General features: G+C 35.8%; 232 protein-coding genes and 8 tRNA genes (2 of these 240 running past the window's edge). 169 read left to right on the plus strand and 71 right to left on the minus strand.

All coding sequences use genetic code 11. The features are described 5' to 3' along the window. A protein-coding gene (locus ACMAZI_RS01135; RefSeq protein WP_412473936.1) for a GDP-mannose 4,6-dehydratase crosses the window boundary here: on the minus strand, window positions 1–94 show its start. It extends 860 nt beyond the left edge of the window; only the first 94 of its 954 coding nucleotides appear in the window; its start codon is at window positions 92–94; its stop codon lies off the left edge, out of view. Between the two features lie 140 nt (window positions 95–234). Between ACMAZI_RS01135 and gmd the strand changes: the two genes are divergently transcribed. From gmd to ACMAZI_RS01150, 3 genes are read left to right on the plus strand one after another with little or no spacing between them, the layout of a single operon-like run. Then, complete coding sequence (gmd, locus tag ACMAZI_RS01140; protein ID WP_412473935.1) at window positions 235–1,347, plus strand: GDP-mannose 4,6-dehydratase; 1,113 nt, start codon at window positions 235–237, stop codon at window positions 1,345–1,347. Beyond that, the gene (locus tag ACMAZI_RS01145; RefSeq protein ID WP_412473934.1) at window positions 1,340–2,269 is read left to right on the plus strand and encodes a GDP-L-fucose synthase family protein; all 930 of its coding nucleotides are present in this window, start codon (window positions 1,340–1,342) and stop codon (window positions 2,267–2,269) included. The genes gmd and ACMAZI_RS01145 overlap by 8 nt, the downstream gene beginning before the upstream one ends. A 53-nt stretch (window positions 2,270–2,322) precedes the next feature. After that, complete coding sequence (locus ACMAZI_RS01150; protein WP_412473933.1) at window positions 2,323–3,384, plus strand: MraY family glycosyltransferase; 1,062 nt, start codon at window positions 2,323–2,325, stop codon at window positions 3,382–3,384. Here ACMAZI_RS01150 and ACMAZI_RS01155 read toward each other — a convergent pair. The 4 genes from ACMAZI_RS01155 to ACMAZI_RS01170 all read right to left on the minus strand — a co-directional run bounded on the left by ACMAZI_RS01155 (window position 3,368) and on the right by ACMAZI_RS01170 (window position 5,614). After that, the gene (locus tag ACMAZI_RS01155; RefSeq protein WP_412473932.1) at window positions 3,368–4,075 is read right to left on the minus strand and encodes a hypothetical protein; all 708 of its coding nucleotides are present in this window, start codon (window positions 4,073–4,075) and stop codon (window positions 3,368–3,370) included. The genes ACMAZI_RS01150 and ACMAZI_RS01155 overlap by 17 nt on opposite strands. Before the next feature lie 72 nt (window positions 4,076–4,147). After that, complete coding sequence (locus ACMAZI_RS01160; protein ID WP_021267602.1) at window positions 4,148–4,372, minus strand: ATP synthase F0 subunit C; 225 nt, start codon at window positions 4,370–4,372, stop codon at window positions 4,148–4,150. Between the two features lie 66 nt (window positions 4,373–4,438). Then, on the minus strand, window positions 4,439–5,242 hold the full coding sequence (atpB, locus tag ACMAZI_RS01165; RefSeq protein WP_199506609.1) for a F0F1 ATP synthase subunit A: 804 nt from the start codon (window positions 5,240–5,242) through the stop codon (window positions 4,439–4,441). 3 nt (window positions 5,243–5,245) lie between these two features. Beyond that, on the minus strand, window positions 5,246–5,614 hold the full coding sequence (locus ACMAZI_RS01170) for a hypothetical protein (protein ID WP_334677826.1): 369 nt from the start codon (window positions 5,612–5,614) through the stop codon (window positions 5,246–5,248). Window positions 5,615–5,671: 57 nt separating this feature from the next. Here ACMAZI_RS01170 and ACMAZI_RS01175 point away from each other — a divergent pair, with 57 nt between their 5' ends. Continuing rightward, a complete protein-coding gene (locus ACMAZI_RS01175; RefSeq protein WP_412473931.1) occupies window positions 5,672–6,844 on the plus strand; it encodes an O-antigen ligase family protein in 1,173 nt (390 codons plus the stop codon). Window positions 6,845–6,861: 17 nt separating this feature from the next. Here the strand turns inward: ACMAZI_RS01175 and ACMAZI_RS01180 are convergent, their stop codons facing one another. The 8 genes from ACMAZI_RS01180 to dnaA form a co-directional block, all read right to left on the minus strand. Further along, window positions 6,862–7,470, minus strand: coding sequence for a transposase (locus ACMAZI_RS01180; protein ID WP_412473930.1), 609 nt, complete (start codon window positions 7,468–7,470; stop codon window positions 6,862–6,864). Between the two features lie 283 nt (window positions 7,471–7,753). After that, a complete protein-coding gene (locus ACMAZI_RS01185; RefSeq protein ID WP_412473929.1) occupies window positions 7,754–7,957 on the minus strand; it encodes a hypothetical protein in 204 nt (67 codons plus the stop codon). Window positions 7,958–7,959: 2 nt separating this feature from the next. Continuing rightward, window positions 7,960–8,784: a tetratricopeptide repeat protein gene (locus ACMAZI_RS01190; RefSeq protein WP_120403957.1), complete on the minus strand. Its 825-nt coding sequence runs from the start codon at window positions 8,782–8,784 to the stop codon at window positions 7,960–7,962. Next, on the minus strand, window positions 8,765–11,278 hold the full coding sequence (gyrA, locus tag ACMAZI_RS01195) for a DNA gyrase subunit A (RefSeq protein ID WP_120403956.1): 2,514 nt from the start codon (window positions 11,276–11,278) through the stop codon (window positions 8,765–8,767). Before gyrA ends, ACMAZI_RS01190 begins: the two co-directional genes overlap by 20 nt. 29 nt (window positions 11,279–11,307) lie before the next feature. Continuing rightward, window positions 11,308–13,770, minus strand: coding sequence for a DNA topoisomerase (ATP-hydrolyzing) subunit B (gyrB, locus tag ACMAZI_RS01200; RefSeq protein WP_334677829.1), 2,463 nt, complete (start codon window positions 13,768–13,770; stop codon window positions 11,308–11,310). A gap of 69 nt (window positions 13,771–13,839) precedes the next feature. Further along, the gene (gene recF / locus ACMAZI_RS01205) at window positions 13,840–14,922 is read right to left on the minus strand and encodes a DNA replication/repair protein RecF (protein ID WP_158536785.1); all 1,083 of its coding nucleotides are present in this window, start codon (window positions 14,920–14,922) and stop codon (window positions 13,840–13,842) included. A gap of 14 nt (window positions 14,923–14,936) precedes the next feature. Then, window positions 14,937–16,049, minus strand: a complete 1,113-nt coding sequence (dnaN, locus tag ACMAZI_RS01210) for a DNA polymerase III subunit beta (protein ID WP_114705998.1) — start codon at window positions 16,047–16,049, stop codon at window positions 14,937–14,939. 817 nt (window positions 16,050–16,866) lie between these two features. After that, window positions 16,867–18,537, minus strand: a complete 1,671-nt coding sequence (gene dnaA / locus ACMAZI_RS01215) for a chromosomal replication initiator protein DnaA (protein ID WP_412473928.1) — start codon at window positions 18,535–18,537, stop codon at window positions 16,867–16,869. A gap of 241 nt (window positions 18,538–18,778) precedes the next feature. Between dnaA and rpmH the strand changes: the two genes are divergently transcribed. The 18 genes from rpmH to ACMAZI_RS01305 all read left to right on the plus strand — a co-directional run bounded on the left by rpmH (window position 18,779) and on the right by ACMAZI_RS01305 (window position 35,678). Then, window positions 18,779–18,931 (plus strand): 50S ribosomal protein L34, encoded by a 153-nt coding sequence (gene rpmH, locus ACMAZI_RS01220; RefSeq protein WP_103218603.1) that lies wholly within the window; start codon window positions 18,779–18,781, stop codon window positions 18,929–18,931. Beyond that, complete coding sequence (gene rnpA, locus ACMAZI_RS01225; protein WP_114705996.1) at window positions 18,931–19,290, plus strand: ribonuclease P protein component; 360 nt, start codon at window positions 18,931–18,933, stop codon at window positions 19,288–19,290. The genes rpmH and rnpA overlap by 1 nt, the downstream gene beginning before the upstream one ends. A 71-nt stretch (window positions 19,291–19,361) precedes the next feature. After that, window positions 19,362–20,840, plus strand: a complete 1,479-nt coding sequence (gene yidC, locus ACMAZI_RS01230; protein ID WP_412473927.1) for a membrane protein insertase YidC — start codon at window positions 19,362–19,364, stop codon at window positions 20,838–20,840. Between the two features lie 3 nt (window positions 20,841–20,843). Further along, window positions 20,844–22,418 (plus strand): tRNA modification GTPase, encoded by a 1,575-nt coding sequence (locus tag ACMAZI_RS01235; RefSeq protein ID WP_412473926.1) that lies wholly within the window; start codon window positions 20,844–20,846, stop codon window positions 22,416–22,418. A 141-nt stretch (window positions 22,419–22,559) separates the two neighbouring features. Beyond that, a complete protein-coding gene (gene mnmG / locus ACMAZI_RS01240) occupies window positions 22,560–24,401 on the plus strand; it encodes a tRNA uridine-5-carboxymethylaminomethyl(34) synthesis enzyme MnmG (RefSeq protein ID WP_120405624.1) in 1,842 nt (613 codons plus the stop codon). Further along, window positions 24,398–25,063, plus strand: coding sequence for a 16S rRNA (guanine(527)-N(7))-methyltransferase RsmG (locus ACMAZI_RS01245; protein ID WP_114705992.1), 666 nt, complete (start codon window positions 24,398–24,400; stop codon window positions 25,061–25,063). The genes mnmG and ACMAZI_RS01245 overlap by 4 nt, the downstream gene beginning before the upstream one ends. 36 nt (window positions 25,064–25,099) lie before the next feature. Further along, a complete protein-coding gene (locus tag ACMAZI_RS01250; protein WP_114705991.1) occupies window positions 25,100–25,951 on the plus strand; it encodes a ParA family protein in 852 nt (283 codons plus the stop codon). A 16-nt stretch (window positions 25,952–25,967) separates the two neighbouring features. Beyond that, a complete protein-coding gene (locus ACMAZI_RS01255; protein ID WP_114705990.1) occupies window positions 25,968–26,930 on the plus strand; it encodes a ParB/RepB/Spo0J family partition protein in 963 nt (320 codons plus the stop codon). Window positions 26,931–27,043: 113 nt separating this feature from the next. Next, on the plus strand, window positions 27,044–27,376 hold the full coding sequence (locus ACMAZI_RS01260; RefSeq protein WP_114705989.1) for a bactofilin family protein: 333 nt from the start codon (window positions 27,044–27,046) through the stop codon (window positions 27,374–27,376). A 145-nt stretch (window positions 27,377–27,521) separates the two neighbouring features. Beyond that, on the plus strand, window positions 27,522–27,965 hold the full coding sequence (locus ACMAZI_RS01265) for a hypothetical protein (RefSeq protein ID WP_114705988.1): 444 nt from the start codon (window positions 27,522–27,524) through the stop codon (window positions 27,963–27,965). A gap of 23 nt (window positions 27,966–27,988) precedes the next feature. After that, window positions 27,989–28,516, plus strand: a complete 528-nt coding sequence (locus tag ACMAZI_RS01270) for an ATP synthase F0 subunit B (RefSeq protein ID WP_120405623.1) — start codon at window positions 27,989–27,991, stop codon at window positions 28,514–28,516. A gap of 15 nt (window positions 28,517–28,531) precedes the next feature. Beyond that, entirely contained in the window at window positions 28,532–29,071 is a 540-nt protein-coding gene (atpH, locus tag ACMAZI_RS01275) for an ATP synthase F1 subunit delta (RefSeq protein ID WP_114705986.1), read from the plus strand. Between the two features lie 25 nt (window positions 29,072–29,096). After that, complete coding sequence (gene atpA / locus ACMAZI_RS01280) at window positions 29,097–30,605, plus strand: F0F1 ATP synthase subunit alpha (protein ID WP_114705985.1); 1,509 nt, start codon at window positions 29,097–29,099, stop codon at window positions 30,603–30,605. Window positions 30,606–30,621: 16 nt separating this feature from the next. Then, complete coding sequence (gene atpG, locus ACMAZI_RS01285; protein WP_114705984.1) at window positions 30,622–31,494, plus strand: ATP synthase F1 subunit gamma; 873 nt, start codon at window positions 30,622–30,624, stop codon at window positions 31,492–31,494. 10 nt (window positions 31,495–31,504) lie between these two features. Continuing rightward, complete coding sequence (gene atpD / locus ACMAZI_RS01290) at window positions 31,505–32,923, plus strand: F0F1 ATP synthase subunit beta (RefSeq protein ID WP_114705983.1); 1,419 nt, start codon at window positions 31,505–31,507, stop codon at window positions 32,921–32,923. Between the two features lie 146 nt (window positions 32,924–33,069). Beyond that, window positions 33,070–33,480, plus strand: a complete 411-nt coding sequence (atpC, locus tag ACMAZI_RS01295) for an ATP synthase F1 subunit epsilon (protein ID WP_158536784.1) — start codon at window positions 33,070–33,072, stop codon at window positions 33,478–33,480. A 110-nt stretch (window positions 33,481–33,590) separates the two neighbouring features. Continuing rightward, complete coding sequence (locus ACMAZI_RS01300; RefSeq protein WP_120405622.1) at window positions 33,591–35,147, plus strand: hypothetical protein; 1,557 nt, start codon at window positions 33,591–33,593, stop codon at window positions 35,145–35,147. A 36-nt stretch (window positions 35,148–35,183) separates the two neighbouring features. After that, on the plus strand, window positions 35,184–35,678 hold the full coding sequence (locus ACMAZI_RS01305) for an outer membrane beta-barrel protein (RefSeq protein WP_120405621.1): 495 nt from the start codon (window positions 35,184–35,186) through the stop codon (window positions 35,676–35,678). Between the two features lie 52 nt (window positions 35,679–35,730). Here ACMAZI_RS01305 and ACMAZI_RS01310 read toward each other — a convergent pair whose 3' ends face one another. Then, a complete protein-coding gene (locus tag ACMAZI_RS01310; protein ID WP_114705979.1) occupies window positions 35,731–36,909 on the minus strand; it encodes a patatin-like phospholipase family protein in 1,179 nt (392 codons plus the stop codon). Window positions 36,910–36,987: 78 nt separating this feature from the next. Here ACMAZI_RS01310 and ACMAZI_RS01315 point away from each other — a divergent pair, with 78 nt between their 5' ends. From ACMAZI_RS01315 to radA, 4 genes are read left to right on the plus strand one after another with little or no spacing between them, the layout of a single operon-like run. Beyond that, on the plus strand, window positions 36,988–37,302 hold the full coding sequence (locus tag ACMAZI_RS01315) for a hypothetical protein (protein WP_133296882.1): 315 nt from the start codon (window positions 36,988–36,990) through the stop codon (window positions 37,300–37,302). Then, window positions 37,274–38,758, plus strand: coding sequence for an outer membrane protein (locus tag ACMAZI_RS01320; RefSeq protein ID WP_114705977.1), 1,485 nt, complete (start codon window positions 37,274–37,276; stop codon window positions 38,756–38,758). The genes ACMAZI_RS01315 and ACMAZI_RS01320 overlap by 29 nt, the downstream gene beginning before the upstream one ends. Before the next feature lie 10 nt (window positions 38,759–38,768). Continuing rightward, window positions 38,769–40,658: an NAD-dependent DNA ligase LigA gene (gene ligA, locus ACMAZI_RS01325; protein ID WP_412473925.1), complete on the plus strand. Its 1,890-nt coding sequence runs from the start codon at window positions 38,769–38,771 to the stop codon at window positions 40,656–40,658. Beyond that, on the plus strand, window positions 40,642–42,012 hold the full coding sequence (radA, locus tag ACMAZI_RS01330; protein ID WP_114705975.1) for a DNA repair protein RadA: 1,371 nt from the start codon (window positions 40,642–40,644) through the stop codon (window positions 42,010–42,012). The genes ligA and radA overlap by 17 nt, the downstream gene beginning before the upstream one ends. 14 nt (window positions 42,013–42,026) lie before the next feature. On the opposite strand, the gene glpK is transcribed toward radA, so the two are convergent. After that, window positions 42,027–43,505 (minus strand): glycerol kinase GlpK, encoded by a 1,479-nt coding sequence (gene glpK, locus ACMAZI_RS01335; protein WP_412473924.1) that lies wholly within the window; start codon window positions 43,503–43,505, stop codon window positions 42,027–42,029. A gap of 327 nt (window positions 43,506–43,832) precedes the next feature. Between glpK and ACMAZI_RS01340 the strand changes: the two genes are divergently transcribed. Beyond that, window positions 43,833–44,396 carry a TlpA family protein disulfide reductase gene (locus tag ACMAZI_RS01340; RefSeq protein WP_114705972.1) on the plus strand — a complete coding sequence of 188 codons (564 nt, stop codon included), beginning with the start codon at window positions 43,833–43,835 and terminating at the stop codon, window positions 44,394–44,396. On the opposite strand, the gene hutI is transcribed toward ACMAZI_RS01340, so the two are convergent. From hutI to ACMAZI_RS01380, 8 genes are read right to left on the minus strand one after another with little or no spacing between them, the layout of a single operon-like run. Continuing rightward, a complete protein-coding gene (gene hutI, locus ACMAZI_RS01345; RefSeq protein ID WP_120405618.1) occupies window positions 44,389–45,615 on the minus strand; it encodes an imidazolonepropionase in 1,227 nt (408 codons plus the stop codon). The genes ACMAZI_RS01340 and hutI overlap by 8 nt on opposite strands. After that, on the minus strand, window positions 45,615–47,153 hold the full coding sequence (gene hutH, locus ACMAZI_RS01350) for a histidine ammonia-lyase (protein WP_120405617.1): 1,539 nt from the start codon (window positions 47,151–47,153) through the stop codon (window positions 45,615–45,617). Before hutH ends, hutI begins: the two co-directional genes overlap by 1 nt. 10 nt (window positions 47,154–47,163) lie before the next feature. Next, on the minus strand, window positions 47,164–47,817 hold the full coding sequence (gene rpe / locus ACMAZI_RS01355) for a ribulose-phosphate 3-epimerase (RefSeq protein ID WP_120405616.1): 654 nt from the start codon (window positions 47,815–47,817) through the stop codon (window positions 47,164–47,166). Between the two features lie 10 nt (window positions 47,818–47,827). Further along, entirely contained in the window at window positions 47,828–48,772 is a 945-nt protein-coding gene (fmt, locus tag ACMAZI_RS01360; RefSeq protein ID WP_162929724.1) for a methionyl-tRNA formyltransferase, read from the minus strand. Continuing rightward, window positions 48,772–49,362, minus strand: a complete 591-nt coding sequence (def, locus tag ACMAZI_RS01365; RefSeq protein ID WP_114705967.1) for a peptide deformylase — start codon at window positions 49,360–49,362, stop codon at window positions 48,772–48,774. The genes fmt and def overlap by 1 nt, the downstream gene beginning before the upstream one ends. Window positions 49,363–49,408: 46 nt before the next feature. After that, entirely contained in the window at window positions 49,409–50,515 is a 1,107-nt protein-coding gene (locus ACMAZI_RS01370; protein WP_114705966.1) for an LptF/LptG family permease, read from the minus strand. Then, window positions 50,512–51,210 carry a hypothetical protein gene (locus tag ACMAZI_RS01375; RefSeq protein WP_120405614.1) on the minus strand — a complete coding sequence of 233 codons (699 nt, stop codon included), beginning with the start codon at window positions 51,208–51,210 and terminating at the stop codon, window positions 50,512–50,514. The genes ACMAZI_RS01370 and ACMAZI_RS01375 overlap by 4 nt, the downstream gene beginning before the upstream one ends. Before the next feature lie 15 nt (window positions 51,211–51,225). Next, the gene (locus ACMAZI_RS01380) at window positions 51,226–52,104 is read right to left on the minus strand and encodes a hypothetical protein (protein ID WP_412473923.1); all 879 of its coding nucleotides are present in this window, start codon (window positions 52,102–52,104) and stop codon (window positions 51,226–51,228) included. 158 nt (window positions 52,105–52,262) lie between these two features. Between ACMAZI_RS01380 and ACMAZI_RS01385 the strand changes: the two genes are divergently transcribed. Both ACMAZI_RS01385 and ACMAZI_RS01390 read left to right on the plus strand, forming a co-directional pair. Beyond that, a complete protein-coding gene (locus ACMAZI_RS01385; RefSeq protein ID WP_120405612.1) occupies window positions 52,263–53,291 on the plus strand; it encodes a hypothetical protein in 1,029 nt (342 codons plus the stop codon). A gap of 95 nt (window positions 53,292–53,386) precedes the next feature. Further along, window positions 53,387–55,378, plus strand: coding sequence for a hypothetical protein (locus ACMAZI_RS01390; RefSeq protein ID WP_412473922.1), 1,992 nt, complete (start codon window positions 53,387–53,389; stop codon window positions 55,376–55,378). A 53-nt stretch (window positions 55,379–55,431) separates the two neighbouring features. Here ACMAZI_RS01390 and ACMAZI_RS01395 read toward each other — a convergent pair whose 3' ends face one another. Continuing rightward, the gene (locus ACMAZI_RS01395; RefSeq protein WP_412473921.1) at window positions 55,432–56,904 is read right to left on the minus strand and encodes a hypothetical protein; all 1,473 of its coding nucleotides are present in this window, start codon (window positions 56,902–56,904) and stop codon (window positions 55,432–55,434) included. Between the two features lie 91 nt (window positions 56,905–56,995). Here ACMAZI_RS01395 and ACMAZI_RS01400 point away from each other — a divergent pair, with 91 nt between their 5' ends. The 5 genes from ACMAZI_RS01400 to ychF all read left to right on the plus strand — a co-directional run bounded on the left by ACMAZI_RS01400 (window position 56,996) and on the right by ychF (window position 61,665). Then, the gene (locus ACMAZI_RS01400; RefSeq protein WP_412473920.1) at window positions 56,996–58,834 is read left to right on the plus strand and encodes a transglycosylase domain-containing protein; all 1,839 of its coding nucleotides are present in this window, start codon (window positions 56,996–56,998) and stop codon (window positions 58,832–58,834) included. Window positions 58,835–58,905: 71 nt separating this feature from the next. Next, window positions 58,906–58,981: transfer RNA gene (locus ACMAZI_RS01405), tRNA-Gln, on the plus strand. 30 nt (window positions 58,982–59,011) lie between these two features. Then, window positions 59,012–59,959 (plus strand): ribose-phosphate diphosphokinase, encoded by a 948-nt coding sequence (locus tag ACMAZI_RS01410; RefSeq protein WP_162929729.1) that lies wholly within the window; start codon window positions 59,012–59,014, stop codon window positions 59,957–59,959. A gap of 12 nt (window positions 59,960–59,971) precedes the next feature. After that, entirely contained in the window at window positions 59,972–60,556 is a 585-nt protein-coding gene (gene pth, locus ACMAZI_RS01415) for an aminoacyl-tRNA hydrolase (protein ID WP_114705958.1), read from the plus strand. Next, entirely contained in the window at window positions 60,556–61,665 is a 1,110-nt protein-coding gene (gene ychF, locus ACMAZI_RS01420) for a redox-regulated ATPase YchF (RefSeq protein WP_114705957.1), read from the plus strand. Before pth ends, ychF begins: the two co-directional genes overlap by 1 nt. 53 nt (window positions 61,666–61,718) lie before the next feature. Here the strand turns inward: ychF and ACMAZI_RS01425 are convergent, their stop codons facing one another. Beyond that, window positions 61,719–63,770 (minus strand): lytic transglycosylase domain-containing protein, encoded by a 2,052-nt coding sequence (locus tag ACMAZI_RS01425; protein ID WP_334677847.1) that lies wholly within the window; start codon window positions 63,768–63,770, stop codon window positions 61,719–61,721. Next, a complete protein-coding gene (locus ACMAZI_RS01430; RefSeq protein ID WP_114705955.1) occupies window positions 63,754–64,317 on the minus strand; it encodes a hypothetical protein in 564 nt (187 codons plus the stop codon). Before ACMAZI_RS01430 ends, ACMAZI_RS01425 begins: the two co-directional genes overlap by 17 nt. A gap of 149 nt (window positions 64,318–64,466) precedes the next feature. Here ACMAZI_RS01430 and ACMAZI_RS01435 point away from each other — a divergent pair, with 149 nt between their 5' ends. The 4 genes from ACMAZI_RS01435 (at window position 64,467) to ACMAZI_RS01450 (ending at window position 67,675) form a co-directional block, all read left to right on the plus strand. Then, the gene (locus ACMAZI_RS01435) at window positions 64,467–65,615 is read left to right on the plus strand and encodes an Mrp/NBP35 family ATP-binding protein (protein ID WP_114705954.1); all 1,149 of its coding nucleotides are present in this window, start codon (window positions 64,467–64,469) and stop codon (window positions 65,613–65,615) included. 3 nt (window positions 65,616–65,618) lie between these two features. Next, window positions 65,619–66,152, plus strand: coding sequence for a hypothetical protein (locus ACMAZI_RS01440; RefSeq protein WP_114705953.1), 534 nt, complete (start codon window positions 65,619–65,621; stop codon window positions 66,150–66,152). Window positions 66,153–66,160: 8 nt separating this feature from the next. After that, window positions 66,161–66,352 carry a hypothetical protein gene (locus ACMAZI_RS01445; protein WP_114705952.1) on the plus strand — a complete coding sequence of 64 codons (192 nt, stop codon included), beginning with the start codon at window positions 66,161–66,163 and terminating at the stop codon, window positions 66,350–66,352. A 201-nt stretch (window positions 66,353–66,553) separates the two neighbouring features. After that, on the plus strand, window positions 66,554–67,675 hold the full coding sequence (locus ACMAZI_RS01450; protein ID WP_412473919.1) for a hypothetical protein: 1,122 nt from the start codon (window positions 66,554–66,556) through the stop codon (window positions 67,673–67,675). Window positions 67,676–67,750: 75 nt separating this feature from the next. Here ACMAZI_RS01450 and ACMAZI_RS01455 read toward each other — a convergent pair whose 3' ends face one another. The 6 genes from ACMAZI_RS01455 to ACMAZI_RS01480 form a co-directional block, all read right to left on the minus strand. Next, a complete protein-coding gene (locus ACMAZI_RS01455) occupies window positions 67,751–68,704 on the minus strand; it encodes an electron transfer flavoprotein subunit alpha/FixB family protein (protein ID WP_114705950.1) in 954 nt (317 codons plus the stop codon). Between the two features lie 13 nt (window positions 68,705–68,717). Then, window positions 68,718–69,506: an electron transfer flavoprotein subunit beta/FixA family protein gene (locus tag ACMAZI_RS01460; protein ID WP_114705949.1), complete on the minus strand. Its 789-nt coding sequence runs from the start codon at window positions 69,504–69,506 to the stop codon at window positions 68,718–68,720. Window positions 69,507–69,508: 2 nt separating this feature from the next. After that, window positions 69,509–70,651: an acyl-CoA dehydrogenase family protein gene (locus ACMAZI_RS01465; RefSeq protein WP_412474021.1), complete on the minus strand. Its 1,143-nt coding sequence runs from the start codon at window positions 70,649–70,651 to the stop codon at window positions 69,509–69,511. Between the two features lie 110 nt (window positions 70,652–70,761). Then, window positions 70,762–71,229 (minus strand): 2-amino-4-hydroxy-6-hydroxymethyldihydropteridine diphosphokinase, encoded by a 468-nt coding sequence (gene folK / locus ACMAZI_RS01470; RefSeq protein ID WP_114705948.1) that lies wholly within the window; start codon window positions 71,227–71,229, stop codon window positions 70,762–70,764. Continuing rightward, complete coding sequence (locus ACMAZI_RS01475) at window positions 71,229–71,399, minus strand: hypothetical protein (protein WP_158536782.1); 171 nt, start codon at window positions 71,397–71,399, stop codon at window positions 71,229–71,231. Before ACMAZI_RS01475 ends, folK begins: the two co-directional genes overlap by 1 nt. After that, complete coding sequence (locus ACMAZI_RS01480; RefSeq protein WP_412473918.1) at window positions 71,389–72,336, minus strand: hypothetical protein; 948 nt, start codon at window positions 72,334–72,336, stop codon at window positions 71,389–71,391. Before ACMAZI_RS01480 ends, ACMAZI_RS01475 begins: the two co-directional genes overlap by 11 nt. 117 nt (window positions 72,337–72,453) lie before the next feature. On the opposite strand from ACMAZI_RS01480, the gene ACMAZI_RS01485 reads away from it, so the two are divergent. The 4 genes from ACMAZI_RS01485 (at window position 72,454) to ACMAZI_RS01500 (ending at window position 75,692) form a co-directional block, all read left to right on the plus strand. Next, window positions 72,454–73,110, plus strand: a complete 657-nt coding sequence (locus ACMAZI_RS01485; RefSeq protein WP_114705946.1) for a LysM peptidoglycan-binding domain-containing protein — start codon at window positions 72,454–72,456, stop codon at window positions 73,108–73,110. Window positions 73,111–73,176: 66 nt separating this feature from the next. After that, on the plus strand, window positions 73,177–73,929 hold the full coding sequence (locus ACMAZI_RS01490; protein ID WP_114705945.1) for a hypothetical protein: 753 nt from the start codon (window positions 73,177–73,179) through the stop codon (window positions 73,927–73,929). Between the two features lies 1 nt (window position 73,930). Next, on the plus strand, window positions 73,931–74,872 hold the full coding sequence (locus ACMAZI_RS01495) for an aminoglycoside phosphotransferase family protein (protein WP_412473917.1): 942 nt from the start codon (window positions 73,931–73,933) through the stop codon (window positions 74,870–74,872). Continuing rightward, the gene (locus tag ACMAZI_RS01500; protein ID WP_412473916.1) at window positions 74,865–75,692 is read left to right on the plus strand and encodes a nucleotidyltransferase family protein; all 828 of its coding nucleotides are present in this window, start codon (window positions 74,865–74,867) and stop codon (window positions 75,690–75,692) included. The genes ACMAZI_RS01495 and ACMAZI_RS01500 overlap by 8 nt, the downstream gene beginning before the upstream one ends. Here ACMAZI_RS01500 and ACMAZI_RS01505 read toward each other — a convergent pair. Further along, window positions 75,680–75,868, minus strand: coding sequence for a 4Fe-4S dicluster-binding protein (locus tag ACMAZI_RS01505; RefSeq protein ID WP_114705942.1), 189 nt, complete (start codon window positions 75,866–75,868; stop codon window positions 75,680–75,682). The two genes, ACMAZI_RS01500 and ACMAZI_RS01505, sit on opposite strands and share 13 nt — an antisense overlap. A gap of 87 nt (window positions 75,869–75,955) precedes the next feature. Here ACMAZI_RS01505 and ACMAZI_RS01510 point away from each other — a divergent pair, with 87 nt between their 5' ends. Genes ACMAZI_RS01510 through ACMAZI_RS01520 form a run of 3 tightly spaced genes read left to right on the plus strand, consistent with a single transcriptional unit; the run spans window position 75,956 to window position 77,442 of the window. Further along, a complete protein-coding gene (locus tag ACMAZI_RS01510) occupies window positions 75,956–76,612 on the plus strand; it encodes a hypothetical protein (RefSeq protein WP_133296881.1) in 657 nt (218 codons plus the stop codon). Window positions 76,613–76,629: 17 nt separating this feature from the next. Then, window positions 76,630–77,067 carry a hypothetical protein gene (locus ACMAZI_RS01515; RefSeq protein ID WP_114705940.1) on the plus strand — a complete coding sequence of 146 codons (438 nt, stop codon included), beginning with the start codon at window positions 76,630–76,632 and terminating at the stop codon, window positions 77,065–77,067. Between the two features lie 30 nt (window positions 77,068–77,097). After that, complete coding sequence (locus ACMAZI_RS01520) at window positions 77,098–77,442, plus strand: hypothetical protein (RefSeq protein ID WP_114705939.1); 345 nt, start codon at window positions 77,098–77,100, stop codon at window positions 77,440–77,442. Between the two features lie 17 nt (window positions 77,443–77,459). On the opposite strand, the gene ACMAZI_RS01525 is transcribed toward ACMAZI_RS01520, so the two are convergent. Beyond that, the gene (locus ACMAZI_RS01525; RefSeq protein WP_233500245.1) at window positions 77,460–78,293 is read right to left on the minus strand and encodes a TIM barrel protein; all 834 of its coding nucleotides are present in this window, start codon (window positions 78,291–78,293) and stop codon (window positions 77,460–77,462) included. 284 nt (window positions 78,294–78,577) lie between these two features. Between ACMAZI_RS01525 and ACMAZI_RS01530 the strand changes: the two genes are divergently transcribed. From ACMAZI_RS01530 to lspA, 4 genes are read left to right on the plus strand one after another with little or no spacing between them, the layout of a single operon-like run. Further along, the gene (locus ACMAZI_RS01530) at window positions 78,578–79,270 is read left to right on the plus strand and encodes a hypothetical protein (protein ID WP_334677860.1); all 693 of its coding nucleotides are present in this window, start codon (window positions 78,578–78,580) and stop codon (window positions 79,268–79,270) included. Beyond that, the gene (locus tag ACMAZI_RS01535) at window positions 79,267–81,144 is read left to right on the plus strand and encodes an ATP-binding protein (protein WP_114705936.1); all 1,878 of its coding nucleotides are present in this window, start codon (window positions 79,267–79,269) and stop codon (window positions 81,142–81,144) included. The genes ACMAZI_RS01530 and ACMAZI_RS01535 overlap by 4 nt, the downstream gene beginning before the upstream one ends. Window positions 81,145–81,155: 11 nt before the next feature. Beyond that, window positions 81,156–82,661, plus strand: coding sequence for a sigma-54-dependent transcriptional regulator (locus tag ACMAZI_RS01540; RefSeq protein WP_114705935.1), 1,506 nt, complete (start codon window positions 81,156–81,158; stop codon window positions 82,659–82,661). Then, window positions 82,658–83,158, plus strand: coding sequence for a signal peptidase II (gene lspA / locus ACMAZI_RS01545; RefSeq protein WP_114705934.1), 501 nt, complete (start codon window positions 82,658–82,660; stop codon window positions 83,156–83,158). The genes ACMAZI_RS01540 and lspA overlap by 4 nt, the downstream gene beginning before the upstream one ends. Here lspA and ACMAZI_RS01550 read toward each other — a convergent pair. Further along, a complete protein-coding gene (locus ACMAZI_RS01550; protein ID WP_114705933.1) occupies window positions 83,155–83,595 on the minus strand; it encodes a 4Fe-4S dicluster domain-containing protein in 441 nt (146 codons plus the stop codon). The genes lspA and ACMAZI_RS01550 overlap by 4 nt on opposite strands. A 170-nt stretch (window positions 83,596–83,765) precedes the next feature. On the opposite strand from ACMAZI_RS01550, the gene icmF reads away from it, so the two are divergent. Then, the gene (gene icmF / locus ACMAZI_RS01555) at window positions 83,766–86,915 is read left to right on the plus strand and encodes a fused isobutyryl-CoA mutase/GTPase IcmF (RefSeq protein WP_412473915.1); all 3,150 of its coding nucleotides are present in this window, start codon (window positions 83,766–83,768) and stop codon (window positions 86,913–86,915) included. Beyond that, entirely contained in the window at window positions 86,915–87,466 is a 552-nt protein-coding gene (locus ACMAZI_RS01560) for a cob(I)yrinic acid a,c-diamide adenosyltransferase (protein ID WP_114705932.1), read from the plus strand. Before icmF ends, ACMAZI_RS01560 begins: the two co-directional genes overlap by 1 nt. Before the next feature lie 5 nt (window positions 87,467–87,471). Here the strand turns inward: ACMAZI_RS01560 and ACMAZI_RS01565 are convergent, their stop codons facing one another. Beyond that, window positions 87,472–88,026, minus strand: coding sequence for an FHA domain-containing protein (locus tag ACMAZI_RS01565; RefSeq protein ID WP_334677862.1), 555 nt, complete (start codon window positions 88,024–88,026; stop codon window positions 87,472–87,474). A gap of 87 nt (window positions 88,027–88,113) precedes the next feature. On the opposite strand from ACMAZI_RS01565, the gene ACMAZI_RS01570 reads away from it, so the two are divergent. After that, entirely contained in the window at window positions 88,114–88,449 is a 336-nt protein-coding gene (locus ACMAZI_RS01570; RefSeq protein ID WP_114705930.1) for a HesB/IscA family protein, read from the plus strand. Here the strand turns inward: ACMAZI_RS01570 and ACMAZI_RS01575 are convergent. Then, window positions 88,439–88,864 carry an FHA domain-containing protein gene (locus ACMAZI_RS01575; protein WP_412473914.1) on the minus strand — a complete coding sequence of 142 codons (426 nt, stop codon included), beginning with the start codon at window positions 88,862–88,864 and terminating at the stop codon, window positions 88,439–88,441. The two genes, ACMAZI_RS01570 and ACMAZI_RS01575, sit on opposite strands and share 11 nt — an antisense overlap. A gap of 152 nt (window positions 88,865–89,016) precedes the next feature. Here ACMAZI_RS01575 and ACMAZI_RS01580 point away from each other — a divergent pair, with 152 nt between their 5' ends. Then, entirely contained in the window at window positions 89,017–90,549 is a 1,533-nt protein-coding gene (locus tag ACMAZI_RS01580) for a CDC27 family protein (RefSeq protein WP_412473913.1), read from the plus strand. On the opposite strand, the gene ACMAZI_RS01585 is transcribed toward ACMAZI_RS01580, so the two are convergent. Beyond that, entirely contained in the window at window positions 90,546–91,853 is a 1,308-nt protein-coding gene (locus ACMAZI_RS01585; RefSeq protein ID WP_412473912.1) for an aKG-HExxH-type peptide beta-hydroxylase, read from the minus strand. The genes ACMAZI_RS01580 and ACMAZI_RS01585 overlap by 4 nt on opposite strands. Before the next feature lie 19 nt (window positions 91,854–91,872). Further along, window positions 91,873–91,947, minus strand: a tRNA-Asn gene (locus ACMAZI_RS01590). Window positions 91,948–92,127: 180 nt separating this feature from the next. Here ACMAZI_RS01590 and ACMAZI_RS01595 point away from each other — a divergent pair. Then, window positions 92,128–92,652, plus strand: a complete 525-nt coding sequence (locus tag ACMAZI_RS01595) for a hypothetical protein (protein WP_412473911.1) — start codon at window positions 92,128–92,130, stop codon at window positions 92,650–92,652. Here the strand turns inward: ACMAZI_RS01595 and ACMAZI_RS01600 are convergent. From ACMAZI_RS01600 to ACMAZI_RS01610, 3 genes are read right to left on the minus strand one after another with little or no spacing between them, the layout of a single operon-like run. Beyond that, complete coding sequence (locus tag ACMAZI_RS01600; protein ID WP_412473910.1) at window positions 92,649–94,163, minus strand: aldehyde dehydrogenase family protein; 1,515 nt, start codon at window positions 94,161–94,163, stop codon at window positions 92,649–92,651. The genes ACMAZI_RS01595 and ACMAZI_RS01600 overlap by 4 nt on opposite strands. A gap of 11 nt (window positions 94,164–94,174) precedes the next feature. Further along, window positions 94,175–95,176: an arginine N-succinyltransferase gene (locus tag ACMAZI_RS01605; protein WP_412473909.1), complete on the minus strand. Its 1,002-nt coding sequence runs from the start codon at window positions 95,174–95,176 to the stop codon at window positions 94,175–94,177. Window positions 95,177–95,188: 12 nt separating this feature from the next. Then, window positions 95,189–96,556 (minus strand): aminotransferase class III-fold pyridoxal phosphate-dependent enzyme, encoded by a 1,368-nt coding sequence (locus ACMAZI_RS01610; protein WP_412473908.1) that lies wholly within the window; start codon window positions 96,554–96,556, stop codon window positions 95,189–95,191. Between the two features lie 82 nt (window positions 96,557–96,638). Between ACMAZI_RS01610 and ACMAZI_RS01615 the strand changes: the two genes are divergently transcribed. From ACMAZI_RS01615 to ACMAZI_RS01635, 5 genes are read left to right on the plus strand one after another with little or no spacing between them, the layout of a single operon-like run. After that, window positions 96,639–97,286, plus strand: coding sequence for a tetratricopeptide repeat protein (locus ACMAZI_RS01615; RefSeq protein ID WP_412473907.1), 648 nt, complete (start codon window positions 96,639–96,641; stop codon window positions 97,284–97,286). Between the two features lie 9 nt (window positions 97,287–97,295). Then, window positions 97,296–97,898: a cyclic nucleotide-binding domain-containing protein gene (locus ACMAZI_RS01620; protein ID WP_114705921.1), complete on the plus strand. Its 603-nt coding sequence runs from the start codon at window positions 97,296–97,298 to the stop codon at window positions 97,896–97,898. Next, window positions 97,870–98,919 carry an AI-2E family transporter gene (locus ACMAZI_RS01625; RefSeq protein ID WP_114705920.1) on the plus strand — a complete coding sequence of 350 codons (1,050 nt, stop codon included), beginning with the start codon at window positions 97,870–97,872 and terminating at the stop codon, window positions 98,917–98,919. The genes ACMAZI_RS01620 and ACMAZI_RS01625 overlap by 29 nt, the downstream gene beginning before the upstream one ends. Before the next feature lie 54 nt (window positions 98,920–98,973). Further along, window positions 98,974–99,714 carry an outer membrane protein assembly factor BamD gene (locus tag ACMAZI_RS01630; protein ID WP_412473906.1) on the plus strand — a complete coding sequence of 247 codons (741 nt, stop codon included), beginning with the start codon at window positions 98,974–98,976 and terminating at the stop codon, window positions 99,712–99,714. A 12-nt stretch (window positions 99,715–99,726) separates the two neighbouring features. Then, complete coding sequence (locus ACMAZI_RS01635; protein ID WP_412473905.1) at window positions 99,727–100,458, plus strand: tetratricopeptide repeat protein; 732 nt, start codon at window positions 99,727–99,729, stop codon at window positions 100,456–100,458. An 81-nt stretch (window positions 100,459–100,539) separates the two neighbouring features. Here the strand turns inward: ACMAZI_RS01635 and fliW are convergent, their stop codons facing one another. The 12 genes from fliW to flgF form a co-directional block, all read right to left on the minus strand. After that, on the minus strand, window positions 100,540–101,088 hold the full coding sequence (gene fliW, locus ACMAZI_RS01640) for a flagellar assembly protein FliW (RefSeq protein WP_158536778.1): 549 nt from the start codon (window positions 101,086–101,088) through the stop codon (window positions 100,540–100,542). A 79-nt stretch (window positions 101,089–101,167) separates the two neighbouring features. After that, window positions 101,168–101,401 (minus strand): carbon storage regulator CsrA, encoded by a 234-nt coding sequence (gene csrA / locus ACMAZI_RS01645; RefSeq protein ID WP_114705916.1) that lies wholly within the window; start codon window positions 101,399–101,401, stop codon window positions 101,168–101,170. A 115-nt stretch (window positions 101,402–101,516) separates the two neighbouring features. Then, on the minus strand, window positions 101,517–102,551 hold the full coding sequence (gene flgL, locus ACMAZI_RS01650; protein WP_114705915.1) for a flagellar hook-associated protein FlgL: 1,035 nt from the start codon (window positions 102,549–102,551) through the stop codon (window positions 101,517–101,519). A gap of 15 nt (window positions 102,552–102,566) precedes the next feature. After that, window positions 102,567–104,033, minus strand: a complete 1,467-nt coding sequence (gene flgK / locus ACMAZI_RS01655) for a flagellar hook-associated protein FlgK (protein WP_114705914.1) — start codon at window positions 104,031–104,033, stop codon at window positions 102,567–102,569. 12 nt (window positions 104,034–104,045) lie between these two features. Then, window positions 104,046–104,549, minus strand: a complete 504-nt coding sequence (gene flgN, locus ACMAZI_RS01660; protein WP_114705913.1) for a flagellar export chaperone FlgN — start codon at window positions 104,547–104,549, stop codon at window positions 104,046–104,048. Beyond that, a complete protein-coding gene (gene flgM, locus ACMAZI_RS01665; RefSeq protein ID WP_412473904.1) occupies window positions 104,549–104,881 on the minus strand; it encodes a flagellar biosynthesis anti-sigma factor FlgM in 333 nt (110 codons plus the stop codon). Before flgM ends, flgN begins: the two co-directional genes overlap by 1 nt. Beyond that, window positions 104,874–105,329, minus strand: a complete 456-nt coding sequence (locus ACMAZI_RS01670; protein ID WP_114705911.1) for a hypothetical protein — start codon at window positions 105,327–105,329, stop codon at window positions 104,874–104,876. The genes flgM and ACMAZI_RS01670 overlap by 8 nt, the downstream gene beginning before the upstream one ends. Before the next feature lie 130 nt (window positions 105,330–105,459). After that, a complete protein-coding gene (locus ACMAZI_RS01675; RefSeq protein WP_412473903.1) occupies window positions 105,460–106,464 on the minus strand; it encodes a flagellar basal body P-ring protein FlgI in 1,005 nt (334 codons plus the stop codon). Between the two features lie 3 nt (window positions 106,465–106,467). Next, window positions 106,468–107,157, minus strand: a complete 690-nt coding sequence (locus ACMAZI_RS01680) for a flagellar basal body L-ring protein FlgH (RefSeq protein WP_412475104.1) — start codon at window positions 107,155–107,157, stop codon at window positions 106,468–106,470. A gap of 62 nt (window positions 107,158–107,219) precedes the next feature. Further along, window positions 107,220–108,071 carry a flagellar basal body P-ring formation chaperone FlgA gene (gene flgA, locus ACMAZI_RS01685; protein ID WP_412473901.1) on the minus strand — a complete coding sequence of 284 codons (852 nt, stop codon included), beginning with the start codon at window positions 108,069–108,071 and terminating at the stop codon, window positions 107,220–107,222. Between the two features lie 18 nt (window positions 108,072–108,089). Beyond that, complete coding sequence (gene flgG / locus ACMAZI_RS01690; RefSeq protein ID WP_233500235.1) at window positions 108,090–108,935, minus strand: flagellar basal-body rod protein FlgG; 846 nt, start codon at window positions 108,933–108,935, stop codon at window positions 108,090–108,092. Between the two features lie 6 nt (window positions 108,936–108,941). Further along, window positions 108,942–109,727 carry a flagellar basal-body rod protein FlgF gene (gene flgF / locus ACMAZI_RS01695; RefSeq protein WP_114705907.1) on the minus strand — a complete coding sequence of 262 codons (786 nt, stop codon included), beginning with the start codon at window positions 109,725–109,727 and terminating at the stop codon, window positions 108,942–108,944. Between the two features lie 182 nt (window positions 109,728–109,909). Here flgF and xseB point away from each other — a divergent pair, with 182 nt between their 5' ends. From xseB to ACMAZI_RS01715, 4 genes are all read left to right on the plus strand, one after another. Beyond that, entirely contained in the window at window positions 109,910–110,119 is a 210-nt protein-coding gene (gene xseB, locus ACMAZI_RS01700) for an exodeoxyribonuclease VII small subunit (RefSeq protein WP_162929716.1), read from the plus strand. Then, on the plus strand, window positions 110,112–110,891 hold the full coding sequence (locus ACMAZI_RS01705) for a hypothetical protein (protein WP_334677869.1): 780 nt from the start codon (window positions 110,112–110,114) through the stop codon (window positions 110,889–110,891). The genes xseB and ACMAZI_RS01705 overlap by 8 nt, the downstream gene beginning before the upstream one ends. Beyond that, complete coding sequence (locus ACMAZI_RS01710) at window positions 110,888–113,635, plus strand: penicillin-binding protein 1A (RefSeq protein WP_412473900.1); 2,748 nt, start codon at window positions 110,888–110,890, stop codon at window positions 113,633–113,635. The genes ACMAZI_RS01705 and ACMAZI_RS01710 overlap by 4 nt, the downstream gene beginning before the upstream one ends. An 83-nt stretch (window positions 113,636–113,718) precedes the next feature. After that, the gene (locus tag ACMAZI_RS01715; protein WP_120405587.1) at window positions 113,719–114,606 is read left to right on the plus strand and encodes a TonB family protein; all 888 of its coding nucleotides are present in this window, start codon (window positions 113,719–113,721) and stop codon (window positions 114,604–114,606) included. Here the strand turns inward: ACMAZI_RS01715 and ACMAZI_RS01720 are convergent. From ACMAZI_RS01720 to ACMAZI_RS01735, 4 genes are all read right to left on the minus strand, one after another. Beyond that, on the minus strand, window positions 114,603–114,899 hold the full coding sequence (locus tag ACMAZI_RS01720) for a hypothetical protein (protein WP_114705903.1): 297 nt from the start codon (window positions 114,897–114,899) through the stop codon (window positions 114,603–114,605). The genes ACMAZI_RS01715 and ACMAZI_RS01720 overlap by 4 nt on opposite strands. A gap of 186 nt (window positions 114,900–115,085) precedes the next feature. After that, entirely contained in the window at window positions 115,086–115,466 is a 381-nt protein-coding gene (gcvH, locus tag ACMAZI_RS01725; protein WP_120405586.1) for a glycine cleavage system protein GcvH, read from the minus strand. After that, window positions 115,466–116,536 (minus strand): glycine cleavage system aminomethyltransferase GcvT, encoded by a 1,071-nt coding sequence (gene gcvT / locus ACMAZI_RS01730; RefSeq protein ID WP_334677871.1) that lies wholly within the window; start codon window positions 116,534–116,536, stop codon window positions 115,466–115,468. Before gcvT ends, gcvH begins: the two co-directional genes overlap by 1 nt. A gap of 15 nt (window positions 116,537–116,551) precedes the next feature. Continuing rightward, window positions 116,552–117,415, minus strand: coding sequence for a bifunctional 5,10-methylenetetrahydrofolate dehydrogenase/5,10-methenyltetrahydrofolate cyclohydrolase (locus ACMAZI_RS01735; RefSeq protein WP_334677872.1), 864 nt, complete (start codon window positions 117,413–117,415; stop codon window positions 116,552–116,554). A gap of 64 nt (window positions 117,416–117,479) precedes the next feature. Here ACMAZI_RS01735 and ACMAZI_RS01740 point away from each other — a divergent pair, with 64 nt between their 5' ends. Genes ACMAZI_RS01740 through ACMAZI_RS01765 form a run of 6 tightly spaced genes read left to right on the plus strand, consistent with a single transcriptional unit; the run spans window position 117,480 to window position 121,834 of the window. Further along, complete coding sequence (locus ACMAZI_RS01740; RefSeq protein WP_158536777.1) at window positions 117,480–117,653, plus strand: hypothetical protein; 174 nt, start codon at window positions 117,480–117,482, stop codon at window positions 117,651–117,653. Between the two features lie 11 nt (window positions 117,654–117,664). Beyond that, complete coding sequence (ruvC, locus tag ACMAZI_RS01745; RefSeq protein WP_412473899.1) at window positions 117,665–118,222, plus strand: crossover junction endodeoxyribonuclease RuvC; 558 nt, start codon at window positions 117,665–117,667, stop codon at window positions 118,220–118,222. 5 nt (window positions 118,223–118,227) lie between these two features. Continuing rightward, window positions 118,228–118,881: a Holliday junction branch migration protein RuvA gene (gene ruvA / locus ACMAZI_RS01750; RefSeq protein ID WP_114705898.1), complete on the plus strand. Its 654-nt coding sequence runs from the start codon at window positions 118,228–118,230 to the stop codon at window positions 118,879–118,881. After that, complete coding sequence (gene ruvB, locus ACMAZI_RS01755) at window positions 118,882–119,874, plus strand: Holliday junction branch migration DNA helicase RuvB (protein WP_114705897.1); 993 nt, start codon at window positions 118,882–118,884, stop codon at window positions 119,872–119,874. It begins immediately after the preceding gene. Continuing rightward, window positions 119,864–120,610 carry a hypothetical protein gene (locus ACMAZI_RS01760; RefSeq protein ID WP_412473898.1) on the plus strand — a complete coding sequence of 249 codons (747 nt, stop codon included), beginning with the start codon at window positions 119,864–119,866 and terminating at the stop codon, window positions 120,608–120,610. Before ruvB ends, ACMAZI_RS01760 begins: the two co-directional genes overlap by 11 nt. Further along, the gene (locus ACMAZI_RS01765; RefSeq protein ID WP_114705895.1) at window positions 120,611–121,834 is read left to right on the plus strand and encodes an amidohydrolase family protein; all 1,224 of its coding nucleotides are present in this window, start codon (window positions 120,611–120,613) and stop codon (window positions 121,832–121,834) included. It abuts the gene before it with no gap. Window position 121,835: 1 nt separating this feature from the next. Here ACMAZI_RS01765 and ACMAZI_RS01770 read toward each other — a convergent pair whose 3' ends face one another. Next, window positions 121,836–122,258 (minus strand): hotdog fold thioesterase, encoded by a 423-nt coding sequence (locus ACMAZI_RS01770; RefSeq protein WP_334677873.1) that lies wholly within the window; start codon window positions 122,256–122,258, stop codon window positions 121,836–121,838. Window positions 122,259–122,484: 226 nt separating this feature from the next. Here ACMAZI_RS01770 and lpxC point away from each other — a divergent pair, with 226 nt between their 5' ends. The 58 genes from lpxC (at window position 122,485) to ACMAZI_RS02060 (ending at window position 167,322) form a co-directional block, all read left to right on the plus strand. Then, complete coding sequence (gene lpxC / locus ACMAZI_RS01775; protein WP_114705892.1) at window positions 122,485–123,402, plus strand: UDP-3-O-acyl-N-acetylglucosamine deacetylase; 918 nt, start codon at window positions 122,485–122,487, stop codon at window positions 123,400–123,402. Between the two features lie 111 nt (window positions 123,403–123,513). After that, window positions 123,514–125,232: a proline--tRNA ligase gene (locus ACMAZI_RS01780; RefSeq protein ID WP_412473897.1), complete on the plus strand. Its 1,719-nt coding sequence runs from the start codon at window positions 123,514–123,516 to the stop codon at window positions 125,230–125,232. After that, the gene (locus ACMAZI_RS01785; protein WP_114705890.1) at window positions 125,232–125,987 is read left to right on the plus strand and encodes a TrmH family RNA methyltransferase; all 756 of its coding nucleotides are present in this window, start codon (window positions 125,232–125,234) and stop codon (window positions 125,985–125,987) included. The genes ACMAZI_RS01780 and ACMAZI_RS01785 overlap by 1 nt, the downstream gene beginning before the upstream one ends. Window positions 125,988–126,057: 70 nt before the next feature. After that, window positions 126,058–126,134: transfer RNA gene (locus ACMAZI_RS01790), tRNA-Thr, on the plus strand. Window positions 126,135–126,150: 16 nt separating this feature from the next. Further along, window positions 126,151–126,236: transfer RNA gene (locus ACMAZI_RS01795), tRNA-Tyr, on the plus strand. A 56-nt stretch (window positions 126,237–126,292) separates the two neighbouring features. Continuing rightward, a tRNA-Gly gene (locus ACMAZI_RS01800) sits at window positions 126,293–126,368 on the plus strand. A gap of 80 nt (window positions 126,369–126,448) precedes the next feature. Then, window positions 126,449–126,523, plus strand: a tRNA-Thr gene (locus ACMAZI_RS01805). Between the two features lie 234 nt (window positions 126,524–126,757). Beyond that, complete coding sequence (tuf, locus tag ACMAZI_RS01810) at window positions 126,758–127,948, plus strand: elongation factor Tu (RefSeq protein WP_120405577.1); 1,191 nt, start codon at window positions 126,758–126,760, stop codon at window positions 127,946–127,948. A 169-nt stretch (window positions 127,949–128,117) separates the two neighbouring features. Continuing rightward, window positions 128,118–128,194, plus strand: a tRNA-Trp gene (locus ACMAZI_RS01815). Window positions 128,195–128,326: 132 nt separating this feature from the next. Continuing rightward, on the plus strand, window positions 128,327–128,713 hold the full coding sequence (gene secE / locus ACMAZI_RS01820; protein ID WP_114705889.1) for a preprotein translocase subunit SecE: 387 nt from the start codon (window positions 128,327–128,329) through the stop codon (window positions 128,711–128,713). A 32-nt stretch (window positions 128,714–128,745) separates the two neighbouring features. Continuing rightward, window positions 128,746–129,375, plus strand: coding sequence for a transcription termination/antitermination protein NusG (gene nusG, locus ACMAZI_RS01825; protein WP_114705888.1), 630 nt, complete (start codon window positions 128,746–128,748; stop codon window positions 129,373–129,375). 37 nt (window positions 129,376–129,412) lie between these two features. Next, on the plus strand, window positions 129,413–129,838 hold the full coding sequence (gene rplK / locus ACMAZI_RS01830; protein WP_114705887.1) for a 50S ribosomal protein L11: 426 nt from the start codon (window positions 129,413–129,415) through the stop codon (window positions 129,836–129,838). A gap of 10 nt (window positions 129,839–129,848) precedes the next feature. Continuing rightward, window positions 129,849–130,556 (plus strand): 50S ribosomal protein L1, encoded by a 708-nt coding sequence (gene rplA / locus ACMAZI_RS01835; protein ID WP_114705886.1) that lies wholly within the window; start codon window positions 129,849–129,851, stop codon window positions 130,554–130,556. Between the two features lie 95 nt (window positions 130,557–130,651). Then, window positions 130,652–131,182, plus strand: a complete 531-nt coding sequence (gene rplJ / locus ACMAZI_RS01840; RefSeq protein ID WP_114705885.1) for a 50S ribosomal protein L10 — start codon at window positions 130,652–130,654, stop codon at window positions 131,180–131,182. Between the two features lie 54 nt (window positions 131,183–131,236). Further along, window positions 131,237–131,605, plus strand: a complete 369-nt coding sequence (rplL, locus tag ACMAZI_RS01845) for a 50S ribosomal protein L7/L12 (protein ID WP_114705884.1) — start codon at window positions 131,237–131,239, stop codon at window positions 131,603–131,605. 168 nt (window positions 131,606–131,773) lie between these two features. Next, window positions 131,774–135,901: a DNA-directed RNA polymerase subunit beta gene (rpoB, locus tag ACMAZI_RS01850; protein WP_114705883.1), complete on the plus strand. Its 4,128-nt coding sequence runs from the start codon at window positions 131,774–131,776 to the stop codon at window positions 135,899–135,901. Between the two features lie 45 nt (window positions 135,902–135,946). Continuing rightward, complete coding sequence (gene rpoC, locus ACMAZI_RS01855) at window positions 135,947–140,065, plus strand: DNA-directed RNA polymerase subunit beta' (protein WP_120405579.1); 4,119 nt, start codon at window positions 135,947–135,949, stop codon at window positions 140,063–140,065. A 105-nt stretch (window positions 140,066–140,170) separates the two neighbouring features. Next, window positions 140,171–140,545, plus strand: coding sequence for a 30S ribosomal protein S12 (gene rpsL, locus ACMAZI_RS01860; protein ID WP_114705881.1), 375 nt, complete (start codon window positions 140,171–140,173; stop codon window positions 140,543–140,545). 87 nt (window positions 140,546–140,632) lie between these two features. Continuing rightward, complete coding sequence (gene rpsG, locus ACMAZI_RS01865; RefSeq protein ID WP_114705880.1) at window positions 140,633–141,103, plus strand: 30S ribosomal protein S7; 471 nt, start codon at window positions 140,633–140,635, stop codon at window positions 141,101–141,103. Window positions 141,104–141,251: 148 nt separating this feature from the next. Beyond that, window positions 141,252–143,327: an elongation factor G gene (gene fusA / locus ACMAZI_RS01870; protein ID WP_120405578.1), complete on the plus strand. Its 2,076-nt coding sequence runs from the start codon at window positions 141,252–141,254 to the stop codon at window positions 143,325–143,327. 41 nt (window positions 143,328–143,368) lie between these two features. Next, a complete protein-coding gene (gene tuf, locus ACMAZI_RS01875) occupies window positions 143,369–144,559 on the plus strand; it encodes an elongation factor Tu (RefSeq protein WP_120405577.1) in 1,191 nt (396 codons plus the stop codon). A 166-nt stretch (window positions 144,560–144,725) separates the two neighbouring features. Beyond that, complete coding sequence (gene rpsJ / locus ACMAZI_RS01880) at window positions 144,726–145,034, plus strand: 30S ribosomal protein S10 (RefSeq protein ID WP_114705877.1); 309 nt, start codon at window positions 144,726–144,728, stop codon at window positions 145,032–145,034. A 71-nt stretch (window positions 145,035–145,105) separates the two neighbouring features. Next, window positions 145,106–145,795, plus strand: a complete 690-nt coding sequence (rplC, locus tag ACMAZI_RS01885; RefSeq protein WP_114705876.1) for a 50S ribosomal protein L3 — start codon at window positions 145,106–145,108, stop codon at window positions 145,793–145,795. Between the two features lie 21 nt (window positions 145,796–145,816). After that, on the plus strand, window positions 145,817–146,434 hold the full coding sequence (rplD, locus tag ACMAZI_RS01890; RefSeq protein WP_114705875.1) for a 50S ribosomal protein L4: 618 nt from the start codon (window positions 145,817–145,819) through the stop codon (window positions 146,432–146,434). Window positions 146,435–146,436: 2 nt separating this feature from the next. Beyond that, window positions 146,437–146,727, plus strand: coding sequence for a 50S ribosomal protein L23 (rplW, locus tag ACMAZI_RS01895; RefSeq protein WP_114705874.1), 291 nt, complete (start codon window positions 146,437–146,439; stop codon window positions 146,725–146,727). Window positions 146,728–146,746: 19 nt separating this feature from the next. After that, a complete protein-coding gene (gene rplB, locus ACMAZI_RS01900; protein WP_114705873.1) occupies window positions 146,747–147,571 on the plus strand; it encodes a 50S ribosomal protein L2 in 825 nt (274 codons plus the stop codon). Window positions 147,572–147,583: 12 nt separating this feature from the next. Continuing rightward, window positions 147,584–147,868, plus strand: a complete 285-nt coding sequence (gene rpsS / locus ACMAZI_RS01905; RefSeq protein WP_114705872.1) for a 30S ribosomal protein S19 — start codon at window positions 147,584–147,586, stop codon at window positions 147,866–147,868. 31 nt (window positions 147,869–147,899) lie between these two features. Beyond that, entirely contained in the window at window positions 147,900–148,235 is a 336-nt protein-coding gene (rplV, locus tag ACMAZI_RS01910; RefSeq protein WP_114705871.1) for a 50S ribosomal protein L22, read from the plus strand. Window positions 148,236–148,243: 8 nt separating this feature from the next. Beyond that, entirely contained in the window at window positions 148,244–148,873 is a 630-nt protein-coding gene (rpsC, locus tag ACMAZI_RS01915) for a 30S ribosomal protein S3 (RefSeq protein ID WP_114705870.1), read from the plus strand. Window positions 148,874–148,912: 39 nt separating this feature from the next. Next, window positions 148,913–149,332: a 50S ribosomal protein L16 gene (gene rplP, locus ACMAZI_RS01920; protein WP_114705869.1), complete on the plus strand. Its 420-nt coding sequence runs from the start codon at window positions 148,913–148,915 to the stop codon at window positions 149,330–149,332. A 15-nt stretch (window positions 149,333–149,347) separates the two neighbouring features. Further along, window positions 149,348–149,545 (plus strand): 50S ribosomal protein L29, encoded by a 198-nt coding sequence (gene rpmC / locus ACMAZI_RS01925; protein WP_114705868.1) that lies wholly within the window; start codon window positions 149,348–149,350, stop codon window positions 149,543–149,545. Between the two features lie 2 nt (window positions 149,546–149,547). Beyond that, window positions 149,548–149,796: a 30S ribosomal protein S17 gene (gene rpsQ, locus ACMAZI_RS01930; protein WP_114705867.1), complete on the plus strand. Its 249-nt coding sequence runs from the start codon at window positions 149,548–149,550 to the stop codon at window positions 149,794–149,796. 31 nt (window positions 149,797–149,827) lie between these two features. Further along, entirely contained in the window at window positions 149,828–150,196 is a 369-nt protein-coding gene (gene rplN / locus ACMAZI_RS01935) for a 50S ribosomal protein L14 (RefSeq protein ID WP_114705866.1), read from the plus strand. A gap of 21 nt (window positions 150,197–150,217) precedes the next feature. After that, the gene (rplX, locus tag ACMAZI_RS01940) at window positions 150,218–150,529 is read left to right on the plus strand and encodes a 50S ribosomal protein L24 (RefSeq protein WP_114705865.1); all 312 of its coding nucleotides are present in this window, start codon (window positions 150,218–150,220) and stop codon (window positions 150,527–150,529) included. Window positions 150,530–150,543: 14 nt separating this feature from the next. Beyond that, window positions 150,544–151,083 carry a 50S ribosomal protein L5 gene (gene rplE, locus ACMAZI_RS01945; RefSeq protein ID WP_114705864.1) on the plus strand — a complete coding sequence of 180 codons (540 nt, stop codon included), beginning with the start codon at window positions 150,544–150,546 and terminating at the stop codon, window positions 151,081–151,083. A gap of 14 nt (window positions 151,084–151,097) precedes the next feature. Continuing rightward, complete coding sequence (gene rpsN / locus ACMAZI_RS01950) at window positions 151,098–151,403, plus strand: 30S ribosomal protein S14 (RefSeq protein WP_114705863.1); 306 nt, start codon at window positions 151,098–151,100, stop codon at window positions 151,401–151,403. Window positions 151,404–151,425: 22 nt separating this feature from the next. Continuing rightward, window positions 151,426–151,806, plus strand: coding sequence for a 30S ribosomal protein S8 (gene rpsH, locus ACMAZI_RS01955; protein WP_334677875.1), 381 nt, complete (start codon window positions 151,426–151,428; stop codon window positions 151,804–151,806). A 13-nt stretch (window positions 151,807–151,819) separates the two neighbouring features. Continuing rightward, window positions 151,820–152,356 carry a 50S ribosomal protein L6 gene (rplF, locus tag ACMAZI_RS01960; protein WP_114705861.1) on the plus strand — a complete coding sequence of 179 codons (537 nt, stop codon included), beginning with the start codon at window positions 151,820–151,822 and terminating at the stop codon, window positions 152,354–152,356. Window positions 152,357–152,411: 55 nt separating this feature from the next. Then, window positions 152,412–152,789, plus strand: coding sequence for a 50S ribosomal protein L18 (rplR, locus tag ACMAZI_RS01965; RefSeq protein ID WP_412473896.1), 378 nt, complete (start codon window positions 152,412–152,414; stop codon window positions 152,787–152,789). A gap of 111 nt (window positions 152,790–152,900) precedes the next feature. After that, the gene (rpsE, locus tag ACMAZI_RS01970) at window positions 152,901–153,389 is read left to right on the plus strand and encodes a 30S ribosomal protein S5 (RefSeq protein WP_233500243.1); all 489 of its coding nucleotides are present in this window, start codon (window positions 152,901–152,903) and stop codon (window positions 153,387–153,389) included. Between the two features lie 11 nt (window positions 153,390–153,400). Next, complete coding sequence (gene rpmD / locus ACMAZI_RS01975) at window positions 153,401–153,583, plus strand: 50S ribosomal protein L30 (RefSeq protein ID WP_114705858.1); 183 nt, start codon at window positions 153,401–153,403, stop codon at window positions 153,581–153,583. Between the two features lie 9 nt (window positions 153,584–153,592). Further along, the gene (gene rplO, locus ACMAZI_RS01980; protein WP_114705857.1) at window positions 153,593–154,048 is read left to right on the plus strand and encodes a 50S ribosomal protein L15; all 456 of its coding nucleotides are present in this window, start codon (window positions 153,593–153,595) and stop codon (window positions 154,046–154,048) included. A gap of 13 nt (window positions 154,049–154,061) precedes the next feature. Next, window positions 154,062–155,375 carry a preprotein translocase subunit SecY gene (gene secY, locus ACMAZI_RS01985; protein WP_114705856.1) on the plus strand — a complete coding sequence of 438 codons (1,314 nt, stop codon included), beginning with the start codon at window positions 154,062–154,064 and terminating at the stop codon, window positions 155,373–155,375. Between the two features lie 5 nt (window positions 155,376–155,380). Further along, on the plus strand, window positions 155,381–156,016 hold the full coding sequence (locus ACMAZI_RS01990) for an adenylate kinase (RefSeq protein WP_114705855.1): 636 nt from the start codon (window positions 155,381–155,383) through the stop codon (window positions 156,014–156,016). Between the two features lie 73 nt (window positions 156,017–156,089). Further along, on the plus strand, window positions 156,090–156,314 hold the full coding sequence (gene infA / locus ACMAZI_RS01995) for a translation initiation factor IF-1 (protein WP_021266177.1): 225 nt from the start codon (window positions 156,090–156,092) through the stop codon (window positions 156,312–156,314). A 24-nt stretch (window positions 156,315–156,338) separates the two neighbouring features. After that, complete coding sequence (gene rpmJ, locus ACMAZI_RS02000; RefSeq protein ID WP_021276174.1) at window positions 156,339–156,452, plus strand: 50S ribosomal protein L36; 114 nt, start codon at window positions 156,339–156,341, stop codon at window positions 156,450–156,452. Between the two features lie 21 nt (window positions 156,453–156,473). Further along, a complete protein-coding gene (gene rpsM, locus ACMAZI_RS02005) occupies window positions 156,474–156,857 on the plus strand; it encodes a 30S ribosomal protein S13 (RefSeq protein WP_114705854.1) in 384 nt (127 codons plus the stop codon). A 13-nt stretch (window positions 156,858–156,870) separates the two neighbouring features. Next, the gene (rpsK, locus tag ACMAZI_RS02010; protein ID WP_233500234.1) at window positions 156,871–157,260 is read left to right on the plus strand and encodes a 30S ribosomal protein S11; all 390 of its coding nucleotides are present in this window, start codon (window positions 156,871–156,873) and stop codon (window positions 157,258–157,260) included. A gap of 31 nt (window positions 157,261–157,291) precedes the next feature. Beyond that, window positions 157,292–158,305, plus strand: coding sequence for a DNA-directed RNA polymerase subunit alpha (locus tag ACMAZI_RS02015; protein ID WP_114705852.1), 1,014 nt, complete (start codon window positions 157,292–157,294; stop codon window positions 158,303–158,305). 26 nt (window positions 158,306–158,331) lie between these two features. Then, the gene (gene rplQ, locus ACMAZI_RS02020; protein ID WP_114705851.1) at window positions 158,332–158,688 is read left to right on the plus strand and encodes a 50S ribosomal protein L17; all 357 of its coding nucleotides are present in this window, start codon (window positions 158,332–158,334) and stop codon (window positions 158,686–158,688) included. A gap of 78 nt (window positions 158,689–158,766) precedes the next feature. Beyond that, on the plus strand, window positions 158,767–159,324 hold the full coding sequence (locus ACMAZI_RS02025; protein ID WP_120405576.1) for a TlpA family protein disulfide reductase: 558 nt from the start codon (window positions 158,767–158,769) through the stop codon (window positions 159,322–159,324). Between the two features lie 137 nt (window positions 159,325–159,461). Continuing rightward, window positions 159,462–161,033, plus strand: a complete 1,572-nt coding sequence (locus ACMAZI_RS02030) for a sigma-54 interaction domain-containing protein (protein ID WP_120405575.1) — start codon at window positions 159,462–159,464, stop codon at window positions 161,031–161,033. A 192-nt stretch (window positions 161,034–161,225) separates the two neighbouring features. Beyond that, on the plus strand, window positions 161,226–162,800 hold the full coding sequence (locus ACMAZI_RS02035) for an acyl-CoA carboxylase subunit beta (protein WP_412473895.1): 1,575 nt from the start codon (window positions 161,226–161,228) through the stop codon (window positions 162,798–162,800). After that, complete coding sequence (locus ACMAZI_RS02040; protein WP_412473894.1) at window positions 162,797–164,248, plus strand: acetyl/propionyl/methylcrotonyl-CoA carboxylase subunit alpha; 1,452 nt, start codon at window positions 162,797–162,799, stop codon at window positions 164,246–164,248. The genes ACMAZI_RS02035 and ACMAZI_RS02040 overlap by 4 nt, the downstream gene beginning before the upstream one ends. A gap of 1 nt (window position 164,249) precedes the next feature. After that, on the plus strand, window positions 164,250–164,756 hold the full coding sequence (locus ACMAZI_RS02045) for an acetyl-CoA carboxylase biotin carboxyl carrier protein subunit (protein WP_199506606.1): 507 nt from the start codon (window positions 164,250–164,252) through the stop codon (window positions 164,754–164,756). A 9-nt stretch (window positions 164,757–164,765) separates the two neighbouring features. Next, complete coding sequence (gene hflK / locus ACMAZI_RS02050; protein ID WP_114705846.1) at window positions 164,766–165,755, plus strand: FtsH protease activity modulator HflK; 990 nt, start codon at window positions 164,766–164,768, stop codon at window positions 165,753–165,755. Beyond that, entirely contained in the window at window positions 165,755–166,696 is a 942-nt protein-coding gene (gene hflC, locus ACMAZI_RS02055; protein ID WP_412473893.1) for a protease modulator HflC, read from the plus strand. The genes hflK and hflC overlap by 1 nt, the downstream gene beginning before the upstream one ends. Before the next feature lie 2 nt (window positions 166,697–166,698). Then, window positions 166,699–167,322 carry an L-threonylcarbamoyladenylate synthase gene (locus tag ACMAZI_RS02060; protein WP_158536776.1) on the plus strand — a complete coding sequence of 208 codons (624 nt, stop codon included), beginning with the start codon at window positions 166,699–166,701 and terminating at the stop codon, window positions 167,320–167,322. 27 nt (window positions 167,323–167,349) lie between these two features. Here ACMAZI_RS02060 and meaB read toward each other — a convergent pair whose 3' ends face one another. From meaB to ACMAZI_RS02075, 3 genes are read right to left on the minus strand one after another with little or no spacing between them, the layout of a single operon-like run. Then, window positions 167,350–168,309 (minus strand): methylmalonyl Co-A mutase-associated GTPase MeaB, encoded by a 960-nt coding sequence (gene meaB, locus ACMAZI_RS02065; RefSeq protein ID WP_412473892.1) that lies wholly within the window; start codon window positions 168,307–168,309, stop codon window positions 167,350–167,352. Beyond that, window positions 168,309–170,435, minus strand: a complete 2,127-nt coding sequence (gene scpA, locus ACMAZI_RS02070) for a methylmalonyl-CoA mutase (protein WP_412473891.1) — start codon at window positions 170,433–170,435, stop codon at window positions 168,309–168,311. The genes meaB and scpA overlap by 1 nt, the downstream gene beginning before the upstream one ends. After that, window positions 170,436–171,074, minus strand: coding sequence for an HAD family hydrolase (locus ACMAZI_RS02075; RefSeq protein WP_412473890.1), 639 nt, complete (start codon window positions 171,072–171,074; stop codon window positions 170,436–170,438). A gap of 89 nt (window positions 171,075–171,163) precedes the next feature. Here ACMAZI_RS02075 and ACMAZI_RS02080 point away from each other — a divergent pair, with 89 nt between their 5' ends. Then, window positions 171,164–171,694 (plus strand): hypothetical protein, encoded by a 531-nt coding sequence (locus tag ACMAZI_RS02080; protein ID WP_412473889.1) that lies wholly within the window; start codon window positions 171,164–171,166, stop codon window positions 171,692–171,694. On the opposite strand, the gene ACMAZI_RS02085 is transcribed toward ACMAZI_RS02080, so the two are convergent. Beyond that, window positions 171,678–174,263 carry a M16 family metallopeptidase gene (locus tag ACMAZI_RS02085; RefSeq protein ID WP_120405569.1) on the minus strand — a complete coding sequence of 862 codons (2,586 nt, stop codon included), beginning with the start codon at window positions 174,261–174,263 and terminating at the stop codon, window positions 171,678–171,680. The two genes, ACMAZI_RS02080 and ACMAZI_RS02085, sit on opposite strands and share 17 nt — an antisense overlap. Window positions 174,264–174,323: 60 nt before the next feature. Here ACMAZI_RS02085 and ACMAZI_RS02090 point away from each other — a divergent pair, with 60 nt between their 5' ends. From ACMAZI_RS02090 to ACMAZI_RS02180, 19 genes are all read left to right on the plus strand, one after another. Continuing rightward, on the plus strand, window positions 174,324–175,424 hold the full coding sequence (locus ACMAZI_RS02090) for a coproporphyrinogen-III oxidase family protein (RefSeq protein WP_412473888.1): 1,101 nt from the start codon (window positions 174,324–174,326) through the stop codon (window positions 175,422–175,424). Window positions 175,425–175,531: 107 nt separating this feature from the next. Next, complete coding sequence (gene grpE / locus ACMAZI_RS02095) at window positions 175,532–176,092, plus strand: nucleotide exchange factor GrpE (protein WP_114705837.1); 561 nt, start codon at window positions 175,532–175,534, stop codon at window positions 176,090–176,092. Between the two features lie 18 nt (window positions 176,093–176,110). Continuing rightward, window positions 176,111–178,033, plus strand: coding sequence for a molecular chaperone DnaK (gene dnaK / locus ACMAZI_RS02100; protein WP_114705836.1), 1,923 nt, complete (start codon window positions 176,111–176,113; stop codon window positions 178,031–178,033). 63 nt (window positions 178,034–178,096) lie between these two features. Continuing rightward, window positions 178,097–179,239: a molecular chaperone DnaJ gene (dnaJ, locus tag ACMAZI_RS02105; RefSeq protein WP_114705835.1), complete on the plus strand. Its 1,143-nt coding sequence runs from the start codon at window positions 178,097–178,099 to the stop codon at window positions 179,237–179,239. A 128-nt stretch (window positions 179,240–179,367) separates the two neighbouring features. Continuing rightward, window positions 179,368–181,347, plus strand: a complete 1,980-nt coding sequence (locus tag ACMAZI_RS02110; protein WP_114705834.1) for a penicillin-binding protein activator — start codon at window positions 179,368–179,370, stop codon at window positions 181,345–181,347. A 354-nt stretch (window positions 181,348–181,701) separates the two neighbouring features. Next, the gene (locus tag ACMAZI_RS02115; RefSeq protein ID WP_412473887.1) at window positions 181,702–182,736 is read left to right on the plus strand and encodes an AMP nucleosidase; all 1,035 of its coding nucleotides are present in this window, start codon (window positions 181,702–181,704) and stop codon (window positions 182,734–182,736) included. Between the two features lie 21 nt (window positions 182,737–182,757). Further along, window positions 182,758–183,798, plus strand: a complete 1,041-nt coding sequence (locus tag ACMAZI_RS02120; RefSeq protein ID WP_021266421.1) for a rod shape-determining protein — start codon at window positions 182,758–182,760, stop codon at window positions 183,796–183,798. Between the two features lie 18 nt (window positions 183,799–183,816). Next, complete coding sequence (locus ACMAZI_RS02125) at window positions 183,817–184,614, plus strand: hypothetical protein (protein WP_114705832.1); 798 nt, start codon at window positions 183,817–183,819, stop codon at window positions 184,612–184,614. A 3-nt stretch (window positions 184,615–184,617) separates the two neighbouring features. Further along, window positions 184,618–185,373 carry a hypothetical protein gene (locus ACMAZI_RS02130; RefSeq protein ID WP_114705831.1) on the plus strand — a complete coding sequence of 252 codons (756 nt, stop codon included), beginning with the start codon at window positions 184,618–184,620 and terminating at the stop codon, window positions 185,371–185,373. Then, entirely contained in the window at window positions 185,370–186,266 is an 897-nt protein-coding gene (locus tag ACMAZI_RS02135) for an ABC transporter permease (protein ID WP_114705830.1), read from the plus strand. Before ACMAZI_RS02130 ends, ACMAZI_RS02135 begins: the two co-directional genes overlap by 4 nt. Beyond that, window positions 186,266–187,096: an ABC transporter permease gene (locus tag ACMAZI_RS02140; protein WP_114705829.1), complete on the plus strand. Its 831-nt coding sequence runs from the start codon at window positions 186,266–186,268 to the stop codon at window positions 187,094–187,096. The genes ACMAZI_RS02135 and ACMAZI_RS02140 overlap by 1 nt, the downstream gene beginning before the upstream one ends. A 15-nt stretch (window positions 187,097–187,111) precedes the next feature. Next, window positions 187,112–188,173 carry a beta-N-acetylhexosaminidase gene (nagZ, locus tag ACMAZI_RS02145; protein ID WP_334677881.1) on the plus strand — a complete coding sequence of 354 codons (1,062 nt, stop codon included), beginning with the start codon at window positions 187,112–187,114 and terminating at the stop codon, window positions 188,171–188,173. A 76-nt stretch (window positions 188,174–188,249) separates the two neighbouring features. Then, entirely contained in the window at window positions 188,250–189,470 is a 1,221-nt protein-coding gene (locus tag ACMAZI_RS02150; protein ID WP_114705827.1) for a type II secretion system F family protein, read from the plus strand. Further along, window positions 189,470–189,808 (plus strand): DUF192 domain-containing protein, encoded by a 339-nt coding sequence (locus tag ACMAZI_RS02155; protein WP_412473886.1) that lies wholly within the window; start codon window positions 189,470–189,472, stop codon window positions 189,806–189,808. Before ACMAZI_RS02150 ends, ACMAZI_RS02155 begins: the two co-directional genes overlap by 1 nt. Continuing rightward, window positions 189,796–191,367, plus strand: a complete 1,572-nt coding sequence (locus ACMAZI_RS02160; RefSeq protein WP_114705825.1) for an FHA domain-containing protein — start codon at window positions 189,796–189,798, stop codon at window positions 191,365–191,367. Before ACMAZI_RS02155 ends, ACMAZI_RS02160 begins: the two co-directional genes overlap by 13 nt. A gap of 24 nt (window positions 191,368–191,391) precedes the next feature. Further along, window positions 191,392–192,360 (plus strand): FHA domain-containing protein, encoded by a 969-nt coding sequence (locus ACMAZI_RS02165; RefSeq protein ID WP_158536775.1) that lies wholly within the window; start codon window positions 191,392–191,394, stop codon window positions 192,358–192,360. Next, window positions 192,341–194,599: an FHA domain-containing protein gene (locus tag ACMAZI_RS02170; RefSeq protein ID WP_412473885.1), complete on the plus strand. Its 2,259-nt coding sequence runs from the start codon at window positions 192,341–192,343 to the stop codon at window positions 194,597–194,599. Before ACMAZI_RS02165 ends, ACMAZI_RS02170 begins: the two co-directional genes overlap by 20 nt. Beyond that, window positions 194,596–195,339: a PP2C family protein-serine/threonine phosphatase gene (locus ACMAZI_RS02175; RefSeq protein ID WP_114705822.1), complete on the plus strand. Its 744-nt coding sequence runs from the start codon at window positions 194,596–194,598 to the stop codon at window positions 195,337–195,339. Before ACMAZI_RS02170 ends, ACMAZI_RS02175 begins: the two co-directional genes overlap by 4 nt. A gap of 76 nt (window positions 195,340–195,415) precedes the next feature. Then, window positions 195,416–196,651 (plus strand): response regulator, encoded by a 1,236-nt coding sequence (locus ACMAZI_RS02180; RefSeq protein WP_412473884.1) that lies wholly within the window; start codon window positions 195,416–195,418, stop codon window positions 196,649–196,651. Between the two features lie 2 nt (window positions 196,652–196,653). On the opposite strand, the gene ACMAZI_RS02185 is transcribed toward ACMAZI_RS02180, so the two are convergent. Beyond that, window positions 196,654–197,319 carry a biotin--[acetyl-CoA-carboxylase] ligase gene (locus tag ACMAZI_RS02185; RefSeq protein ID WP_412473883.1) on the minus strand — a complete coding sequence of 222 codons (666 nt, stop codon included), beginning with the start codon at window positions 197,317–197,319 and terminating at the stop codon, window positions 196,654–196,656. A gap of 56 nt (window positions 197,320–197,375) precedes the next feature. On the opposite strand from ACMAZI_RS02185, the gene rph reads away from it, so the two are divergent. The 3 genes from rph to ACMAZI_RS02200 all read left to right on the plus strand — a co-directional run bounded on the left by rph (window position 197,376) and on the right by ACMAZI_RS02200 (window position 198,802). Next, the gene (rph, locus tag ACMAZI_RS02190) at window positions 197,376–198,083 is read left to right on the plus strand and encodes a ribonuclease PH (protein ID WP_412473882.1); all 708 of its coding nucleotides are present in this window, start codon (window positions 197,376–197,378) and stop codon (window positions 198,081–198,083) included. Then, on the plus strand, window positions 198,083–198,655 hold the full coding sequence (rdgB, locus tag ACMAZI_RS02195) for an RdgB/HAM1 family non-canonical purine NTP pyrophosphatase (RefSeq protein WP_114705818.1): 573 nt from the start codon (window positions 198,083–198,085) through the stop codon (window positions 198,653–198,655). Before rph ends, rdgB begins: the two co-directional genes overlap by 1 nt. 70 nt (window positions 198,656–198,725) lie before the next feature. Continuing rightward, window positions 198,726–198,802: transfer RNA gene (locus tag ACMAZI_RS02200), tRNA-Pro, on the plus strand. A gap of 24 nt (window positions 198,803–198,826) precedes the next feature. Here ACMAZI_RS02200 and ACMAZI_RS02205 read toward each other — a convergent pair. Further along, on the minus strand, window positions 198,827–199,960 hold the full coding sequence (locus ACMAZI_RS02205; protein ID WP_114705817.1) for an HD-GYP domain-containing protein: 1,134 nt from the start codon (window positions 199,958–199,960) through the stop codon (window positions 198,827–198,829). Between the two features lie 231 nt (window positions 199,961–200,191). On the opposite strand from ACMAZI_RS02205, the gene smc reads away from it, so the two are divergent. Both smc and ACMAZI_RS02215 read left to right on the plus strand, forming a co-directional pair. After that, window positions 200,192–203,875 carry a chromosome segregation protein SMC gene (smc, locus tag ACMAZI_RS02210; protein WP_412473881.1) on the plus strand — a complete coding sequence of 1,228 codons (3,684 nt, stop codon included), beginning with the start codon at window positions 200,192–200,194 and terminating at the stop codon, window positions 203,873–203,875. Then, window positions 203,875–204,471 (plus strand): outer membrane lipoprotein carrier protein LolA, encoded by a 597-nt coding sequence (locus tag ACMAZI_RS02215; protein WP_412473880.1) that lies wholly within the window; start codon window positions 203,875–203,877, stop codon window positions 204,469–204,471. The genes smc and ACMAZI_RS02215 overlap by 1 nt, the downstream gene beginning before the upstream one ends. Here ACMAZI_RS02215 and ACMAZI_RS02220 read toward each other — a convergent pair. Then, window positions 204,452–206,410, minus strand: a complete 1,959-nt coding sequence (locus ACMAZI_RS02220; RefSeq protein ID WP_412473879.1) for a transglycosylase SLT domain-containing protein — start codon at window positions 206,408–206,410, stop codon at window positions 204,452–204,454. The two genes, ACMAZI_RS02215 and ACMAZI_RS02220, sit on opposite strands and share 20 nt — an antisense overlap. 143 nt (window positions 206,411–206,553) lie before the next feature. Between ACMAZI_RS02220 and rimO the strand changes: the two genes are divergently transcribed. Continuing rightward, window positions 206,554–207,939 carry a 30S ribosomal protein S12 methylthiotransferase RimO gene (gene rimO / locus ACMAZI_RS02225; protein WP_114705813.1) on the plus strand — a complete coding sequence of 462 codons (1,386 nt, stop codon included), beginning with the start codon at window positions 206,554–206,556 and terminating at the stop codon, window positions 207,937–207,939. Here the strand turns inward: rimO and ACMAZI_RS02230 are convergent, their stop codons facing one another. Then, on the minus strand, window positions 207,940–211,731 hold the full coding sequence (locus ACMAZI_RS02230) for an Ig domain-containing protein (RefSeq protein WP_412473878.1): 3,792 nt from the start codon (window positions 211,729–211,731) through the stop codon (window positions 207,940–207,942). A gap of 206 nt (window positions 211,732–211,937) precedes the next feature. Between ACMAZI_RS02230 and ACMAZI_RS02235 the strand changes: the two genes are divergently transcribed. Then, window positions 211,938–212,714, plus strand: coding sequence for a hypothetical protein (locus ACMAZI_RS02235; protein ID WP_412473877.1), 777 nt, complete (start codon window positions 211,938–211,940; stop codon window positions 212,712–212,714). Between the two features lies 1 nt (window position 212,715). Here ACMAZI_RS02235 and epmA read toward each other — a convergent pair whose 3' ends face one another. Then, window positions 212,716–213,711 (minus strand): EF-P lysine aminoacylase EpmA, encoded by a 996-nt coding sequence (gene epmA / locus ACMAZI_RS02240; protein ID WP_412473876.1) that lies wholly within the window; start codon window positions 213,709–213,711, stop codon window positions 212,716–212,718. Between the two features lie 30 nt (window positions 213,712–213,741). Between epmA and ftsY the strand changes: the two genes are divergently transcribed. The 5 genes from ftsY (at window position 213,742) to ACMAZI_RS02265 (ending at window position 217,968) form a co-directional block, all read left to right on the plus strand. After that, the gene (gene ftsY / locus ACMAZI_RS02245) at window positions 213,742–214,962 is read left to right on the plus strand and encodes a signal recognition particle-docking protein FtsY (protein WP_162929712.1); all 1,221 of its coding nucleotides are present in this window, start codon (window positions 213,742–213,744) and stop codon (window positions 214,960–214,962) included. 42 nt (window positions 214,963–215,004) lie between these two features. Further along, window positions 215,005–215,310 carry a cell division protein ZapA gene (gene zapA, locus ACMAZI_RS02250; protein WP_114705808.1) on the plus strand — a complete coding sequence of 102 codons (306 nt, stop codon included), beginning with the start codon at window positions 215,005–215,007 and terminating at the stop codon, window positions 215,308–215,310. Between the two features lie 2 nt (window positions 215,311–215,312). Beyond that, on the plus strand, window positions 215,313–215,873 hold the full coding sequence (locus tag ACMAZI_RS02255) for a 5-formyltetrahydrofolate cyclo-ligase (RefSeq protein WP_114705807.1): 561 nt from the start codon (window positions 215,313–215,315) through the stop codon (window positions 215,871–215,873). A gap of 16 nt (window positions 215,874–215,889) precedes the next feature. Continuing rightward, entirely contained in the window at window positions 215,890–217,449 is a 1,560-nt protein-coding gene (rny, locus tag ACMAZI_RS02260; protein WP_334677891.1) for a ribonuclease Y, read from the plus strand. Window positions 217,450–217,515: 66 nt separating this feature from the next. Next, on the plus strand, window positions 217,516–217,968 hold the full coding sequence (locus ACMAZI_RS02265; RefSeq protein WP_412473875.1) for a hypothetical protein: 453 nt from the start codon (window positions 217,516–217,518) through the stop codon (window positions 217,966–217,968). On the opposite strand, the gene ACMAZI_RS02270 is transcribed toward ACMAZI_RS02265, so the two are convergent. Next, complete coding sequence (locus ACMAZI_RS02270; protein WP_412473874.1) at window positions 217,928–218,929, minus strand: tRNA dihydrouridine synthase; 1,002 nt, start codon at window positions 218,927–218,929, stop codon at window positions 217,928–217,930. The genes ACMAZI_RS02265 and ACMAZI_RS02270 overlap by 41 nt on opposite strands. Before the next feature lie 82 nt (window positions 218,930–219,011). Between ACMAZI_RS02270 and ACMAZI_RS02275 the strand changes: the two genes are divergently transcribed. The 6 genes from ACMAZI_RS02275 (at window position 219,012) to ACMAZI_RS02300 (ending at window position 224,269) form a co-directional block, all read left to right on the plus strand. Beyond that, entirely contained in the window at window positions 219,012–219,425 is a 414-nt protein-coding gene (locus ACMAZI_RS02275; RefSeq protein WP_412473873.1) for an NUDIX domain-containing protein, read from the plus strand. Further along, window positions 219,418–220,194 carry a hypothetical protein gene (locus ACMAZI_RS02280; protein WP_114705802.1) on the plus strand — a complete coding sequence of 259 codons (777 nt, stop codon included), beginning with the start codon at window positions 219,418–219,420 and terminating at the stop codon, window positions 220,192–220,194. The genes ACMAZI_RS02275 and ACMAZI_RS02280 overlap by 8 nt, the downstream gene beginning before the upstream one ends. Next, window positions 220,191–220,670 (plus strand): hypothetical protein, encoded by a 480-nt coding sequence (locus ACMAZI_RS02285; protein WP_120405548.1) that lies wholly within the window; start codon window positions 220,191–220,193, stop codon window positions 220,668–220,670. The genes ACMAZI_RS02280 and ACMAZI_RS02285 overlap by 4 nt, the downstream gene beginning before the upstream one ends. A 202-nt stretch (window positions 220,671–220,872) precedes the next feature. Then, the gene (locus ACMAZI_RS02290; RefSeq protein WP_114705800.1) at window positions 220,873–222,219 is read left to right on the plus strand and encodes a hemolysin family protein; all 1,347 of its coding nucleotides are present in this window, start codon (window positions 220,873–220,875) and stop codon (window positions 222,217–222,219) included. A 107-nt stretch (window positions 222,220–222,326) separates the two neighbouring features. After that, window positions 222,327–223,331 carry an NAD(P)/FAD-dependent oxidoreductase gene (locus tag ACMAZI_RS02295; RefSeq protein WP_233500233.1) on the plus strand — a complete coding sequence of 335 codons (1,005 nt, stop codon included), beginning with the start codon at window positions 222,327–222,329 and terminating at the stop codon, window positions 223,329–223,331. 239 nt (window positions 223,332–223,570) lie between these two features. Further along, on the plus strand, window positions 223,571–224,269 hold the full coding sequence (locus ACMAZI_RS02300) for a hypothetical protein (protein WP_334677893.1): 699 nt from the start codon (window positions 223,571–223,573) through the stop codon (window positions 224,267–224,269). Here the strand turns inward: ACMAZI_RS02300 and ACMAZI_RS02305 are convergent. Beyond that, window positions 224,247–224,555: a 2Fe-2S iron-sulfur cluster binding domain-containing protein gene (locus tag ACMAZI_RS02305; RefSeq protein WP_114705797.1), complete on the minus strand. Its 309-nt coding sequence runs from the start codon at window positions 224,553–224,555 to the stop codon at window positions 224,247–224,249. The two genes, ACMAZI_RS02300 and ACMAZI_RS02305, sit on opposite strands and share 23 nt — an antisense overlap. 115 nt (window positions 224,556–224,670) lie before the next feature. Between ACMAZI_RS02305 and ACMAZI_RS02310 the strand changes: the two genes are divergently transcribed. From ACMAZI_RS02310 to ung, 4 genes are all read left to right on the plus strand, one after another. Further along, window positions 224,671–225,777 (plus strand): Glu/Leu/Phe/Val dehydrogenase dimerization domain-containing protein, encoded by a 1,107-nt coding sequence (locus ACMAZI_RS02310; protein ID WP_114705796.1) that lies wholly within the window; start codon window positions 224,671–224,673, stop codon window positions 225,775–225,777. Between the two features lie 251 nt (window positions 225,778–226,028). After that, entirely contained in the window at window positions 226,029–227,120 is a 1,092-nt protein-coding gene (locus ACMAZI_RS02315; protein ID WP_412473872.1) for a hypothetical protein, read from the plus strand. A gap of 116 nt (window positions 227,121–227,236) precedes the next feature. Then, window positions 227,237–229,414: a thiamine pyrophosphate-dependent enzyme gene (locus tag ACMAZI_RS02320; protein WP_412473871.1), complete on the plus strand. Its 2,178-nt coding sequence runs from the start codon at window positions 227,237–227,239 to the stop codon at window positions 229,412–229,414. A gap of 17 nt (window positions 229,415–229,431) precedes the next feature. Next, a complete protein-coding gene (ung, locus tag ACMAZI_RS02325) occupies window positions 229,432–230,103 on the plus strand; it encodes a uracil-DNA glycosylase (protein ID WP_114705793.1) in 672 nt (223 codons plus the stop codon). On the opposite strand, the gene ACMAZI_RS02330 is transcribed toward ung, so the two are convergent. Beyond that, window positions 230,038–230,686: the 3' portion of a ComEC/Rec2 family competence protein gene (locus ACMAZI_RS02330; RefSeq protein ID WP_412473870.1), read on the minus strand. It continues 311 nt past the right edge of the window; the window shows 649 of its 960 coding nt (coding positions 312–960); its start codon lies off the right edge, out of view — the gene reads right to left on this strand; its stop codon occupies window positions 230,038–230,040. The two genes, ung and ACMAZI_RS02330, sit on opposite strands and share 66 nt — an antisense overlap.

The following is a 230,686-nucleotide window of genomic DNA, read 5'->3' on the forward strand; positions in this document are numbered from 1 at the left end:
AACCATATACATTATAATTTCTCATAACGTAAAGATCCGCTAAGTAGGACCCATCTTGGCCAGTTACACCAGTAATAATTACATTTTTACTCATTATGAATCCTATATATTCTTTTGCTATACATTAACTTAACTTGAGCTATTATGAAACCTTGAAGTTAATATTTCATTGTTTTATAGTTTAAAAGTTAAATAATTAGATATAAAATCAGATAATACTAAAAAAGGAATAGAATGAAAATCGCACTGATAACTGGTATTACAGGACAAGACGGAGCTTACTTAGCTGAACTACTTTTAGAAAAAGGCTATGAGGTACATGGAATTAAACGTCGTTCATCTTTATTCAATACTGATAGAATTGACCACCTTTATCAAGATCCCCATGAGAAAAATTTAAAATTCAAATTACATTATGGTGACTTATCAGATACCTCTAACCTCATCAGAATTATTCAAGAAGTTCAACCAGATGAAATTTACAATCTTGGAGCCATGAGTCACGTACGTGTTTCTTTTGATACTCCAGAATACACAGCGAATGTAGATGGTATTGGTACACTAAGGTTACTTGAAGCAATTAGAATTCTAGGTCTAGAAAAGAAGACTAAAATATACCAGGCTTCTACAAGTGAGCTTTACGGACTAGTTCAGGAAACTCCTCAAAAAGAAACGACTCCATTCTACCCACGCTCACCTTATGCATGTGCGAAAATGTACGCATACTGGATTACGGTTAATTATAGAGAGGCTTATGGTCTATATGCATGTAATGGAATCCTGTTCAACCATGAATCTCCTTTAAGAGGTGAAACATTTGTAACAAGAAAAATTACACGTGCAGTTTCCAGGATCGCACTTGGCCTACAGGATAAAGTTTATATGGGTAACCTAGATTCTCAAAGAGACTGGGGTCACGCTAAAGATTATGTGGAAGCAATGTGGCTTATGCTACAACAAGAGCAGCCAGAAGATTTTGTTATTGCTACAGGTGTAACTACATCTATTAGAGAATTTATTATCAAAGCTTTTAAATACGTTGGAATTGAGTTGGAATTTTCAGGTTCAGGTGTAGCTGAAGTAGCTAAAGTTATAAAGTGCAATAATCCTGATTACCAAGTTAAAATTGGACAAGAAGTTATTGGAATTGACGAGAGATATTTTAGACCCACTGAAGTTGATCTACTTTTAGGAGATCCTACGAAAGCGCAAACTAAATTAAATTGGAAGCCTAGGCATAATCTTGAATCATTAATAAATGATATGATGAGTTCAGATCTACAAATTTTTGAAAAAGATAAATACCTTAAAGAAGGTGGACACAAGGTCTTAAATTACCATGAATAAGAATGACGCAATTTTAGTACTTGGCTCTCGTGGACTTGTAGGCTCTGCAATTGTACGAGAGCTAGAAAAACAGGCTTTTACAAATATTTTAAAACCAGTAAGAGAAGAACTGGATCTTTTACTACAATCAAATACACTAGACTATTTTCAGACAAATAAACCTAAATATGTCTTTTTAGCTGCTGCAAAAGTAGGTGGTATACACGCTAATAATACATATAGAGCAGACTTTATTTTTGATAATTTAACTATTCAGCAGAATGTTTTTAATGCTGCTTTTAAAACTAAAGTAGAAAAACTATTATTTCTTGGTAGCTCTTGTATTTATCCAAAAAATTGTCCTCAACCTATCAAAGAGGAATATCTATTAACTGGTCCGCTTGAGCCAACAAATGAGCCATATGCAATTGCAAAAATTGCAGGCCTCAAAACTGCAGAAGCTTTTAAAGATCAATATGGTTTGAATTATTCTTCAGTTATGCCAACAAATCTTTATGGTGAAAATGATAACTTTCACATTGAAAATTCACATGTCATCCCTGGCTTAATTGCAAGAATGGAACAAGCAATTAAGGATAATGATTCTGAATTTAAAGTATGGGGAACTGGTAAACCAAAACGTGAATTTCTTCATGTTGATGACATGGCTAATGCATGTATTTACCTAATGCAAAAAGATGAGCAATTACCCTCGCTTATTAATATTGGTACAGGTCAAGACATAGAGATTGGTGAATTGGCAAAAATTATTGCTGATAAAATGGGATACAAAGGAGAAATATCTTTTGATCCAAGTAAGCCAGATGGAACAATGAGAAAACTTTTAGATGTTTCTCTCTTACACTCTATGGGATGGCATCACAAAATTGATTTGAATCATGGTCTAGACAGAGCAATCAATTTTTATAGAAATAACGTCTAAATATTAGCATGCTAGATATTGTTTCATTTTTAAAAGATTGCTAGAATCAAACAATGATTATTACTAGTATATTAATTATTATCAGCTCTTTTGTTATTACATATATAACAATCCCTATTCTCATTAAATTTGCAGAATTCACAAGTTTATATACAGATTCAAACCATAGAACGTCCCACAAACATAAAGTACCTTCCTTGGGTGGAATAGCACTTTTTATGGGAATTTGTTTTTCATCGTTATTATTAACACCAAATGATCAATTCAATAGTATTCAATATCTACTAGCGACACAGTTCATAATTTTTTTCCTTGGGCTCAAGGATGACATATTTGTTCTATCGGCCAGAAAAAAGTTATTAGTACAATTAATTTGTGCACAAATTATCTTTTTCTACTCAGGTGTTAGAATCGATAATTTCTACAGTGTATTAGGTATTGGTGCACTTAACGAAGTAGAGTCAAACCTAATAACAATTCTAGCTTTCGTAGGCCTTATTAATGCATTCAATTTAATTGATGGTATCAACTGGCTCGCTGGTCTTATTTCTATTTCTGCATGTTTATTCTTGGCCACATGGTTTGGAGTAAACAACTTCCAAGTAGAGTTGGGAATCAGCCTTTCTCTAATAGGTTCGCTGCTAGCCTTTTTGAAGTTTAATAAAACACCAGCGAAAATTTTTATGGGTGATACGGGATCCCTTCTAATAGGTCTTACAATCTCATATTTATTAATTAGATTTATAAATCTAAATCATAATAGCACCAATCTAGCATTTGAATTTAGATCTGCTCCATCTATAGCAGTTGCAGTTGTATTTATCCCTCTTTTAGATACCTTAAGAGTTATGTTTATAAGGCTGCTCCAGAAAAAAAGCCCTTTTACTCCTGATCAAAACCATCTACACCATATCTTACTAAGAAAAGGTCTTAGTCATATACAAGCCGCATTAGTACTATTTATGCTAAATTCAGCATGTATAATCATAGCAATGGTATTACATAAAGTTACTGGAAAAATTGTAATTACATCTATGTTTATCGTTCTATTTAGTTTTTTTAACTTAATAGCATTCAACAGAATGCATAAAAAATATTTTAATATAACAATTTAATAATATAATTCAACGTTCTATTTTCTATTGGGCTAATCCACCAAGGCTCCAGACATACAAAAGGAGCCCCTAAAGGTGCCCAAACGCCAAACAACTCACTATCATAAATCATAATAATTTCACCCCCAAGAATCGCCTGACAATTCTTAAAATCATTATAAAATACTAGGGCATCATTCCTAAAAGTTTCACTATTTATTGAGAGCGTGTTTTCTTCAATTTCATAAGATATAGAACGATCAATGACACCATCTTTTAAGAAATAGTAATCGGACTTATTTGAAAAATGTAATTCAACAGGAAGAGAATCAATATTAAAAGCGGGATGGCCACCGATCATATAAGGAAAGTCTACGAGCACTTCATAATTAATACTTAGACTATTTTCAATAAGCTCATAGGTAATTATTAATTCATCATTTAGTTTAAATGAAAGACTATTTTTTGATTGAGAAATAAGATCAAACTCAGTGTCTCGAGCATAGCCATGCTTAACGATATTATTCTCTTGAATATATTCATTAGTTTCAAAGCCAATACGTGGAAAAAGATGTGGAGCAGACCTTCCCCACCATTTTGAATCAGCTTGCCAGAGATATTCCTTATTCCTAATTTTAGAATAAAGGCTTTTGAGCTCTGCCCCCATAGAGGCGACTTTAATTTTTATACAATCATTTTCTAAGGTTTGCATTTAATAAGCTTAAAACAAAAAAGGCAGTCTTACGACTGCCTTCTCTTTTAAAATCGAATTTGTGTTTCGAGATTATCCAGCAAGGAATACTGAGATAAGTACGAAAATTACAAGTGATTCCATAAGTGCTAGACCAAGGATCATTGGTGTTTGAATCTTGTCAGCAGCAGATGGGTTTCTTGCGATACCTTCTAGAGCAACAGATGCAGCTCTTGATTGTGCAGCAGTACCACCGTATGCAGCGATAGCCATTGCTAAGAAATACGCGATGTACTTAATTGCTTGAGTGTTTTCCATAATAGTCTCCTAAAACGTTAGTTACTTTGATCAAGTAACAGTTAAATTAATAAGTTTAAGTTTTTATTAGTGCGCGTGGTGCTCATCATGATCGTGGTGAGCAGTTGCTAAGCTAATATAAACCATTGATAACATTGTAAATACGTAAGCTTGGATAAAACAAACTAGAAGTCCAAGTAAGTAGAATGGGATAGCAGCACCAAACATACCAACATTTACACCAAGAATTTCAAGGTTAAGGAATGTTGTAAGTACGTGGTGGTCACCCATCATATTACCTCTAAGACGTAGTGCTAGAGATAGAGGACGAATAAAGTTTGAAAGAATCTCAATTGGGAAAATTAAGATTGCCATATACCATAGTGGCCCAGCAAAGTGAGCAAGGTAGTTCATAGTTCCAAGTTCTTTACAACCTTTGATGTTGTAGTAAACAAATGAAAGAACACCAAGAGCTAACGTTGTATTGATATATTCTGTTGGAGGTAAGAAACCTGGAATAAGACCAATAACGTTTGCTAGGAAAATTGTGATAAATAGGAATGCGATGAATTTAAAATACTTAGGTGCATCTTCTTCACCAAGAACAGCACGACATTGAGTGTAGATGAATGAACCATACATCTCAACTAAGTTTCTAAGAGTAATTCCTTTGTCAGGAACTACTGTTTCATCAAGAGTCATTTTTGAAACTCTTAATCTATAAGCTAAAGCAATTAAAAGAATTAAAATTGCAACGAATGACTTTGTGAAGATGTGATCCACATAGCTAGCTCCTAGAGCCTGTGATAGTTCACCTAACCAAAGGAATCCACCTGCTGCATGTGCATTTGTCGCTAATAGAGTCGATAAAAGAAGGGCCATTTTTTTCATTAACTAGTCCTTTCTGATGCTGGCGCCCAGCACAAATATATTTAAGAAATAATTTATTACCGGTATAATTATCTTACTTTCCAGAATTTGTACACTAAATAATAAGGCACCAATTAAAATTGCAGTCTTCCCTATAAATAAAAACGCTAGATACTTCTTATTGGCCTTATAACCTTCAACGCGATGTGGCTTTATCAGCTCATCTACGGCCATCCAAAACATGACTAAATATATTACAGTGGCCGCATAAATGATCCCGAACGCTAACCATTCTTTTCCAAATGTAAGAAAAAAGAGACAAATTGCAGCTAATGGAAGAGATAAAATAAAATAGCGACTAAAGCTAATCTTATTAATTAATTCTTTAAACATGAACGCATAGTTACTATAATTTCTCTTAATTTCAAATACTTTTGACGGGAATAAAATATGACAGAGACTAAGAAGGCAAATCTACTTGCTTGGGCGATCTTCTTTTATTTAACAATGACAATTTTCTATAAAGCATTTGCTGGTATAGGCATGCTGCTCTTTGTTATATTGGCATTCTATGTATCAAAGGATTCTTACAAAGTAGTTTTAAAAAACAAATTACAAATATTTTTTATTCTTTTCATTGGCTCTATCTTAATTAGTAATATTTATAATGGTGGTGGTAATTACTCGAAGCTAAAATATTATATTGTACCAATATTATTTTCCGCTGCTTTTTTTCAATTCGGCCATTTAATTACATTGAAATGGAAAAGAAGAATCTTATTCTGGACATTAACTCTTAGTGCAATTAGCTCATTTATCGGACTAATAACTCTTTTTTCAAAATTTAATATATTAAAATTTGAAGTTGATCATTATCCAAGAAATCAAGGCGCATTAATGGGTGGATCAATGTATTACTCTTATCCTATCGCAATAATAAGTTCTTTAACTTTATCTCTTATTGTCCATTATAAAAGATTCAAGTCTTATATAGATTTTAAAGTGTTATTAATTACATTAATCATTAATTTAATTGGTTTGTATTATGCCTATACAAGGGGATCTTTACTCGCATTTATAGCCTCATTACCTTTTATATTTTATTACACTAATAAAAAGATTTTCACGGCATCATTCTTATTAGGACTATTACTAGCAGGTTCATTAAGTTATGTAATTTTCAATAAGATTGACTTAAATTTTTATCGCTTCAATCAAAAAGAATCTAGTGATTCATATAGAATCTCTCTATTTAAAACTGCTTTCCATTTATATAAAGAAAAGCCCTTATTAGGATATGGTTTAAGAAATTACGGAAATGAATGTGAACGTATACAAGAACAACATGATATTAAACCTAGGCATTGCGCGGAACATTCACATAATCAATTACTTGACGCCATGTCAATGATGGGAACAATTGGATTGATTACTTATTTATTATTTTTCGGCTATTGGTTACTAACATATTTATTAAATTTTAATTTGATTAACTTAATTGCCCTACCAAGTTTTATAACATACTTAACTATTACTATTACTGACACACCTTTATACATCGGCCCGGTGACTTCAATATTATTTATCATGTATGGAATGTTATTTATTAGAAAAAAAACCTAAAAGGTACGTCGATACTTTTACAAGTATCGACTTGCTATATTTCTATTTTTCTCCGAAATTTGAAATCGATTTCGACGAAGTCCTAAGCGTATTATTCTTTCCATATCGCAAGAAAATCTTTTTTCTATATTAGCCTTTTCTTTTGCGAAGTGAAAATGCGGTTTAAAGTTGAATAGCTTTGCTTCATATGAGGAAAAATGCAAAGAAGAATAAGGATAACTAAATATATCATCAGTAATCTTGGCCCTAATTGGATTTTGATAAATATATCGATAAACTGAACGTAAGTATCTTTGATCATCAACAATTGTCGCTTTATATTCGTTAGCAAAACAATGATTCTCTCTTTTACTACGTCTATTTATTTCTCGTGATATTCTACGATTAAAATACATCATGAAATGGTGCAGATTACACTTAGGAGTTGAGATTAATAAATGATAATGATTATCCATTAAAACAAAAGCGTGAATAACTACAGGTGCATTGTCTTGAGCATATTTAAATGAATCTTTAATAAGATCCCACACTTCAAACAATGGAAGATTAAACCAATCACGATTATTAGTTCGTCGTGTAACGTGATATGGATAATGATTTTGGAAAACTCTCTTTTTTCTAGGCATGCAAAGCTTATCCACTAAACATTAAAAAAAATGAATTAAAGAGTACTCAATTGATAATATATTTCATTTTTGTTAATCGGTACGTCGATACTTTTGACATTATCAATAAGTTACAAATTTTTTAGCACGAAAGAATGTCACAAGAGAAACTAATTGAATTAATCTACAAGAAAATAACATGAATATCTTAATTTATAGCCGAATTAAGCTTTAAACTTTGAATTAATGAATTACAAAAACAGTTAAGTGCTCAAAACTTCGAAAAGTATCGACGTACCCTACCCTACTTTTTCTTTTTATAAGCAAAGACCACCATTGAGATTAAAATATTTCCAATGGCTGCAAGAAATAAGAAAACAGCCCAGCCTTCTGTGATATAGCCAGCATCAACCATTTGCCATAGGCCCCACGCAACGATCAAGGCAGTTGATGGAAGCGACATTGCAAGGGCCATGGGTTTAATCCATTTTGGATCGAAAAGTGCCATCGTTATCTCTTCCTTGCTACACGTCGTTCATAAACAGAGTTAAGTCGTTCTTGAATAACTTTATTGTTTGGGTACTCACCTAAAATTGAATAATAAAGATCATAAGCCGTTTGTAAGCGCTCAATAGTTTCATAGCAATTGGCCATTAGAAATATTGCACGGACTTTTAAATCACGGCGGTCTTCACGTTTTATGTATTCACGAAAATATTGGATAGCGCGGTTCCATTCTTGCTTATCAAAATATAGAACACCAGATTGATAAAAGCTATCCACAAAGTATTTATGGTTACCATTATTATGCATCGTAACCAAATGCTTTGTGGCCATATCATATTTCTTTAACTTGATATATGAAATTGCTAAGCGATATTCATAGAGATCATGATTAGAAAGCTTAGGTCTAAAGTCTGAAAGCTTACTGTAAACATCAGCGGCTTTCTCATAGTCATTGATATATAAAAAAGCAATCTCACCAATTCTTTCTTGTGTTTTTACAAGCCAAACTGGATCTGTTGTAAGCTTTGGAATTTTTTCGTAGAAAGCAATACCCTTATAGTATTGTCCTAGAGAAACAGAATAAAGTTCTGCTATTTGGTAATTAACTTTAATTTTAATTTCATCATTTGGCGCCATCTCAAGTATCTTATGATACTGCTTCACCGCCAGGGCATATTCTTGATTAGTAATATAATTTTGAGCAATTAAAATATCCTTGTGAATTCTTGGTGTGAAGTCACAAGCAGACATGAAAAGTCCTAAAACTAAAAAGGCCAGCACATGGCCGGCCCTTTTAAGTATGTGAAAATTATTCTTCAGTATTTTCATCAATTCCGTCGTTTTCTGGCTCAACAATCTTAGCGATTGAAACAACCTTCTCACCTTCTTTTGGCTTAATAAGACGTACACCTTGAGTTGCACGACCCATTAGAGAAATTCCAGAAACCTTAGTTCTAACAACCTGGCCACGATCTGTAATGATCATTAAATCATCAGATTCAATAACAGGCTTAATCTGAACAATCTCACCATTCTTATCAGTAAGTCTCATAGCTAGAATCCCTTTCCCACCACGAGTTTGCTTACGATATTGTGAAGATTCAGTACGTTTACCGTACCCATTTTCAGTTACCGATAGAATTTCCATATTATCATCAATTAATTCCATTCCGATAATACGCTCTTCTTCAGCATTGATATTAATCCCTTTTACACCTTGAGAAACACGTCCCATAGCACGAGCATCTGAAGTGTCGAAACGGATAATTTTACCAGCTGATGAACAAAGAAGGATATCTTTTGAACCATCATTGATTCTAACATTTACAATATGATCACCATCTTGAAGCTTAATTGCAATTAGACCTGACTGCTTAACATTAGAGTATTCAGAAAGGGCCGTCTTCTTAACAAGACCTTTATTAGTTGCAAAAATTAAGTACTTCTCTTCCATATCCATATCGTGTGGAATTCTAATAATTTCTGTTACACGATCTCCACTTGGGATTTGGATTAGGTTAGCGATATTTCTACCTTTAGAAGTTCTAGTTCCTTCTGGCATCTCATAAACTTTCTTAGAGAAAACTTGTCCACGAGATGTGAAGAATAGAAGCTTATCATGTGTATTAGCTGTAAAAATATTTGTGAAGAAATCATCTTCATTTGCAGCACCCTTAACACCTTTTCCACCACGCTTTTGCGCTTTGTAAGTATCAAGTGGCATACGTTTTACGTATCCTTTATGAGTGATTGTTACAATCATCTCTTCTTTTGCAACTAAATCTTCAATTTGAATTTCGTCTGCTTTTGCAACGATTTCAGTTCTTCTTTCATCTCCAAATTTTTCGATGATTTCTGTGAACTCTTCTTTGATGATATTTTTAATTTTTTCTTCAGAACCTAAGATTCCTTCTAAACGTGCAATCTCTTTCATAATTGCTTCATAGTCTGCAATGATCTTATCTCTTTCAAGACCAGTTAGACGTTGAAGTCTCATATCAAGAATTGCTTGAGCTTGAATTTCACTTAATGAGAATGTTGACATTAATTTCTCACGAGCATCTGTAGGCCCGTCAGACTTTTTAATCATCTCAACAACTTCATCAATATTTTCAACAGCTACTTTTAAACCTTCTAAGATATGCGCTCTTTCACGTGCTTTCTTCAGTTCATAAACTGTACGACGAATAATAATTTCACGTCTGTGATCAATGAAGCACTCAAGTTGTTCTTTAATATTTAGAACTTTTGGAGAAGAGTTAACGATTGAAAGGAAAATAATACCAAAAGAAGACTGAAGAGCAGTCTGCTTATAAAGCTTATTCATGATTACTGTAGCAATCTCACCTTTTTTAAGATCAATTACAACACGAATACCTTCACGCGAAGATTCATCACGAAGATCAGAGATACCAACAAGTGACTTAGAATTTACTAGGTCAGCAATCTTTTCAATTAGTTTTGCTTTATTAACTTGGTATGGAAGTTCAGTAATAACAATTCTTTCACGATCTTGTTTCTTACCATGTGTTTCCACATCCATTTTTGCACGCATTTGAACAACACCCTTACCTGTTTTATAGGCAGAGCGGATACCTTCAGTTCCATGGATCGTTCCTGCAGTTGGAAAGTCAGGACCAGGAATAACTTGCATGATTTCATCAATCGTCATATCGCGATTATCAACAAGTTGAGTAAGTGCTGTCATAACTTCTGTTAAGTTATGTGGTGGAATGTTTGTGGCCATACCTACGGCAATACCAGCAGATCCATTAACTAGAAGATTAGGAATCTTTGATGGAAGAACTGTTGGCTCTTTTAAAGAGTCATCGTAGTTAGGTTGCCAATCAACTGTTTCTTTATCTAAGTCTTTTAGCATCTCTTCAGAAAGCTTTTGCATTCTGATCTCTGTATACCTCATGGCCGCAGCATTATCACCGTCAATTGAACCGAAGTTACCTTGTCCTTGAACCATTGGATATCTCATTGAGAAATCTTGGGCCATACGAACGATTGTATTATAAACCGCAGAGTCACCGTGTGGGTGATACTTACCAATAACATCCCCGACAACACGGGCAGATTTTAGAAATGGTTTATTGTGATAGTTACCAAGTGAGTGCATTGCATACAGACAACGACGGTGAACTGGCTTCATTCCGTCACGTACGTCTGGAAGTGCACGCCCAACGATTACAGACATAGCGTAATCGAGGTAACAATTTTTCATTTCATCGCGAATACCGATTTGTTGAATATTTCCGTGATTGTGGCTTCCACCATCACCGTTATCATTTTCTGTAATATTTGTTTCATCAGTCATGTTTATTTCCTCTTAATCAACGTAAACGTTTATACGTCTAGGTTCCTTACATTAAGTGCATTTTCTTCAACAAATTGTCTTCTTGGCTCTACCTGGTCACCCATTAGAACAGAGAATACAGAGTCTGCTTCAATCGTATCTTCAATCTTAACCTGTAGAAGTGTACGGTTTTCAGGATTCATTGTTGTTTCCCAAAGTTGTTCAGGGTTCATTTCTCCAAGACCCTTATAACGTTGGATATATGCACCTTGTTTTGCATCATCGATAACAAAACTTGCAAATTCACGAAGAGCTTCAAATTCTCTCGAGTTACCTTTTTCAGGTTGATATAAGAACTTCCCTATTTTGTATTTTTGAATTCCATCGTAGAGATTAATTAAATCTGCATACTCTGATGAATCAAGGAAGTACGAAGATAACTTAAACTTCTTAGTGCGTGCTGTTGTTTTAACAGTAATACGAAGTTGGAAACACTCATGCTCTTTATCTTCTTCAATAGTAAAAGCATAATTTCTTAATGTTTCAGCTTCATTTGCTTTAAAGTGAGTATCTAAGTCAGTAACAATTTTCTCTAACTTTGCTTTATCTTTTAAATCAGCAGCTCTTATTCCAATCTCTTCAACAAGATGTCTAAGAAGTAACGTATCAAAGTGAATATCGTAAGATTTAAGTGTCTTATCGTATTGAGAGAATTTATTAACTAAATTCTTAGCTGTATCTTCTTCAATCATTTCACCATTGAAGTTAATTGCTGTTCCTTCAATTGCGTTTGCAACAAGGAAAGTCTCAAGAGCTTTTTCATCTTTAAGATAAATCTCTTTCTTACCTTTCTTGTATTTATATAATGGTGGTTGTGCAATATACACATAACCTTGCTCAATAAGTTCTGGGAACTGACGATAAAGAAGAGTCAGAATTAGAGTTCTAATGTGAGACCCATCGACGTCGGCATCTGTCATAATAACAAGTTTATGGTAACGAAGTTTTGAGATATCAAAATTCCCTTTACCAATTCCTGTTCCCATTGCTTGAACAATCATTTTAATTTCGGCATTACCAAGCATTTTGTCATAACGTGCTTTTTCAACGTTTAGAATCTTCCCTTTTAGTGGAAGTACAGCTTGATACTTTCTATCACGTCCCTGTTTTGCAGAACCACCGGCAGAGTCACCCTCAACGATATAAATTTCAGAAAGTGCTGGATCTTTTTCCTGACAATCTGCCATCTTACCTGGAAGGCCACCCATATCAAGTACTGATTTTCTTCTCGTTAATTCACGAGCGCGACGTGCAGCTTCTCTTGCCGCCGCAGCATCAACTGATTTTCTAATAATAGTTTTTGCAGTTGTTGGGTTTTCTTCAAAGTATCTCTTAAGGGCATCACCAACTAGTGAATTAACAATACCTTCAACTTCTGAGTTACCAAGCTTATCTTTTGTTTGACCTTCAAATTGAAGTTCTGGAAGCTTAACAGAGATAATGGCAGTTAAACCTTCTCTCATATCATCACCAGTTAAGTTTGTTTTAATCCCTTTAATAAGATTATTTTCTTTAGCATATGCATTTAGAACACGAGTAAGTGCTGTTTTAAATCCAGAGATATGTGTTCCACCACCTGGAGTTGTAATTGCATTTGCATAACCTGAAAGAACTTCTGAGTATGAATCCGTCCATTGCATTGAAATTTCAACTTCGTAATCTTCACGAGATTCAACAATGTAAATAGGAGTTTTGTGAACAACAGTTTTAGCTCTGTTTAGATATTCTACGAACTCAACAAGTCCACCTTCATAATGGAAAGTTTCTTTTTTATCAGTTCTTTCATCTTTAACAACAATTTTAAGACCTTTGTTAAGGAAGGCCATCTCTCTAAAACGATTTGTTAATGTATCGTAATTGAAATCTAAAACTTCAAAGATTTCATTATCTGGTTTGAAAGTAACGGAAGTACCTGTTTGCTCAGGATCTTCTAACTCACCTACAACTTTCAATGGAGCAACAGCTTCACCATGTGCAAATTCAACTTGGTGAATTTTTCCATGTTTTTTAACTTCAACTTTTACCCATTTAGAAAGGGCATTAACTACCGCGGCACCAACTCCGTGAAGACCACCAGAAACTTTATAAGCTCCACCCTCTTCATTGAACTTTCCACCTGCGTGTAGTTTTGTATAAACAAGCTCAGCAGCTGAAACACCTTCAGTTGGGTGCATATCAACAGGAACACCACGACCATCATCAATTACAGTAACTGAGTTATCGACGTGAATGATAACTTTAATTTCACTACAGTATCCTGCAAGTGCTTCATCGACTGCGTTATCGACAATCTCATATACACAGTGATGAAGACCACGAAAGGCCGTATCACCAATATACATACCTGGTCTTTTTCTTACTGCTTCTAGTCCTTCAAGAACTTTAATCTGGCTAGCGCCATATTCTTGTCCGACCTTACCAATACTTCCTGCTTGATTTTCTTGATTTTCCAAAAGGAACCTCTCTTCCAATTTCTTGTGTCAGTGTGTTGTTGTTTTAAAAATATATTTTTGGAAGATAGATTAGTGAATGGATCCATTAGAGATATAGATCTTATTTGCTCCATCAATTTTTTCTAATTCTTCCTTAAATTTTTCATTTGCCGTTGTAATTAATACTTGGAACTCTCGTTGTTCCAAAAAATTTACAAGCCTACCCCATCTCGCTTTGTCTAATTCCCCTGAGACATCGTCGATAAGTACAATTGGATAGGTGTATAAGTTATACCTAAATAGCTCTATATAGGCAAATATGAGGCTCAAATAAGACATTTTTTGTTGGCCTAGAGAGCAGAACTCATAGGCATTCATTCCATCAAAAAGAAGCACGTAGTCATCTTTGTGGACTTGATACGTCGTATGCCCCACAACTAGGTCCTTTTCAAGTCTTTGTTGCATGTAATCAAAGATCATATCTGGTGAAAAGCCGTGAAAGCGTGAATCGACTTGGATATTAAGCTCGTGTTCTTCTGAAAAAATGTCGCGATAAGTTTTTTCACAATATGGAATTAACTCGGCTACAAATTGATTTCTCATGGCCACTAGCTCGTAAGCGTAATCTGCCATTTGACGATCAATAACTTGTAGCTGCTCTCTAAATTGTGGTGGCTTTTTAGAAAGAAGTACGTTTCTAAATCTAAGAGAAGAATTGTACTGATTTAATACTTTCTTATAATCCCGACTAAGTAGTGATAAGTGATCATCAAACCACTTTCTTCTAAAGCTTGGAATATTAGAAAATGAATATGAATCAAATGGATTAATAAATACTAATTTTGCATCAAGCTTTTTCTTGGTGTTCTTTCCATTTAGAGTCCACGAAGAACCATTAGGATTCATCTTTCCAGTAAAAGTGATTTGATCACCTTCATTTTCAAAAAGAGATGAAAATAATATTTCAGGATTATCCCCATCAATACTTAATAACTGTGGAAAAGTTGTATTTTTACGAAAAGATTTTCGAGTTACTAACACATGAAGCGCTTCTAATATATTTGTCTTACCATTTCCATTCTCTCCCAAGATACAATTTATATTCTTATTGAAAGATATAATATCTGGCTGGAGGTTACGGAAGTTTGTAATCTGTAACTTAGATAGCTTCAAAATAATATAATCTCTTAGATTCTAAGTGGCATAATGATTCCAAGATAGTTTTGGATATCATTTGATCTTACAATCACAGCTGAGAATTCATTATTGAATTCAAAAGTAATATTTTCTGAATTTAAAATTGCAATTGAATCTAATAAGAATCGTGCATTAAATCCAATTTCAAGCTCCTTACCATTGTAATCAACAGCGATCGTCTCTTTCGCATCTCCAAGTGAAGGATGGTTAGCAGAGATTGTCATATGGTTTTCAGTAAGCTTGATCTTAACTGCATTTGATTTCTCATTAGACATAATTTTAATACGTCTAATAGCATGCTGAAGAGTTTCTTTATCAGCTGTTAGTGAATAAGTCGTCTTAGCTGGAATTACAGCTTGATACTTTGGATATTCTCTAGCAATTAAACGAATACCTAATTGGTATTGCTCATTAGCTGTTACATATAAATAAGAGTCATCAACAGAAATAAACAGATTAGCACCTGGATAAGTTTCTGCAACCTTTCTAAGTTCTGATACACCTTTCTTTGGAATGATAATTCCATTAATAAGTGCTTCATTATTTTGTTCTGCTATGTCGTGTTCAATTAGTGATAATCGATGACCGTCTGTTGAGACAGCTCTTAACTTCCCTTCTACTTCTTGAAAATATATTCCGTTAAAGTGAAGTCTCGTTTCATCATTTGAAATAGCATATGAAGTTTTTGTGATTAGATTTAATAGATCATCTGAATTTAGATTGAATGTATTTTCATTTCCAAAATGTAGGTTTGGAAATTCATCTGATTCATAAATTAAAAGTGAATAATGGATATCTTCACAATTTATTTTTAGAAGATTTTCACCTTCTTCCAACTCCATGTTGATATCTGTGTTAGGAAGTTCTTTTAATATATCAAATAGATTCTTAGCGTTTATACAAAATGAAGCTGAACCTTCAGTTGATGCATTTATTGAATACTTTGCTGATACTTCTAAATCTGTAGCTGATAAATATATTTTCTCATTGCTAACAGTTAGTAACGTATAAGTTAAGATTGGTCTTGAATTCTTCTTATCAATTACAGTTAAAATTTTATTTAGTGCATCTCTTAAGTTATCTGTATCTACCCTAAGCTTCATTTTTAATCCTATCAGAAATAATTGTGCTATTGTTGTATAATGGAAAACACCAGTTAGCAAGCTAGCATAGGCGTTTTAAGTGTTTCTCTTTTTATATATATTTATATTAATATAATATATAATCCTGTGGAAAAGTGTATAAGCTTCTACTTCCCTATTAGATCTTCATTCTCTCGATTTCCCATTTGTGAGCAATGGTTGATTAGTTTTTTTAACTCAATGCACACATTCGTATATTATCATTTCGGTAACAATATATTGACGTTATTAGATTTTTACTCACGGCCAAATGTTGATAATTTTAGGTCGAGTTAAATTGCTTAACTTTTTATTAATTTGGCCATTCATTTACTCACATTTTGCAAACATGTTGATAACTTTTTTATCCACGGCCTACGTTTTTGTCGATTATATTATTAACGGCCGTGAATAAATTCTAAAATATGTTCTAAGTTATTAATTTTAAAACATTTATTAATCCACAATTAAGTTTGTTGGCCGTGAATTGGCCGCTAATGGCCGTGGATAACTGTGATCTCGTCGGACCAAAGTTGACTAGTCAAATACTGCTGTGAATTTGTCGGCCATTTGACTAGTCATATAATCAACATTTCACAAATTTCATGTGGATTAAATTGTGTCTTTGTCAGTGTTGGCCAATCATTTACTCACGGCCGAGTAGTCATCAAGGTCGACTTCGGCTCCTGCCTCTCGTCGACATACCGTCCATCCTGGACATAAAAAAGACCACTCATTGAGTGGCCTATTTTTGGATAGTCATTTGACTAGTCAGAATTTAATTTGGATTTAGTAGTGATTAAAGTTGATTTTCAATCGTCATAATAGTCTTAGAAAGTAGGGGATCTTGCGATAATCTTTCTGAAATCTTCTGTTCTGCGTGTACAACAGAGCTATGATCACGACCACCAAAGAAGCGACCAATTTCCTCATGAGTTGCATTTGCAAGCTTACGACATAAGTACATGGCCACAAAGCGAGCGTTAGCAATATCTTTCGTACGTGATTTTGACTTTAAATCAGCAACAGGTATTTTAAAATATTGAGATGTTTGCTTAGCAATACCTTCGATTGTAATTTTCTTCTCATCTTCAAAATCTCGAAGAGCAAGAACCTCTTTAACCATCTCTAATTCAATATCAACCTTCATGATATCAGAGTAGGCTGAAAGCTTTATTAGAGCACCTTCAAGCTCTCTAATTGAGTTTTTAACATTACATGCAATTAGATTAACAATATCTTCAGAAAGGAATAGGTCGAGATCATCTGCCTTAGCATTAATGATAGCAACTCTTGTTTCAATATCTGGCTTTTGAATATCAACAACTAGACCCCATTGTAGGCGAGTCTTGATTCTCTCTTCTAGACCATTAATCTCTTGAGGTGTCTTATCAGAAGTGAAGATTAACTGTTTTCCTTTTTGATAAAGCTCATTAAAGATATGGAAGAATTCGCGTTGAGTTCCTTCTTTGCCTTTAAGTTCATGAACATCATCAATCATAAGAACATCAACTTTCTCTGAATACTTTTGACGAAATTCTGGAAGTTGTTTGTTGCGAATCGATTCAATCATTTCCTTCATAAAGTCACGTGCTGTAATTAAGCAGATAACAAAGTGAGGGTATTGATTTTGAATTCCGTTGGCCATGGCATGTAAGAGGTGAGTCTTACCAAGTCCAGAATTCGAATGAATATAAAGAGAAGGGTATTTACCTGCTTTACCAGGGCTTTTAGCAATTGCTAGTGAAGCAGCGTAGGCCATATTATTAGATGGTCCGATTACGAAGTTCTTAAACGTCTTACTCTTATCGATTACAATATTATTATAATCATCACTTACGTGATCGATATATTTTGATTCTACCTTTGATAGAAGATCTTCCTGTACAGGCTCTAGATCAAGCGAAAATGAAATTTCATTTGCTGATTTAGGTCGATTCTGAGCTGGTTCTATAGGACCAGATGAATTTAAGCTCTGAGATAGTGTAGTTTGGCCATTATTAGCTAAGTTGTTGTTATTATTAGTGACGATAACGATTTGGTATGATTTACCTAACGTATTTACAATACTTTGGCTAATTTGCTCTAAATTCTTCTCAATGAATGACTTAATGAAATTTGTTGTTGTTGAGAATGTAGCTCTCTCACCATCAATATTAACAAGGCGAAAGAATTCACCTTGAAAAAATGATGCATACTTTTGCGGATTTATCAGTGATTTCAGTGAGTTATGTATTTCACAATTCATCATCTCTAACTCTTCGGCACTAAAGAAGTCATCTGATAGGCTAGAGTAGTCTTGAGAAGGATTACTATTTAAGCTTTGCTTGATATTGAAGGGATCTTCAATGATATTCTTATTTGCTAAGTCTTCAATATTATTAACTTTACTGTGTCCTAATTCATTGTGTGTGTTCGTGTTTGAGTTTGAATTTTTTAAAAATTCATTAAAAGGAAAGTTTCCCTGCATGATCTATTCCCTTGAGCTGCACTCGTCAATTTTTCTTTAATTCTGTGTTGTGGGGCAAATTTGTATCATGGCCCAAAATCCTAGGCCAATAAAAAAATAAGTTTTTTACGCATGGCCAAATAAATCAAATATTTTGGCCTGCACTATCTACAGGGCCATTGACCGGTGATGCGAAATGGTATAATACTAGCCCTTACAATATTAATTTTAAGTTTAACAGTTATAGTTAGGTAGGTTGAAGATGTCTAAAAGAACTTGGCAGCCAAAAAGAAAGAAAAGAATGAGAGTACACGGTTTCCTTAAAAGAATGGAAACAGCTGGTGGTCGCAACGTTATCAAGGCTCGTAGAGCTAAGGGACGTAAGCAACTTACAGTTTCTCACGGTAAGAAATAATGGAATCAGTTGATAGCACTTTTGATAAAAGTTCAAGATTGCTATCAACTGAAGATTTCTCTTATCTTCGAAAGAATTCAAAAATTATCACTGATCGCTGGCTAAGAGTTTATTATAAGCCATCGCGAATTAATTCTGAAACTTCTAGAATCGGATTTTCTGTTACCAAAAAAGTAGGTAAGGCAAATAAGCGCAATCTTTGTAAGCGTTTAATTCGCGAATTTTTTCGTATGAGTCCTTATCGTAATGATGGGAAAGATATCATGGTAGTTGTTTCTAATCGTCTTTTTAAACAATCCGAAGATCCCAAAAAAGACCTCAAAATCTCTTTAGAAAGAGCATTCGCAAAACTGCAATAAAAAGTTAACAAGTGCCGTAGGGCATGTTAAAAATCCTGTACTTATAATTACCAGTTTAGGAGTTATCACGCATGAATAATGATCAAAAACGCACCGTTTTAGCGTTTGTATTAGCAGGTGTTATTGTCTTCACATGGCAAGCGCTTTTTAGTCCAACTCAAAACACTCAAACACAAGTTAAGCAAGAGCAGTCAACAGCTCAAACTCAAGCTAATTCAGAAACGACTTCGCAAGAGTCTACAACTCCTAAGGCAATTGCTACGAGTTCAGCAAAAGCAACAAATCTTAAAAGTGTCACTTTAGAGAATGGACCTTATAGCTATACTGTAAATAGCGATCTTTCTTTTAAAGCAGCTACTGGAAATAAAACGGCCATGAGTTTAAAGGAATTATCTGATAAAGATAACTTCTTTGCTTTTAAAGTAATTGATATCAACAATAACCTTCAAAACTTTAATTTTGTTTTTGATGAGAAAACATCACCAAATGAAGTTGTTGCAAATGATTTAGAAAAAAATATTTCTATTCGTTTAAGTCTTCTGGATGATGGGCGTTTAAGTTATGAAATCGAAGGTACACAAGACTTTAGACTTTCATACAATATGTCTTCATCAGAAAAACAATCTGATAACAGAACTTACCGTCAATATATTCTTCAAACAGTTGATACTGAACGTCTAAACTTAGAATCAGATGAGAATGGGGAAGGCAAGTTAAAGTGGTTAGGATTAGATTTTAATCACCATGTATTTTTAAATGTATTTAATGAAAAACAAACAATTAATTATCTGACGACTGAAAGTGGAGATGCTTTCTTTCAAACAGTTCGTGGTAAAAAAACTTATAACGGTTATATGTTATATGCTCTTAAAAATTATGATTACCTTCTAGCTTTTGACGATCAACTCGATCTTTCAATTGATTTTGGTATCTTTGGAATTTTTGCTGTTCCAATTCTTAAAGCAATGCAATTCGTATATAAGTATGTAGGTAACTACGGTATTGCTATTATTCTTTTAACACTTGTTATTCGTATCGCAACATACCCGCTGCAAGCTAAGTCTTTCCGTTCAATGAAGAAGATGCAAAAACTTCAACCTGAAATTGCTAAGCTTAAAGAAAAGTATGCTGATGATCCAATGAAGCAACAGAAAGCAACAATGGAATTATTTAAAAGATCTGGAGCTTCACCATTAGGTGGATGTTTACCAATGGTTCTTCAAATTCCTATTTTCATTGCTTTCTATCAAGCAATTTCAAATTCAGTTGAACTAGTTGGTTCTCCATTTTACTTTTGGTTAACTGACCTTAGTGCAAAGGATCCATATTACATTCTGCCTGCGATTATGGGTATTACAATGCTAGCTCAAACTAGACTTAACCCTTCAACATCAGCAGATCCTAATCAACAAAAGATTATGTATATCATGCCAATTGTTTTCATTTTTATTATGAAAGATCTACCGGCAGGATTAAATCTTTACTTTGCAGTTTCAAATATTTTAGGGATTGCACAGCAGTTATACGTTTATAAAACAGCAGACGCATAAAAAATGATATACCAAACGGATGACCAACCTATTGTCGCATGCTCTACCGGCTTAAGTGAGAATACGGCCATAGGGGTTATCCGTTTATCTGGTTTTACCGATCTAGTTGGTTCTATAGGACCATTTTTCAAAAAAGACCTTTCAAAACTTGAAATAAGAAAAGCGACATTTGTTAATCTCTATGACATTGATGGAAACTTCCTGGATGAAGTAGTTATCACTTATTTTAAGGGACCTAATAGTTACAATGGTGAAAATATATTAGAGATTGCAGCTCATGGAAATACACTTAATTTAAAGCGTATTATGAATGCATTCATTAACTCTGGTAATTTTCGTCTCGCAAAAAATGGTGAATTCACTTATCGAGCACTAAAGAATAAGAAGCTCTCTCTTGCACAAGTTGAAGGACTTGATGCTCTCCTAAATGCTTCTTCTTCTCTAATGCTTGATGAAGGACTTAAACTTTTAAATGGAAGCCTTTATCAAAAATACACTGATCTCTACGATAAGTTTTTAAAACTGAAAGCTGCAGTTGAAATTAATATCGATTTTGCTGAAGACGTAGGGGAGGAACAGTCGCAGAAACTTTTAGATGAGGCCGTTTCTGATATTAGTAAGCATATTAGCTCACTTCACAGAAGTGCAAGTGTGAACGCTAAAAGCTTAATGTCGCCAGATATAGTTCTATGTGGTGAACCGAACGCTGGAAAGAGTTCTCTCTTTAATTTATTCCTCGATGAATCCCGCTCAATTGTTTCAGATATTGCAGGAACCACTCGTGACTATATTTCTGAATATATCAGCCTTGGAAATGAAACATTTAAATTAGTGGATACGGCCGGTCTACGCAATACAACTGATGTCATTGAAGAAGAAGGAATAAAGAGAAGTCGTAATCTTATCGACAATGCATTTTATAAAATTCTTCTAGTTAATATAAATGAAGTAGAAAAATACCAATATCACGATATCAAAGAGACACTTTTTGATGCTCTTATCTTTACACATTTTGATGAGTTTGAGGGTGATCTAAATTTAGATACTTTAAAATCAAATCTTCCAAAGGCTATTAAATACTATAGTGCCGACACTTCAAAAGGCGAGGGGAGACTTGTTGAAATAAGTGGTCCTATCGGACCAAAAACAACAAGTGGTTCTATAGAACCAAAAGAATTAGAAGAATTTAATATTGGTCCTATGGGGGCAAATCAAAAAAATGGTCCTATAGAACCACAGGACAATACTGGTCCTACAGGGGCAAAACTTGAAAACAATCAAAAGACTGGTCCTATAGAACCACCTCATATAACTGACTTAATTACTCAAGATATACTATCTAAGTATACGAAATTACGTAATAGTGACCCGATCTCAATCGAAAGACACCGTATTCTCATCAATGATATTTATAGTAAATTCAGTGAGTTCACAAGTAATATCAAGTACTTAGATGATATTGCTATCATATCTTCTGAAGTTTCAATACTTGAAAAGAAAACCGCAGAACTTATTGGAATTATCAGTCCAGATGATACCCTGACACATATATTTACCAACTTTTGTATCGGTAAATAATATATAAACCATTGATTTTTCTTAAAATATAGCTTAAATGTTCCACGTAGAACTTTATTATTAGAACTGCGCCCATTTGTTCCACGTAGAACAAGCCAGGGCAATAGTTCCACGTGGAACACGTGTGAAATTGGAAAAACTATGTTTGATGTAGCAATTATAGGTGGGGGACATGCTGGGCTTGAAGCTGCTTGGGCCGCTGCTCAATTCGATTTAAAGGTTGCGATCGTAACGATGCCAGGGGTAAGTATTGCTTCAGCTCCCTGTAACCCAGCAGTTGGTGGTGTTGGTAAAGGTCAGGTAGTTCGTGAGATTGATGCCCTTGGCGGCATTATGGGAAAGCTTGCAGATCGCAGCGCTATTCAATACCGTACATTAAATGAGTCAAAAGGTTACGCTGTCCAGTCGACACGTGTCCAAATCGATAAAGAAGTCTATGCAAGAAATGCAGAAACTGAGGTCGCTGCTAATAAGAATATCACCGTTATTCGTGAAATGGTGGAAAGGGTTAGTAAAGACCAAGAGCAGTTTCTCATTAAGACAACTGAAGGCGAGTATCTCTCTAAGAAGATTGTTGTAACAACAGGAACTTTCCTTGCTGGAAAAATGCATACAGGTGAGGAGCAGTCTGATGGTGGACGTGTTGATTGTCTAAAGGCCGATTCTCTAGAGAATATCTTTGTGGGTGTTACTGCACTTAAAACAAGGTTTAAAACAGGAACTCCTGCTAGGTTGAAACGTGATTCTATCGATTTTTCAAAGATGGTAGAGCAGGAAAGCGATATCAATGCTGTTAACTTCCACTATGGACATGATCTTAATGAGAGGTTTATTGATCAAGTTTCATGTCATTTAACAAAGACTAATGAAAAGACCCTTGGGATTATACGTGAGAATAAAGAGAGAAGTCCTATTTTTAATGGTCAAATTAAAGGCGTTGGTCCTAGGTACTGTCCTTCTATTGAAGATAAGGCCTACCGTTATGAAGAAAAAGATATTCACCATGTTTTTGTTGAACCTGAATCACATGAATTAGATACCTTTTATCCAAATGGCATCTCTACATCTCTTCCACGTGAAATTCAGTTGGATTTCATTAGAACAATAGAAGGCCTAGAGAATGCAGAGATTGCTGTCTATGGCTATGCTGTAGAATATGATGTTGTTGATACAACATGCTTAGATCTAACTCTTCAGTCCAAGGAGATGCCAGGATTGTACTTTGCAGGACAAGTGAATGGAACTTCTGGTTATGAAGAAGCTGCAGGACAAGGTTTAATTGCAGGGATAAATGCAGCGAGGTCTATAATAGGTGCAGACAAATTTATTCTTGATCGTGAAGATTCATATATTGGTGTTATGGTAGAGGATTTAGTTTCTAATAAGAGAGATGAACCTTATCGTTTATTTACTGCTAGAAATGAGAACCGTCTTTACGTACGTGAGGATAATACAATTCTACGTATGAAAAAATACCGTCAGGAACTGGGTCTTTTCGCAGAAGTTGATCGCTACCAGGATAAGTTTGAAAGAAGCTTTAATATTATATGGAGTGTAGCCAAGAACTATACGTATAAAGCTAATCCAAAGAATAAAGAATATTTCAAAGACAAGGGTTATGGGCCGCTTAATTCAAATATAACTCTTGCTGAACTTTCAAAGAGAGCACAACTTAATCCAGTAGATGTTCTCACTAGAGAATTGAGTGAGAATAATATGGCCTTCGATCCAAATGTGATTCGCACAGTAGCTATCTCTCTCAAATATGAAGGATATATTGATCGAGCATTAGTCGAAAATGCTAAGATTAATCGCTTAAGTAAAAAACCTATTAATTGGGAGCAATTAGTTGCAAGTGAAAATATCTCTTTCGAATGCCGTCAACGTATTACAGAAATTAAACCAGAAAGCTTTGGGCAACTCCAGAGAATAGTAGGTATTAGACCTGCGACCTTGGCCTTTGTGGCAGGAAATATTTTATGATGAAAGATACTGAGTTTTGCCAAAAGTATTTAGAACAAATTAATGGTCCATTTGCTGGTATTAATCTTACAAGAATTAATACACCAGAAGAGTTCCACGTGAAACAATATGTTGATAGTGTTAAGCCAATCGAAGAAGTGGAGTCACTAAAGAAGATCTATGACAAGACTGAGATTCATGTGGATATTGGTTTCGGTGGAGGTTTTCCATTACTGCCTTTAGCAAGTCTTAACCCTGACAAAAAGTATATTGGATTTGAAGCTAGAGGGAAAAAATCCAAAGTCGTTAATCAAATTGCTGAGGCCATCGGTTTAGATAATGTTAAGACATATCATCAAAGATTCGAGCACGTATACTTTGACCGTGATTGCACAATTACATTCAAAGCTGTTTCGACTATTGAAAATCTGCTTCCTAAAATAATCACAGATAAGAAAGTAAACGTGATCTTTTACAAGGGACCAAATTTCTACGAGCTTGAAGATCTTGATTGGCTTGGTGGTAAGTGGGACATTATAGAGGAAACATTGGTTGATATTCCTGGTACTGAGGGGCGTATGATGATTGCTCTTAGAAACAAGAATGTTCTACGTGGAACAGAAATTAACAATTTTCGAAAAAATAAAAATAAAAATCTTGTCACTTTGTCCTCATTTCTTTAAAAATATAGTAACAACTATATATATGGGGAGACATAAATGGCTAAAATTATTGCACTCATGAATCAGAAGGGTGGTGTTGGTAAGACAACAACCACAATTAATCTAGCAGCCTGCCTAGCAGTAGCCGAGAAAAAGACTCTGGTAATTGATCTAGACCCGCAGGGTAATGGTAGTGTTAGTTTAGGGCTTGATTCATCGCAGCATACAAATAGTAATGTATATCATGCAATGATTGGAAGAACTGATATTCGTGAAGCAATTTATGAAACAGAACTTCCTAACTTACATATTTGTCCTTCTGACAATAATCTATCTGGTGCCGAGATTGAATTAGTATCTGAGTTTGCACGTGAGTCTAAGTTAAAGACAGCTTTCATGCCTATTATGGACTCATATGACTACATCCTAATCGATTGTCCACCATCATTAGGTCTTCTAACTGTAAACGCTCTAAACGCAGCTGATAGCTTTATCGTGCCAATGCAAACAGAGTATTTAGCGATGGAAGGTCTTGCTCAATTAATTAATACAGTAAAACTAATAAAAGCGAATTTAAATCCAGCATTAGAAATGGACGGAATCGTCCTTACTATGTTTGATGGAAGAGCTTCTCTTCATAAACAAGTTTCTGAAGAGATTAGAAGGCACTTCGGCGATAAAGTGTTTCAAGCGGTAATACCTAGAAACGTAAAACTTGCCGAGTGCCCATCTTTTGGGAAACCAATCATTCTTTACGATATTGAATCAAAAGGTTCTGAAGCTTACCTTGCTCTAGCAAAAGAACTTATTATTAAAGATCGTGCTCAATCAGTAGAAACTCAAAATGGACTACCAGAGGTGCCTTCAGTTGATAATGTCGACAATACACTTCAAGGTAATATTCAATAGGTAAGGGGAAGAGAAAATGGCAAAGAAAGTAGCTCTAGGTAAAGGTATGGGTTCTCTTTTAGGTGGAACAAGTGGTTCTTCTAAAGCATCGAAAGCGCAAGCTGCATTTTCAGATCTCCAAAAGGTAGCGGCAGAAAATCAACCTGAAAAACCGGTACAAAGAGAAGCAGCAGTACAAGTTGAAACGAATCCATCAATGTTGGATATTACATCAATTCATGCAAACCCAAATCAACCACGTAAAATATTTAAAGAAGAAGAACTTCATGAGCTATCTAACTCAATTAAGGAAAATGGTGTTATCCAGCCTTTAATTGTTGTTAAAGCGGATGAAGGATATGAACTTGTAGCTGGTGAAAGAAGATTAAGAGCTTCAAAACTTGCTGGCCTTACTCAAGTTCCTGTTGTCATTAAAAGAGCAACTGATCGTGAAAAAATGGTTATGTCGATCATTGAAAACGTTCAACGTTCAGATCTAAATTGTGTAGAAGAAGCGCTAGCTTACTTTGGATTAATGGAAGACTACAACCTGACACAAGAAGAAGTTGCAAAGAAAGTAGGAAAGGAAAGATCAACAATTGCTAACTTCCTACGTATCCTTAAACTACCTCGTGATGTTGTCGATTTAATTCAAAAGGATCAGCTATCTTTTGGTCATGCTAAAATTTTAGCAGGTGTTAAAGAAAGAGAAGATTGTATTCGCATTGCAAATAAAGCAGCTGTAGATAATTTATCAGTTAGAGAAACTGAAAAACTAATTAAAGCTTCTAAACGTGCACCAAAAGACAAGAAAGAAGAGGAAGAAAACTTTGACTTCTTCAATGGCAAAATGTCTCAATATAGAGAGAAGCTTGAGCAGCGTACTGGGTACCACTTTGGTATTAAGACAAATAAGAGTGGCGGTGGTGAAGTCGTTCTTAAATTTGCTAATGAAGCTGAATTTAATGATATCTTTGAATATCTTTTAACTAATAGATAAAAATCGGTCCTATGGGACCAGTTGGATATAGTCTTAACTGGTCCTATAGAACCAAATAATGAAATAATTAAATTGGTCCTATAGAACCACCATGGAAAAAAGGTAAAGAGTATATGACACAAGGAACAATGGCAGCAATTATTGAAGATGGTTGTAAGCTTGAAGGCAATATTACACTTAATGGTGTTGGACGCATTGCAGGAATTGTGAACGGAACAATTTATTCTAATGATACGGTAATTATTTCAGAGGCCGCTGTTATAAATGCAGATATTATTGCTGATGTAATTATGATTAGTGGTATCGTAAAAGGTGATATTAAAGCGACTTCTCGCGTTGAAATTATCAAGCCAGCTCGCTTCGAGGGGACTATCACAACTCCTTCGCTGATTGTTGAAGATGGTGTTATCTTCCATGGAACAACGAAGATGCATGATGACAAATAATTAAATAAATTTGATTATTTACACCTTAATTAAAAATTAACAAACATTCAGAAATAACCGGTTTATCTTGACGATAGGCCATATAAAGTTTAATTATTAGTGAACTTTTAACCAATCATCTAGATGTAATTTGGAGTAGTCACTAATGGATACTATTCTTACAGTATTAAAATCACTACAAATCGATTCAACTTTATTCATTCAATTAGCTATTGTTACTGTTTTGTACTTTGTAACAAGAAACTTAATTTGGTCTAAGCTTCAAGATATTCTTGAAAATCGTGAAGCAAAAACGACTAAAATGGAGTCAGGAGCAGAGGAGAAAACTCGTCTAGCAACTGAGCTTGAAAAAGAATATAAAGTGAAAATTGAAAGTGCTCAATCAGAAGCTTTTTCTATCATTCAAGCAAAGAAAGAAGAAGTAACAAAGCGTGAAGCTGCAAAGGTTAAAGAACTAGCAGATAAACTTGAGTCTCAACTAAATGCTGAGAAGAATGAGTACGCAAAAGAATTAGAAGAAAAGAAAGTTGCCGTTATGAAAGATGCGGAAGAACTATCGTCACTTCTTGTAAACAAAATCGTTCAGTAAATTATTTAAGGATAGGGTAAGCAATGAAATTTTTATTAGCTTTAATCATTAGTAATGTTGCTCTAGCTGCTGGTGGTGAGTACCGCGGTGGTCATTTAAGTGATCTTCTAGTTCCTGCAATTAACTTCACAATTGTGTTTGGTTTTATTGCGTGGAAGATGATCCCATTTATGAGCAAATCATTCACAGAAAAATCAGAAAACATTAAAGACTTAGTTGAGTATGCAGCAAAGAAAGATGCTAAGGCAGAACAAGAGCTACAAGCTTCAAAAGCTAAGATCGATAACATTCAAACTGAAAAAGAAAAAATCATTTCAAATGCAAAAGTAGACAGCGAAAAGTTTGAACAAAAATTTGTTGAAGAAATGAAGGCATCAATGGAAAAAATGGAAAAAGATTCTGAGCATAAATTAGAATCTGAAAAGAAAATGATGCTTAAAAGTCTTAACGAATCACTTTTAGATGAAGTTATTAACAAGACTAAAAGTACAATTCATAAAGATGAAAAATTATCAAATAAAGCAACTAGTAATTTAATATCAAGACTATAGTTCTAGGGTAGTAAAATGAAAGATAAGAATGTAGCCAAAGCGTATGCAAAAGCGATTTACAACCTAGGTAAAGAGTCAAATCTTGACGTTGCTAAAGAATTAACAACACTTACTGAAGTGGTTAACGAAAACAACAATCTTGAAAATGTTATGTTTCTTGATGTTTTCTCTGCTGAAGAAAAAACAGCTGTTGTTAATGATGTAATGACAAAATTAGGACTTTCTCAAGTTGTAAAATCATTTATTAATTTCCTACTTCAAGAAAAAAGAATTGGTCTTATGCCAATTATTTTTAAAGAAGTAATCGTTATCGATGATCATGAAAAAGGTTTCATGAGAGGAACAATCGAAGGTAGTGCAGATTCAATTGATACTGAGTCTCTTGATAAGATTAAATCTTTTATCAAGAAGGAATTAGGATCAGAGCCTGAATTAACTTACGTAAAAAACGAAAAAATAACTGCAGGTGTTCGAGTGACAGTTGAAGACTATCAAGTCGATGCTTCTGTAGATAAACAACTTAATACTTTAAAAGAATCAATTATAAATGGTTAAAAGCCAATTATTGTAGAGGTAAATGATGTCAATGAATCCAGAAGAAATTACGAGCATTATCAAAGACAGAATTGCTAACTTCGAAACTAAACTACAAGTTGATGAAGTAGGTACAGTTCTAACTGTTGGTGATGGTGTTGCTAGAATTTTCGGTCTTAAAAATGCTATGGCCGGTGAACTTGTAGAATTTGCTACAGGTACAAAAGGTATGGTTCTAAACCTTGAAACTAACAACGTTGGTGTTGCTATTCTAGGTGATGATCCAAAAATCACAGAAGGTTCAACAGTTAAAAGAACTGAAAAGATCGTCGAAGTACCAGTAGGTGACGCTCTTTTAGGTCGTGTTGTTGATGCTATTGGTAATCCAATCGATGGACAAGGTGAAATCGTTTCTGAACACTCAAGACGTGTTGAAATTAAAGCTCCAGGTATTCTAGCTAGAAAATCTGTACACGAGCCACTTCAAACTGGTATCAAAGCGATTGATTCAATGATCCCAATCGGACGTGGTCAACGTGAGCTTATTATTGGTGATAGAAAGACTGGTAAAACAGCTGTTGCTATCGACACAATCATCAACCAAAAAGGTAAAGATGTTATTTGTATCTACGTTGCTGTTGGACAAAAGAACTCAACAGTACGTCAAGTACAACAAAAGCTAAAAGAAGCCGGTGCTCTTGATTATACTATCATCGTATCTGCTACTGCTTCTAACTCTGCACCACTTCAGTACCTTGCTCCATACACTGGTTGTACAATGGGTGAGTACTACAGAGATAGTGGTAAGCACGCTCTAATCGTTTATGATGATTTAACAAAACAAGCACAAGCATATCGTCAGCTTTCACTTCTTCTAAGAAGACCTCCAGGGCGTGAAGCATTCCCAGGGGACGTTTTCTACTGTCACTCTAGACTATTAGAAAGAGCTGCAAAACTTGCTGATAAAGACGGAGCTGGTTCACTAACTGCACTTCCAGTTATTGAAACTCAAGAAGGTGACGTTTCTGCATATATTCCAACTAACGTAATTTCGATTACTGACGGTCAGATCTTCCTAGAAGGTGACTTATTTAACTCTGGTATTCGTCCAGCTGTTAACGTTGGTATTTCAGTATCACGTGTTGGTGGTTCTGCTCAGATTAAAGCAATGAAAAAAGTTGCTGGTACATTAAGACTTGATCTTGCTCAGTATCGTGAACTTCAGGCATTCGCTGCTTTCGGTTCAGATCTAGATGAAGCAACTCAAAAACAACTTTCAAAAGGTGAAAGACTTGTTGAGCTACTTAAACAAGCTCAGTACTCACCTTACGATGTAATTGATCAAGTTGTATCTGTTTATGCTGGTACAAAAGGAATGTTTGACTCTGTTCCTGTAGAAAAAGTTAAAGAAGCTGAAAGAGATCTAATTGATCACTTAAATGCATCTCACTCTGAGCTTATGACTTCTATTAGAAATGAAAAAGCAATCTCAGGAGAGAATGACGGTAAATTAGCTACTGTTATTAAAGAGTTTATCGCAAGTAAGAACTACTAATTATTGAGGAGCCATAATGGCAAATATTAAGGATCTTAAAAAGAAAATCAAAAGTACAAAGGGTACTTTAAAGATTACGGAAGCTATGAAACTTGTTTCAGCTGCAAAGCTAAACAAGGCTCAGAATGCAATTCTGAATGCTCGTCCTTATGCAAATGAATTAGAAGATTCAATTAAGACAATTTCTGCCTTAGTTGAAGATTACAATCACTCTTTCTTACAAAATAACGAAAGTAAGAAAGAGGTTTTACTTGTAATCTCATCTAATAAAGGTCTTTGTGGTGGTTATAACTCTGGGCTTGCAAAAGTAGTTAAAAACTACGTTGCAAATCATGAGGATCCATCAAATTTAGAAGTACACTTTATTGGAACTAAAGTTAAAGAACTTGTTGAGAAACTTGTTAATGTTGGTGGGTTCTACGAGTTTGAAAAAGCTGAACCTCAACATCACGAAATTGCAGATTTAGCTTCAAAGCTATCAGCACTTTTCTCAAGTGGTGAAGTAGGAAAGGTAAGTATTGCTTACAATATTTTCTATTCTGCGATTTCAATTGAGCCAACAGTTAAGCAAGTTCTTCCAATGACTTTAGATTCATCTGAAAAAGAAGAGCTTAAGGAAAAGTATCCGTTTGATTTTAGATACAACCCTAATGCAGAAGAAATTCTTAATGGCCTTATTCCTGAGGCATACACAAGTGCAATGTGGACAGCAATTTTAGATGCTACCGCAGCAGAGCACGGATCACGTATGTCAGCAATGGATAGTGCTGTTGGAAACTGTAAAGATGCAATTAGAACATTAACATTAAAAATGAATAAATTGAGACAAGCTGCTATTACAACTGAACTAATTGAAGTTGTTTCTGGTGCTGAGTCCCTCAATGGTTAAGGAGCGTAGAATGTCACAAGCAAAAGGTGTTATTCGTCAAGTTATGGGTCCTGTTGTAGACGTTGAATTTGCTGATGGAAATTTACCGGAAATCTATAACGCACTCACAGTTACAAACAAAACAATTAACGACAAAGAAAATAACCTTGTTCTTGAGGTTGCTTCTCACCTAGGTGATAACGTTGTTAGAACAATTGCAATGGATCAGACTGAAGGTCTTTCAAGAGGGCTAGTTGTTTCTGATACAGGTGCACCAATTCAAGCGCCTGTTGGACGTGAATGTCTTGGTCGTATTATCAACGTAGTTGGTGAAGCTATTGATGAAGCTGGTGAAATTGGAAATAAGAAATCTTATTCAATTCACAATACAGCTCCAACATTTGAAAACCAGTCGACTAAACTTGAGCCATTCTTTACTGGTATTAAAGTTATCGACCTTCTTGCTCCATACCTAAAAGGTGGAAAGATTGGTCTATTCGGTGGTGCTGGTGTTGGTAAGACAGTTCTAATTATGGAACTTATTAACAACATTGCAACTCAACACGGTGGTTTCTCAGTATTCGCAGGTGTTGGTGAAAGAACTCGTGAAGGTAACGATCTTTACGAAGAAATGAAAGAGTCAGGGGTTATCGATAAGACTGCCCTGGTATATGGTCAGATGAATGAGCCACCAGGTGCACGTGCACGTGTTGCTCTTACTGGTCTTTCTATTGCAGAATATTTCCGTGATGAAGAAAAGCAAGACGTTCTTTTCTTCGTTGATAATATCTTCCGTTTTACACAAGCAGGTTCAGAGGTTTCTGCCCTTCTTGGTCGTATCCCTTCTGCCGTTGGTTACCAGCCAACTCTTGGTACAGAAATGGGTGCTATGCAGGAGCGTATTACTTCAACTAAAGACGGTTCTATTACATCTATTCAAGCAGTATACGTTCCAGCCGATGACTATACGGATCCGGCTCCAGCAACTACATTTGCTCACTTAGATGCAACAACAGAACTTAACCGTTCAATTGCTGAAAAAGGTATTTACCCAGCGGTAGACCCTTTATCATCATCTTCAACAATTCTATCTCCAGATATTCTTGGTGAAGATCACTATGCAGTTGCTAGACAGGTTCAAGAGATTCTTCAAAGATATAAAGAGCTTCAAGATATCATTGCTATTCTTGGTATGGATGAGCTTTCTGAAGATGATAAAGTACTTGTTGGTCGTGCTAGAAAGATTGAGAAGTTCCTTTCTCAACCATTCTTCGTTGCTGAGCAATTCACTGGTATCCCAGGTCAGTTCGTAGACATCAACGATACTATCAAAGCATTCAAAGCTATCTTAGCGGGTGAATGTGATGAAGTACCTGAGCAAGCGTTCTACCTAGTTGGTAACCTAGATATGGTATACGAAAAATGGGAACAACTTAAAAAGGATGCGTAAGCAAAATTGACTGGCTAAGGCCAGTCTATTGTTTGCTTCGCAAGCTCCCCTTGTAAGGAGCATGCTTTTTTCGAGAGCGAGGGTTTAGGCCCGAGCGGTTCGAGGTAGGAGCAAAATATATAATGCTTTATAATAAGGATTAAATGATGAGTAACTTTGTTGTAAATATATTAACGCCTAGCTCAGTTGTAGCGAAGAATGTACCGGCAGAATCAGTATTTATCCCAACTCTAAAGGGTGAAATTGAAGTTCTAGCAGGTCACACTCATATTGTTGAAAAACTAGCTACAGGTAGCGTTGCAGTTCACGGTGATGATCAAGAGAGATTTTTCACTGTAACTAATGGTATAGTAAAAGTTTTAAACGACGAAATTACTATCCTTTCTTTGACTTCTGAAGAAGATAATCAGATTGACGAAGAAAGAGCTACTAATGCACTAATTTATGCTCGTGAAAAACTGAAAGATACTTTAACTGACGAAGAATTAGTTAAATACCGTCGTAAGGTTGAAAGAGCGCAGCTTAGATTACAACTAGTTAAGCAAATTTCTAAATAGATTTAATACTATTTGAAATATAAAAGGGCCCCGTAATTCGGGGCCTTTTTTGTATCGGCAATATTTGCCTCTTAAGCTTAAAAATAAGTAATAATGCGAAAATAGAGCTAATGATAAAGCTTCTAATTTCACTATTATTCTTAATTTTTCAAGTAAGTTCTTCAGCACTTACTGGAAGCGATATAATTCGTCTCAAACCTAAGAATTTTGAAACGAAGGAATTAAATTCATTCAACTTTTCTGATATTTATTCTGACACAATTAACTTGAGATCATCTGGCGTTAAAAAAATTAACAAGCATGGAAATCCAAAGGCAATTGAGAATGCAAAAGATAAGACGAAGAAAGAAGAGATGGTCTTCTTTACATACGGTGATGATAAAAAGAAAAAAGTGAATAAAGCTAAACCGGTCTTAAGACCGACTGTAGTTTTGAAGAGTAAGGCAAGAAAAGCAGTCGGAAAGCCTAAAAACTATAAGCCTATAATTGATTTCTCAAGCTTTATACAATCAGCTGCGAAACGTACGAAAGCGGCTTCTACGTTTAATATTAAGCTTAGAGAGTTCAATCATAAAGGCCCATCAAAGAATAATTTAAGCGATTACGACTTAGTGCCTAGTTATAATTTAAATGAATTACTAACTGATGCAGGTTCTTCAGTTATCAAAGTACCAATTGCTCCAGATGATAAGTTTTCTACATTTAGAGCATCTGTAGCTGCTCGTGGAATTATTCGTACAAATTTTGAATTAAGTGCTCGAAGTGATACGACATTTGATATTCCTGTAATAAGTACAGATTACCTCGATAAAATTCTTGAAAAGAATAAGATAAAAGAGGAAACGGGTGCACACATTTTAGTTGATCTTGGAAGTAAGATTGATACATCAACATTTACGGGTAAATTTAAAAAGAAAATATTTTTAAATAAAAACTTTAAGCAAATTGAGCCAGGTGGATCGTTTGTATATGAGCTTTACTTAGATGTTGAACTAGGTAATCACTTAATTAAATACATGGACTTTAAAGGAAAGGTTGCTCAAAAGATTATCCATCTAGTTCAAGATGAAATGACTTATGAAGCACCATATTTACTGAGTTCAAAGGCTGTTAATTTCTCTGTTTTTGAAGAAAATCTAGCTGCTAAAACACTACAACAAATGAATCTTGATGCTAAAAGTATTAACTACTTTAACCGAGATATTAATCCAACGAAAGTTGGCCTTAATCGTTACAAATTAATCGCACCAATTCGTGAAGCAGGATTTAAACACTATTTAGAAGTTGGAAAAGAGACACCTGTTTTTGTTGGTTTTGATGATATTAAGAAGATTGTCATACCATCTCTTGAGTATATTGATTATTTAAAAGAATTATTCCAAAACTATGCTGATAATGGGGCATGTGTAATCCAAATAAATTTAGATCGACCTCTTGTGAACTTCGAAGCCTATATGTCTTCGCTTAGACCATCAGGATCTTATGATTTCTACTATATGGATAAAGATGGAACAGTGAGTGCTGAAATTACAGGGCTAACTGAGAAGGTCTTTGTGATCTCTCATGATTACGGAATTCTTAATACGAAAATTGATTCAGGAAATGGAAATATTAACTATATGCAAAGCTTTTGTACCGAAGGTTTATATATTATTGAACACATCTAGTTTGAGAGAAATTACTAGATAAAATGAGGAGATTTTATGAAAAGATTATTAATTGCAATGATGATTATGGTTGCGGGATTTCAAGCAAATGCGGGTATCTATGTTGAGCCTTATTTAGCTTACAATTTTGCTGGAGATTTTGAAGGGACTGATACCGATGGAATTAATATTGGTGGACGTTTAGGTTATTCTCTACCAATGCTTGTTAGTTTTGGTCTTGATTATAATATGGGGACATATGACGCAAATGGAGATGATGCAGATGTTTCTAATATGGGACTTTTTGTAGCTGTTGATCTACCAATTCTGGCTAGAGCTTATGCATCTTATTATCTTAATTCTGAGCTAGAGTCTGGTGCATTTGAATATGAAGGATCGGGTATGGCCCTAGGTGTTGGTTTAACAATGCTACCTTTTGTATCTATTAACTTTGAGTATAGAAAAATTAATTATGATGACTTAAATGGTAGTACAGTAGATTTAGATTCTGATGAAATCCTACTTGGAGTATCAGTACCACTTGATCTTTAATTTTTATTTTAAATTATAGATATAAGAAGGCCCACTTTTAAGTGGGCTTTTTTTATGCTTCAAATTCTTTATTATTAAATATATCCATTGTTCGTTTGTAGCCGGCTTCAAGCATTTTTGTCATCTTCTTAGGATTCAAGCTGAATACATCAGCAAAAAAGAGATTGAAATCCTCATGAGTTGGATAAATATCGATTAATTTAACATTTGGATCGTAATTAAGCTTTCTTTCAATAATAGAAGTGATGTGACGTCTTTGATCATTACTGAATTTCTCATTAATCATATACTGGTTAACAGTATCAATAATATCCTGTGCTGCAATTCTTCGAGCACGAGAGTCGATAATCTTCTTTTGAATCATTAGGTATATTGCTTGTGTACAAATTGCTGGTAGTCCGTAATTTGCAAGTGAACCAATTTCATCTTGATAGTGATAAGGCGTATGTGTCCAACTTGAAATAATATAATCACACTTATTATCCACAGCAACATGTGTTGATAATGTTTCTCTAATTTCACCATCTATATAGAAGTCAGTCTTATTTGTTGTATTATTATGAATTGGATAAGGTGTATAAAATGGTGGCACACTCATTGAAGCAGTAGCAGCTTCAGCAATTGGAATATCAGTATAGTAGTGTGCAGTTGGATCATGACTTGGGTTTGGGTAGTTATACCTTGAGAAAATAACCTTTCTAGAGTGATCTAGTTGAGTGGCTATGATAAATAGATCGGCGTCGTAATCATCAAAATTATTAGATTTAATAATATTATCTACAATATAGTCATGGAGTCCTTGAGTTGAAAATAATCCCGATATGGAGATTATTGGGCTTAAGACTTTTTTTAACATTCCTGGGAAACCATCTAATGGATCATAGAGATTTGGATGGTGAGGTTTTAATTTTGGCCTTTTAATGGAGAGCATATCTCGATATGTAATTGGTTTTAGGCCATGTTTGTTCTTGTGTAGGAATGCTTCAATAATGTCCATTGGAGAATGGCCTGATGCTAAATAGAGGCTTATTAGTGCCCCAGCACTTGAACCAACATATGTTGAGATTTCAAAATCAGGATTTACGTCCGAATGATTGTGCTTAAATGTAAAACCTAGGTCATGAAGTGCCCAGCTAACACCTAGGTGCCATGCAGCAGCTTTAACAACTCCACCTGAAAGTACGAGTGCTGTCTTTTTTGAACGTAAGTTTTCCATGTCAATTCGATTCATAAATTAATTATACTCGATATAGGCATTTATGCATTGATAAATTTTGGCAAAGCACGTCAAGTTAGTTAAAATTAAGGAATGATTTGGATGGACATAAATGACTATTCATTGTTGAAGGGAATCTCAATATCAACAATTCGTCGCTATATAAAAAAAGAAAAATTAATTTGGAAGTTTGAAAACGGTAAATACCTGATTCAAATTAACGAGTGGGAATATAATGATTCATTTAATGAATCAAATGCAATCGTATATTTAAAACGATTACAAGAAGAACACGAAGAATTAAAAAAAGAATTAATCAAAACCAAACAAGAGATTAATGAGTATAAGATGCTTGTTGATCTTTATGAAGGCCGTCTGAATGAAAATAATCAAGTTACTTTTAACTAGTTTTATTATTCTAATCTCAATTGATGCTTTTGCTGCACCAAGTGCTCGTCGTTGTATGATCTTACCTGTAAGGGATACTGTTGGAGGAGCTATCGGGTATGAAGTTTTCTCAAAAATTGAGCGCTACCTAAAGTCTTCTCGTTGGTGTTATTACCAATATAATTCTGAAATTATTAATATCTTATCAAACTATAAACAGGATCTAGATAAGGCATTAGAAAATCCAAAAGTTTTACGTTTAGTTTCTGATAAAACAAATGCTGGCTCAATTATTAAAGTTAAAATTGAATCACTTCCTCAAGGTGTAACAGTTCACTTAAAAATTATAGGTGCAAATGGACAAGATATCTTATTTCGAGAAGAATTAGATTTAAATCAGGATGATCCTGATGTTATTGCTCAAACTGTAAATAATTGGTTAGACCAATATGAAAAGCAAATTCCTTATGATGCTAGAGTTCTTGGTGTACTAGGGCAGCAATTCTCAATTGATTTAGGTAAAGATGCAGGGATCTATGTTGATTATGAAGTAAAAATAGTACGTCCTATGAGACGTCGTCGCCATCCTCTTTTAAAAGAAGTTGTTGACTGGGATACGAAAACAATTGGTACTGGACGAATTATTCATGTAGGTGAAAGTCTCTCACAAGTTAAAGTTTTAAGATACGAAGACAAAAGTCTTGTACAAGTTGATGATTGGGTGATCATTAATAAGAATACTAAATCATCTGAAAAAAGAGAGATGCAGTATACACCAACTGAGGACGAGGAAGCTTATAGCTTTGGATTACTTGGTAATTTTGGAGCCTCTCTACTACTAGGTACTGGATCAAATAATAATTCGTCTGCTTCAGGCGGAACAAAGGCCATTAGTGGATTTGATTTTAAAATTGCAATTGAGGGTGAAATTTATGCTACTAGAAACTACTGGGTTGGGATTGATCTAGAAAAAGGATTTGGAAGTTATTCTAAAGATTCAGGCACTCTTAGTCCTGAAGATAATTCAATGGATTCTTCAACATTCAGACTTCTTGCTGGTTATAAGTATTTACCAATGGGATTCTTCTTCGGTCCACAAATTGATATATATCTTGGTTACGGTTCATACTCACATGGCTATGATACACAAATTAGTAATGGCTTTACTGGAGTTAACTTCAGTGGTCTTCTCATTGGTGCCAAAGGTTCAATGCCAATTGTTAAAGATTTAAGAATTTATTTTCAGTTCGATTTTATGTTCTCTCCTAGTTATGAAGAAGACGTTACGGTTTTTGGAAATGCAAGCGATACAAGTAATATCTATCTTGAAGCTGGTGGAGAATATAAGTATGGCCCTGCAGTCACATTATTTGGTGGGATTGCCTACTTAGGAAACAAAGCCGAGTTTGCCAGTGATCAAAGAAAGGTTGATATCAAAAGTACATCACTTAAAGCCGGTGTGAAATTTAAGTTTTAACAGGTAAATAATGAATAAGATTAAGTTGTTAGAAGATCAAATAAAGTATCATAAAGCTTTATATTATCGCGGTGAACCTGAAATAAGTGATATTGCTTACGATAAAATAGAAGATGAGCTTAGGGAAATTGACCCTGATAATCCGGTCCTAAATTTAGTAGGTTCTACTATATCGTCACTTGAAAAGGTAAAGCATGATAAGAAAATGCTCTCTCTTGGAAAAACATATAAGATCGATGAATTAATCAATTGGGCCAAGGACTACGAAGTATTAGGAATTTACAAAGTTGACGGTGTTTCATGTTCACTGATTTATGAAAATGGAAAACTTGTTATAGGTAAGACTAGAGGAGATGGTACATTTGGTGAAAATATCACTCAAAAAGTACAATGGATGAAAGGTGTCCCTAGTTCCATTCAAGATAAAGAGAGAATAGAAATTCGTGGTGAAATGTATTGCGACGAAGAGTCATTTTTTAAATTATCTGAAGCGATGATCTCACAAGGTCTTGAAAAACCTACTTCTCAACGAAATATTGTGGCAGGACTTGTTGGCCGTAAGGAAAATATAAACTTATGTTCTTTTATTAATTTTAAAGCATTTGATGTTTTAGGAATTGATTTTGATAAGGAAGAACAGAAATACCATCATTTACAAGAGCAAGGATTTGATATTCTCGAATATGAGATCATGAAATCAAAAAAAGATTTTGAAGCGTCGATAGAGGATGCAAAAGATTTTATGGCCAATGGTGATTATTTAATTGATGGGTTGGTATTTGTTTATAATGATATAAAGCTACATCATGAACTCGGTGAGACTGCCCATCATCCTCGTTATAAAATGGCCTTTAAGTTTCCTGGTGAAACAGTTCAAACGATACTTAAGTCGATTACTTGGCAGGTCTCTAGAAATGGTATTTTAACTCCTGTTGGAGAAGTTGAGCCTGTTAGTATCAGTGGTGCTGTCGTTTCACGTGTTACACTTCATAACTTTGGAATGGTAAAACAACACAATCTAAAAGCAGGTGATAAGATCGAAATTATCCGCAGTGGTGAAGTTATACCTAAATTTCTACAAACAATTAAGGAGTCAGAGAATGATTTCTCTGTACCAACACATTGTCCTAGCTGTGATGCTCCAGTTAAACAAGTTGATATACGAATTATTTGTGATAATCCTGCATGTCCAGCACAAGTCAAAGAAGTTATCTTAAACTTCATTCAAAAGATAGGTATTGATGATTTAAGTTCTAAGCGTCTCGAGGAAATGATTCGCCGTAAGCTAGTAACAAAGATTGAAGATCTTTATAATTTGAATATTGATAAATTAATTGAACTAGATAAAGTTAAAGAAAAATTGGCCACGAAACTTTTAACTAGTATTGAAAAGTCAAAGAAGGCTGATCTTATTACTTTTCTTTCTGCACTAGGTATTACTGGTGGAGCCTATAATAAATGTGAAAAAGTTGTTGGAGGTGGATTTGACTCAATCGAGAAGTTGCTAGCGATGACAGCGGAGAAACTACAAGGCCTAGAAGGATTTGCTGAGAAGTCAGCAACGACTTTTGTTAATTCATTACAAGAAAAAAAAGATCTTATAAAAAACTTACAAGAAATAGGTTTCACATTTGAAGTAATTGAAAATGATACTGGATCTAGCTTGGCTGGAATAAAAATATGTATTACTGGTTCTTTATCTCGAAAAAGAAGTGAGATTGAAAAAGATATAAAAGCAGCTGGTGGAACTCCTGTTAGTTCTGTAAGTAAGAATACAGATATTCTTCTTACAAATGAAACTGAAGCTAAGTCTTCTAAGTATAAGAAGGCATTAGAGTTGGGAATTACTATTAAGACTGAAGATGAAGTAATGGGAATGATTAATGGCCAAAAAGAGTAAGAAAGTTTTTGAATGTTCAAACTGTGGCTTCCAAACAGCTAAATGGATGGGGCGTTGTACAGATTGTGGTGAATGGAATAGTTTCACAGAGCAAACTTTCTCGCCAGTACAAGAAAGTATTAAAGTAAAGGCCGTTGGTGAGACTCAACCTAAGAAATTAAAAGAAATTGAAGTTGAAACATACAATCGCGTCTCAACTGGCATCGATGAATTTGATCGTGTTGTCGGTGGAGGACTTGTTCCAGGATCACTTATCTTAATTGGTGGTGAGCCAGGTATTGGTAAATCAACTCTATTAACTGAAATGTTATCAAAACTATCAGGAAGACAAGAAAACGAAAGCTTCTTATATGTAAGTGGTGAAGAAAGTGAGGGGCAGGTTGCCGGTAGGGCCAAACGAATGGGCCTAAAGAACGATTCCTTCTATATATATAATGAAACAAATTGGCAGAATATTTTAAATCAAATTAAAAAGATAAAGCCACGTTTTATGGTTCTAGATTCAATTCAAACAACGACATCTAGTGAGTTGTCTTCGCCTCCAGGTACTGTTTCACAAATTCGTGAAGTAACTTATGAGCTGATGAATCATGTGAAGGCTACTGGTATTACTTGTTTTGTTGTTGGTCACATAACAAAAGATGGTGCTATCGCTGGGCCTAAGATTTTAGAACATATGGTTGATACAGTTATCTATTTTGAAGGTGATCAATTTGGCCATTATCGTATGCTTCGTGCAATCAAGAATCGTTTTGGAAATACTAATGAAGTCGGTATTTTTGAAATGAAAGAAGATGGCCTTAATGAAGTAAAGAATCCTTCACAATTCTTCTTAGAAGATGATCTTGAAGGGAGTTTCGGGAAAAGCTTAACGTGTATAAAAGAAGGGACAAGACCGCTCTTTGTAGAAGTACAAGCTTTAGTAGCAGAAAATAAATTCGGAAATGGAAGACGTACAACTCAGGGATTAGATAATAACCGTGTAGCTATGATGGTGGCCATTATCGAAAAATATGCTTCAATTCCTATGGGAATGAATGATATTTACGTTAATGTTGTTGGTAGTATGAAACTTACAACACGTGAGTCCGATCTAAGTATTATCGCAGCTCTTTTAAGTTCATATAAATCTAAACCTATTCCAAAAGATACGATCTTCTTAGGCGAGGTGGGCCTAACTGGTGAAGTTCGAACAGTTCCTCATATGGAGATGCGTATTAAAGAAATGGAATCCTTAAATTATAAAACTTTAGTTGCATCACCAAAGATTGCACGAGAGTTTTCTAAGAAATCTAAGTTAAAAATTATACCAGTTAGAAAAATTACAGATATCTTTAGCGTGTTAGGGGATTAACCCTAACCGCTAATTTAGAAATTGATTTCTATATATTTAGACCAAAGATTCTTCTTATAGTCGTAATATTGTCGATGATCATTTTTAGTTTCAAATAAAGACTCTTTCTTCCATTGTTTACTAACATCTTCTATGGTCATAAGGCCTGCTCCAATTGCAGCTGCTAGTGCAGCACCATAAGATGTCGTTTCAATTATTTGTGGTCGTGTTACATTAATTTGAGAAATATCTGCTTGAATTTGCATAAGGAGGTTATTTGCAACAGCTCCACCATCTACTTTGAATTCTTCAAGATCACTACCCATATCACTTTTCATTGCCTTAATTAGATCATTAATACTTAAAGCAATTCCTTCAAGTGCCACACGACATATATCATCAGTATTTGTTGCTCTTGTCATTCCAATTAGAGCAGCTTTTGCGTTTGGTTTCCAATACGGTGAACCAATCCCTGTAAAAAAAGGTAGAAGTAAAAGGTCTTTAATTTGATCAATATTTTTTACATTTAAGGCCTTATCTTCTGTTTGAGCGGCATTATCAATAATCTGTAAATTATCTCTTAACCATTGCACGCAGGCACCAGCAATATAACAAGATCCTTCTAAAGCATAGTGTGTCTTACCTTGATACTTATAAGCAACAGTGGTGAGTAATCCATGATCTGAATATTTCTTTTCTTCTCCAGTATTAACTAACATGAATGCGCCTGTACCATAAGTACATTTACCAGTTCCTTGTTTAAAACATGCTTGACCAAACAAGGCCGCTTGTTGATCTCCCAAAATTCCGTTTATAGGAATTCCATCAGGCAGAAAGCTTAATCCTTTAGTTATTCCAAAGTCACAGATCGATTCACATATTTCAGGTAATAGATTCTTATCTATCCCTAGTTTCTCACATAGTTCATCATCCCATGAACAATTATCAAGTTCCATTAGGAGTGTTCTTGATGCATTTGAAACATCTGTTTTAAAAGATGTTTGTCCAGTTAAACGATAAAGTAAGAATGTATCAATCGTTCCAAATCTTAGGTCGTTATTCTTATGGGCCTCTTTTACGTATTGGTTATTCTCAAGAAGCCAGTGCATTTTTGTACCAGAAAAATATGGGTCTAGCGGTAGTCCAGATTTCTTTTTGAATAACTCTTCATCTGCTTTAATCGATTCACAATATTGTGCCGTTCTACGGTCTTGCCAAACGATGGCCTTAGCAAGAGGTTCTCCTTTGCGATTAAATGCACATGTCGTCTCTCTCTGGTTTGTAATACCGATGGATTTAATCTTACTAGTATCGATATTATTTCTCTTTAATACTGTTTCGACAGTTAGACGTACACTCTTCCATATTTCATCGAGATCATGCTCTACCCACCCAGTATTTGGAAAATACTGTTTAAATTCTTGATTTTCTTTGTCAATGAATTCAAAAGTCTCAGCATTAATAACAGTTGCAGTCGTACCAGTTGTTCCCTGATCTAATGATAAAATATACATATTTACTCCAGTATAGAGAGAATTAATTTAAATATTATTGAGATAATCTTAACCCAGGATCATGCCCTGGGTAATTGCGCACAATGCTGTTTATTGCAATTTCCCACTGGCCAGCTAAGAATGAGTTGGAACCCTTTAAGATTGTTACAGATAATCCGACAAGTATGACAAGTAGGAATATGAACTCGATGAAAGTTTGGCCGGAATCATCTAAAAAATGTTTGCGACTCTTATTTTTGCCAATTTCTTTCATTTTAAGTTGCCTTTTTTGCATGATGCAATTATTTCTTACTTTGTGTATAATTGTATTTTAACTGGGGTCGGAAATTGAGTACAGAAAGAAAAAAATTTCCATTTAAACTAATCGCAATCGCTTGTTTTCTAGTATTGGGCTCATTATTTGTTACTGATGAGAGTTTTACTACTGCTAAAATTGCAGGCGTTGATACAAAAAAGATTCAACATTATGAGTCAATGCTCGTTAGGCCAGATTTAAAATCAATTAAAGGTAAAGAGTTTAAAAAAGAAGATCTTTCAAAAGGTGTTGTGATTTTAAACTTTTGGGCAAGTTGGTGTACACCTTGTCTTGAAGAATTCCCTAGTCTAGTTTCATTAAGATCTGGAATTGAAAATAAAGATCTTAAAATCATTGCAATTAACTCTGATGAAGGGCCAAAGCAAGATAAGAAAATCAATGAAGTTAGTAAAAAGTTTAATGTTAACTTTGATATCGTTAAAGATAAGAACGGAAAGTTAACTGATGCATTCATGGTTTCAGCAATCCCAGTCTCTATTGTATTCAAAGACGGAAGAGTGATGGAAGTCGCTAATGGATCAAAAGACTTTAACTCTGAAGAATTCAAAGAAAAAATTCAGGAATGGCTTAAATAGAATTTCTATTAACGGCCAAGTTTCTTCCCCAATTATATGTAATTTCAGAAATTGTCTTTGTCTTAAAGACGCTAAACCTTGGTTTTAACTTTTCTACTACTGCACCTTGATCATATTTACCAACTGCAGCTGCTGCATTTAATGTAATACCACTCCACATTTGAGTCATATTAATTCCATATAAAGGAGCAGCAATTGATGCTAACAATAGTAAATTGTCACAATGACATGAACCAGGATTGTAATCTGAGGCAATAGAAAGTTTACACCCACCATCAGCTAGTGCCTTGGCATCTGCTTTAGGTTTACCTAAGAAAATTCCTGTACCTGGTAATACCGTTGCTACTGTTTTTGATTCTGCTAACTTTTTAATTCCATCTTCAGTAGTACATAGAAGATGGTCTGTACTGAGTGCTTCGAGTTCACACGCGAGTATTGCACCTTTGTTATCATTGAATTCATCAGCATGAGTTTTCATTGGAATGTTAAACTTCTTCGCAGTTTGAGCTAATTTTTTAACATCATCAGCATTGAAGTAGCCTTTCTCATGAAATATATCAACACAATCAATAATTCCATCATTACCAATTTCTTCGAGTAGTGGAATGACGATTTCATCCATATACTTTTCAGTATTATCGTAGCTCTTTGGTAGTGCATGTGCTGGCATGAAGGTATTGATGATTTGAATATCTGGAGCAAATTCTTCTTTAAGTTTAGCTATTAGTTTTGTCATTCGCTTTTCTCCTTCATAAGAAAGAGAGTAGCCTGATTTAACTTCAATCGTTCCAATACCGTACGATGCAATTCTGTTTACTCTTTCACGACATAGATTTAAAAGTTCTTCATCACTTGTTTCATTTGTTCCAACTGAAGTTGCAACAATTCCACCACCAGCTTCAGCAATGGCCTGGTAATCAGCACCATTTAATCTCATTTGGTATTCATCAGCTCTGTTACCACCAAAGATTAGGTGAGTATGTGAGTCTACAAGCTCAGGTGTAATGACATAACCACTTAAGTCTTTAGTAGACTTTGCTTTATCTTGATATTCTACAGGAATATTTGAACTTTCTCCGACCCAAAGGATTTCATTGTCGTTAAAAACAATAGCGGCATCTTTAATGATTGAAGAATCTTCAGGCAGAAGATTGCGGCCATCCTTTTTAAATGCTTCTTTGAGTGTTAATAGTTCATTAATATTCTTGTAGATATACATTATTTTAATTTCCCGACGTGTTTTTCTACAGCTCTTAATAATTCGCCATTATCGACTAGAGCTTCAATATAGTTAATATCTTTGTAAAATACGCGATCTTCTTCAATTTTATCAACAGACTTTCTGATATGAGCAATTAACTCTTCAATTGCATCTGATGATCTTAGTGGCCTATGGAATTCGATCGCTTGCGAATTACATAACAGTTCAATGGCAAGACACTTTGTTGCATTTTCAATTACTTCATGAAGTTTTCTTCCTGATGTTACACCCATTGAAACATGATCTTCTTTATCTGTTGATGTTGGTACTGAGTCCACACTAGCAGGGTGACATAGGTATTTATTTTCAGAAGTCAGAGCAGCAGCAGTAACGTGTGCAATCATGAGACCGCTATTAAGACCTGATTCAGGTGTAAGAAATGCTGGTAGATCTGAGAATGTTGGATTCATCATCTTTTCGACACGTCTCTCACTAATATTACATAACTCAGCAACACCAATAGCAAGGTAGTCCATTGCCATAGCAATAGCTTCACCGTGGAAATTTCCACCAGAGATAACTTCATCTTCACTAAGAAATATTAGAGGATTATCAGTAACAGCATTTAATTCAATTCCAATTACTTCTTTTGCATGGGCAAGTGTTTGTCTTGAGGCTCCGTGGACTTGAGGAACACAACGAAGAGAATATGGATCTTGAACCTTTCCACAGTCTACGTGAGAGTCAAGAATTTGGCTTCCAGCTATAATATTATTTACGTTAATTGCAGATGCAATTTGTCCTGGGTGAGGTTTTAGTCCATGAATTTTTGGATCATACGCTCTTAGTGTTCCACGTACACCATCTAAAGTAGTTGCTGCACAAATATCGGCAACTTTAATCAGATTTTCTGTTTTCTTAATTGCCAGTGCTCCTAGTGCGGCCATAACAGCTGTTCCGTTAATTAGAGCAAGTCCATCTTTTGGTCCAAGGACAACTGGTTCTCTTCCGATATCTCTAATGGCAAAATCTGAGCGAACCTCTTTACCGCCGTAAACAACTTCTCCTTCACCAATTAAAGCAAGTGCAATATGTGAAAGGGGAGCAAGGTCACCTGAGGCTCCAACTGATCCCTTTTCAGGAACAACAGGGATAATATCATTGTTTATAAACTCAATTAGTAACTCAACGGCTTCAATCGTTACACCTGAAAATCCAGAAGCGAGACAATTTGCTCTAAGTAGCATAATTGCTTTCGTGATTTCTTTCGTAAATGGTTTACCCACTCCAGTACAGTGTGAACGAATAAGGTTAACTTGAAGTTGTGATAGATCTTCTTTTTTGATGTGTTTATCGGATAAGGCACCAAAACCTGTATTGATCCCATATACTGGCTCACCTTTATCAACAATATTTTGAACGTAAGCTTTAGACTTAAGCATATTGTCTCGTGCAATATCACTTAGCTTTACTTTTACAGTGTTCTTTTTTGCGTATGATACTTCATAGATGTCATCGACACTTAGACTGTGTCCATCGATAATAATTTCTTTCATCTTTATATTCCTATCTTAAAGTCTCTATTTGTGTTTTATATTGATCTTTTTCTTTTCCGAAAATATATGACCCTGCAACCATATTGTCGGCACCTTTGTTACGACATTTTGTACCAGTCTCTTCGTTGATGCCTCCATCAACTTGTATTTTAAAACTTAGGTTATTCTCTTTTCTCACCTTGTTTAGATATTCAATTTTATCTAAGGCATTTGGCATAAAACTTTGCCCACCAAAACCAGGTTCAACTGACATTACTAATACAAGATCTAGTTTCTTTAATAGTTCTAAATCTAGATCTTGTGCCTTGGTCTTTGGTTTGATGGAAAGACCAATGCTATTATAGTGACTACGATATTTTGAAATGAGCTCTATATGGTCTGTCTCAATTTCAAAGTGATAAGTGATATTTTCTATCCCTACATCCTTTAGCTCTTCCATATGAAATTCTGGATTAGTTACCATTAGGTGAACATCAAGAGGTAGATTTGTTTTCTTTTTCAATTGTTTAATAATGGGTATACCAAATGTTAAGTTTGGTACAAAGTGGCCATCCATAACATCAAGGTGAAGCCATAGATCGTTTACATCTTCAATTACAGAGATATCGGAAATTAGATTTGTGAAGTCAGCGGCTAAAATACTTGGTGATATTATGGTCTTCATCTAATCTCCTCTATGAAATTTCAAATGTATCGTATTTATTAGTAAGCCCGTTTACTGCATCAGTATCTCGGCAGGCTTTCTTTCCTTCTAGTTGAATCATATCTAGACGTATAGTTTTATCTTTCGATCCTACTAAGATTTTATTGTCACTTATTTTAATCTCACCTGCATTCAATTTGTTTCCTGTGTAAGGACTAATTTCTAAAACCTTTAGTCTTTTACCATTTAGAAAGCAAAATGTTCCAGGCCAAGGTTTTAGTGCACGTACTTGATTATGAATTTCATTATATGTTTTTTCAGAAAACTTGATATGGCCGTCTTCTTTTTTTAATGTTGGTGCAAAAGTAACATCTTCTTCATTTTGCTTATAAGAAGAGATATCATCGTTAATCATATCTTGAATGAAATCATTTAGAGTAAGTGAGGCAGCAAACTTTAGACGTGTATATAGTTGTCCACCTGTTTCTTCAAATGAGATTGGAAGTTTTGATTCTTTTACGATATCTCCGGCATCCATCTTCTTGACCATTTTTTGAATTGATACACCAGTTTCATTATCACCATTTAAAAGTGCGTACTGTATTGGTGCAGCACCTCTATACTTTGGTAATAGAGAAGTGTGGATATTAAAGCATCCAATCGTTGGCATATTTAAAACTTTTGATCCAAGAAATTGTGCAAATGCTAGAACTAAAAAGAAATCAGCATTGAGTTCCTCTAGTTTAGCAAGTAGCTCTTCATCTTTATTGATATTCTCTGTTTGATAGAAGTTGATTCTATTGTTTTTGCAGTATTCGATCACTGGTGGAGATTGCAGTTTTTGTCCACGGCCAGCTTTTCTATCCGGCATACTTACAACTAATTGCAGGTCAATCTGTGGGTGATTTGCAAGTAGTTCAAGGCTTGGACATGAAAAATCAGGAGTTCCAAAAAATACAGCTTTGAGCTTTTTCACTATCTACCCTTTACTCGCTTCATATATCTTTTTGTTAAGAAGTTTCTTTTTAGAGTTGATAATCTCTCTAAGAAAACAATTCCATCAAGATGATCATTCTCGTGTTGTATGCAGACTGATAATAGTCCATCTGCTTCAAGAATTTGCTCATTTCCATCTAAGTCTTGATAAGTAACTTTAATTGCTTCAGCTCTTTTCACTTCTTCATAGATTCCAGGTACAGATAGACAACCTTCTTCATAAACGATGTCACCTGCAGTCTTTTCAATTTTAGGATTGATGAAAATTCTAGGATTAAAGTTTGAGATGTCGTAATCACGTGTACCATCTGCACGAGTTACTTCTTTTCTTTCAAAATCGATATCCATTACAAAGATGCGATCAGAAACACCAATTTGTGGTGCCGCAAGACCAATACCTGGTGCGTGATACATAGTATAGAGCATGTCTTTGGCCAATTTCTTAAGAGAGTCGTTGAATTCTGTGACAGGTTCTGCAACTTTTTTAAGAATTGGTGCTGGATAAGTAAATATTTCTAGTTTTTCACCTTCTAGGGTGTAGTCTTTTAAAAATTCTTCTGTAGTATTCATGGCCCACTTATATCACGTGTGCACCGCACAAGTCCAGTGAGGAAACTTAGGTTAAGCGCCTGTTTTTATAGAAAATAATGGCAATGAAGAGGATGAATAGTGCTGGGACAGTAAAAGTTGCTAAAAATGGGTTAATTTTTAGGTTTCGTCCTAGTTCTAAAAAGTAAGTTTGTACTAACCAGTAGAGTATTGTGAAGACAAAAATAAATGCAGCACTGCGACCAAATGAACTATTTCTTCTATTTGGATTAAAGATACTAGTGGCCGCAATAAGAGCAAAGATAATACAAATAAGCCCTTCTGAAATATGCATGTAGAACATTACGAGATATTCATTAACATTGATACCATTGCTATTTAGTTGTGAGATATATTCATAAAGTCGCAAAAAGGTTAGTGTCGAGATATCTGCTTCAATCTTATTGAATTCCTCTAGGCTCTCGTCAAGATTGATGGGTAATTCATGGGCATCAATTTTAGGAAATGAAGGAGTTTCAAGATCATCGTAGCTCATCCCTTCATTTGGCCACCAACGCTGTGTTGTTGAGTCATAACTTAACATCTTAAATGTATCGATCTTTGTAAGCTGTTTATTATCATTGTAATGATAAATAGTTACATCATTAAGTGTATTGGTCTTACGATCGAAATTTGCAAATGAGAAAAAGTACTTTGGTGATTTATACCAAATCTTTCCTGATTTAATTGTGGAAGATGAAAGGCCCTTCTTTTGAAAAACTCTAAACTTCTCATCAGGATTTTCAAGTATATTTGCTCTTCTCGAATTTATATAAGGGCTTATATAACCACTTAAGATAAATTGAAATAATGCAACATAGATAGAGGTTGTAAGTATATCTTTAAGATAATTTTGACGAGAGTATCCTCCCGCAAAAATGGCCACAAGCTCGTTTCTACTTTTTAACTTATTAATAGAAAAAAGACTCGCAATTAAACAAGAGATTGGAATTACTTTAATTAAGAAGCTTGGTAGTTGAATTATATATCCAAGTAGTACCTCTTGAGCTGTTACTGTTTCACGTAAAAAGCCTGTAATAAGGTTTCCAAGTGAAATTAACAGCAGCAGTGATAGTGCTGAAGAGGCAAAGAATTTTAGCCACTCTCTTGTGATTAAGGTTCTAACTACATTCATTTTACTACTTTATAGATTAAATAAATTATTGGCCTTAAAAATAACTTATTAAATACAAAATCTAAAGACCTATTACGTTCAAAAGAATTCACGATATATGGTGAGTAATCGTAATAACGATTAATAAAAATAATACCCGCACTATACTTTGCTAGCTTAACTTTAAAGGCCCTTAGTGTGTTTAATAAGTCTTCATTTTCTGGATAAGCATGTGTTGCTAAGTAACAATTCTTTGATCTAACATTGATTTTTTCATAAGCCTGTTGAAAGGCTTTTTTATTATGTGCCTGTCCAGACCTTAAAAATTTTTTTATTAACTGTGCATTAGCATGTTGATATTTATACCCAATAGAAAACTTAATAAATTGTTGTAAGCATCTAACCGATTCTTGTCTTAATCGAGGACTTTTATCATATGACTTTGCAAGGTTCCAGTAAGCCTGGCTTACAAGTAGCAATTCTGCAACATCTCTTTCTGGATCAAACATCTTTGGTGTTAGATGCTTTTCGTCTGTTCTATTGTATGCGGCCAATATACCCAGGTAGTGTTTAAACTTTTCAACACTTTTTGGGAGGTCATTTTTAGCAACAAAATCAAGTGCTTGTTTAAGAGTTTTTAATCTTTCGGCATATGCATTCTTGACGCCTTCATTTAACTCTTCAACTTCACCGTCATCTTTCTTTTTATTGCTCATGATAAATACCGATTGTTAGAAGCGATATGAAAGAGAAAAAGAAGTTTCTTGGATCTCTTCAGCTATTTGTTTTAATAAAGCATCTTCATCAACAGAGATATTAGACATGGCAAAGTTTAAAGTTAACTTAGGTTGAATCCAGCTTATTCCAAATCCAGAACCTGATTGCATATCAATCTTATCGTCAAACATACCTGCTCTTATATAAAAGTCAGAAAGAACATTGAATTGGATAGCACCTCTTACAAGAGAGCGCTCAGAGAGCTCTGTTGTGTAATCAGCACCGGCATCTAGCATTAGGGAAATGAATTTTCCATATTGGTACTGCATTCCAAGAATTGCTTTCGTTCCATTTTCAGAACTTTTAAATGGATCCATTGCAACCATACCTAGTGATAGGCTTGATGTGACTGCATGAAAAACACCAATATTAACTTGTGAGTATTCATTCTTTTCTACATTTCCTAGATAGTTATCAACTCTTTTTATATCTTGATATGTAAAACCAAGAGACGACTTAGGGCCAACCGTTGAAGCAAATGAAGTAGACAGTTGTTTGTAATTTTCGTCACCCTTCTTTGTCTTAACGTATGAAAGAGATCCTTTTAGAGCCTTTGAACTATCAGAGGCAATTACCGCTAAATTTGAGGAGCCTTTTAAATTATTTTCTTCAAGATCTTTGTTGTCTGTAGAAGATTTCTCAACATAAACTGAAGACATATTAAAAAATGCAATAGGGGCCGGGTTTAAGACAGTTGCTTCATCCATTAGAAGTGAGGCAACACCAGCTCCACCTGTCGACTTTAAACGCGTCGTTTTGTAGTCTAATATTTTTGCATTTGCACTTAATTGAATGATTAATAATAGTGATATAAATTTTACTAATTTGCTCATGTAATACCCTTGTTAACTTAGAAATATTATAAAGGTAATTTTAAAATTCGTCACATCTATATGCCTGATTGATATTGTCGGTCTTTTGTTCTTATTTGAAATTCAACTTACATGACTCATATTTTTTGGTATTATTATCAGTATTAATTAGGAGATTTATGAAAGTTTTAATTTTTTCGCTTTTACTATTTAGTACACATATTTATGCCTCAATTCCCTCATTAGAAGGTCTTATGAGAAATCCTTCAAATCATGAACTAGATAAGGAACTTGTTGTTGCACATATAATCGTAAAGCGAACGGCTGCTGATTCAGACTTTAATGATGATACGGCACAAGTTAATACAAATTTCTTTAAATATTTATTAGTTTCATCAGAAAATGAAGATGACTTTAAAAAGATGATTGCTGTTGAATATGAGAATGGAAGTTATGATGTTGGAGCCGTAAGTGATATTAAGAAGGCGACAAGGATAGAGGGTTTATTAACAAATGATAATACTAAAAATATTCTTCAGAGCTTGATTTTAAGTTACACGTTTAATAGTTCTTATGGTTTTAATAAAATTTTTAAATCAATAGAGGAAAATTATAAATCTAATTCTGAACTAATTAATAAAGATAAAGCATCCCTTATTGAAGAGTATAAGAAGTTTCTTGTTAAGAAGAAAGAGTACGAAGAGAAAGTTAAGGAATATGAGGATGTTAATACCGCCGCTCCTGTTTCTCCGCTTGATGCTGATGGTGAACAAAAGCAGGCAGAAATTAAAAATATAATGAATTCGTCATTATATCGTGGAACAAATAATCTTAAGTTGATAAAGCGAAACCGTGAATTTGTCTGGTCAATAAACTTAGACAATATTAAGGGTGAATTTAAAAATGATACTCATCAATTAGTCTTCTTGGAACTACATATGAGTGATGATGTTTATACGATTGTTCCTAGAAGTTATGTTACTTATAATGGTCGTTATACACTTCCAAAATATATAGAAGTAAAGAATTCAACATATAAATACCTTATAGAAATACCAACATACTATCTACTAAACTCAGCGAATAAGTCCATTGCCGAGAGAAGACAAGAGTATATCAAATTTAAAGAGCGAAATGATCAACGTGAAAGCGCTCAAGTTTCTATTGAAGGGGAAGAAGTTCAAGAAAAAGTAAATCTATTGTTTTAGTAAGTACCTGATTTTACAACTTGAATTAATTTGTCTTTAAAGTAATTCCTAAATTATCCGATATGTCTTAAGCGATGAATTAAGTAGGATAATTTATGAAAAAAGCAATTCAGTTAAAGTTATTAGTTTGTTCACTTTTAATGGTACCGGCCAGTGCAAAAGTTGTTTTCACTGGAACGAGCTCGATTGGTAGTGGAAGCAGTAATACTTCTACCACTGGTAGCGTTGATGTTGGGCCATCGAGCCGATCGACAACAGTTGAATGTCGAAGAGATAATGCTGTATCTTACGGATTTATGAAAACTCTTCTTTTGGGGAATACTCCAAAATTTACTGTTGCAAATGGTAAAGTGATCATTGATATGCCAACACGAGTATCAGCATGTATTTTAGATATTAGTGCAGAGGCGATCACCAATCCTGTCGATAATAATATTTACTTGAAATTTGATGTTCAAGTTGATTCAAGTGCATATCCTGCTGGAAGTGACTCAATTGAAAAAGAATATGAAAAGTGTATGAATCACTTGGCCGGTGGCGATCCAAATTTCTTTAAGGTTCAAAATCTTATCGATAAAGGACACCTTGCATCTCCATCACGTATTACAATTGATCACCCAAGTATTGATCAATCAAGAAATTCAGAACTTGTTATTGCTTCAACAAATAAGGATTTAGATTATCGTGATGATATGCCATTTGGTTTAGCATCTGTTGCACAACATACATCTTTTTCTAAGCCGAGTTTTAACTGTATGGACTTTGCAAAGCCAGCAGAAAGAAAAATTATGGCAAATACGACACCAGAATACGACCTACGTGAGGAAGCAATTGCTGCGTGTAATGGAAAGAATTTAACGGATATTGCAGATAGCTTAAAGAAATTAAGAAGTTCATCTGGTGGTAACTATGATGATTTAACAAGACTTCTTTCAGGAATTCAGCATTCTTTAATTGAAGATGAAGTTGAAGAAATGGTTACAAGAATGGAGGAAATCGAAAGAGATATTGCCCCTTCTGCTGAAGATATTGAAAACGGTGATGAATATGGTGTTAGCAGAGATAAGCGTAAAGAGCTTTTACGCGAGTATGCAAATCATATGAATAAGTTTTCAAAAGAATTAATCCCTGCTCTTAAAAGTGAATTAGAACATCTAATGACTGAATATGATGAGCTTGGTGAAAGTACTGAAGATGAAAGACGTAAGGATCAAATTACGGATAAAATTCAAGAGATAAATGATCTTATTGCAAAGTTTAATCGTCAAAATGAAAATGGAGCGGAATATAAGCGTGTTATTGCGGCCCTACGTGAAGAAAATATGCAAACTTCAGGTCGTAAAGTTTTAACCGGAATCATTCATGCTCAAGAGTTTTCTAATGTAAAACTTGAGGGTGCAAATAAGAGAACTGTTGATAAGGCAGAGACAAATAGTGATAAAGCAATTAGTCGACTTGAAAGAGGGACACTTGCTGACTGGGGTGATGAGGCTTTACTAAGAGCTGGAGATAAATCGCCACTTGCTAGACGTCGAAAGATCATTCAAGGTCTACAAGAAAGAGCAGCGAAGGATCGTCAGCAACAACAAGCTAAGTTAAGCGCTTATGATGATTATATTCAATCATATGCTAAAGATTTAGTAAGTAGTTACTGTACTTCTGGTGGGAATTATCAAGATTGTATGACGGTTCAAAGTACTTATGTACCATATATTTATAATCAATATATGGGGTGGAAACAAAATAGTATGAGCGATTATAATTCATATTTTAACAATAGATATGGAAGTGCGATCTCTGAACAGAGAAGTACTCTTGGTCGCTTTAATAATATTTACCGTACAACTCAGCTTAATAATCTTCAATCACAATTAGCATCTGCTTCTTCAGGAAGCCCTTTTGATCTTTGGACTGGAGATACTTCAAGTTACTCTAATGGTATACCAGGGTTTAATTTAGACTTAGGTGGACTTGGACAAACAAACTTTCAAACATCTAATGGTTGGAATGGTCAGGGGAACTTTAATCTGATGGGTAATCAAACAAGGTCGCCAAGTTCTGGTAATTGGTCAAATCCTTGGCAATAATTAAAACACAAATTAAGAAATAAAAAAGGCTCCTTAAAGGAGCCTTTTGTTTTTTAGAATTTTATATCTGCACCGATGTAAATTAAGTAAGTGTCATTTGTTTCATTTGGTGTTGCCGTGTTTGAGAAGGCGTAATAGTCACCAACAAAGAAGTAACCGATATTAGTATTAATCGATACTGAAGTATTCCACTTGTAAGAAAAGTTTGAATCAATTTCAAAACCTAGATCATCCGCTTGATTTGCAGCGGCAGTAAATCTCTTATTCTTTTCGTGGTTAATAGCATCGGATCCGGCCGTTGCAGTTTGATCAGCTTTTGCCCAAATAACTGAATTTGTCCAAGACCATGTCCCTGAGTCATAGCGATGGGCAAACTTAGCATAAGTTGCATTTGTTATTGATGAGTTAAAAACGTTTTGAGTTGTATCTCCAATTGCACCTAAGTTGTAGCGAAACATGATATTCGCAACTTGGAAGTTTGGATTAAGGTACATGGCCCCGTAAGTTTGATTGTCAGCTTCTGAACCACTAACCATACCAACATCTAAATGTAGGGAATGGTTTGTATTTAACTTATAAGTATTATTTAAAAGAAATGCCTGAGCATCAACTTCTGTATCAGTTACACCTGGATAAATTTCACCCATATCCCCAGACATTAATGGTACTTCAGCTTCTACTGTATATTTACCAAAAGTCTTTTTGAAGTAAAGGTCAATCATCGTTACACTAGATGAACCAAGTTCTGTTGCAGTTCCGTCACCGTCAACATCAGCAAATACTGATGTTGAACCACCTGATGTGTTCTTGTTGTATAAAGCACCAAACGTGAATTCACGGTCTAGATTTTCATATAGTAATGAAATACCCATCTCTCTGATTCGACCTGTTTTAGTTAGATTGTTTGCTTTGATTTTTGAGTAGTATGGAGAGAATTTAAAATTACCGATTTTAAAATCAATAGTTATACCATCTCTCATTGATGCAAAACGAGAACCAGCGTCACTTCCATCATTATATACAGCACCTAGACCCCAGTTAAATTTCTGACGGCCAACAGTGTAAGTTGCTGTGTCTGAAAAGAATACTGCATTTGCTTGAGTCAGGTTGATTTCATTGCTTGTTACTGTATTGAAAGAATAACGAGCATTAGCAAATGAACCTGTTGTTGTTGCATCTGTTGTTCCAGTTTTCGTTCGGCCATCATTTGATGAGTCACCAAAGTTTCCACCGTAACCATAACCAGAAGTTAATTCTGCATTGATCGTCGTCGAATCATTTACAATGATCGTTGGTTGTAACTTGAAAATATATGTTTGAAAATTAGCTGAATCTGGATCGGCATCTCCAATATCAAAAGCTTGGTCACCGTTAGTAACTGCACCAGGAGTTTGAGTAACAGAGCGATTGTAATCTCCAAGTGAGTGCATATCTGTTTGAAGTTCACCATGCCAATCAATTGGTAGTGCGAAAGAAGTTGACGCTAAAGTGGCAAGAATTGCGGCCTTATTTAAATTCTTTAACATAAGTTGTTATTCCTTTTATAATTGGATTAAATTGTAATGAAATAATATAAGATGACTTGATGTAACGTCAAAAAAATAGGTGTTTTCTTAAATGCTTTTAAAACGATTAAAGATATTATTGCTATTATCAGTGCCGTTTGTTGCATTGTGTGTCATTTTTGTCGTTAAAACAATAAATGACGCAGACTTAAGTCAGGTCATTAGTGGCAAGCTAAGTGAGCATGAGCAAAAATCTGTTATTTTTGAAGAAGGCAGCTTTATAGTTAAAGATGAATTCTTGTTTTTTAAAGCAAATTCAAATGACGAAAGGTTCACATCTGTTTTTAAAAATAAATTTGAAAACTTCAATGAAAGAATTTTAAGTATTAATGAAACATTTGAATTAAAAGCTCTAAGAAATAATAATTGCCACTATAATCGTTGCCTACAGTATAAAATTCCATTTTATAATATTCCAATTATTCTATCTAAAGGTCTTATTGGAATTGAGGATTTTAGATTTCTCGATCATATTGGGATTGATTATATTTCAATCCTGCGTGCAATCGTTGCTGATATTAAAGCAGGTGCCCTTGTCCAGGGAGGATCAACTCTAACACAACAATTAGTTAAGAATATATATTTCACTAATGAAAAGTCTTTCAGTCGAAAAATTAAAGAAGCAATTCTTGCTGTATATATCGATTTTAAATTTGAGAAGTCAGATATATTAGAAGCATATTTCAATGAGGTTTTTTGGGGAAGCCTCGGTGGAGTAAGGGTAAAAGGCGTTCATACTGCAGCTGTGCTGTATTTTAATAAGCCTATCTCAGAGCTTGATCCATATGAATCTGCCATTCTTGTTTCGATGTTAAAGGGACCTGGATATTATCATCCTATATACCGAACAGAGAGATTAAAGGGACGAGCTAATTTCATTTTCAATAAATTACAGGATTTAAATCTCTTTGATTCAAATGAGTCTTATCAATGGAGTGATGAAAAGTGGGATCGCTGGAGGCAGGGACTAAAAGACTTTCAAGAGAAAGGTTTTTATGAAGCAATCTATCTTACAACGACACGTAAAAATAAAGATAAGGACTTGAATGAGTACCGTTTCTTTAAAACTGTCGTAGCATCCAAGGGTCTTTTAGAAGACCTTAAAAAAGTAGAAGAGAATTTAGCAGTTAAAATATCATTTGGGCCAAAAGATAAAGAAACATTCTATTATTCAAAGTTTGAGAGAAATGTAGAAAAGGCCCTTTTAGAAGAAAGGCATGGTGTTGGTTCAACCTTAAAGCCTGTCTTGTATCAAATTTATTTACAGCATGGTTATAAAATCGATGATCTCGTTTCAACTGAGCCAGTTACTTTAGACCTTATTAGTGGCGTATGGACACCATCTGAGTCGCATACTCCACATGCAAGTGAATATCCTATTTCTCAGGCTTTACAAGAGTCTCTTAATAATCCCATTGTCAGGCTGGCAAGGGATATTGGTTTTGAAAAAGTTGAAGAGGATCTTAAGTCGCGCATTGCAGATATAAAGACTCCGCTGTCGGAATATCCAGCTCAATTACTTGGAGCTGTTGAGTTATCTGTACATGAGTTGCACCAAGTTTATCGCGACTTTTTAGAAAAAGAATGTGAACAAGGCTCTCAAGTATATGAAGCTTTGGCCGATCCTAGAAAAACGACTATCAGACGCATGGTAAAACCGGCCCTTAGAGATCAGCACTTCTTTGGTAAAACAGGTACATCTAATAATGGTTTTGATAATCTCTTTGTGGGATACGATGGTCATGATCTTTTCACCATTTGGGTTGGATATGAGGGAAGTCGTGCCAATAAAAAAGGTTTGAGATTATACGGGAGTACGACCGCGTTCAGATTGTATCAGGAAATTATCCTATATTCTGGCCAGCGCATTGCATCTTTAGCCTGTGAATAATTGCCGATTTTTAAAAATATCTTGTCAAAAAAAAGATATTAGCTTATATATTACATACATATCGACATTGTTGGGGTATCGACAAGTGGCTAAGTCAGCAGATTTTGATTCTGCCATTCGAAGGTTCGAGTCCTTCTACCCCAACCATTTTTCTCACGGATCAGAGAAAGGGAAGAGATCATGAAACGGATCGTTCTTGTATCAGGCACGTCAAATCCAAAACTTTCATCCGATATTTCAAAAATCTTAGATGTACCCCTTGTTGATCCTCAAGTAACAAAATTTGCAAATGGTGAAACTTTCTGTGAAATCGAACAAAATGTTCGTGGAGCTGATGTTTTCATTATTCAATCAACTTGTGCTCCAGTAAATGACAACCTGATGGAATTATTGATTATGATTGATGCACTTAAGCGTGCTTCAGCAGCTTCTATTACCGCCGTAATTCCACACTATGGTTACTGTCGTCAAGATCGTAAGGTCTCACCAAGAACGCCAATTTCAGCAAAGTTGGTCAGTGATTTAATCACTGTAGCAGGTGCCTCACGTGTTATCACAATGGATCTTCACTCAGGCCAGGTTCAAGGTTTCTTTAATATTCCTTTTGATAATATTTACGCCTCACCAGTTCTCGTTGGTCATATAAAGCGAGAATTAGTTGGTGATAATACAATCTTTGTTTCACCTGATGCTGGTGGAGTTGAACGTGCTCGTCACTATGCTAAAAAGTGTAAGTGTGACATTGCGATGATTGATAAGCGCCGTACAGGAAAGAATGTGGCCAAGGCCATGAATATAGTTGGTGATGTTAAAGGAAAAGACTGTATTATTCTCGATGATATGATTGATACTGCTGGTACTTTGATTGAGGCGTGTAATGCATTAAAAGAAAATGGTGCAAAGAGTGTCGTTGCTTGTGCGACACACCCTGTTTTCTCTGGTCCTGCAATTGAGAGAATTACAAAATCTGATGCCTTATCAAAGGTGTTGGTCACAAATACAATTCCATTGAGCAAGGCGGCCATTGATAGTGGTAAGATAATTTCAGTGTCAGTAGCTGAAATATTGGCCAAATCGATACATCGAACGTTTAATAACGACTCTGTTAGTTCATTATTTTTATAAAACGGGTTAATTATGAATTATTTAATTGTGGGGCTTGGTAATCCAGGTTCTGAATATAAAGGTACCAGACATAATATTGGCTGGGATATTATGAATTTTATCAAGCCTGTTAAGGACTTGAATTTTAAAGAGAAGTTTAAAGGCATTTGGTCATCATTTGAAACAGATGAAGACAAATTCTATGTACTGATGCCACAAACATATATGAATTTAAGTGGTGAAAGTGTGATTCCTTTCGCTAATTATTTTAAAGTTGAAGCAGAGAATATCTTAGTTATTCACGATGAATTAGATTTACCATGGGGAACGATCGCATTTAAAGACGGTGGTGGCCTAGCTGGACATAATGGACTTAAGTCCATTGCAGGACAATTAGGTCATAATAATTTTAAACGTTTACGAATGGGAATTGGTCGTCCAACTCATGGAGATGTTTCTAGTTGGGTTTTGGGCCGTTATCACGGCGCTGAAGCTGACTTTATTGACGATTATTTAGAAAAAGCTTCAAAAGCTGTTGAATGTTATGTAAAAAATGGTTTCAAAACAGCGATACAGCGTTATAAGAAGAAAAAGTTATTAGATTTAGGAGATAAGTAATGGCCCTTAATTGCGGGATTGTAGGACTTCCAAATGTCGGTAAATCGACTATTTTTCAAGCATTAACTTCAGCTCCAGCTGAAGCTGCTAACTTTCCATTTTGTACGATTGAGCCAAATATCGGAATTGTAAATGTTGGTGACCAACGTTTATCTAAGATTGCTGAAATTATCGGTCCACAAAAAGTTATTCCAACAATAGTTGAATTTGTTGATATTGCAGGTCTTGTAAAAGGAGCTTCTAAAGGTGAAGGTCTTGGAAATCAATTCCTTGGAAATATTCGTCAGGTAAATGCAATTGTTCACGTTGTTCGTTGTTTCGACGATCCAAACGTTGTTCATGTTCACGGTGAAGTTAATCCAGTTGATGATATTGAAACAATCAATATGGAACTTGCACTTGCTGATCTTGAAGTCGTTCAAAGAAAGCAGGCAAATCTTCCAAAACTTATGAAGAATCAAAATAAAGAGATTTCTTCAAAAGCTAAAATGCTGGTACCTGTACTTGAGAAATTAGTTGCTCATTTAGAGCAAGGATTCGCAGCTCGTATTCTTGAATTAGATAAGGATGACTTAGAGTTGATCCGTGATCTTAACTTAATCACTTTAAAGCCAACTTTATACCTTTGTAATGTTGATGAAGACAGTGTTGGTGAAGATAATGAATATGTTAAAGCCGTTAAAGACTTCGCTGAGAAAGAAGGCTCACGTGCAATTAAAATTTGTGGAAAGCTTGAGTCAGAAATCTCAGCTCTAGATAGTGAAGAAGATAAAGCTGACTTTATGGAAGCTGCTGGTATTGAAGTTTCTGGTTTAGAAACTCTTACTCATGAAGCATATAATATGCTTGGTCTACGTACATACTTTACTGCTGGTGTAAAAGAAGTTCGAGCATGGACTTTTAAAAATGGTGCAAAAGCTCCTGAGGCTGCAGGTGTAATCCATACTGATTTTGAAAGAGGTTTTATTAAGGCAGAGATCTATCACTATGATGATCTTATCTCTAATGGATCAGAAGCCAAGGTTAAAGAAGCTGGAAAGCTTCGCATGGAAGGTAAGGAATATGTTGTCAAAGATGGCGATATTATTCACTTCAGATTCAATGTCTAGCTTGTTATAAAATATATCGAAATGAAAAAGGGCCTCTTATGTAGGCCCTTTTTTTATAGTTCAACTTGAGATGAAATTTTTCGTTTTGCTTCTTTAGGTCGATTGGTATTAAAGGTCGACGCGATACTCTCTTCAAGAATATATTTATCTTTCATTAAATTATAAAAGAAATAATTTCTATAAATGAGTTTTACATAAAGTCTTGTTTCTTTATATGGAATTTGTTCAATTTGAAAAATTGGATCATCTAAATCCATTAGTTCTTTTGACCAGCGTTTTACTTTGGTTGGACCCGCATTGTATGAAGATAATGCATAGATAATATTTCCATCAAACTTATTTAAAAGACCTTTGAAGTAGCGAACACCAGCATCAATATTCTTATGTGGCTTGAATAGCTCTTCTTGTTTTCTAAATGTTGTCATCTGTCTTGCTGTTGCAGGCATCAGTTGCATCAAGCCAAGTGCACCTACGGCAGATTTAGCTTCAGGATTAAATGCACTTTCTTGTCTAATAATTGAAAGTACTAATAGTGGATCAATATCAGTATTCACATCTTTTATCTTATCGAGGTGTAGCACCGGAAATAGTGTTGTGATATCTATTTTAGAAGGCCTAATTAAGTTTAAATCAATAGTTCGAGAAACCAGTTTAAAACTTGATAAGAAGTCCTTCTTATTTTTAAAGTAATGAAGAAAATAATTAAAGATTGCAACTCTTTGATCTTCAGTAGTCAACGTATCAATTTTAGCTTGATTAGCGATGTCTTTCTTAGGGTCAAGCCTAATGAATTCATAAATGAGCTTATCAACTTTACCGTAGTACTTTAGCTCATTCCAAATTCGTGATTCTTTAATATTGCGTTGTCTTAGTTCGGTAAAGTCACTTAGAGTAAGCTCTGGTAGCTTAATAGTGTTCTTATGAAAGTAGAGTGATTTAACATATTTCTTATCAAACTCTGGTAGATATTCTTGAGCAACAATTGAATAGAAGCTCAATGGATTACCTTTAATCATTAACTTGAAAAGATGTTTAGAAAGTGATTCGTTTCCATCTTTCATGTAACTATATGCAATCCAAAACTTTGTTTTAGTATACAGGTTTGAGAATTCATCAATTAGATTATAATTTTGGACAGTAACAATACTCTCTTTATAATTTTCTTGTTTGATCGAATTCCAAAGTAGAAGAAATAAGGATTCATTCTTTGTTTCACTGTCGTAACTTATTTCATATGAGCGTGCAAAGAATCGATTTGCATTCTTTATGTCACCATTATTTAGTAGAAGTTTACCAATATAGCGTACTCGCTTCCAAGCTGACTTCTTATAAATATATTCATTATTGCTTTCTTCAAATCTTAAAAACTTTTCTAAGTCTGTTTGAATATCTTTGTTGTTTTTAACAACTCTTTTAAGCTTATTGTATTGTTTGATAAACTCATTAGTAATAGTGAGCTTATTCTTTTTGATACGATGAAGATTACTTTGGAAAAGGTATGTGATGTCCTTATCGAAATCGATATGTGAATAAAGATTAGAGTCAATCTTTAAGCCTTCGATTAGAGTAGTCTCAATGAGTTGCTTTTTTATATACTTATAAACTTTTGAGTTCTTATCAATATTGTTTAACTTATGAGTGAAAAGAGAGTTTCTAGTGGTCGCTAAATGCTTAATTGCCTTATTAAAGTTACTCTCATCTTTAACGATTTGTGGATAGAATTTATCATCAATAAGATAATTAACAGTGTGGTAGCAGTAGTCTCTGATGTTGCTAACAAATTGATCTTCTACTCTGTTGATACCTTTACTTTTAATATTACACTTGAAGTATTTATTCTTTCTGAGGTCTTCTTTAAGGTTAGATAAAAAATCGAGATGGCCAACATATGATTTGAAGATCCCACCAGTCTTGATTGCTTTCTTTGCATTATTAATTGAATAATTAGAAAGTTTCTTTCTTCTTAAATTGCGCTCAATTTGTGCAATATGACGAGCCGCTTTGATCTCACGATCTTTTGTTGACTGCTTTGCTTGAGCTGTTGTGAAGTAACTCATACTTACAACGATTAAAAATGTAGATAATCTCTTACCCGATAAATTCATTAAAACGACCTTCCATATCTTTGAGTTTGGTCACTACTTCATTAAGGATAACTTTCTTATCCTCTGGAACAACTTGTTGTAAGTTCTTTAAGTAGTTACAAATCTCATCAATGTAGACGGTGTCTTCTTTAAATCTTGTTTGGAAATACTCGACTGTCAGATTTACTTCATCTGCTACATCAGTAAAGTAGTCACCGTCTCTAAATGTTAAACTTCTTTCGAAGCCAGTATGTCTTAAGCCTGCAAGGTATTTTTTTAGTTTGTATAGAGGGCCAGCTACCTTGTGCGTGAAAAATAGAGTCACGATAAAGACAAGGATTCCAAAAAACGCCTGGCAAAGTATTAGGAAATTCAATAAATCGCTTTTCATAGTATTTATATGTTCAGCGGATTGTGGGAACTTCTCTGAAATATTAGAAAGTACTTGATAAATAACTAAGGGATAAAATGCACTTAGAACTAAAATGACAATGCATATCAAGATACTAAATTTCAATTGAAATTTAGAGTCTACAATGATGATTGATCTCTTATATGGTTTAGACACAAATTCTCCAAATCTAAAATTAGTTTCTATTGTAATTATAACATCTTATAGATTTTGTTGTAGGGCAAAAATTTGCTTTACTGATTGAATAAGTCCTCAATATTTAATAGAATCCACAATGAAAATAGAAAGAAACCGAGCGAGTTACTATGATAAATATTGAAGCAATTAAAACGAAATTAATTGAGGTTAAAAACCCAAATACACAGAAGTCTTTACTGGATGAAAATCGATTCAAAGATATTCATGTAGATGGAAATAAAGTGACTCTTGTCTATAATCGAGATGAGATTACTGCACCTCAAAAACGTGATATTGAAGATGCAATTGTTAATAGCCTTGCTGATCTAGTAAATGAAGATGACCTTTTCATTAAAACAGTATCAACTCAAGAAGCACCTAAATCACAGGCTGAGAAAAAACCACAGCAGCAAAACGCACAACTGCAAGTTGGTCACGGTAAAGCTGCTCCTCAAAAAAGAGATATTCCAGGTGTAAATAGAATAATCGCAGTATCATCTGGTAAGGGTGGTGTTGGAAAGTCTACAGTATCGGTGAACTTGGCCCTTGCTCTTAAGAATGCAGGAAAAAAAGTAGGCTTACTTGATGCTGATATCTATGGACCTTCTGTCCCAATGCTACTTGGTGAAAGAAATGCAAAACCATTAGCTACTGATGATAAGAAAATTGCCCCTATCGAGGCACACGGTTTAAAGTTTATTAGCTTTGGTTTATTTATTGAAGAAAAGGATGCTGTTATTTGGCGTGGTCCAATGCTAGGTGGAGTTCTAAATCAATTTCTTTTTGATGTTGATTGGGGCGAGCTAGATTATCTTGTTCTAGACTTACCTCCAGGAACTGGAGATGTTCAATTATCGATAGCTCAAACACTTAAGCTTGATGGAATCGTTGGTGTTTCAACACCTCAGGATGTCGCTCTTTTAGATTCTCGTAAAGGTTTTAACATGTTTGAACAAGTTAATGTTCCTGTTTTAGGGCTTGTTGAGAATATGAGTTACTTTGCTCCTGATGATATGCCAGAGAAAAAGTATTATATTTTTGGTGAAAAAGGTGGAGAAGCTATCGCAAAAGAGCTTGGTTATCCATTCTTAGGTGAGGTTCCAATAGAGATCGCTCTTAGGGAATCATGTGATAGTGGAAATCCTTATATGGCCAATAATTCATACGAAAATAGGCCGGTATGGAATGCTTATTCCGGTATTGCAAAAAAGATCATTGAGTTAGAAAATGGTGGTGACGAGGAAAAAGGTTTTTTCTCTAAAATTTTCAAAAGGTAATGAATGTCCATCATACAGAAAATAGAAGAGCAGTGCTCTTTTAATTTTACTGGTCGAATCAATATTTTAAAACAAGCTGATCGCCAGTTTCTCGGTGTTGTATATATCAATGAAGGTGAAATTGTCGCAGCTCAGTTTTCTCAGAAAACAGGAATAAAAGCTCTATATTCTCTTGTTATCTTCGATATGGATGGAATTGAAAATTTCACCTTAGTCGCTGAACCAGAAGTGGTCTCTGATAGTGACTTTGAATTCAAATTAAAATTTAGTGAGTTTAAAAAAAATGCTGAAAAAGCATATCAAGAACATCGTCAGTCCTTATCTTTAAGGCCACCAGCAGATATTCACATTTTAATCAATCCTGCGTTCATAAAAGTTGGAAAAAAGACTGGTGCAAACGAATTTTTACTATTAAAAACTATAGCTGAATACAGCAAAGTTAACGATATTTATACAAATTGCGAATTATTTGACTTTGAAGTAACTCAGGCCCTGGTAAGTTTAAGAAGACTAGGTGCGCTCAAAGTCGTTAAATAGGAGTATTTATGAAGGATCAAGTTCATAATCAAGGTGAGTTAAAAGAATTAAAAGTTAATATCGAGGCCGATGTTGTGGAATCTTTCCAGCATATGGCCGAAAACACAGGAATTGCTCTTGATGAGTTGATTGTTGTTGCACTTAAGAGGTTTAGAGCCTCTCATAGTGACTATGAAAAGAAAGTTTTTCAAGTCGACTAAATAGTTTTCATATATAGAGTAAACACACGAACGTGTGTTTACTTTTTCTACAGTGTTAAAAATTTAACAGTCTAATCTTTAATCAGACCCCCATTCTTAGTATACAGTGCAAGTAATTACAGCTACTTATGGTCTTGGTGTATTTGTTCACTTTGGCACGTTAGTTGCTTCTATATACACATAAGGTATTAGGAGCATTGTATGAAAGCATCAGCTATTTACAAAAAATTTATCATCACATCAGTACTATCAGGATCATTTCTTGTATTTGGTGGAATCTACCAAGGAATGTCAGTGACTAGTAACTCTTTTATGGAAAAGAAGGAAATTTCTTTTGAAAAGAGAGTTGATGAAAATTCTGATCGTATCGTTGCTTCTTCTGATCGTGATTCTGTAGCTGTTCAATACCTTCCAGTTGCTGAGTACTCACAAGTTATCAATGGAAAGTGGGAAGTCGTTAGAATAGAAGATCACGAAGGATTAGAAATTTATAATGAAGTTAAAAGCAATAACAAAAGAATTGTTGATATGGAGTTAATCGGAACAGGTCTTGTAAGATTAAATGAAAACGATGACTACACTTTTGACGTTTCTTTTCTTCATGAAAATAAAAAGAATATCTCTATCTTTAGAGCATTTGAAGATGGATTTGAATTAATTGAAGCAAGAAAGATTGTAGAAAAAGTTGTTGTTGAGCAAACATCACAAGAAATTGTTGATGAAGCTCTTGTTGAAGAAGAAGTAGTTGCAACAACACAAGATAGAAGAGAATTCGTTATTGAAAGAGCGATCTTACCAAGTATGAATAATAAAATGTTCCGTGGACATGATATTGATGGAAGCGTAACAGTTGGACCAAATGGAGTAGAGGGACTTTTCTTTACTGTATATGCGAACGGACAAGAGATTAATGAAGTTGTAGGTGACTTAAAACTAAAGGATGGAAACTCTTTTGAAGTTGAACTACAAGGTCAAAAATCAAGTGGTATCTTTTCTAAAAATGGTGAAAATGGTTACCGTTTAAGATTTGCAACAGGTCCATATCAAGGAGCACTTATTAATTATGTAACTTATGATGAGTTAGAAAAAATTAATATTGAGTTCGAAAAAATGGAAAGAGCTAAAGAAGAGTCTAGATTTCAAAAGGAACTAACTCAAGAAGGTAATGTAGAACAAGACATTAATATTATTCAACAAAACGTTGTATCAGCTGCTTATCAAGCCCCAAAAGCTGAAGAGATCGAAGAAGAAAGATATGACGAAGAAGAATACTATGAAGGTGAAGATAACCAAGAATTTGAAAGACAAGGATACGGATTTTAATCCAAGATAACTAGAGAGAAGAAAAACAAAGGCCCTCAAAATTGAGGGCCTTTTTTATTTTATACTTTGTCTAAATTAAAGTACTTTTTTTAATTCTTCTTTTAGAAGAGGTACGATGTCGAATAGATCTCCAACAATACCGTAGTCAGCTTTAGTAAAGATTGGTGCATCTGGATCAGTGTTGATAGCAACAATAACCTTAGATGTTCTCATCCCTGCTAAGTGCTGAATAGCTCCTGAGATACCACAAGCAATATATAGTGATGGAGCAACAGTCTTACCTGTTTGTCCAACCTGCATTGCGTGAGGTGCGTATCCTGAGTCAACAGCAGCACGTGAAGCACCAACAGTTGCACCAAGAACTTCAGCAAGCTCTTCTAGTATTTTAAAGTTTTCAGCAGACTTCATTGCACGTCCACCAGAAACGATAATATTTGCTTCTGTAAGGTCAAGCTTCTCTGAAGCTCCTTTAACGATCTCTTTAATAACAGCTTTGATGTCACCAGCGTTTGCTGCAACTTCATTGGCTGTACCTGCACCAGCAGTTGGTGCATCTGGCATACCAAGTGCGTTAGGTCTTACTGTTACGAAGCCTGGCTTTGGTCCATCAAGTTCAACTTTAGCTAGAACCTTACCTGCAAATAGTGGTCTTGTTCCTGCGAAGTTATCACCTTCCATTACAAAGTTTGTAACTTCAGATGCCATACCTGCATCAAACATTCCCGCTAGTCTTGGCATAAGGTCTTTTGCAAGTGAAGTTGCACCTGCAAATACGTAGTCGTAATTTGAACCAATAAATTCTTTAAGTGCGTTTGCATAACCTTCAGGAGAATACTTATCTAAGTTGTCACCTTTTAGGTTATGTACATTAGCAGCACCATACTTTGCTAGGTCAGCTGTAGCGTTTGGACCCATTTCGCCAACGATTGCTACGTCAACTTCGTGTCCTGTAAGTTTACCTAGAATTTCAAATGTAACAGATTTAACTGATTCACCACTTGTTTCAGAAAATACTAATATCTTTGCCATTTCAATAATCTCCTTAGATAACTTTCGCTTCTTCTCTTAAAAGCTTAACAACTTCAGCAACAACAGATGCTTGTTGACCTTCGTCCATCGCATCAAATTTCTTACCAGCTGGCTTCTCTGGTGGAAGTTGGAATCCTGAGTACTTAACACGACGATCATCAGCAGATACACCTACATCTGATAGTGAGTGTTGAGCAAGAGGCTTTCTCTTTGCTTTCATAATACCTGGAAGAGATGCGTAACGAGGACTGTTTAGACCTTTGTTAGCAGCGATAACAGCAGGTGAGTTTACTTCGTAAACTTCAAGTGCTCCACCTTCTACTTCTCTTTTAAGAGTGAATTTACCACCTTCTTCTTCGCAACCATCAACAACAGTTACTGAAGGTAGGCCTAGCATTTGCGCTAGTAGTTGAGGAACTTGTAGACAGTCATCATCAATAGCTTGTTTTCCTGTGAAGATTACATCTGGAGTCTTACCTGACTTCTCAATAGCACCCTTAAGTGCTTTTGCAGTCATATAAGAATCTAGATTGTCATCGGCCTCAACAAGAATTGCATCATCTGCACCCATTGCTAGGGCAGTTCTTAATGCTTCTGTATCTTTAACACCACCAACTCTTACAACAGTTACAGTCGAGCCACTGTTTGCTGCTTTTGTTAGAAGTGCTTGCTCAACAGCAAACTCATCGTATGGGTTCATGATCCACTTAATCGAATTAGTTTCGATATAAGATCCGTCTCCGTTTGGAGTAACTTTAGTTTCCGTGTCTGGAACTTGTTTAATACATACAAAAATGTTCAATTTTAGCTCCTTGTAAAAATTTCCTTAGCAATTACTAATCTTTGTATTTGTGAAGTGCCTTCATATATTTGAATGAGCTTGGCATCTCTCATCAACTTTTCTACTGGGTATTCTTTACTGTAACCATATCCACCATATACTTGGACAGCGTCAGTTGCAACTTTCATGAACATATCAGCTGCTTTGGCTTTTGAATATGATGAAAGTTCTGGATTAGGTGTTCCGTTATCAATATGCCACGCGGCTTTCTGAACGAGTAGTCGCGCTGCTTCGATTTCGATTCCCATATCGGCAATTATCATCTGTATAGCTTGGTGCCTCGATAGGGGCACTCCAAATTGATTTCTTTCACTTGCATATTTTACTGCATGATCCATTGCGCACTGTGCACCACCTACTGCAGAGCTTGCTACCATTGGACGTGAATGATTTAGTGTGGCCATGGCAATTTTCCAACCTTCACCAACACCACCTAAAATATTTTCTTTTGGAACTTTCACATTTGAAAATGTAACGGCTCTAGTGTCTGAGCAACGATGGCCCATTTTATTTTCTTTTTCACCAAGCTCGATTCCTTCTGCTTTGGCATCGATAACAAGGGCCGTAATTCCCTTGTGTTTTTTTGCAGGATCAATCGTGGCATAAACAACGAAGAGGTCTGCATAACCTGCGTTTGTTATCCACATCTTGTTACCGTTTAATAGGTAGTGATCACCATCTTCTTTTATTGTTGTCTTTATACCAGCCGCATCAGAACCATAACCAGGTTCAGTTAAGCAAAAAGCTGCAATCTTATAATCTTCTGTAAACGGAGTTAAAAACTTTTTCTTTTGCTCATCACTTCCACCAATAACAATAGGAAGAAGTGCTAAGTCATTGGCCATAATCGAAGTATTCATTCCGAGACAACCGTAAGCTAGGGCCTCTGTGATAATCATTGAATCAATTGTCGTAAATCCGGCACCACCATATTCTGCAGGTATGCAAGTATTAACGAGACCAAGCTCCCATGCCTGTTTTAGGATATCCATTGGCATTTGGGCCTTCTCATCAAATTCGCCAGCTTTTGGCATCATCTCATTCCTTGCAAATTTCATTGCAAGTTCACGAATTTCTTTCTGCTCGGAAGTTAATTCAAAGTTGATCATATTGGAACCAATTGTTCAAAGTTTTAAGTACCTTATTATAGATACCTTTTCAGTATTTAGTAAATAGGTAATAAGGACTTGGCACCAGGTGTCGCAACGAGAAAAGTTTATAGGATCAATTTTGTATTCTTGTTCTTCAATGTTTTAATTTTGTAATGCTCTTTATACTCAGAAAATGAAGGTAAGTCTTTTAATGGTTCTAAAACAAAGCTTCGGTTTCGAAAGTCTTTGTGCGGTATGGTGAGCTTTTCTTCTTTTACTTCTAAGAAGTCGATAAAAATTATGTCAATATCAATTTCACGAGGACCCCAGTGATAGCGGTGTTTTCGACCTAACCTCTCTTCGATCTCCTTACATATTTTCAAGATTGAAGTTGGGGAAAGATTTAAACAAGTGTTTATTTCTAGGGCAATATTAAGAAAGGAAGGTTGATCCTGCGGTCCATAGGGAGGTGACTCATAAAAGTGACTCATTTTGGCTTCACAGTTAAATGCGTCTTCTAATAACTTAGATGCGCTTTTGATTGATTCGATTCGGTCACCAAGATTAGTCCCAAGGCTAAGAATGATTCTCATTAATTACTATCTTCTTTCTTTTTAGTTTCTTGTTTTGTGGTTTTTGATGGCCTAAGAACTTTTTTATTCTCTTCAATAAATGAAGGGAAGTTTTGGTTCTTTGGTTTAGGTGGAGCTTTTACTCCACATGAACTAAGTAAAATTAATATTAAAAAAAGTTTAGAATTCAAGAGCAAGACTGACTCCCATGAGATCGGTACCAATATCAGCTCTAAAGAACCAACCAGGGACTAATCTTTTTAATGCCGTAATTCCAAAAACTGGCTCACTTTTCTCAACACTTGCAACTAAATCTTTTTCTCGTGCGGCTGCATCAGCACCAACCGCTGATACATCACCTGCACCAGGACTATCTGCAGTTGCAAATTTATATCCTGCATATGGCATAAATACTGTATAAAGTGGTCCTTCAAATGAATATTTTGCACGGAATATATATTGGTTTACAGCAGTGTCGATCTCTTCATTTGGAAAGCCTCTGATTAAGTGACGCCCAACACTTCCTTCTAGCCAAATATTCTTATCTAATTGAAAAGCCCAAGATGCATTATACTGAGTATTTGTATCTTCTTTACCTGCGGTATTAAAGCCATCTACTAGCCCAATACCAACAGAGACAAGATTATCATTTTTAATTATTCCGCCTTCTTGTGCCTCTTCACTATAAATGTCCTCATCTAATAAAGTAGTATCATCATATAGTGATTCGCTATCAGTAATTCTAAATTCACTTTCTTCTGCTGTATTTGCTTTACCATATGCAGAATCATCACCTCGAAGTACTTCAACATCTTGGTTCACGAAAATATTTGAATAAATCTCTTCATTATAAATCTTAGTGATTTTAATTGCTGCTACATTATTCTTTTGTTTTGGAACAATACCTCGTACTACAGGTTCTTTGTTGACTAAAATAGTAATGTAATCACCTTTGGCAAAACTATCTTGACCATTACTAATGAGAAGAATTCGTTTTGTTCCAGATACTCTTATAATCTTTTCTTTGGCCAAATCGTAATTGGAACTATTTGAGAAATCACTGATAGGTGATTGCGCAAATGATAAGATTGAGAAGAATACTATAGTAAATAGTTTAAAAACATTCATACGGAAAAATTGTACATTGCATGAAGAAATTAGTCTAGGCGGTTAATATTTAATTATAATTAAAAAGGAACCGATGGGTAACTATATAGATTGTTACTAAAAAAGGGGTTTTAGACCATGAAAAAAATATTTTTACTATTCCTAGTTTCAACATTAACTTTCACATCTTGTTCAAACAACGAGAAGAAAGGTGAAGAAGTAGCAGAAACTCAAGCTGCTGAAGAAATTTCAATTGATGATTCAGACTTTGTCGTTGATGCAAATGAAGAATTTGCTGATCTAGAAGAAGTCGCTGATCCAACTGCAGAGCCTACAATGGAAGCAGTTGCAACAAACGAAGAACCAGTTGATGAAGTATTGCTTCAGGAAAACGTTCAACTCGAAAAAGAAGTTGTTGTTTCTAAAACTGATACATATGAAGTACAAAAAGGTGAAACACTTATGTGGATTGCTTTTAAATTATATGGAGACTATAGCAAGTGGCGTGATGTTCAAGCAATGAATCAAGAAGCACTTGCTGATGGACTTCAACCAGGTGACATCATTAAGTATGAAAGTGGTCAATTTAACTGGAATCCAGTGGGTCTTCCTCATCTTATTCGTAAGGGTGAGACTCTAGGTGTAATTTCAAAAGACAAGTACGGTACACCAGCAAAATGGAGATCAATTTGGGATAACAACAGAGAAATGATTAAAGATCCAAACTTAATTTTTGCTGGATTTACTTTATATTACATCCCAGAAGAAAGAGATGTTGCTTCCAGCCCAATGTAAATCGTGTATAATAAATCAAATGATATAAGAGCTCTCATAATGAGAGCTCTTTTTATTTGAGAACTAATGAAATTTTATATTTTTATATCAATATTATTTTTAACTTCTTGTACCTATTTATATAAGGACGATAAGGGATATCCATATAATTACGAAGTTGATTTTACTTCTAAAGATTACCTTGTTCATCTCGAAGGTGTAGCAGAATTGTTTATCAAAAACAATAAAGTTAAGAGGCCCTCAAGAAGATCAAATAGATACCTACAAAAGATAGCTCGTGAGCTATATTTAAATAACCAAAGTCTCTTTGTGAAAGATGATTTTGGAATTAATTTTTATATTGTTGAAGATAATAGAAATTTTTACTTCTCACTTCCTAGAAATAACGTCTTTATGTCTCGCGGAGTTCTGCGTCGATTTATGAATTCCGAAAGTATTTTTGTTTCAGTATTAATCGGTGAATTATTAAGAAGTAAAATTGGTATATATGAAAAGAATAAAATCATACCGCTTAATTCATATACGGTAAAAGATATGATTAGACTTAATCGTCTAGACTTAAATGCAAAACGAGACTTAAATAACCTTGTTTATGATGTTTTAAAGAAATCTGGTTATGACCCTGAAGCAAGATTGTTATGGCTACAAACACTGAATAGGCAATCGCTTAGTTTCTCAACTCAAGAGGTTTATTCTCGAGACTTATCAAAAGAAGAGTTCCTGCTTAAGAATTATATGGTTCAAAGCACAAAAGATGAAAATCTTATTTTTGAAAAGAATTCATCAAAACAATTTTATAAGTTCAAAGAAAGTATTTGATATGGAAATAAATGAAGTTAAATCGATTTTAGATCAGCAGGGATATTCTCAAGAGAGTTGGAACCTTATAAAACTTTCTGGCGATGCTTCAAGTAGAGAGTATTATCGATTAAAAAACGAGAGTGAAAGTTTAATAGTCTGTACAGAAGAGCCAAGTGGACAGCAGAGTCGTGATTTTAATCTGATCACGACACTCATTGAAAAAGATATTAACACTCCAAAGATCTATCACTATTTACCAGAAATCTCTCTTCTTATTCTTGAGGATGTTGGCGATATTTCTTTGAAAGATTATTATCTTAAAAATGGACTTACGAAACATATACAAGCAGTAAATGATATCAAATCTTACCAAAGACTTCCTTTAGAAACTTGTCAAAGTCGATATTTCGATAGAGAGAAAATTGGGTTTGAATTCGATTTAGCTCTTCAATTCTTTTTAGAAAAACATTTGAAACTAAAACTAAATGAAGACGAAATGATTGTCGTTGCAAGTGTTAGAGAGTTATTGATTAATTACTATGAAGAAAATAAAAAAGTAGTATGTCATCGTGATTATCATTCTAACAATCTATATGTGAAAGCTGATGAACTCTATCATATCGATTATCAAGATATGCGAGTGGGGCCAGCTATGTATGATTTAGTATCTCTGGTAGATGACTGCTATATACAATTTTCAGACGAAGAAAGGTCAGTATTATTAAATTCTTTTGATAGTGAATTTAATTCAAAATATTTAAAAGATTATCAGATAGTTCAGATACAGCGAACTTTTAAAGCACTGGGTAGTTTTGCTTATCTTAGTATTGATAAGAATAAAAATGGATATCTTCCATTTATCAAACCTAATCTAAAGAAGTTAATCGATGTTTTAAAGTTAAGAGATGAAGACTCTTTCGTGCGTTTTGCAAAGATTCTTGAAAGAGGTAGTGATGATTAAGACATGCTTTATCGCAAGTGCAGGTTTTGGTACGCGAATGGGGGAGCTTGGAAAGGTTATTCCAAAACCCTTGTGGCCATTTCTAAATTTAAAGATGCTTGATTTACAAGTTGCTTATGCTAGAAATTTAGGTTGCGAGAATATTTATATAAATTCTCATCATTGCCATGAAGAAATGCTTAATTGGGCAAAGGACAAAAATGTAACTCTGTTGTATGAGCCTGAAATTCTAGGTAGTGGTGGGTGTATACATAATTTGAAAAAAGTTGTTGATAACGAAATTATATTAATTATTAACTCTGATCAGTTTTACTTCTTTGATTTTGAAAACATAAAATCGGATTATTATAATTTAGAACGTTGTGATGCTGTTGCACATTTGTATGCCATAAATGTCGATGGTAATTCTAGTTATAATGAAACTGTTTTAAAAGATGGGCACTTAATTGATATTATTCCACATGAGGGAAGTGGGGATTATTTCACTTATTCTGGTGTCGGACTAATCAATCTTGGAAAGGTTAATTATACACCTGGGTCTTCTGGATTTTTTAAAACAGTTTGTGATTATAAGTCGTCAAATGTATTGATGAGCTTACCTGATAATCCTGTCTTTTTAGATCTTGGAACTTTAGATAAATACTTAAGCGTCATTAGTAAGCTTGATGAAATACCTGATGTGATAGTTAATTTCTTAAAAGGTATTCCTGAGTTAGATACTTCAGATTTTAAATCACAAAAAAAGATGACTTGGTGTGGGGTTACTTTTGATTTCGAGAATAAGTTAATTAAATATAATGGAGCTTCTTACTCCTTTTGAGACACTTCTTTAATACAATCGACAGGGCAAACAAGCGTGCATGCATTACATAAAGTGCATGCCCATGGTTCTATCGTATATTTTCCTTTGTCCATAAAAATAGCCTTTTCTGGACAAATCAGCCTGCAGTTATCACACTCTATACAACGTGAAGAAATTTCGAGATAATAATCCATATATTGATTATATCAAAAAATTAAAATTGAAGGGAAAAAGTGCACAATACTGACACATTAATATTTAAATTGCTTAATATTTTATTTGTGATATTTTCGCTGTTTTTTCTGCATACATGCTTCTCTTTAGATGCCGATGTCTCTGCATTAAACTTTGAACGCTTTGTCGGGATTCTTGGAAGTTATAAACTTACAACGGCCCTCGCATTATTTTTACTTTTTAAAATTATGTATATGGGAGAACTTACTGTCGTTGTGATGGCCGTTTTCGTATTAAATATATTTTACAAAGTCTTCTCTCTTTTCTTGGTTGAGTATGACAAAATCATCTTACTCTTTTCAGTAGTTTTCTTGTTAGTTGCATATAATATGATCCTCCTTTTAAAAGAGGAGCTAGGCCAGGCTATTTTTAAGCCTAACTTTAATAAAGAGAATTTTAATTTTGATAAATTCTGTATTTTAGAGGGGAGTATCTTCTTATCATCAGGATCAAAGATACCTGTCAAAGTTTCTAATTGTGATGATAAAGGTATCGTTATTTTTACAGATGAAAAAATATCTAAAGGTGAAAAACTAGACTTTGAATTGGATTATGAAGGCGCAAAATTTAGTGATACATTTAATGTTGAGTTAGTTTATGAAAATGGCTATGGCCTGAAGTTAATAAATTCAAGCTCAAGTGGAAAGTATAATTGGAATACATTATTTAATATTTTAAAGAGAAGAGGAATTGTCTCTTATTAAAATTCAAGGAAGAAGTTATGTTTAAAGTTCTTATTTTTTGCCTATTGCTAATAGGCTGTCAGTCAAATAATAGTCCGGAAGGAGTGTTAAAATCATTTATTGAAAAGCGCTTAAACGATAAGATTAGTGTTGATGACCTTGAAGATTACCTTACTGGTGATTTACTTGAGGAGTACACTCAAGCTCTTGGTGAAGACCCTAATAAATTAAACGAATCAAATGAATTTTCAGATAGCCGCTTTAAAATTGTCTATAAAAACTGTAGTGGTGATGAATGTTCAATAACTTACACTCTCTCATATGAAGCGGATGCAACGGCAGAAGAGTCAAAGAGAGATGTTTCCATTTCTGTCAAAAAGATCGCTTTAATTGTTAAAAGAGATGAAAAGTGGTTCATTTCAAATATTAGTGATGTAAAGTCATTCTACGAGTTTAAAGAAGAAGATATTCGTTAATATAATTTAAAAGTTACCGAATAGTTTAATGTGAAGAATAAGAAAATACTTGAATTTACATTAGAAAGTCTTGTTTATGAAACATTTGATATTTTGGAACCTAATGAGTCTGAGGGGATTAAATTAAAATATATTTCAGACACAAGTTCATATCGAGTTGAATGGGACACTAAGACTCTCGATTTTCCAAAAAGCTTTGCATTAATACAGGATTTAATTAAAGGCTGCTATTTAGATTTAAAATCTTATGATGTTGATCTTGATAGTGCCTTAAAAGAATTCTTCAATACTACTGAAGATATTTATTTCTATGTTTTTGGTGATGATTTATATTTGAGATTTAAGGAATATGCAGACATAAAAAAAGCGGCTTAAAAGCCGCTTTTTTATTTTTATAAAGTCATGTAATAATTTTTTAGCATCAATGCGTCTTCTTCTAAGTTTGGTGAATTACAAATCATATATCCACCACAACCATTCTTTTTAAGAGACTTAAGTAGGGCCTTCCAATTAAAGTCTGATTGCTCAAGGTTTAGATGCTTAAGGTCACCCTTAGAGTTAGTGCTGATACCCGAAATATGAATATGCATATTTTGGATAGCTTCTTCACTTAATTCTTCTTTTAACTTACCAATAACCATGTCGAATTCTTCTTCGCTATTATACTGATTAGTACGTGCGAAAAGGTGTGAGAAATCCATACAAGGACGACATGAATCAACGTTTTTAGTAAGGTTAATAAGCTCTTCAAGAGAACCAAATTGAGATGTTTTACCTGTTAGCTCAGGTCTTAGTTCAATTTCGATATCAAGGCGACTTAGTCTTTCTTCGATTACATTCATACTCTTTTCTACAAGATCGAAAACATCGTATGGTGAATCTTTCATATAGAAAGCAGCGTGGAAAGTCATAGATTCAGCACCACATAGATCTGAGATCTTTGCTGTTTGAATGATTCTTTCAACAGAAGAGTCAATTTTATCTTGTTCTCTTGCGTTTAAGTTGATGTAGTAAGGGCCGTGTGATGTCAAAGGAACACCTAATTCATATGAAACTTTTCTTAGGTTTGATGAAACTTCTTCTTTCATTCTAACACCGTGTGCAAACTCTAGTTGCATACAGTCAAGACCTAGTTCGTGAATTCGTCTTACGCCTTCTACTGGATTGTTCTTTTTAGCTGTTGAATTTGGAACACCTGCTGTACCGAATAGTAGCTTACCTTGCATCAAAAACACCCCTTTAATTCTATAATTTAAACGTTAATGCCTTGTGTATCACAATTACGGATTCGACAATAGGTGCGCTGCGAAATGCTTACTTGCGCATAGCGCTTACAGTGACTATTATCAATTTGTAATTTAGATGACTTATAGCCGGAATTTGGATTTGGGTCTATAATTAGAGATGATCTTGTAAAAAAAATAGGGACAAAATTTTGTTTAGTGTATTTATTTCATATCTTTTAAGCTTTTTTATTATCTTCATTCAGATATTTTTTATAACTGGGTTCTTGGTTGTATTTGGACCTAATCTACATATACTAAATAATCTTGCTATCGCCGTCTTAATCTATGTGATTTCATTTACTTACATAATTCCTTCAATCGTTATTTCTCGATTTAACTTACAGAAAGTTTCTAGGGAAGAAAGACCTCGATTGTATAAGAAGGTTTCAAGCTTCTTATTTTATAGAAGTCGGCCAACACCACAGATTTATCAAGGTAAGGATGCTCCATTCTTCTTGCAGGGAACACTTCTTGGAAGCCATTTTCTCATATTAAACTCAAGCTTACTCGAGCGCTTAACAGATGTAGAAATGGATCGCTATCTTGAAGCAGAGATGGGATTTGCTGATACATTCAACTCAAAGATTCTGGGGCATTTATTAGCAGTACTATTATTTTGGCGTAATATTTTTAATTGGCTATTTAATCTCTTAAGAGCAGAAGCCGTCTTTCGTTATATCTTTGTCGTACCGAGAAGACTCTTTAACTATATTTCTAATAGCTATAAGAAGCAGTTTTTTAGCAATAATGAGAACAGTCAAATCGATATAAGAGGTATTGCACAAAAAGTGATTTATCTAGAGAATTCAAGAATTAACAAAGTACATTTTAATATTTCTTCTACAACAATGTGGTCACTCCATTATCATAAGGAACACGAGATGGACCAAAGGTTCTATCAAAGTGAGCTATTATGAAGAAAGTTTTTAAGTTCTTTAAAGATTTGGATTATACAAAGTATTATCCAGCGCTTTTTACGATTGTTTTTCTTTTGGTTCTTTTCCAATACAAATTTCCAACGATTGAAGCAATCTTCTATGACTTACGTCTAAAAACGGACTTTAGTCTAAATAAAGATGACAGAATTGTTCTTATAAAAATTGATGAAGAAAGTGATGAGTTTTTAGGTGAGAGCTATCCCTATACTTATACAACTTACTTAAAATTATTCCGTAAGGTTTTAAAAGATAAGCCTGCGATTATTAATTTCTTTGGAGATCTTTCAGCTCCTTTAAATGAGAGAGAAGCAAACTCTTTAGAATTACTTCACGATGAAATTAAAGCCTATGTCAAACAAGGTGGCCTATATCGTTATGGAACTGAATTAGACGCATGGGGGGAAAGACTGCCTCCTCAACAATTACGAGATCTTGGTTATTCTCCAGCAATTGTTAATATTGATAGTAAGCTATTTGCTAAAGATGATGTTGTAAGAAGAATGGTTCTCAATATATCAGGAGAAGAGACATTAAGCTTTTGGACGGCAAATGAGTGGAGAATTCTTCATGGTAAAGAGCCACTAATTCTTAATAATTTAAAAAGTGCATATTATATGCCCGAAGCTGACGCTAGTTTTAGCTTGTTTCGTTACCCCTTACGCAAACTTAAGCATGTCGAAAAACTACCGGTTCATAGGGTTGTTGTTGGGAATATTCCGCCAGGCTATTTTAATGGAAAAATAGTATTAATTGGTCCCGCCTATATATCAAATCTTGGTCATTACGCTAAAACTCCATTTGATAAAGATCAGAGGCGATCACCAAAATTAGAAATACATGCCAATATGACTAAGTCACTTATAGAAAATAAGCTAGTCTATGCAATACCGATGTGGGTAACAAAATTAATTTCGATGCTAATTGGTATCATTCTTTCAATTGTTATCTCACGTATCCAGCCAGTAAAAGGACTTGTAACTACAGTTGCTATTATCTTTAGTACGATTCTGATTTCTTATTTGATATTCATTGCTTTTGGACTTTGGCTATATATAACCCACATCTTACTTACTGTGTTTGTTGTTTACTATATTTGGGTTCCCTTTAGGGCCATTGGTGAATATCAACGTCGTTATAAAATTCAGGAAGAGACTAAATTATTAAAAAGAGTTGAAGATTTGAAACAAAACTTTATCTCATTAATGTCACACGATTTAAAAACCCCTGTGGCCAAGATTGCAGGTGTTGCAGACAATATGTTGCAGAAAAATCGTGGTGGTGAAACGTATGTTCATGAAGGGTTAAAAACAATAATTGATTCAACTAAAGAATTAAATAATTTTATAACTTCAATCTTAGATTTAACTAAAGTTGAATCACGAAATATTTCTCTTAATCTACAAAGTAAGGATGTTAATAAAGTAATTGATGATTGTGTAAATAGCTTAAGTTATTTAGCACGATCAAAAGAGATGAAAATCAATACTGAATTAGGCCCATTATTTCCTATCGAAATTGACACGAGCTTAGTTAATAGAATTATTTCAAATATTGTTGAAAACTCAATTAAATATGCCGGTATAGGCAAAGTCATTGATATTAAAACTTGGGATGATGATACTTGGGTTTATATTGAAATATCGGATAATGGCGTTGGTATGGGACAAAATGACGTCGATAATATATTTGAGAAGTTTTATCGGGTTAAAAACGATGCTTCTCATACGATTAAGGGAAGCGGTCTAGGTCTTTATCTGGTAAAATACTTTGTAGAACTTCATGGTGGAGAGATATCTGTAACCTCTCAAATTGGTGAAGGAACAAGCTTTTTAATTAAATTTTTAAATAAATAATTGGAGTGCGTATGCATAAGGTTTTAGTCGTTGATGATGATAAGGTTTTACAGAGTTCTGTAAGGGAAGCTCTTGAATTTCATCACTTCGCTGTCGATGTTGCAGACAATGGAAAAGAAGCACTAAGTGCAGTTTATAAAACGAAATATGACCTGGTTGTTATGGATGTTAACATGCCAGAGATGGATGGGATTGAAGCCTTAACTGAAATCAAAAAACATGACCCATCTGTTATTGTTATTATTTTAACGGCATATTCGAATGTTACTGATGCTGTAAAGGTCGTTAAAGAAGGTGCTTATAATTACTTAGAGAAGCCAATTAGCTCTGAGAATTTAGTTTCTTTAATTAAGCGAGCATTAAAAGCACGCTCACTAGTTGAGACAGTTGGATTCTCTGCTCCAGTTTTATCTCTTGGGGATACTAAGAATAAATTTGTTGGTGAATCAGATGTTATGCAAAAGGTTTTCAACGTAATTGGAAAACTTGCACAGGTCAATACACCGGTTCTTATTCGAGGTGAGTCAGGTACTGGTAAGGAGCTTGTTGCTCGTGCCATTCACTATAATGGGCCAAGAAAAGATGAAAAGTTTGTAACAATTAATCTTGCAGCGATACCAGAGAACTTAATTGAGTCTGAATTATTTGGGCACGAGAAAGGTGCATTTACTGGTGCCAATGAAAGAAAGATTGGTAAATTTCAATTTGCTGACGGTGGAACACTTTTCTTAGATGAGATTGGTGATGTTTCACCTACAATGCAAGTAAAGCTACTTCGTGTTCTTCAAGAAGGCTCGTTCACTCCTGTTGGTTCAAACAGAGAAATTAAATGTGACGTAAGAATCATTGCTGCTTCACATAAGCCTTTTGAGAAAATGATTGAAGACGGAACTTTTAGAGAAGATTTATTTTATCGTTTAAATGTTCTTCCTGTTTATCTACCTCCATTAAGAGAAAGAAATTCAGATATTCCACATCTTGTGGATTACTACGTTAAATATTTTAACAATGTTCACCATCTCAGTATTTCGGGACTGGATGATGATGCGATGGCCATTATGAAGAGTCATGATTGGCCAGGAAATATTCGAGAACTAAGAAACGTTATTGAGCATGCTTTTATTATTGAAAGCGGAGACATAATCAAATCTTCTTCACTACCAGATAAGATTCGTAAATCAGCAACTGTTGAATCATCTAATGATGCTGATGAACAAACAATTATCGATTATGAAGAGATTAAAGACTCTGTTCTTACAGACGCAGGTCAAGATGAGAAGCTAATTGCAAGTGCGCAAGGCTATCAATTTGTTTTTGCGACCACAGAAGAAGATGGTGAGTTAAGGCTTAATTTTTCACAGGCAAAAGATATCTTTGAGAAAGAGTTTATTGTTCAGGCCTTAAAGATCAATAAGGGTAAGATTAATCAAACTGCTCTAAAAGCGAATATTCCAAAGAAGACGTTACTTCGTAAAATTGAGAAATACGAAATTAATCCTAAGGAATATTACGAATGAATCGAATATGGCAAATGACCTTACTTATTGTAGGGATTTTATTTTTAGATCAATTTTCAAAAGGCGCAATACAATCAAGTTTTAAACTAGGTGAAACTCTTGAGGTAATTCCAGGCTTTTTTAATTTAACATATGTTAGAAATCCAGGGGTTGCATTCGGAATGGGAGGAAGCTTCCCGGACGTTGTTAGAATGGTTCTCTTTAAGATTCTTCCAGTTATTGCTTGCTTTTGGTTTGTCTATCTTATTTGGGATGCACGTAAGAAGAGCTATCTTCTATGTCTTGCCTATTCAATGATCTTTGCAGGGGCCGTGGGAAATCTAATTGATCGTATATCACTAGATTACGTTGTTGATATGTTTGATTTCTATTATGGTGGATGGCATTTTGCAGCTTTCAATGTTGCAGACGCATCCATTTCTGTGGCAGCAGGTATTTATATAATTGATTATTTCTTAACTGAGTATAAAGGAAAGAAGAAGAGTGCTAATACTTAAGCACTCTCTTCTTCGTTATTTGATTCTTCACTTGGTAAATCTTTTTTAATCCCGTATTCATTATGAAGCTGATCTAAGCTTTCTTCTGAGATATAAAGTTCTGACTTTAAAGTCTCTTTTCCCCAGATAGCAAATGCATCATTATGTTCATACATTGTAATCGTTTCCCAAGGGCAATCTTGAGAACAGTTTTGACAACCGATACAACGTGCTAGATCGATTTCAACTGTTTGATTAAATTGTGGGTTATTTGGATTTGGCCCAGGAACTAGTTCAATTGAATCTACTGGACATCCTTGAATACAGATTTCACAACCTGTACAACCTGATTGGTGTACAACAGCAAGTAGTTTTGGACCTTTTTTACCTTTTCTCGCAGGTTTAAAACGTGCTGAGTGGTAAGGGTTCTCAACTAAAAATTTAACATCTTCGCTCATTAGCAATTCCTAATACTTTAATACAGACAGTATTTTAACGTATATCAACGCATCATTAAAGGGATTTTTGCCTGATTAAAATACATTAGGTATAGTCCTTTAGCAATATTGGAACGTAAAAAGATTAAGTAAATAATAATTTTTACTTTACATAATTTCAGGGGTTTACCGTGAGAAAACTAAGATTTGTCACAGCGGCCAGCTTATTTGATGGTCACGATGTATCAATAAATATTATGAGAAGATTACTTCAGTCAAAAGGCGTTGAGGTAATTCATTTAGGTCATAACCGCTCGGCGCAAGAGGTTGTGGATGCTGTATTACATGAAGATGCTCATGCAGTTGCACTGAGTTCTTACCAGGGTGGGCATAATGAGTACTTTGCCTACGTTAGAGAGCTCTTAGATGAAGCTGGCGCCTCAAATGTGCGTATTTTTGGCGGAGGTGGTGGAGTTATCACACCAAAAGAGATTAAGGCCCTGCATGAAATGGGAATTACAAGAATCTATTCTCCAGAAGATGGTATGAAGCTTGGTCTTGAGGGCATCATTGATGACATGATTGAGCGAGCAACTCATTCGACACTGGAAGGTTTTGACTTAAATGCTAAGCAAAAAGAGCTGCCAAAGACAAGTCTTGCAAAGGTTATTACTGCAATTGAGGATGGGACAGAAATTGAGATTCCATCATCGGAAAAGAATATTCCAGTTCTAGGTATTACGGGGACAGGTGGAGCCGGTAAGTCATCATTAATTGATGAAACTCTTTTAAGATTTCACCGCTTCTATCCAGAGAAGAAAGTCGCTCTTATTTCAGTTGATCCAACAAAGAAAAAGACACAGGGGGCACTACTTGGAGATCGTATTAGATTAGGATCTGCAAACTTTGAAAACTTTTATATTAGATCTCTTGCAACTCGTGACTCAGGAACAGAACTATCACCACAAATCAAAAAGACTGTTAATTTTTTAAAGGAACAAGACTTTGATTTAATTATTGTTGAAACTTCAGGTATTGGTCAGGCTTCTGATGAGATCACAAAGATTTCTGATAAGTGTATGTATGTAATGACACCTGAGTACGGTGCCGCAACTCAGTTAGAAAAAATCGAAATGCTTGAACAAGCTGACTTTGTTGTTTTAAATAAATTTGAAAAACCTCGCTCAGAAGATTCAATGAGAGATATTAGAAAACAATATCGTCGCAATCATAATCTCTTTGCTGGGCATCCAGGTTCTCCAACTGATGAAGAGTTACCAATTTTTGGAACGATGGCATCTAAGTTTAATGACGTTGGAGTAAATGCATTATTTCAAGCAATTGCACAGACTTTTGATTTCGATCAAGCGCCTCTGGAAGGAATTGAGGCCAATCGTGCACGTACCGATAAGACAAGAATTATTCCACCAGAGCGAGCTCTATATTTAAGAGAAATTGCAAAAACTAGTCGTGACTATAATTCAGAAACATTTGAGAGAATGGAAAAGCTACGTGATGTTGAGGCCCTAGAGATAACAAGTAAAATTGTTCCTAGTAAAGAAATCGATGAAAAGCTTACTCAGTTAAAAGAAGAACTTGGTGAAGAAGTTGAAAAAGAATTAGAACAATTTCAATCCGTTCTTAAGCAATATGAAAGTGGAACATTTACTTACAAGGTTCGTGATCGTGAGTTCAACGTAGCGACTAAATATCAATCCCTTTCAGGTGTTGATATCCAAAAAGTTGGAACACCAAATTTCACCTCAATTGTAGATCAGTATAAGTTCATTAGAAATGTAAACCTTCCAGGGTTCTTCCCATACGGTGCTGGGATTTTCCCATTTAAGCGTACAGATGAAGATCCAAAGAGAATGTTTGCAGGTGAAGGTGGACCAGCAAGAACTAATAAACGTTTTCACTATCTTTCAAAAGATGACAAGGCAAAGCGTCTTTCAACAGCTTTTGATTCTGTAACTCTTTACGGAGAAGACCCTGATTTACGTCCAGATATTTTTGGTAAAATTGGTGAAGCAGGTGTTTCAATTGCAACAGTTGAGGATATGGAATTATTATTTGATGGTTTCGATCTTTCAGATCCATACACTTCTGTTTCAATGACAATCAATGGACCGGCACCAATTATGTTGGCATTCTATCTTAATACGGCCCTAAGACAAAAACTTAAGGGCGATGATTATTATGATAAAGATAAGCGTTTGGCGATCCTTCAACAAATTCGTGGAACAGTTCAAGCAGATATTTTAAAAGAAGATCAGGCCCAAAATACTTGTATCTTCTCTCTAGAATTTGCATTAAAAATGATGGGGGATGTTCAAGAATACTTCTGTCAGCAAAAAATTAGAAATTATTATACTGTTTCAATTTCTGGTTATCATATTGCAGAAGCTGGTGCGAATCCAATTACACAAGTTGCTTTCACACTGGCAAACGGATTCACATTTGTTGAGTACTACTTAGCTCGTGGATTAAATATAGATGAGTTCTCTCAAAACTTATCTTTCTTCTTCTCTAATGGATTAGATCCTGAATATTCAGTAATCGGTCGAGTTGCTAGAAAGATTTGGGCGATTACAATGCGTAATAAGTATGGAGCAAATGATAAGGCTCAGAAGTTTAAGTATCATATTCAAACATCTGGTCGTTCACTTCATGCTCAAGAAATTGATTTCAACGATATTAGAACAACTCTACAAGCTTATCTTGCACTTTCAGATAATTGTAACTCTCTTCATACAAATGCATATGATGAAGCGATTACGACTCCAACTGAAGAGTCTGTTCGTCGTGCAATGGCAATTCAAATGATTATCAACCGTGAATTCGGTCTTAATAAGTCAGATAATCCAATGCAGGGAGCTTACGTAATTGAAGAGTTAGCTGGTCTTGTTGAAGAAGCTATTCTTTCTGAATTTGAGAGAATCTCAGACAAAGGTGGAGTTCTTGGTGCAATGGAAAGTATGTATCAGAGATCTAAGATTCAAGAAGAGTCACTTCATTATGAAACTCTTAAAGACTCAGGTGAGCTACCAATTATTGGTGTGAATACTTACATCGCCGATAATATTGACGAGCAACTAAATCAAGAAATTGAATTATCTCGCTGTAGTGATGAAGAAAAGAAAGGACAAATTGCTAGACTCAATGACTTCAAAGAAAGAAATAAGAATAAATCAGAAGACGCGCTTAATCGCCTAAGAGAAGTTGCACTTTCTGGAGGAAATATTTTCGAAGAATTAATCGAGACTGTAAATTATTGTTCATTAGGTGAAATCACAAATCTTCTATATGAGATTGGTGGGAAATATAGAAGGAATATGTAATGAAGAAATCTAAGCTATATACTCGTACAGGTGATAAGGGTGAGACTAGTCTAGTTGGTGGACAACGTGTTTCTAAAGCAAGTGCTAGAATAAACCTTTATGGAAACTTGGATGAGCTAAATAGCTATATCGGTTTATCTCTTTGTTATATTCAAGAAGTACGATTAAAAAATACATTTAAAAGGATCCAGGACAATATCTTTGTCCTTGGGTCTAATTTTGCGAGTCTAAAAGAGGACCGTGAAAATTACAATTTACCTAAGCTAAAAGAAGATGAGTTGATCCACTTAGAAGAAGAAATCGACTACTTCGATACTATCGTTGATCCATTGAAGTACTTTATTCTACCTGGGGGAGGAGTTGCCGCTTCTCATATTCATATCTGTCGTACTAAAACTCGTGAAGTAGAAAGACAGGCCGTGGACTTAGGTGATGTTGAAAGAATCGATTTAGAATATCTAAATCGCTTATCTGACTATTTCTTTATTGTAGCAAGGTTTCTAAATAAGATTGAAAATATTAAGGATGTTGCTTGGGTACCAAATAAGTAAGAGTCTTATTTGAAAAACTTCATGATTTTAGTCATGACAGTTTTATCCTCTTCAGGCTCTTTTGGTTTCTTTTTCTTAGCTGGCTTTTTAGTTTGTGCTTTCTTTTTAATATCTCCGCGAAGCTTCGGGCTTTGCAGGCTTAATTTATTATTTATGGCCAAAAAGCTTGTTTGATCGGCAAGATTTGTATTGGTCTGTGTCACTTCACCATTTTCGAAATGCTCTTCGATCGGTCGGGTGAGAGATTTAAGTTCGAGCTCAGTTAAGTCATCAAGACATATTGTAATATAGCAATTTCCTATTCTAACAGTTTCATAGACATAGAGCCTATGGGACCCTTCAATTTTCTTGTTATTGATGAAGGTACCATTTGTAGAGTTAAGGTCCTTAACTATTATCTCATTTTTTTTTTCGTGTGTAATTTCAAGGTGTTTTGATGATATTTTCTTATCATCTACTGATATATCTACTGCCGACTTTGATCGCCCAAAAGTGATTTTTGGTTTGATCAAAAATTTGGCCGTATTTTCACCACATTTAATAACTAATGAGATAGACATTGCTTGATACTCCTATATAAAGTATATCACCAATATGATATAATACAGGTATTGGATATAATTACCTACGTAATTTCAGAGGTTTATATGAGTGAGCTATTAAATGTAACATCAAAGGCCCTTGGCCAAATAAAAAACATTTTCGAAAGTGAAAATCGTTCTAAGACTGACTTCGGTCTTCGTCTAGGTGTTATCGGAGGCGGATGCTCTGGACTATCTTATAATATCGACTTTGATGCCCCTAAGGACAGTGACAATATTATTGAAATGGATGGCGTAAAGATTCTTATCGATCCTAAGTCTTCAATATACCTTAGTGGAATAACTTTAGATTTCAAAGACGGCCTAAACGGAAAGGGCTTTGTATTTGAAAATCCAAATGCAAAGAATACTTGTGGATGTGGTGAAAGCTTTAGCGTTTAATCTTAATAGGTTTTTTAATATCTTTTAAGACGAATTTGCTGGTTTTTAGAATATTGGTAATATTCTCACCCCAGTAATTTGGATCTGTTTTTCTATAGAGTCTTTCAAATTCAAAACTTGTAAGTGATTTAGCATCAATAGATATACTAATGCTGCCAGCTTTTAGAATATCATAGACATATAAAGGCTCTTCATTTTCGATTCTTTTCTGATTGATAAATGTTCCATTTTTGGAAGACAGGTCACGGACAAGAATTGAGCTTTTGTCATAGATAATTTCAAAGTGTTTTGAAGAGACTTTAGGGTCATCCAGAACAATATCGACAACTTCTTTGTTTCGGCCAAAAGTTATTTTATTTTTCATAAGAATTTTCTTTGTGTTTTTCTTGTCATCGATAATGAGGCGAATAGACATTACGATTTCCTTTTTTCAGTGCATCACTAAATTACGTTAAATAGTCTTAAGACAATTTCTATTATATATTTAGTTTTATATAGTGAAAGGTACAATAAAAAATGCCTAGTATAGTTTAGTTAATATTGTAATTAGTAAAGTAGGTTAACGATATGGAAAACAATCAAGAGATTATTAAAGATGTAATGTTTGAATTCTTCTTTAACGATAACCAATTTACGTTAAATAATTATGTTGTTTACAAGTTCAAAGGTGAGGAAACTCGAGAGTATCTACAAAGGCAAATTACTGCTGATATAAGTGGCCTTGATAATGCTGCGACAATTGCATGTCGCCTTGATCGTACAGGACGTGTGTTTTCTTTTTTCTATTTAATTCATAATAATGATGGTTTTTATCTTGCTGTCGATGAGAAAATTTCTGAAGAAACAATTGAAGAGTTAGAGAAGTTTATCATCATGGAAGATATAACGATTGAGAAAACTCAAAAGCTTCCATGCCTTTCAACGAGGAAGGGAAATGATTTCGTTACAATGGGTCTATTTGATGGTGTAGGCTATATCGGTCTTGTTGATGAGAAATTAGACAAGAAAGATTATGTGAACTTCTTAGAAGTCTTAACAGCATGGCCTATATTAGATAAAACAATTGATCGCACTAAATTAATTAATGAAACGCGCTTAAATGAATTTGCAATTAGTTATAATAAAGGATGTTTTCTTGGACAAGAAACCGCATCAAAAATTGAAAGTCGAAGAGGTGCCGCTCGTTATCCTGTGTTATTAACTTCAAATAAAGAACTAGCTGATGAGGTTAGTCTAAATGATAAAAAGGTAGAGATACTTAATCGTTGTAAGATTGGTGAAACTCACTTTTCTGTAGCAAAAGCGCCAAGGGAGCTATTAATTAATAATCTTGAGGTTTCATACCAAGATGATTTAATCAAAATTAATACATATCCTGTGCTTGCTAAAGAAAATATCAAAGAAGAGATTAGTGAATACTATTATAATAAGGCCGTTAATCTCTTTCATAAAAATAAGATTACTGAATCTTTAAGCTTGTTAGATCAAGTTATTAGTTTCAATCCTTTATACGCAGATGCATATGAGTCTAAAGGAGTTATTCTTGGAAATAGCGGAGAACACCAGAAGGCCATTGATGTTATGGATGAGTTATTAGCGGTTGATGAAAGCTCTGTTATGGCACATACCAATAAGTCCTTATATTTAATGAAGCTTGGAAAAATAGAAGAGGCCGAGGAAGAAAAGGCCCTTGCAACAGTTGCTTCTTTCAAGCGTTTCGGTGATGAAGCTAAAGCGAAGAAAGCGAAAGAAGAACAAGAAAGAGCGGAAAAGGAAGAACGTGCCCGTCGTTTTGAAATGTTTAATAAGGTTTTGGCCATTGATGAAAATGATGTTGTTGCAAACTTTGGATTAGCTGATATTCATTTTAATAATGAAAAATTTGAAAAGGCACTAAAGCATTTAGAAGTAGTATTAAATGAAAATCCTAAATATTCTGTAGCCTACTTACTAAAGTCAAAAATACTCTTTAGTGAAGAGAAATATGAGCAATGCTTAGAAGTAATTGAAAAGGGAATACCGATTGCAACTTCTCAAGGAGAGCTTATGCCTGCAAATGAGATGCAAACAATTAAGTCTAAGGTTTTAAGGAAGGTTTAGTAATACTCACTTCTTGCAGCTAGTAACTCGTTTTTAATTTTCTCAATTGAGTCAGAGTTTATCTTTTTTTCTAGATTCAAAATATGATTTCGGTGTGAGGCAACCATTTCTTTAAAAACAAGATAGATTTCATGGCCTTCACTTGAAATAATCTCTTCTTTATAGGCCTTCTCTAAATCAAGTTCACAAAATACAAGCATATAATATTCTTCAATTGCTCTCTCTTGTATTTTTTTGAATTCATTCTCTGTGAAGTCGTGTTCTGTTTGTTTTGAAAGCGATGAGAATAGTTCAAGGGCCCAATAAAAGGTCATATAAGCGTGGTATATACCTCTAATTGGCCTTAAGGCCCTACGCCAAGGGCTATAATAGATTTTTTCTTCGAGCTCCTCTAAGAGCTCATTCTGATTTAAATAGCTATTTAGGACGTGGTGTCCATTTTCATGCAGAAGGTCATCCATTAGATCTATATCATCACGGTCGAATGTATTGATTGATGAGTATCCTGGAAGTGTTTGCATTGAGTAGCTGACAATTCCCTTTTCTTTAATCGGTATAATATTATTCGTAAAAGTTTTAAATACCTCGAATAAATCAGGAGTATACTTTCTTAATCTTTCGTAGGCTTTTGCTATTTTCTCTGTCATGAAAGAAGATGAATCTTCAAGGTCAGAGTAGAAGATTATAGTTAAGTCATCGATCTTTGTACTTAGAGCGTGCTTGTTTTTAGAATTTTCATTGATATGAGCAAGGACTTTATCTTCTAGTTTATCAAATAGTATACGGTTACCGTTTTGATATACTGATATATTGTCATCACCAAGCTCAGGTACATTCAAATAGCGCAGTTCTTGGTCGACTTCTTCTAGGATATGTATCTTGAAAAATGAAATAATATTATCTTCTAAAATATGAACAAGTTTTTGTGATTCAGCTAAGAGGTCTTTTGTCTCACTAAGTGAATTTAAAAAAGACTTTGCAAGATTACTATCGTGCCAGAAATTAAATATAGCATCTTCTGATTCGCTCATTTCGTAGTCTTGGCCTACTTCAAATTCTGAATGGTAAGAAATGATCTCAATTAATGCTTCTATCAGATTAAACCAGTAAAAATTTAAGTTTGAATATGAGTCGAGTTTAGTTGAAAAGATGGCCTCTTTATAGAAGTCTTGAAATCTTTGAGACAAATACTCATTGCTCTCTTCTACATCACTAGATGCATCTTCACGATAAAGTGCAAGTGTTTCTAAATAAGACTCTTTGAAAGAGTTATTATTTTGAATGAATTGATTGAATTGTTTCATGGAGTTTCGGTATGAAAAATGGCTGGGATGGCGAGATTCGAACTCGCGACCAATAGATTAACAGTCTACTGCGCTACCGCTGCGCCACATCCCAGCAATCTTAAGTAGTTAATTTTATAATCCTATTTTTTTAAATTGTAAATATTTTCTTTTATGGGAAAATTATTTATCAATGAGTTAAGTGTTTGAAATTATTGTATCTCAATTAAATTTGCTAATTTTTTTTTTTGAAAAGCCGATAAGTTGAGTCAGACTTTGGTGTAAAATATAGGAAATGATGGAACAATCAAACCTTATTAGAAATTTACTACGTATCATAACTCCAGAAGAAGTTACTGATTTAACAACCTTCGGTGATATGGATGCAAAGGATACGTTAACTAATCTCTTAATTAGTCATAATCAAGGGCAGGAAATTACTTATACGCCTTCTGGAATGGCCAAGATTATTCCTTTCCCGGGACAAGAGGAAGCTGTTGCAGATCTAACGATTGATGGCCTTGATCAAGGTGAGATCTTCACTGGACATAGAGTTCATCAATTCATTAATAACTTTATAACTAAGGTAAAATTCGAATCACATAAAGTTCACCCAGGTGCCAAGCCTGTTGAGACTACAACTTTTATCATTAATGAAAAAGAGCGCTTTAAGAATGTTTATACAAAAATAAAAGGGAAGGAAGTTCTCGATTTATATGCAAAAAACTCTGTTGTTGATTTAGAACAAGAACGCAAAAATCGAAGAGACCTTTCACAGAACTCTTCGACCGGCGTTCTTGTAAATAAGAAACATTATTAATCTTCTTTTAATCCTTTAATATTTCCTTTTGCACTAGTTTCTTCAATTTCTAATGTTGCTAGTTGATAAACACAATGATCAACTGTCGAAACAGCGGCAGGTCGATAATTACCAGAGTTTTTAACGCCACCAAAAGGAAGCTTTGAATTTGCTCCAACAGTTGCGCGGTTTAGGTTAACAAGTCCCGCATCAATATTATTAACTGCATGTTGAAATTTTGCAGCATCTTTAGTGAAGACTGAAGCTGCTAGTCCATACTCTGTAGAGTTGGCAATATTAATGGCCTCATCAAAATCGTCATAACTTACAAAAGTACAGTTTGGACCAAAAATTTCATTTGCAAGGAAATGGCTATTTGGAATTAGTTTATCTGCGTAATGAATTGAAGGTGAAACATAGTAACCATTTGTCGCACGCTCTAATTGCTTCCCACGCATAACTTCTTCAAGTCCTTCTCTTTTTGCCATTCCCATAAAGAGTAGGTATTGATCAAGAGAGGCTTGATCGATTAAAGGGCCCATAAAAGGATCAACTTCATGTTCTGTTGCATGATCAACAATAATCTTCTTTGCCATATCATGAAAGCGACTAATGAATTCATCTTTAATTGAACTATGAATTGCAACGAGACCAGTTGAGGTACAACGTTGACCAGTCGTTAAATACGAGCCTGTTAGAATTTCTTCTAGCGTATAATCAATATCTGCACTTTCTGTGATGATTGAAGTATTTTTTCCACCAAGTTCAAGTGAGACAAGTTTTGATAAGTCTGTGTGAGTTGACTCTAGAATTTTTTGACCAACTTCTTTTGAACCAGTAAAGAAGATACCCTTAACTCTCTTATCTTTGATGATTCTTCTAGCGACTTCACCATCACCTTGAATAAGGTTAACAACACCCATTGGAAACTTTGCTTCTGCAAGACATTCAAACATTAGCTGTGCTGAATAACATGTCTTTTCACTAGGCTTGAAAATAATTGAGTTCCCAGAGATAAGATTCGCTGTGATTTGTCCGTTTGCAAGGTGGCATGGGAAATTAAATGGGCCAATAATAAAGCTTGGGCCAACTGGCTTATAGTAAATATGCGCGTTTGTATTTGGCGCAATGTTTTGCATATCTTTTGTCTGAATACGAGGCAGGGAAGATTCAATTGTTACATTAACTTTTGCAATAAGAGCAGCAGCTTCTGTACGGGCCTCCCATAGAGGCTTTCCTACTTCAAGGGCGATGGCCGTAGCAATTTGTTCTTGCTTACCTTTAAGTGCTTCTTGGTACCTTTTTAATGCTTCAATTCTTTCTTCAATGGAAGTATTGCGCCAAGTTTGAAATCCTTTGTGAGCAGAATCAATTAACTCATCGATATGAGAATAATTTACTTGTAGGTTCCAAAGGACCTTAGAAGTATCACTTGGACACTCTCTTGAAATTGTACGATCTGTTCGCTTATCTACAGTATTATCAAATTGCACAAAGTTATTATTAAAAAATGAGCCTTTTAGTTGATACATAAATATCTCCCTTATATTGCCATCACTGTGACGTCTTGATCTTGATCAAGTTTATATTGTGAAATGTTGTCGACAGTAAGTATATCATTATTGAGTTCACCTTTGAGACAGATTACCTCAAAGTTTTCTTCATTTGTCATAACAAGGTAAAGTTTTGGATGTTTACAACTTCCTTGTTCTATCTTTGCTTTTTGGATTGTTTGAACAGGCTTAATGTCTTTTAGCTTACAGCGGTAGTGTGGACCACCATCAAATGGATCCACTTCATTTGTATACTTAAAACCAATTGATTCAAGCATTCTCTTTACTGGTTCAGTATCAAGTCCAACTTTTCCAACGGCATTTCTCGCTTCAATTGGAAGTAGGGTTTCGTAAATTGTTCCTGAAGGAAAGAGGCTTAGAATGAATTCTTTATTCTTACGACTTAAGATGTCGGCATCATGATATTCCATATTAAGAAATCGTCTACCAATTGCTTCCCATAGTGGAGACTTTCCATCGGCATCAAATGGTGGCATTAGTTCAGAGTGAACAGTGTCCTTAAAACGATGAGGATTTAATCCCATATACATGAAACGACAAAATGATAGAACCTTTCCTAGTTTATTAGGATTGCCTCGATAACTTGGATCAAGGATAAGCCCACCAATTTCTGTTGGCCCATCGGTATCGTAGCCAAGCTTCAGGGTTCCGTGTATGAAGCCTGTATTTATTGTTTGGGAAAATTTATTTTCTTGTCCAACTTTCAAATAAAAATGAGGCTCATGTTCATCACCATGACGTGCGTGAATCATAGAGCAGCCGATAACTCTATTTGCCTCAAGATCTTCTAGCACAAAAATATAATGATCGCGTGAAAGATCAGAACTCATTTGTTTAAAAGAGCGAAGAGAACTATTGATCTTACTTTCGATTAACTCCTTATCATGAGGTAAGTTAATAAAAGTATATAATCCCGAAAGATCATATAAATCTTCTAAGTCTTCTTTTTTAACAGGTCTTATTCGAAACATTTTTTTCTTTCCCTAATTTATTTCTTCTAAGATTGTTTTTTCAATTATAGAAATGATGTCATCAATATGCTCATCAGTCATAGCAAGTGGCAGAAGTAGTCTAACTCGTGTTGGTTCTTTACCGGCCATAAAGGCAACGATTCCGTTATTAAATAAAGCCTTAACAAATTTTGAAACGGTTTCAGTTGTTGAGTCACCGACTTCAAAAGCTATCATTGTTCCAATACCACCAACATAAGTTATCTTGTCTTTACAAGAGTTCTTCATTAGGTGAGTCAGCTTTGTGATGAACTTATCTTCTAATTCTTTGATACGTCCATTATCTCCGTAGAAATTACCTTCTGTTAGATACTTAACAAGTTTACTTCCTGTTGAAAGTGCTGAAACAGATCCATTGAAAGTACCTGCAATTAAACCAGGCTTAGGGTTTAATTCTTCACTATAAAGGACACCACAAACTTGTAGGGCCTTTCCTACAGAAACAATATCGACATACTTATCTAGGCCCATTGTTTGGAATGCAAATAATTCTCTTGTTCTACCAAATGTTTGAACTTCATCAATCCAAATATATAAACCTTTCTTCTTGGCCCACTTAAAGATTTCTTCGTAATATTCTTTTGGTCCAAAGATAAACCCACCTTCACCCTGAATAATTTCAAGCATAATTGCACAGTGCTGATTTGGGTGTTTCGCTGTAACTTCCTCAAGTGCCGCTAGTGTATTCTTTAATGAGTCCTCAGGGTTGTTTTGATCAAAATGTGGAACGTGATCAACATCTAAAGACTTAGGCATCCCTTGACGGTAATTAGCATTATGTGTGATATCCTGAGTAGCAACACTTCTTCCTGCAAAAGCTTTCTTGAAAGCAATCACACGATAAGCAGGATCTTTCTTTTGCCAAACAAGCTTAAGAGCTAGATCATTTGCAAAACTACCTGAACCTGTAAACCAAAAGTGCTTCAGGTTACTTTCTTTAACTGCACTAAGTAGATTATTTGTTAATTCTATTGCTTGTGGATATGGTTGAAGATTTCCACACATAACTGAGTCACCAAGAGCAGCCTCAAGGTGTGACTTAATATAGATAGGATGTGAGTGACCAAGTAGGTTAGGACCAATACCGCCGATTAAATCATACTTTACTGAACCGTCAATTAACTCAGTGAATGGCCCGTGTCCGCGTCCAGATGAAACATAGTTAAAGTAGATACCTTTACCTCTTTCTTGATTATAAGTTTTTAAAGTTTCTTCAACTAGATGCTCTTTTCCTTCTTGTGGCCCACGAACTTCCATAAAATTCTTCTGCTCTTTAAGAATTGAAGAGAATAGCTTATCAAATTGATCATTTATTTCATTGTTTCTAACGCCGTATTCCATAACTCACCTCTTTTTTACTTTTTTTATGTGGTAGAATTATCACTCACTTGCAAAGGCTACAAGCCAAATAGATAATAAATTTATGCCAGATACTAACACAGGAAATCCACTAAAAGAATTGGAAGAACTTTATAAAAATAAAGATTATGAAGCTTATAAAGATCTTCTAATTAAAAATAAAAGTCTATTTATCGATGCTCAGTATTTTTACAATTTGGGCACCGCGTACTTGAAATTAGAAGACCTTGGAGCGGCCAGACTTTATCTTGAAAAGTCATATCAGCTAGGTCAGCAAGATAAGCTCGTAACCAATAATATCGACTATATTAAGACTCAATATGACTTAGGTAGTCAGGAGTATAATCTTGTTGCCAAAGGCCTTAATATACCAAGTGTTTATTATACTAGTATTACCTTGGTACTACTTTTGATTGTTTTAGTTTTAAATTGGAGAACTAAAATTCATAAAGGTATTATTTTTATTTTATTTATCGTTTCACTCAGTCCTGCTATTTTCAATAGCATCTATTTGAAAGCAACATATAATAATGCTGTTGTGATGAAAGATACGCAAGTCCATGAAGGACCTTCTGCAATTTTTGAACATAACCAGCAGGCACGTGAAGGACTTAGAGTGATTATCTCTAAGGTGAATGAGGGATGGTCTTTTATTTATTGGCCAAGTAGCGTTAAGGGTTGGGTTAAGTCCGATTCCATTGAAACTTATTAAAGGTAATTTATGACTGAGAAGTATTCTAAAGAAGATCAAATCGATATTAACTTAATAAAGTTTTTGTGGTCGATTAATCCTCTTATTAAAAGCAATAAGGTAACCATCCCATATCTGCTAAGAGAAACTGTTATATTAAGAAATCTCGGTGAATTTGAATTATTTCAACTTTCAAAATACTTTCACAAAAGAACATATGAAAAAGGTGAGGTTATCTTCAAAGAAGGTGACTTTGGAATTGGTTTCTACATCATTGTCTCTGGTCGTGTTGAACTTTATACAGAGCGAAGTGGAAAGAAGTTTCATGTAACTAATCTTGAAAGAAGGGACTACCTGGGAGAGATTGGTCTACTTGAAGAAGGTCATAAGCGTTCTGTGTCTGCAGTTGCTTCAGAGCCACTTGAGATGCTGGGAATTTTTAAACCTGATCTCGAGCTAATGATTACAGAAAAGCCGGGACTCTCTTCTAAATTCCTCCAAGCAATGAGTGAGCTAGTTGTAAAGAAGTTACATATTCTTGCAAGAGAAATTAGAAAACTTAAGGTTGAGAACTCTGATTTAAATGATGAAGTAAATGCACTAAATGAAGAGAAAGAAAAAAATGACCAGTAATGATCGTCTAAGGGCCATAATTTTTGGATTATTTATCCTCTGTTGCATGGGCCTGTTTTTTCTATTTCCTAGAGTCGCAACGCCTCTTTTAATTTGCTACATTCTAACTCTGATTCTAAATCCAATATTATTATTTATTGAACGTTATCATATAAATCGAAACCTTTCCTCGGCCATCCTTGTTGTGATCTTTCTATTTGCTACAATTTATCCAGTGGTAAAGGTTACTCCAATAATGGTGAGTGAATTAAATAATTTAGAAGTTTATATTCCAAAAGTAGAATATTTCCTAAAAACAAGTTACTCATCTCTGCAGGCATTTGTTGAAGCAAGGTCTGGCTATCGTTTAAGTAATGAGTACCTTTTACAAACCTTGAACTTTGTAAAAGATGAGATCAGTGCTTTTGTATTGGTACTGCCAAAGTTTCTTGGTACGGCACTGGAATTGTTTTTTATTGTGCCTTTATTTCTCTTTTTCACATTAAGAGATATGAGAACATTCAGAGAGAAGGTCACAAGACTTTTACCTAATAAGTACTTTGAAAAGCTTTATCATCTCTCATTTCAATTTAATCGTCGTATTGGTGACTATATTCTGGCTAAGGTTATTGAGGCCAGTATTTTAGGGATCATAATTTTTGCGGGCCTATTCTTTATGGATATCCGTTTTTCTCTGATCTTTGGAATCCTTGCAGCGGTTACTAATATTATTCCTTATCTAGGCCCATTATTTGGCTCTGTTCCTGCATTAATCTTTATTGCAGCTGAATACGGAATGGGGACAGACTTTGGTGGAGTTTTAATTCTCTATCTTGTTGCCAATGCCATTGATATCGCAATTGTCTTTCCATTACTTGTTTCAAAAATCGTTAACCTCCACCCAGTTGTTGTTGTAGGTAGTGTTATTCTTGGCTCTCAAATGATTGGAATTACGGGAATGATTATTTCAATTCCATTAGCGGCCGCAATTAAGCTATTAATTGATCAAGTTCTTAAAGATGTTTACGAAGAAGGCTATTAGCTTTGACGGGTATTATTGTTAAGTGCTAGAATTTCCCTATATATAGGGGGCCAAGTGCTTAAGTATCTTACATTATTATTTTCTATTCTTGTTTTGACTTCCTGCGCAGTAAATCGACCAAAAGGTAGTACTGAGGCAGAGGTTTTATTTAAAGAGGCTTCAAGGCTTAAAGAATCAGAGCGTTATATTATGGCGCTTGAAAAATTAAATACAATTAAATCTCAATATCCATATAGTTACTATGCAACCTCTGCTGAGTTAATGCAGGCAGACATCCTATATTTACAGGAAAACTATGAGGAATCTGCTGCTGCATATCTTTTGTTTAAGGACTTTCATCCAAAACATCCAAGAATGGATTATGTAACTTTTAAGATTGCAGAAGCCTACTATAAACAGAAGCCATCAACATTTGATCGCGATCTTACTGCCGCTAAACAGGCCATTAAATATTTTAATGAGCTAAGAAGTTTATATCCAAATTCAAAGTATCTGAAAGATGCTAAGGATAAAATTGATGAATGTTATAAGATGCTAAAAAATAAAGAGCTCTACATTGCCAACTTCTATTATAAAACGGAAGACTTTCAATCAGCGGCTTTTCGCTATAAGAATTTATTGAATCGATTCAATGATGATAAAGTTAAAAAACTTGCCAGTGATCGTTTGGTAACAATTGGTTTAAAAAGTGCAAGGCCAGAGCTTTGTGAGTTAGTTTTTAAAAATTATCGCTATTTATATAAAGATGGTGATCTTTCTAACTTAAAAAGTGACGTAAAAGAGTGCTTAAGATAGGGGACGCCAATTATGATGAAGTCATTTGAACAAGAGAAATTATCTAAGAAGGCCAAGGTTGCTTTTGATAATCGTGAATTTAATAAAGCGATATCAATTTATAATGAACTCTTAGATATTGATCCAAAAGATGCTGATGCTCTTTTTTCAATTGCTAATATTTTTCATTTAACGGGTGAGATCTCTAAGGCCATTAAAGCTTTCAAAAAAGTTTTAGAAGTAAGGCCAGATCACACAGATGCAGCTGTTAGCTTATCGGTTCTCTATAATGATATTGGACAATATGAAGAAGCAAGTAAGATCTTTCAGGTTGCTTCACAAAAGGTTAAGGTTAACTCTAAGAGCTCTGAGCTTAATGATAATCATATTGATCGTAAGTTTGCGATTAAGCACTATGAGTTAGCTGATTTATATCTAACATATAATCGTTTTGATGAAGCTCTATTTGAATATGGAAAAGTATTAAAGCTTGATCCAGATAATTTAGAGGCCAGAGTAAAGATTGCAAAAGTCTATGCTAAGAAAGGCTTTGTTAATAAGTCATTTGAAGAACTTTCAAAACTTAAGAATGAAAGACCTGATTATCTTCCAGGTCGTATTGCTCTTGGTGTTCTACACTATGGTAAGGGTGATGTTTTAAATGCTACTTCTGAATGGGAAAAAGTTGTCTCTGTTGATCCTCTTAATAATGAAGCACAAATGTATTTAAACTTTGCTAAGAATGCGACAGAAACTACTTTATAAGAAATAAAAAAGAAATTTTAAAATAAAAAAGCACCATGTTCATGGTGCTTTTTTTATATATATAAATTTGGAAAATTTAAATTAAGCTTCTGCTGTACGTTCTGTATTTGTTGTTTCACTTTGCTCAACAACAGTTGGCTCATTTGAAACATTAACATTTGTACGAACAGAATCATCAGAATGAAAATTAACAATCGACTTCTTCAGGGCCGCATACATTTCAAATTTTACTTCTAGTTTATTATCTTGAAGTACAATCTGACGTGCTTTGTGAGTGTCGTTATTAATAATGATTGGTGCCTTTAAGTTAGCCGACATAAGCGTTACATCCGAAGGAATTGTTAGGATTGTATAAACGCTTGCGTTTGTTAGGTTCTCTAGCTTAAGGCTATTTAATTCAGCTGGTAATAGGCTGATAGAATAGTCTTCTTTAAAGATTTTTGGTTCAATGATTGGGAAAGCTGTTGCTCCATCATCTACTGATTGTAGCCAAAGAATAAGTGTTTGATCACCTGGATCAACAACAAAGAATTCTTTAAGGTTTTCAAACCCAAGAATACCTTCATCAAATTTGATGATATCTTTTTTATTAACTTCTAATTCCCCAAATCGTGTTGTGCTTACTTTCACTGTGTCGTTCCTCCGAATTCAAGTTTCAGAACTTGATAACAGATTTTAACAGTCGTAGGGGCAAAAGAGCAAGCGGAATTTATTTCTTGTTGCGCAGGGCGTCTGCGAGATCGTTAAGACTATCTGGTCCAGCCTGAGAAGCTTCATAATTTTGCTCTTGAATGGCCTTGTAGACCTCTTCTCGGTGAATTTTTGTTTCCTTCGGGGCCTTGATTCCAAGACGAACTTGTTTACCTTTAATTTGTACGACAACGATCTTAATATGATCGTCTATAGCAATACTTTCCCCTAGCTTCCTTGTTAAAACCAGCATTTCACATCCTCAATTTTGAACCTTCCTGATTCATCAGGTAGAGTTCATATATTATTCAAAACTTTAAAAATCAAGTAAAAAATCAACTAAATAAAAAAAAAGTAGCAGCAGCGTGTTATCGCAGAAAGTCTAAGAGGTTTCTATTTAAGAGCCCCTCGGATGTTTTATATGCTGTTTTTAAGATCTCTTGTTGACGCGTGATGTCTGAGAATAATTCAGTTACATCTGCATCGACGAGCTTACTCTTTCTTTCCATATTGCTAATATCGTTTGCTTCAATTGTGTTCACATTACTCATAACTGAACTTGAAACAGAACCAACTCTTGTTCTTAAAGTTACAAGACGTGTAATGGCCGTATCAAATTTTTCAAGTAAGTTTTGAATTTGCTTTGGATCATTATTTTCTAATGAAATGGCAAGGGAGTCGAGTAGTCCAAATATATTGGCCGTCTCAGTATATTTACCAGCATCTTCACCAACTGATGCGATGTCACGATTATTTGCTTCAACTGATTCAATTTCTCTATTCTTATTTCTATCTTTTCCTGCGGCCATTTCAGGAAACTTCTCAAGAGGATGTTTTACTTTAGAGTCTGACTCAGACTCGGCCATAAAAACTTCTTTCCCATGAAGATTAACCTGAACAAAGAAGTCTTTTCCAACTTCTAACGTTGTGTGACCTGTATCACCAAGATATTTACCATTTTCATCAAATGGAGCTTGCAGTGTCTTATATCCTGAAAAGATATAACGTTGACCAACTCGCTTATTGGCGATGGATAATGCAAGATTACGTAATTGGTGTACTTCGTTTGCAACATTTCGTCTTACATCGGCATTATAAATATCTGATGATTGAGCGATTGCAATTTCTTTTGCCTTATTAACAACATCAGTTAAGTTCTCTAATGCTTTTTCTGTAATATTTAATTGGAGTATTGCAAAGTCTGCATTTCTTTTAAATTGAGCATTATCATTTGTAACACTTGATATTTGTAATGCTTCAATATTTGCAGCTGGATTGTCTGATGGCTTACGCATGCTTTTAAGAGTTGTCCCCTTCATTTGAAGGTCTTCCATCTTAGACTTATGCTTATTAAGCGTATGCCTAATTGATAAAGTCGTTGAATTTTCAGACACTCTTGTCATTACTTATATTCCTAATTACTGCTTTATTGATAAAACAGTATCAAACATTTCATTTGCAGTTTGCATTACTTTAGCTGCTGCTTCGTAAGCGTGCTGATACTTGATCATATTTGCCGCTTCTTCATCAATTGAAACACCACTGATTCTTTCTCGAATAGAGTTTGCCTGTGCAAGTAAACCTTCCGATTGTTCAGCGTCTAGCTTTGCTTTTCCTGTTTCTAAACCGACATTTCCGACAGTTTTTAGGTAGTCCTCTTCAATCGTTGCTGTACCATCTCCCATAAGTCTTTCGTGTTGAAGCTTAGAGATAGCAATTGCGACACGGTTATCCCCGGGACTATTTGGAGAAAGGGCCGTTGCAATATTTGAAACGTCAGACTTAATGGCATCACTTAAATCAAGTCTAAGCGCCGCACCTTCAATCTGAGTTGGCTCCTTAAAGAAATTTAATCCAGTTGTCGGTCCTTTAGAATCAACTGTAACCGGATTTCCTTGGGCATCGGTTTGAATCTCTCGATTAACAAAACCTCTTCTGTGAATTGCATTAACATAATTCATAAATTCAAAAGCTGTTTGATCGAGTTTTTCTCTTAGTGCTTTAATATCGTGGTTTCTTACCTTGATGACTGCACCAAGTGATCCACCTTTAAATTTTTCAGTAATTTGTTGACCAGATCTTGAGGCCCAAAAAACTTCAACAGAACCATCTTGACCACTTGTTGAGTCTTCTTTTCCAAAGACGTATGTTCCAAGTGTTTGAGTTTGGGCCGCTGTTACAAGTGTCCCAACTCCTGGTGCTTGAACGTTATAATTTCCACGTTCATCTTCATAAGTATGGATCTTAACAATTTTAGATAATTCTTTAATTGCAAGATCTCGTTGATCTCGCATATCTCCGGTTTCGTCACCATTTGCTTCTAGTTCACGAATCTTACGATTTAGCTGACCAATTGTTTCAATATGCTGATTAGCATCTTTGATATTTAAAGAAATTTTGTCATCGATACTTCTCGAGATTTCGTCGAGAGTTTCAGCAATTCGACGAAAGTCTTTAACAATAAGTTGTGCCTTATCGCGAACAACAGATCGTACCGTTTCATTTTCTGGTTGATTTGCAAGATCTCTAAAGGAGTTGAAGAAGTTGTTTAAGATCTGATTCAGACCTTGATTATCGATTTCATTGAAGATGTCTTCGATACGACCCATTTGTTGGGATCTATTATCGTAATAAGACTTGTCAGTATTTGCGTCTCTTAATTTCTTTTCAACAAATTTATCATGGACACGATTAATATCTCTAATGCGAGTACCACTACCTGTTACAAGTCCATCCTTAATTAGTGGAGTATTTGCTTGTTGATGCACGCGTTGACGTGAATACCCTTCAGTATTCGCATTTGAAATATTGTGAGACGTAACTTCAAGAGCTTTCTTTGAAGCTGATAGTCCCGTATTCCCAATGTTTAAAAGGCGTGATGACAAATTTTCTCCGTGCTATGGATTGCGCCCAAGAGATCTCTCCTGAGTCATTCCTTTTGCATTATATGTAGATACAGTTTTTGTACCCATGGCACTTTCCCTGATCTCGCGAAGAGAGCTGAGTGCTTTATTAATAAATAATTGATTCTTCTTATTTTGCGCCTGAATCTTTTCAATAATATCAACGAGTAGAGCATTAAAACGATAGAGATGCTTTCCTTCTTTTTCCGCTTCAAACTTTGCAAAGAAGTCGAGTAGGTCATTGATAGAGTTTACTTCAAGCTCTTTGTAATCTTTTTTTATCGTTGCAAGAATATCATTGCGTAAGTACTCGTTCTTTTCTATTTCAGAAACGATTAATGCTTTTTGAGCAACTTTCTCTTCCAACTTTTCTAGGTCGCTTTCAAGTAACAATGCATACTCATCACATGTAAGGTCGAAAAGCTTATAGTGAAGCTCACATTGCGACTTCCAAATATCTGTAATTTGAAAATAATATTTTGCAAGTTGTGTTTTCATTAGACTCCAAATTCCTCACCGAGTATTTTGTCGGCCATTTTTTCATAGTCCATTTTATAAGTTCCACTTTGGATCTGTGCCTTAAGGGCAGCGATCTTGGCGCTATTATCCATTTCTGGTGCCGCATCGACGGCTTTTTTAATTTGTGCAAAGTCCTTTACAGCTTCTGGAATCGTTACCTTAGCATCACGACTTGTTTGGTTGTCGATATATGCCTTTTGAGCTGTTGAATTCCTTTTAATTGGAGATTGTTTCTGAACATCCTGAGCTCGCTCATTTTGAGTTCTTGAGTTTGGGAAGAAACTAGATCTCGTATTCTGTACACTACTCATACTTTACTCCAATTTGGTTTTTGCGCTTTATTGCGACTTCCTGTGAGGGTTGAGTTGGCCCTTCATCCATTTTAATATTGTGTTGTGCGTACTTATTCTTATTGTCCAAATAGTTTTGATAATTTTGAGAGTTCCTCATGTGTTTAGGATAAATCTCATTCAAAATTAATTTCTGTATTTGGCTATCCTCATTCACAAGTGCCTTGGCCCTTTCGCTTGTTAATAGTCCTTTGTAGAAATTTCCTGCTGTACCTTGAACGCCTGCGTTTAGGTTCTTTGTCATTTCTTTAACCATTAACTCGTTAAACTGTGCTTCTAGCCCTTGTGCTGCACTTTTGATCTCTTCGGGAATGTACTTTTCAGATTCTTCAGGACGAATAGAATTAGATGCATTATTCATTGCATTTCTATTTTGAATTTGAGGTCGATGAATTTTTACTTCATTCATATAACTCATCCTGAGTTTCTGGCCATTCAATCCTCGAAAAGCCCATTAACATTAATTATTTTAACATTTTTTTAAGGTTTTTTATACAGGGCCTTAAAAAATGGTAAAAAATGCTATTTGACATGCAAACTTAAATTAACTCAATTTCTCCAATTAGAGCACCATTTCGCTTAAGTGCTTGAAATATCGAAATAAGGTCTTCCGGTGTTGCACCAAGAGCATTTAAGCTCTTCACTAATTCATTAAGCGTTGTGGACTTATCCACAAATTTTATATTTTCAGGCGTGCCTTCTTTATCCTGGTTATTTACTTGGATATTTAGCCCACCGTGTGAGATCGCTACAGGTTTTACAGCGATATCTCCGCCGGCAACAATAGTACCAGTGCGTTCATTGATGATAATTTTTGCAATGCGATCAGTGTGAACTCGAAAATTCTCAATGATTGCTAGAAGCTGAACTATTTTTCTCTGATACTGAATAGGGATGATGATATCTACAGTATTTGAGTCTTTTGCTATTGCATATTTTCCACCAAGTTCTTGGTTGATTGTTTTTTCAATTCGAGCTGCTGTCGTAAAGTCTGGGTTTTTTAGAGCAAGACGTAATGACTTCTTTTTGTCGAAATTTAACTTCAGTTCACGCTCTACTGTGGCACCGTGTGGAATTAGGCCAGTTGTTGCAAACTTCTTTCCCTTGTCAAGGCCACCGATAGAGATCGGACCATTTGCTACAGCGTAAACATTTCCATCACCACCTTTTAGTGGAGTGATTAAAAGAGTCCCCCCAGCTAGTGATGAAGCATCTCCAATTGAAGAGATCGTTACATCTATTTTTTGACCGACACGGCTAAATGATGGCAATTGCGCTGTTACAATAACTGCTGCGACATTTTTTGAGCTGATTTCATTTTGTGGATTCAGTCCAAGCTTTTGAAACATACGCTTTAGTGATGTATTCGTAATTTCTCCACCACCATCTCCAGTTCCATTAAGACCGACGACAAGTCCGTACCCTACGATAGGGTTTTTACGAACACCCTTAACATCGACAAGGTCCTTTAATCGACTCATCTTTGCATCGACATGCGTTCCAAATGAAAGAAGAATTAATCCAAAAATTAGCTTTTTAAACATTTATTACCTCAATACTGTAACAGAGCTTTCTAAGAACTTTGTCGAATTTACAGTGTCATCTTCATTAATATCTTTACGAGAGATGAGTGCCTGTAGCTCAATTAAGTGTTTACGATTTTTAAATAATACATTTTTCTGACCACGTACTAATAGGTGATCACGACTGATTTCTTCTACAATAACCCCAGAGATCTTATCGTGAATCTTGCTGTCTGCGCTTTTGTCTTCATCATCGCCAGCACCTTCAGCGGCAGCTTGTTGTCCAGGCTGTTGTTCACCTTCTTTATTCGATGTTGCGCCAAGTTTAGGAATTGGTGGAAAAGCACGTTTTAATTCCATTGTAATTTCATTTTTTAAACGTGTTTGAACATTAACTAAAATAATGTCTCCATTTCTTTTCCATTTATTTTTTGTGAAAAGGTAATTCTCGTTACCGTCACCGGCCCAAAGGCTTCCATCATTTCTATTGTCATAAAAATTACTTGCAGTAACTCGAGGACTTACTGTTTTAGAATATTGTCTTTTAACCTGGGGTTGTACATTTGCTCGAGTCGTTGAAGTAAGACTTCTTCTGTCTTGTGGTGCATCTGCACTTCTTCTCGATCGGCGATATTGGTCAAATTTACTATCTGCATTTGCACGACGTTGTTGCTCAACTTGTCTTCTTTGTGGCCCATCAAGTTCTGTATACATTTTACTGATGTAGTTAGCACATGAAGTAGTCATCAATGAAAAAACTAATAATAAATACAATCTCATAATTCAACCTTTACTTCGTTGAGACCGACGACCTTTGCTGTATATACTTTGTTGGTTTTCACATTTTTAACTTTAATAAAGTCTTCTAGCTTACCAACAGATAATGGCGTACCTGTCCCTGATAATTTAATTCCGTTATTTATAAGTGTGACTTTAACTGGCACACCAAAAGATACTAAGTTTATTGGAGTGAGGTCTCTCTTTTTAATTACTTCACCTGGAGAGATCACTTTGTTTGATTTATAAAATGGAATCTCTTCGATATTCTTAAAAACAGCTTTTTCATCTGTTGTATAAATTGTTTTCTTCTTCACATTTTTTTTATCAATAGACTTGTAACTTAAGTTTATCTCATTAGTTGCAACAACAGCTTTTACAGGTTTTTTTACTTCTATATCTAACCATTTTATTTTGTTGTCATATGTGATTTTTACTTTATTTCTTCCGAGCTTTTTACATTGATTACATGCAAACTCTAATGAAGTTAGTCGATCTACAGAAATAGATTCGAGAGGTTTTCTTGAGTGGAATTCTACTTTCCAGTTATGAGGTATCGAAAATTGATTTTTTATACTGTCTTCAAGACTTACAAAAACCGTTTCTTTAGTCATTAATTGAATCTGATTTTGCGCTAGCTCACGACTATGATGAAGGTTTAAGTTTCCAGTCACTTCTTGAAGGATTTCATTTAAGATTTCAATCTGACTGCGGTTACAACCTTGTTGAGTGAATGTCACTCTTGCGTTGTTCACACGATATACTTTATCAGCAAATGATACTTTACAAGCACTTGTCATCGAGCTTGTTAATGAAGTGAATAAGAATGGAATAATTAATTTTTTAATCATCTTTTCGTATTAACCTTATTACCTTGTGATGTTATTAACTGTTTGTAGCATTTGGTCAGCAACACCCATTACTTTAGAGTTCATTTCATATGCTCTTTGTGCCTTGATTAGATCAGTCATCTCATTCATAAGACTAACATTTGCCATCTCTAGGGCACCTTGTTGTAGTGATCCTGTATTGTTTACGCCTGCAATTCCTTGGATCGGTTGTCCACTGGCCGTTGTTTGGCGATAAAGGTTATTTCCGTCAGAGTGTAGTCCCGGATTATTTACGAATGTAAAAACTGGAATTTGTCCTACGTTTTGTGGTTCAACTTGTCCTGTAAAGTAGGCTTCACATGTTCCGTCATTTCCAATGCTGACGCTTGCAACACCTGGAGGAAATGTTATTCCAGGAAATACTTGATAGCCTTCTTTTGTGACTAGTTGTCCTTGAGCATTTACATTAAAAGCACCATCTCTAGTAAAACGAAGTTCTCCATTTGGTTTAATAATGCCGAAAAAGCCATCTCCATTGATCATAAGATCAAATGGGTTATTTGTTACTTTAGGAGCACCAGCAGAAAATACTTTTCTTACTCCACTGATCTTAGAGCCAGAACCAACTTGTACACCAATAGTGTAGTTAGAATTAGCATCTGATCTCGATCCAGCTTCCTTGATTGTTTCATACATAAGCTCTTGAGATTCAGCTCTTTGTTTCTTATAGCCAATTGTATTTAGGTTTGCCACGTTGTTAGATATCGTATTAACGTGCATCTCTTGTGTGGCCATACCTGTTGCTGAAATATCGAGTGCCTTCATCATTCCAAAAGAGTAACGGGCCATGAATAGAAATGTAATAAATAGTATAAAGTTCTTCATATTACCTCAGAATTTAATCATCTCATTAACTGCTTTAGAGCTAATTGAATCATAAGTTTTAATTGCTTTTTGAATTGAATCGAAATGTCTGTGCGCCTTAATAAGGTCTGACATTTCAGATACAGCATTAACATTTGATTGTTCCACAAAGCCTTGATGGATTGATGTGTTTGTTTGTTCTTTTAGATTGCCCTCATTATTATTCACAAATAATGAGTTCCCTTCTTTCCTTAGGGCATGAATATCATTGAATTCAGCAATATTAAGTGCGCCAACTTGATTATTATTGGCATAAACTGCTCCATCTAATGCGATGGTAATATTCTTTGTCCCTGGTGGGATTGCAATTGGCTCATTATCATCACGGCCAATGACAGGATATCCTTCTTGTGTCGTTAGGATTCCATCTTGTCGTAATGAAAGAGTGCCTCTTCGTGTATAGCGAATACCTTTTGGAGTATCGATGGTTAGAAATCCCTTTCCTCGTAGTCCAATATCGAGTGGATTACTTGTAGGAGAGAGCGTCCCTTGCTTAAAGTTTGTATATGAGCCATCTACTTTTACCATTGCATGTTCTGCTCCATAACTACGGTAGAAGTCTTCTGGCGCCCATTCTTTATTAGGCAAGTCGATATCCTGCGTCCCTTTATCGAGGGCCGTTAGATACTCTTTGAATGCGAGTTGATCTTTTTTAAAGCCTGGTGTGTTGGCATTTGCAACATTATTGGCAATTGTATCAACTTTCTGTTGTTGTGCGATTGCACCGGATAGCGGTACCCATAATTCTTTCATCTGCCCTCCTGGCAAATTCTTCTTCTACTATATCAACCGAGGTGCCAAATTACCTACATAGGTAAAATTGACCCATGATGTAAGTGTCCATTATTACGCATTTTTATTTAAAGAATACGTAAAGTATGGGAATATTATGTCATTGAAGATCTATTAATGTTGAAAAAATGACACGGTGAAATATGGCCAAGAAGATTGATATTGAAAAAAACCTACAAAGATTAGAAGAACTAGTTCATGGGCTTGAGTCTGGTGAGTTAACTTTAGACGATAGCTTAAAGAACTTTGAAGAGGGAGTGAAACTATATACTGATAGTAAAGGCTACCTTGAAAAAGTTGAGAAAAAAGTTCTAGAACTCACAGATAAGCTGGAAGAAAAAGAGATTGAATAAGATAAATTTCATCTTAACATTTCTCGTCTTACTTTTATTAAGTAATACATGCCAAACAAAGGAGCGCGCAACTAGTGAGGATAGAGTTGTTACCATCTCCGTTGATACCGATGATCAGCAGGTTGTTCCAGATGTAGATGAGAAGTCATCTTATACGGAATATGGCCCAGGACAAGTTGCAAGTGAAAGCGTTGTTGAAGAGGTTGAAAGAATTCAGACTGCTGGAATTATTATCGGTCCAAATTCATCTTATAATACCGATGTGATGGACTACGTTTCTTGTTTACTAAAGAGTGATGTGAAAATTAATTTTGTAGCTGGCCTAGGGAAGTCTGCTGTTGTGGCCGCTCTCTTTTCCCAGACTAAGAAGCCTGAACTTGTTAAGTGGAAATTCTTCAGACTTAAAGATAAAGAGGATATTGATGATATGCTCGAAGAGCTTTCTCTTTCTAAGAAAGCGATTAAGCGCTCAACGGTGGCCCTCTATCTTGCAAAGCCGAAAGATAAAACAATTTCCTTTGATACTAAAGGTGATATCGATAGCAATATAAGAAATAATATTAAATTGAATAAATTAATTATGAACGGTGCTTATAAAGTCGATGTAACAAAGGGTTCACCTTTAATTGCAAATAAAGTTTTTTTCTTCTCATATGATAAAAAGTTATCGGTTTCTAAAAATCATATAAATGGTAAAATGGTTCAAATCAATATGCCAAAGCAAAATTACAGCTTAGTTAAGAAGTGTGAAATAATAAAAGAGAATTTATGAAATATTTTAAACGATTAGTCGTCTTAATGTCCTTTCTAGTTTTGATTGGAGGACTCGCTTGCTTTTCTGTCTTAGTGTACTTTTCATTTACACTGCCAAAAATCAGTAGCCTTGCAGATTATAATCCACCAATTAAATCAAAGATATTATCTAAGGATGGTGTGATACTTTATAATATAGGGAAACAAAACCGAGAGTTAGTTGAGTTTGATGATATCCCGCCAAGAGTTGTTGATGCTTTTTTATCAGCAGAGGACTCAAACTTCTACGAACACGAAGGTGTTGATTATGTCGGTGTTCTTCGTGCATTTGTTGCCAATATCAAGGCTGGACGTGTTGTTCAAGGTGGTTCAACGATTACTCAGCAGGTCGCAAAATCTCTTCTTCTAACTTCAGAAAGATCAATAACTCGTAAGATAAAAGACTTTCTTTTGGCACAAAAAATTGAGAAACGTTTTAATAAGAAAGAGATTCTCTATTTATATCTTAATCAAGTGTATCTAGGTGGAGGATATTATGGAATTAAATCTGCTTTTGAAGGTTACTTTAATAAGGAATTAAGTGAGGCCACAGTCGCAGAGTCCGCTCTTATTGCTGGACTTTTAGTTGCTCCTGGAAAGTATTCTCCTTATCGAAATCCTCAACATGCAAAAACAAGACAAGCCTATGTTCTAGGTAGAATGTTTGCTAATAAGAAAATTACAAAAGAAGAATATCAAGAAGCATTACAAGAAAAGATTAAATATCAACTACGTAAGAATAGTCCTTTTTTAGCTGGCTATTTTACTGATTGGGTACGTCGTCAAGCAATTGATATCGTTGGCGAGGAAAACTTCTTAACTAATGGGTTTACTGTTCAAACGACTCTTAATTACGAACTTCAAAAAACTGCCGAAGAGAGTATTTTAGAAGGGGCGAAAGAAATTGATAAGAGACAAGGATATAAAGGTCCTGTTGGTCATATCGATCTTGAAAAGCTAGATGAATATATCGAAAAGTTTAGAAAGGACCTTTATAAAGATAAGTCTAATTACTTTACTCTGACTGAAGATAATGAAAGAGAATATGAAATTCAAATGCAAGAAGATGAGTTAGAGGTTCTTAAAGAGTTTACACAGGAACAGATGTCTAAACTATATTCTTCGCGTTTCTACACTGGTTATAATAGTGAAGACCAACTTCTTAAATACTTAGAAAAAGACAAGCTTTATAAAGCTGTCGTTCTTCGTCTTGATAGCCGTATGAGAAATATAATTATTTCTGTCGGTGGGATAACTGGCGTAATACCTTATCATCATTATCGTTGGGCACACGAAAGAGCGATTACTGATAATGTTAAATATTGGGGTTATGTTAAAAATCCAAATACGATCCTTAAAAAGGGTGACGTTATCCAAGTTCGCATCACTGACTTTAGTACTAAGCTAGAGAATACAATTTATAAAACTTATCGTGATGATTTTAGGCGCATGAAGGATTATAAGCACCTAAAGGATCAAAATTATTTGATGTGTGCTCTAGAACAGGAGCCTGAGGTTCAAGCAGCACTGATGAGTTTAAATCCATTCACTGGTGAAGTTGTTTCAATGGTCGGAGGTGTAGACTTTGACAAGAGTGAGTTTAATCGTGCCTTACAATCAAAGCGTCAGCCAGGTTCTGCATTTAAGCCTCTTCTCTTTGCAGCCGCTTTAGAAAATGGTTACCTTCCTAATACAATCATTCTCGACACACCGGAGGCCCTTGGTGGTGCTAATCAAGAGTTAAATTGGAAGCCGAGAAATTATGATGGTAAGTTTAAAGGGCCTATGACCTTAAGGGAAGCTCTTGAACATAGTCGTAATATACCAACAATTAAGCTGGCCCTTGATTTAGGGATGGATAAAATCTTTAACTTCTTAGATCGTATTGATTTTCATGCTGATATGCCAAATGATCTTTCAATATCTTTAGGATCATTTGGAGTAACACTACTTGAAATGATTCGAGCATATTCAATCTTTCCAAATGGTGGAAAGAAGGTTCTACCAAAGTCGATTATTTCAATTACAGATCGAAATGGTAAGGAGTACTTCTTTCAAGATGATTTTGCGACTCAATCAAAACTTGAACTTGAAAAGTTAGCAAGAGAGTCAAAGGATGAAAATCGTCCAGAAAATGTTCGTGAAAAAAATGAAAATGGAAAAGAGCATAATGAATTTGAAAAAGAAGCTGTTAATCCATATCTATTAAATTTAAATGAAGAACAAGTCTATGACCCACGTCTGGCTTACATTATGACGAATCTCTTAAAGGGTGTCGTGCATTACGGAACTGGACGACGAGCACTTAGTACAAGTCAATTCATAGGTGGTAAGACTGGAACCACAAGTAGTTATGTGGATGCATGGTTTCTTGGTTTCTCTCAAAATATTGTAACTGGTGTTTGGACAGGGATGGATGACAATCGATCTATGGGTTGGCCAGAGACGGGAACAAAAGCTTCTCTTCCTATTTGGAATGAATACATGAAGCGCTCAATTCAAATCTATGGTGAGCGTGATTTCCAAATGCCTCCTGGAATCGTAAATGTTTCTATTGATAAGAAAACTGGTGAGCTTGCAACTGGATCAGGGCCTAAGTTTTTGGAAAGTTTTGTTGAGGGAACAGAGCCAGGTTCAAATTCAAAGAATAACTACTTTAAAAAAGAGGAAAATAGTCAGGAATCTGGAGCGATCCTAGAAGATGACGATTTCTTTAACAATTAATTAAAATTTGTCGTAAATATTCCGCTATTTTATCCGAGAAGACATAGTAAGAGCGCATAAAGCGCATCTTCTCGGAGCCTTTTTTGGAATTAGTTCATAAAAAACACAGAACTTATATCTATCTAGCGATCGCTGCATCGCTACTTGTGCATCTTGTGATGATGCCTTCCAAAATGACTTCTCTGAGTATGCTCTCTCTGCCTAAGCTCGATAAGAAAGAGCCTCAACGCATTCGTCTTAAGTTAAATAATAAGGCCCGACAGATTGTCACTACAGCAAAGGCCAATCAGGAACTCGCTGATAAGGCCAAGTTTCTTAGTGAAACTAATAATAAAGTTGACCGAGAGACGAAGGCAAAAGTTGTGGATTCTTTTAATCTTGGGGGCCTTGGTAATGCTAAAGTTGACCAAAAGGCTCAAGGGAAGAAAGCAAAGAAGCAAAATAAGAGAAAGTTAACGAAGTCAAAAACAGGACGTATTAGTTTTCAAGACTTTGCAGTATCGCAAAATACCTCTTTAGAAAAAGATCAAAACCTAGTTAAAGGGACAAAAACAGGCGCAGAGAATAGTCGCGGGATTGCTAGCTCAAATGACCATTTAGAAGATATTAAATTAGGGGATATCACTAAGCTAAATACAACAGAGTATAAGTATTACGGTTTCTACTTTCGAATAAAGCAACAATTAGAGCAGCACTGGGGCAGCACTTTAAGAGAGAAGATGGAGGCCATCTATCGTCAAAACCGCAGAGGCCCAGCAGGAAGTAAATTTCTAACAAATGTGCGCGTTGTTTTAAATGAAAAAGGTCACATTGTTAATGTTATTGTTCAAGGCTCGTCTGGAGTAAAAGACCTAGATGATGCAGCGGTTGAATCCTTTAATAAAGCAGGACCTTTTCCAAATCCACCAGCTGGAATGGTGAAAAATGGTTTCGCAAATATTGACTGGGGATTTGCCGTTACAAAGAACTAGTGCTTTGTATTTCCTTTAAGCATTTTCTTGATATTGTTGATACCTTCCATAAGAACATAGTCAGTCCAAACTTGATCAAGCTCTTTGATAGTTTCCACAATTTTAATAGCTGCTTGATCGTAAGAGATACGATCAGTTTCTGCTAATTGTTCAATTGCATTTGAAATCGCTGCGATTGCTGAAGAGTTGCAAGCCTGACTTAATCTATCCTCATAAGTAGTATCGATCTTTCTTTCTTTACCCTTAATGATTGCTGTGTTGATTAGCTGAATAGATTCTTGATTATTGTGCATTTAATACCCGTCTCAATTTATTCGATATCAGTGAGAATTGGGAGTATGAGGCCTTAGCATTCATTCGTAAAGGAAAAAATTGTGGTAATGGAAATATTTTTTATGTTGAATTTGTAAGTGTTTGAAATACAAAAAAGCCCTCTATAAGAGGGCCTTGATATGATAGAAAAAGTTATTTTCTAATAATTATTCTTGACACAGAGATTCGTAATCTTCGTTGCTTAAAAGGTCACTTAACTCATCTTGATTTGTCATTTTTACTTTAACCATCCATGAATCATATGGATCAGAGTTAAGACTATCTGGTGTATCAGGAAGCTCTTCATTAACTTCTGTTACAACACCTGATACTGGAAGATAAAGATCACTTGCTGACTTGATTGATTCAACTACACCAAAAGTATCATCTTTTGAAAACTCTTGTCCTACTTCTGGAAGTTCAACGAAAACAATATCACCAAGAGAGTTTTGTGCGAAGTCTGTAATACCAACAGTTACGATATCACCTTCTGCTTTTACCCACTCATGTTCTTTAGTATATTTTAGTTCTGTTGGAATGTTGTTCATTATTTATGTCCTCCGCTAACAAATGGTTTTGTATGGTAATTAGTATCTATAATATTCTTTCTAATTTGTATTTTAAATTTTTTATTTTCTGGAAAACGTTCTCTTTGTACGAGTCCAAGACAGATACCTTGGGAGTTTGTTACTGACATTGTTCCACTTGTAACTTTTCCAATAACTTCATCTTGCTCATTTAAAATAGGATAACCTTCTCTAGGTATACCTTTATCAATTGATAACTTCACTAGACGATACTTTGAAGTTAATCCATCTAATGCTTCTTTTCCAATAAACTTTTCTTTTTTAAGTTTAACAGTCCATTTGAGTGCTGCATCAAGTGGTGTCAACTCATCATTCAGTTCATGGCCGTAAAGTGGATAACATACCTCTAGTCTAAGCACATCACGAGATGCAAGTCCACATGGAGTTACATCAGCATTTAAAAGCTGTGCCCATAATTTCTTAATTGTTTCATGGCCTCCAAAAATTTCAAAACCATCTTCTCCTGTATATCCAGTTCGTGCCATAATAACGTCGCAACCACTCCATTCACTTTCGTAAGCTGAGTAGTATTGTGCATTCGTAACGGACTCAAAACCTAGTGAAGCAAGTACCTCTTCAGTCTTTGGTCCTTGTATCGCTAATAGGGAATAATCATCCGATTTATTTGTTAATGAAATATCAAAGCCATCGGTTTTTGAGGAAATCCAACTCCAGTCCTTTTCGATATTTGCAGCATTAACACAAATCATAATCTTTTCATCGGCCAATTTATAAGCAATAAGATCATCGACTACAGTTCCGTCTTCGCGGCAAAGAGGTGAGTACACAGCTTTACCTGTTTGCGCACCAGCAAAATCATTAGTTAAGATATAATCAACAAATGCGATAGCGTCTTTACCCTCAACAAAGAATTCACCCATATGTGAGACATCAAAGACACCAATATTATTTCTGACAGCTTCAACTTCTGCCTTTACTCCTGCATATTGAATAGGCATTTCATAACCAGCGAAGTCTGCCATTTTTGCTTTTAGGTCGCGATGGGCCTGTGTTAGGGATGTTTGTTTCATAAATGTCCTTGTATTTTATTTTTTGGCCGCGCTAATGAGGTTTTGTGAAACACTAAAGATTGTCATTGGCCCTACACCTTTTGGAACAGGTGTTATTGCTGCAACTTGATCTTTGATATTAGCAAAGTCACAATCTCCACATAATTTTCCATCTTCACTGCGATTGATTCCAACATCAAAAATTATCTGAGAATTATCATCTCTAAAATATTCTTTTGTGAATAGTTTTGGTGAACCGATTGCTGTGACGATTATATCTGCGGTTTTAGTTAAATCTTTTAGGTTTTGTGTTTTTGAGTGAGCTAAAGTTACTGTTGCATTTAAATTGGATAGTAGAAGAGAAAGAGGCTTTCCTACGATAAGACTTCTTCCAACAATAACAACACTCTTACCTGCAAAATCAATTCCATAATACTTGGCCATGGTCACAATTCCTTTTGGAGTACATGGAATCATGGATGTTTCACCAAGTTGACCACGATAAAGTTTAGCGACATTTTCATAATGAAAACCATCGACATCTTTATGGGGAACAACAAGATCTGTGGTATCAATTTGCGACAAGCTTTTTGGTAGTGGGAGTTGAATAAGAATACCGTGAACCAAATCATCATTATTGAATTCGTTTACGACTTTTAAAAACTCTTCTTCTCCAGTGGATTCATCGAGGTTGATGATCTCACAACTAGCTCCAATTTTTTCTGCAAATTTTTTCTTACTATTTGTGTAAATAACGCTTCCTGGATTATTGCCAACAAGGATTACCTTTAGACAAGGAGTTATATCCTTAGACTTTAAGGATTTACACTCATCTTTGAGGACTTCAACCTGTTTTTCAATAACTGGCTGAGCATATAGTAATTTAGCTTCTTTTTGCATCGATCTATATTATCTTTAACACTAAGTATTGGCAATTTCAGAATTACATCGTATTCATTGATTTATGTTTTTTTGGTTAGGATTAGCACTACAATTAATAGGTTTTGCCTCAGTCGGTCTCTGTCTTTTTGCTGGATTGCAAAAAGGTGATTATGAAATGCTCGAACTTTATCAATTCATTGGTGGCTCAGCAGTATTTTATATCGGTCATATGATAAAAGGCGTAGATCGCTCGTAAATTCGAATTTTTTGTTTATACTAAGAGTTATGTATATTCTTGGAATTGACCCAGGATCTCGTACCACTGGTTGGGCCGTGATTGAAGTTGAGGGGCGAAAATTTAAATACATTGACTCGGGTGTCTTAAAATTTGATAAGATACCGGAATTTCTCGATCGTCTCGCTACTATCTCGATGTCAATTAAAGATATTGTTTCACTTCACAAGCCTGATGAAATCTCAATTGAATCTCTTATCTATGTAAAGAGCGTCCCTGCTTTATCAAAATTGGCCCAAGCTCGTGGAGCACTTATCGCAGGTCTGTCTGAGAAGTATCAGGGGAAAATCACAGAATATTCACCAAACTTAATAAAATCTACTGTCACTGGTCATGGCCATGCAACTAAAGAAGGTGTTGATAAGGCCTTATCGATGATTTTTGGCAAGATTACATTTAAGTCACATGATGAGTCAGATGCCCTTGCTATAGCCTTATGTCACGCGTTGAATCGTGGACAAAGAGCAAAAATAAAGGGAAAATCAACACGTACAAAAGCGCGTACATTAAAAGAAGTATTTTCTAAGTAGGTTTTATGATTGGACTATTGCAAGGAGAAGTCGTTTTCAGTGACGGAAACGAGTTGATATTATTTTCACCTTCAGGTGTCGGACACCAAATTTATTTTCAGCACGTTCTACCGGAAGGTTCAATTGCTGCAATTTTTATTTCACATATTGTTAAAGAGGCGAGTGAGGAACTTTTTGGGTTTCGTTCACTTCGTGAAAAGAAAGCATTTGAAATGCTCTTAAGTGTTAAAGGTGTTGGTCCAAAAGGGGCCTTTGCTCTTGTAACGAGTATTGGAGTTGATAATATAATTGATGCAATTCTTTTTGAAAATAAGAAGACACTTCAAAAGGCTCCTGGGATTGGTGCCAAGGCAGCTTCACAAATCATTCTTGATTTAAGTGGAAAAGCCCAAAAAATAAAAATGTATTCTAAGGCTTCAGCAACAGCTACATCTGTACCAGATACAGTAATACAGCCAACTCTTAATCTCGAAATAATTGAAGAAACAATTCATGCAACACCATCATATGATTCAGCTTTAATGAATGATGCCATAATGGCATGTAAGGAACTTGGTTTTACTGAAGATAAGGTTATGCCTCTTGCTAAGAGAATCTTAGATGAGAATCAAATTACTAGAGCTGAACAATTAGTTCACCTCGTTTTAAAAGAGGTCTAAATGTCTGATGAACGAATTTTCGATCCTGAACTAGGTGAAGAGGAAACAAAGAAAGAAGTTCTTCTAAGGCCTAAAGACTTTACTGAATATATTGGTCAAAAAAAGATTGTTCAAAATATCGATGTCATGGTGAATTCTGCTGTAAAGAGAAATCAGTCTATGGACCATGCTCTTTTATCGGGACCTCCTGGTCTTGGGAAAACATCATTGGCCATGATTATTGCAAATGCACTTGGAAGTCATCTGCACGTTATCTCTGGACCGGCCATTGAGAAGAAAGGTGATCTTGCCGCTATCTTAACTAACTTAGAAGCAAGAGACGTTCTCTTTATTGATGAAATACATCGCATGCATATCTCAGTCGAAGAAATACTTTACTCAGCGATGGAAGACTATCGACTTGATATTGTAATTGGAGATGGAGCTGCGGCACGAACAATGCAAATTGATATTGCTCCCTTTACTTTAATTGGGGCAACAACTCGTTCAGGCTTATTATCAAATCCTCTTCGAGATCGTTTTATGGCCCACTTTCATTTTGATTTTTATCAACCTGAAGAGTTAGCTAAAATTATCTCTAATAATGCAAAGAAATTAAGCTTGGGAATAGATGAAGATGCTGAGCTTTTAATGGCAAGGTGCTCAAGGGGAACTCCGCGAATTGCCAATCGAATTCTTAGAAGAGTAAGAGACTTTGCTATTGTTCGTGATTCATCACATGTAAATATCAATGACGTAAAGAAGTCTCTTGAAATGATGGAAATTGATGAACGTGGACTTGATCGTATGGATCGAAGAATTTTAAAAGTGATTCAAGAATACTATGGTGGCGGGCCAGTTGGTATTGAAGCTCTTTGTGCGACTCTTGCAGAAGATCGTTCCACAATTGAAGATGTCTATGAGCCTTTCTTACTTAAGGAAGGATTTTTAATACGTACGCCAAGAGGTCGCGAGATCTCACAAATTGCAAAAGAGTTGATTAATGAAAAATAAGTTTTTTATCTTAGTTTTAGTTTTTTTATCCCTAAATTCACAAGCAACATATGATCTCCACGCTGGAGCTGGGTTTCGCTCCTATGCTCTAGGTGCTGCCGCTCGTATTGAAGGTGGAGCTAACCAGGAGCTTTGGCGCCATAATGATCAAATCTATGGCTTTCTTCGCGAGGCCGCTTATTTTACGACAAGTGGAACCATTAATACGATTGGTGGAAAGATTGAATTCTTTCCAATTTCAATTCTTGGTTTCGTAGCAGGATCAGAACAAGTTTATCGCTCTTCAAAAGAGTTAGATACTTTTGATTGTGATGTTCAGGTTTGTGACTCTGATGGAACTCGTTCTTATTTAAGAGTTGATAGTGTTCTCGGTTATAAGAAATTCGTCATGATTAATGATTATCAACGAGATTACTTTGATTACGACTTTAAGGGTGAGGTAGCAAATGCCCTTCATACACTTGAGATCCAATCAGATGATATTGTAAACATCATGAGAAATATCATCGCATATCAATATAGTGATAAGTACACATTTGGAATTATTCATCTTCGTACTTGGTCTGAAAAAACAAAACAGGATAAAACATTTGTTGGTTTTTTAAATCAATTTAAAAAAGAAAAGTGGACTTATGATGTGGTTCTTGGTGGGAATCGTGATCGATTTAACCGCAATCACTTCAGTATGCTACTACAATTGAAATATGATTATAAGAAAGGTTTAAGGTTATTTTAAATGAAGAAAATTTTATTACTTGCACTCGCACTATTAATGACATCATGTTCATTGCTCTATGGGAAGCTTGGTGGAGATTTTGATTATGAACCAAGTGAATACGAAAAGCTTCCTAAACACGTAAGAGAATTCATCGAAAAGTCATATGATGGAATAGACTTAAAAAAATTAAGAGATACACACTTACACATTGTTGGCCTTGGAAATAGTGGCAGTGGTATTTGGGTTAACCCACATATGAAAGATTGGTTTAATCACCTGTCTAAGTATAATCGATTTAATGTTTATATGACGGCATCTGGTGTTGATGATGAATCACAAGCCGATGAGCAATATATTGCACGCTTAACTGAATTGATGAGATATCAGCCTCATTTCATTCCAGCATACGCTTTAGCTTTTGATTATCACTATAAATTAGATGGCACGATAGATTTAGAACACTCAGAGTTTTATGTTCCAAATGAATATATCGCTAAAGTTGTAAAAGAAAATCCTGTCAATTTTAAAATGGTTGCTTCGATTCATCCATATCGTCAGGATGCACTTGAGGAGCTTGAAAAATGGGCCGCTCAAGGTGTTCGATTTGTAAAATGGCTTCCAAATGCCATGGGGATTGATCCATCAAATAAAAAAGTTCTTCCTTTTTATAAGATGATGAAAAAATATGACATGACACTGATCTCTCATGCAGGTGAAGAAAAGGCCGTTGAAGGAGATAAGTTTCAAGAGCTTGGTAATCCTCTTCGTCTTCGTCCTGCACTTGATATGGGAATCGATGTAATTATCTCTCATGCAGCCTCAAGAGGTAAGTGTGCCGATCTGGATAACGGTGGAGTACAAGCAGAATGTTCAGATCTATTTTGGCGTCTTTTCAAAGAAAAGAAATATGAAAAGAACTTATTCACTGACTTATCGGCATTAATTATCTACGAAAGACTAAGCCAGCCTTTAATTGAAATGATTGAGAATAAGCAATTTCATTCACGTGTAATGTATGGTTCTGATTATCCACTACCTGCAATCAATTGGATCTATCGAACTACTGATCTGGTTGAAAAAGGATTTATTACAGAAGAGGAAAGAGATATTCTTAACGAGATCTATTCAATCAATCCTCTCTTATTCCACTTTGTGGCATTAAGAACAGTAAGGCATCCCAAAACTGGAGAAAAACTCACAGATGAAGCGTTTGAAATGCCTACACGTCTTTTAAAAAAATAAGCTATTTTTTAATAACTGCCATTGTCAGACGAGAGATACATACTAATTTGTCTTTCTCGTCTGTAATGCGGATGTCCCAGATATGAGTTGATTTTCCCAGATGGACAACTTTGGCCTTGGCCGTAACGAGCCCACTTTGAACTGGCCTAACGTGATTGGCGTTTATCTCAAGTCCTGCAGCATAGTACTTAGAAGAATCCAGTACTAAATTAGAAGCAATAGAGCCAACAGATTCTGCTAAAACACAGCTTGCCCCTCCGTGAAGGACGCCATATGGTTGCCTTGTTCTCTCATCGACTGGCATTGTTGCCACGAGATAATCATCACCAAAGTCTGTCACTCTAATATCGAGATGCTCGACACAACAGCCTTTGTTGAACTTGTTTACGTCAGATAATTCGAATTCTTCATTCCATATATTCATAAATAAAACCTTTTGAACGTGTTATATTTAGATAAGCTAATATTGTTTTATCATATGCATTTATTTTAGGGTTATTATTAAAAGAGTGGAAGGCTTGGTTAATTTTTGTTACAAAAAGCTTTAACATGGTAGATTTGGTAATATTTTGCTGGTATTTGACGATACTTGCTATATATTGCTGCAAAGTTTAAAATGGAATGAAGTACTTAATATTAGGTGAATTTAAATGTTAAACCAACGAACTATTGCTAAGACAGTTACGATTACGGGAATTGGAATCCATTCTGGTGAGAAGGTTTCTATGACTCTGCATCCAGCTCAAGCAGACTCTGGTATTTCATTTAAAAGAACAGATATTAAGGACTCAGAGATCCTAAAGGCGACTGCTACGACAGTTGGGGCCACTGAGAATAATACTGCTATTGGTTCTGGTGCGGGCGCTGTTCACACAGTTGAGCACTTACTTTCTGTTCTCTACGGTTTTGGTATTAATAATTGTTTTATCGAAATTGACGGGCCAGAAGTTCCTACAATGGATGGATCAGGTGCCTCTTTCTTATATGTCATTAAAGAGACAGGTATCCAACAATTACATAAAACGAAGAAATTTCTAGTAGTTACAAAGCCAGTGGAAGTTAAAGTTGGCGAAAAATGGGCAAGAATAGAGCCTTGTGAAAAGCTAATAATTGACTCAACTATTGTCTTTAAACATCCTATTATTAAGACACAGCGTAAAGAATTTGAGTTTACTTGTGAAAATTATATAAATGAAATTGGAAGAGCACGTACTTTTGGATTCTTAAGAGATGTCGATATGCTTAAGAGAAAAGGTTTAATTAAGGGTGGCTCTCTCGATAATGCAGTTGTTCTTGATGACTTCAAAGTAATGAATCCTGATGGGCTTCGTTTTAACGATGAATTTGTAAGACATAAAATTCTTGATACAATCGGTGATATTAGTCTTTTAGGTTATGAAATTGCCGGAAAAATAACTACTTATATGTCAGGTCACCACGTTCACAACGTGCTTTGTCGTAAGCTTTTAGAAACACCAGATGCCTACGAAATCGTTTCAGCTACTACTTTAGAGAAAGAAGCAGTACAGGCATTTGATCTACCCATGGCCCTTGCGCCGTCATTCTAATCAGTCTATATAAAAATATTTTAGCATTTAAAGCGTGATCAACCACGTGTACAATGATATTGAATTTTCATTATCTTACGTTTTTTCGTATTAATAAAAAGAGAGATTTACATGATTCTATCAAAGGGATTTTGGCAAACATACAAAGAAGTACCAGCTGATGCAACGATCGCTTCACACCAATTAATGATGAGAGCAGGTTTGATTCATAAGTCAGCTGCTGGATTATATAATTATCTACCGATGGGATATCGTTCGATTCGCAAGGTTGAACAAATTGTTCGTGAGGAAATGGATAAGGCCGGATGCTATGAAATGCTCATGTCTGTAGTTACTCCAGGTGAACTTTGGCAGGAAACTGGACGTTGGGAAAAGATGGGCGGTGAAATGCTTAAGTTCAAAGATAAGGCTGATCGCGATCTTTGTATTTCTCCAACAAATGAAGAGGCCATCACAGATGTCTTTAGAAAAACAATAAAGTCATATAAAGATTTACCTCTATCTCTTTATCAAATTAATACAAAATTTCGTGATGAAATCAGACCTCGTTTTGGGCTAATGCGTGGCCGTGAATTTATAATGAAGGATGCATATACTTTTCATGCAACAAAAGAATGTTTAGATGAAGTATATGACAGAATGTATGAAGCTTATGAAAATGTTTTTAATCGTCTTGGACTAGAATTCTCTGCCGTTGTAGCAGATGGTGGTGCAATGGCCGATGGTGATGCAAAAACACATGAATTTCAAGTTATTGCTGATTCAGGTGAAGATGCAATTATCTATTCAAATGAAGCAAATTACGCCGCAAATATTGAAACTGCTAAAACAATACGAAAAGTTGAAAGTGCTGCTAAAACAGGAAGTATGGCCGAAGTGTCGACACCTGGAAAAGCAACAATTAAAGAAGTTTGTGAATTCTTAAAAAAGAATGAGTTTCATTCTTTAAAATCACTTGTCTATAAAGCTAGAAATGATGAAGAAGAAAAGTTTATTCTTGTTCTTTTATTAGGTGATGATGAGCTCAATGAGCTGAAACTTGAAAAAGTATATCCTGGCTATGAAGTGACAACTGCTACAGACACTGAACTTAAGGCCCTTGGCCTTATTAAGGGATTTATTGGTCCTGTTGAAATCTCAAACCTTGATATTGTATTTGATACTCAGGTTGATCTAGATGCTGCATATGTTGTTGGTGCTAATAAACTTGATATGCACTTAGAAAACTTTGTTCCAAAAGAAGTTATTAAACAAATTAAAACAGCAGATCTAAGGTTGGCATGCTCTGGTGATTATACTGTTGATGGAAAGCATCAAGTTGAATTAAAGCGCGGGATTGAAGTTGGTCATATCTTCCAACTTGGAGATAAGTATACAAAGGGAATGGATGCTACCATCTTAGATCAAAATGGTAAGGCCATGGCACCACTTATGGGATGCTATGGAATAGGTGTAACTCGTTTAGTTGCTGCTGCAATTGAGCAAAACCACGATGAGAATGGAATCATTTGGCCGGCCGCTATAGCACCTTATAATGTTTCATTTGTAGCGATTGTAAAATCCGAAGAATACAAAGAAAAAGCAAACGAACTATATAAAACACTAATCAACAGTGGTCTTGAAGTTGTCTATGACGACCGCAAGGCAGGACCAGGATTTAAGTTTAAGGATGCAGATCTACTTGGTTTACCTCTCCAGGTTGTACTTGGTGAAAGAGATCATAAAGAAGATGGCATGCTTGAGATTCGTATACGTCGCTCTGGCGAAAAAATAAAAGTGTCTCATGAAGACTTAATATCTAAAGTGAATGAGTTACTAAAGGAACTGTAATGGAACAAGATTTAATTGTTGGTGTTCATTCAATTGTACATGCAATTCGCAATCCTAAAAGAACAACAGTAGAACTTATCGCATGCGAAGAAGGGCTAGAAAAACTCAATAAAATGGGAGGGCTCAAAAAGCATGAATTAGATGGTTTAAATATAAAACTTGTTTCTTCACATAAGGTTCAAGAGCTTGCTAAAGAGCTCTACGCTAAAGAAGACTTCCAATACTCAAGAGTTCCTTCTGGTGTACTTCTTGTAAGTTCCGCTAAGAGTATTTCAGAAACGAAACCTCTTTTTGATGCAATAGATGCTGGTGAAGAAGTTAAAATATTATGCCTTGATGGTGTAACTGATGTACATAATGCTGGAGCAATTATGCGTACAGCTGCATTTTATAATGTTTCACATATTGTTTTTGCTGTTAAAAATAATTTTAATATTGGACCTTCAATGGCCAGAATTGCTTCTGGTGCACTTGAGTATATTGAAATTGTAAAATGTAATTCACTACCAAAATTCTTATCTGCTCTAATAAAACGAGGAGTGACACCTGTTGGACTTACAGAACATACAGATGATAATGAAATTGGTGAAATAGCAGGAATCAAATGTTTAGTGCTAGGAGCGGAAGATAGAGGTCTATCACACGCTTCTGTACGATTATTAGAGAAAAAAATTCGTTTAGAACCAATAGGAAAGATTGAGTCCTTGAATGTTTCTGTTGCTGCGGCGATAGCGATGGAGAAAGTTTTTTCTTAAAATTATTTAAAAAAAACTTGCCAAATTTTTTGTTCTCTTTTATAACTTATTTCCATCGCAGGAAATTTGGGCTGGCATAGCTCAGTTGGCTAGAGCAGCGGTTTTGTAAACCGCAGGTCGTAGGTTCGAGTCCTATTGCCAGCTCCATTTTTACTACGATTGTGGCGAGGTTGCCGAGTGGCCAAAGGCAACAGACTGTAAATCTGTCGGGGTATCCCTTCGATGGTTCGAATCCATCTCTCGCCACCATTTTAAAAAATATCTTTACAGATAATTTTTAAAAGGCTATAAAAGATAAATCTTATGCGGGCGTAACTCAGTTGGTAGAGTGTCAGCCTTCCAAGCTGAATGTCGCAAGTTCGAACCTTGTCGCCCGCTCCATTAAAAAGCTCCTTTTTGGGAGCTTTTTTTTTGCCTTTTTTCTAAGTTTTCAATTAAAATCTCTGTACACATCTTGTGATGCTCGCGTGGCTCAGGGGTAGAGTACTTCCTTGGTAAGGAAGAGGTCACGGGTTCAAATCCCGTCGTGAGCTCCATTAAATTAAGTTAAATTGTCGTTTTTTGTGCTGTTAAGTATAGATTTTACTGGCAATCCAAGAATTTTATGTTATCAATTTGAGAAAATAAAATTTGTAAGTACGGTTTTTATAGTGATGGCATTTTTTTTATGTTGAATCTATTCTGAATTTATCCGATACTTACAACTCAAAAATAGCTTATAAAGACAAACTAATAGGGTTTTGTTTAACTTTTTTAAGGAGACTTAAGTCATGGCAAAAGAATCTTTTGACAGAAGTAAGCCCCACGTAAACATTGGTACGATCGGGCACGTTGACCACGGTAAGACAACTCTTACAGCGGCAATTTCAATTACACTAGCGAACGCACTTGGTGGTGACGTAAGAAAATTCGACGAAATCGATTCGGCACCAGAAGAAAAAGCTAGAGGTATTACAATCAATACTTCACACATTGAGTATGAAACAGCAACAAGACACTACGCACACGTAGACTGTCCAGGTCACGCTGACTATGTAAAGAACATGATTACAGGTGCAGCACAAATGGACGGAGCAATCTTAGTTTGTTCAGCGGCTGATGGGCCAATGCCACAAACAAGAGAGCACATCCTTCTTGCACGTCAGGTAGGTGTACCAGCGATCGTAGTATTCTTAAATAAAGTAGACCAGGTAGATGATGAAGAACTACTTGAGCTAGTAGAAATGGAAGTAAGAGAGCTTCTTTCTTCTTACGACTTCCCAGGTGACGATATTCCTATCGTAGCTGGTTCGGCACTAGCAGCTCTTGAAATGAGAGACGATGCAATTGGTAAAGATAAAGTACTAGAGCTTATGGCACAAGTTGATGAGTATATCCCAACTCCAGCTAGAGCAACAGATCTTGACTTCCTAATGCCAGTAGAAGATGTATTCTCAATCTCAGGACGTGGTACAGTTTGTACAGGACGTGTTGAAAGAGGTGTAATCAAGGTAAACGAAGAGATCGAAATCGTTGGTATTAAAGAAACAACTAAGACAACTGTAACAGGTGTTGAGATGTTCAGAAAGCTTCTTGACGAAGGTCGTGCAGGTGATAACGTTGGTCTACTTCTACGTGGTGTTAAGCGTGAAGAAGTACTACGTGGTCAGTGTCTAGTTAAGCCAGGATCAGTAACTCCACACGCGAAGTTCAACTGTGAAGTATATATCCTTTCAAAAGATGAAGGTGGACGTCACACTCCAATCTTCAAAGGTTATAGACCACAATTTTACTTCAGAACAACAGACGTAACAGGTGATATTACACTTGCAGACGGAGTTGAGATGGTAATGCCAGGAGACAATACTTCATTCGCAGTAGATTTAATTACTCCAATTGCGATGGAAAAAGGTCTTAAGTTCGCGATCCGTGAAGGTGGTAGAACAATTGGTGCTGGTACAGTATCTGAAATTCTAGACTAATAGATTTTCTATTGAAGATATAGAGGGGGACCACTTGGTCCCCTTTTTTATTGAGTAGGGATTGCATCCTATAATATGCATGTAAGTTTTTAAATTTTGGTTTTTTTCTAAGAATAAGAGATTGACGAGGAAGGCCTTTTTGGGTAACTTATCAATCCAATATCACTACGGGTGTATAGCTCCAATTGGTAGAGCGGCTGATTCCAAATCAGTAGGTTTAAGGTTCGAATCCTTATGCGCCCGCCACTTTTCTTTTAAATATTATTTATTAATACTTGGAAAATTATCCCATTTTATTGTTTAGACTTGCCAAAGCATGTTAATTAAGGGATATAATCTGGTACTTGTACGTTTAATTTAGGTAAAAAAGGATTTGAAATGTCTCTCATTAAGAGTGAAGACAGCAAAAAGTGGATTAACGCTTTCGTTGCTGCTGTAAGTGCAATTTGTGGATTTATTACGATTAGATTCTTCGAGCAATTAGGAGAATGGTTTGATCTAGAAGCAAAGGTTCCTAACTTTCCAATCACGGTACAAGTTGTTGGAATTGTTGTAGGTCTGATTGTTTTTATGTCAATCGTAAAAAACAAGTCTGCATCGACATTACTTGAAGATGTTTATGGCGAACTAGTTAAGGTAGTTTGGCCTAATAAGGATGATGTTTTAAAGACAACTGTTGGACTAGTAATCGCTTTGAGTATTGTTAGCGGTATCTTTGTTCTGATTGATTACTCATTCAGACAATTACTAAGTTTAATTCTGTAGCCTAACTTAAAAAATTAAAAGTGAGATAAAGCATGGTTGATAATAACGAATCAGAAAAAGAACTTAACGAAGAAGTAACTGCAGCGCCAGAGGCTTCTGAAGAAACAACTGAACAGGCTGAAGCAGTTAACCCTAACTTTCGTTGGTATATTGCAAAAGCTCTTACAGGACAAGAAAACAAGGTTCAAAAGACTCTTCGTGAAAGAATCGTTAACTACAAGCTAACAGATTCTTTTGGTGAGATTGTTGTACCTGAAGAAAAAGTTACAACTCATGCAGGTGGAAGAAAGAGAACGATCACTAAGAAGCTCTTTCCAGGTTATGTGTTAATTCAAATGGTTATGAATGAGAACACGTGGCACCTAGTTAAAGATACAGATAAAATTACAGGTTTTGTCGGTGGTACAGTTGACAAACCAGCCCCTTTATCAGATGAAGAGGCAGCTTATATGACAGGTAAATCTAATGAAGGCTTCAAAAAGTCACGCACAACTGTGGACTTTTCTGAAGGTGAAGAAGTTAAGGTTATTGAAGGACCATTTGCTTCATTCATTGGAACTATTGAATCAGTAAACGAAAACGGAAAACTGAAAGTGAACGTTTCTATCTTTGGTCGACCAACACCAGTAGAATTAGACGCTTCTCAGGTTGAAAAGAATTAATAATCGTTGGTAGAACGCAAGTTCGCAGGAGAATTTTATGGCTAAGAAAATCACAGGTTTCATTAAGCTACAGATTCCAGGTGGGAAAGCTAACCCATCACCACCAGTTGGGCCGGCACTAGGTCAAAAAGGTGTTAATATCATGGAATTCTGTAAGGCTTTTAATGCAAAGACTCAAAAAGACGCAGGTGTAATGCTTCCAACAATCATTACAGTTTACTCTGACCGTTCTTTTACATTTGTAACAAAGACACCACCAGCTTCATACCTTCTTAAGACTAAGCTTAAGCTTAAAAGAGGTGCACAGAAGCCAGGTACAGAAGTTGTAACGACAGTATCTAAAAACGTTATTGAAGAAATCGTTGAAGCGAAAAGACCAGATCTAACAGCTGCTACTCAAGAAGCTGCTGAAAGAATCATCGAAGGTTCATGTCGTTCAGCTGGTATTAAACTGGACTACTAAGAGGTGTACAATGGCTAAGAAATCAAAAAAATATACAGAAGCACTTTCAAAAGTGGATACAACAAAAACTTATACAATCGACGAAGCTATCGCACTAGCTAAAGAAATCAAGTTTGCTAACTTTGATGAAACAGTTGATCTAGCATTTAGACTTGGTGTTGATCCAAGACACGCAGATCAAATGATTAGAGGTGCACTAGCTCTTCCAGCAGGTACAGGTAAATCAGTTAAGGTATGTGTTATCACTTCTGGTGATAATGTTGCTAAAGCTGAAGCAGCAGGTGCTGATCATGTAGGTGGGGATGACCTAGTTGCTAAGATCGCTGGTGGTTGGCTAGACTTCGATAGAGTTATCGCATCACCAGATATGATGGGTAAACTTGGTCGTGTAGCAAGAATCCTAGGGCCAAGAGGTCTTATGCCTAACCCAAAATTAGGAACTGTTACTCCAAACATCGAAAATGCTGTTAAAGAGCAAAAAGCTGGTAAGGTTGAATACAGAACTGAAAAGAATGGTATCATCCACGTTCCAGTTGGTAAGTCTTCATTCTCAACTGAAGACCTAAGAAAGAACGTTGATACAATGGTATCAGCAATTATTAAAGCTAAGCCTGCATCTGCAAAAGGTACTTACCTTAAGTCACTGACTATCAGTACGACAATGGGACCAGGTCTTAGAATTGACACACTAGAAGCTACAGCAGTAGCTAGTAAATAATAAGGGGTTGATGATTGTCGGTGTGGCCGCTGATTAAGTTTAACGCCACATAAAGCCTGCATGAAATCTCCCTCCAGTAGTTTAGGAGGTAAACGATGTTAACTAGAGCAGAGAAAGACGTTATCATCGAGGGTCTTAATAAAAAGATCACTGATGCAAACGCTATCTTTCTAACAAACGTTATTGGACTACCGTCGAATGATGCCAACGCTCTAAGAAAGTCTGTTCGCGATGCGGATGGAACGCTAGTTGTTACTCGTAACTCACTTTTCTCAAAGGCTGCAGCCGGAACAGACGCGGAAGAACTTCTTTCAGGTCTAAAAGGTACACAAGCAGTTGCTTTCGCATTTGGAGACGCTCCAGGTGTTGCAAAAGCACTTAAGGAATGTGGGAAAGAGTTTGAATTAGTAGAACTTAGAGGTGGTTTACTAGATGGTAAAGCACTAACACCAGCAGAAGTAAACGCAATTGCAGACCTACCATCTCGTGATGAGATGCTTGGTACTCTTCTTGCAACATTTAATGCACCGATCTCAGCATTTGCTAGAGTTCTTAATGCAATTAAAGAGCAAAAAGAAGCAGGCGGTGAAGCTGCTCCAGCTGCAGCTGAAGAATCTGCAGAATAATTTAAAAGTTAATAGTTAATAGTTGAAATTATTTTAAAAATTTAGGAGTTAAATATGTCTATTACAAATGAACAATTAATTGAAAAAATCTCTAGCATGACTGTTCTTGAAGTTTCTGAACTTGTAAAAGAACTTGAAGAAAAATTTGGTGTATCAGCTGCTCCAGTAGCTGTTGCTGGTGCTGCAGGTGCTGCAGGTGCTGCAGAAGAAAAAACTGAATTTGACGTTGTACTTGCTGAAGCAGGTGCTAAGAAAATCAACGTTATTAAAGAAGTTAGAGGTATCACTGGTCTTGGTCTTAAGGAAGCAAAAGAAATGGTTGAAGGTGCTCCTAAGACTGTTAAAGAAGGCGCTACTAAAGAAGAAGCAGAAGAAATCAAGAAAAAACTTGAAGCTGCTGGTGCAAAGGTTGAGCTTAAGTAATTTAAGCCCCTTGCTCATCGCATAAAAATTTAAAAAATTCAGGTGTGGAGATTTAGCGATCTTCACACCTTTTTTGCGTTTGATTAAACCAAAAAAAAAAGTTATTAAGTAACTAAAAAAACATATACAACGTGCACGTTTAAACAATTAAAACCCGGGAGAACCATAATGACTGAGGTTTTTAGACCAAACGAGTGGTTTCGCAGAAACTTTGCCTCTACACCATCGGTGCTAGAGACGCCTCCACTCATGCTTCTACAAAAGAAGTCCTATGATGACTTTCTTCAAAAGGACGTACCTCCTTCTCAAAGAGAAGAAATGGGACTGCAGTCTGTTTTTCATTCTGTATTTCCAATCCATGACTTTAACAAAACTGTATCATTAGAGTTTGTTAGCTACTCACTTGAAGAGCCAAAGTACACTGTAAAAGAGTGTCGCCAAAGAGGACTTTCTTATGAAGCTCCACTTAAGGTAGTTGTTCGTCTAGTATTCTATGATGTAGCAGTCGACAAAGATGGTAACGAACAGAGAACTGTATCTTCGATCAAAGAGCAGGAAGTTTACTTAGGTAATATTCCTCTAATGGCCGAAACTGGTTCTTTTGTATATAACGGAACTGAGAGGGTTATTGTTTCTCAGCTTCACAGATCTCCTGGTATCGTATTCGAACACGATGGTGGTAAGAAGCACTCAAGTGGTAAGCTTCTTTACTCAGCTAGAATCATTCCTCATAGAGGTTCTTGGCTAGACTTCGAATTCGATCACAAGAATATCCTATTCGCTAGAATTGATAGAAAAAGAAAATTACATGCAACAGTAGTTCTTAAGGCTCTTGGTTATAGTACTGAAGAGATCCTTGATATGTTCTACAACATGGAAACGATTAAGTTTGATAAGAATGGTGAGTTCACTAGAACTTTAGACTTATCTCTTATGACTGGTACTCGTGCAACAAACGATGTACTTGATCCAAAAACTGGTAAAGCTATTGTTAGAAAAGGGAAGAAGTTCTCAAAAGCATCTGTAAGAAGACTTACTGAAGCTGGAGTAAACGAAATTCCTGCAACTTTAGAAGAAGTAGTTGGTAAAGTTGTTGCCAAAGATATCTTTAACGAAGAAACAGGTGAAGTTATTTGTCTTGCAAACGAAGCTCTTTCAGAAGCTAAGATTCAAGAATTAACAGCAGCTGGTGTTAAAGAAGTTGAGTGTCTTTATATTGATATGATCAACTTTGGTGATCAAATCAGAAACACACTTCTACTAGATAAGACAGATACTAAAGAGGATGCTCTTCTTAAGATCTTTGAAAGACTAAGACCAGGTGAGCCACCGGCAGTTGAAGCTGCAGAAGCTCTATTTGAAAGTCTTTTCTTTAATGAAGAAAGATATGACCTATCACGCGTTGGTCGTATGAAAATTAATTATAAGTTTAAAACTGATGTTCCTGTTGAGAATACAGTTTTAACAAAAGAAGATATTAACACTACAATCCAGTACCTTGTTGAGCTTAACAATGGTAAGGGTCGTGTAGATGATATCGACCACTTAGGTAACAGACGTGTTAGACCTGTAGGTGAACTACTTGAAAACCAATTTAGAGTTGGTCTAGTTCGTATGGAAAGAGCGGTTAAAGAGAGAATGGCAATTCAAGAAATTGATACAATGATGCCATATGACCTTGTTAACCAAAAGCCAGTTGCTGCTGCCGTTAAGGAATTCTTTGGTTCATCACAACTTTCTCAGTTTATGGATCAAACGAACCCACTTTCAGAAGTAACTCACAAGCGTCGTCTTTCAGCTCTTGGGCCAGGTGGTCTAACGAGAGAAAGAGCATCTTTCGAAGTTCGTGACGTTCACGTTACTCACTACGGAAGAATGTGTCCGGTTGAGACTCCTGAAGGACCAAACATTGGACTAATCACTTCTCTTGCAACATTTGCAAAAGTTTCTGAATACGGTTTCATTGAAACTCCGTACCTAACTATTGGTGAAGACCAAAAGATTGGTGATGTTGAGTATTTCACTGCCTTCCAAGAAGAAGGTAAAGTTATCGCTCAGATCGATGCAAATAACATCAAAGATGGAAAGCTAGTTGGTGAGCACGTTGCTGCACGTGATTCAGGTGAATTCACGCTTGTTGACGCTGCAGAAGTTAACTTAATGGACGTTTCTCCAACTCAGATGATTTCAGTTGCAACATCATTAATTCCTTTCCTTGAGCACGACGATGCCAACCGTGCCCTAATGGGATCGAACATGATGAGACAGGCAGTGCCTGTTGTTAAGACTGAAGCTCCAATCGTTGGTACAGGAACAGAAAGAATTGTAGCTAGAGACTCTGGTGCCGTTCTTGTTGCTGAAGACAATGGTCGAGTAATCTTTGTTGATTCAAACAGAATCGTTATTCAAAGAGATAGTTTTAAAGATGGTGAATCTGGCGTTGATATTTATAAACTAGTTAAATATCAAAGAACTAACCAGAACACTTGTAATAACCAAAAAGCTCTTGTTACTGAAGGTGACATTGTTAAGAAAGGTGACGTTCTAGCTGACGGACCTGGTACTGACAATGGTGACCTAGCACTTGGGCAAAACCCTCTTGTTGCATTCATGCCATGGGGTGGTTACAACTACGAGGATTCGATCCTGATTTCAGAAGATCTTCTTGCAAAAGATGTATTTACTTCTGTTCATATCGAAGCATTCGAAGTTGAAGCTCGTGATACAAAACTTGGTAAAGAAGAAATCACTCGCGATATTCCAAACGTTTCAGAAGAGTCTCTAAAAGACCTTGATGAAGCAGGGATCGTTAGAGTTGGTGCAATCATTAAGCCAGGTGACATTCTTGTAGGTAAGATTACTCCTAAGGGTGAAACTCAACTTTCTCCTGAAGAAAAACTTCTTAAAGCAATCTTCGGTGACAAAGCTGGTGACGTTAAAGATACATCACTAAGAGTTCCTTCATCTGTTTACGGTACAGTAATTGATGCTAGAGTTTACACTCGTGAAGGTGTTGAGCTTTGTGCAAGATCTAAGGATATCATTGAGCAAGAAACAACTCTTCTTAGAAGAGATGAAAGAATTGAAATTAAAGCAATTCAAACTTCAGCAATTCTAAAAATTGCAGATATGCTTAAAGGTGCAAAAATCACTGACGTTCTTGTTTCTGAAGATGGTTCAGCAGAACTTCTTTCTAAGGGAACTGAGATCACAGGTGAAGTACTTGCTTCAATTCCATTTGAGCTAATTGGTTACTTACCTCTACAAGCTGAACTTGAAGAAAAACTATCTGAGTATTTCGCAGATGTTAGAAACAAGATCAATAGAGTTAGAGCTAAGACTACTGATGAAATTGCTAAACTTCATAGAGGTGATGAGCTTCCTCCAGGTGTAATCAAAAAGATTACTGTTTACGTTGCAATTAAGCGTAAGCTTCAGCCAGGTGATAAAATGGCCGGTCGTCACGGTAACAAAGGTGTTATCTCAAACGTTGTACCTCGTGAAGATATGCCATATCTTGCTGATGGAACACCTGTTGAGATCGTACTTAACCCACTAGGGGTACCTTCTCGTATGAATATCGGACAGCTTCTTGAGCTTCACCTTGGATGGGCCGGACGTGGTCTTGGTGAAAAAATCAAGGTAATGCTTGAAGAACAGCAGAAAGTTCATGAGATCAAGGATTTCATTTACAAAATCTATAAGACTCCAGAGGTTGAAGCGTGGCTTAAGTCAGCTTCAGACGATGTTGTTATGGCACTTGCTAAGAAGCTTACTAGCGGTGTTCGTTTCTCAACTAAAGTATTTGATGGTGCTTCAGAAGCAGATATCAGAGAAATGCTTGAGCTTGCAGACCTAGAACCACACGGTAAAACTACACTGTTTGATGGTAAAACTGGTGATGCATTTGCTGAGGACGTTACTGTTGGTGTTATGTATATGCTTAAACTACACCACCTTGTAGACGAAAAACTTCACGCACGTTCAACAGGTCCTTACTCACTTGTAACTCAGCAACCACTTGGTGGTAAGGCTCAGTTTGGTGGTCAGAGACTTGGGGAAATGGAAGTTTGGGCACTAGAAGCATACGGTGCTGCTTATACACTACAAGAGTTCTTAACTGTTAAATCTGATGATGTTATCGGTAGAACTAGAATGTATGAGTCAATCGTTAAAGGTGAGCAAGTACTTGAACCAGGTCTTCCTGAATCGTTCAACGTTCTAATCAGAGAGCTACAGGCACTTTGTCTAGACGTTAAACTTGAAGAAGACAGAATTGAAGAATCTATTCGTTAATTTATGGCAGGCTTAGTCCTGCCATATATTAAGAGGGCATAAAAAATGAAAGACCTTTTAAACTTTTTTGATAAGCCAAAAGATCCAGTAAGCGTTGAGGGTGTATCTATCAAGCTTGCTTCTCCTGATACAATCAGAGAGTGGTCATTTGGTGAAGTAAAAAAACCAGAAACTATTAACTATAGAACATATAAGCCTGAAAGAGATGGTTTATTCTGTGCAAAGATCTTCGGACCAGTAAAAGATTACGAATGTATCTGTGGTAAGTATAAGAGAATGAAGCACAGAGGTGTAGTATGTGAGAAGTGTGGTGTTGAAGTTACACTTTCAAAAGTACGTCGTGAGAGATGTGGACATATCGAATTAGCAACTCCTGTTGCTCACATTTGGTTCCTACGTTCACTTCCTTCAAGAATGGCCGCTCTACTTAATCTTTCTCTTAAAGAACTTGAAAAGGTTCTTTACTATGAAGCTTATATTGTAACTGCTTCAGCAACTGATGGTGTTGAAGGTGGTCTAGATGTAGGTCGTGTTATCTCTGAACAACAATACTGGGAACTTAAAGATCAAGGAATTGACTTTGAAGCTGGTATGGGTGGAGAGATTGTTCAAGAACTACTTTCTAAGCTTGATATCGATTTAGAAAACAAAAACTTAAGACGTGGTCTTGCTAATGCTACAACAGAAATGGCAAGAACAAAGTTCGTTAAGAGATTAAGAGTTGTTGAATCTCTTATGAAGTCTGAAAACAAGCCTGAGTGGTTCATGATGGATGTAGTTCCAATTCTTCCACCAGACTTAAGACCTCTAGTTCCTCTTGAAGCTGGACGTTTTGCAACTTCAGATCTTAACGATCTATACAGACGTGTTATCAACAGAAACAACCGTCTAAGAAGACTTAAAGAACTTAATGCTCCTGAAATCATCATTAGAAACGAAAAGAGAATGCTTCAAGAAGCAGTAGATGCTCTTTTTGATAATGGTCGTCGTGGTAAAGTATTTACTGGTGCTAACAAGCGTCCACTAAGATCTCTTTCTGATATGTTAAAAGGTAAGCAAGGACGTTTCCGTCAAAACCTTCTTGGTAAGCGTGTTGACTACTCAGGACGTTCTGTAATTGTTGTTGGTCCAAGTTTAAGACTTCACCAGTGTGGTTTACCTAAACTTATGGCACTTGAGCTTTTCAAGCCATTTATCTACAACAAACTAATTGAAAAAGGACACTGTACTACGATTAAAGTTGCTAAGCGTATGGTTGAGCAACAAAAAGAAGAAGTATGGAATATCCTTGAAGAAGTTGTACAAGAACACCCAGTACTTCTTAACCGTGCACCAACTCTTCACAGACTTGGTATCCAAGGTTTCGAACCAGTACTTATTGAAGGGAAAGCGATTCGTCTTCACCCTCTTGTATGTACAGCATTCAACGCCGACTTCGATGGTGACCAGATGGCCGTTCACGTTCCTCTATCACTTGAAGCTCAAATTGAGTGTCGTGTTCTTGCAATGTCGACAAATAATATTCTTTCTCCAAAAGATGGTTCTCCAATTATTACTCCATCTCAGGATATCGTTCTTGGTCTTTACTACATGACTCGTGAGAGACCATATGCTCGTGGTTACGGGAAAACTTTCTCTTCTAAAGAAGAAGCTCAGTTTGCTTACCACTCAGGTAACCTACACCTTCAAGCACCTATTAAAGTTCGTATCGATGGTGTTGTTCACGAAACAACTGTTGGTCGTACTTTCGTATTCGATATTGTTCCATCATGCTTAAACTTCGCTGATGTAAACATTATCCTAGGGAAGAAAGAACTAGTTAAACTTCTAGACCTTGCTTACAGAAGAGGATCTGAAAAAGATACTGTTCTTCTTGCTGATGGTCTTATGCAGCTTGGTTACAGCAACGCTACGAAAGCAGGTATTTCGATTAACGTTGTTGATATGGAAATCCCATCTGAAAAAGAAGGTATCCTACAAGAAGCTCACGATGAAGTTAGCGCAATTACTGAAGAGTATAACGAAGGTTCAATCACTAACGGTGAGAGATATAACAAAGTCGTTGATGTTTGGTCACAAACAACAGAAAAGCTTGTTAAGGTTATGCTTGAGAAAATTTCAACTGATGAATTTACATCTGAGAAAGAAGGTGAAGAGCCAGTATACGCTCCTTCATTCAACGCTCTATATATGATGGCAAACTCAGGTGCAAGGGGTTCTGCTCAGCAGATGAGACAGCTTGCTGCCATGAGGGGTCTAATGGCCAAACCATCAGGTGAAATTATTGAAACGCCAATTACTTCAAACTTCCGTGAAGGTTTATCGGCACTTCAGTACTTCACGTCTACGCACGGTGCACGTAAAGGTCTAGCCGATACTGCCCTAAAGACAGCAAACTCTGGTTACCTAACGAGACGTCTAGTTGACGTAGCTCAAGATGGTATTATCAGAAATGAAGACTGTGGTACGACTGACGGAATTACTCTTACTTCACGTATTGAATCTGGTGAAGTTGTTGAGCACGTAGCATCTAGAGCTATGGGCCGTGTAACAGCAGCTCCAGTTATCTCAGCTGAAGGTAATGAAGTTCTTCAATCAGGTCACTTACTAACTGAAAAAGACCTTGAAATGCTAGAAGCAAATGAAGTTGACCAAATCAAAGTTAGATCAGTTCTGACTTGTAACGAAAGACATGGGTTCTGTGCTGCATGTTTTGGTCGTGACCTTGCTCGCGGTACAATGGTTTCAGTTGGTGAAGCAGTTGGAGTTATTGCCGCTCAATCAATTGGTGAACCTGGTACACAGCTTACAATGCGTACTTTCCACGTTGGTGGTACTGCAACTGCTGGTGCACAAGTAAATAAAACAACAGTTCGTACGTCTGGTAAGGTTGTATTTAACAACGTTATCACTGCTGAAACTCAAAACGGTCTTCTTATTATGAATAAGACTGGTGAGCTAATCATTAAAGATGCACGTGGTGTTGAAAAAGAAAAATATCCAGCAACTTACGGTGCTAAGTTACACTTCAAAGAAGGTGACGAAGTAAACGTAGGGGATACTCTGATTGAATGGGACCCGTTTGCGATTCCACTTCTAACAGAAGTAGCTGGTACAGTTAAATTTGAAGACCTAGTTGTTGGTGCAACTATTGCAGAGCAAACAGATGCAGTAACAGGTCTAACTCAAAGAACTGTAATGGAAACTAAGGATCCTTCTCTACAGCCAAGAATTTCTATTCTTGATGCTGATGGAAACCCAGTAATTGTTCCTGGAACAAACCGTCAAGCAACATACCGTCTTCAAGTAGGAGCAACTCTTACTGTAACTGAAGGTGATGAAGTTGAAATTGGTGGTGTATTATCTAAAGTTTCTCGTGAAACAACGAAAACAAAAGATATTACAGGGGGTCTTCCAAGGGTTGCAGAACTTTTCGAAGCTAGAAAGCCAACTAATGCATCTCAAATTGCCGATGTTACAGGTACTATTGAGTTTGGTGCAGAGGTTAGAGGTTCTAGAAGAGTTCTAATTAGACCTGAAGATGGTTCAGATCCAGTTGTTTACACAATCCCTAAGGGTCGTTACGTAACAGTTAACGAAGGTGACTACATCCGTTCTGGTGAAGCTATTATGGATGGTCCAGCTAACCCACATGATATCCTAAGAGTTTTAGGTATCAAGGAACTTGCTGGTTACATCGTTGATGAAATTCAAGCTGTTTACCGCCTACAGGGTGTTGATATTGATGATAAGCACATCGAGGTAATTGTTTCTCAAATGCTTAAGAAAGTTGAAGTAACTGATCCAGGTGACTCTACATTTGTTGTTGGTGACTCTGTAACTAAAGCAGAATTACTTACTACGAACGAAGAACTAGTTGCTGATGGATATGAGCCAGCTCAAGCTAGACCAGTTCTACTTGGTATTACTAAGGCAGCTCTTTCAACTGATTCATTCTTATCAGCTGCTTCATTCCAAGAGACAACGAAGATTCTTACTCAAGCTTCACTTGAAGGTAAGAAAGATATGCTTCGCGGTCTTAAAGAAAACGTACTTATGGGCCGCCTGATTCCAGCAGGTTCTGGTATCTCTAAGTACCGTGATTATGAAGCATTTGTTGAAGAAGAGTCTTCAGTTGAAGAAACTTCTACATTAATGTTATAAAAACTTGCTTATATGAGGGGTGGTGTGTTACACCATCCCTCTATAGTTTATTATGGGCTAAAGCCTAATTTTATCTTTGAAATTTGTTGTAGTTAAGGAGCGGAAATGCCTACGATTAACCAATTAATTAGAAAAGGTAGAACTGATAAGTTTGAAAAAACTAAATCACCTGCCTTAAAAGCGTGTCCACAAAGACGCGGTGTATGTACAAGAGTATATACAACTACTCCTAAGAAACCAAACTCAGCGATGAGAAAGGTTTGTAGGGTAAAACTAACAAGTGGATTTGAAGTTACTTCATACATTGGTGGTGAAGGACACAATCTACAAGAACACTCGATCGTTATGATTCGTGGTGGTAGAGTAAAAGACCTTCCAGGGGTTCGTTATCACACTATTAGAGGTACATTAGACTGCCAAGGTGTTGATAAAAGAGGTCAGAGAAGATCTAAGTACGGTTGTAAAAAGCCTAAGAAGTAATTTAGTTAACTAATTGACACCGATTGCGTAATGGCCTGAGGTGAGTAATCGATCAGTTAAATCTGTTTCCGGTGAAGGAGAAATAATATGAGTAGAAAAAATAGAGCACAGACTAGAGAAGTACTACCTGATCCAATTTTTCAAGACGTTGTTGTTGCAAAATGTGTAAACGCAATTATGAAAGATGGGAAAAAGTCAGTTGCTGAAAAAATCTTTTATGGAGCACTTCAAAGAGTTGAGTCAAAGACTGGTGAAGAGCCATTAAAAGTATTCAAAAAAGCACTTTCTAACATTAAGCCAGCGGTAGAGGTTAAGTCTCGTCGTATCGGTGGTGCAACTTACCAAATTCCAGTTGAAGTTAGAAATAACAGAAGACAATCTTTAGCACTTAGATGGCTAAGAGATTACGCAAGAGCTCGTGGTGGTAGAACTATGGTTGAAAAACTATCAGACGAAATCATCGACGCTTCTCAAGGTAGAGGTGGAGCTGTTAAGAAGCGTGAAGACACTTACAAGATGGCAGAAGCTAACAAAGCATTTGCTCACCTTAAGTGGTAATCTGTTATTAATCTAACAAGATAAAATTAAGCAAATTTCATAATAAACTATAAAGGGCCTCTATTGAGGCCCTTTTTTATTCCTACCTAAACTGCCTTGTTTGTGTTAATTATATGTCTGCATTTTATTAAATTTTTAAGGACTTATTATGAGTTTAGAAAATATTCGAAATATCGGTATTATGGCGCATATTGATGCCGGAAAGACGACAACTACTGAGCGTATTCTTTATTATACGGGTAAGAGTCATAAGATTGGAGAAGTGCATGATGGTGCTGCGACTATGGACTGGATGGTTCAGGAGCAAGAACGTGGTATCACAATTACTTCCGCTGCTACGACTTGTATGTGGAAGAAGACAAATATTAATATTATCGATACTCCAGGTCACGTAGACTTCACAATTGAGGTTGAGAGAGCTCTTAGAGTTCTTGATGGGGCAATTGGTGTATTTGATGCTGTAGCCGGTGTAGAGCCACAATCAGAGACTGTATGGGGCCAGGCTGATAAGTATAGCGTTCCAAGAATTGCATTTGTTAACAAGATGGACCGTGTTGGTGCTGACTTTGAAATGTGTCTTGGAGAGATTAGAACTAAGCTTGGTAAAACTGCAGCAGCAATTCAATTACCAATTGGTGCAGAAGATACATTCAAAGGTGTTATTGACCTTGTAAATATGAAGGCCATTCTTTTTAAAGATGAAGACTTGGGCTCAACTGTTGTTGTTGAAGAAATTCCACAAGATATGCAAGATGATGCACAAATGGCCCATGAGGAATTAATTGAAACTTTAGCTGACTTTGATGACCAATTAGCAGAGGATTATCTGTCTGGTGAGTCTATATCAGCTGAAAGAATTTCAAAGTCTATTCGTGATGCAGTTATTAATCACGAATTTGTTGCAGTTCTTTGTGGTTCTGCTTTTAAAAACAAGGGAGTCCAGCCACTTCTCGATGCTGTTCGCGACTACCTACCTTCACCAATTGATCGTGGTGAAGTAAAAGGTGTGAATGGAAAGAATCATGATAAGGAAGAAGTAAGAAGGCCAGATACTGAAGATGCATTTTCAGGGATTGCATTTAAGATTGCAACGGATCCATTTGTTGGTTCTTTAACATTCTTCAGAATTTATTCAGGTTCTCTTAAGGCGGGAGCACAGGTATATAATCCTCATAAAGGTAAGCGTGAAAGAGTTAATAAAATTCTTCAAATGCATGCAGCTAAGAGAACTGAGCTTCAAGAAGCAAAAGCTGGTGATATTATTGCAATTTCGGGATTAAAAGAAACTGTAACGGGTGAAACTCTTTGTGCGGAAAACCGTACAATTATTTTCGACCTTATGGAATTTCCAGAGTCTGTAATCTCAGTTGCCATTGAGCCTAAAACGACAAATGATGAAAAGAAGTTAATGACTTCTTTAAGTCAGCTAAAGCTAGAAGATCCTTCGTTTACTTATCAACATAATAAAGAAACTGGTCAGCTTCTAATTTTTGGTATGGGCGAGCTTCACTTAGAGATTATTTGTGATCGTCTTGAGCGTGAATTTAAAGTTGGTATACGAGTAGGAGATCCTCAGGTTTCTTATAGAGAGAGTATTACAGGTACGGCTAAGGCCGAAGATACATTTAACCGCGAGCAAGGTGGAAAGATGGTGTATGGCCATGCTGTTGTTGAGGTTGAGCCAACGGATCATCAGTCTGGTGTTCAATTTGAAACAGATCTAACTAAGCGTGATCTACCACAAGACTTCTTAAATGCTATTGAAAAAAGTATCAAAGATACTTCAATGGGGGGAGCACTTGCTGGGTATCCATTTATAAATATTAAGGCTAAATTAGTCGCAGCAAACTTTAATGAAGAAGAAGGCTCTGAAGTTGCATATGCTATTGCAGCCTCAAACGCATTTAGAGAAGCATGTCGTAATGCTGGATTGTCTTTACTTGAGCCTAAAATGAGCCTAGAAGTAGTAACTCCAACTGATTACACTGGGGATATTATTTCAGATATAAATACAAAGCGTGGAAAAATTCACGCCATGAGTGCAAAGCAAGATAAAGAAGTGATTGATGCTGAAGTTCCTTTATCTGAAATGTTTGGTTACTCAACAGATATACGCTCGAAATCACAGGGAAGGGCCAACTTTACGATGAACTTTGATCGTTATGAGGAAATTCCTATGAAAATGGCGAAAGAAATACTTGAAAAACGAGGAATATACATCTAAAACACTTTAGATTTTTTTTAACAAAAAGCAGGAGTAAAAAAATGGCAAAAGAATCTTTTGACAGAAGTAAGCCCCACGTAAACATTGGTACGATCGGGCACGTTGACCACGGTAAGACAACTCTTACAGCGGCAATTTCAATTACACTAGCGAACGCACTTGGTGGTGACGTAAGAAAATTCGACGAAATCGATTCGGCACCAGAAGAAAAAGCTAGAGGTATTACAATCAATACTTCACACATTGAGTATGAAACAGCAACAAGACACTACGCACACGTAGACTGTCCAGGTCACGCTGACTATGTAAAGAACATGATTACAGGTGCAGCACAAATGGACGGAGCAATCTTAGTTTGTTCAGCGGCTGATGGGCCAATGCCACAAACAAGAGAGCACATCCTTCTTGCACGTCAGGTAGGTGTACCAGCGATCGTAGTATTCTTAAATAAAGTAGACCAGGTAGATGATGAAGAACTACTTGAGCTAGTAGAAATGGAAGTAAGAGAGCTTCTTTCTTCTTACGACTTCCCAGGTGACGATATTCCTATCGTAGCTGGTTCGGCACTAGCAGCTCTTGAAATGAGAGACGATGCAATTGGTAAAGATAAAGTACTAGAGCTTATGGCACAAGTTGATGAGTATATCCCAACTCCAGCTAGAGCAACAGATCTTGACTTCCTAATGCCAGTAGAAGATGTATTCTCAATCTCAGGACGTGGTACAGTTTGTACAGGACGTGTTGAAAGAGGTGTAATCAAGGTAAACGAAGAGATCGAAATCGTTGGTATTAAAGAAACAACTAAGACAACTGTAACAGGTGTTGAGATGTTCAGAAAGCTTCTTGACGAAGGTCGTGCAGGTGATAACGTTGGTCTACTTCTACGTGGTGTTAAGCGTGAAGAAGTACTACGTGGTCAGTGTCTAGTTAAGCCAGGATCAGTAACTCCACACGCGAAGTTCAACTGTGAAGTATATATCCTTTCAAAAGATGAAGGTGGACGTCACACTCCAATCTTCAAAGGTTATAGACCACAATTTTACTTCAGAACAACAGACGTAACAGGTGATATTACACTTGCAGACGGAGTTGAGATGGTAATGCCAGGAGACAATACTTCATTCGCAGTAGATTTAATTACTCCAATTGCGATGGAAAAAGGTCTTAAGTTCGCGATCCGTGAAGGTGGTAGAACAATTGGTGCTGGTACAGTATCTGAAATTCTAGACTAATTTTATTGTATATAAAGAGGGTGGTCTTAAGGGCCACCCTTTTTTTATGAGAAAAATTGGTTGATGCGTAAAAAATATATGGCCTAGCGTAAAAATAATTTGACAATAGGCCCAAAAAACATATAAAAGTCAAATTCAACTTTTAAAATTGATTAATAGGATGTGTATGAAAGCTTCTAAGTTAAGAATTAAATTGCGCGCATATGATCACAAGCTTCTTGATAGCTCTGTAGATGAGATCGTTCAAACAGCTAAAGAAACAGGCGCTAGAGTAGCGGGACCAATCCCATTACCAACAGAAATTAATAAATTTACTGTTCTTAGATCACCTCACAAAGATAAAAAATCTCGTGAGCAATTTGAAATGAGAACACACAAGAGACTAATTGATATTGTTGATCCAACTCAACAGACTGTTGATAGCCTAATGAAATTAGATCTATCAGCTGGTGTTGACGTTGAAATCAAGTACTAGTATAAACTAAAAAAATTTTATTATTAACCATGCATGCATCTCTTGGAGAAGAGTGATGCTGTGGAGGCAAAATGACAGAAGAAACTCAAGCAGTTGAGACAGCTGCTACTGAATCATCTAGTTCACTAGCTCTTAATACTATCTATGGTGTTAAAGCTGGTATGACAAGAATCTTTGATGAAGCTGGTAACCACGTTCCAGTAACAGTAATCAAACTTATTCCTAATAAAGTAACTCAAGTTAAGACTCTAGATAAAGATGGGTACGAAGCTTACCAAGTTGGTTACTACGAAAAAAGAGAAAAACTACTTAATAAAGCAACTAAGGGTCACCTTAAGTCAGCTAACGTTGAGAATAACTTTGTAAGATTTGCAGAAGTTACAGCTCAAGGTGTAGATGCTGCTAACTTAGGTAAAGATCTTTCAGTTGAGTCATTTGAAGCTTCTACATATGTTGACGTAACAGGAACATCTAAAGGTAAAGGTTTCCAAGGTCAAATGAAGAGACACAACTTTAAAGGTGGACCTGCAACTCACGGTTCGAAATTCCACAGACGTGGTGGTTCGATCGGTAACAGAGCGACTCCTGGTAAAGTTTGGAAGAACAAAAGAATGCCTGGTCACATGGGTAGTGAGACAAAAACTATTCAAAACATCAAGGTTGTTGAAGTTAATCAAGATAAAGGATACATGCTACTTAAGGGATCAGTTCCTGGTTCTAAAAACGGTTTTGTAAGAATTGCAAAAGCACTTAAGAAGTAATAGTAGACTGAGGTAATAGTTATGAGTGATGTAACAGTATTAAATGCAAAATTAGAAGAAGCGGGAAAGCTTACTACAAACGTAAGTCTAACTGCTGAAGATATTAACGTAGCGGCTGTACACCAAGTTGTTAAAGCTACTCTAGCGGGAAGAAGACAAGGTAATGCTTGTGTTAAAGGTCGTTCAGATGTTAGCGGTGGTGGTATTAAGCCATTCAAGCAAAAAGGTACAGGTAGAGCACGTCAAGGTTCTATTAGATCGTCTCTTATGGTAGGCGGTGGAACTGTTCACGGTCCTAGCCCAAGAAGCTACGTTCAAAAAGTTAATAAGAAAATGGCAAAGGTTGCTATTCAATCTATTCTTGCTGACAAACTCCAAGCAGGAAAGTTGACAGTAGTAGATACGATTGAATCAACTGGTAAAACTAAAGAAATGTACAATCTTTTAAATGGTAAAGGTTTACTACCGGCTTTAGTAGTAACTGCTGATAAAAACTCACCAGCTCTTAGAGCAGTGAAGAACTTACAGTGGGGTAAAGGGATGGCCGTTGAAGGTTTCTCTGTATACGAAGCGGTTAAATTCGAAAACCTAGTTATTGAAAAGAGTGCATTAGAAACCCTATTAAATAAGTTGGTGTAATTATGGCGACGTTAGAAAATGTATTAAAGAAACCACTTATCACTGAAAAGACTTCTGTAGCTACAGATAACTACAACAGATTTGGTTTTGTTGTAGATCTTAAAGCTAACAAGCATCAAATTAAGAATGCAGTTGAAGCGCTTTATGATGTGAAAGTATTAAATGTAAAGACAAACATCACTCCAGGTAAAATTAAAAGAGCTGGTAAAGGTGTAAAAAAGACTAGTAAATTCAAGAAGGCTTTCGTTCAATTAGCGGAAGGTCAAAAGATTGAATTTTTTAAAGGTGTTTAACTAGTTAGCTGAGGAAATTATGGGTATTAAAAGATTTAAACCAACAACTCCTTCACTAAGAAAGATGCAAGTCCTAAATAGTGATGAGTTAACAAAAGATGTAAAGCCGGTTAAAGGTCTAACATCAGTTAAGAAAAATTTTGCAGGTAGAAATAACTCTGGACGTATCACTGTTAGACACAGAGGTGGTGGAGTTAAGAGAAGATATAGAATTATCGACTTCAAAAGAAACAAAATGGATATCCCTGCAACAGTTCAAGCGATCTCATATGATCCAAACAGAACTTGTAATATCGCACTTATCGCATACCACGATGGTGAGAAGAGCTACATCCTAGCTCCTCTTGGACTTAAAGTAGGTGATAAAGTTATCGCATCTGCAGATGCAGATATTAAAGTAGGAAATGCTAAGAAGCTTAAGGACATTCCAGTTGGTACTCTTGTACACAACGTTGAAATGTACCCAGGAGCTGGTGGTCAATTAGCACGTTCTGCAGGCTCTTACGTACAAATCATGGCAAAAGAGGGTAAGTTTGCTCTTCTTAGAATGCCATCAGGTGAGCTTAGAAAAGTTGAATTAGTATGTATGGCAACTATTGGTCAGGTAGGTAACCTAGATCACGAAAAACGTAACATTGGTAAAGCTGGACGTAAGAGAAAGCTTGGATTTAGACCAACTGTACGTGGTGTTGCTATGAACCCAGTTGATCACCCACACGGTGGTGGTGAAGGTAGAACTTCAGGTGGACGTCATCCAATTTCACCATGGGGAACACCAACTAAGGGTTACAAGACTAGAACTAATAAGAGAACTGATAAGTTCATCGTTAAGAGAAGAAAGTAGTAGGAGATTAATATGGCCCGTTCACTTAAAAAAGGACCATTTGTTGATATTAGCTTAATGAAAAAAGCTCTACAAATGCAAGAAGAAGGTAATAAAGGTAACAAAGTGATCAAGACATGGTCTAGAAGATCAACGATTGTTCCTGAGTTTATTGGACTTACATTTGCCGTTCACAACGGTAAGAAATTCATACCAGTTTATGTTACAGACAATATGATCGGACATAAGTTAGGTGAATTTGCACTTACAAGAACTTACTATGGTCACGGTGCAGATAAGAAAGGCAAGAAAAAGTAGTTAAGTTACAGTTGAATAAGGAGAAGGTCAGATGGCCATTACAGTTAGAAACAGTAGAGTTGGTATCGCGCCAAGAAAAGTAAGACAGGTTTGCGATCTAATTAGAAAGAAGAAAGCTTCTGAAGCGTTAAAGATTTTACGTTTCCAAGAGAAGAAAGAAATTGCACTTGTTTTAACAAAATTAATTAATAGTGGATTAGCAATCGCAGCTGATTCTGAAAAATATGATTTAGACAACTTAGTTGTTTCAATCATTAAAGCGGACGAAGGTCCAACTTTAAAGCGTATCCAGCCAAGAGCTCAAGGTCGCGCATTCAGAATTAGAAAAAGAACTAGTCACATAACAGTTGAACTAAAAGAAGCATAGGATAAATTATGGGACAAAAAGTACATCCATACGGTTTTAGATTAGGTTATATTAAGTCATGGCACTCAAATTGGTTTGCTAACGATCAAGAATACGGTGAAACACTTCACGAAGATCTTGCAATTAGAAACTACATTGAAAAGAACATGAAGAATGCTTCTGTAGCTAACATCGAGTTATCAAGAACTTCAAACCAGGTTAAGGTTACTGTTTATACAGCTAAGCCAGGTGTAGCAATTGGTAAAAAAGGTGCAGGAATTGAGAAAATTAGAAACGACCTTAAGAAACTTACTAAAGGGACTCTAATCTTCAATATTGCAGAAGTTAAAAGACCAGATGCAGAAGCAAAGTTAATTGCTGAGAATATCGCAGGTCAGCTTGAGAAACGTGTAGCTTTCAGAAGAGCAATGAAGAAAGTTATGCAGTCAGCATTCAGAGCTGGTGTTAAAGGTATTCGTGTTAGAACAGCAGGTCGTTTAGGCGGAGCTGAGATGGCAAGAGCAGAAGGTTATACAGAGAGAAAAGTTCCTCTACACACTCTTAGAGCAGATATTGATTACAACACTGCTGAAGCACAAACAACATACGGTATTATCGGTGTTAAAGTTTGGGTTTATAAGGGTGAGATTTACAAGTAGTTGGAAATTCGTTAATGAATTGAATTTATTGAGGTAAATATGTTAAGTCCAAAAAAAGTAAAGTGGCGTAAGCAGCAGAAAGGAAGAATGAAAGGGAAAGCAAACCGTGGAAATACTATCACGTTCGGCGAATTTGCTATACAAGCCCTGTCATGTGGGTATATAACTAACCGTCAGATTGAAGCTGCCCGTATTGCAATGACAAGAAAGATCAAAAGAGGTGGTAACGTTTGGATCAAAATCTTTCCAGATAAAGTCCTAACTAAGAAGCCAGCTGAAGTTCGTATGGGGAAAGGTAAAGGTTCTCCAGATTCTTGGGTTGCAGTAGTAAAACCAGGAAGAGTAATGTTTGAAATTAAGCATACTGATCCTGAGCTAAGTAAACAAGCACTTAAGCTTGCTATGTACAAGCTGCCTGTTAAAACTAGAATCATTTCTAGAGAGCAACAGGAACTTTAATCGTTAGAGGAAGTTATGCAAAAGTTAGATTATAAAGAAGTAAGCGGTTTAAGCGGTAAAGAAATTGATGCAAAAGTTACTGAAATGAGAAGAGCTATCTTCGATATGAACATGTCAAAAGCGACAAGTGGAATCGAAAAGCCTCATCAGCTAAAAATTGCAAAAAAGAATATTGCTAAATTATTAACAGCAAAGAAAGCTAAAGGTGAATAACCATGAGTACAAAAACGTTTAAAAGAAAGCTAGATGGTGTAGTTGTTTCTGTAAAGAATGATAAAACTGTAGTTGTTAACGTTGCTAGACGTTTTAAGCACCCTGTATACAGTAAGTTCGTTACAAAAACTAAGAAATACCATGCTCATAACGAAAGTTTTGAAGCAAGTCTAGGTGACAATGTAACAATTATTGAAAGTAAACCTTATTCAAAACTCAAAAAGTGGGAACTGTTAAAGGTAAATAAGTAATGGCTTAATAAGCCTATTTTAGGAGTTAGAAATGATTCAGATGCAAACTAAGTTAGAAGTTGCTGATAACTCTGGAGCTAGAGAAGTAAAGTGTATCAAGGTTCTTGGTGGTTCAAAAAGAATGAACGCAAATCTTGGTGACATTATTGTAGTAGCAGTTCAGCAAGCTCTTCCAGGTGGAAAAATTAAAAAGGGTGACGTTAAGAAAGCAGTTATCGTTAGAACTAAGTACCCAATTAGAAGAGAAGATGGTTCTTACATCAGATTTGATAAGAACAGTGTTGTAATTCTAAATAATAACAATGAACCAGTAGGGACACGTATTTTTGGTCCTGTAGCTAGAGAATTAAGAAACAGAAGTTTCACTAAGATCTGTTCTTTGGCCCCGGAAGTTCTATAATCAAGGTTCAGTGAGGAAGTTATGCAAAAGCTAAAAGTTAATGATAATGTTGTAGTTTTAACAGGAAAAGACAGAGGCAAAACTGGTGAAGTTAAGAAAATTAATTTCAAGACCAAAGTTGTTTATGTTGGTGGTGTTAATCTAGTAAAAAAAGCAATTAAACCAACTCAAGAGAACCCAGCAGGCGGTATCGTTGATATCGAAGCGCCTCTTCACATCTCTAATGTTGCTGTTGTAAGCCCAAAAACAAAAAAGGCTACAAGAGTAAGATTTGAAGAAAAAGATGGAAAGAAAGTTAGAGTCGCTGTTTCTTGTGGATCAGAACTGAGTTAAGGGTAGAGGCAGATATGAGTAGATTCAGAAAACTTTATAATGATGAAATTAAAAATAAAATGACTGAGAAGTTTGGTTATAAGAATGTTAACCAGATTCCTAAGCTAGAAAAGATAGTGGTTAACTGTTGTACAAGAGACGCAGTTACTAACTCTAAAGTTGTTCAGTCGATTGTTAAGGATCTTGGAACTATTACTGGTCAAAAGCCAGTTGTTGCAAAGGCTAGAAAGTCTGTTGCAGGTTTCAAAGTTAGAGAAGGTATGCCTCTAGGTGCAAATGTTACTCTTCGTGGTGAGAGAATGTACGAATTCCTTGATAGACTTGTTAATATTACTCTTCCAAGAGTTCGTGACTTTAGAGGTGTTTCTTCTAAAGGTTTCGATGGACAGGGTAATTATACTTTAGGTTTAAAAGAGCAGATTATTTTCCCAGAAATTTCTTACGATCAAATTGATAAAGTAAGAGGTCTAGGAATCTCAATCGTAACAACTGCTGGAAACAACGAAGAAGGTAGAGAGCTACTAAACCTTTTTGGTATGCCTTTCAACAAGTAATAGAGGATATAGTAATGGCTAGAAAAGCGAAAATTGAAAGTAACAAGAAAAGAGCTAAGCTTGCTGAAAAATATGGTGCTTTAAGAAAAGAACTTAAGGCTGCTATCATCAACGAAAAACTTTCTGATGAAGAGAGATTTGAAGCGATGATCAGACTTCAAAAGCTTCCAAGAAATTCAGCTCAAATTAGAGTAAGAAATAGATGTGAACTGACTGGTCGTCCACGTGCTTTCTATAGAAAGTTCAGATTATCAAGAATTCAATTTAGAGAGTTAGCACTTAAAGGGATGATCCCAGGTGTAACTAAGTCAAGCTGGTGATGGTAGAGGAGACGAGATTATGATGACTGATCCTATTTCAGATATGTTAACAAGAATTAGAAATGCAATTAATGCTGGACACGATAGAGTTGAGTTCCCAGCATCAAAAATGAAAGCTGGTGTTTGTAAAGTTATGAAGGACGAAGGATATATTCGTTCATTCAAAATTATTGCAAAAAGCCAGTCAGATATAAGAATTAAAGTACTACTAAAAGATAACGCTATTGTTGGTCTTCAAAGAGTATCTAAGCCAGGTCTAAGACAGTACCGTGGTTATAAAGATATCTCTAGAGTAATCAGTGGTCTAGGTACTTCAATCCTATCAACTTCTAAAGGAATTATTTCTGATAGAGAAGCGAGAGCGACAAAAGTTGGTGGTGAAGTAATCTGTAATATTTGGTAGTAGGGAGCGAGTAATGTCACGTGTAGGAAAAAACCCGGTAATAGTTCCTGAGAAAACTCAGGTATCAATAAACGGTACAACAGTATCGGTTAAAGGGCCTAAAGGTGAACTAGAGTATACTTTTAATAATTTAGTAACTCTTTCACATGAAGGTAACGAAGTAAAAGTAAACCCAATTGACGAGTCAAAAAAGTCTCGTGCAATGTGGGGTACAGCAAGACAAATCATCTCTAACATGGTAACAGGTGTTACTGATGGTTTTACAAGAAAGCTTGAGTTCAACGGTGTTGGTTACAAGGCGTCAGTAAGTGGAAACACAATGACACTTAACCTTGGTTACTCTCACCCAATCGAGTACGTTCTTCCAGAAACAGTTGCTGCAAAAGTAACTAAGAATGAGATTGAACTTACTGGACCAAATAAAGAGCTTCTTGGATTTGCTGCTGCAAAAATCCGTTCATTCAGACCACCAGAGCCATATAAAGGTAAAGGTGTTAAATACGCTGAAGAGCACATTGTTAGAAAAGCTGGTAAATCTGGCGGTAAGTAATAAATATGTAGCCTGAGAATGGCCCGCGGTTAGGGCCTAGGGTGAGGAGACTAAAATGATTAGAAAACCTTATGGTAAAGCTGGTAAAGCAAGTACAGCTAGAAGAATTAGAAGAAAACTTGCAATTCGTAAAAAAGTTGTTGGTAATGCAGAAAGACCACGTCTATCTGTAAACCGTACAAACAAGCACATCACTGTACAAGTTATTGATGATGAAGCTAACAAGACTCTTTTCAGTGTTCAAACTTATGGTAAGAACGCAGTAGAAGGAAAGTGTAATGTTGCAGGTGCTCAACTTGTAGGTGCTAAACTTGCTGAAAACTTAAAAGCTAAGAATATTTCAACTGCTGTTTTCGACAGAAACGGACTTAAATACCACGGTGTAATTAAAGCTGTTGTTGAATCTGCTAGAGAAAATGGAATTCAAATTTAGGAGTAAGTGATGTCTGAAGAAAATAAAAGCGTTGAAAAAACAGTAAAAGCAGAACCTAAGAAGAAAGCTTCTAAAAGAGCTCCATCTAAAAAACGTCAAAATAATAACGGAATGGATGTTGAGCTTGAGGAAAGAGTTGTTGCTGTAAACAGAGTTGCAAAGGTTATGAAGGGTGGTAGAAGATTTTCTTTTAGTGCTCTAATGATCGTTGGTGATAAGAAAGGTCGCGTTGGTTTTGGTCTAGGGAAAGCAAAAGAAGTTCCTGAAGCAATCAGAAAAGCAACACAAGCGGCTCAAAAAAGTATGATTTCGGTACCTGTTGATGGTGGAACAATCCCACATACAGTTATGGGTGAGTTTGATGCTGGTCAGATCCTTTTCAAGCCTGCCGCAGAAGGTACAGGGGTTAAGGCTGCTGGTGCATGTCGTTCAATTCTTGAGCTTGCAGGTGTTAAAGACGTTCTAACTAAGTCACTTAGAGGTAATAACCCACACAATATCGTTAAGGCGACATTTGATGCTCTAGCACAACTAAGATCAGTTGAAGAAGTTGCAAGAGTACGTGGTAAAGAAGCTAAGGGCTTAAGAATTAAAGGTTAATTGAGGTTGATATGACAGCGAAAACAATTACAGTTACATTGAAGAAAAGTACTATTAAGTGCAACGAAAAGCAAAAAGCTACAGTTAGAGGTCTAGGACTTAGAAAAACAGGTACATCTAAGACTTTAGAAAATACATCAGCTGTTAGAGGAATGATCAAAAAGGTAATTCACCTTTTAGACATCCAGGAATAAGAGGTAGATATGTTAACTTTAAATAACTTAAAAAGCCCAAAGGGTGCACATAAGAACATCAAGAGAATTGGTCGTGGACAAGGTTCAGGACAAGGTACTCAAGCTGGTAAAGGTCATAAAGGTCAAAAAGCTCGTGCCGGTGGTGGTGTAAGAACTGGTTTCGAAGGTGGGAACATGCCATTATACATGCGTCTACCAAAGAGAGGATTTTCTAACGCTCCATTTAAAACAGTATATGCTGAAGTTTCTCTAGCTACTCTAGAAGCGAAATTTGATGGCGGAGACGTTACAAAAGAAGCTTTAATTGAGAAGGGTATTCTTAAGGGTGCGGATAAAAGACGTCCTGTGAAAATTCTTGCTAACGGAGAGCTTTCAAAATCGTTAAATTTTGTTAATATTGAAAAGTTTTCTAAGAGTGCACAAGAAGCAATCGAGAAAGCTGGTGGAAAAATAGCAACAAAATAAAAAGGATCGTCTGATGTCAAATGCTCATGGAAGACTTGAAGAGCTTAAGAAAAAAGTCTTTTTTACTTTTTTATTATTAGTAGTATATAGATTGGTTGCGCAAATCCCTGTTCCAGGGGTTGATGCGCAAGCAATTTCTTCATATTTTGCAGAATCTGGAGGCGGAGGTCTTTTCGATCTAATCAACACTTTTAGTGGTGGTGCCTTCAAGAGATTCTCAGTTTTAGCACTGGGGATTATGCCTTATATTACTACTTCTATTATCTTTTCTCTTCTTGGTGAGGTAATTCCTCAGATCCAAGAGATGCAGGAAGACTCAGAAGGACAAAAGAAAATACAAAAATGGACTAGGTATGCAACAGTAATACTCTGTTGCATACAGGGTTACTCAATGGCCGCTGTGTTTGAAACATTTGTTTCACCTGGTGGTGCTAGAGTTATTCCTGATCCAGGTATGCTATTTAGAGTTGTTACAATGATTACTCTAGCTGCAGGGACAATGTTTCTTCTATGGCTAGGTGAGAGAATCACTGAATTTGGACTCGAAAATGGTGTATCACTGATTATTTTTGCAGGTATTGCAGTTGAGCTACCAACAGAAGTAATTCAGAAAATAACATTATTTAGAAACGGTGAAATGGGTGGTTTAGAACTACTAACTTTTGCTGCTGTAATTGTTGTTGCATTCTTCGTGGTTGCATTTATTGAAAGAGCCTTTAGAGCTATTCCAGTACAATATGCTAAAAGAGTTGTTAACAACAGAGTTTACGGAGGGAATCAAACACTTCCGATGAGAGTTGATACTGGTGGAGTTATGCCTCCTATCTTAGCATCTTCTCTACTTGCTGCACCTGCAACTTTTGCGACATTTATCCCAGCTGATAGTGCGTTTAAGCCATACTTTGATACTATTCAACAAAGTTTATACCCAGGGCAGTTACTATTTAATATCTTGTTTGGAGCTTTGATTGTGTACATGACTTATTTCTATGCACCAATTCAGTTCAAAACTAAGAAAATTTCCGAAATGCTACAAAAGAATAATGCATTCATCCCAGGAATTAGACCTGGTGATAAAACTAAAGAATATCTAGATACACTTTTAAATCGTATGTCATTCTTTGGGGCCTTATTCCTTATTGTTGTTTGTATTGTGCCTTCTTTGATTACAGGAGCTCAAACACGTTTCGGTGGAACATCTATGCTGATCCTTGTTTCAGTTTCAGTTAGAGTAATGATGAATGTGCAATCGTTTATGTTTGCTGACAAATATGAGTCATCATATAAGTCTAAAGGTAAATATAACGGAAATAACAGAAGGTTCTAGTCAATATGTCGCCACAGTTAATACTTATTGGAGCACCCGGTTCAGGTAAAGGTACTCAAGCTAAAAAGATTGTAAACGAACTTGGTTACAATCATGTTTCTACAGGTGATCTTCTGCGCGCAGAAGTTGCTAAAGGAAGTGAGCTAGGTACTAAAATCAAAGAAGTAATGGACTCTGGTGAGTTAGTTAGTGACGAACTTGTATTAGATTTATTAAAAGCAAATTGTGCTGTTGATAAATCGACATATATTTTTGACGGTTATCCACGTAATTTAGTACAAGCTAAAGATCTTGATAGTGCTCTATTGGGTGGAGTTAAGTCATTAGCTGTTTATTTTGAAGTCAATATCGATACTTTAGTAGAGAGAATTGTAAACCGCCGTGTCGCTCCTAAGAGTGGTGAGATTTACAATCTTAAAACTAAGCCACCGAAAGTTGATGGAAAATGTGATGTAAGTGGTGAAGATCTTGTGCATCGCAAAGATGATAATGAAGAAACTGTAAGAACAAGAATGAAGGTTTTTACAGACAATATTGAGCCTGTACTTGAGTATTATGAGTCACAGGGAAGACTAGTTAAGGTAGACGCAACCAAAGACCTTGACGCTATTTTTGAAGATATAAAAAAAGTTGTTAAATAATTTATAAATAAGTGATTGAGCTTGCAATATGGCCATGAGTCATATATAAGCAATTACTTTAGGTTTTTAGTATATGAGTAATCAGGAAACTATTGAGGTTGAAGGGGAAGTTACTGAGCTTCTTCCTAATACTAAATTTAAAGTCAAGCTACCGAATGGACATTCGGTAATTGCCCACATTAGTGGAAAAATGAGAATGCACTTTATTAAAATTTTACCTGGAGATAAGGTCCTTGTTGAAATCAGCAAGTATGATCTAACGAAGGGAAGAATTACATATAGAAGTAAAAAACGCTAGTGTAGTAGAACATACGAGGTAGTTATGAAAGTTAGAGCATCAGTGAAACCGATGTGTAAAGATTGTAAAGTTATTAAAAGAAAAAACGTACTTAGAGTTGTATGTAAAAACCCTAAGCACAAGCAAAGACAAGGCTAATTAATAGGAAGGAGTGTAGCTATGGCGAGAATTCTTGGTGTTGATATTCCTAGAAATAAGGTAATGAGAATTGCCCTGCAATCTATTTATGGTGTAGGACCAAAGATTGCTAAGGAAGTATTAGAAAAAACAAACATCGATTTAAACAAAAGTTCAAACGAACTTACTGAAGAAGAAGCAAATGAAATCAGACTTGTTCTTGAAAGTGAGTACACTGTAGAAGGTGACTTAAGAAGAGAAGTTGGTCTTAACATTAAGAGACTTAAAGATTTAGGTTGTTACAGAGGTATTAGACACAGAAAAGGTCTACCGGTAAGAGGTCAAAGAACTTCTACTAATGCTCGTACTCGTAAGGGGCCAGCAGTAGCAATCGCAGGTAAGAAGTCAATTAAGTCAATGAAGTAATTGTTAGGAGTTAATGATGGTTAAGAAAACAGCTTCAAAGAAAAAAGTAAAAAAGAACATCACGAGAGGTATCGCTCATATTCAGTGTTCTTTCAATAATACAATCGTAACATTCACAGATATGAATGGTAACGCAATTTCATGGGCGTCTGCAGGTCAGCTAGGTTTTAGAGGATCTAAGAAGTCGACTCCATTCGCGGCTCAAATGGCTTCAATGGAAGCAGCCAAGAAAGCTATGGAGCACGGACTATCAAGCGTTGAAGTAAGAGTTAAAGGTCCAGGTGCAGGTAGAGAAAATGCTGTAAGAGCATTCATCGCTGCAGGTCTGAAGATTACTTCTGTTGCTGATAGGTCACCAATCCCACACAACGGATGTCGTGCACCAAAAAGAAGAAGAGTATAATTTATAGACTTATATTATTAAGGAGTTGTCTGTGGACACATTTACAGCAAAAAATTGGACAGGAATGATAAGACCAGTAGCTTTGGAAATGGATAACGATAAGCTAACTAAGACTTATGGTAAGTTCGTTGCTAAGCCACTTGAAAGAGGTTATGGACAAACTCTTGGGAACTCATTACGTCGTGTACTTCTTTCATCACTTCAAGGTGCAGCTATTGTTGCAATTAGAATTGAAGGTGTTGAACATGAATTTGGTACAATCAACAACGTAAAAGAAGAAGTTTCTGAGATTATTCTAAACCTTAAAGAGGTACACTTTAGAATTAAAGATAAAGAGCAGGTAACTCTAACTCTTGAGAAATCAGTTGAGGGTGTTGTTACTGCTGGTGATATTTCTGAATCAGCTAACGTAGAAGTTCTAAATCCTGATCACGCTATCTGTAACTTATCTACAGGTGGATCAATCAAGATGGAGCTACTTGTTGCTAGAGGAAAAGGATATGTTACTGCTCTAGATAATAAAGAATCATTTGATCTTCCAATCGGTTGGGTATATCTAGATTCTCTTTTCTCACCAGTTGCACGTGTTAACTATACAGTTACTAACTCACGTGTTGGTAAGAGAACAGACTTTGATAAGCTGACTTTAGAAGTATGGACTAACGCTGGTGTTGAGCCATCTGATGCTGTTGCATACTCTGCTAAGATCCTTAGAGATCAATTAGCAGTTTTCCTAAGCTTCGAAGATGAAGAAGAAATTACAAGAATGGAAGCTAAGCCAAAGAAACAACAAAATACAGCTAATGCAGCTCTATTAAAGCCTGTTTCTGAGCTTGAACTGTCTGTAAGATCTGCAAACTGCTTGCAGAACGCAGATATTAAGTATATCTATGAGCTAGTTTCTAAAACTGAAGGTGAAATGCTAAGAACTAAGAACTTTGGTCGTAAGTCACTTAATGAGATTAAAGAAGTTTTATCTCAAATGGGACTTGGTCTAGGTATGAAAGTTGATAGCATTATGCAAGACCTGAAAGAAGAAAACTAAAAGTTGTTATAAGTTGAGGTAGAGATATGAGACATCAAAGACATAAATATAAATTAGGTGTAAGTCCATCACACAGAGTTTCTATGATTAAAAACCTTGCGTCAGAAATTATTGACCACGGTATGATTAAGACAACTCTTACTAGAGCTAAAGCTGTTAAGCCAGTTGTAGAAAAGTTAGTAACTCTTTCTAAAAACGACACAGTAGCTAATAGAAGACTTGCATTCAAAAAACTTAACGATAAAGATGCAGTAAACAAGCTTTTCACAGAGCTTGGGCCAAAGTTTAAAGAAAGAAATGGTGGTTATACAAGAATCATGAAGCTTTCTGATAACAGAGTTGGTGATAACTCTAAGATGGCTTATATTGCTTTCGTTGATTAATATTTTAATTAATTCAAACTAAAATAGGCCCATCATATTTAGGTATGATGGGTTTTTTTATTTCACATTGTATTTGCTATGAGTACTTCTTCAAAAATATCATTCATCTTTATAATTGTGGCCATAACGCTTGGTTATTCTATTTATCATAAGAATAAAATTGATACCTATGTTGATGAAAGTCGCACGTATATATTAAAAACACTCCCTAGTGTTGAGTTAACTAATTTTGAAGATAATAGTCCTGTTCAGTTACAAGATTTAGCGCAAAGCTCTAATGGTCTTGTTGTCCATTTTTGGGGAACATGGTGTGCACCTTGTGAAGCTGAATTTCCTGAATTCGTTGAGTTTGCACGTAAGCTCGAAGAAAAGAATGTAAAAGTCGTTTTCATGGCCGTTAAAGATGAGGACATGAAAATTAAAAAGTTCCTAAAAAGATTCAAAGACCTACCAAGTAATTCTATGGTTATTCATGATGTTTCTGGGATATCTATGAGTAAATTAGGGGTTGTTAAAGTTCCGGAAACTTTTGTTTTCGATTCTAACCTCGATCACCGTATTATGTTTAAGGGACCTCAAGATTGGAAGATGAGTTCATATTTCACACGTGTTCTCAACTACTTAGGGATAAATTAAACTAATAATATTTCTTTGAATTTGTCTATTTTTTCATCATTTGTAGTTAAGTTTTATTAAAATCTGCCGAAAAGTTTTACAGACTAAGCTTTGGTATATCGTTTTTGTGCCAAAAAAATAAACATCGGAGATTAACAATGATCAATTGGACTGAACTAAATGGACTACATGTTATTTCTAAGCTCGAAGAAATAATTAATAAGTGGTTTGGTGTAGAGGTATTCTATGCAGACAACCATTTTAAAATAAGAAGTGGACATAAAGATAAGGATTATGATTTTAAGAATCTTTTCTTTCAAACACAGATGTCTCTTCCGCATGGTTATGACTTTATTACGGCCGATGTAGAAAGGTTTAGTGATGAATTAAGTCAGTCTGGTGAAACAGTTATGATCTTTGATTCATATTTTCCGGGTGTGAAAATGATGGGGACAAGAATTGAAATTGAAGGTGAATATCAGGGAACTGTTTTTGCTTTTCCTTTCTTGAAAAGTACTTTCAGTGATGAAGATGAAAAAGAGCTAGTGGCCGCACTTATTGAGCATGGAGCGAGCCCAGAAGCAGCACAGGAATGTGTAAATGAAACAAGACGATTATTTCCAAGAGAAATTGAATATTTAAAAGAACTAGTTGAACTAGTTGCCGGTGAAGTAGCTACATTCCATGTCGAGATTTCTAAAAGAGAAGAAAGAATTCATATGCTGAATTCTGAACTCGGAGAAAAGTTCCGTTATCATAATATGATTGGTAAATCGAAAGCTATGCAAAAGATTTACTCTCTACTTGAAAGAATTTCTACTAGTGAATCTTCTGTACTTGTACAGGGTGAAAACGGTACGGGTAAGGAACTTGTTGCTAAAGCAATTCACTTTGCATCACCTCGTAAAGATGCTCAATTTCTAGCTGTTAACTGTTCTGCATTTAACGAGAACCTACTAGATTCTGAATTATTTGGTCACGTGAAGGGTTCTTTTACTGGTGCTCATAAAGAAAAGTCTGGTTTATTTGAGCTAGCAAATGGTGGGACATTATTCCTTGATGAAATTGGGGATACATCACTATCGATGCAAGTTAAGCTTCTACGTGTTCTTCAGGAAGGTACTTACTTACCAGTAGGTGCTGATAAGTCGAGAAGAACAGATGTGAGAATTATTGCAGCAACAAATAAAGACCTTAAAACAATGATGGCAAAAGGTGAGTTCAGAGAAGACCTTTACTATCGTATTAACGTTTTAAATGTAAATCTTCCTCCGCTAAGAGAGAGAAGAGAAGATATTCCTGTTTTAATGGAGCACTTTCTAAAGAAGAAATGCGATGAGTCAGGTATGCCAATGAAGACTTTTTCTAAGAAGTGTATGGAAAAGATGCTTGATTATCCATGGCCAGGAAATGTTCGTCAGTTAGAAAACGAGGTTGAAAGGCTTGTTGTTCTTGCTGGTGATGATAAATCAATTACACCTGATATCCTTAGTCCACAGGTTCTAGATCACGGAGCGGCTCCAGTTGAGCAAACTAGAGGTGTTAACACATCTGGAAAACTTAAAGACGCACTTATGGAACTTGAGATTATTATGATTCGTGAAGGGCTTAAGAGATGTAACTTTAATAAATCAAAGCTTGCTAAAGAGCTTGGTATGTCTCGTGCTAGTTTAATCATGAAAGTTGATAAGTATGGACTAGATAAACGTGCGAAAGCAGGTAATGAATAGTTAAAAACTTACAATAATAAAATATAGACACTTTTGGGCCCTCAACGAGGGCCTTTTTATTTATATTCCTATAATTTCATAGACTTAACCCCCGTAAAATAACGCATCGTGATTGGGCAAATTGCATTTTAAAGGTGTAATATGCACTGATAATTTAAACATGAAATTTTGAAAGAAGTTGGTGGAGGGTTTATGTCGACAACCAGTGAAAATATATTAGAAGAAAAAAGGGCCTTTCTCCTTAACAAGAGAGCTGAAGCCGAGCAAGGTGGTGGTGAAACTAGAATTGCTAAGCAACATGACCAAGGTAAGTACACAGCAAGAGAGAGAATCGAAAGATTAGTTGATCCTGGTACATTTATCGAGTTTGATAAATTTGTTACACATCGTTGTGTAAACTTTGGAATGGAAAAGAAGAAGTTTCTTGGTGATGGTGTCGTAACAGGTATTGCAGAAATTAATGGTCAAAAGATCGCTGTTTATTCTCAAGATTTTACTTGTTGGGGTGGTGCACTTGGTGAAGCTCACGCAAAGAAGATCTGTAAGATAATGGACTTCGCACTTGATAATAGAATTCCTGTAATCGGTATTCAGGACTCAGGTGGAGCACGTATTCAAGAGGGTGTTGATGCTCTTGGTGGATATGCCGAAATCTTCTATAGAAACGTAAAAGCTTCAGGTGTTATTCCTCAAATATCTTTAATTATGGGGCCTTCAGCTGGTGGTGCAGTTTATTCACCTGCAGTAACTGACTTTATCTTCATGGTAGATCAGTCATCATATATGTTCGTTACAGGTCCAGATGTTATCAAGACTGTAACTCACGAAGAAGTAACAAAAGAAGACCTTGGTGGAGCTACTGCTCACTCTGAGAAGTCTGGTGTATGTCAGTTCAAGTGTAAGGACGAAGATGAGACTTTTGAAAGAGTAAGAGAGCTAATGAGTTACTTACCGGCTTCAAACTTCAGAGCACAAGAAGACAAGTATACTTCAGATCCAGTTTATAGAGATAATACAAAACTTAAGGAAGTTGTTCCTGGTAATCCTAAGAAGCCGTATGACATGAAAGAAGTTATTCTTGATATTGTTGATGATGGACACTTTTTAGAAGTACATAAAGACTACGCAAGAAATATCGTTGTTGGTTTCGCATCAATTGGTGGAATTAAAATTGGTATTGTTGCTAACCAACCAGAAGTTTTAGCTGGTGTTCTTGATATAGATTCATCATGTAAAGCAGCTCGTTTTATTAGATTCTGTGACTCATTTGATATTCCAATCGTTTCACTTGTCGATGTTCCAGGTTTCTTACCAGGAACAGTTCAAGAGTATGGTGGGATTATTAAGCATGGTTCTAAACTTCTTTATGCATACGCAGAAGCGACTGTTCCATTAATTACTCTAATTACAAGAAAGTCTTATGGTGGAGCGTATGATGTTATGGCATCAAAGCACATTAGAGCAGATGTTAACCTTGCTTACCCAACTGGTGAAATTGCCGTTATGGGTGCAGAAGGTGCAGTAAATATCGTCTTTAGGAATGAATTAAAAGGTCTTGAAGGTGAAGAATATGAAAAGAAAAAAGCAGAGCTAGTTGCAAATTATGAAAATAACTTTGCTAATCCATATGTAGCAGCTGAAAGAGGTTATATTGACTCTGTTATTCTTCCAGAAGAAACAAGAAAGCGTCTTTATGAATATCTAAAAGTACTTAAAGACAAAAAAGTTGATAGACCAAAACGTAAACACGGGAATATTCAATTATGATGATCAGACAGCCAAAGAATATGGAAAGAAGAGTATTAATTGCAAACCGTGGAGAGATCGCTTCTCGTGTAGCTAAGGCTTGTCGTGAACTCGGTCACACAGCAATTGGTATTTTTACAGATAATGAGCCTCAAGGGACACATCTTCAGTTTTGTGATGAATGGGTTTACCTTGAAGGTAATACAAATGCAGAGACATACCTAAATGTTGAAAAACTTGTTGCTTTAGCTAAAGAGATTAAAGCAGATGGTGTTCACCCAGGATATGGTTTCCTTTCAGAGAATAGAGATTTTGCAAATGCACTTTCTGAAGCGGGGATCACTTTTATCGGTCCACATGTTGATGCCATTAGAGTAATGGGTGATAAGGCGACGTCTAAGAAGCTAGCAAATGAAGCAGGTGTTCCTACTGTTCCAGGTACAGATCATGCTGTACCTACTGTTGATGAAGCAGTCCAAATAGCAGATAGAATTGGATATCCTGTTCTACTTAAAGCAGTTGCTGGTGGTGGTGGACGTGGTATGCGTGCATGTAATAATGAAGCTGAAGTACGTGAGCAATTTGATGCTGTTGGTAGAGAGGCCGCAGCGGCTTTTAACAATGGAGATCTACTTGTAGAGAAGCTTATTGTTAATCCTCGCCACATCGAAGTTCAAATTCTTGCAGATAAGAAAGGTAATACATTCCATTTCTTTGAAAGAGAATGTTCAGTTCAAAGAAGACACCAAAAGATTATTGAAGAAGCACCATCGCCATTTATTGGAAGTGATGAGGAGCTTCGTCAACGTGTTTGCGAAACAGCTGTTAAGCTTGCAAAGGCCGTTGAATATGATTCGGCAGGTACAGTTGAGTTCATCATGGGTGAAGATAAGCAATTTTACTTCCTTGAGATGAATACACGTATCCAAGTTGAGCACCCAATCACTGAAGAAATTACTGGAATGGATCTTATTGTTTGTATGATTCAAGCTGCATTTGGTGATGAGTTGGGAATCCCTTCACAAGAATTCATCAGAAGATCAGGACACGCGATTGAATGTCGTATCTGTGCGGAGGATCCAATTACAATGCTTCCAGCTCCAGGTCTTGTAACAGGTTTTGAAACAAATTTCCCACAAGGAACACGTTTTGATCACTGCCTATACAAAGGATTAGAAGTTACTCCAGATTTCGATCCAATGGTAGGAAAGCTTGTTTGTAAAGGAATCGTTCGTGACGTTGCTGTAAGAAAAATGAATGCAGCACTAGATGGACTATTCATTGAAGGTCTTAAAACAAATCTTCCACTGTTAAAAGAAATTATGACAGAGAAGAACTTTGTTGATGGACATTATTCAACAGCTTACATTGGTGAAGTTGCACCTCAGAACAACGTGAAGACAGACCTTGATCATATAAAGCTATATACGATTATTGCAGGCTCTGAAGCACGTAGGATGGGTATTTAATATGAGAACATATTTAATTAATGATAATGAAGAAGTAATTGTTGATTTAACAAGAACTAAAGTTCATGAGTACAACCTTGTTGAATTTGACTTCTCAACTCTGAAAGATGGCGAGAGAAGTTTACATGAAACAATGTGGCTAAAGAAAATCTGTGGTCAGTATTTCATCTCTAGAGATCAAAGAACTTGGAAGAAGATTCCACGTCAAGATCTTCCATCTCGAGTTGTAAATGTTGACCGTGTTTATTCACTATTTAGAGGGTATAAGCCTTCTGGACTTGGTGGAGCCGACGCAGGTGAGTTCTTAACAAAAATGCCAGGTAAGATTGTAAAAATCAATGTGGAAGTTGGTCAAGAAGTTAAAAAGGGTGATACACTCTTAATTCTTGAGGCCATGAAAATGGAAAATGAAATTAAAACGGGGATTGATGGTACAGTTAAGGCTATCCACGTTAAGGAAGGGGACGCCTTAGAAGAAAACGTTCTCATGTTAGAAGTAGAAGCATAAGGAGAGTAAATGTCTTTTAATAATGGACAAGCACCAAGAAATGACTTCGAAAAAATGAAACAAGATTTAGATAAAGGGCTCAAGTTACTTGGGCCTTTTTTTATTTTTGTTGTTTTATTTGTTTTCGGATACACATCGTTTTACACAGTTGAGCCGGATGAGGAGGCCGTAGTAATTCGTTTAGGTAAGTACGTCGATACAAATCCACCTGGTCTACATTTTAAGATCCCATTTGGTATCGATAATGTAATCAAAGTTAAGGTTAAAACTGTTCTTCAAGAAGAGTTTGGTTTTAGAACAAAGAGTACAAGATCAAGAAGAACTTCTTATTCGAGTCGTAATCTTGATAGTGAATCACTAATGCTAACTGGGGACTTAAATGTTGCTTCAGTAGAATGGGCGGTTCAATACCAAGTCCGTGATCCATTCAAATTTATTTTTCAAACAAGTGAGCCAGTTAGAAATATTCGAGATATTTCTGAGTCAATTATGAGACGTGTTGTTGGTGACCGCTCAGTTACTGATGTTCTTACTGTAGGAAAGGTCGAAATTGAAGCAGATGCCAAAGTACTTATGCAAGAAGTAATTGATAAGTATGACATGGGTGTAACGATTATCTCTGTTAAACTTCAAGATGTTAATCCTCCACAGGTTGTAAAGGCATCATTCAATGAAGTAAACGAAGCTAAGCAAGAACAAGAGAAAGCAATTAATCAAGCAGAAGGTGCTTATAATAAAGTTATTCCTGAAGCTCGAGGAAAGGCCGAGAAAATCGTTTCTGAAGCAGAAGGTTATGCTGCTGCATTAGTTAACCGTGCAGAAGGTGATGTTGCAAAATTTAAGGAAGTATTAAAAGAATATAAGCGTGCGCCTCGTATTACTAAGAAGCGTCTTTATATTGAAGCGATGGAAGGTTTATATAAGAATTATAAAAATCTAACAATCATCGATCCTAAGGTTAAAGGGCTACTTCCTGTATTTGATAAAGGAGGGAAGTAATGAATAAATTAATTCCTTTAGTTGTAATTGTATTTATTGGTTTAGTTTTAGGGAAGCAGTCTATTTTTGTTATTAATGAAGGTCGTCAGGCCATAATTACAGAATTTGGGAAGCCTGTTGGAGAACCTATTACTGAAGCTGGACTTCATTTTAAAAAGCCTTTCATACAAGATGTACGATTTGTAGATAAAAGAATTTTGAGTTGGGATGGGTTTCCAAATCAAATCCCTACAAAAGATAAGAAATTCATTAAAGTAGATACAACAGCTCGATTTAGAATTATGAATGCTCTTAAGTTTATCCAAACAGTACGAAATACTGAGGGGGCAAAGCAGAGACTTGATACGATTTTGGATTCGGCTACACGTAATGTGATTTCATCTCATCAACTTGTTGAAGCGGTTAGAAACTCAAATGCAATCATTGAGAAGTTAGAATCAGCTAAACAAAATGTTAACGAAATTGAAGAAGAAATAACTGGTGACATTGAAAAAGTAGCAGTTGGTAGAGAAAAGTTATCTCAATTAATTGTTGAAAAAGCCGAAGGTGAATTAGAACAATTTGGTATCTCATTAATTGATGTACAGCTTAGACGAATTTCTTACGAGGAATCTGTTGAGAAAAAGGTTTACGAAAGAATGATTTCTGAACGTCAAAGAATTGCTTCAAAAATTAGATCTATTGGATCTGGTGAAAAAGCAAAGATTGAAGGTCGTTTAGTACGAGATCTTCAAACTATACAGTCAGAAGGTTATCGAAAAGCTCAGCTGATTAAAGGTCGTGCAGAAGCTAAAGCAAGTGCTGTTTACGCAAGAGCTTTTAAGCAAGATCCTGACTTTTTTGAGTTTATTAGAACGCTAGAGGCTTATAAGAAATCAATCGATGGAAATACTAAATTAATTATTTCTAATGATAACGAGTTCCTAAAGTTTTTGAGGTAATTTTGATTGAATATGTAATCGCATCAAATCCAGATGACCGTGTTTTAAAGAAAGTATCAGATGCTCTAAATAATGGAGAGCTTGTCTGTATACCAACTGATACAAATTGGGTTGTTATTGCATCTCCTTTTAACAAGAAGGGTGTGGAGAAGATTTATAAGTATAAAAATGCTCCTAAGCTTAAAGCATTTTCATTACTTTGTGATTCCATCTCAATGGCCTCTGAAGTTGCAATAATTGAAGATAATATCTTTCGTTTTATTAAACGACTTATACCAGGACATTTTACTTTTATTTTTGGTGCCAGTAAGAAGATTACGAAAGCCGTTGCTGCAAATAAAACAGATCATGAGGTTGGTATACGATTTGTTCCCTCTACTTTAGTTACACGTTTACTTGAGGTTCACGGGGAGCCTGTTTTATCGACAAATGTTGATCTTAAAAAGTTTTCTAGCTCAGTAACATCATATGATGAAGTTTATTCGTATATGATCGAAGAAGAGTTGGGTGGAGTCGTTTCAATGATTGTTGATCCAGGTGAATTAAGCTTCGCCGGACAATCAACTATTGTTAATTTTACAGAAGGTGGCCCTGATATAATAAGGCAGGGTGCTGGATTACTATAAATAAAGCCTTCTTAATGAAGGCTTTATTTATTTTTCAAATAGAGTGTTAATTAGTTTTTCTGCTGCGCTCAAAGGAGTTTCGACTTCGTTGAGTATGTTGTTGTTAAGCTGATTCCATTCTTCTTGAAGTTTTGGATTTTCTTTTACTTTATTTTCAATTAGTTCGTGGAAAAGTTTGTTTAACCAGGCTTGATTTTGTCTTTTTCTCTTTTGAGTAATCTTTTCCTTATTCTCTTTATATGTCTTATCAATTAAGCCCCAATACTCTTTGATTCCTTCATTATTTAAGGCTGAAGACATGAGAACGTTGGCACCAATTTTTTGATCTGTTTTAATGACACCAAGTGCTGATTTGTATTGAACCATTGTATCGTGCGCTTTCTGCTTATTATCTCCATCTGCTTTGTTGATAATAATATTGTCACATAACTCAATTATTCCTTTCTTTATTCCTTGGAGTTCGTCTCCTCCTCCTGGAAGAAGTAGTACTGAGAAAAGATCGACAATATTTGCTACATCGTATTCTGATTGTCCAACACCAACAGTTTCAATGAGAATCACATCATAGCCGGCAGCTTCACATGCTAGCATTACTTCTCTTGTTTTTAGAGCAACACCACCGAGGTTTCCTGAAGAGGGTGTCGGTCTAATGAATGCATTCTTTTCCTGAGCAAGCTTTTCCATTCTTGTTTTGTCACCAAGTAAACTTCCTCCGCTTAAAGGGGAGCTTGGGTCAATTGCGAGTACAGCAACCTTAAGCCCCTTTGATATTAAGTGTAGGCCAAGAGCTTCAATGAAAGTCGATTTCCCAACACCTGGAGTACCAGATATTCCAATACGAATTGCCTTACCAGTTAAAGGAAGGATTTCATTTAGAAGCTTCTGTGCATTTTTTTGATGCTCAGGTTTTTTACTTTCTATTAAAGTTATAAATTTTGAAAGAGATCGAATATTTCCTGTTTTCAATTTCTCAAGATCAATCTGCATTACTTTTGAGCCTCTTTAATTTTTGTAATTAAGTCTTTTGCGGCATCAGAAATTGTTGTACCAGGTCCATAGATTCCTTTGACTCCTGCTTCATATAAAAAGTCGTAGTCCTTTCTTGGAATTACTCCACCCGCAACAACAAGTATATCTTCTGCATCAAGCTTTTTAAGTTCTTCAATAAGGTCTGGGATTAATGTTTTATGACCTGCTGCTAGTGATGATGCTCCAATTACGTGGACATCGTTCTCAACTGCTTGTTTTGCAACTTCTTCAGGTGTTGAGAAAAGAGGAGAAAGATCAACATCAAAGCCAACATCGGCATAAGCTGTAGCGACAACTTTTGCTCCTCTGTCGTGTCCATCTTGTCCCATCTTTGCAATTAGAATTCTTGGACGGCGCCCGTAATCTTTTTCAAATTGGTCGATTTCGTTTTTTAAGTTCATCCATTCCTCATCACTTTCAAATGATTGTCCATAGACACCTGATACTGTTTTAGTATTAGCGTTATAACGTCCCCACTCTTTTTCAAGAGCGTAAGTAATTTCTCCGACACTACAACGGGCTTCCATTGCTTCGACTGCTAGTTCAAGTCCGTTTCCATTACCTGTTTTTGCATAATATTCAAGTTTGGCCATGCACTCACTAACTTTTGCCTCATCTCTTGCTTCGCGGATTTCTTCAAGCCTCTTAATTTGCTCATTGAGAACTTGTACATTATCAATTTCTAAGACTTCAAACTCATCTTCAGTTGTTGGCTTATACTTATTAACACCAACGATAACATCTTCTCCGCGATCGATCTTTGCTTGTTTGAGAGCTGCTGCTTCTTCAATCTTTAATTTTGGAAGACCAGTTTCGATCGCCTTGGCCATTCCTCCTGCATCATCGATTTCTTTGATCAGTGAACGGGCCTTGCCTGCGATTTCTTGTGTTAGGCTTTCCATCATGTATGAACCACCCCAAGGATCAACAGTATTTGTAATTCCTGTTTCCTCTTGAAGAATGATTTGAGTGTTTCTAGCGATTCGTGCAGAGAATTCCGTTGGCAATGCAATCGCTTCATCAAATGAATTTGTGTGAAGTGATTGTGTTCCTCCAAAGACTGCGGCCATTGCTTCAATCGTTGTTCTGATAACGTTATTATATGGATCTTGTTCTGTTAGTGACCAGCCGGATGTTTGGCAGTGTGTACGTAACATTTTCGATTTAATATTTTTTGGGTTGTACTCTGAAACAATCTCCGACCACAGAAGTCTTGCTGCACGAAGCTTCGCAATTTCCATATAGAAGTTCATCCCAATACCAAAGAAGAATGAAAGTCGTGGTGCAAATGAATCAATTTCCATCCCTGCTTTTATGGCCGTGTTAATATATTCTTTTCCGTCTGCTAGAGTATATGCAAGTTCAAGTGCTGCATCAGCACCAGCTTCTTGAATATGGTAACCAGAAATCGAAATGGAATTAAACTTTGGCATATTTTGAGAAGTATATTCAAAGATATCTGCAATGATTTTCATCGAAGGAGCAGGAGGGAAGATATAAGTATTTCTTACCATGAACTCTTTTAGAATATCGTTTTGAATTGTTCCTGAAAGCTTATCAAGAGAAACACCTTGCTCTTTGGCTGCAACAATATAACCTGCTAGTACTGGAAGTACGGCACCATTCATTGTCATTGAAACAGATACTTTATCTAATGGAATCCCATCAAATAAAACTTTCATATCTTCAACAGTGTCAATCGCAACACCTGCTTTACCAACGTCACCTTTAACTCTTTGGTGATCGGAATCATAACCTCTGTGAGTTGCAAGATCGAAAGCAACAGAAACACCTTGCCCTCCTGCTGCTAATGCTTTCTTGTAAAAGTCATTTGATTCTTTAGCTGTTGAAAAACCTGCATACTGACGAATCGTCCAAGGACGTCCTGTATACATTGTTGCTCTTGGCCCACGAATAAATGGGGCCATACCTGGCATTGTATTTGTTAATTCATTATCTGCAAGATCTTCTTTTGTATATAGGGCCTTCATCTCAATACCTTCAGGTGTTTGAGTAACTTTAGGGCCTTTACCTTTTGTTTCTTTGTCAGCTAGTTCTTTCCAAGCATCAATACTATTGCTCATTTATTCTCCTTCAAACCATTTAACAACAATGTAATCAATTCCTGAGCTTTGTGCTGCTCGTATACCTGTTGGTGAATCTTCAAAAATCAGGCACTCTTCACTTTTAGCGTTGAAATGATTTTGTGCCAGTAAATATGGCTCAGGGTTTGGTTTCCCTTTTTCAACTTCACGTTCTGTTATTATTATTTCAAAATACTTCTTTAATTCACAATGCTCTAGTAAAGGATGAGTTACTTCATATTGGCTTGCAGTTACAAGTGCAAGTTTTAGACCTTTTGAAGTAAGGTTTTCTAGAAGCTTTCTAATGTTTCTATGTCTTATATTATTTGGATCAGACTGGCCAATAAGCCCTATTAATGCTGAGTTCTTTAACTCTAAGAATTCCTCAAGGCTAGCAAGCCCCAGGGCATTTTGTATAAGTGGATAAACCTCTTCATCTGACATGCCAAAGGTTTCTTCCATGGAAGGAATTTCGTTGTTACCACATAATTTTTGTACAACTTGGTAGTGAAGAGGCTCACTATTTAAGATAGTTCCGTCCATATCAAAGAAGATATATTTCTTTTCTTTGGTGTAAGTATCTAATAAGTCGATATCACTATCTTCTAAGTGTAGGAAATCACAAAGTTCTCTATTCATAGTTGAATTTATACCACAAAAGGAAGAAATTGTTGGGTTGTTGTGCAGCGTTAAGTTATTGCGATATAATTAAGAAGATGGAGGAGAATATGAAGAAGAGTAACTCAAGTATTTGCCTAGAGGCCTCGCTTCAAGCTTACTTCTTTGATGAGCTGCATCGAATAAATCAGAAGCGACAAGAACCCTTACCAGATTTATCTATTTATTATTCATCACTTGTTATGGATCGTTTTAGTTTATCTAATCAGTATTTTGAAAAACAAGAGGATGGCAGGGTACGAGAAAAGACTTTGGGAATTAAGTTGTTAAAAAGCGAAGGCCTTTCTGAGTCAGAAAAAAGAAGAGAGCTTAGAGACATTGGTGATACAGCTTTGTTTTTATGTGGATATTTCTCTAATTCAATAAATGAGAAGATCATCGATATCAATTATTATTGTGAGATTGGACGAACAGCTTATCGAAAGCTCGATAGTTATCAAGAATCATTCTACGACTATAAAGGTTTCTTCCAACACTTTTCAAAGCAATTTCATGAATTAACAAATATGATGAGCCTTTTACAAAGTGATTGTAATTTAAACGAAGAGCAGTTTTTGCTCTTCGCTAAAGACGTATCTTAGGAGACATTTCTTTATCTAATGGTTTACCCACTGTAATTGTAATCCAGTTCTGACTTAGAACTTTTTTTACAATTCTTTGAAAGTCCTCGTGTTTAAAATCACTAATTTCTTTATTTGCTTTATAAAAGTAATCAGATCCAAGTCCATGTAAAGTAGGTACTGAATATACGTTAGCATAGTCATCGTTAACTTGAAGATTAAGTTGATTTTGACCCTCAATCATTTTCTTTATTCTATTGAAGTTGGACTTTGATAGTCCCTCTCTTTGAATTTTGGCCAAGATCGAATTTATGGCATCAATTGCTTCCAATGTCTTGTCATGCCCACTTGCCATGTAAATTCCCCAGTAACCAGCTTCAAGTGCATTCATGTGAATTGGTTGAGCAACATAGCATAGACCTTTTCTATCTCTAACATCGACAAAAAGCTCTGAAGATTGTCCGGAAAGGTGAGTTGTTAGCATTTTGAAAACTACATTTTCTTTTGCCGTTAGCTTCTTTGTTTGTGTTGCGATCAATATCTGTGTTTGTTCGCGGTCGAAATCGATATGCTTATTAAGAGTTTTTATTTTTTCAATTTTTTTAATTTCTTTTTTCTTTTCTTTTCTCGGTTTTAAGTCAGAAAAATAGAATTCAACTTTTTCTAAAACCTCTTCAACACTTAAGTCTCCACAGAATGTGATAAGCATCTCTTTTGATTTTAGATTTTTTTCATGCTTTTTTATGAGGTCATCTTTTTTTATGGATCTTATTGATTTCTCATTTCCAATTGTAGAAAGAGAATAAGGATGTCCTTTAAATAATATATTAGTTGCTTCGGTAAAGCATTGCCTTGTTGGATCTGCTTTATTGGCCTCAATCGTTCTTAGGATTAGCTTCTTCTCATGATTTAAGCTCTTTGATTGAAAAGATGGAGTTATAAGTGATTTGAAAAAATGCTTCGATAAGTCAGAAAAGTGTTCGATCTGACCATGCATTGTTATTCCGTAGGCATTCTTTCCAGAGAAGCTATTGAACATTGTTGAGCGACTATCAAGGTCTAGCTTGAGCTTTTCATACGATAGGCCTTTATAGCCTTTTGTTAATTGCGAACTCATTAAGCTGTAGAGACCATTTGTCTTCAATGTTTCATCAACTAGCCCACCTTTTAGGTATGCATGCATTACAAACGTAGGCGTAATAGAGTTATAACGATATAAAAGTTTAATTCCTGGCTTAACTTCAATGACTTGAGTTGCTGGATCATATTTAGACTTTGTAGATTTAATTGTATTATCTTTTCCTGTCTTCTTGATCTGAGCAAGTTTCTTTTTAAATTCAGTGAGTCTAGGTTTAAATTCCTGTGGCTTTAAGTCATTTGGAAGCTGTAGGCTTAAATGTATTGATCGCCCAAAAATTTCAGAATATTTCTTATTAACTTCTTTTAAGCTAATCTTTCTGATCTTATCGATAAATTCTTGTTCAACATCTAGGTCTTTTGCTCCAGCATAACTACTTCCTAGAGAAAACGCATATGACTCAAGAGATTCTTTTTCATAAATTTTAGCAGCGACATATTGATTCTTAATTTTTTTAATATCACTTTCTTTTAGGCCGACTGTTGAAACTTCTGAAATTGTTTTTTCTAATTCTGACATAACTTTTTGATAATTTTCTTTTGGAAAGTTTATTCTCAAAAAGTGTATACCACCATCAGCAAAGAACATAGAAGATGAAGTACAGTTATTAGCAAGAGTGTTTCGTAGAACGAGGTTCTTATATAGTGGAGATGTTTCTCCGTAGCCTAAAGCATTGTAGGCAAGATCTTCAGCAGCGGCTCCATTTGATTTCATTGGAGGGCATTCGATGGCCATTGTTAGCTGGCACATTCTGACATCTTTTTTATGAATTTCAATTGTTGATTTCTTTTGCAAGCTAAAAGAAGGACGCTCAGAAAAAGAACCTTCTGGTAGGTGATAAGACTCAATCGTTTTTTTGTATTTTTCTTTTTCGCTCAAATCACCGGCAACAACTAAAAAAGCATTGGCGTTATTATAGTGGCTATTTCTAAACTCTGTTAATTGTTCTCTAGTGAAGTTCTTAATCGTATTCTCATTTCCTAAAATAGGATGAGCATACCCCCCCTTAAAAGACATTTCTTGAATTCTTTGAAAAGAAAATTGTCCTGGATTGTCCTGACTTCTTCGATATTCTTCAAAGACGACTTCTCTTTCCGGTATTAGGTCCTCTTCTTTAAACATAGGGTTGGAAACCATATCCATTACAATATCGATTGAATTATTAAAGTAGGCTATTGGTGAGTTTATATAGTAACAAGTGTAATCAAATGAAGTGAATGCATTTATTTCTCCACCATATGATTCTACATCGTGAGCAATTTTAGCTCCAGGTCTCTTCTTAGTACCTTTGAAAAACATGTGCTCTAAAAAGTGAGCAATTCCAAAATTACTCTTATCTTCTAAAGTTGATCCGGCCCTGAACCAAATTTGAACTGATGCACTCGTATTACCTGGAACATCGACAAAAATTACTTCTAAACCATTTTTTAGTCTTTCTATTTCATATTTCATTTACATAGCCTTTTATATTTAGGTATCAGTTAATTATAGTCTGTGAAGGACAAAATTAATATGGAAGAAATAAAGTCACTATATATACATTTTCCTTTTTGCCGCCATCTTTGCAATTATTGTGACTTTTATAAGTCTATAAAGGAAGATGAGGCACAATTAGAAGAATTTGAGTCTTTGTTTTCCCAGATGTCTAAAAAGCATCAAGAGATTTTAACAGACAATAACGCTACTTTGAAAAAGCTTGAAACGCTCTATATTGGTGGCGGAACACCAAGTCTATGGGGAATCGAAGGGGCAAAATTCTTAGGTGAATGGATGGAAGAAAATAATATTTCTTTCTGTGAAAAAAATGAATTTACCCTTGAGGTAAACCCTGGAGCATGGACTAAGGATGGGCTTGAAGCTTGGCGAAATATTGGAGTTAATCGCTACTCTTTAGGAATTCAGTCTCTTGATTCGAATTTTTTAAAAATAATCGATAGAGTCCATAACGTGGATGATGTGCATAATACTCTAAAGTTTTTTAAAGAAGGTCAGTATAATTTCTCTGTCGACTTTATGATAGGTCTGCCTTTTTCAAAAAAATACAATCGCGATATCATTTCAGAGTTAACTGAAATCTTAACGTATAATCCAAGTCATATTAGCCTGTATATATTAACAGTTCCTAAGCATTATAAATATTTTCAAGATCTACCAGATGATGAGTGGATAAGTGATGAATATACAAAAGTTGCTCAATTCCTTTCTATCAATGGCTTTGAACACTATGAAGTTTCAAACTTTGCAAAGCGCTCGCAAGCCTCTGAGCATAATTTAAATTATTGGCGCATGAGATCTGTTGCAGCTCTAGGTCCATCAGCTACAGGCCTTATCCAAAATACACGATATCGATACAAGTGGAAAACCAAGGATGCTCAGATTGTTGAAGAAAGACTATCAGAGGATGAGTATCAAATAGAGAGGCTCTATATGAACTTACGCTCTAGTGTCGGCTTTCCTATAAAGGATCAGTACTGGGGTGATCTTAGCGAATACGTTCAAAAGTTAAAGAAGGACGGATTGGCCATGGTTGGAGTGAATAAGTTTACTCTAACGTCCCGCGGCTTTCTCATTCTTGATTCAATAATGGATGAAATCTTTAAAATATCCAAGTAATTCTAGGTATTTAGTCTTTATCTCAAAAAATATTTATCCTCGCCATTGACACTAGGCCATATGCTCCCATCTTATGATTAGAGATAAATTAAAAGAGGTAGTTAAAGATGTCAGAAACTCAAGTTAATGATGAAAATGAAAAAGAAGTAGAGCTTGAAGCTAAAGAAAATGAAGAGGCTCAAGTTGCTGAGGAAGAAACTACAGATGGTGAGCAAGAAATCTCTGAAGAGATGAAAGAGCTTATGGAATTTAAAGATAAGTTCTATTATGTAGCCGCTGAAATGGAAAACTTAAAAAGACGCCATGAAAAACAGCTACAGGACCAAATGAAATTTGGAACTGAAAAAGTTATGATAGGCCTTCTTGATGTTGTTGATAATTTAGAAAGAACACTTCAGGCCATTGAAAATGATGAAGACGAAAAAGTTAAAAATATTTTCACTGGTGTAGATATGGTTAAAAACCAGTTTTTAGATTGTCTAAAAAATAATGGATTAGAGCTTATTGAAACTGATGGAAAAACATTTGACCCTCATTTCCATGAAGCTATGGCACAGATGCCAGCTGAAGGAAAGGAAGATCAAGAAATAATTCAGACATATCAAAATGGTTACTCACTAAATGGTAGAGTGATTAGAGCAGCAAAAGTAGTAGTAGCTAAAAACTAATATATAAAGGAGATTATAATGGGAAAAATTATTGGAATCGACTTAGGAACAACTAACTCATGTGTATCAGTTCTTGAGAATGGAAAGTACAAAATTGTACCAAATGCAGAAGGGCATAATACAACACCATCTGTAATTGGATTCGCAAACAACGGTGAAACTCTTGTTGGACAAGTTGCCAAAAGACAAGCGGTAACAAATCCATCAAAAACACTATACGGTATCAAAAGACTTATCGGTCGTAAGTTTGATACTCCAGAAGCTAAGCAATTTGCTGATGTAGCTCCATTTGAAATTTACGCAAATGATAACGGTGACGCTTGGGTTAAAGTTGACGGTAAAGCAATGGCACCACAAGAAATTTCAGCAAAAGTTCTTCAAAAGCTTAAGAAAGCAGCTGAAGACTACTTAGGTGAAACTGTTACAGAAGCAGTTATTACAGTTCCTGCTTACTTTAACGATTCACAAAGACAAGCAACAAAAGACGCTGGTAAAATTGCAGGTCTTGAAGTTAAAAGAATTATTAATGAGCCAACAGCAGCGGCACTAGCTTATGGATTAGACTCTAAGCAAGATAAGAATATTGCTGTATTTGACCTTGGTGGTGGTACTTTTGATATCTCAATTCTTGAAATCACATCTGATGGTGTATTCGAAGTTAAAGCAACTAACGGAGACACTTTCTTAGGTGGTGAGAACTTTGATGAAAATATCATTAACTTCCTTGCTGAAGAATTTCAAAAGCAAGAAGGAATTGACTTAAGAAAAGACCAAATGGCACTTCAAAGACTTAAAGAAGCTGCTGAAAAAGCAAAGCATGAACTATCGAATGTTAACTCAACAGATGTTAACCTTCCATTCATTACTGCAGATGCTTCAGGTCCAAAACACTTAAATGTAAACCTTTCAAGAGCTAAGTTTGAATCACTAATTGCAGATCACTTAACTGCTCTTGCTAAGCCATGTTTAACTTGTCTTGAAGACTCTGGACTTGAGAAGAATGAAATTGATGAGGTAATCCTTGTTGGTGGTTCAACTCGTATTCCAGCGGTACAAGAAAGAGTTAAAGAAATCTTTGGTAAAGAAGCTTCAAAAGGTGTTAACCCAGATGAAGTTGTAGCTGCAGGTGCTGCAATCCAAGGTGGTGTACTAGCTGGTGACGTTAAAGATGTACTTCTTCTAGACGTAACACCTCTTACACTAGGGATTGAAACTCTTGGTGGTGTAATGACAACTCTTATTGAGAAGAACACGACTATTCCAACGAAAAAGTCTCAAACTTTCTCAACTGCTGTTGATAATCAGCCAGCTGTTACAATTCACGTATGCCAAGGTGAGCGTGAATTTGCTAAAGATAATAAGTCTTTAGGACGTTTCGATCTAAGTGGAATTGCACCAGCTCCAAGAGGTGTACCACAAATTGAAGTTACTTTTGACATCGATGCTAACGGTATCGTAAATGTTTCAGCTGTTGATAAAGCAACTGGTAAATCTCAAGAGATTAAGATTACTGCTGGTTCAGGTCTTTCAGATGAAGAAGTTGAAAGAATGGTAGCTGAAGCAGAAGCAAACAAGGAAGCGGATAAGAAAGCTCGTGAACTTGTTGATACAAGAAATAGTTTAGATGCTCTTATTTTAAGCTGTGAAAAAATGATTAAGGACGGTGAAGGTAAAATTTCTGATGACGATAAATCAAAGCTAGAAGCTGCGATCAACGAAGCGAAAGGAAAACTTCAATCAGAAAACCTTGATGAGTTAAAAGCAGCTCAAGAAGCTCTAACGAATGCTTCTCATGCAGTAGCTCAACAAATGTACCAACAACCAGGTGCTGATGCAGGTGCACAGCAAGCTGGCCCAGAAGCCGGTGCAGATGCTGGAGCTAATGCTGGAAATGATAAGCAAGATGACGATGTTGTCGATGCTGACTTCAAAGAAGTTTAATTAAAAGATAAAATTGAGGAAGGGAGCAGTGTGCTCCCTTTTTCGTAATAAAGAGAAAAAGTTATGAGTGATAAAAGAGATTATTACGATATTCTGGGTGTCTCAAAAAGCGCAGACAAAAATGAAATAAAGAAAGCTTATCGTAAGCTTGCAATGAAATATCATCCCGATCGTAATCCCGATAATGCTGAAGCAGAAGCAAAGTTTAAAGAAGCTTCAGAGGCAGCAGAAGTTCTACTCGATGAAGGTAAGCGCCAAAGATATGATCAGTTTGGACACGCTGGAGTAAACGGCCAAGCCGGTGGATTCGGTGGTGGTGGATTCCAAGGTGGATTTGGCGACTTTGGTGACCTAGGTGATATTTTTGGAGACATTTTTGGTGACATGATGGGAGGAGGCCGAGGTCGTCGTGGAGGACGTCGTCGTCAGGGTGTACCTGGTAATGATCTTCAAATGGCCGTAGGTGTAACTTTTGAAGAAGCGGCATTTGGTGCTAAGAAGACAGTTTCAATTAATAAAGAAACAACTTGTGAAACTTGTAAAGGCTCTGGTGCAAAAGAAGGCTCAGAACCAACTAGTTGTGATATGTGTCATGGAGCTGGTGAAGTAAGACGTCAGCAAGGTTTTTTCACTGTAGCTTCAACTTGTCCTAAATGTCATGGTTCAGGAACAATGATTAAAGATCCTTGTGGTACTTGTCATGGTCAAGGACGCAAGAAGAAAAAAGTTGAACTTGAAGTAACAATCCCTGCAGGTATTGATCATGGACAGAGATTAAAACTATCTGGTGAAGGAGATGCTGGTGCTCAGGGTGGCCCAAATGGTGATCTTTACATTGTTGTAGATGTAAAAGAGCATGAAATCTTCAAGCGCGATGGTTTTAACGTTCATTATACTGTACCAATTAGCTTTTCACAGGCTGCTCTTGGTGCTGAAGTAGAAGTTCCAACTCTTGATGGAAAGGTTGTTGTTGACCTGCCTGCTGGTACTCAATCAGGTAAGAAGATGAGACTTAAAGGCAAAGGGATTCAAAAGCTTGGTGGTTATGGTACAGGTGATGCAATTTTAACTGTTCATGTTGAAACACCAACAAAGTTATCAAAGGAACATAAAGAGCTTCTGGAACAAATTGCTAAGCTAGAAGGAAAGCAATGTCATCCAATGAGCCATGGTTTCATTGATAAAGTTAAAGAATTGTTTAGTTAATTTATTATATGAATGGGAGACTGAGTGTTTTAGTCTCCCATTATTGTTTTTATCTTTTTATTTCTCCTGTTTTCATCTATCCCTATTTCCAATAAAATAGACACTGAATAAATTAAAAAAGGTCTATTATGTTTAAATACATTTCACTAATTGTAATTACATTTCTTGTGAGTTGTAGCGGAATCCAAATGATTAATCGCGACACTTCTCACTTATATACAAAACAATTTCTCGCTAAGTTTGATGTAGCAAAAAAGAGTTTTGTGGAAGGGCAAAAAGATGTCGCTCTTCAACAGTTAAATAATATCCAAGATGCAAAATTGAAGCCTGCAGAACTTGCAACAAAGAATAACTTAATTGGTGTCATAAATTATTCAAACGGCAACTTTGAACAAGCTATTTTTCAATTCAATTTGGCCCTTAATAGCTCTCAAGAAGATGGAGAGTTAAGTGCTCAGATTAGACTTAACCTAGCGAGTAGTTATTATAAATTAGATGATCTTGAGAACACATTCAAAACACTTGATGGTACTGACTCTCGTTATCTTTTAAATCGAGATCTCGAAAACTTTCATAAGTTAAGATATCGTGTATCTAAGGAACTAGACTTTCAAACTGTCGCATTAGATTCTCTTTTATGGCTTAATGCAGGTGCGACGACAGTTGAAGACTTAAAGAATAATAAGTTCTATCCACAATTAGTTACTCAATACTTTATTGTTGATCAATCGCAAAGAGTGAAGATTGTTCAAGATTTTAAAGAAGGCAAAGAGTTTGTTTGTGCATATTTATCATATTTAGAAGTTGAGCAACTTATCAATGAAGGAAATAAAACTAAGGCGCAAGAAGTTGGAAGTTGGATGCAGTCTAACTTTGGAATGTTCCCTGAGATCTTAGCTCTTGTTTCAACTCGATTTGAAATGTTAAAGAAGTATAGCAAGATCAATATGCAATCAATAGGTGTTGTCCTTCCTTTAACAGGTGATAAGAGTAAATTTGGTAAAAGGGCATTAGCTGGAATTGATCACGCAGTAAGAAAGTATAACGAAAGAAATAGCAATAAACCTAACTTTCAACCAATACAAATTAAGATTTTTGATAGCATGGGTAGTGCAATCGTAGGTAAAGAGAAAGTTAGAGAGATGATTGAGCGTGAAAACTCTTCAATTGTTATCGGTGGCCTTTTAAAAGATGAAGCAAGAGCAGAGTATGAAGCTGCAAGAAAGTATGGGGCATTCTTTATTTCATTATCTCAAATCTATACGAATAAAGATGAAAAGAATCATCTCTTAATAGAGGTACCAGGCTCTGTTGAGTCTCAAGTTTCACTTCTTTTTTCTGAAAAATATTTATCAAAGTATGGAAATAAAGTTTCTATAATTTATCCTAATACAGAAAGTGGCTATGCATATGTTGATTCAGCGTGGAAGATGGCCGAGAAGTCAGGAGCTGAAATTGTAAGTATTCAATCTTTTGATCACAATCAAACAGATCATCGCTCCACTGTAGCTAAGATCTTAGGCCTATACTTTACTCGTGAAAGACAGGAAGAATATGATCTTCTAAAAGAAGTACATAAGCTTGAGGGGAATACAACAATTAGACGTGTCCAAACTCTTGGGCCAATTGTTGACTTTGATTGGGTTTTGCTTCCAGCTGCTCCTAATGATGCTCTTCAGCTTATACCGTCATTTAATTATTACGATGCTTTCAATGTAACTCTTGTTGGTGGTCCGAATTGGCGTTCACGTCGTATCTCTCGTGAAGCTTCTAAACTTGGAAAGTTACTATTTGTTGACTCTGAAGTACCAAAAACAGATTCAGCTTTTGTTTCAAGCTTTCAAAGACGTTATGACCAAAGGCCAGGAGTTGTTGAAATTCTCGGTTTTGAAAGTATGTCTTTAGCGGCAAATATTCTATCTTTAGGTGAATTTAATAGTCGAGACGAATTAGAGTCTACAGTTATGAATGCACAAAAAGTTGCTGGTATTACTGGGTCTTGGCGTCTACAAGATGATGTTTGGATGAAAGAAATGAGTTTAATGAGCCTTTATAGAGGAAGGCTAAATAAAGTGAACTTCACTACTGAAAAATCGATTGGGGAATAAAATAAGAAGTAGGAAACTGACGCCTTGGGCGTCAGTTATATTACTTCTTTGCTTTAGCAGCGTTGATTCTACGTAAGATTCTAGCTTTTTTCTTAAGTTGAGCTCTTTTCTTACTCATCTTTGCAATAGTCTTCTTTCTACCTGCACCCATAATTTTTCCTTTTGCGTAGTGTTAGAAAATAGTTCAGTTATACTAGTTAAAAATAATGATTTTGACAAGTACTAAGTACCATTTTCACTGATTTGAAGGGGAGCTTTGTCCCTAAATGTTTTTATTAGTTGTCAATAAAACGACCTAAATGGTACATTTTACATAATATAAGCAAATGGATTGCTATTAAAAGGTGTAATGGAATGTGCGCTGCAAAGAAAAAAACAGCTTCAAAGAAGAAGGCGACTGCCACTTCTAAGAAAAAAGTTGGCAAAAAAGCCGCTAAAAAAGCAACTAAGAAAAAAGTTGTAAAGAAAAAAACTTCTACTAAGAGTAGTAAGCCTAGTTTATCGTCTGCATTTGTAGATGAACTATCAATAAAGTCAAAAAGGGATACTACAAATTTAGGTGCAAACCTAGAGATGAAGAAGGCTGCCCTTCGTGCCAGAAGAATTCATTGGAATGAAGACAAGCGTAAGATTGCAATTGATATGCTCGAGCGTTATACGGGCCATGATTTTGGTGATTTTCAGCAACAGATTATTCTTACGAATTTTCACTACTACGTAGAAAGATTTAATGCACTATTAGATGATCATATTTATACGCAGGGTTCTGCATTTAAGGCATCGAGTTCAAAGAAAGCTAAAGTAACAATTATTGAGTTTGGTGTTGGTGCTGCAATGGCCGCATTAATTGGTGAATTAATTTCAGTAATTCAACCGAAGGCCGTTCTGTTTTTAGGATTAGCTGGTTCAGTACACCCTTCACTTAAAGTTGGTGACTTTGTTCTACCTATTGCTTCGATTCGAGCAGAAGGTGTTACTGAGCACTTTCTTCCTAGGGAAGTTCCTGCCCTTCCAACATTTAAAGTACAAAAATTTGTTTCTCAAATATTATTAGAACATGGACACGATTACCGTACAGGGACGATCCACTCTACAGATTACCGTTTTTGGGAGTTTGATGATCGTTTCAAAGAGCGATTAATCGAGCAAAGAGTTTTAGCAGTTGAAATGGAAACAGCGGCACTTTTTGTTTCTTGTTTTGTTAGTAAGGTAAATATTGGAGCACTACTTTTAATCTCCGATTGTCCAATGACTAAAGATGGTATTAAAACGAAGAAGTCTGCTAAATCAGTCTTCAGAAAGTATACAGATATTCACATTGAATTAGGGATCGAAGCTATGGCAGACATTGCTGAGCGCGGTGAGAATATCAGACATTATCATTGGTAAAATTTTATAAAGGAATATGAAATGTTAAAGCAATTTTTTAATTTCTTCTCAAACGATTTAGCAATTGATTTAGGGACTGCAAACATTCTAGTTTACGCAAAAGATAGAGGGATCATTGTTAATGAACCTTCAGTTGTTGCTGTTCACCAAGGATATAAGGGAACTGGATCAAAAGTTCTTGCTGTCGGTGCAGAAGCAAAGCAAATGCTTGGTCGTACACCTGGTTCAATTCAAGCGATCCGTCCAATGAGAGACGGTGTTATTGCTGACTTTGAAGTAACAGGTGCCATGCTTAAGTATTTCATCCAAAAATCACTATCAGGTTCTAAGTTAGTAAAACCTAGAATTATCATTTGTATTCCATTTGGTATTACTCAAGTTGAAAAACGCGCAGTAAAGGAATCAGCTGAGCAGGCTGGTGCAAGAGAAGTTTATCTTATTGAAGAGCCGATGGCAGCCGCAATTGGTGCAGGACTTCCAATTACTGAACCATCAGGGAATATGATTGTTGATATCGGTGGTGGTACTACTGAAGTTGCCGTTATCTCTTTAGGTGGGATTGTTTACTCACAATCAGAAAGAGTAGCAGGTGATAAATTTGATGAGGCAATTGCTTCATACATTAAGAAAAAGTATTCATTATTAATTGGTGAAAGAACTGCAGAGCAAATCAAAATGTCGATTGGTAATGCATATCCTTTTGATGATGAAGTAAGAACATATGAAGTTAAGGGGCGTGACCTTGTCGCTGGAGCTCCGAAAATTATTGAGGTAACTTCGGATGAGATTAGAGATGCACTTTCTGATCCTATTGCTGAAGTTGTTGAAGCAATTAAAACTTCATTAGAGAAAACACCTCCTGAGCTTGCAGCTGATATCGTTGATAACGGAATCATCCTAGCTGGTGGTGGATCACTTCTTGCTAACCTAGATGTACTTATTAAAGAAAGAACAGGACTACCTGTTGCTCTTGCTGAAGATCCTCTTACATGTGTAGTTCGTGGATGTGGTAAGGCACTTGAGTCAATTGACCTGCTTAAGCAAGTTGCGACTCTTTCTTAATTAGGCATAGGTTATATTTTGAATTCTGAAAAACTATTCATCGAATTAGAGCTCTCTGATATTAATTTAAAAATCAGAGAGCTTGTTGCCACAAAAAATAAACTGAAAATCTGGACCAATTCACAACAGGTCTCTTCTGTTCTAATTAATGGTATTGATGGTAATATCCTTACCGTTGAAGAAGGCGTCCATATTCAGGGTGAAGTGATGGCGACCTTTACGCTTCGACAAATGAGCTATTTCTTCAAAGGAGAGATAGACTCTGATCGAATTACTTTAAAAGGTAAGGTTTACCGAAGCGAGAGAAGAGAAGATATGAGATTTAATGTTTCTTATATGACTTCCTCATATTTATACTTTGATGTCATCGATGAAGAGGTTCAAAACGAAGGGCCAGATAATATCCTTCACTTCAATAAGGCAAAGAATAAAGAAGAATCTTTTATTAAAGACTTCTCAAGTAGTTTAGATGACTTCCCAGAGTTTAGGGGAGCAAAATTGGTTGATGTCTCAAATTCTGGTGCTTCATTTGTAATGTCATTGCAAGATTTTAAAAACTACGAAAATAAGCGATTCTCTATTGGTACTTTAGTATTAGAGAAAAAGTCATTTGATATTAAAAATATTCAAAAGGTTTATGATATCGACTATGTGAATTTTAGACTCGATAATATTCCTATGAAAAAAATTGGTGTTCACTTTGAAGCAGGTGAGGACTTAAAGAATTACCTAGATGAGTTAGATGATAAGTCTATTATTTTAACTTCACTTGATGAGGAATTTAATAAGTATATAAATCAACAGTCTCAGGAGTAGTCCATGTTACGACTTCTAGTCCTTATAAACTTATTCTTTATTACGTCTTGCTCACTTATGAGCTCAGAAAAAAGCGTTGAACTTAAACCTGCTGAGATTCGTTTTAAACAAGTCGAAGTAAGTGGTGAGTATCTAGTTAAGACTAGGACAGGCTTTGGAAAAAACAATAGTTTTATCAAAAAAATTGAAGTTGTATCAATGCATAATGAGAATAATGCATTTGAAAAAACTATAACAATTTCTAAGAAAAGAGAAATCATGCCCAAGGTTGAGTTCTTGGCACCTTTTGAATACGAATCAACATATTATTTAAATAAGGATACTTATACTGTAAGAGGTAAGGTGGACTGGAGAAGAAGAGAGATTGTTTATAATTTAAATTCTCCAGAATATAAGTGGCTTGGTCAAAAGAGATATAAATTTACAGATGATATAAAAGCTCTATGCTTTTATTCAAACTTAATTGAATGTGCGAAGATCTCTGGCTTTATAAGCAAAGCAATTGAGAAAAGAAATGGTGATATGTCTTTTCATGTCCTTTGGGAAAGCTACCCATACTTTCAAGAACAATATATCAATATGCCTAAAGAAATTGTTTCTAAAGCTGTTTTAACTTTTGATAGTTTTGATAAGAAGGGCAATTATCGATTCCTTCTTTCGGTGGGAGGACAATCAATTGTTTATACCTTGAATAAGAATCTAAACCTTGTAGGCCATTACTGGGCAGCGCAGGGATTAACAAAAGAGATTATTGAATGAAATTATTTTTAAAGTCATTACTGACATTATTTTTTGCCATTACAACAATCTTTTTTGCACTTAGATTAACACCGGGTGATCCTGTCGAAAGACTTTTGGGTCCTGAGGCTAAAGTCGAAGAAGTCCAAAAGGTAAGAGCTGACTTTGGTTTAGATAAAAGTATTCCTGCACAATATGTAGACTTCGCTGAAGGAATTCTTACTTTCGATTTGGGTAAGTCTTATGTTAAGAAAAAGCCTGTTGTTAATTTAATTCAAGAACACTTATCCCCAACACTTGTTCTTGCCCTAATATCAATTATTCTAGCGACACCTATTGGAGTAATTGTTGGTGTTGTTGCAGCTGTGAAAAAATCAAAACTTCCAGATACCTCAATAAGAGTTTTAACTCTAACTTTACTTTCATTTCCTATATTTTCTTTAGCACCAATGTTAGTATTAGTATTCTCAATTTGGCTTGGAATCTTTCCAGTATCACAATGGTTGTCTTACAAACATATGGTAATTCCTGTTGTAACACTCGTTCTTCCACTATCATCAGTTATTGTAAGAGTAATGCGAAATAAGTATCTCGAAGAAGAGTCTCAATTATGGGTTCTAGTATTAAACGCAAAAGGTCTTTCAAGTAGGGCCGTGATTTATCGCTTAATAAAAATATGTATGCCAACAATTTTAAATGTTGTAGCAATCCAGTTGTCAGTCGTTTTAGCGGGGACAGTAATCACGGAAACAATTTTTGATATTCCAGGACTTGGCTCATTACTATTTGAAGCAATAAATAATCGCGATTATCCGCTTGTCCAAGGAGTCATTGCTTATTCAACTGTAATTTATATGCTTGTATACGTAATGGTTGATTATGTGAATGAAAAGCTTGATCCGAGGATTGCATAATGAGTTCTAAAAAGCATACAAGAAGAATTAATAAAGAAATGATAATTGGTGGTGCAATTTTATCTTTATATATTCTTTGGGCCTTTGGTTGGTTAATGACTCATGGTGGAAGTTATATTCCTGAAAGTATTATCTCACACGAGTTATTTTCTCCTTTTAGCCATGACTATATTTTAGGAACTGATATTAATGGTCGAAGCTTATTTAAAGTATTAAGTGTTGGCCTGATATATACAGTTGGTATCTCTTTACTGATTAGTATCAGCTCTTGCGTTATTGGAATTGTAATTGGTTATCTTTCTGCAATTAGAATAAAGTTTATTTCTGAAATAATGGATATGTTAACTAACTTAATATTCATTTTCCCAAGTATTCTGCTAGCAATTCTTGTAATGTCTTTTTCTGGACAATCTTTCTCAGGATTAGTGCTATGTTTAATATTTACGTCTTGGCCAGGCTATGCGCGAATCGCCCGTGGTGAAACGATGAGAGTTCTTAATTTAGGTTATGTAGAAAGTGCACGTGCAATTGGTGTAGGTGAATTTCGTTTATTTTATAAGTCAATTTTACCAAGTATTATACCTGTAATTTCGATACACTTTGTCTTAGGGATAAGTGGGGTTATAATAAGTGAAGCAAGTTTAGGTTTTCTAGGCTTGGGTGCTAGCGAGTATTCTTGGGGAGCAATCTTGGCAATGGCCAAACTTGTACTACTTGAAGCGCCTCACGTTGTTATTGTTACAAGTTTACTAATGACTGGTTTAATAATTTCATTAAACCTATTTAGTGATGGTCTGAGAGATTACTTAGATCCAAAACTTAAGAACTAAAAAAGGCAAACGCACATGAATAAAGATTTAGGTCAATTATTTATAACTGGTATTTCAGGTAAGCAGCTTAGTGCTGAAGAAGAACAGTTTATTCAAAAAGAAAATATCGGTGGTGTTATTCTTTTTTCACATAACTATGAATCTCCTGCACAATTAGCAGAGCTTGTTAATAATATTCAATCTCTACGTGATAACTATCCCCTTTTTATCGCTACTGATCATGAAGGTGGTCGTGTTCAACGCTTTAAAGATGGATTTACTAAAATCCCATCTATGTTAGATGTTACTAAGAAAGAGTCTCCAAAGCTTTGTTTTGAAATCTCTCAATTAATGTCTAATGAATTATTAAGTTGTGGTGTTAACCTCAATTTAGGGCCTGTTTGTGATATTTTTACAAATCCTAAAAATAGTGTCATTGGTGATCGTGCATTTGGTAAGAATGCTGATGATGTTAGTAAGTATATTTCTGCAATGATTAGGGGACAGCAGACTTCTGGAATTATGTCTTGTGCAAAACACTTCCCAGGACATGGTGATACTCTAGAGGATTCGCATTTTAAACTTCCTATAGTAAATAAATCACTGGATCAATTAAGAGAGCAAGAATTTATACCATTTGTTAAAGCGGTAAAAGCAAGAGTTGACATGGTAATGATGGCGCACCTTAAAGTTGATTCAATTGATCAGGAAAATATATGTACATTTTCTCCTAAGGCCTATGAGCTTATTAGAGAAGAACTTAAATTCAAAAAAGTGATCATTACCGATGATATGGAAATGAAGGCTATTTCTGAAGATCTCTCTCTTGGTGAAGCTGCTCTAAAAGCACTTAAGGCCGGGGCTGATCTTATTGAATATCGTTCATTTGAAGCTTGTCGTAGTGCATATGAGTATGTGAAGGATGCCGTTAATAGTGGAGAATTTACTCCGCAGGAAGTTTCGAGTCGATATGAACGAATTCTTGAACTTAAGAAGAAGTATCTTTCAAATTATTCTCCTATTTATATTCCTGATGTTGCAGGTCAGGTAGGAACAGCGGAGAATCATAATCTCGTTGAGCAGGTTAGTCAGGCATAGTTTTTCTCGGCCTAACTCGACTGGCCATAATTGCCTCTAACTGCTTGAAATCAATTATTTTTGATATTCTTATGTTATGACTAAAGGTCTCATAACTTTACTTATTTTCTATGTGGTTACGACATTTACATCTTTTGATGTCAGTGCCCAAACATATAGTGATTACTCGCAACGAGACTTTGCTGCTCTTCTTAAAGAGTCTTGTGATAAAGGCGCGCAAGCAAGTTGTTTTGAATTAGGTCTTCTTTATCAAAACTTTACTGGAAAAAACTTTAAACAAGATGGAATTAATTATCCTAAAGAAGGGAAAAAGATAATACAACAGGCCTGTCAAAATGGTGAGCGTAATGCGTGTGATTATCTTCAGGGTGCTGAACTGTTTAAGAGTTCACAACTTCTTATGTGGTCTTCTATCATTCTCATTGGGATTGCTGTCTACATTGTTACCCAAATGATGTTTCAAGATAATGACTCTTTTCAGGCGGCACAAAAGCTTGAAGAAGGTGATTCGAAGAAACAGGATGAATTTAAAAAGCACGGTATTGTTCTACAATATTCGAGGCCATTTTTTAAACGCTACATTTCTCCCATTGTTTCTTCAATGAAGAACAAAAAGAAGATAAAAGAAAAATATCGTAGAAAGCTAGCAAGTGCTGGTTTAACTGAAGTTCTTACCACTGAAGATTTTTATGCATTTAAGCTTTTCCTAATTATAGGATTCCCAATTGTATTCCTAGGAGTTAGAGAGTTTATGGATGCTGATTGGCAGCTTTCGTTAATTCCGGTTGTTGCAGCAGTTGGTTTTGTATATCCAGATATCTGGATCAAGGGAAAGATTGATCAAAGACAAAAAGATATTATATCAGGGATGCCTTTTTCCGTTGATATGTTGGCCCTGTCAGTTGAAGCGGGACTTGATTTCGTCGCTGCCATGACAAAAGTTGTTGATAAAGCAAAGCCGGGTCCCTTAACACAAGAATTTGAAATATTTTTAAAGGAAACTAAAATTGGTGCGAGTCGAGCAGAGGCCTTAAGGAATATGGCCTGGCGTGTAGACCTCATTCAAATATCTTCATTTTGTGCTACTTTGATTGCCGCTGATTCTGTTGGGGCATCAATCGGACCTATCCTTAAAGCACTATCCGTTGAGATTAGACAAAAGAAATCAGCACAAATTGAAAAAGAAGGTGCTACTGCAGCAACAAAAATTCTATTTCCAATGATGGCATTTATTGTTCCTTCTGTTCTTTTAATGATCTTTGCTCCTTTAATCGTAGATCTTGTTGGAGGTAATTAATGAAGATTACCTGTGGCCAGTATCAAATTTGTAACAATGCAATCGTTGCAGATTCATTCTTTAAAAAATTAAAAGGATTAATGTTCTCAGATCGTATGGATGGATTTGATGGAATGATTTTCTACGGAACAAACGCAATCCATACCTGCTTCATGAATTATAAAATTGATGTTGTTTTCTTTAATCGAAAAAATGAAATCGTAAAAATATATAGAGGTTTAAAACCTTGGAGACATACACAAATTGTTTTTAAGGCAAGTAGAGTTCTTGAACTGGCCAATGGACAACTTCCATTAGAAGTAAAAGAAGGGGATCATTTAGATATATGTACAAGTTAGTTGTAGTAGCAGGAAAGCTACGTGGTACAGAATATAAGTTAGAAGAAGGTGAAAACACTCTAGGAAGAAGTGAAGAGTGTGATGTACACTTCCCTGTTAATGGTGTCTCTAAAAAGCACCTTTCAGTAACTGTAACTCAAGATGTTGCCTTTGTTAAAGACTTGGGAAGTTCAAATGGTACTTTCATCAATGGGAAGGCAATTAAGCGAGCAACTGTAAAAAATGGGGATAAGATCGCTCTTCCAGATTCAATCCTTCAAGTTGTCTATGTTAAAGAAAAGAAAAAGATAATTAAAAAGCGTGTAGAAACACACGAAGAAGATGATGAACCAACATATATTTCAGGTGGTGAAATGCCTGAAAATATTTTTGGAAAGGTTATTTGGTTATTTAAATATCGTTTAATGCCTGTTGTTCATGGAATTAATGAAGAATATGAATGGCGTGTACTCACTGGTATTTTACTGGCACTTTTTGTTCTCGTTACGGTTACCTTAACAATCTTCCCAGTAATGAAAACATCACAAAGTCTACTTCTAATGGAGGTTGCAAAGCGTGGTGCTCATTATGCCGATGAAATCAAAAGATTAAATCGTGGAGCTTTGGCCAGAAAAGATCTAGATCGTGTTGATACGAAGTTTATGGAGCAAGGTAATAACGGTGTTGTCTCTTATGATCTTTTTGATATTGATGGACGAATTGTTAGGCCTTTAACAAAGCTTAATATGTACATCGATGACTCATTCTCCGTACAGGTTAGAGAATGGGCCGAGAGAACAAAGAAGAATGATGGTGATTTACCAATCGTTAGAAGACTTGCAAATGGTGAAATTGGAATTGGTCAGAAAATCAAAGCGACAAACGTTAAAACCGGTATGCTTGATGTCGTTGGTGTTATTGCGATTCGATTTAAACCATCATCAATTGCTGATGAAGCATCAAAAAGCCGAGTGGCATATCTCGAAGCTCTAATCACATCATTTATTGCTTCAATCGTATTTTTTGCAATTGTCTACTATATGACGATTCGTCATTTTGATGAAATGAGATTTCAAATTGAAGAGGCTCTACGTGGTACGAGAAAGAGTATCGAAAGTAGTTATTTATGGGAAGAGATTGATCCATTACGATCTTCAATTAATTCAATGATACAACGAATTAGAGAACTACAAAAAACTGATGATGACATGAGCTTTGATGAACTTGAGAGTGATGAGACATATGTCGCAAATTTATATGAATTTATGCAAGGAGCACATGGCGCTGTTATTGTATTAGATTCGCAAAAAAACTTGGCACATATAAATACGCTGGCAGAAGATATTACAGCTATTCGAGGAAGCTCATCAGAAGGGATGAGTCTATTGGATGTTGCCAGAGAAAAAGGCTTTGCAGCTACAATTATAGAGCTTTGTGATGCATCTGCAGATAATGGTGGAACATCTCAAAAAGGTGAATATGAGCTATCAGGGCACTACTATAATATTTATGTAACGAGTTTAATAGGACGAGATAATTATGCAAAAGCGTTCTATGTTACACTAATTAAAGAGGATTAATAAAGAATGGTCGCTGCTATAAGGATGACAAAAAATTTATCTGCTCCTGAAAGTGCTGGGAAATACCACCGTATTATCTGCATGACAGGAAAGAATAAGGGAATTTGTTATTACCTTAATGGTAAGCGCGTTGTGCTTGGCCGTCTGAGTTCGAATGATGTTCAAGTACTAGATACACAGGCTTCACGTGAGCATGTGGAATTGACTCGAGTTAATAATGAATACACGTTAACTGATTTAAAGTCACAGAACGGGGTTATGGTAAATGATCTTAAGGTTACTCAACATAAGTTAAAGTCTGGCGACAAAATTATTATTGGTTCAACTGTATTTAAATACTCCTTCCTAGAGGTTAAAGAAGAAAAAGCATTAGTTGAGTTCGAAGATGAGGATGAAGAAGACGAGGAAGAAGAGGAAGAGGTAAAAAAGACTAAGCCAAAAAAGAAGAAAGTTGATAGTAAAGAGGCAAAAAGAAAAAAGCTTATATACGGCCTAGCTGCAATTATGTTGATCTTTTTCTTTATGGATGGGGATACTGAACAGGTAAAGAAAGCAAAATCAAATAAAACAGGAAGTACCGTAATTGAGTCGAGTAATAAAAATACAGGGATTCAATATAAAGAAGATTTAGAGGTAAAAGAAAAAGTAGAGGCCTATATCCATCGTGGAAGACGTGAGGCGCGAGAAGGAAACTATTTTAGGGCCATGCAAGAGTTTAATCTTGCCTTAACCTTGGATCCAAATGATGGTGAAGCTGCATATCACTTGAATATTGCTAAACAAAGACTTGATGAAAAGATTAAAGATATGTTTGATCAAGCAACTAAGAACAAAGATTCACTTAAATATTCAAGGGCCTTAGGGACTTATTGTGCAATTTATAAATTATTAATTGAATATAAAACAGATGAGCGTTTTATTGAGGCCAAAAAGAACGTTGAAGATATGGCCGAAAAACTTGGGATGAAAAAGAGTGATAATTACTGTTTCTAAAAATGGAACAATTTTAAATAACTACGAGTTTACTGACCAAGTAATCTTAGGCCAAAGTGCGTCTTTTTTAATCGGAAGATCTGATGATGCTCAGGTAAAACTTGAAGATCCACAAGTTTCCCGTCAATTGGCCAGCTTGAATTATAATGGTGTTTCTTGGACTATTAAAAAACTATCAGATTACGATACGATATTGCTAAATAACACTCCTATGTTTGACTCTGAAGTTGAAGTTAAGAGTAATTATTTTATTGTTTGTAATGATTATCGAATAACTTTCACAGAATTAGAGGCCAATGTTGTAAATGATGTTGCAGAGTCGCACGATCATCAAGACGTAAATGACACTCCAGCAGAACTTGATGACGAAGTGGATATTCCAATTGTGGAAGAAGAAGATGAAACTTCTGTTATGGATAACCCTGAAAATGGAGAAATTGAAGATGATGCCCAAACGCAAGAGTTTGACTTAAACGATGAAGGGCCAGTTCAAGAAGGTTTTCAGGATCAAGTTCAAGATGACTTTAATGACTCTTTTGAAAGTGATGCACCTTCCGACGATTTTCAGATGGATGGAAACCAAGAAGAAGGATTTGGTGACTTTCAGGATGATGGTTATTCAGAAGAATATAATGATGAGTATGGTGATCAAAATTACGATATCGATACACTAGATGATGACGCTGGTGATAAGACACAAGTATTTAGTGGGTTTGCAAATTTTATATTAGAGTTATTTGGTGAGGATGTTCCTTACGATCACTTTAATCTCGACCAAGCTGAAACATTTATTGGAAGAGACCCAAACAAATGTCAAATTGTCTTAAGTGACCCTGAGGTATCATCAGTACACGCAGTAATACGTAAGAATAGAATTACTTGTGTTCTTGAGGATTTACAATCTGCAAACGGTACAATTCTTAACGGAAAGAGGATAAATCAAAAAGAAATCACCAATGGCGATGAATTTATTATTGGTTCAACGACGTTCACTGTAAAAATTGCGAGTGACTTCATTAAAAGTCAGCAAGATATGCTGATGCCAGTTGAAGATAATCAGGAAATCGAAATCGAGGAAGTTGTAGAAGTTTCAGATGATGACGATTTAGGTGATCTTGAATTATCTGATATGCCTGATGATACCGAAGAAAAATCAATCATCAAAAAAATACTAAAAGATCCGGAAAAACGTAAAAAAGTCCTAATTTATACTGTCGTATTGTTAGGGGTTTATATGTTTTTATTTCCTGATAGTGAGCCTCAACAGAAAAAGAGTGCTAAGGATAAGCAAGCTCAAGAGCAAAAAAAGAAAGCAGTTGTTACATCTGTCGATAAGAGACTAACTAAAGAACAACAAGAAAAAGCAGAAGCTTTATACCAACTTGCCACTCGTTATGCTAACGAAGGAAATGTTGTACGAGCAATTACAGAATTTGAAAAACTTTTCTTAATCACAAAAGACTATAAGCAGGCACAAACTTTCTATCAGTTAGCAAAAGATAAATATGCAGAGCTTGAAAAAGCTGAGCAAGAAAGAAGGGCCGAAGAAAAAAGACAACTTATAAAGGCCAAAGTTGATAAATTGTTAGAAAAAGCTCAAATAGCTGTAAAAGAAAAGAACGTCACTTTAGCAAGAGGACTCTTTCAGCAAATTAAGGAGCTTGATCCAGATAATTATGATGTTGCAAATTTAGAGTTAGAAATAAATGCATACGTAAAAGAGAAGAATCGAAAAGAATTAGAAGAGGCCCAAAAGAAGGCAGAAAGACAAAGAATGGTCGACGCATTAAGGCCAGGTGAAAAATTATTCTTACAAGAAGAGTGGTTTAAAGCAGTGAATGCACTTGAATTGTTTATAAGTGAAAAAAATATCGACGAAGATTTAATGAAGAAGGCAGTCGATATGTTAAAGAAATCACGACAAAATTTGAAAAATATTACTGGACCTTTATTGGGTAAGGCAAGATCCTTAAAAGAAGCTGAGGACTTAAAAGCTTCTTACGAAGTCTTTAAAGAGGTTCTGCAATACAATCCAAATGAGATCGATGCTCAAAATGAGCTTGATGATATTAATGAGATACTTACTGAACGTGCTCGTAAAGTCTATCGACAGGGGCTTGTCTCTGAATCACTTGGTGCTTTTGAAGAGGCCAGAGAGAAGTTTCAGGAAGTTCAACAAATCTCACCTGTAGATAATGAGTATTATATCAAAGCCTCTAAAAGGTTAAAAAACTTATGAGAGAACTTGAAAGCTTTTTTGCTCGAACACATCAAGGGCCATATTTAAATCTAAATGAAGATAGTACCTATATTAATTTAAAGCAGAAAATATTTGGTGTTTTTGATGGCTTTGGTGGAAGTGGGATTTCTGATTTAAACCTCGAATCAGTGACTAAATCGATTGAAAACTATTTTACAAAGTTATCAGGTGATCCAAATGCAACGATGCCTTATTTTTATTCACCTCAATATGTTTTAGAGACTAATGCATTAGTGAATGCCATGATGATTGCTCATAAAAACTTAATGGCCATCAATAAGAAGAAAGAGATGAAGGATAAAGGTGGTGTTTCGGTTGCATTAACAATGTTATCGGAAAATATTCTATCTGTTGTTTCATGTGGCAATTGCGTTGCACTTTTATATCGAGACGGTGCTTTGTCACAAATCAGCGCACCAGATTCACCAACTCAAATATCAACTTCAGATAATACTCATCATAAAAGTACATTTCCTCTTGTTGCATTGGGGCTCTATGAAGAGATTTCTCCAAAAATATGGGAAGTAAATGTAATGCCACATGATAAAGTAATTCTTCTATCGGATGGGGTTTATGGAAGCCTTTCATTAAATGATATAAAACGTGTTGTTCAAGAATTGGGCCCTGATGAAGTGACTCAAATCGACGGCCTTTTTAATTTTGCTAATCGAAAAGGTAATTTAGACAATCAGTCGGCCATTATTTTCTCAATTTTATAATATAATTAAATAATCCTAGTAAAACTCAATACTTGCTTAGCTGGATTTTTTGCGTAACAATATATTGAGGTTTTATATGAGTAGAAAGGTATTAGTTGCTGACGATAGTCAGACGATTCAAAAAGTAATCAAAATTACATTTGCAAGCCAAGATTTTGAGCTTACTCCTGTATTGGATGAAGAGGATATTTTCAACCAAAGTGAAGACTTTGATTTGATTTTATTAGACTTTGGTCTTGCTGATGACGGTTATGGACTTGGTCGAAAAGTTCGAGAGAGGTTTTCACAAACTCCTATTCTCGCAATGCTAGGGACATTTGATATCATTGATGAAGAGAAGCTACGTAGTAGCGGATATTCAGATAAAGTTGTAAAGCCTTTCGAAACTGAAAAGTTTATCAATTTATGTAATGACTTAATTGAAAATGGTGTTTCTGATGAACAGCCAATTGAAGATAGCGAAGAGTTTTCTCAGGAAGATTCTGAGGATGATAACTTCTCTGGTTGGGGGGTCGATACGACTCAAGGTGAATTTGAAGAAGAAGATCAAACAGGTGAGTTTCACCTCGATGATAAGCAAGATATTGATTCTCTAGAAAATGAAGAAACAATCGATCCTTCTGATTTAAGTTCTGAGCTAGATGGCTGGGGCTTTGATCCAACAAACTTAAAAGGTAGCGATGTAACTGGTGATTATGATTCTTTGCCTCCTGTTATTGAAGGGCAAGAAAATAGTTCCGAGAATGAAATACCAGATATAAATGAAGAAGCAGCTTCGACAGTTTTAGATGTTAGTAATTATTTTGGAAGTCTCGATGACGAGCTTGATGATGACTTTCCTCAAGAAGAACCTATTATTGAGGAGCCACGATCTCAATATACTAGTGAAGAACTTTCTGCTGAAGATAATGCTACAGATGAATCAGATGACTTCCCACAAGAGATCGCAGATGAGAATCTTTGGGATGTCGATGAAGAAGTTTCTCAAGCATTTTCATCACCAGAAGAAGATGAGCACGAAATTGATGTTTCTAATGCTAGTGAAATGAATGATAATTTCTCTTTTGAGCGCACAACAACAGCTCTTGTTAATAAAGGTGCATCAAAGCAAGCACCAAGTGTTGATATGGAGGACTTAAAAGCTTCTTTAAGAGCTGACGTCGCACCTATCATTGAAAAATATGCAAAAGAATATTGCGAACAAAACCTAGAGAAGATTATTTGGGAAATTGTTCCAGATCTTGCAGAGAACCTAATAAAAAAAGAACTTAAGACAATCTCAAAGAAAGTTCTTACTTCAATTTCAGAATAAAACTAATCCAATAAGAGAGAGCCTGTATAGGCTTTCTCTATTTTATCTCCGTTTTTAATCAAAGCTTCACCATATTCACCAATGCCTTCAAATGTGCCAGTGATAATCTCATCACCATCAATAACTTTACATTTTTGATTGATATGAAAGCTTAATCGACTCCATTTTGAGATAATGTCATGATCGTTTAATCGATTCTCACAGATATACTTATAAATTTGCTCCGGTAGAGTCTTGTACTCTTCTTCGTTAAGTAAGTGACCTGATTTTAGCTGTCCATAGTTATTATGAGTGGACTTCGTAACTGGGCCATAATTTATTCCAATACCAATAATGTAATCATCTCCCTCTTTATTTACGAGGATTCCAATGACCTTCTTTCCTTTTTCATTGTAAATATCGTTAGGCCATTTGAGACTTAAATTATCTTCATCAAAATAATTCGCAAGAGTAATCGCAATTTCTAGTGCCAGAAGAGTAGGTTTACCTGTGGGGCTAATATTAAATGAGAAAGCTAGACTATTTTCGAGATCTTCCCAGCTATTATCTCTTCTACCTCTTCCTTGTGTTTGCTTCTGTGCGCTAATTAGAATTGAATTGTGTTCTTCAATTAATTCAATAGCTTTAAGTTGGGTAGAGGGAAGTTCTTTAAAGTGTAAGTGTTTCATAGGCTTTCTCATTATGTTATTATCGAAGAATACTAATAAAATCAGAGGTATTCAATATGTCACTAATCGAACGTTCTACTCCAAGAGAAGTTAACTTTTCTATTAATATTAACCCTTATGCAGCCGGTTCTGTACTAGCTGAATTTGGTAACACAAAAGTTCATATTACAGCTTCAATTGAAGATAATGTTCCAAGGTGGATGAAAGGCAGTGGAAAAGGTTGGGTGACGGCCGAATATTCAATGCTTCCAAGTTCAACTCATACTCGCTCAAGACGTGAACGCTCTAAAATTGGAGGACGAACTCAGGAAATTCAAAGGTTAATTGGACGAAGCTTAAGGGCCGTCGTTGATCTTGAAAAACTTGGTGAGCGAATGATTACGCTAGATTGTGACGTAATGGTTGCAGATGGTGGTACAAGAACAACTTCTATCTCTGGCTCTTTTATTGCTCTTGAATTGGCAATTCAATCATTACTTGCAAGTGGTGACTTAAAAGAAAGTCCAATTATTGAACCATTGGCCGCAATTAGTTGTGGAATTAATAAAGAAGGTAAGATTATTGCTGATTTAAATTATGAAGAAGATTCAAGTTGTGACACAGATATGAATATTGTTATGACTGAGTCTGGAAAGTTTATTGAAGTTCAAGGAACGGCCGAAGGCCAGGCATTTTCAAGAAAACAAATGGATGCTCTCATGGATTGTGCAACAGAGTCATTAAAAATTGTATTTGCAAAACAAAAAGAAACTTTAGGACAGTAATGAACTTTATTCTTGCATCTGGTAATGCCCACAAGGCCGAAGAGTTTGGTATTCTTTTTAAAGATAGTAACGTTACCGTAAAGGCAGCACCAACTAAATTAGAAGTGGTTGAAGATGGAACAACCTATCAAGAAAATGCCTTAAAAAAAGCACAGGCATATTATGAAGAATTTAAAAAGCCTGTTCTTGCAGATGACTCCGGAATTAATGTAGAGGCATTACCTGATGAGTTGGGAATTTTCTCTGCTCGTTTTGGGGGAGAAGGTTTAACAGATAAACAAAGAGCTGAGCTTCTTTTAGAGAAGCTTTTAGACAAAGAAAAACGTGAAGCTTTCTTTACTTGTGTTCTGTGTTTCTATATTTCACCTGAGGAAATATATTTTTTTGAGGGGCGCATGGAAGGTGAGATTTCAGATAGTTATGTGGGAGATGGTGGCTTTGGTTACGATCCCGTATTCTGCCCTAAAGCCTTTCCCAATAAGACCGTAGCTGAATTAGAAGAGTGGAAGAATGCAAATTCTCATCGAGCGAAGGCCGTTGAGAGTGCTGTGAAATTTTTTAAGGAACTTTAAATAAGTTTAAGTTCTGGGTTGCCAAAAAGGTTTAGATCACTTATAACAATCACACCCAATTTTTCAATGTCGGAGTATAGCGCAGTTTGGTAGCGCACTTGCTTTGGGAGCAAGGGGTCGCAGGTTCAAATCCTGCTACTCCGACCATTTTTCAAATCCCATAAATTTAACTTATTTTTCAATCTTATTAGGATTATCTGGTGCTTTTGTGAAATTCTCACCAAGCTTCTTTGGTTGTACTTTTTGTACTGGAAGCTCAGCGTGGGCAATTTCTGTGTTGAAGTCTTCTGGAAGCTCTATCATTGTCTTTCCAGTTAAGATTACTTTTGAAACTTTTTTTACAAAGAAATCAAAAATCTCAGCATCGATCTTCTTTCCAACTGTTTTTTTCATAATTTCTAAAGCATCTTCAATTGGAAGTGCTTGTGAATATGAACGCTTTGTTGTGATGGCATCAAAGAAGTCAGCAACAGAAACTACTTTTGAAAAGATGTGGTGGTCAGGTCCTTTTAATCCCTTCGGGTAGCCTGAACCATCAATATTTTCATGGTGTTCAACAATTACTCTTTCAATTGCTTCTTTTTTTAAACCTGGAAAATCTGGGTTCGCTTCTCTAAACAACTCGACACCAAGTTCTGGGTGTTTTTTTATTTCTGCAAATTCTTCATCAGAAAGACCACCTGACTTATTGAGGATTTCAGTTGAAATCTTTGTTTTCCCTAAGTCGTGAAGAAGTCCACCGAGCCCAATTGCTACAAGATCTGCTTCACTGGCCTTAGGTCTATATTGTTTATAGATGAGAACACTATACATACTAACATTTATTGAATGATCGTAAGTGTAGAAGTCGTGAAAAGATAATTCACCGATCAGGTTCTTAAGACTATTGATATCGTAGTCTTTTATAACTCCAACCATGGCCTTCATTGAATCGTGACAACCATCAAGGGCCTCACCAAGAATTTCTGTATTAAATTCTTTTCCTGGATTAAAGATATCATCGAGATGCTTAACAGCTGAGTCTTTAATGGCCGTTACTTTATCAAGAGATTCAAAATCATCATTTTCAGCAAGGGATTGTAAGTAAAGACCTCGCTCTGACTCGAGGACATGAATACGTTGATACTTTTTAAAGTCCTCCACGTCTGCGTCAGTAAGTACTTCACCTGGCTTAACAATTTTCACATAGTGATCCTTGTCTTTTACCGTCGATGAATTGATGTAGATATTATATAGCATCGGCTTTTCTCGTGAAACGAGATGAAAGTCGATTGTGAAATAGACTGTCTTTTGATCTTGGCTCATTGGATTTCTTATCGGCAACTTTGAGTGAATGATGAAGCCCTAGTATTAAATTCGTACAATATAAAGTGGCGTGTTAGTTCTTGTTAGGATTTTGGCTTTGTAAGATATTAAAAATACGTAAGTCTTTTAGCGAAACTTAAATATTAAAAGTGTACGATTTGGTGCTTGAAATGGTACATTAAGCCCTACACAACACACAAAATATAGTAGACATTGACGGAGTGAATCAAAGTGCAACTGAAAAGACTTATTATCCAGGGCTTTAAATCCTTTAAAGATCGTACAATTGTTAATTTTGACGACGGTATTACAGGTATCGTTGGGCCAAATGGATGCGGTAAATCAAATATCGTAGATGCCCTTTTTTGGATTATGGGTGAGCAATCAGCTAAACACCTAAGAGGTAACTCTATGAAGGACCTTATTTTTGCTGGTTCTTCTAAATACAATCCAGCTGCTTGGGCCGAGGCAACTCTTGTCCTAGAAAATACGGATGGTAAGCATATTCACATTGGTGGAAAAGTTGCAAACCCTTCAGAGATTCAATTAACAAGAAAGTTATATAGAAATGGAGATACGGAATATCGTATCAACGGAGAACCAGCAAGACTCAAAGATATCCAAGAAGTATTTATGGATACTGGTGCTGGTGCAAAGTCTTATTCAATTATTGCTCAAGGTGAGATCAATAGACTTGTTCAAGCAAAACCGGTTGAGCGTCGTACAATGATTGAAGAAGTTGCTGGTATTACGAAATTCAAAGTTCGTAAGAAAGAATCGATGAGAAAGATCGAAGCAACAGAGCAAAACTTAAATCGTCTAAATGATCTTACTGTTGAAATTGAAAAGAATTTAAAATCTCTTCAAAAGCAAGCTGAAAAAGCTGAAAGAGCTCGTAACTTAAAAGAAAAAATTAAGCGCACTGAAATCTCTGTTAATGCCCATAAGGTATTTGAAGATCTTCGCGAACTTCGTGATGGTTCATCAGAACTTACTGAAAAAAGAATGAACCTTGAGGCTTGGAGTACACAGAAAGATTCTCTAGAGATTTCTCTTGAAGAAGAGCGCTTTGAAAGAGAAGAGAAGACTGCAAAAATTGATGAATTTCAAAAAGAAAGAAATGAGATCTCAAATAAATTAGCTGCTTCAGAAGAAAGACTTAATGCTCTTTGCAAGTCTCTAACGGATAAGGAAGAGAATTTAGAGCAAAGGCAAAAAGAGATCGAAGAGCTTTCACAAGAGATTGAAGAAAGGCTACTGAAGAAAGAAGAAATTGAAACAGAAATTAATGATGTTATCACTTCTTCAAAAGAAGATTATGACTATGAAGCTGCAAGTGAAAAACTTGAAACTTTAAAGTCTGAACTTGAAGATCGCCAATCTCAAATAAATGAAATTGAAGAAGATTTAAATATTAAAAAAGAAGAGCTTGTTAAAATGGAACAACAAGCCTTTCAAAATAGTTCAAAACTTGAAGAATATGCTGCAACTCTTCAAGACCTTGCAACTGAAATTGAAGCAATTGAAAAACAATACTCAGGTGTTTCAACAGAACTTGCCAAGGAAAGAGACGAGGTTATGGCCGCTAAGAATTTAGCGCAGGAGTTAACTGAATCAGAATCAAACCTGAAAGAAACAGTAAATGAATTAACTATTAAGGATCGTGATCTAGAGAGTGAACTGAAAACTCTTACAAAAGAGCAGATTACGAAACAATCACGCTTATCTTCTTTAAAAGAAATCCGCGCATCTCTAGAAGGTGCAAAAGAAGGTGTATCGAAGTTCTTAAATGAAGTAGACTCGGAAAATTACACTGTTCTAGGAAATATTATCAAGTGTGATGACAAGTACACGAAAGCTGTTACAGCACTTCTTGGAGAGTTCTTAGAGTCTTTAGTTACTTCTGAAAGTGACCTATCTCTTCTGAAAAACTGGGTGTCTGAAAATGATGAGAATGCGCTTGAAATCTTACTTGCTGATAAATCAGCAGATATCATTTCGGCTGAAGCTCGTGAAAGACTCCAGGTTAAGCTAGGAGCAGAGCTAACAACGTTAAGTGATATTATTGAATTACCTGAAGAGTATAAAGCTAAACTGACTCCTTATTTATCAAGCTTATTCATCGTTGATACTCTTGACGTTGATAAGGTTGCTTCACTTGAGAGCTCGATCTCATTTGGTGGAATTTCAGATATTGCAGGAAATATTCAAATTAGAAATCGCCGTAATGCGACAGTTCTTCATATCAAAGGATCTGGAGAGCAAGGTCAAAGTGCGATTGAAAGAAATAATACAATTGAAACTCTTGAAAACGAGTTAGTCTCTCTAAATGAAAAAGTTGCCAACCTTGAAGAAGAAGTAAGTGCTTCAAATGAGATGTTAAAGTCGAAAGTTGAAGAACTAGAAGATGCTCGTCTTGCTCTAAGTGAAGCAAGAGCAGATTATGCAGCAAAGAACTCTGCTTTAGAGTCGAAGCTTGCTTCAATGGAATCTGGAAATACGAGACTTGATATTCTTAAGAATCGTAAGGATGAAACGTCTAAGCTTAGACTTGCTATTCTTGAAAAAGAGGAATCATTTCATAAAGAGAAGTCATCACTAGAAGAATCAATTTCAGATATGTCTGAAAGAATTCAAGATCTACGTGATGGATATAATGAGATGAATGAGGTTTATGAAGCTGATCGTGAGGTTTATGTTTCTAAACAAGTTGAGGCCAAGACTTTTGAACAGCGTGTAAATTCACTTCGTTCTCAGTCAGAGGATATTGAAAAACAAATTGAAAAGCAAAAGCTTCGTAAAGAGTCCAATACTGAATTAATTACGAAACTTGAAAATGAAATCGAAACGATTCAAGTTGAGATTGAAGAGCTTGAACTTTCAAATAATGACAAGGCAGATGTTCTTGCAAGTAAAGATGAAGTCCTAAGCATTATGAAAGATGAGTTCTCTGAATTATTACTTGCGATGCAAGAAAGAGAAGAACAGGTTAAGGAACTCACTAAGAATATCAACAAGGCCGACAAGGAAATTACTGAAAAAGAAGTTCGTCTTGAAAGATGTCTTAATGAAGAAGAAGAGTGCGTACGTAATATTTTTGAGAAGTACCGTGTTGATCTTCGCGAGACTCTTGGTCGCTATCTTGAATATGGTGAGTCTGACTTTGAAAAGCTTAATGATATTTCAACAATGTACTTCATGGAAACTGAGAATGGACCAAAAGAGATTGAAAAAGAATCTTATGAGTTTGTTCGTAAATATGGACAAGACCTTAAAGACCAAGGGCATAAGCTTAAGAATTATAAATCTGAGTTTGGTCGCTTAGGTGAGATTAATTGGCAGGCGATTGAAGATTATGACAGACAAAAACTTCGTTATGACTTCTTAAAGGTTCAAGAAGTAGAGCTTAGAAAGTCTCTAGAAGATCTTCAAAATGCGATTGATCATATTGATGAGAAATCAAAAGAAAGATTTAAAATTGCTTTTGAAGAAGTTGATACGAGATTTAGAAAAGTATTCCCAATCATCTTTGGTGGAGGGGAAGCTCGTCTAGAGATCGTTGGAAATATTGAAGATGCAGAATGTGGAGTAGATATTATTGCAAAACCTCCAGGTAAGAAGATGCAAAATATTAATCTAATGTCTGGTGGTGAAAAGGCCATGACTGCGGTTTCACTAATCTTCTCTATCTTTTTAGTTAAGCCATCTCCATTCTGTCTACTTGATGAGGTTGATGCTCCACTTGATGATGCCAACGTAGGACGTTTTAATGAACTTCTTCGTGAAATGAGTGCTGAATCACAGTTCATTCTTATTACACATAATAAGAAAACAATGGAGTTAAATGATACACTATACGGGGTAACAATGCAGGAGCCTGGTGTTTCAAAGGCAGTTTCGGTACAATTACAGTAATGAAAAAACTATTACTACTGACAATTATTTCAAATATGGCCTTGGGATTTGTTCCAAGGTCTTTTTCTACTAAATACAAACAAATTGTAAAAAACCAATTAACGGGAACGCCTAAAGAGTCTAATGGGACTTTTGATTACCAGTACCCAGGAAAACTTAGACTCGAGCAAGTTGGAACTGATGCTCTTGTTTATGTAACGAATGAAAAGACAACTTGGTATAAAAGAGATGGCTTTATGCCTGGAGATCCTGCTGAGATTGTTATCCATAAGGGAAGTGATAAAGGGCTATCCAACTTCTTTGATCTCTTAAAAAGTGGATTAAAAACAAATAAGAACTACAAGGTTAAAGACAGCGAAAAATACAGTGTACTGGTCTTTGAGGAAAAGGCCGTAAAGGATACTGGTGTAATTGAAACTAAGCTTGTTTTTAAATCGACAGATAAGAAATTCAGTAATCTTTCAAAGATTGAAATTAACTATGCTGATGGCAAGAGTGTTAATTTAGAACTATCTAATATTGCCATAAATAAGAAATTTCAAGAGAAGAACTTTATCCTTCAAGTACCAAAAGGTGCTAACGTTTCATATCAATAAAGCCACCGCGAAAGAAGTTCTCTTTCAAAGTAATTGGCTCATCACTTAGTAATCGTGAGTATATGAGATAATTTCTCGTTACAAGTTTTACATATTTTCTTGTTTCTTTGTAAGGAATCTCTTCAATATACTCTAGGTCTGGAAGTTTAATTCGGCTTCTCCAGCGTCTTACCGGTGTACCTCCAGCATTATAGCTGGCCACAAAATCAATAAAGTTATTATCTCTTCTCTTCATTAACTCGTTTAGAAGAAGGCTTGAGAAGGTGATATTAATCTTTGGATTATAAAGGTCTTCATAACTATTGTATGGAATCTTATAGCGTCTAGAAAGACGTTTACCTTGTTCCGGAATTAATTGAAGAAGTCCAAATGCATCGGCAGGTGAGCGTGCGTATTGATTAAAGGCCGACTCCTGTCTAGCGATACTCATAAGTAGTGGAGTAGTGACTGTTTTTGAGCGATTATTCTCAAGGAATTCCTTTTTGAATGCTAAAGGAAATGCAAATTGTGGATCTTTACTTAGAATCTCTTTTTGTTTTTCATCACTTTCTCTGAAGAATTTGAAGATCATTATATTGAAATATTTGGCCGCATATAAGTCACCATAGCTTACATCTTCATTACTATCGATGATCTTCTTAGCAAGTTCTGTATTGTTTAAGTATACGGCCCAGGCCAGTTCATTAATAGTAATATCAAACCTTTCACGATAGTTGATGTGTTCAAGTTTTGTATGATTCATATGAGCAATTTGGCCATAGTATCCAAATTGATCTTCGTCTTGAATTCTTTTTAGAAGCTCTTGTGCTTCTTTAAATCGATTAAGCTTTTTTAAGCCTACAAATTTCCAATAAAGAAAACGGTAATTTGCCTCTTCTGATTTACTTTCAAACTGATCAAACCAACTGATCATTTCTTCATAATTTCCAGCTTTGTAATTTGTCCAGGCGAGATTCCATACAATGCTTTCGAGATGCTCATGTTCTTTTTCAATTGCTGCATATGCCTTTTTATAAAACTTAATAGAGCGATCATATTTTCTTAAATCTTCAAAAATACCACCGATTGTATAATAAGTCGTTACTACTGAATCGTTTGGAACTTCCTTATATAATAGTAGGTTTCTTAGGACTCTCACTGCTCTTTGTAGATTATCTTCCGTCCAATATATTCTTGCTAAACGAATTGAATACTCAGCATGCTTTTCTTTTAAGTATTCTGATTCACGATTCTTTTGAAGATAGAGTACAAGTCCTCTGATATTTTCACGAAAGCTATCACCTTTACGTTCTCTCTTATATGAGTATGCTAGTCGAAACCAAGCATCGACCTTTTCTTCTTTTGTGGAATCTTTATTTCTAATAACACGACGATAGAAATTTCTCGCCTTTGGGAATTGGCGATCACGCTCAAAACTCTTTCCAACTTCCATAAACTCTTCTGGCTTTGGAGATGTGTTAAAGCGTGGTGAAACTTCAATTAGTTTTTCATAGATTCGATCGTATTCATTTGTATTTTGTGGAAATTTTTTTAAAGTGTCTTGAAGTAGTCTTTCTGTTTCTCCACGTGTTTTCAAATAATCAATCTTATTTAATACGGCACTTACATAAGTATCATTGTAATAAGGCTTTGAGATTATGGCGTCGATGAGTTCTTCACGGGCCCAGTATGGATATTGTTCTACGTTCTTATATTCTTCACTGAGTTCTTGGATACTCTTTGTGCAGTTTTTATGATAATTCGCTCTCAGCCAAGGAGCTAAAGGGAAATCTGTCACTAAAAACTTTTCATATTCTCGACATGAGACTTTGTCGTTCTTTGAAATCTTCACAAGTAGGTTTGTTAATTCACCACTTGCTTTACGCTCCTTTGGAGGACGATCTAAGTTTGTACAAGAGGCCAGAAGTAAAATAAATGTCGTTATAATAATTAATCTCATTACTATCTAGAATAGGCCGAGAAGGTAATTCCTTCAAGTAATTGAAAATAGGCACTTCTGTACCTAAAAAAATTACATAAGACCTTGAAAAAACGTCGGTTGAGACTTATAAGTACCTACTTTCGCTTACATTGGAGACATATATGACTGAGATTTCATCTCAAGTTAACCAAAAATTTAACGACCGCACGGTCTACTTTACTTCTCTGGGTTGTTCTAAAAACCTTGTTGATGCTCAGGTTATGCTAGGGCATATGGGCCTAAATGGCTTCAAGGTTGAAACTGAACCGCAAAATTCTGAAGTAATTGTTGTTAACACATGCTCTTTCATTGAAGCGGCAAAGCAAGAATCGATAGAGATGATTCTAGACCTTGCAGACTATAAAGATGAAGAGGTCGGAAAATGTAAGGCCCTCGTTGTGTCAGGTTGTATGGCACAGAGATATTCAGATGAACTTGAAAAAAGTCTTCCTGAAGTTGATATGTTTATTGGAACAGGTGAGTACAATAAGATTGTTCCTCTTCTAACAGCTCTAGAAAATAATAAATTAGAAAAGAAGTCATTTGTTGAAGTCCCAAGATTTATTCATACTGAATTTGATCCAAGACTTAATACTTCTCCATTTTATACAGCTTGGTTAAAGATATCTGAAGGGTGTAATCGAAATTGTACATTTTGTATTATTCCAACACTTAGAGGGCGTCTTCGTTCACGTACTGTTGAGTCTCTGGTTGAAGAAGCAAAGAAACTTTCTGAATCAGGTGTTCGTGAGTTAAATCTTATTTCTCAAGACCTTTCTGATTATGGAGTTGATTTAAGTGATGAAAATAATCTATTTGAACTCCTGTCTGGCCTTGAAACGGTTGATGGTGTTGATTGGGTTAGACTCTTCTACTTCTATCCAGATGAATTAACTGATGAAGTAATCGAAAAGATGGCAACATCTTCAAAAGTTTGTAAGTATCTTGATATGCCAGTTCAGCACTTCTCTGATTACGTGTTAAAGAGAATGAATCGAAAGATCACTGGTGAGAAGATCATGGAGAGAATTGTTAAGCTTCGTGAGAGAATACCAGGTATTGTTCTACGAACTTCAATTATTGTTGGTTTTCCTGGTGAGTCGGAACAAGATTTTGAAAAACTTTTAGAAGGTGTAAAAAAAGCTCGCTTTAACCACCTTGGTATTTTCAGATACTCTGATGAAGAAGGTACACCGGCTTATCGTCTTAAAGATAAGAACTCTCAGGAAGTGATTGATGAAAGATTTGATCGCTTATATGAAGCTCAAAAAGAAATTGCTCGCGAGCTTAATCAAGACTTCCTAGGTCAAACAGTTGAAGTTTTAGTTGAAGGAACACATGAGGATACTGATCTTTTAATTGTCGGTCGCCACTTTGGACAAGCTCCGGATATTGATGGAAAAGTTATTATCAATGATTTAAATGAGAGAGATTTAAAAATCGGTGACCTCATTGAAGTTGAGATCACCGAAGTATTAGATTTTGATTTAGTTGGTCGTGTGCTTTAGTTATTGTTGGTCAAACTCTATCGCAGGGAATGGAATTAGATACCTAGCTGTAATCGTTGCTCCAGTGTACGACGAATCTAGTGGTCGGGTTAATTTAACAGAGTCGCTAAATACTTCTTTAATTTGGTAATCGTCGATACCAATTCTTACATCTTGACCAGGGTATAAACCTAGCCCACCTGCCGCAAAGAAGAAGTATTGACTACCGATTGCACCATTTCCTGTTCCAACGACATCAAATACGTTAGATATTGTAGGGGGGGTCGTTTCGTTACATGATGAATATGCTCCGAACGTTATTTGTGAATCATCCCAATCGTTAAACTCGTTAAGAGGTTCATCAAACACATCAGTGTTTGATCCTTCATCCATTTCGCCTACAGTTACTTTATCAAGGTCATCAAGAACATATGAATTATCCCAATCTCTAATGTGTAGATTGATTCTAGCTTGTATTACCGAAAATTCATCAAGGCATGTGAAACTATAGTATGGTTGTGATCCAATAATTGGGTCTACAATTGCATTTGGATTACTTGATGCACTTGAAATTAATGAGTGTTCTCTTAGTCCTCTAGCATAATATTCCGTTGAGTCACCTGGATTAAAACAACTGTTATTTGTTACATAGGAAGCCACGTAACGATTAGTTCCTGCTCCAACATCGATTGGCGAACTTAATTGTTCTTCGTGATTAAGTCCTGCGAAAGACTCGATCACTAGAGATCCAAATCCTTGCTCAATTTCTTCATCTGAAAATAAGTCTCTAATTGGTCCATTCCTACATGCAAATGCATTACCTTCACAATCATGAGTAGTAACTGTAACTGTATTTTCACATGTTTCAGGTGTTCCTAGATCTGCATTTGCTTCTGTGTAAGTGTAGTCAAGGATGGCATATGAAAATTGCCCACCATCACAATTTATGTCGTTGTATTTACCAGAACATAGGTCATCTAGCTCCCCGTCAAATGGTAAGCCGTTCACATAGATTCCATCTACGCTATATGTACTTGCTGGAGTTGGATTACCAGCAAGACCATCGTTTGCGGTATTGTCTGCACCAACAACACCGGCACACTCCGGAGATGCATTTGTTACTTCTTGAACAATATATCTAGCAGCCGAACTATAGTTAATATCTGAATTTGAACTTACAGTCATCATTGGACGCTTGGCAAAAAATGAATATGGTTGATACTTTACGCTATGACAAATACCTGGTCCAACTTTTGCATTAAGAGTTAGATTTCTATAGTGTAGATTATTTTCTCCAATATCCGCGAAACAATCAATATCAATTACATCTTCAGTCTCTAGTGCTGTTGTCTTAGGGTTCCCAACAATATCACGCTTCTTTATGCGACATTTATTAAAAAGATTATCTTCTCCATCTTTATGGATATAAAACTTAGGAGTATCAGATATGTTGATATCAACTTCAAAATAATCTTCGATGAGTATATTAAACGAAGTGGAAACAGAGCCCAGTATATTTGTAGCCGTAACAACAAAGTTTTTAGATGCTGCTGCCACCTCTGGAATCCCAGAAATATTACCTGTTTCTGCATCAAGAGTTAGTCCCGGTGGTAATTCTGGGTCTACTTTGTAGACAACAGAATCTCCTTTCGGAAGTGTTGCTAACAGTGATGAGTTTACACCTCGTTGTAATTCAAAAGTAGTAAGAGATCTATATTCGGTAATACTAGATGCGTTTACACTATATGGTCTAACCGATGAAAATTGCGCTGGAAGTGTTAGTGTTAAAGATTTTCCATCAGCACTTTGAAGAAGGGCCGTGTTGTCTGTTGAATTGATAGCCGACAAAGACAAACTCGCTCGATTTGTTGTCGTAAGTATATCCATTCCTGATGTTAAATTTGATGTATCTGTAAAAGTAGCTTCTAGAACAGGGGCCCACATCTCGAGCATTGTATATGAGGTACCAAGATCACAATCTTCTAGCGTCGTATTACTCGCAATGAAGTCTCTATTTGATGTTGTATCATTTGGATCTTTAACTTGGTTAACAAATAAATACCCTGCAAGACCTGCATCTGTTGGGTTTCCGGTGACTATTGCTTTTGCATATTCATTAGATGGTGCTGCGATGAACTCTTGGCATAGAGAAGGTTGTTCGTTGATATATGTGGCAGTAAATGCTGCTGTCGTATTTAACTCAAGGATATGAGTTAGAGAAACTGGGTCTGTTTGAATTACTGCTTCTTCATCAAGAAATTCTTTGTAATTGTCAATTGATGCATCTTTTATAAATTGACCTGATATAACTTGTACAATAAGGTACTTTTCGTTGCCATCAATATCAAGAATTCTTTTGATTATACCTTTAGCACCCTCTTCTAGAGGTGGAGTTACTGCTGTTGTAACTTCCTGGCCTACTGTAAATGAAGAACTCGATTGAACAAGATTTTTAACTTTAAAAGCAGTTAGTTGTGAGTACGAAAGTTTCTCTGGGGGGTCTACAATACCAATGTCAAATTTGAATGTTCTTTCTGTAATAAAGTTAGATACAGTTACAGTATATTCTTTCGCTGCTTGAAGGGTATGATCTGTCGCCCCTGAAGTATCGATAATATAACCAAATAGAGGACTGTCTACATCTTTAACAAGCTTTAATGTAGAAGGTAAATCTGGAGTTATTTCAATCTTTGTATGATTGTCATAGCTTATATGTGTATCTGGACTTACTGCTGTATCATTAATGAGTTTCAAAACAATATTAGAATCTGATTGAAAATAGTATTTTACTTTCTTTATGATGCCTTCTGAGTTTGAAAAAGGGAGGCTATTGTCAATTCTATCGTTTGGATAAACATTACCTGAAGTTAAAGTACCATATATTGCATTTAATTCATCTTTATATGTAATTGTTCCATTTGCTCCGTCTTCTGTTGAAAACGTTTCCGAGGTTAATGAGCTGTTGGCAAGAAAACCTACATTTGAATCTAATTCAAATCCAACATAAACTGGACCGGATACAGGAAATGAAACCGTATCTAGATTTGTTCCATCATAGTTGTAATAGCAAGTACCAGCGTCTAGATAAACATCGCCAATTGCTGGACTCCCCGGAGCTCCTGTCCCTATATCTGTTCCAGTACAATTAAATGATGTATCAACTTCGAATGTAAGCTTCTCTGGTATAGGTGCTTGAACTGTTATTCTCGGCATTGAAGTTACGGTAATAGTTTCAGCTGTTGCGTTTGGTGGATCATAGAAGTTGAAATTAGTATTAGCAGCAACAAAGGTCCTGATCGGATCTACAGATGTGGAAGCTAAAGATATAACTCCAGTTTTTGAACTTAGTCCAAAAGCTGAGGAATAAGTTGTAGTTAAATCACTCCCAAAATTAAATCCTGGGTTTGAGATAGGATCTAAGAAGTTGTTCTGAGTTGCATCTGAGATTGAAAATATACCATCTACCTCTTCAATCTTATAATCTCCAAATGAGCCTCTTGGTGCTATAAACTCAACAATATTACCATCTGTATTTGTAACTAACTCAGGATCACCTGTTACAAAAATATGAGTTATGCTAGTGTCATATGAAACAGAAGTCGGTATAGCAATCGAATCGGCATCGATTTCATTACCTGACTCATCCTCAAATCCTGATGGTGGATCGACGACTTCACCAACTGAACTTGATGCATCATCACTTGTTGCACCTTCTTCCTTAAACTTAGTTAAGCTATCTGGCACACATGAAGATGTGATGAGAAGTAAGATTAATAATAAATGGAGTGACGGTCTACCTTTTAACGTTTTCATACAATTATTATCGAATGAAACGTCCATAATCTTTACGAAATTTGAAATAACCCCTGTTTACGGGGGGATAGAGGTATTTCTTGCCTGTGACTTGGATAAAAACTTGACAAAAATATGTGGCTAATTTTTGCTAACTTCCTAAAAATACGAAGGGCATTTATAATGAGGAAATATTGATAACTTATTGTTTTTTTTGGGGGACCATTTTGAAGAAACTCATTATTGTTTGTTTAGTTGCGAGTACGACCTTTGCACAGGTTAATTTTCTGCAAAACTTAAGGCCATTTGTTGAAAAAAATATTTCATCAGAACTTGCGGATAAAATTTGGGGAGCAAAGGACGAAGTTACTTTACCTGAGATACCAACAATTAAAAAAGATGCAAAAGACTTAAGTGTTTATAACAAGAAAAAATATAATTCACCTTTTTCAAAAGAAAAAATGTCTCAATATAATCTCTCTTATATAAATGAGCTAATTAAAGCGACAAGAGGTTTAGAAGCAAATCGAAATGAGTTATCAAAGTGGTATAGTACTCTAGAACAAGGGGGAACACGTGAAGGTGTATATCGCTCTCTTGTTCTCTCTCCTTATTACCAGAGGCTTGAAAATTATAAAGAACAAACTTCAGAGGTTGCCAAAGACTTTACTGTTTCTTTCTTTGGTACATATTTAAATAATGATCTAGAAAAAGCTAAGCTTAGTTCTTTAAATATTTATTCCATAAAAAGAATAACGACAGAAAAATCTCTTGAAGTAATGGAGGCCCTTCTAGGTCAAAGTCAGGAAAACTTCAGTCGTTGGTACGCAGTCTTATCTGCTGACTTGGCCAAGAATCATCCAATATGGAGTAGTAAACTAAGAAGCACAAAAGAAAGTGGAGTTCACTTTCGCTGGGCCATGAAGATGACGCCTGATATTGTTAAGTCGGAGCTTATCTTGAAGCTACACTTGCTTTTTAATCATCTTCAAAAACAACAATAAACTAATCAAAGAAAACGTCTTCTTCAGCTGTAATGGCCATAAGAAGGCGTTCTACTCCAAGTGCAATTCCTGCACTCTTGGGAAGACCTTTTTCAAGGGTTGATATAAATCTTTTTGGCCACGGTAGTTTGTAGTGATAAATCTCTTCTTTTAATTTGCTATCTTTTTCAAATCTTTTCATCTGCTCAATCGGATCTGTCAGTTCATTAAAGCAATTACAAATTTCAATACCATGACAATAAACTTCGAATCTTTCACACACTCGAGGATCGTCTTCTTTTATAGTTGAAAGTGCACGTAGCGGTTCTGGGAATTCATAAAGAAGAACGAAAGGATCTTTTTTCAATTCTGGTTCAATATAATTATACATAAGTAAGAAGAAGAGGTCGTCCCACGCATAATCATCTTTATTATTAGAAAGACTTATTCGTTCACTGAAGTCACTTTTTATCTTATTAAATAATTTATCTCGTTCAAGATAGTTGAGAATATCGAATTGAAGCACGCTCTGAAAAATTTCTTGAACAGTAAGTTTTTTTATATCAACTTCTGTCTTATTGCGAACTTGCTCATAACAGTATTTAAAAAGTTGGATTGTATCTTCCATGATCTTCTCATAGTTTTCATTAGCTCGATACCATTCAAGCATTATGAATTGCTTGCGGTGTGTTTCACTATTTGGCTCATCACGAAAACAGTAGCTCATAGTGAAGATCTTATTCATTCCTTCGCTCAATAGTTCCTTCATATGAAATTCTGGTGAAGTGTGAAGGTAGAGATTATGAGTTTTTTCTTGATGCACCGAGTGAATTGCAAAGGGATGAATGTGAGTTTCCATTCCCGGATTCTCCACAATTGGTGGTGTTAGCACATCAATAAAACCTTCTTTGTTGAAAAAGTTTCGAATCGTTTGCTGTAATTGAAAAAGAGCTAATTTATTTGCCATATTAATGCCGTTTTTTGACTTAAAATATTGATTTTTATACTTACTTATCATATCTCTAAAGCACACAAAATGGAGAATTATATGTTGCAACTCGTTGCTTTTCTACAGTCTTGGGCAGACCAAGCTGGAATGAATATCATAATCACAATCGAATACGCTTATGCCTTTATTGCTCTTTGTTCGGTATTAGGTGTGAGTGGTTTCACTGGGCTTTTCTATCTTGTGAAACCAAAGGCAAAGCTGCCTCCACCAACTAAAACAGAGACAGAAGAAAAAGACGAACCTCAGTCACAAGCTGAAGTATTAGAAGTTGTTGAAGAAGTTAAAAAAGAGGAAGAGGAAGAAGTCCTTGAGCCGACTAAGCCAGAGAAGTCATGGAAAGATCGACTAACAAAGGGTCTTTCACGCTCTCGTGAAGGAGTTTGGGGAAAGATCGGAAGTATCTTTGGCCGCGGAGGCCTTGATGAGGATGCACTTGAAGAAGTTGAAGAGCTTCTCTATGGAGCAGATCTTGGGCCAAAGGCAACAAGTGAACTCATTGAAGATCTTGAAGAAAAGGCAAAGTCTGGGGATTTTGATGAAGCAAAATTTAAGTCATATATTAAAGACTTTTTGAAGAATAAGATGGCAAGTGTACAGGCCAATAGTCCTGGAGATCTGTTTCAATTCGAAAAGAGTGATTCAAAATTACCTAAGGTCATAATGATTGTTGGTGTTAATGGAGCAGGAAAGACGACAACTATTGGAAAGCTTGCGACAAAGCTTACTAATCAAGGAGCAAAGGTTGTTGTTGGTGCGTGTGATACATTCCGTGCTGCGGCAGTTGATCAGCTCCAGGTGTGGTGCGATCGCGCAGGTGCAACAATGATTCGCGCAAAGGAAGGGGCCAACCCAAGTGGTGTTGGTTATGACGCGCTTCAGGCTGCAATGAATGAGGAAGCTGACTATTGTATCCTTGATACGGCGGGGCGTCTTCATACAGCGGGAAATTTAATGGATGAGCTGACTAAGAGTAAGAATGTTCTTAAGAAGCTGATGGAGGATGCGCCTCATCATACACTTTTAGTTATTGATGCCATTACTGGTCAAAATGCTATTCGCCAAGCGGAAGAGTTTAATAAGGCATTGGATCTAACAGGTCTAGTATTTACAAAGTGTGATGGATCTTCGAAGGCCGGAAGTGCAATTTCAATTGTTGACGCACTTCAAATACCAATTACTTATATTGGTGTCGGTGAAAATGTCGAAGACCTGAGTGTGTTCAATTTAGATGAGTATCTTGACGCACTGGTAGGTAATTGATTGATTGACTGGAATCCTTTGTAGGACTACAATTGAATTACTATGGATATAAGTACGGAAGTAAAAGAATATCAAGTTTTAGGTCATAATTTCAGACTCCAAGAGTCTGGAGAAGATGAGATTGTTTCTGCGACAGAAATTGTTGAGTATGTTGATACGATCGCAAGTAATATTCGCCAAAAGGCCCCTTCAATTTCTAACTCACAATTAGCTGCACTTGTGGCACTAGAGTTAGCGAAGGAAAAGTTATCTTTAGAGAAAGAGTATAAACAAGAGATCACAGATGTGATGTCTCTTTCTGATAATGCCCTGAGATTGATAGAGGAATCACTTCCAAAGACTCACTAATCATGAGTTCGGAAAAGAAAAACCTTCGTAAAGAAGTTTTAAATATCATAGCGCAAATGGATCCTCAGGAATTTGAGATTCAAAGTGCAAAAGTTGTTTCAAACCTCGTTACTCTTTTTAAATCCGAAAACTTTTATCCGCAGACTCTTGGGATCTTTTATCCGATTCCAGGAGAAGTTAATTGTCTTAACTTAAAGGTACTGGGGAGCTTAGCATTTCCCGTATTTGATGAAGACTCAAATGATATGGAATTTAAGTCTTCATCATTAAGTGAGTTAAAGACTATTAATGCTTTTGGTAAAGAATTTAAGGTGCCTTGTGAGTCATCTCAAATTGTTGAACCAGATATTATATTAATCCCAGGTGTTGCTTTTGATGAGTCAGGGCATCGCTTAGGAAGAGGTAAGGGTTATTATGATCGATACCTCACAAATAGAAAGAAGAAAGAACCATTAAAAATAGGCGTTTGCTTTAATCAGCAGTTACAAGAAAGCATTCCTTGCGAGCAACATGACCAAGTAATGGACTTTGTTGTAACAGCAAAGAAAGTGATTAAAGTGTGAATATAGGGAGAGAGTAATGAGTACAGATTTAATCTTAGCATCACTTCTTTTTCTTGTTCTTGGACTAGCAGTTGGTTTTGTTATCCGTAACCTTCAGGCCAAAAAAGAATTGGCCGAGCGTGAGGCAAAGGGTGATGAAATCATCAACAAGGCTAAAGAGCAAGCAAAAGAGATTAGCTATAAAGCGAGAAAAGAGGCAAAAGAAGCGGCCCAAGAAGAAAAGAAGGACGCTGATAAGTATGTCCAAAAAGTTAAGCGCGAGCTTAATGATCAAGAAAAAGACCTGAATAAAAGACAGGCCAAGCTTGAGTCTAAAATGGATGAGCTTGATGAAAAGAAGAAGAAGCTTGATAAGAGAGAAGAGGAAGTTAAAGAAAAAGAACTCGACGCTCTTAAAGAGAAAGAAAAGTATGTCGTTCGCCAAGAAGAATATGCTGGAAAGCTTTCAGAAGTTGCGGCCATGACAAAAGAGCAGGCCAAAGAAGAACTTCTAGAGACAATGAAAGAAGACGCTCAAGTTGATTTCACTAAAATGATTAAACGCATGGAAGAAGAGGCAAAAGAAGAAGCTGAAAGCCGTGCTAAGAGAATCGTTGGTATTGCAATTCAAAGATATGCTGGTGAACATGTTGGTGAAAAGACAATCTCAACTGTTGATCTTCCATCTGATGATGTGAAAGGTCGTCTAATTGGTCGTGAAGGTCGTAATATTAGAGCATTTGAGCAAATCTGTGGTGTTGATTTAATTATTGATGATACTCCAGAGATCGTTGTTATTTCTTCATTTAACGTTGTAAGACGTGAGATTGCTAAGGATACAATTGAGAAGCTAATTGCTGACGGTCGTATTCACCCAGCAAAAATTGAAGAATTTCATGATAAGTCAAAAGCTGAATTTGAGAAGAAGCTTCTTACACTAGGTGAGAAGGCACAAATGGAGATTGGTGTTCACGGTATTCACCCTGAGATCCTTAAGCTTGTTGGTGCATTAAACTTTAGAACTTCATATACTCAAAACCAATACCAGCATGCAATTGAAGCAGCATTTATTTGTGGTTCAATGGCAGCAGAGATGGGGCTTAATATTAAGCAAGCTCGTCGTGCCGGTCTACTTCACGATATTGGTAAAGTACTTGATGCTGCGGCAGAAGGTTCACACGCTGTTATCGGTGCTGACTTTGCGAGAAAGTATGGAGAGTCTGCGGACGTTGTTCATGCAATTAGAGCTCACCACGATGATGAGAAGCCGGAATCAATTCTTGCTCATATCGTTGCAGCTGCTGATGCGATTTCTGGTGCAAGACCAGGAGCTCGCAAAGCACTTACTGAGTCTTATGTTTCTCGTCTTACAGATATCGAAGAAATTGTTAATTCATTTGAAGGTGTTAGCAAGTCTTACGCTATCTCTGGTGGACGTGAAGTACGAGTTTTTGTTGAGAATGAAAAAATCAACGATGAAGAGACAGTATTATTATCTCGAAATATTGCTAAGCAAATTGAAGAGCAAATGTCTTATCCTGGAACGATTAAAATTACAGTTGTTCGTGAGACTAAGGCCGTTGGAGTTGCGAAGTAAAACTAATTACATTTATAATAGTAAGAGGGCACCCAATAGGGTGCCTTTTTATTTTGGAGAAAAGTAATGAAGATGAAATTAGGCATTCGCTACTACATTTTTTTTATTCCCACTTTTGTTATTTTCTTTATTGCTTCGGCCGTCCTTAATTTTTCAACAGAAGAGTATATTTGTTTCTTTACAGCAATGGCCTTTGCAGGACTTTATTGTCATCCAGATCGAGTCTCATATTTTGAAGGGCGAACAAATCGTTTTAACTTTGCCAATGCTGTTATGAGCTTCTTTTTGAATTTAGAAAAACGGTTTCCAGATAATGCGTGGGGAAATTTTTTTGTAAGACAAATACCAGGCTTTCTTTTCTTTCTACTTGTATCTTTAACAGGAGTGTCAATTCAAGGTTGGCTAGTTTATTTTGGCGGAGTCATTCTATTTGAGATAACGTTCTTTTTCTATTCTAAAAGTGTTTTAAATTATGTTGCTAAGAATAGCGATGAACAAATTGAACAAGATGATCTTTAAATTCACGAAGTTCTTGTGATCTCAAAAACTTACCTCTAATTAATTCAAAGTTCTCATAATCATCAAAGAGATAGCGACAAAATGCTTTGAATCTCTTAAGTATTGTCGATTCTGGATAGCCAAACTTTCGGTATTCTTTTTCTAATTCATAGAAGTAGAGATCAAGATTTTGAGCTCTTAACTTTAAGAGAAATTCTTCACTGATAAAGTCTGCACGCCCTTGATATTCTTTATAAATTGAAGCAAGCCATGGCGTCTTTAAGGCACTTCGACCACACATAATCGCATAAGGGTCACATTGGTCATAAATGCGATCAATATCTTCAATTGTCCAGATATCACCATTGGCAATGATTGGAAGAGATGAGTGCTTAACAGCTTTTTCAATATAGCTCCAATCGGCAACACCTTTATAAAGCTGATCGCGGGTTCTCGCATGGATTGTAATGCCATCAACACCACAATCTTCAAAAAGGTTTAAGAGGTCAAAGAAGAGCGAATCATCGCGATAGCCAATTCGAATCTTAACCGTGAAGACATTTTGAAATGATTCACGAATATCTCTTATGATTTTTTCAAGGGCCTTAAGGTCAGATAGAAGATAGGCTCCCCCTTTATTGGAGTTGACCTTCTTTGAAGGGCATCCAAGATTTAAGTCGATATGGTGATAATTGAGTTCACTAATTAAATTAATGGCCTGCTTCGTTTGTGCAATTTCTGAGGTTAGAAATTGATAGGCCGTCTTAATACTATGAGACTTCTTTTTTAAATATTCTTCACCGTAGTGTTTTACTAGTGTCTTTGTATGAACATTACCAACCGATGGAATTCGATAAAAATCTGTTGAATAATAATCCCAGTCACCAAATGTCCTTTGAATGGCCTCGCGATAAGGGCCATCTGTTACACCTTCCATCGGCGCAAAGATCATAGAATGTTTATCAAAAGGTAGTTTTCTCACTGAGCTTCTTATAAACAATCCGCTTATAAAAAGCTAGCACAGCTCTTTAACATTTCAATATTTTTAGGGTAGATATAATCTTATGGAAATATCAATAGTTATACCTTATCGCATAGAAGAAGATGGAATTGTTCTCTTTGGACAAAAACGCCAAGAAGATGGCCCACTGGATGGAAAGTTTGAATTTCCTGGAGGCAAGATTGAAGATGGTGAGTCATGTGAGGAGGCTGCTCGTCGAGAATTTTTAGAAGAGGTAGGCTGTGAATTAAATAAAATTTGCCTTTTTACCCATCTAAGCTTCAAGTACCCCGATCGAAGTGTCTTTCTCTATGTCTATGTTACTGATTATATTGAAAGTATGAACCTTATTGCGCAAAAGATATCTTTTGAAAACGCTCAAAATGAGGTAGAAGAGCTTAATATTCCAGATGCAAATAAAACAATAATTATGCGCTTAGTAGAACATTTCTTACGAGAGAGTAAATATAATGAGTAATACATTTGAAATCGCAAAGTACTTTTTCTTGGCCGCAGGCTTTGGAGTATTTGCTTTTGCACCTGTTGCGAACTCAAAGATGACTGGTGGGGGTTTTCAAAAGCTTCTTTCGACAACATGTTTAGTTAGTTTATTCTTTGCAGCTATCACTCATATAATAACGGGTCACAGTGCAACTGATCTTGAAGCAATTCTTATTTATATAAGTACGATTTCAATCCTCTTTCATCATCAATTACACAATCACTATGATGAGAAGAATACGGCACTATGGATTCTTTATGCTATCCCAACTCTTTTAGGCTTTATTGTTCTTTATTTATTTCAAGAAAAGAATTTATTAAATTACTTATATGTCGCTTCGTCAGTCTATTACTTAGGTGCAATTACATATGCTATGATTTTAGGTCACTGGTATCTTGTAACGCCAAAGCTTTCAGAGCTTCCTCTTAAAAGGGCCACTCTGGCGATGTGGGCACTCATTGGGATTAAACTTATTTGGACGGCCGTTGAACACACAAAGCTTGGGCCTTATTTAACAGAAGGGACACAACTTGGCGGCGGTTATGCCTTTAATTGGTTAATGGTTATTATGCGTGATATCTGGGGATACCTAGTTATCTTTGCAATGAGTATATTTGGTTGGAAACTTGTTTGCATGAGAAGTACACAAAGTGCTACAGGTGTTTTCTATGCCATGACGATTTTTATCTTCATTGGTGAAATTATTGCAATTTATTTATTTTATACATATGGATTACTACTATGATGGAAATTACTTTAACTTGTAAAGAATGTGGCTCAGGGGTTTCATTTCATCCAAATAAGGATGTAAGTGAAGTTGAATGTCAGATCTGTCATACAAAAACTGAAGTTCATATGAACGAAGATCACGAAAAAGGCATCTTAAAAGACTGTCCTTGTTGCAAGCGTAAAGACTTTTATAAGCAAAAAGACTTTAATCGAAAAGTGGGTGTAACCCTATTTGTAATTGCCGCTCTCTTAACACTTTATATGGCCACAACTCAATATGCTCCATATTCAGTGGCCCCTTTTATTATTTTATATATTTTTGACTTCGCTCTTTTTAAGCGTCTTCCGCCTGTGGTTATCTGCTATAAGTGCCAGACGATCTTTAGAAAAGTCAGTAATATCAGTGAGATATATGACTTTAATCACGAGATGAATGACCGAATTGTGTACTCGGATCACGACTTCAAGGGTGAGCAGCTAGATCATCACTAGTGAAGAAATAAACCTATATCCTTGAAATTTATAGAGTTATGATGTATTGAATCACATCAGGAATACTGATAAAATATTAACTATTGAACAGGGTGAGATAATCTCTCTATGCCCGTAACAAGGATACATTTTATAGAACCTCCGCTTTATTGTTGTTTCTTAAAAAACTCCAACTCCATTTCGTTTAAACTAGGACAAGGCAATGACTGATGTTAGTAGCCTTGAAATTGTCTCACTAATCGTTTGCTTTATTGGCTCAGGTTTTTTCTCTGGCTCTGAAGCCGTGTTGCTATCAATTCCTCATGACCGAGCAAGCCAGCTTATTCAAGAAGGTGGAGCAAAGGGACGTGCCATTGCATTTATGATTGATCGTCCAAGTGAGATTCTTACAACGATTCTTGTAGGGAATAACGTCGTTAATATTTTTGCTTCATCTCTTACAACAGTTCTAGCAACTCGTCTCTTTGCCGATGATGCCATAGGAATTGCTGTTGGTGCCACGACGTTTATCATTTTAATCTTTGGTGAAATTATTCCAAAAACTTTTGCTCGTACACACGCTGAAAGTATGTCTTTTTTCGTAATTCGAGTTCTTCAAATTTTCTACTATCTTCTTTATCCTGTGATTAAGATTATGGTGTGGTTAATCCATACTGTTCTTGGTGAAAATGCTCAACTTACAGGTCGAATTGTAACAAAAGATGATCTTGAGTTTATGATTCAAAAAGCAGAAAAAGAAAATACGATTGATCACAAGCAAATTGATCTTTTTAACTCGATCTTAGAGTTTCCTAAGATTAAGGTTAAGGATATTATGATTCCTCGTAGGGAAATCAAAACAATTCAAGTTAGTAGCTCTTACAAAGAAGTTATTAGTGAAATTGAGGAATCGATTCACTCTCGTTATCCAGTATGTGATGGTGAAGTTGATAATATTGAAGGCTTCCTTCACGTTAAGGAACTTGCATTCATCAAGAAGGATCAGCGCGATAATTTCACATTATCTGAACACTTAAGAGAGCCATTCTTTGTCTACGAGCATATGAAGATACAGGCCGTATTTGATCATATGAATCGCAAGAAAGTTCACATGGCACTTGTTAAAGATGAGAACGGTTTAATCGTTGGTATTATTACTCTTGAAGATATTATTGAAGAGATACTTGGAGAAATCCAAGATGAGCACGATGATGATATCGATCAGATTACAAAAGAATACGAACAAAATGATCTTATCGACGGTGTGGATATTGATGGGGCCACTAACTTAAGAGATCTTGATCATGACTATGATATTAAGATTCCACTTAATGATAATTATTCAACTCTAGCAGGTTTCCTACTTGATATGCTTGGTAATAACTTCCCTGAATCTGGTCAGATTATTATCTGGGAAGGTTATAGTTTTGAACTAATTGAAGTTTTTGATTATGAGATCAAGCAGGTCAAAATCAAAGATGTCGATGGTGAAAAGCATTTCTTCTCTAAGAAAGAAGCCAAAGAAGCAGTCGACTCAGGTGAGGATCTTGTCGATATTCCAGTAAAGTAACTATCTAATTTCATCATATAGTTAATATATCTTTATATAGAGGGAATCTATTAGATTCCCTCTTTTTGTTAGTCTATACTTATTGAGAAACATAGATGGAGAAAATTATGTCTAGCGAAAAATTTGATATTGCAGTAATTGGTGGCGGGGCCGCAGGAATGATGGCCACACTAAGAGGTGTATTAAATAACGATAAAGTTGTGATGTTTCCAGGTTCTCCTCGCGATAAGAAGCGTTCACGTGAGAAGTGGGTCTATAAGGTTGAGAATATGCCTGGTACACATAAGTATAAAAAAGGGATCGAAGAACCTAATAAGGAAACTCTTGAGTGGATTCAAGAGTCTGAATTTAAAGATAATCTCACTTTCGTAAAAGGAAAAGGTGTCACAGAGGTCACAAAAAATGATGATGGCTCTTTTAAGCTCATTGATAGTGATGGAAGTGAGTATGAAGCAAGCTATGTGGTCCTTTGTACTGGGATCATGGATGTTCAGCCTCATTTTAACGACAGCATTAAACCAATTCTTCCTTTTGCTAATGCACAAACAGTAGACTACTGCTTAAGATGTGATGGACACCATGTCTATGATAAGCACACATCGATTATAGGGCACACTTCAGGGGCCGTGTGGGTTGCTGTGATGCTCAAGGAGAGGTACAACACTCCTTCGATGTCGATCCTTACAAATGGAGAGACTCCTGACTTTAGCGATGAAGTTAAAACTCTAATCAAAGCTTATAATATTGAAGTTTTCACGGAAAAAATTGTGGATGTACTTGGAGATCGTAAAGAAGGACAGGTTCAAGGTTATAAATTTGCAAGTGGGCGAACTTTAGAGTCAGCGTTTTCTTTTGTTTCCCTCGGGACTATCGTTTATAATGAATTAGCAAAGGCCATTGGCGCAGAAGTTGATGAACGTGGCTACGTTCTAGGCAATGAAAAAGGTGAAACGAATATTGAAAATTTCTATGTTGCCGGTGACCTGAGGGCCAATAAGAAGAAACAAATTTATACAGCATGGGATATGGCCGTTGATTCTCTAGATGATATTAACGCCAAAATTCGCCGCAAGAAGAGGGCAGCATTATTAACATCAAAAGGTTTAGCTTAGTTCTTATATTTACTCTGATAACTTCTGTCTTTAGGACAGAAGTTGTCTGGGCCTTAAATAAAACAACTCATTATAAGAGTCTCTATCAATCAAAACCAAAATTATCTAAAAAAGAAATTGCAAAGCTAAGAGAGCTTACAGTCGTTTTCTTACCAGGAATTCTATCTCAATCAGCAATAAAGAAATCAGGTCAAATTTTAAACCTATCCTATTTTGTAGGTGATTACTTTAGTGATTATATGGAGTTATTAGAAGAGCACAAGATTCCTTTTAAAAGAATTATTGTGGAATCAGAGGCACCGGTTAAAGAGAATGCACGCTTCATTAAATCAAAGTTAGATAAGATTAAAGGGCCACTACTTATTATAAGTCACTCTAAAGGTGGTCTTGAATTTCTAGAAGTTTTAATAAACCATCCAGAAGTGAAAGATCGCGTAGTGGGTTGGGTGACAATGCAATCTCCGTTTCGTGGATCAGTTCTTGCTGATTACTTTATTGATGGAACAGTGACGAAAACGTTAATTGGCTGGGCCTTCTACCTTCTTGGTGGTGACATTAGTGGAATGCAGTCTGTAGGTACGGCCGAAAGAAAAAAGTATATGAATGAGCATCGAGAAGAAGTCATGAAGGCTCTAGGCGATGTTAATTTTTTACAATTCATTACCTTTATTGATGCTCAAGATGGACGAGAGTCTCTTTTAGAATCAAGCCGTAATTATATTTATAATCGTGTCGGTCGAAATGATGGAATGGTGGATATTCAATCTGCTCTTTTTAAGGATGAACAATATATTATCGTTAATGATGTTGATCATCTGATTACTGTCTTAGATCAAGAACGATTAGATTTTTATAAAGATGGAAATAAGTCTTGGGACTTTGATCGTATTAAGCACTTTCGTGCTTTAATTCAACTTATTTTAGAGAAGAAAATTTAATATCACCTAGAACCTTAGCTCGACAGGCCATTCTAATTTTACCTTCTTCAACTTCTGGATGCTCACCAGCTATTGCATCAATTGTGTTTTGCTCAATGATACCTGGTTTTTTCATGTTTTCTTTACCCTCAATGATCTGTATACGACATGAGCCACAAGAGCCACTCAAGCATCCATGAGGTAAAGTCTTGCCTTGATCTTGAAGTGCGTCAAAGATACTTTGATTTTCATCGATCGTAAATTCAGTACTTTGCCCATTCTCATCGATTAGTGACGCTTTGTGCATACAGTTTTTATCCTTGAAAGTTTATTGTTCTTTTCACTATTGTAGCACTATTTTAAGCAATTTAAATTGCCATGAAATTTCGGGTAATTATTGCAATCAATTAAGGAGATTAAGCATGCCTAGTTTTGAGAGACTATACAAAGATGGACACGAAGAAGTTATCTTTTTCAGTGACCCAAGTTGTAACCTAAAGGCAATCGTTGCGATTCATAACACAGTTTTAGGACCAGCTCTTGGTGGAACTAGAATGTGGCCATATAATTCAGAAGAAGAAGCAATCAATGATGTATTAAGACTTTCAAAAGGGATGACTTATAAAGCAGCTGTTTCTGGTCTAAACCTTGGTGGTGGAAAGGCCGTAATTATTGGTGATCCAGAAAAGGATAAGTCAGAAGCTCTTTTCCGTTCATACGGACGTTTCCTAGAGTCTTTAAATGGACGTTATATTACAGCAGAAGATGTAAATATTGGTGTTGATGATATTGAGCACGTATTTACTGAAACAAATAATGTAGCAGGTGTTGCTGAAATTCATGGTGGTTCAGGTAACCCTTCTCCATGGACAGCTCGCGGTGTTTTCAGAGGTATCGAAGCAGCTTGTATGAAAGTTTACGGAGACCGTTCACCAAAAGGTAAAGTTGTTGCGCTTCAAGGTGCTGGATCAGTTGGTCGCTACCTAGGTGAGTACTTATACAATGAAGGTGCAGAAGTTTACGTTTGTGATATCAATGAAAAGAACCTTGAACTTTTCAAAGAAAAAGTTCCAAATGCAAAGGTTGTAGGAATTGATGAAATCTACGATGTGAAGATGGATATCTATGCTCCATGTGCACTTGGTGCAACTATCAATGATGAAACGATTGAGCGTCTAAATTGTAAGATCGTTGCTGGTGCTGCAAATAACCAACTTGCAGAAAATCGTCACGGAAAAATCCTTAAAGAAAAAGGAATCCTATACGCTCCAGATTACCTAATCAATGCTGGTGGTCTAATGAACGTTTCAATTGAATTTGAAGGTTGGTCAGAAGATAAGGCAATCAGAATGGTTGATACAATCTATGATACAACTATGAAGATTTTCGAAATTTCTGAAGAACAAGATATTCCAGTTTATCAAGCTACTGATATCCTTGCAGAATCAAGAATTGAATCAATTAAGAATATCCAAGGGAAGTTCCTAGGTCACGTAGGACACCGTTTTCCAGGTAGAAAGAAGCGCTAGCGTCATTGACTGGCTAAGGCCAGTCTATTGGACGCTACGCTAGCTCCCATTGCAATGAAATAAAGAAATATATTCAACAAGCCTGCATTTATGCAGGCTTTGTTGCCTCAGGAGCAATGGGAAAGCTATTGAAATGAGAATCGATAGATATTTTTCGATATAAGGGCCCGTTTTTACGGGCCTTTTTTGTTTATGTCGGCATCTTGTGCCACGAGTTAATATTAAGGTCTTCTTAAGGTAAAATTAACTCCGTGAAGAAGTTGATTTTATTACTCCTATTAATTCACTCAAGTATTTATGCAATACAATTTGAGGATGCTGTCTTTCCAGAGATTGTCACTTCATCTCGTGCCCTTGCCATGGGAAATGCATTTATTGCAAAAGTAGATGATGCATCCGCTGCTTTCTATAACCCAGCAGGTCTTGGAACATATCGTGGAAAACACTTCCACCTTTCAAATTTTCAATTTGAAACCAATAAGGGCTGGATGGAGACTCTCTTTGGTGGAGATGTAACTGGTAACGCCGGTGATATTTTTGATGCACTATCGCTTGAGGGTGCAAGAAAACTTCTCAATCAAAATAAGGGAACAGTTTCACATAGTCGTTTCCAAATGATGCCAAACTTCTCAACTCGCTATTTCTCTATGGGATATGTCTATGCTGTTCAACAACGAGCTTTTATTGGTGATCAAGCTGGTGACCAATTTGAATATGCACAAAGAACTGATCACGGTCCATACGCAGCTTTTAACTTTTCACTCTTTGGTGGAATCGTAAAAATAGGTGCTACCGCAACTTATTTATTTAGAAAGGAAGCAATCGGGACAGCTGATCCAGCGGTTGCACTAGATCTACCTGATACGGCCTACAACCAAGGTAAAATGTTATTTTTTACTACTGGTTTTCGCTTAACTCTTCCATACACATTTCTCCCAACTCTTGCCATCACTTCACATAATACAGGTGGTACAAGTTTTGAGCAGACCGGAGGTCCAGCAGCACCAGTTGATATCAAACAAACTTTTGACTTAGGACTTTCTCTTACACCTCAAATAGGTAGAACGATGCGTGTTCACATGGAATTAAATTATAAAGATGCGCTAGGTGAGTACTCGAATGTCGACACTATTAGAAAACTTGGACTTGGTTTAGAGTTTGATTTACGTCGTATTTTCTATTTCCGTTTAGGTTACGGTGACGGTTTTGGTTCCGGAGGAATTGGGATTAGAACGCGAAAAATGGAGTTTGATCTCTCAACTTATGCTGTTGATACAACAGATTCAGACTTCAGAGGACAGGTCGATCGCCGATATGTGCTAGGAATCTCTAGTGGTTTTTAAAGTTAATCTTCTAAATACCTGAAATTTGTCAAAACTTATATTCTATTTTAATGCACAGCATGTGCACCTTTTGCACTAAAATTGGTAAGCTAGCCCCACTTAAAAAGGGGCGTTAAATGCTTGATAAAACTGCAAAAGGATCAACTGTGGGATCTAACAAATTAGATAAGAAAAAAGAGATTATTAAAAAGTACAATCTTTCAAAAGAGGATCTAACTTGGATGCTTCGTAATGTTTTCGTTTCAAGAAAGCTAGACGATGCTGAGATCACAATGAAGAAACAATCAACAGCTTTCTTCCAAATCTCTGGAGCGGGACACGAAGGTGTTTTAACAGCTCTTGCAAAAGTTCTAAAGCCAGCTCACGATTGGTTTATTCCTTACTACCGAGATAGAGCACTATGTACAGGTCTTGGTGTAACTCCATATGAAATGCTTTGCCAAGCAAATGGTAACATCGGAGATACAGCAACTCATGGCCGACAGATGCCAGCTCACTGGGGGAATGTAAAACTAAATATCGTTCAAAAGTCTTCATGTACTGGAACTCAATTTCTACAGGCATGTGGTGTTGCTGAAGCAGGACTTGCTCTTAAAGAATTAAAAGAAAAGCATAATTACGATACATCAAAATTCTTAGTTGAAGATGCTGAAGTTGTTTATACTTCATGTGGTGATGGAACGATTGCTCAAGGTGAGTTCTGGGAAGGTCTAACAACAGCTTGTGCTAATAAACTTCCTGTTCTTTTCCACGTTGAAGATAATGGTTATGCCATTTCAACAATTACTTCTAAGCAAACTCCAGGTGGATCAATCTCTAAAGCTCTAGATGAATTTCCTGGTTTAAAGATTATTGAATGTGACGGTAATTGTCCTATTGAATCTTATAAGGCCGCTGAAAAAGCAGCAAAGCATATTAGAGAAGGAAAGGCGCCAGTTCTTCTTCACTCTCATGTAACTCGTCCATACTCACACTCTCTTTCTGATGATCAGTCAATGTATCGTACAAAAGATGAGCTTGCTGAAGAAAAGCAAATCGACGTATTTAACTCTTACCCAAAGACTCTTATTGAGCTTGGTGTAATGACTGAGAAAGAAGTTAACGATCTTCTTGAAGAAGTAACGATTGATGTAAGACGTGCAATGAAAGAAGCTGTTGATACTGAATGGCCAGCTCCTGAATCTGCACTTGATCACTTATATTCTCACGATGTTGATCCAACTTCATCGGATTTTGAAACTGAAGGTTCATTTGAAGGAAAAACAGATATTCCAATGGCATCAGCAATTAATGCTGTTCTTCGCTCTGAGTTTTCTAAGAACCCACTTCTAAGAATGTTTGGAGAAGACGTTGCCGATTTCTCTGATCTAGAAAAATTAAAAGATCCAGAACTAAAAGGTAAAGGTGGTGTATTTAAGGTATCTTCAGGTGTTCAAAGAGCATCTTTAGAAGGACAAGTATTTAACTCACCACTAGCAGAAGCAAATATCATCGGTCGTGCAATTGGTATGGCAATGAGAGGTCTTAAGCCTGTTGTTGAAATTCAATTCTTCGATTATATCTGGACTGCTTATATGCAACTTAAGAATGAGATGGCGACGACTCGCTACCGTTCAGGTGGAGACTTTAAGTGTCCAATGGTTGTGCGTGTTCCAATCGGTGGATACCTAAGAGGTGGATCGATTTATCACTCACAATGTGGAGAGTCTCTATTCACTCACGTTCCAGGTATTAGAGTTGTCTTCCCATCTAATGCGGCAGACGCTGCTGGTCTTTTAAGAACTGCTATTAGATCAGATGATCCTGTTATGTTCCTAGAGCATAAGCACCTTTACTACCAAGGTTATAATCGTACTGCTGATCCAGGTGAAGAATATATGATTCCATTTGGTAAGGCCCGTGTCGCAAAAGAAGGAGCGGACGCAACTGTTGTTGCTTGGGGTGCATTAGTTCAAAAATCAATTGATGCCGCTAAGAAAGTCGAATCTGAAACTGGTAAGACGATTGAGGTTATTGACCTTAGAACACTTGCTCCATTTGATATGGATTCAATTAAGAAGTCACTTGAAAAAACTAATCGTCTTCTTATTTGTCACGAAGAAACGAAAACTTCAGGCTTTGCTGGTGAAATCGCTGCATGTGTTAACGAAGAATGTTTTGAAGCACTTGATGCTCCAATCCTTCGTGTTGCTGCAAAAGACTCTCACGTTGCATATTGTCCAACTTCAGAAGATTATATTCTTCCACAAGTTTCAGACGTATACGAACAACTTAATAAACTTCTAAGTTATTAAAATAAAGGCCAGCTCTTATGATTGAATTCTTAAATGATAAGAGCTGGCTAACTTACCTTAAAGACGAATTCCAAAAAGATTATATGCGTGAACTTTCTGAATTTTTAAATTCAGAAGATGGTGAAATCTTTCCTAAAAGAGAAGAGTTCTTTTCAGCATTAAATTTAACTCCTCTAGAAAAAGTTAAAGTCGTTATTCTTGGTCAGGATCCATATCACGGTGAAGGGCAGGCCCATGGTTTAAGCTTTTCTGTAAATAAAGGTGTAAAAATTCCACCTTCTCTTAGAAATATCTACAAAGAATTAAATGAAGATCTAGGAGTCGAGGTACCTGAACATGGATTTCTTGAAGAATGGGCAAAGGAAGGCGTTCTGCTACTTAATAATTGTTTAAGTGTTAGAAAAGCACAGGCAGGATCTCATCAAAAAAAAGGGTGGGAGAAGTTTACTGCCAAAATTATTGAAGTGATTAATGAGCAATGTGAAAATGTAGTCTTTATTCTTTGGGGCTCTCCTGCACAAAAGAAGGGCAAGAATATTGATGAGTCTAAGCACTTAGTCCTTAAATCTGTTCACCCATCTCCTCTTTCTTCTTATCGCGGCTTCTTTGGCTCAAAACCATTTTCAAAGGCCAATGCCTATCTCATTGAGAATGATTTGAAGCCCGTCTCTTGGGAAATCACTAATTAGTCCAATAGTAATTAGGGCCAATGAAAAATTTTTAGATTTTCTTGTGTAAATTATTATACCAATTAAGATTAAGAAGTTTACATGGATAAATCCTATACTATTTGCAATATCAAAACAGAATTCAACGAGTTTTGTATAGATTATTATTAATACCTCTGAATAATTCCATATTTTAATGAAGAAGAGATTCAAAAATAGAATGGGATAAACCAAAGTGAATAGACTTGTTAAAAGAGGAGAGAGAATTACTGATGCGGGATAAATAACACCCGAGAACTTATGGGCGATAAAAAGTTGAGCAACAAAAAAGAGTAAGTACATCTTATATACTCGAAAGTCTTTAATTGAAAAAATTAATGCTAGAAATAATGTACTTAAGTAAAAAGAAAGATGGCCAAAGCGGTATGTTCCGAAAAGAAAATCCGTTATAAGAAAAAAGATGAATATCTGCATTTTCGTATAATTTGTTTTTCTAATATCATTTAAAATAAAGAAACTTCTTAATAGGGCAACTCTTCGAAAAGAGTAATATCCTGGTAGAAAGAAATAAAAGATAAAACACATCACAAGCTCTATGAATTGA

The organism is Halobacteriovorax sp. YZS-3-1, assembly GCF_047084945.1.
Lineage (GTDB): Bacteria > Bdellovibrionota > Bacteriovoracia > Bacteriovoracales > Bacteriovoracaceae > Halobacteriovorax_A > Halobacteriovorax_A vibrionivorans.

Bases quoted from the DNA above. Each gene is read 5' to 3' on its own strand.
- rplO (WP_114705857.1), top strand. From the start codon at position 153,593: ATGTTAACTTTAAATAACTTAAAAAGCCCAAAGGGTGCACATAAGAAC.
- ACMAZI_RS01540 (WP_114705935.1), top strand. From the start codon at position 81,156: ATGCATAAGGTTTTAGTCGTTGATGATGATAAGGTTTTACAGAGTTCT.
- rph (WP_412473882.1), top strand. From the start codon at position 197,376: ATGTCACTAATCGAACGTTCTACTCCAAGAGAAGTTAACTTTTCTATT.
- rplB (WP_114705873.1), top strand. From the start codon at position 146,747: ATGGGTATTAAAAGATTTAAACCAACAACTCCTTCACTAAGAAAGATG.
- ACMAZI_RS01305 (WP_120405621.1), top strand. From the start codon at position 35,184: ATGAAAAGATTATTAATTGCAATGATGATTATGGTTGCGGGATTTCAA.
- ACMAZI_RS02300 (WP_334677893.1), top strand. From the start codon at position 223,571: ATGGAGTTATTAGAAGAGCACAAGATTCCTTTTAAAAGAATTATTGTG.
- yidC (WP_412473927.1), top strand. From the start codon at position 19,362: ATGAATAATGATCAAAAACGCACCGTTTTAGCGTTTGTATTAGCAGGT.
- ACMAZI_RS02205 (WP_114705817.1), bottom strand. From the start codon at position 199,960: ATGAGCCAAGATCAAAAGACAGTCTATTTCACAATCGACTTTCATCTC.
- secY (WP_114705856.1), top strand. From the start codon at position 154,062: ATGTCAAATGCTCATGGAAGACTTGAAGAGCTTAAGAAAAAAGTCTTT.
- ACMAZI_RS01370 (WP_114705966.1), bottom strand. From the start codon at position 50,515: ATGAATGTAGTTAGAACCTTAATCACAAGAGAGTGGCTAAAATTCTTT.
- ACMAZI_RS01255 (WP_114705990.1), top strand. From the start codon at position 25,968: ATGGCAAAGAAAGTAGCTCTAGGTAAAGGTATGGGTTCTCTTTTAGGT.
- radA (WP_114705975.1), top strand. From the start codon at position 40,642: ATGGCCAAAAAGAGTAAGAAAGTTTTTGAATGTTCAAACTGTGGCTTC.
- ACMAZI_RS01380 (WP_412473923.1), bottom strand. From the start codon at position 52,104: ATGAGCAAATTAGTAAAATTTATATCACTATTATTAATCATTCAATTA.
- rimO (WP_114705813.1), top strand. From the start codon at position 206,554: ATGACTGAGATTTCATCTCAAGTTAACCAAAAATTTAACGACCGCACG.
- ACMAZI_RS01155 (WP_412473932.1), bottom strand. From the start codon at position 4,075: ATGCAAACCTTAGAAAATGATTGTATAAAAATTAAAGTCGCCTCTATG.
- ACMAZI_RS01570 (WP_114705930.1), top strand. From the start codon at position 88,114: ATGAGTGAGCTATTAAATGTAACATCAAAGGCCCTTGGCCAAATAAAA.
- gcvH (WP_120405586.1), bottom strand. From the start codon at position 115,466: ATGAACAACATTCCAACAGAACTAAAATATACTAAAGAACATGAGTGG.
- dnaK (WP_114705836.1), top strand. From the start codon at position 176,111: ATGGGAAAAATTATTGGAATCGACTTAGGAACAACTAACTCATGTGTA.
- ACMAZI_RS02035 (WP_412473895.1), top strand. From the start codon at position 161,226: ATGTCGACAACCAGTGAAAATATATTAGAAGAAAAAAGGGCCTTTCTC.
- xseB (WP_162929716.1), top strand. From the start codon at position 109,910: ATGGCCAAGAAGATTGATATTGAAAAAAACCTACAAAGATTAGAAGAA.
- ACMAZI_RS01735 (WP_334677872.1), bottom strand. From the start codon at position 117,415: ATGCAAAAAGAAGCTAAATTACTATATGCTCAGCCAGTTATTGAAAAA.
- hutH (WP_120405617.1), bottom strand. From the start codon at position 47,153: ATGAAAGAAATTATTATCGATGGACACAGTCTAAGTGTCGATGACATC.
- ACMAZI_RS02080 (WP_412473889.1), top strand. From the start codon at position 171,164: ATGAAGAAGAGTAACTCAAGTATTTGCCTAGAGGCCTCGCTTCAAGCT.
- fusA (WP_120405578.1), top strand. From the start codon at position 141,252: ATGAGTTTAGAAAATATTCGAAATATCGGTATTATGGCGCATATTGAT.
- glpK (WP_412473924.1), bottom strand. From the start codon at position 43,505: ATGTATATTTTATCATTAGATCAGGGAACAACTGGTACGACTGCAACT.
- lpxC (WP_114705892.1), top strand. From the start codon at position 122,485: ATGTTAAACCAACGAACTATTGCTAAGACAGTTACGATTACGGGAATT.
- rplR (WP_412473896.1), top strand. From the start codon at position 152,412: ATGATTAGAAAACCTTATGGTAAAGCTGGTAAAGCAAGTACAGCTAGA.
- atpG (WP_114705984.1), top strand. From the start codon at position 30,622: ATGGCAAATATTAAGGATCTTAAAAAGAAAATCAAAAGTACAAAGGGT.
- flgF (WP_114705907.1), bottom strand. From the start codon at position 109,727: ATGAAAGAATTATGGGTACCGCTATCCGGTGCAATCGCACAACAACAG.
- infA (WP_021266177.1), top strand. From the start codon at position 156,090: ATGAGTAATCAGGAAACTATTGAGGTTGAAGGGGAAGTTACTGAGCTT.
- ACMAZI_RS01310 (WP_114705979.1), bottom strand. From the start codon at position 36,909: ATGAATCGAATTGACATGGAAAACTTACGTTCAAAAAAGACAGCACTC.
- ACMAZI_RS01565 (WP_334677862.1), bottom strand. From the start codon at position 88,026: ATGTCTATCTCATTAGTTATTAAATGTGGTGAAAATACGGCCAAATTT.
- rpsL (WP_114705881.1), top strand. From the start codon at position 140,171: ATGCCTACGATTAACCAATTAATTAGAAAAGGTAGAACTGATAAGTTT.
- scpA (WP_412473891.1), bottom strand. From the start codon at position 170,435: ATGAGCAATAGTATTGATGCTTGGAAAGAACTAGCTGACAAAGAAACA.
- zapA (WP_114705808.1), top strand. From the start codon at position 215,005: ATGGATATAAGTACGGAAGTAAAAGAATATCAAGTTTTAGGTCATAAT.
- rpsS (WP_114705872.1), top strand. From the start codon at position 147,584: ATGGCCCGTTCACTTAAAAAAGGACCATTTGTTGATATTAGCTTAATG.
- flgA (WP_412473901.1), bottom strand. From the start codon at position 108,071: ATGATTAAAAAATTAATTATTCCATTCTTATTCACTTCATTAACAAGC.
- hutI (WP_120405618.1), bottom strand. From the start codon at position 45,615: ATGTATATCTACAAGAATATTAATGAACTATTAACACTCAAAGAAGCA.
- ACMAZI_RS01585 (WP_412473912.1), bottom strand. From the start codon at position 91,853: ATGAAACAATTCAATCAATTCATTCAAAATAATAACTCTTTCAAAGAG.
- ACMAZI_RS02160 (WP_114705825.1), top strand. From the start codon at position 189,796: ATGTACAAGTTAGTTGTAGTAGCAGGAAAGCTACGTGGTACAGAATAT.
- ACMAZI_RS01480 (WP_412473918.1), bottom strand. From the start codon at position 72,336: ATGAATGTTTTTAAACTATTTACTATAGTATTCTTCTCAATCTTATCA.
- ACMAZI_RS01425 (WP_334677847.1), bottom strand. From the start codon at position 63,770: ATGAATTTATCGGGTAAGAGATTATCTACATTTTTAATCGTTGTAAGT.
- atpB (WP_199506609.1), bottom strand. From the start codon at position 5,242: ATGAAAAAAATGGCCCTTCTTTTATCGACTCTATTAGCGACAAATGCA.
- ACMAZI_RS01740 (WP_158536777.1), top strand. From the start codon at position 117,480: ATGTTTTTTTGGTTAGGATTAGCACTACAATTAATAGGTTTTGCCTCA.
- ACMAZI_RS02290 (WP_114705800.1), top strand. From the start codon at position 220,873: ATGACTGATGTTAGTAGCCTTGAAATTGTCTCACTAATCGTTTGCTTT.
- ACMAZI_RS01575 (WP_412473914.1), bottom strand. From the start codon at position 88,864: ATGTCTATTCGCCTCATTATCGATGACAAGAAAAACACAAAGAAAATT.
- ACMAZI_RS01390 (WP_412473922.1), top strand. From the start codon at position 53,387: ATGAAAAAAGCAATTCAGTTAAAGTTATTAGTTTGTTCACTTTTAATG.
- ACMAZI_RS02220 (WP_412473879.1), bottom strand. From the start codon at position 206,410: ATGAGATTAATTATTATAACGACATTTATTTTACTTCTGGCCTCTTGT.
- nagZ (WP_334677881.1), top strand. From the start codon at position 187,112: ATGAATAAAGATTTAGGTCAATTATTTATAACTGGTATTTCAGGTAAG.
- ruvB (WP_114705897.1), top strand. From the start codon at position 118,882: ATGTCTGATGAACGAATTTTCGATCCTGAACTAGGTGAAGAGGAAACA.
- ACMAZI_RS01595 (WP_412473911.1), top strand. From the start codon at position 92,128: ATGATGGAACAATCAAACCTTATTAGAAATTTACTACGTATCATAACT.
- hflC (WP_412473893.1), top strand. From the start codon at position 165,755: ATGAATAAATTAATTCCTTTAGTTGTAATTGTATTTATTGGTTTAGTT.
- ACMAZI_RS02075 (WP_412473890.1), bottom strand. From the start codon at position 171,074: ATGAATAGAGAACTTTGTGATTTCCTACACTTAGAAGATAGTGATATC.
- ACMAZI_RS01385 (WP_120405612.1), top strand. From the start codon at position 52,263: ATGAAAGTTTTAATTTTTTCGCTTTTACTATTTAGTACACATATTTAT.
- ychF (WP_114705957.1), top strand. From the start codon at position 60,556: ATGGCCCTTAATTGCGGGATTGTAGGACTTCCAAATGTCGGTAAATCG.
- ACMAZI_RS01635 (WP_412473905.1), top strand. From the start codon at position 99,727: ATGATGAAGTCATTTGAACAAGAGAAATTATCTAAGAAGGCCAAGGTT.
- ACMAZI_RS02180 (WP_412473884.1), top strand. From the start codon at position 195,416: ATGAGTAGAAAGGTATTAGTTGCTGACGATAGTCAGACGATTCAAAAA.
- ACMAZI_RS01990 (WP_114705855.1), top strand. From the start codon at position 155,381: ATGTCGCCACAGTTAATACTTATTGGAGCACCCGGTTCAGGTAAAGGT.
- ACMAZI_RS01680 (WP_412475104.1), bottom strand. From the start codon at position 107,157: ATGTATACAGAACTTGATGGGCCACAAAGAAGACAAGTTGAGCAACAA.
- gcvT (WP_334677871.1), bottom strand. From the start codon at position 116,536: ATGAAACAAACATCCCTAACACAGGCCCATCGCGACCTAAAAGCAAAA.
- rnpA (WP_114705996.1), top strand. From the start codon at position 18,931: ATGGAATCAGTTGATAGCACTTTTGATAAAAGTTCAAGATTGCTATCA.
- rpsM (WP_114705854.1), top strand. From the start codon at position 156,474: ATGGCGAGAATTCTTGGTGTTGATATTCCTAGAAATAAGGTAATGAGA.
- ACMAZI_RS02165 (WP_158536775.1), top strand. From the start codon at position 191,392: ATGACAAAAAATTTATCTGCTCCTGAAAGTGCTGGGAAATACCACCGT.
- csrA (WP_114705916.1), bottom strand. From the start codon at position 101,401: ATGCTGGTTTTAACAAGGAAGCTAGGGGAAAGTATTGCTATAGACGAT.
- ACMAZI_RS02295 (WP_233500233.1), top strand. From the start codon at position 222,327: ATGTCTAGCGAAAAATTTGATATTGCAGTAATTGGTGGCGGGGCCGCA.
- ligA (WP_412473925.1), top strand. From the start codon at position 38,769: ATGAATAAGATTAAGTTGTTAGAAGATCAAATAAAGTATCATAAAGCT.
- dnaA (WP_412473928.1), bottom strand. From the start codon at position 18,537: ATGCAGGGAAACTTTCCTTTTAATGAATTTTTAAAAAATTCAAACTCA.
- ACMAZI_RS01450 (WP_412473919.1), top strand. From the start codon at position 66,554: ATGAAAGCATCAGCTATTTACAAAAAATTTATCATCACATCAGTACTA.
- ftsY (WP_162929712.1), top strand. From the start codon at position 213,742: ATGTTGCAACTCGTTGCTTTTCTACAGTCTTGGGCAGACCAAGCTGGA.
- ACMAZI_RS01765 (WP_114705895.1), top strand. From the start codon at position 120,611: ATGAAGAAAATTTTATTACTTGCACTCGCACTATTAATGACATCATGT.
- lspA (WP_114705934.1), top strand. From the start codon at position 82,658: ATGAATCGAATATGGCAAATGACCTTACTTATTGTAGGGATTTTATTT.
- ACMAZI_RS01190 (WP_120403957.1), bottom strand. From the start codon at position 8,784: ATGAAAATACTGAAGAATAATTTTCACATACTTAAAAGGGCCGGCCAT.
- ACMAZI_RS01720 (WP_114705903.1), bottom strand. From the start codon at position 114,899: ATGCACAATAATCAAGAATCTATTCAGCTAATCAACACAGCAATCATT.
- rpsJ (WP_114705877.1), top strand. From the start codon at position 144,726: ATGAAAGCTTCTAAGTTAAGAATTAAATTGCGCGCATATGATCACAAG.
- rny (WP_334677891.1), top strand. From the start codon at position 215,890: ATGAGTACAGATTTAATCTTAGCATCACTTCTTTTTCTTGTTCTTGGA.
- ACMAZI_RS01620 (WP_114705921.1), top strand. From the start codon at position 97,296: ATGACTGAGAAGTATTCTAAAGAAGATCAAATCGATATTAACTTAATA.
- ACMAZI_RS01760 (WP_412473898.1), top strand. From the start codon at position 119,864: ATGAAAAATAAGTTTTTTATCTTAGTTTTAGTTTTTTTATCCCTAAAT.
- ACMAZI_RS01145 (WP_412473934.1), top strand. From the start codon at position 1,340: ATGAATAAGAATGACGCAATTTTAGTACTTGGCTCTCGTGGACTTGTA.
- rpoC (WP_120405579.1), top strand. From the start codon at position 135,947: ATGAAAGACCTTTTAAACTTTTTTGATAAGCCAAAAGATCCAGTAAGC.
- grpE (WP_114705837.1), top strand. From the start codon at position 175,532: ATGTCAGAAACTCAAGTTAATGATGAAAATGAAAAAGAAGTAGAGCTT.
- atpC (WP_158536784.1), top strand. From the start codon at position 33,070: ATGAGTAACTTTGTTGTAAATATATTAACGCCTAGCTCAGTTGTAGCG.
- ACMAZI_RS02255 (WP_114705807.1), top strand. From the start codon at position 215,313: ATGAGTTCGGAAAAGAAAAACCTTCGTAAAGAAGTTTTAAATATCATA.
- ACMAZI_RS01185 (WP_412473929.1), bottom strand. From the start codon at position 7,957: ATGGCACTTTTCGATCCAAAATGGATTAAACCCATGGCCCTTGCAATG.
- ACMAZI_RS01265 (WP_114705988.1), top strand. From the start codon at position 27,522: ATGGATACTATTCTTACAGTATTAAAATCACTACAAATCGATTCAACT.
- ACMAZI_RS01605 (WP_412473909.1), bottom strand. From the start codon at position 95,176: ATGTTTCGAATAAGACCTGTTAAAAAAGAAGACTTAGAAGATTTATAT.
- ung (WP_114705793.1), top strand. From the start codon at position 229,432: ATGATTGAATTCTTAAATGATAAGAGCTGGCTAACTTACCTTAAAGAC.
- ACMAZI_RS01785 (WP_114705890.1), top strand. From the start codon at position 125,232: ATGGAACAAGATTTAATTGTTGGTGTTCATTCAATTGTACATGCAATT.
- ACMAZI_RS02085 (WP_120405569.1), bottom strand. From the start codon at position 174,263: ATGAAATATGAAATAGAAAGACTAAAAAATGGTTTAGAAGTAATTTTT.
- ACMAZI_RS02310 (WP_114705796.1), top strand. From the start codon at position 224,671: ATGCCTAGTTTTGAGAGACTATACAAAGATGGACACGAAGAAGTTATC.
- ACMAZI_RS01710 (WP_412473900.1), top strand. From the start codon at position 110,888: ATGAAATATTTTAAACGATTAGTCGTCTTAATGTCCTTTCTAGTTTTG.
- rplQ (WP_114705851.1), top strand. From the start codon at position 158,332: ATGAGACATCAAAGACATAAATATAAATTAGGTGTAAGTCCATCACAC.
- ACMAZI_RS02030 (WP_120405575.1), top strand. From the start codon at position 159,462: ATGATCAATTGGACTGAACTAAATGGACTACATGTTATTTCTAAGCTC.
- ACMAZI_RS02305 (WP_114705797.1), bottom strand. From the start codon at position 224,555: ATGCACAAAGCGTCACTAATCGATGAGAATGGGCAAAGTACTGAATTT.
- ACMAZI_RS02285 (WP_120405548.1), top strand. From the start codon at position 220,191: ATGATGGAAATTACTTTAACTTGTAAAGAATGTGGCTCAGGGGTTTCA.
- ACMAZI_RS02215 (WP_412473880.1), top strand. From the start codon at position 203,875: ATGAAAAAACTATTACTACTGACAATTATTTCAAATATGGCCTTGGGA.
- def (WP_114705967.1), bottom strand. From the start codon at position 49,362: ATGAATACTACAGAAGAATTTTTAAAAGACTACACCCTAGAAGGTGAA.
- atpD (WP_114705983.1), top strand. From the start codon at position 31,505: ATGTCACAAGCAAAAGGTGTTATTCGTCAAGTTATGGGTCCTGTTGTA.
- nusG (WP_114705888.1), top strand. From the start codon at position 128,746: ATGGTTGATAATAACGAATCAGAAAAAGAACTTAACGAAGAAGTAACT.
- ACMAZI_RS01315 (WP_133296882.1), top strand. From the start codon at position 36,988: ATGATTTGGATGGACATAAATGACTATTCATTGTTGAAGGGAATCTCA.
- tuf (WP_120405577.1), top strand. From the start codon at position 143,369: ATGGCAAAAGAATCTTTTGACAGAAGTAAGCCCCACGTAAACATTGGT.
- ACMAZI_RS02155 (WP_412473886.1), top strand. From the start codon at position 189,470: ATGAAGATTACCTGTGGCCAGTATCAAATTTGTAACAATGCAATCGTT.
- rplD (WP_114705875.1), top strand. From the start codon at position 145,817: ATGAGTGATGTAACAGTATTAAATGCAAAATTAGAAGAAGCGGGAAAG.
- dnaJ (WP_114705835.1), top strand. From the start codon at position 178,097: ATGAGTGATAAAAGAGATTATTACGATATTCTGGGTGTCTCAAAAAGC.
- rplK (WP_114705887.1), top strand. From the start codon at position 129,413: ATGGCTAAGAAAATCACAGGTTTCATTAAGCTACAGATTCCAGGTGGG.
- ACMAZI_RS02140 (WP_114705829.1), top strand. From the start codon at position 186,266: ATGAGTTCTAAAAAGCATACAAGAAGAATTAATAAAGAAATGATAATT.
- rpmD (WP_114705858.1), top strand. From the start codon at position 153,401: ATGACAGCGAAAACAATTACAGTTACATTGAAGAAAAGTACTATTAAG.
- flgM (WP_412473904.1), bottom strand. From the start codon at position 104,881: ATGAGTAGTGTACAGAATACGAGATCTAGTTTCTTCCCAAACTCAAGA.
- ACMAZI_RS01770 (WP_334677873.1), bottom strand. From the start codon at position 122,258: ATGAATATATGGAATGAAGAATTCGAATTATCTGACGTAAACAAGTTC.
- ACMAZI_RS02025 (WP_120405576.1), top strand. From the start codon at position 158,767: ATGAGTACTTCTTCAAAAATATCATTCATCTTTATAATTGTGGCCATA.
- rpoB (WP_114705883.1), top strand. From the start codon at position 131,774: ATGACTGAGGTTTTTAGACCAAACGAGTGGTTTCGCAGAAACTTTGCC.
- rplE (WP_114705864.1), top strand. From the start codon at position 150,544: ATGAGTAGATTCAGAAAACTTTATAATGATGAAATTAAAAATAAAATG.
- gyrA (WP_120403956.1), bottom strand. From the start codon at position 11,278: ATGACTGATGAAACAAATATTACAGAAAATGATAACGGTGATGGTGGA.
- ACMAZI_RS02280 (WP_114705802.1), top strand. From the start codon at position 219,418: ATGAGTAATACATTTGAAATCGCAAAGTACTTTTTCTTGGCCGCAGGC.
- ruvA (WP_114705898.1), top strand. From the start codon at position 118,228: ATGATTGGACTATTGCAAGGAGAAGTCGTTTTCAGTGACGGAAACGAG.
- rpsN (WP_114705863.1), top strand. From the start codon at position 151,098: ATGGCTAGAAAAGCGAAAATTGAAAGTAACAAGAAAAGAGCTAAGCTT.
- ACMAZI_RS01670 (WP_114705911.1), bottom strand. From the start codon at position 105,329: ATGAATGAAGTAAAAATTCATCGACCTCAAATTCAAAATAGAAATGCA.
- ACMAZI_RS01395 (WP_412473921.1), bottom strand. From the start codon at position 56,904: ATGTTAAAGAATTTAAATAAGGCCGCAATTCTTGCCACTTTAGCGTCA.
- ACMAZI_RS01435 (WP_114705954.1), top strand. From the start codon at position 64,467: ATGATAAATATTGAAGCAATTAAAACGAAATTAATTGAGGTTAAAAAC.
- ACMAZI_RS01535 (WP_114705936.1), top strand. From the start codon at position 79,267: ATGAAGAAAGTTTTTAAGTTCTTTAAAGATTTGGATTATACAAAGTAT.
- ACMAZI_RS01400 (WP_412473920.1), top strand. From the start codon at position 56,996: ATGCTTTTAAAACGATTAAAGATATTATTGCTATTATCAGTGCCGTTT.
- rpsH (WP_334677875.1), top strand. From the start codon at position 151,426: ATGACTGATCCTATTTCAGATATGTTAACAAGAATTAGAAATGCAATT.
- ACMAZI_RS01180 (WP_412473930.1), bottom strand. From the start codon at position 7,470: ATGCCTAGAAAAAAGAGAGTTTTCCAAAATCATTATCCATATCACGTT.
- ACMAZI_RS02320 (WP_412473871.1), top strand. From the start codon at position 227,237: ATGCTTGATAAAACTGCAAAAGGATCAACTGTGGGATCTAACAAATTA.
- ACMAZI_RS01495 (WP_412473917.1), top strand. From the start codon at position 73,931: ATGGAAATAAATGAAGTTAAATCGATTTTAGATCAGCAGGGATATTCT.
- ACMAZI_RS01320 (WP_114705977.1), top strand. From the start codon at position 37,274: ATGAAAATAATCAAGTTACTTTTAACTAGTTTTATTATTCTAATCTCA.
- ACMAZI_RS02275 (WP_412473873.1), top strand. From the start codon at position 219,012: ATGGAAATATCAATAGTTATACCTTATCGCATAGAAGAAGATGGAATT.
- ACMAZI_RS01550 (WP_114705933.1), bottom strand. From the start codon at position 83,595: ATGAGCGAAGATGTTAAATTTTTAGTTGAGAACCCTTACCACTCAGCA.
- ACMAZI_RS02130 (WP_114705831.1), top strand. From the start codon at position 184,618: ATGTTACGACTTCTAGTCCTTATAAACTTATTCTTTATTACGTCTTGC.
- rplF (WP_114705861.1), top strand. From the start codon at position 151,820: ATGTCACGTGTAGGAAAAAACCCGGTAATAGTTCCTGAGAAAACTCAG.
- ACMAZI_RS02135 (WP_114705830.1), top strand. From the start codon at position 185,370: ATGAAATTATTTTTAAAGTCATTACTGACATTATTTTTTGCCATTACA.
- ACMAZI_RS01235 (WP_412473926.1), top strand. From the start codon at position 20,844: ATGATATACCAAACGGATGACCAACCTATTGTCGCATGCTCTACCGGC.
- rplA (WP_114705886.1), top strand. From the start codon at position 129,849: ATGGCTAAGAAATCAAAAAAATATACAGAAGCACTTTCAAAAGTGGAT.
- ACMAZI_RS02265 (WP_412473875.1), top strand. From the start codon at position 217,516: ATGAAGATGAAATTAGGCATTCGCTACTACATTTTTTTTATTCCCACT.
- ACMAZI_RS01270 (WP_120405623.1), top strand. From the start codon at position 27,989: ATGAAATTTTTATTAGCTTTAATCATTAGTAATGTTGCTCTAGCTGCT.
- rpmJ (WP_021276174.1), top strand. From the start codon at position 156,339: ATGAAAGTTAGAGCATCAGTGAAACCGATGTGTAAAGATTGTAAAGTT.
- rpsK (WP_233500234.1), top strand. From the start codon at position 156,871: ATGATGGTTAAGAAAACAGCTTCAAAGAAAAAAGTAAAAAAGAACATC.
- ACMAZI_RS01500 (WP_412473916.1), top strand. From the start codon at position 74,865: ATGATTAAGACATGCTTTATCGCAAGTGCAGGTTTTGGTACGCGAATG.
- ACMAZI_RS02045 (WP_199506606.1), top strand. From the start codon at position 164,250: ATGAGAACATATTTAATTAATGATAATGAAGAAGTAATTGTTGATTTA.
- ACMAZI_RS02230 (WP_412473878.1), bottom strand. From the start codon at position 211,731: ATGAAAACGTTAAAAGGTAGACCGTCACTCCATTTATTATTAATCTTA.
- ACMAZI_RS01245 (WP_114705992.1), top strand. From the start codon at position 24,398: ATGATGAAAGATACTGAGTTTTGCCAAAAGTATTTAGAACAAATTAAT.
- ACMAZI_RS01515 (WP_114705940.1), top strand. From the start codon at position 76,630: ATGTTTAAAGTTCTTATTTTTTGCCTATTGCTAATAGGCTGTCAGTCA.
- rpe (WP_120405616.1), bottom strand. From the start codon at position 47,817: ATGAAGACCATAATATCACCAAGTATTTTAGCCGCTGACTTCACAAAT.
- ACMAZI_RS02120 (WP_021266421.1), top strand. From the start codon at position 182,758: ATGTTAAAGCAATTTTTTAATTTCTTCTCAAACGATTTAGCAATTGAT.
- ACMAZI_RS01580 (WP_412473913.1), top strand. From the start codon at position 89,017: ATGGAAAACAATCAAGAGATTATTAAAGATGTAATGTTTGAATTCTTC.
- ACMAZI_RS01525 (WP_233500245.1), bottom strand. From the start codon at position 78,293: ATGCAAGGTAAGCTACTATTCGGTACAGCAGGTGTTCCAAATTCAACA.
- flgG (WP_233500235.1), bottom strand. From the start codon at position 108,935: ATGAAGAACTTTATACTATTTATTACATTTCTATTCATGGCCCGTTAC.
- ACMAZI_RS01150 (WP_412473933.1), top strand. From the start codon at position 2,323: ATGATTATTACTAGTATATTAATTATTATCAGCTCTTTTGTTATTACA.
- secE (WP_114705889.1), top strand. From the start codon at position 128,327: ATGTCTCTCATTAAGAGTGAAGACAGCAAAAAGTGGATTAACGCTTTC.
- meaB (WP_412473892.1), bottom strand. From the start codon at position 168,309: ATGCAGATTGATCTTGAGAAATTGAAAACAGGAAATATTCGATCTCTT.
- ACMAZI_RS01485 (WP_114705946.1), top strand. From the start codon at position 72,454: ATGAAAAAAATATTTTTACTATTCCTAGTTTCAACATTAACTTTCACA.
- atpA (WP_114705985.1), top strand. From the start codon at position 29,097: ATGTCAATGAATCCAGAAGAAATTACGAGCATTATCAAAGACAGAATT.
- rpmC (WP_114705868.1), top strand. From the start codon at position 149,348: ATGCAAAAGTTAGATTATAAAGAAGTAAGCGGTTTAAGCGGTAAAGAA.
- ACMAZI_RS01560 (WP_114705932.1), top strand. From the start codon at position 86,915: ATGAAGAAATCTAAGCTATATACTCGTACAGGTGATAAGGGTGAGACT.
- rplJ (WP_114705885.1), top strand. From the start codon at position 130,652: ATGTTAACTAGAGCAGAGAAAGACGTTATCATCGAGGGTCTTAATAAA.
- ACMAZI_RS02110 (WP_114705834.1), top strand. From the start codon at position 179,368: ATGTTTAAATACATTTCACTAATTGTAATTACATTTCTTGTGAGTTGT.
- rpsQ (WP_114705867.1), top strand. From the start codon at position 149,548: ATGAGTACAAAAACGTTTAAAAGAAAGCTAGATGGTGTAGTTGTTTCT.
- rplC (WP_114705876.1), top strand. From the start codon at position 145,106: ATGACAGAAGAAACTCAAGCAGTTGAGACAGCTGCTACTGAATCATCT.
- folK (WP_114705948.1), bottom strand. From the start codon at position 71,229: ATGAGAATCATTCTTAGCCTTGGGACTAATCTTGGTGACCGAATCGAA.
- epmA (WP_412473876.1), bottom strand. From the start codon at position 213,711: ATGATAAGTAAGTATAAAAATCAATATTTTAAGTCAAAAAACGGCATT.
- flgL (WP_114705915.1), bottom strand. From the start codon at position 102,551: ATGACAAGAGTGTCTGAAAATTCAACGACTTTATCAATTAGGCATACG.
- tuf (WP_120405577.1), top strand. From the start codon at position 126,758: ATGGCAAAAGAATCTTTTGACAGAAGTAAGCCCCACGTAAACATTGGT.
- ACMAZI_RS02090 (WP_412473888.1), top strand. From the start codon at position 174,324: ATGGAAGAAATAAAGTCACTATATATACATTTTCCTTTTTGCCGCCAT.
- ACMAZI_RS01440 (WP_114705953.1), top strand. From the start codon at position 65,619: ATGTCCATCATACAGAAAATAGAAGAGCAGTGCTCTTTTAATTTTACT.
- ACMAZI_RS02040 (WP_412473894.1), top strand. From the start codon at position 162,797: ATGATGATCAGACAGCCAAAGAATATGGAAAGAAGAGTATTAATTGCA.
- rplL (WP_114705884.1), top strand. From the start codon at position 131,237: ATGTCTATTACAAATGAACAATTAATTGAAAAAATCTCTAGCATGACT.
- ACMAZI_RS01615 (WP_412473907.1), top strand. From the start codon at position 96,639: ATGCCAGATACTAACACAGGAAATCCACTAAAAGAATTGGAAGAACTT.
- ACMAZI_RS01625 (WP_114705920.1), top strand. From the start codon at position 97,870: ATGAAGAGAAAGAAAAAAATGACCAGTAATGATCGTCTAAGGGCCATA.
- rpsE (WP_233500243.1), top strand. From the start codon at position 152,901: ATGGATGTTGAGCTTGAGGAAAGAGTTGTTGCTGTAAACAGAGTTGCA.
- ACMAZI_RS01455 (WP_114705950.1), bottom strand. From the start codon at position 68,704: ATGGCAAAGATATTAGTATTTTCTGAAACAAGTGGTGAATCAGTTAAA.
- pth (WP_114705958.1), top strand. From the start codon at position 59,972: ATGAATTATTTAATTGTGGGGCTTGGTAATCCAGGTTCTGAATATAAA.
- rplX (WP_114705865.1), top strand. From the start codon at position 150,218: ATGCAAAAGCTAAAAGTTAATGATAATGTTGTAGTTTTAACAGGAAAA.
- ACMAZI_RS02115 (WP_412473887.1), top strand. From the start codon at position 181,702: ATGTGCGCTGCAAAGAAAAAAACAGCTTCAAAGAAGAAGGCGACTGCC.
- ACMAZI_RS01250 (WP_114705991.1), top strand. From the start codon at position 25,100: ATGGCTAAAATTATTGCACTCATGAATCAGAAGGGTGGTGTTGGTAAG.
- ACMAZI_RS01505 (WP_114705942.1), bottom strand. From the start codon at position 75,868: ATGGATTATTATCTCGAAATTTCTTCACGTTGTATAGAGTGTGATAAC.
- gmd (WP_412473935.1), top strand. From the start codon at position 235: ATGAAAATCGCACTGATAACTGGTATTACAGGACAAGACGGAGCTTAC.
- rplW (WP_114705874.1), top strand. From the start codon at position 146,437: ATGGCGACGTTAGAAAATGTATTAAAGAAACCACTTATCACTGAAAAG.
- ACMAZI_RS01780 (WP_412473897.1), top strand. From the start codon at position 123,514: ATGATTCTATCAAAGGGATTTTGGCAAACATACAAAGAAGTACCAGCT.
- ACMAZI_RS01170 (WP_334677826.1), bottom strand. From the start codon at position 5,614: ATGTTTAAAGAATTAATTAATAAGATTAGCTTTAGTCGCTATTTTATT.
- ACMAZI_RS01300 (WP_120405622.1), top strand. From the start codon at position 33,591: ATGATAAAGCTTCTAATTTCACTATTATTCTTAATTTTTCAAGTAAGT.
- rpsG (WP_114705880.1), top strand. From the start codon at position 140,633: ATGAGTAGAAAAAATAGAGCACAGACTAGAGAAGTACTACCTGATCCA.
- rdgB (WP_114705818.1), top strand. From the start codon at position 198,083: ATGAACTTTATTCTTGCATCTGGTAATGCCCACAAGGCCGAAGAGTTT.
- mnmG (WP_120405624.1), top strand. From the start codon at position 22,560: ATGTTTGATGTAGCAATTATAGGTGGGGGACATGCTGGGCTTGAAGCT.
- ACMAZI_RS01260 (WP_114705989.1), top strand. From the start codon at position 27,044: ATGACACAAGGAACAATGGCAGCAATTATTGAAGATGGTTGTAAGCTT.
- rpmH (WP_103218603.1), top strand. From the start codon at position 18,779: ATGTCTAAAAGAACTTGGCAGCCAAAAAGAAAGAAAAGAATGAGAGTA.
- ACMAZI_RS02150 (WP_114705827.1), top strand. From the start codon at position 188,250: ATGACTAAAGGTCTCATAACTTTACTTATTTTCTATGTGGTTACGACA.
- ACMAZI_RS01175 (WP_412473931.1), top strand. From the start codon at position 5,672: ATGACAGAGACTAAGAAGGCAAATCTACTTGCTTGGGCGATCTTCTTT.
- rpsC (WP_114705870.1), top strand. From the start codon at position 148,244: ATGGGACAAAAAGTACATCCATACGGTTTTAGATTAGGTTATATTAAG.
- ACMAZI_RS01675 (WP_412473903.1), bottom strand. From the start codon at position 106,464: ATGTTTAAAAAGCTAATTTTTGGATTAATTCTTCTTTCATTTGGAACG.
- rplN (WP_114705866.1), top strand. From the start codon at position 149,828: ATGATTCAGATGCAAACTAAGTTAGAAGTTGCTGATAACTCTGGAGCT.
- ACMAZI_RS02175 (WP_114705822.1), top strand. From the start codon at position 194,596: ATGAGAGAACTTGAAAGCTTTTTTGCTCGAACACATCAAGGGCCATAT.
- ACMAZI_RS02185 (WP_412473883.1), bottom strand. From the start codon at position 197,319: ATGAAACACTTACACTTTAAAGAACTTCCCTCTACCCAACTTAAAGCT.
- ACMAZI_RS01600 (WP_412473910.1), bottom strand. From the start codon at position 94,163: ATGTATCAACTAAAAGGCTCATTTTTTAATAATAACTTTGTGCAATTT.
- dnaN (WP_114705998.1), bottom strand. From the start codon at position 16,049: ATGAAGCTTAGGGTAGATACAGATAACTTAAGAGATGCACTAAATAAA.
- ACMAZI_RS01160 (WP_021267602.1), bottom strand. From the start codon at position 4,372: ATGGAAAACACTCAAGCAATTAAGTACATCGCGTATTTCTTAGCAATG.
- hflK (WP_114705846.1), top strand. From the start codon at position 164,766: ATGTCTTTTAATAATGGACAAGCACCAAGAAATGACTTCGAAAAAATG.
- flgN (WP_114705913.1), bottom strand. From the start codon at position 104,549: ATGAAAACACAACTTGCAAAATATTATTTTCAAATTACAGATATTTGG.
- rplP (WP_114705869.1), top strand. From the start codon at position 148,913: ATGTTAAGTCCAAAAAAAGTAAAGTGGCGTAAGCAGCAGAAAGGAAGA.
- ACMAZI_RS01490 (WP_114705945.1), top strand. From the start codon at position 73,177: ATGAAATTTTATATTTTTATATCAATATTATTTTTAACTTCTTGTACC.
- rplV (WP_114705871.1), top strand. From the start codon at position 147,900: ATGGCCATTACAGTTAGAAACAGTAGAGTTGGTATCGCGCCAAGAAAA.
- ACMAZI_RS01375 (WP_120405614.1), bottom strand. From the start codon at position 51,210: ATGAGCAATAAAAAGAAAGATGACGGTGAAGTTGAAGAGTTAAATGAA.
- ACMAZI_RS01610 (WP_412473908.1), bottom strand. From the start codon at position 96,556: ATGGAATACGGCGTTAGAAACAATGAAATAAATGATCAATTTGATAAG.
- atpH (WP_114705986.1), top strand. From the start codon at position 28,532: ATGAAAGATAAGAATGTAGCCAAAGCGTATGCAAAAGCGATTTACAAC.
- ACMAZI_RS01445 (WP_114705952.1), top strand. From the start codon at position 66,161: ATGAAGGATCAAGTTCATAATCAAGGTGAGTTAAAAGAATTAAAAGTT.